Origin of the sequence: Myroides phaeus, from assembly GCF_009799805.1 — a bacterium.
Classification (GTDB): domain Bacteria; phylum Bacteroidota; class Bacteroidia; order Flavobacteriales; family Flavobacteriaceae; genus Flavobacterium; species Flavobacterium phaeum_A.
This window is the reverse complement of record NZ_CP047050.1, coordinates 2045488-2276173: the sequence shown is the minus strand read 5'-3', so window position 1 is coordinate 2276173 and position 230686 is coordinate 2045488. Positions and strand designations below refer to the sequence as shown.

Genomic DNA, 230686 nt, shown 5'->3' with positions numbered 1-230686 from the left:
TTACGCATAAATCCCGTCTGCGCAAGCGTTTCTAACAAGTATTTTTAAATTATTTTTTAATGTTTTAACTATCAATTATATAAGAATATAAAAAAAGTAAATTCAAGCATAGTTTTATTGCTTTTTAGCCACAAATACAATGATAGCACAGGGTTTACGTGCCTAAAAAAAGCGTATTTTCTCTATTGAGTTACACAAAAGCATCTAAACACGCTCTTATTTTTCTCCTCCAATTGCATATTTTACACGCTCGCCAAAGCCTGGAGTAGCATAACCAACTACTATTTCTTCTATGACAGCACCCTCTTTTTCGTAGATAATGCTTACAGAACAATCGTTATTTACATCTACCCAAATCGTCTTACTTTGTCCTTTTGCTAATAAAGGTATAGTAAAGTCTTCACATCCTGTCATTTTTATATTGGTCAATGCAACGCCTGTTTCATTTGTAAACGTAATGCGTAAATTGCTTTTTATTACAAAAGCTACAAACATAAAGGACAGTAAAAATGGTACGTTTATCAACATAACCATACAAGTATTATACAGTTTCTTACGGTCTCCTCTACTCTTAATAATCTTAAAAACTAACCTTCCTAAATAAATAACATTCACTAAAACAAGTGCACCAATAATGCCATAGAGGAAGTCTAAAAGTTCCCCAAGCCATTGCGGACTAATATATATTAATACTAATGTTACTAATGAGGTAACGAATAGTAGAAAGGCTAATCTATGCCCTGTTCTACTGTCTTTTTTACTTTCCATACTATTGTTTTAAGTAAGGTTAAGATACTAATTAATTTTCAATACTTATCTACATTTCATCACATTTAACCTTTCTTACTCCTAAAATACCTAAATATTGTGAATCTATATTGTAGAAATAAATCAATAGTTGCTTCTTTAGTAGTACTCTTAGAGTTATTTTGCTTTTTTTAATGAACATTTGATATCTTAAAACTTTCAAAAATTGCGAACTACTCGTATATTTTATCTGTATCTTTAAAATCGTAAGTTTTTATTACATAAAGCTTTAACCACTAAAAAAAAACATTATGAGAGTAAAACCTATAAGAACTGAAGAAGATTATCACATTGCACTGATTAGAACAAAACTCCTACAAGGCGCTGAAACGAATAGTCCTGAGGCAGACGAACTGGAGGTTCTGAATATACTAATAGAACATTATGAACGTGACAACGCTCCAATGGGGATGCCTGATCCTATTGAGAGCATAAAAATATATAACGAGTTTTTCAACGAAAACACTGACTGCAAAAACAAGGATATGGAGTAATTAACTAACCTTCTGTTAGCCCATCGCTATAAATCTTGTGAGCACTAAACAATAGGCATAAAAAAACACTGACGAAAAATACGTCAGTGTTTTTTTTATTGCATAGATTTTCTTGTTTTTTACTTTACTTACAAGGGCTTGTAAACCCTATTTTAATTGATTGTCCTTCGTTATTAATTAAAACAACGGAACCATCCATCGTACGCCAAGTGCTATTTGATGCTCATTTTTATCTGCTGGTTTTACATCGTACTTCTTGTAATTGTAATTATAGAAGTTATAAGCGGCATATAAGCGTAAGGCTTGAAATGGTGCCTTCTCAAACGGATAGTATTCTACTGCTGTTGATATTCCTGACAACGCATAGGATACGTTATTGTCTAAATCACTTCTGTAGTTATACATCGCTTTGACAATTGGGGTTAGCTTCTTTGTTTTATACTTAAACGTGGCACTTGTTACGTTATCTCGTACATAGGCTAAACCTGTATCTGGATTATGACTGTTTAATTGTGCGTCGTTCAAATTGTAACTTCCATACACCCAATCCATCTCTACCATCAACTTGTCAAACGTCAATCGGTTTCCAATTGTAATCCAACTGTAGTATTTCTTGGCATCGTGTTGCATCAACCCATAGCCATAACGGGTTTTCAAGTGCTTGTTAAACAACTCTCCTTCCCATAAAAACAATCCTCCGTAAGCTTTGTTTTTATACTCCTCTGCAACAAATTGTTCGCCTTGTGACACCACTTGTAATTTATAGGATTGCCCTGCGCGTTTGTAGGTTACACTCGCTCCGGGACTAAACAACTGAGATGAGGCGATGATATTGGTAAACATATACAACTCAGCACTGTTATATGATAACTCGGTTGAACCCCAAGCGATGAATTGTTTACCCGCACTTACAGTCCAATTGTCGTTAATATTATACTCCAAAAAGGCAAACTCCAAAGCCTTTGATGCCGTACTCTCATTTAAACGGTAACGCAATGAATAGGTCAACTTATCGTCGTAAGTTCCCTTTACGTAAACACGCGATTGCACAGTTCGAAACTTGCTGTCTGAGGTGTTTTGACTGGTGAATTTAGTGTAGTTCTCAAACTTACTATCTAAAAACACGTCTATTTTATTTTTTCCTTTACCACCAGAAACTGTTGTAGCGGGGGTTATAGATCCGAATAGCTTTTCTTCTTCTTTCTCAGTTTCTTGTGCGAAAACAGATAGGGAATTAAATATGAAAAAGCAAAATAAATACTTAATTCTCATAATTAGGTTAGTTTTAAAAAGTTTAATATACGAAATACCTTGATAGTATTAACATATTTTTATGTTTCTAAAGTACAGTTTTCACAAATTATAAAGCGCACAAAAGCAAGAGCACTGCAAATACAATGCTTTCGTATGACTACTAAAATTCGTACTACTGTAAAATAAAAGAGGGTAACAATACGAGATTCGTATCTACCTCTTGTGTAGAAGCTTGTTGTATGGGCTTACTACAGGAACCTTGCGTTTGGGTAGAACGCTTACAGACTCCCAGGGGGTTTAGCTAATTGCGCCATTGTAAAGTTGGGTAAAATAACAGACTCTATGCATCGCATAGTGGGTATAGCCTGCGTAATCTATGTGGCGCAAAGCTACAAATTAAATAGTTTTCTCACAATAGAATTGACATTTTGTAACAAAACACCTTTGTGAAGCATATATAAGTCGCATCTAACGAAACAACCTTACCTTTTACACCCCCCACGTCTAAAAAACAGATAACGTTTATTAGAGCGCATTTATCTCGCTTTTTCTAAAAAAAGTATCGTTACTTGATCTAATCCCCCACTTTAAAACTATTGTTCTTACTTGTCGTTCTACAACGTAACGCTCTCAATACACAGACGTAGATGGCCTAAATCAAGCGAAGTGTAGCATTACACCTTCTTACGTTTAAAAGCCTAACTCCTCTAATAAATAACGTAAACAATAGCAATCTGCCTTAGATGACACAACACAATAACAACACACCTACTTTGAAAGAATATACGCTTGATTTTTTCGCTTGTGGAAAATATTCAATAATTTTAAACGAAAATAGACAGTATGCCACGAATAGTATATATCACACTTTTTACCTTGTTTACTTCTCTTTCTTTTGGTCAAACGACAGAGGAAGATGATGTAGTATCCACTGCTTACGAAATCATTTATGTTAATCAAGTAAAATTAGACAAGAAGGTCTTTTTACAGCACGCTAATTTGTATTATTACGAAGAAGAGAATGCCTTTTTATTGGAGGGATTAACGGATAAGCAGACTATTGGAAAGTGTTTATTTGAGTACTCACACACTGAAAATGGAAGAGACTACTATGAGTTTTACGACAATGATTATGAATATATTGATGATGTAGAAAATGGTGTGCTTTTATTTAGAAGTCTCCCTAAAAAGATTAAGGACAGTGAAAACACAATGTATAGAGAGATACGATTAGAAGCAGACAAGGCTAAATAAGATTTTTATATCACTTAATAAGCAATGCTTTTTTTATATTCTATTTCTAAAATAATACCGAAAAGGTATGATTTATAAATATTTATGTGTACCTTTAAAATGTTGTGTATTAGTATGAATTTTAATGAGGAATCACTTTTTATATTTCGATATATTAAGTGATTTTTTTTATGCTTATACTTTTGTATCTATACCGTAACAATTGGCAAAATAGCCGCTAACTACTTCGCTTATTCTTGTAAGCCTTTTTGCTATACTAAGCTTGGCTTTTAAGCGTATTTACTACTTCATATTCCATTTTATTTACTTACTAAACTAATAGTAGCACACGATTAGTGTCCTGAATACTACGATACTTACTATGGTTAATACGAAGCTGATTCATAAAACGAAGCAAACTTTTATTACTGTACAAAAAAGGCATATACAGTTCTTATTTATTGCTTTATTTACAACTACTTAACCAAAACAAAAAAGCCTTAAAAAGGTTTGTACACTTTTTAAGGCTTATATTAAATAGCGCAATAAGTTGCACTTATTTCTTTTATCTATTTACATTCTGTTTGAAGTAAATCTGCGTAGCTCCTAAACCATACTTCTGGTAATTTGCATCTTCAGCAACTACTTCTGGATAGCGACTAAACAAAAACTCTAACTCCGTTTTCAAAACTCCCTCACCTACACCGTGAATAAATACAATACGTGGTATGCGATTGCGAATTGCAAACTCTACTTGTCCCCTTGCGGTTTCTAATTGCAGTGTAAGCATATCGTACTTCTCCATACGTTTATGGTCTTTTGTCAACTTCTCAATATGCAAATCAACTTCCATAATAAACTCATCTTTACGAGAACGCTTTTCCTTTGTAAACGAGCGTTTTATAGGGTCAACCTTATCTTGTAAAGCAGCGTTAATAGAACTACGCGTACTTGCTGAGCGCATATCTACTTCGTCTTCTTTAGCTATTTTCAACAACTCATTCGCTTGATAATTCAAGATAAAGCCGTCTTTAGTTTCAATCGTTATATCATTACCAGACACTTTAGTAACCACTCCTTCTTCATCTTCGTCAAGTACCTGTACAAAATCTCCTTTATTTAGCATCTTCTTTCTTGTCTAATGTTTCTGATTCATCTATTTCTTCTCCATTTAGATCTCTTTCTTCAAACGGATGTTGTCTATTGTGTGTGTTACTTGGTGTTTTTTGCATCAAGCGCATCATCGAATAGAAAAACAATCCCACTCCAATTACCTGTACCCATACTTTTGGATGCTCTTCGTATTGTTCCACCAAAGCCCATCCCATAAAGAACAAGGTAACAATAGATAATAATATTTTCACTTTTTTCATATCTCTTTTATGGAGCTAAACGTTCTATTTTCCAGTCTAATTGGTCTTCTGTTAATGTATATCGAATACGGTCATGTAGTCGATTTGGACGTCCTTGCCAGAACTCCATTGAAACAGGACTTATCACAAAACCTCCCCAGTTATCAGGGCGTTTTACTTCTTTTCCTTCTGCTTCCTTTTCTAACGTTACTATCGCTTGTTCTAACACATCGTGCGATGGAATAACCTCACTCTGATTAGATACAATTGCCCCTAACTGACTTCCCAAAGGGCGTGAGTTGAAGTAATTGTCTGACTGTACATCTGTTGCTTTTGTAGCTATCCCTTTGATAATTACCTGACGTTCCATAGATGCCCAGAAAAACGATAAACATATGTGTGGGTTAGCCAAAATAGCCTTCCCTTTTTCTGAGTCGTAATTAGTATAAAACACAAAACCGTTCTCGTCATACGATTTCAACAGTACCACTCTCGACTTCGGAAAGCCATCAAGTCCTATTGTAGAAACGGTCATTGCATTCACCTCATCTACTCCTCCAAAATCCTCTACTTCGTAAAACCATTTTCTAAACTGCATCATTGGATTCTCATCCACATCGCTCTCCAACAATACGTTCTTCTCATACGATTTTCTGTAATCACCTAAATCGCTCATACTTATATCTTTTATAGGTCAAACTCCTTACCGTCATCAGCTAATAAGATCTGACCAGAGTAAACAGTTTCTGCCTCTTTTTTAAACAATTTAATATCGTTATATCTCGTAGAATAATGTCCCATTACCAATGTTCCTGCATTTGCTAATGTTGCAATTCTACCTGCTTCTTTAGCCGTACAATGCTTTGTTCGCTCTGTATAATGTTCTTCTGAATCTAAAAACGTACTCTCGTGATATAACACTTTTACGTTTTTAATAATTGGAACTACAGCCTCAGAGTACTTAGTATCTGAACAAAAAGCATAACTCTCTGTCGGGTCTGGATCATACGAAATATCCTTATTCTTAATCACCTCACCACTGTCAAGGGTAATATCTCCTCCGTTTTTAATCTTTTGGTAATAACAACGGTCGATTCCCAAGTCTTCAATTGCTCCAATGCGCAACTTGCGTTCTCCTGGTACACTTTCAAACAAATAACCGTTTGTATAAACACGGTGATCTAACGGAATTGTACGTACAATAACCTTATCATCTTGAAAGACTACTTTACTTTCCTTACTTGTTTGTTCGTGAAAGTACAAATTATATCCGGTAAATGAATTAGATAATCGAAGTTGTAATAAAATAACTTCCTTAATCCCTTTAGGACCGTAAACGTGTAAGTCCGCCTTGCGGTTTAGCAACATAAACGTAGAGATTAAACCGATTAACCCATAAAAGTGATCTCCGTGTAAGTGAGAGATAAAAATGTGGTTAATACGTTGGAATTTTAGCTTCTTTTTTCTTAACTGCACTTGCGTTCCTTCACCCGCATCAATTAAAAACATATGTCCATTCATCTCTAAAACTTGAGAAGTTGGGTTTGTAATAGTTCGGGGTGTAGCGGCATAACAGCCTAATATGGTAAGTTTCAATGTACTGCTTATTTCAAATTTCAGGTTGTAATTTACAAAAAACAGCAACAGCACACAAAAAGAAAAGGGCCTAAATTACTTTAAGCCCTTTTTATATATTTAAAATCCTAAATCTCTTTGGATTTCGTCCATTTCAATCAAATCGTGCGCCTCTTGTAAGGTTGGCACTATAATCAAGTCGCCATCAAACTCGTTAAAGTCGATGTCTGACACAACAATAACAAAAGATTTATTAGCTTCTTCCATATGGGTTATGGCTAACTCTTCAAACAACTCAATATCTTCTTCTGCTACTTCAGCTTCCGAATGTGTCAAGTCAATGATAAGGTTATGTGTTGTAAAATTGCTTTCGTATTGCTGACTAAGCTTTTCTACAAAAGCCGCTATATCAGCTTCATTACTACTAACAACAATGGTATGTCCCTTTTCTTTTATTTTCATTGTATTCAACTTGCTTTATTAATCTAACGAAAAGCTAAATTAACGAATTTATTTAATTTTTGAAGCCAAAAGGTAAATAACTGCCATACGTACAGCTACTCCGTTTTCAACTTGGTCTAAGATAACTGATTGTTGCGAATCTGCAACGTCTGAAGTAATCTCAACCCCTCTGTTAATCGGACCTGGGTGCATTACCACAATTTCTTTATCCAATGAATCCAACAACGCTTTGTCTAACCCAAATTGTTGAGAGTATTCTCTTGTTGTTGGGAAATAACTAAAATCTAAACGCTCGTTTTGTACACGTAACATATTTGCAACATCACACCACTCTAACGCTTTTCTCAAGTTTGACTCTACCTTAACTCCTAAACTTTCAATATGTTTCGGAATCAACGTTTTAGGACCACATACTCTAACCTCAGCTCCTTGCATTTGCAAAGCGAAGATATTAGACAAGGCTACTCTCGAGTGAAGAATATCACCTACAATAACCACTTTCTTTCCTGCTACATCTCCTAATTTCTCGCGAATAGAATAACTATCTAACAACGCTTGTGTTGGGTGTTCGTGTGCTCCATCACCTGCATTAATAATACTCGCCTTCACGTTTTTAGATAAGAAGTGTGCTGCTCCTGCATTGTTATGACGCATAACAACCATATCTACTTTCATTGCCAAGATATTATTTACCGTGTCAATAAGTGTTTCTCCTTTTTTCACAGACGACTGTGCTGCAGAAAAACTGATAACATCAGCAGATAAACGTTTTTGGGCTAATTCGAAAGATAATTTAGTACGAGTACTGTTTTCAAAAAAGATATTAGCGATAGTAATATCTCGAAGGGAAGGAACTTTTTTAATCGGACGATTGATTACTTCTTTAAAGTGATCCGCTGTTTCGAATATTAAATCAATGTCGTTTTTGTTGATATATTTAATTCCTAAAAGGTGGTTTACGCTTAGTTCTTTCATTTTACTTTAATCAGTAGTTTAGGTGGTTAGTTTTTTTCGCTTTCTTGTAAGAATACATTATCATTAAGTCCATCTTCAGACCAATGTACGCGTACAGTTTCGTCGTCAAAAGCATCCACCTGTCTTCCTCTATAATCAGGTTGAATAGGTAAATGACGGCTAAATCTACGGTCTATCAATACAAGTAGTTCAATGTCTAAAGGACGACCAAAGGACTGAATAGCTGTGAGTGCGGCACGAATGCTACGCCCTGTATAAAGTACGTCATCAATAAATACCACTTTCTTGTCCTCGACTAAGAAATCTATTTGTGTTTTGTTCGCTTCTAAAGGTTTTTCATTTCTTCTAAAATCGTCACGGAAAAACGTGATATCTAAGAATCCCAACGGGATATCTGCAATACCATATTCATTCTTTAAAATATTTTTAATGCGTTCTGCTAAATATTTTCCACGTGGCTGAATACCAATAAGAAGAGTGTTCGAAAAATCAAGATGTTTTTCTACCAATTGACAAGCCAAACGATGTAGAATAATGTCAATCTCTTTTGAAGTAAGTAATACTTTTGGAGTCATATAAAAAAGAGTTGTGTTTGGGGGGTAAAAATACAATTAAATATGGTTTACCACTAACTTTATTAAAAAAAACTATAACAAATAATGCTTTTTTCACTCTTCTTAATTGTTTTAAAAAACCTACTTTTGAGTAAATACATTAGGTAATCAATTATAAATAAATTGAATAACGTATTATTTGAAATTTATCAACTATGAAAAAAATATTACTATTTTTATTATTTGCGTTTACAAGTCAAATTGGCCTGGCTCAAACGAAGCACAAGAACAAAAGAATGTCTTTTAACGACATCTCTAAAAACCAATGGGTTGTACAAGACAAGGAGAAAGATCTACAATTGAGCTTTAACGGAAGTAAAATCATCTTAACAAGAATAAGTGAACCTGTTGTAGTGGGACAAGAGAAAACAATTGTTGCTCTTATTCCTATTCCTAAAATAAATATAATCAACGACGATATTCGTATTAAAACAGGTAAACCAAGTATTCCTACAAAACACAATAATAAACCGCTTTCTCCAACTGAAAAGGATGTGTTGAAATTATTAACAAAACGCAAGCTACACCTAAATGCAAGTAACGAGAGTTTGTTCTTTATTGAGAATATTGAGCACTTTCAGGAGTTTTATAGTGAACACAAACATCGAATGACGCAGTTCTTATCTAAATTTATGTGGCAACTTATTCAACTTGATGGCAATACAGACGTAAACACTACTATTACTGTTGCTTTTGACTTTGCACAACAACTGCTTACAGGTACAATAGATGGTGTACCTTTTGAAAGTAGGTTACAAATCAATGCTACAGATAGTACGTTTTACTTTGAACCTATACAGTTTACTTCTACTTTCGATGAATTAACTACAGACCAACAAAAAGCGTTTATCAGTAAATTTGACAACACCTTCTTTCACTTTGACATTGCAGAACAAACACTAAACTTTTACAAAGACGACCAACTGGTTATGATGTTTGGTTTAGTAAAAAAAGAAGATTGATAACTGACTATAAACAAAAGCAATAAAAAGAGAACACAGCAGTCAAAACACAATAAGCAGATAGGACAACCGCGTTCTGTCGAATAAATGTTTTAACTTAGTGCGCAAATATTCAAGATAGTTTTATGAAAGCTTTAATTTTTAATGGTTCTTTAGACGAAGAAGCATTCCGCACATCGCGACGTATTGCACAGTATTACGCTGATCAATTCACAAAGGCTAACGTAGAAGTACGACAAGTTCACTTATCAGATTTTCAAATCCCTATATTTCAAGCCAAATTAATGGATAACGTACCACAAACGGTACACGACTTTGCAGATGCTTTTAGAGAAGCAGATGTAATGATTTGGTTAACACCGCTATATCACGGAGGAATGACAGGGGTTATGAAAAATGCTATTGACTGGCTTGAAATTACAGCCAAAGATCAACCTGCTTACCTAACGAATAAAGTCGTTGGATTCACTTGTTGGTCTGCTGGAAACCAGGCTATGCAAGGTATTCAAGCGTTAGACAATATTGCTAAGGCATTGCGCGCTTGGTCATTGCCGTACTCTATCCCAATGAGTAATTCGGATTTATACGAAAACAACGACATTGCGGATGCCTACAAAAAGAAAATGAGTATGATGGCAGACTTACTAATAGAAAGCCAACAGCGATAAAAAACAAAGCCCCTATTTTTGTAAATAGGGGCTTTGTTTTATTAAAAAAAGAGAAGCATCCCCTCTTCTCTTTTTTGAACAATGTAAAACCATATTGGACTTCTGTCCAATTTTAAACAAACACTTTCACTTTAAACACATAACCCTTCCCTGATTTACCCTTTTATCTATTCTCTTTTTCAAACAATTCAAAACAAGAAACAGACAAACCAAAGGAAGGATCACATAACTGTAATTAGCTCTTTAAGATAGATTCCTTTTAACTATTATAAAGAGCTATTACAAGCAGAATATAACTATTCTGGTCTTCTGATGTTGTATAATGTTCATTGCAATAAAAATGAACTACATTATTTTTACACTGGCTTTGTGTTAAAAAATAACTGCAATAATCATCACTACAACTTGATTTTTTTACTATTATATTTTATTTATTGTCTTGCTGTACCTATTATGTACAATACAAATGTATAACTGTTTTATACAGCATACAAACTCAACAAATTAAGCAGTAAATAACGTAATCACCAATTGAGAACGCTTATAGCAAGTTATTTCACTTTTTCTAAGTTTAACCTGTTGTAATAAAACAATCTTCACTGTACTTTTTGTCAAAAAATTACAGTGTCAAATATCTCCCATTATAAAAAAAGAACATAATGTACTTTTTTACTAAACTAAAATGATAAAATAGATAAATATATAATTCAACTTCTATTTACACACATTCGCATATCTCGATTAAACCACAACACATATTTAACAACATTTTAACATAAACACAACACAAAAGAACCTTAACAAAACACCTTTTATTACTTTTACTACTAACTTTTGTGAGTTTTATTTAAAAAACAATCAAATTAAACAACTTACTTACAGCAATTCACATAAATAACTAACAAAACTTTCTTAACATATCACACTATCTTAATACCAATAAGTAATTTACAAAAACAAAAAAAGGCTTACCTCTACTTATAAGAGGTAAGCCTTTTGCTATATTCTTTTAATCAGCTTATTTATTTAAAATAATAAACTCTGATCTTCTATTTTGTGCATTCTCCCACTCCGTACAAGGTTCACAAATCACTTTCAACTCTTGCGATCCATATCCTTGATACTCTAAGCGGTCTGCTTCTATTCCTTGCGAAATCAAATATTCTACTGTTGATTTTGCTCTGGCTTGAGATAACTTTAAGTTGTACTCTGCTTTTCCTTTGCTGTCTGAGTGTGAATTAACCTTAATACGCATATTTGGATAGCGCTTCATCACCTTAACCAACTTATTCAACTCTTCTTTACTTTCTTCTGTAATATCTACTTGGTCAAAAGCAAACTGAATATCTGCTAAGCTAATCTTATCTTCTTCAATCATCAACTCATCTAACGGCCTTAGCATTACTTCAATGCTTTGTACTCCTTCAGTATCATTTCCTACTACTTCAATTACCTCATCTAAGTAATCTGGATGAGACACCTTAATTTTATATTTCCCCTTACAGGTTATAAATTCACGTGCTACACCATTCTTTCGCGTATAAACTTTTCCTTCTACATTACGTCTATCATTGATAAACTCTACTTGCACATCGGCTACGGGTTTGTTAAACTGCTTGTTTTTTGCCAACACAGAAAACTCGATATTACACACGGGTAACGCCTTATAAACGTCTTTACGACCAATGCGATCTGACGAAAATAGCCCTACTTCTTTTGACGGATAGTATGAAAAAGCAAAATCATTCTTAACTGTATTAATTGGCGCACCCACATTGACTGGCTTACTACCTGGCGTATTCATATCAACCACATAGATGTCCATTCCTCCATAACCACCCCAACGGTCAGACGTAAAGTAAAGCTTATTGTCCTCTGCCAAGAAAGGATAGTCATTTCGAGTACCTGAGTTAATAGCCGGACCTAAGTTTTCTGGTTGCCCAAATTCATCATCTTCTAACAACGCTACTCGCCACAAATCTAACTCTCCCAAACTACCTGGCATATTTGACGCGAAGTACAAATATTTACCGTCACTGCTTATAGTAGGATTAGTGTACATATACCCTGCTTTTGTAAAAGGCAACGGCTTAATCTTTTTCCATTGTTTTCCTTTCAACTTCGCATAAAACAAACTCATTAGTCTGTCGCGGTGTTTTACTTCTTTATTGCTTCTAAACTTTCTATTTCTATACGCTTCAGATGCAAAGTAAAAACGTTGTCCGTCTGGCGAACTTACCGCCATTCCATCGTGAAATCGTTTATTTACTCTTCCTTTCACGTGGTTCACTTCAAAAGTAGGCTCTGCTTTCCCTTTAAAACTTGCAAAGTAAATATCCGTATTGGGTTTTCGCTCCCATTTTTCGCGTACTTCAAATAGTTTACGCGGAATCTTCTTTTCGTGTTTCGTGCGATTAGACACCATATAAATCGTATCTCCTGCATTCATCCACGCACCATATGTATCGTAAACACGGTCGTTCATTCCCGACTCCGCAAAAGAATACTGTGGTTCTAAGTTTGCCAACAAATCGTGTGCATTCGGATTAGCCAAGAAATCCTTTGCTCTTGAATCACCTGCTGCCTTTGCTGCAAATTGTTGCATCACTTCTTTGGCAACCACATATCGCCCATTTCTCTCCAAAACCTTAGCGTACTTATAATACACCTCAGCAGGAACTTCAGGATCTTTTACAATCGCCTTGCCGTAATAACGAGACGCTTCAATATCTTTAGACAGTCGGTCATAACAATCTGCCAATTGCAAAAAGATGTAATTATCAGTTCTCACACCTCTCACCAATCGCCTATATTCCTCCGCTGCTTTTGTATATTCCGTATTCTTATAGTACTTGTCTGCCTTTTTCAAACTCGGTTTCCCCTTGGCTTGAACAGACATACTGAAAGCACATAATAGTGTTATCAATAAAATTCTCATATACACATCTTAATTTTCACAACAAAGATTTTACCCTTCGCTACTTTTTATGATTTCTAATCAAAATTACTATTTATAATTCGCTTAACCTTATATATGCTAACGTCTTTTTTTAAAATTAGTTGCATTATTTCTTATCAAATCGTTCTAAATGGTTCTTTTAAGTGGTTTTGAAGGAAACACATCTTCTTATAACAGCCTTTTTTTTCGACAGAGATACTCCTTACACCGCCTACTGAAAACAACACAGTGACTAACCTCTGCATTAGCCACAAAAAAAGGCGTGATATACTCACGCCTTTTTTACTATAATTTTCTTCCGTTAATACTGATAGTCAGACGGAATCTGGTCTTCCATATACTCGCCTAAAACCTTGAAAAAACGGGTTGCTTGACGTACTTTTTCCAATGCTTGGTAATATTTCTCATAGTCGTTATTAACCAATACTACATTGGCGTGAAACGAATATTGAAACACACTTCCCGTAAGTGGAACCGATTGTATCTTACTCAAGTTTAAGTCGTGAGAAGCAAATATCTCTAAAACACGGTTTAAACTCCCCTTTTGGTGGTCGGTATAGAAATACAAACTTGCCTTGTTAAACCCTTCTACTTGCTTTGGCTGCTTGCTCAGCAGATAAAAGCGAGTATAATTATCATATACATCGTGAATGTTTTCTGCTAACACCTCTAAGCCGTACATCTCTGCCGCCAACATTGACCCAATAGATGCCACACCTTTATATTGGTTATTCTTGATGTTACGCGCACAAGTGGCCGTATCGTCCATCGCTAATCGCTTCCACGTTTCATATTGATCAAGAAAGTTTTCACATTGCAACAACGCCATTGGATGCGTCCGTACCTCCGAAATATCAGCTAACGATTGTCCTTCCAAAGCCAGTAAATTGTGCTTTATAGGCAACTTAACCTCTCCCCAGATATACAAGTCGTTCTTCGTCATCAAGGAATAATTTGGCAAAATAGACCCAGCTATTGAGTTCTCTATCGCCATCATACCATAATTTGCTTGTTCGTTAACTACTTGTTTAACAAGTGAGTTAAACGTGGGACTGTCCACAATCTCTACCGCTTCTTCTTTAAAAAATCGGTTCACTGCTTCGTGGTGAAAAGATCCCTTAATCCCTTGAATGACAACTGATTTCATAATTAATTCTTTTTGTGGTTAAATCAAGTTACCAAAGTTAAAAGATTCTCAGAAAAAACAGCTTTTTACGCATCTTATTTTTACTATTAATTAAGAGTAACTTATTTTAACGCTTTATCCTCATTTTCAAGCTATAACGAACACCTTCTTTTATGTGTAGGAATAGTTGTAATTTTCTCTTTTCTCTTATAAATCCGTTAAATTCAACGCCTATTTCAAAATCAATTCGTAATTTGGAACCTTATTAAAACCAACAATATCATGAGAAAACTAATGTTAATAGCAGCAATTGCGTTTGCTGTTCCAACGTTTGCCTATACTGACCTTACCAATTTAAAAACACCTATAGAAATGAAAGAAACGCCTAAAGACAAAAAAACAATCTACCAATTTAAAGTAACAGACCTTTATGGAGAGGAGTTTGACTTTGCTTCTTTAAAAGGAAAAAAGATCTTAATCGTAAACACAGCTTCTGAATGTGGATTGACACCGCAATACAAACAACTTCAAAGCTTGTATAACGAATACGGCGGAGACAACTTCGTAATCGTAGGTTTCCCTGCTAATAACTTTGGGGCACAAGAACCAGGAAGCAATGAGGAAATCGCTACTTTCTGTGAGCAAAACTACGGAGTAAGCTTTCCAATGATGTCTAAAATATCTGTAAAAGGTGCTGATATGGCTCCGATTTACGAGTTTTTGACTAAAAAATCAAAGAATGGTTACGCCGATAGTGAAGTAGAGTGGAATTTCCAAAAATACTTAATTGACGAAACAGGTCATTTAGTAAAAGTGGTAAACCCACGTATCTTGCCAACAGAGCCTGAAATTAAAGATTGGGTAAGAGCAAAATAAGGTTGCTTAACTACGATTTTTGCTTTGTTTGTTCGTATCTTTGGGTTTTAGTTTGTAATTATGACTTATCCAGAAATAGAATTAGCACAAAGCATTATTGAAATCTGTAAAGCAAAAAATATACAACGTATTATAATATCTCCAGGATCACGCAATGCCCCGCTTACAATCGGGTTTGCAAGTGATCCTTTTTTTACGTGTTATAGTATCGCTGATGAACGCTGTGCAGCTTTCTTTGGAATGGGAATAGCACAACAAGAGCAGTTTCCCATCGCTTTAGTATGTACTTCGGGTTCTGCCCTTTTAAACTACTATCCGGCTGTAGCAGAGGCTTTTTATAGCCAAATCCCCTTGATTGTTATTTCTGCTGATAGGCCTACTCAAAAAATAGATATCGGAGACGGACAAACGATTCGCCAACGCAATGTATATGAAAACCATATCCTTTATAGCGCTAACCTTCACGAAGATGCTAACGTAGAAAATGATATGCTGATCAACAATGCGATTAACACGGCAATTGCCAAAAAGGGTCCTGTACACATCAACGCGCCTTTTGAGGAACCGTTGTACAACACTGTGGACGCTTTAACGGTTACGCCTACGATTATAGATATGGAGGAACTACCTCCTGCTTTTAAAGACTACACTCCTTATGTAGAGGATTGGAACAAATCTGCAAAGAAACTGGTACTTGTTGGCGTGAATACGCCCCACGTACTAAGTGAGGCTATTGTCAATTGGTTAGCCAACGACCCTTCTGTGGTAGTGTTAACTGAAACGACGTCTAACCTACACCACCCAATGTTTATTGAGCATATCGACCGTATTATTACGACGTTCTCTCAAGAGGACTTTGAAAACTTACAGCCAGATATCTTGGTTACGTTTGGGGGAATGGTTGTTAGTAAACGCATCAAGGCTTTCTTGCGCAAATACAAACCAGGACAACACTGGCACATAGACACGCTACGTCATTACGACACGTACACTGCTTTAAATAAAACGGTATTCGAAACGCCTGAGGTATTCTTTGAAATGCTTCAAAACAATACGCAACCACTCGCTTCTCCTTATCAAGCGTGGATGTTGGGTATTGCAACACAGCGTTTGGCTAAGCACAATGCTTTTTTAAAAACAGTACCTTTCTCTGATTTAAAGGTATTTGAAGTGCTATTTGACCAATTGCCACAACATACGCAATTACAAATAAGCAATAGTTCTGCTATTCGCTATGCGCAATTACTTAAAATAGACTCGTCTGTTGAAGTATTTTGCAACAGGGGAACAAGTGGCATAGACGGAAGTACTTCTACGGCTATAGGGGCTGCTGTAGCTTCTAACAAGCCAACCGTACTGATTACAGGAGATATTAGCTTCCTTTATGACAGCAACGGATTGTGGAACAACTATATTCCAAGCAATTTTAAGATTGTATTGCTTAACAACCGCGGTGGTGGTATTTTTAGAATATTACCAGGACATAAGGAAAACGAAATATTTAATACCTTTTTTGAGACTTCTCACAACCACACAGCAGAGCATTTAGCGAAGATGTATGGCTTTAATTACCTTACGGCTGAAGATGAAGAACAGTTAAAAGAGGCTTCTAATCATTTCTGGAGCAACAATAACCAGCCTTGTATCTTAGAAGTTTTCACGCCAACACAAGTAAACAATGAGGTTTTAAGCAACTATTTTCGCAGTATGTAATTTTATCAAAAAATAGTACTTACATATTGTAATATTTGTTATCTTGTAGTCGTTAAAAAAAAAGTTATATGAGTAAAAGAGCCGAACTTATTAAAAAGTACGCTGCAGATCTTAAAGAGAAATGTGGTGTAACTCCAAACATGGAATTATTAGAAAAAGTAACTATTGGATGTGGTCCTTCTATTTACAACAAGGATTCTTCTACAGTAGCAAGTTCTTCTGAATCAGAATTAGCAACAGTTAAAAACAACTTCTTAATCAAGAAGTTAGGATTAAAAGATGATGCTAAATTAGATGCTGCTATTGCTAAAGTTATGGACCAATATGGTCAATCTAACAGAAATAAATACAGAGCTGTAGTATATTACTTACTAACAGTTCACTTCAAAAAAGAAAGTGTTTATAACAAATAGTACTATTGTGTACCAAGAAAAGCCACTATAATTAGTGGCTTTTTTTATGCCTTATTGCGAAATCGATTCGCATAAACAAATGTTTTTTATCTCTATATTTAGTTGTCTTTACTAATTCTAACAAATCTCTTAACCTACATAATAAACGCAAAATATTGTTTTACAACACAATACAATCCTTATTCAGACCTTCCTTCGGAACAGTTTCGGAAAAGTGCGAGACTTGTTCGCAAAACAGGGTACTTTTCCGAACAAGCCCTAACTCGTCCTTAAATCGTTCCCAAATAAAACACGGTAAAAAACAAAAAAGCCAACCCGTAAAGGATTGGCTTTCTTTAGAAATATAAATTTTAATAATTAAGATTCAAAACACACTAAATCAAGATGCTATTAAAAAATATTTCTAAGAACAAGAATTCGCCCGAGGGCTAACTCTTAGTTAATTAAAAAAAATATAAAATTGGGCTATGAAAAAAAAAAATTCACTGTTATCAGAATAGTTTGCCCTTTTATCAAGTTACAACTATTCTTTGGTATAAACCATTTCCCCTTGGTTAAAGACCTGTTCACGTTGTGGTAATCGCGCTACTGCTTCTGCAGAACAACTTGCTTTTACCAAAACAAAACTTGCCTCATCTCCTACTTTTGGCCATTGGCGCTCTCCTTTGTTTGAAAGAGGCAACACTTGGTCTTTTGTAGCTATTTGCAACGCTCTACTCAAGTGATAATCGTCTGTCCATCCGTATAATTCCGCACAGTACTTAGCTTTTTCAAGCATATCACAGCTTCCAAATGGTTGCCAGTGATCGATAATACTATCGGTTCCCGTCATCACTTTAACCTTGTGTTTGTACAAAGTCGGTATTGGCATTGTCATACGCCCGATAGGCACACTTGTAATTACCCCAATACCAAAGTGATTTAACTGTTCGGCTATGCTTTCCAGTTTATTTTGTTCTATTTGTGCCAACGCAAAACCGTGACTGATATAGGTACGTCCTTGTAATGCTTTGTTTTCACTTACTCTTTTAATCATATGTTCAATAGCCGGAAGCCCCGTAGATGCACCTTCGTGAAGGTGAATATCTACGCCTTTGTTGTAGTCCATTGCGATTTGAAACATAATGTCAAGCGATTTCTCCATATTCCCATCTACCGTAGTCGGATCTAATCCTCCTATGTAGTCAATCCCCATTTGTGCTGACTCGCGCAACAATGCTTCTGAATCTGAATACAGAATACCGTGTTGCGGAAAGGCAACTATCTCTGATTGGATAACCTCTTTTTTGTTAGATAAAGCAACTTGTAGATTCTCCAAACTCTTCACCCCACTTGTAGGGTCTATATTTGTTTGACATCTCGTAAAATACGTTCCTTGACTATTCATCAGGTCAATTGCCATTTCGGCTTTTTCAACTGATTTCTCTAATAGCCCAGGTAATATTCGCTGTTCAAGTGCTATCATATCCTTGACAGAATTACCCGGTCTGGGTTCTCCGTACCAACGTTCACCAAAAAACGTCTTATCAATATGGATATGCATATCCCTTAATCCTGGCAACATTAACAATCCGCCTGCGTCCATAGTGGCTACAGAAAACGACTTTATCCCTGCTTTGTCAATCGACTTAATAAGTCCATCAACAATATATAAGTCATACAACCCAGTTTGCGTTCCGTTTACTTGACCTTTGTCATTGTAAACAAAGTTGTTTTCTAAACGAACATTAAGCAAGGCGAATTCATTAACGTCTCCTAATTTTTGTTGTTGTTCTTCTTGTTGTTCCATTTGTGAATAGCCAACTGAAGGGACAAACAATCCTCCCGTTGCGGCAGTCGTTAACCCTAAAAATTGTTTTCTATTCATCATACTTTGAATTTATAGATTGTGGTGGTGTTTTAAAGTAACTGGTTCAAAACCTGGTTATTTATTCCTTTTCAACAACCACAAAGATAGAAGCCAACAAACAAGCTATATTGAGGTTTTATTCCTCTTTATTGTAATTTTTATAATTTGTTCTAAACTCCCCTGGAGTCACCCCCATTTGTCGTCTAAAAAAGTTATTGAAATAGCTGGTATCATTGAAAGACAAAGAAAAAGCGATTTCTTTTACAGACACATTAGTCGTTGTTAAAAGTCGCTTTGCTTCTAATAATATACGGTCCATAATAAGTGAACTTGCCGTAATTCCCAAGTATTTCTTACACAAAATATTTAGATAATTTGCTGTAATCTTTAATTCCTCAGCATAAAAAGCAACATTGCTGTGTACTCTAAAGTTTTTCTCGATTAACTCTTCAAAAGCCAAGATACTCTTGTCCATTGTATTCCAATCGATATCTGAATAAGCCGCTAAATAATCTTTTTGTAGGTATTTTAGCAATAGGTGAAAGCTCAATAAAGAAATCTCTTTATCCAACACTTTCTTTCCTTTCAAGCTTTTTTCCAACGCCTCTAACTGTGCTTTATACTTTTCGTAACTCGCCTTCTTTAATTGCAAGCAATTTGGTGCTCCCAATTGAAAAAACGGCAAGGCACTATAAGTAGCATTAAGCGTTTTTAAGATCATAGAAGAAAACATCATTTGATACCCAACAGTTTCCTGTTCTAACATCCAATAGTGTACTTGTTGTGGTCTTAAAAAATAAACTTGATAATCATCTACATTGTGAGTTTTAAAGTCGATATCGTGTATTCCTCCCCCATTTTCCACAAAAAAAACAAGATAAAAATCGTGCTTATGTGGCGCTATAAGGTCATTTCGCCCTTTCTCCGTGTGTTTAAATAATGTAATGTCCCAAGTAGCTTCTCCCAAAATATTTGAAGCAGACAAGGTTTCTATTTTTGTAGTATTAGCCAATTGTAGTAAGGTTTAAAAAATAAAGTAAATATGTTTCGAATAAAAGTATATAAAATCAAATACCTAATGAATAATATTTAGTTAAATATAACAAACATTCTCAATATGAGAATTTATATGAAGTAAAAACACCTCAATAACCCTAAAAAGTGCTTCCGGTTATCAGTGTTAAAAGTAAAAAGCTCATTCCGAAGAATGAGCTTTAAAGTGATATTAATTTAGTAAATGAATTAATTATTCGTTTCTAAGTGGAGTAAATAAATGCTTTTCTCTTTTTGTTTTTCTTCCTCTCATCCTTTACTATTACTGGCTTACCAGCTATTTAGCAACAAAAAAACAAGCGTTTTTGCGAACTTTACTCCTGACAAATAAAACGCTTTTTTTGTTAAATCACAAATTGTAGCAACAAATTTCTTATTTTTCTTTGTTGTCTTGGCATTTACAATGCTAAATTATTTAAGTAGAAACACTCATATTTAACAACTTACACCTATTGTTTATATGAAATAAATTGTCATTCCTATTTCGGACAGATGAATTACCCCTTCTTTTTTAGTTTTCAAAATTTGAATGTTGCCCCCTTATTTTTATCAGCACATAAAGTTTGAGACTTAAAAAACATCCGTTATTTAACACGTATAATTTCCTATTACAACGTTACTGTCTATTGTTAGTCTCCCATCACTTTATAAGTAGGGTCTTTTGCTATATTCACCTCAACCATATCTTTTGCGTTGTCTAACAAGCGATAACAGTCGTAACTCAAATGACGTAGGATTACTTTTTTATGGTGTGAAGCGTATAGTTTTGTCAACTTATTCACTGCTTCAATAGCCGACATATCTGCAATGCGCGACTCCTTAAAGTCGATGATTACTTCTTCTGGGTCTTCTAATGGGTTAAACTTTTCTGAGAAAGTAGCCGTTGATCCAAAAAATAGAGGTCCGTATATAGCATATACCTTCGCTCCGTTTTCATCAATAGATACACGTGCACGAATGCGTTTAGCGTTGTCCCAAGCGAATACTAAGGCAGAAATGATTACTCCCACAAACACCGCTAAAGCCAGATTGTGTAATATAATTGTGATAGCCGCTACGGTTATTCCCACAATGACATCGGCTTTGGGCATTTTAGTGATGAGTTTAAACGAAAACCACTTAAATGTTGTAATAGCCACAATCATCATTACTCCGACTAATGCCGCCATTGGTATTTGTTCAATAACGGGTGCGCCGACTAAAATAACCAGTAAAATGGTAACTGCACTTAGGATAGCAGATATACGTGTACGGCCACCTGAATTAAGGTTAACCAACGTTTGGGCTACCATTGCACACCCTCCCATTCCTCCAAAGAACCCGTTAATTACATTGGCATAACCTTGTGCTCTGGCTTCTTTATTGGTATCTCCTTTGGTATAGGTGATTTCATCTACCATATTTAACGTCAATAGGGATTCTATCAAACCAACGGCTGCCATAACAACTGAATATGGTAAGATGATTTTAAGCGTGTCTAAAGTAAAGGGAACACTTGGCAAGTGAAATTGGGGTAACGAACCGCTTACAGAGGCAATATCTGCTACGCGTTTGGTGTCGATTTGTAAAAAGAAAACGACTGCGGTTAGTACTAATATCGCCACTAATGACGAGGGAACTGCTTTTGTAATTTTAGGTAATCCCAGTACAATTCCAATGGTAAGCAAGGTAAGTCCGCCCATAACAAGTAACGGCATTCCTGACAACCACTGCGTTTGTCCGTCTACAACCACAGAAAATTGCTTCACCTGTGCCATAAAGATAATAACGGCTAATCCGTTTAAGAATCCATACATAACCGGTTGTGGAATAAGGCGCACAAACTTGCCGAGCTTGAATACTCCCACTAAAAACTGTATGATTCCGGCTACTATTACTGCGGCCAATAAATATTGTACACCTTCTGTACTGATTAACGCCATCATTACAACGATAGTTGCCCCTGCTCCACCAGCAATCATTCCGGGTCTTCCACCAAAGAAAGCGGTTACTATTCCCATTAAAAAAGCGGCATATAATCCCATTAAAGGCGACAACCCTGCTAAAATGGCAAATGATAACGACTCCGGAATCATTGTCATTGCAGAAGTTAGTCCGGCAAATATCTCGTTTTTATATCCGTATTTTCGAAGTGACTGAACCTCAGCCCACAATTCTTTCATAGTGTTCTATTGTTTAAAAAAGACTGCAAAAATACAGTAATACTCCCCTTTTCTCCTGTTATTTAACATTGGTATAAGTGTTATTTCACAGTGAAAAAACAGGAATAAAGTTAGTCATTAAGGTGTAGCGTACAACTGCCAATCGTTTGATCTACGTAATTATTTCCCAACCCTTTTGCATAAACAGACTTACTTTTTCTTATTCCAACTTGTCTATTGACTGAAAACGGAATACTTTTGACAAAATAAAAAAGTAAACGCATGAAAAGAATGTTAATGATAGTTGGTGCTTTGGCAATGATAAGCACTACAATGGTGGGGTGTAAAGATTCTGCTAAAAAAGCGGCACAACAACAAGCTGAAACTGTGGTTGTAGATGAAAAGGTGTTAATGGTAGATGGGGCTTATGTTTCTGAAGGATATACACAACGCGAAGAAGGATATGATTGGGTAAAAGTGATGGTTACTTCTACAGCTGCTGACGAGATTACAATTGCTGTTCGCTCTCGTGAGGACATCAAAAAACCAACGTGTACACTTGATGCGGTAGCTAAGAAAATTGGCGACCAAACGTACTTAGCGGAGTTAGAAGGTAAAAAAGTAAAGTTTACGTTTACGGATAAATCTCTTGCTATTGAAGCGAAAGATGAAGCAGATAACAATATCTTGTACTACTTCTGTTCGGGTGGTGCTTCTTTAAGAGGAACATACGAAAAAGTAAACGAGTAATTGTTTTATGATACAAAAGCACTTCTTTAGGAGGTGCTTTTTTTTTACTCTTAAGTGAGCTTGTACCAATAGTTTGTTCTCTGACCAGGCAACAAATAGTCCTTCTTTCTTACTTATTATGTTATTCTCCTTTGATTCTTATAACGTTATCGTGTTAAATTTATCCAAAAACATCAACGTCTTACTGCAACAACAAAAAAGAATACCTATTTTAGAGAAAATACCTGATAATAAAGAATATGAAATTCGTTTTCAACACTATAAGCTTACTGATTACAGTAGCTACATTCTCTCAAAATAACGTAAACGACCTAAAGAAATCTCCTCTTTTTGCCTATGAAGTAATGGATTTAGACAATATGGAGTATGCTAATGGGGACTTGCTTTGGCGCACATTTGAGAAGGATACTATCATTGATAAAAAATCTTTTAAAAAGTATAACCTTACTGGTATAAAGAACTTCGAGAAGGACTTAACGCGCAAGGAACTTTACTATTATGAGTCGTTTGACAAGAATACGTATGAGAAGTTAAATGACAACTTTACTAAGTTGCACTCGTTTAAAACAAATGTGGATACGCAACAAGGATTGTTGTTTGGACAAAAGACTACGATTAAAGTAATACAGTCTTCTACCATTGACGATTTATCGCTGGGAAACAATGCGGTGAGTACTTATACCGACTTGGCTAATCCTACGGCATCCGTAAAATTGTCTGTTCCTCATCAATGGGCTATTGAGGAGGATAACGACAATGCGAGTATCAAGCAGTTGTTTGGTGATTTCTTTACTAAACTCGCTGAGGGTATTCGCACCAACAAACAAACGTCTAATAAGCAGTTGAACAAAGTTGGCGATGAACTACAAGTGGTTTACAACGCAATAGCCTATGATGCTACAACGGGTAAGGCTACGCGAAAGGATACTTATATCAACGATTTTAAGGTGGTTAAAGAAGTGGAGAGCAACGGTAAAAAGGGGATTGTTATTGAGTTGAGAAACTCAAAGTCAGATGTTGTAACAAAGCAAACTGTTTTCTTAGACAACAACTTGTTTGTGTTTGACAATAACACGTCTATTCCAGCTAAAACGTACACTCGTAAAAAAGCGTTTAACGATAATGAGGGGCTTATTCTTGAAGGGGTTACAGATATAAAAGTGGGTGGTAGAACATTTCCTGCTATTCACAGATATACTACAAACGGATTGTTTTATACTAAAACATTGAACTTCTTCCCTGTTTACTTATCTGAAAAACACGGGGTTGAGAGCAGAATTAGCTATGCTAAGATTAACAATGTTGTTTATGGTAAAAAGATTAGTTTGTAAGTAGTAAAAGATGCAATGAGGTAGTGTATCGCGCTTTATATACACCTGATTAATTGTAGGTAAACACAGTGGTTGTCCTCCCTACGGATACATCATTTAAGTTTACTACGTTATCACCCACCACCGCTGTAGGGGTGAATTACTATTCACCCGCAATATTGTTTATTTATAAACAAACCTGCGTAATCCATATCCACAAAGGCGTTTCACACTCCACGCATCACCTTTTACGTTTTACGTTTCACTCTTCACGTTTCACGCATCACGTTCCAGATTTCCCCAAAAAAAGGGACACTCTACTGAGCATCCCTTTTGGTATATCTATTGGCGATTAACTGCCTTTTCGTATAATTCTTCGTATAGTGGCAACACTTTATCAATGCTGAATTTCTTAGCTACCTCACGTGCGTTCTTTTTAAAACTACATAACGTATCCTTGTCTTTCAATATCTTCAACGCGTTTTTCACCATATTATCCACATCTCTAACATCACTCAAGTATCCTGAAACTCCGTCTTCGTTAACCTCTGGTAGTCCTCCTGTATTACTTGAAATAACCGGTACACCCATTGCCATTGCTTCCAAAGCTGCAAGCCCGAAACTCTCCGTTTCCGATGGCAACAAGAACAAATCAGAATAAGATAAGATTGACTCAATCTCATTACTATTTCCAAAGAAGATGATCTTGTCGTAAATACCTAACTCCAACGCCATACGTTCTGCTGTTTCCTTTTCTGGTCCATCACCTACCAACATCAACTTAGCTGGTATTTCCTTTTGGATTCCGTAAAAAATAGATACAACATCATCAATGCGTTTTACCTTTCTAAAGTTACTGATATGCGTGATGATAAACTCGTCTTTACTTGCCATAGCACTACGCTTACACGGTGTATCGCCAGGGTCAAACTCTTTCACTTCAATGAAGTTTGGAATAACGTGAATCTCCTTTTTTGTGCCAAATAACGAGTGCGTTGATTGCTTAAGCGACTCAGAAACAGACGTTACAAAGTCTGAATTATTGATACTGAAGCTAACCGCTGTTTTGTAATTCGGGTGATTCCCCACAAGCGTAATGTCTGTACCGTGTAAAGTTGTAATCATTGGTAAGTCGATTCCCTCAGCTTTCAACATTTGCTTAGCCATAAAACCAGCATAAGCGTGAGGAATAGCGTAATGTACGTGTAATACGTCTATTTTAAACAACTTAACCATATCCACCAATTTACTTGTCAAAGCAAGTTCATACGGTTGATAGTGAAACAAAGGATATTCAGGTACGTTTACTTCGTGGTAATATATATTGGGATTTAGCAATGCCAAACGAACGGGTTGACTATAAGTGATAAAGTGCACTTCGTGATCTCTTTTTGCTAACTCCAATCCTAATTCAGTAGCGACTACTCCACTACCTCCAAACGTTGGATAGCATACGATTGCTATTTTCATAAATATTTAAAACATGGTTTTGAACTCTAAATATAAATCTATTATTCAAAAGGAATGCCGAATTATAGAAGTACTTTAATTTTTATGCTCACATTTAACATTATCACTCTTTATAGTAAGCGATTTTATTTAAACTTACACGCTAATTTAGAACGCACTACGCCTGTGATGGGCAGACTTTATCATTCTGATGGTATTTCACACAATACATACTTTTTTTTAACACTAAATAGTTGTCAATACCCCGGTTTATCCTAAATATCGTTGAACGTTTTATCTGACAAATACCCCTATTCATCGCTATTAAAGCCTTTTTTGAGGCTATCTGAAGAAAAAGATACTTTTTTACAATTAGCAAAACTTAAAAAGTGTATAAACTTTCGACAATAAAAGTCAATAAATTATTGAGTAAATAAAAATTTATTAAAAAATTACAGAATCAAAATAAATAACAAACAAAAATTACAGTAAAAAAAACAATTATTACACTAATATTAAAGTTCTATTTTTGATAAAAATTCATAATATGAACAAGTACATAACAACATCATTAGTCGCATTAGCAGCTATTGGAACACAAGCACAAGACATCAACATTAAAAAAAATGTGATAAATGTAAACAAGACTCCTGTTGCAAAGATTGAACGAGAGAAATTCCGTTACAAGATTAGTAGTTTAGACGGGCAAATGTATTTTTGGGCAGAAATCGTAAATAATGCTGATTCTGACAAGTTCTGGTTACAATTAACTGGTGAGAATGGTAATATTCACGATTTTGAAAACTTGAATAAGTCTGTTTCTTTGAGTAGAGAGAAGACTTTTGTTAATGCTGTTTTTCACAGTACACAAGGCTTAATTCCTGAAACTGGTTTTAATAAAGAGAATGTTGAAGCGCTATTCAAAACTGCTAACACAGAAATATCTGATAAGTGGAAAGAAATAGACAATACACGTCGTCAGCAAAAAACAGAGGAACAAAACCTTATTAAAGAAGATAAAATTACAATCACTGCTGCTGGTAATGTACTACGTGGTGATGAGAAAATTGGTACGATTAAAACGTTATCTGAAACACAAGTTTACACGAAGCATACGGCTACAATCTTTGATATTAAAGGAAATGAGATTGCTACAGTTAAGTATGATGAAGGTAGGATAACTAATGCTCGAAACGGTGTAAAAATTAATACGTTTGATTTTAAAGCAATTGATTTATACGACCTTAACTACTTTATGGATAAGGCAGAACCTGCAAAAGCTAACCAAGCGATTATTGCGAAACTTTATGCTAATGGGTATAAGTTAGGTGATATGACGCAGCAGATTAGCGATTATAAAAATGCTAAATATGCAGAGAGACAAGAAAAACACGAACAAAAAGTAGAGGAAAACAAGCAAAACTCATTAAACATCTATGATATTGAAGGGTATGTAATTGATAAAAAAGGAGTTAAACACGAAGGTTTGGTTACTATAGAGTTCGAATCTGTACAAAACAAAAGCAAGAACTCAGGAATTGCAGACCTTACAAGTTATGGAAACTCTGTATCTATTAAAGTAGGGAATAAAAAGATGTCGTTTAAAGCAAAGGACAATGTTGAATTTGGAGTACAAAAGGATCGTTTCCTTGGTTTAAGTACTTCAAGTGATGGTGGACTTAACAATTCGAATGGAGAGTTAGACCTTTTTGGTGGTTCAAATAAATTCTTACTTGTTGATTTTGAAAAGGATGGTAACTATGTGTTACACCATATTAAGACTCCAAACGATTATTACTTGTTTATCAAAGGACAGAAGAATGCTATCTACTTAGGTGATAAAGCTACTTTCGGTACAAGAAAACCTGAAGATGCTAAAAAACTTTTTGATAAGTATATGAACTGTAGCGCATTGAACTATGAAGACCACGATACTGTTTCTAAAGATGGGTTAATACAACTTATTGAAGCATATATTAAGGCTTGTAAATAATAATACAAATGAAAAAGCATAACCATTTCGGTTATGCTTTTTTGTTTATATACGTTGATTAAAGATGTAATACCTACTCTTTGTCCCCTTCATTTAGCAAGGAAACATTAGACTCTGCTATAGGTGGAATATGAAACAAAGCTATTCCTAACACTTCTCCTAAATGAAGCAATGTTTCAATTCTGAAATTCTCTTTTCCTTTTACCCATTTACTAACTTGTTGTGGACTAACATTCATTCGTTCAGCCAAGTCTTTTTGCTTCCAATTCAAATCTGACAATCGCTTTAGAATCAATAACGCTATCTTTTGAGATGTTCGATGCAATTCACGATTAGCTTGACGCTCAGTAATCCACGCTGCAGTATTTCCTTCATCAGGAGAGACAAGTGCTAAAAACTTTTCTTTATTTGTCATGCTTGTTTAAATATTTAAAAATTCATAAAAAGAGTCTTCATCAAATATACCATTGTCTTCTAAAAACAATTTAACCTGCTGTAATTTATGCAGTTCAATACTTGTATATTCTCTATCTTGCATTAGATGTTGCAAAGGCAACTTAACTGCTCCTCCTGTTATTACGTATGTTGATGAGTCTATCCTAACGGCATAGAGTCTTAGATAACGTGTTTTACCTTTCCTTAAGGACAAGTGCACAATACGAAATTCACGATTATCTAATTGTCTAAAAAACCTATCTAAACAAACAGGCTCTAAATTCACTATAGCAAGTAAACTCCTTTCTATTTGATAACTTTCCTCTGCAATTGAATCTGCAATAGCATAAATATTACTCTTAGGATTGATGTCTTGTCTATTCTCTTTTAAAAATTGTAATATCTTTTCTTGGTCAGTCCAAGTTTCCATTATATTTCTATAGGCATTTATACTTGTTGTTGAATAGTGCACTGTATAAATGTATGGTGCAAAGATAGGTATTATTTTTATACAATCAACTTATAAGTTTATTTTAAAGATATTTAACTTAATACAATATACTACTATCTTATTACACAAAACACCACAAATCAAAGCATTAGGACTTTACAATCTTATACTAAGCCACTTCACACAGGGTACTTATCCTATTTATACTGCTTTCTTTACTACTACTATTAAAGTCTATAGTATTGTGACTAATTGTCAAATAAACACAAATCAACTCTTGCATCATAATTCCCATATTTACCTTTACATCAGAAATATTCTGAAATATGGAAATTTATATTGCTTCCTTTTTTTAATACCTAACCGATTGACCAACTACCCAAATAAACACAAATCAACTCTCACATCATAATTCCCATATTTACCAATGCATCAGAAATATTCTGAAATATGGAAATTTCACAAACACTACCACAATCCCTTAAGACCACAAAAAAAGAGGAGCTATCTCTAACTCCTCTTTTCTCTATAATCTTGTAAACTACTATTTCACGATTGACTCATAAATAACAGTCTGAATATTTTCTCTAACGTTTTCTTTAGACAGCCTATTTATTGTTGCATCCGGATAAGTACGGTTGGCCAAGAAGATATAAACTAAATCTTTCTCTGGATCTGCCCACGCCATTGTTCCTGTAAACCCAGTATGTCCAAAACTTGTCATAGATACACAACCACACGTTGGTCCTGGTTTACCTTCTGCTTGCGGTTTATCAAAACCAATTCCTCTTCTACTTCCAGTTTCACAATAAACACAGTCGTTAAATGTGTCGAATGTCGATTTAGAAAAGAAACGCTCTCCTCCATATTCCCCTTCATTCAAGTACATCTGCATTACCTTTGCCACATCCAACGCCGAACCAAACAATCCTGCGTGTCCTGCTACTCCTCCTTGCATCGCCGCTCCCATATCGTGAACGTATCCTTGTACTGTTGTATAGCGGTAGTAATTGTCAACTTCCGTTGGTGGAATTACTCCAATATCAAACTTTTGCAATGGTAAATAAGTCAAGTGTGTAATTCCCATTTTTAAGAAAAACTCGTCTTGAATTACCTTGTCTAACGTACTATTATACTTCGCTTCAATAAATTCTTTCAACGAAATAAACCCTAAGTCACTGTATTTATAGTCTTTTTTCTTTGATAAAGTAGACTCTCCTATTTGCTTTAAAATCTCGTTAGTATACCCTTTTTTAATGTATAAATTCTCCGATACTTGCGTAGGATAATCAGGCGTGTAAAAATAGCTGTACAAACTAACGTCTGGTTTCTTATTCTCATCTAACGTACGTTTGTAAAACGGAATCCACGCTGGTAACCCAGATTGGTGTGTCAACAAATCTCTGAATGTAATATTCGCTTTGTCTGTACCTTTAAACGCAGGTACCATATTACCCAACTTTGACTCCATCGTAACCTTGTGTTGGTCGTACATCTTAATTAAAATAGGTAAACTACCCAATATCTTCGTTAACGATGCTAAATCATATAAGTCGGTGTCCTTTACAGCTGTTGTTTTATCATACGTATGGTAACCAAACGACTTTTGATAAACAACATTCCCGTGTCTGGCAACCAATATCTGCATCCCTGGTGTTAGCTCTCTCTCGATAGCACGCTTGGCAATGCTATCAATCTGTGCCAACACAGCTGGGTCCATCCCTTCATTTGCCGGACTTGAAAACCCCAAGCGTTGGATTGGTTTAGTCTTAATTCCTGTTTCTACTTCATACTGACTATTAATAGACACAGGTAACTTCCCTTTTGATCCAATTGCTCCAAATACCACTTGTGCAGCAGCTTTGTGTGCAAATGCGTTGTTCTGATAACCAACTACAACTGTATTTATACCGTTAAACGTTGGCAAACCAGACAAAGCATAAGGCTTGGCAAAAGATACCAATACCGTATTTGTTTTCTTAGCTATAGCTACAATCTGCTGTTTCTCCTCATTTGAAAAGTTGTGATTACGCCAAGGGTTGTCCACTTTATGGTAACCAATCACAATAGTCGAAAACTTACTGATCTCATCTAAATCTGTTGGATTAACTTCTCGCACATCTGCATAGTTTTTCAACATCTCTAAAAACGTACTACCATCGTCATCTCCTAACTTCACATACCCAATACGTTGTTTTTCTAAGTGTTTAAACGGGATTAACTTATCGTCATTCTTAACAACAGTTATCGCCTCGTTATACAACTTTTGGTTTAAATCGTCATATTCAGCCCCGTTTAAGTCTGCCACTAACGTAGTCGTGTTAATGGGCTCAAACTTAGTCATATTCGACTTAAACTTGTATTCTAATATCTTCTTAACTGAATAGGCTAAACGCTTTTCAGTGATTTCTCCTTTGCTATATGCCTCTTTAATTTTTGTCAACGCAGTAGGCACGTCTTCAGAAAACAACAGTAAATCGTTTCCTGCATTAAACGCAGCTAAGTCTACTTCCCCTGGTTTCAAATAGTTTGATGCCCCTTTCATATTCAAAGCATCAGTAAAGATCAACCCTTCAAAGCCCATTTCTTCTCTTAATAACTTGGTTACGATATTATAAGATAGTGAACTTGGTACATTGCTATCTGGTTCGTACGCAGGAATATTTAAGTGAGCAACCATAACACTTGACAAGTCGTTGTCAAACATCTTCTTATATGGCCACAACTCTACTTTGTTTAATCTGCCTTTATCGTGGTTGATTACAGGTAGTTTGTGATGTGAGTCAGTCGATGTATCTCCGTGTCCAGGAAAGTGTTTACCTGTTGCAAATACATTCTGGCTTTGGTATCCTTTGGTAAAAGCAATCGCTCTATCTGTAACTATCTCACGTGTTTCTCCGTAAGAACGTACACCGATAATAGGGTTTTGCGGATTAATGTTAATGTCTAATACAGGACCAAAGTTAAACTGTAAACCTAAGCGTTTCGCTTGTTTTGCCATAGCAACACCTAACTCTTCTATCAGATCCATGTTTTGCACTGCCCCCAGCGTCATATTGTACGGAAACTTGTATGTCGAATCTAAACGCATACTTAATCCCCATTCACCATCAATACCAATTAGCATAGGCAGTGTACTCATACTTTGCAAGCGATTAGTCATATTCGCTTGTCGTACTGGACCACCTTGAAAAAAGATAAGTCCCCCTATATGTTGTTCTGTAATTAACTTTTCTAAACTTTGTGTGTGTGCTTCATTCTTGTTTGAATAAGCCGCCACCATAAACAATTGACCAATGCGTTGCTCTAAAGTAAGCGTATTATAAACGCTGTCAACCCATTGCGTTTGTCTAACCTTGTCAACGGTTTTCTGCCCCATAGCAGTTGACGCTGCCATAAGAAGTAATAATGTGAGTTTTTTCATTAGCTGTTTTATTATGTCAAAAAAAAATCACCATCAAAAAACAATTTGATGATGATTTTGATATTGTAAATTTAGAGATTACAATCTACTTAAAAAAGCGTGAATGCCAACTTTCAGCTGCTGGTACTTCCCAGTATTCACTGAATTCTCCTAAATCATTTACTAAATTATTGAAAACAATAGTATTAGCAGAAACAGACTTAGATTTTACCATTGTTTTAAACTCTAATAAAGTTTTAAAAGCAATGAAATCTCCTGTTTTATACGTAACATTCATCTTATCTAATAAGTCAACACCGTATTTTTGTTCTAATGATTGAATCATTCCAACTGATGCGTCGATTGAACATCCAGATGCTGCGTGTACTTCTTGGTCCACCGCAAGGATGATGAATCGGTTATACTTAATAGTGTATGATGCTTGTAATGGTGTTGCGTGAGCAGCCCACTCTTGTGTAAAGTCCGCTAAAACTTTGTCTATTTCTTGAACCTCCTCATCTGAGAATTTGCGATTTGATTGATAAATCCAAACTCGAGAATGGTCAGGCATTTCTTCAAATGGTATGTACATAACTCTTATAAATCTTCTGCATTTGCAATTAACTCTGCCACGTCAAGTACTTTTACTTCGTGTTCTTTGTCTTTAAACTTAACACCATCTGTCAACATTGTATTACAAAACGGACATCCTGCAGCAATGATTTCAGCATTAGTTCCTAACGCTTCTTCTGTACGTTCTACGTGAACTTCTTTGCTACCGTGTTCTGGTTCTTTGAACAATTGTGCTCCACCAGCTCCACAACAAAAACCATTCTGTCTTGAACGCTTCATTTCTACAAGCTCTGCGTCTAATTTTTCAATTAATTGACGTGGTGCTTCATAAACTTGATTCGCACGTCCTAAATAACAAGGATCGTGGAATGTAATTCTCTTTCCTTTGAAGTTTCCTCCTTCAATTGTTAATCTTCCATCGTCTAAAAGCGATTTAAGAAACTCTGTGTGGTGTACTACTTCGTATTTTCCTCCTAATCCAGGATACTCATTCTTTAATGTATTAAAGCAGTGCGGACAAGCAGTAACGATTTTCTTAACTTCATATCCGTCTAAAACTTGGATATTCATCATTGCTTGCATTTGGAATGCAAACTCGTTTCCTGCTCTCTTTGCTGGGTCTCCTGTACATCCTTCTTCTGTACCAAGAACTGCAAAAGGAACCTTTGCTTTATTTAATATTTTTACGAATGCTTTTGTAATCTTCTTTGCTCTATCGTCAAAACTCCCTGAACAACCAACCCAAAACAAAACTTCTGGTTGCTCGCCCTTTGCCATCATTTCAGCCATTGTAGGCACTACTAAATTTTCTGACATAATATTTGAATGTATTGTGATAATCTCCCTAAGGGATTATGATTGTTAGTTAATTAGTTTTCGTCTTTCCAGTTTAATCGATCCATTTGGTTATACTGCCAAGGTGCACCATTGTTCTCAATATTTTGCATCATATTGTTTAACTCTGTTGGCGCAGCACTTTGCTCCATTACCAAATAACGTCTCATATCCATAATAATAGACAACGGACTAATGTCAATCGGACACTCTTCCACACAAGCATTACAAGTATTACAAGCCCAAAGTTCTTCTGCTGTAATATAATCGTTTAACAACGTTTTACCGTCATCTACAAACTGACCATTATTAGCATCCATAATTTTACTTACGTCTTCTAAACGATCACGTGTTGACATCATAATCTTACGTGGAGATAATTTCTTCCCTGTAATATTTTGTGGACAAGATGATGTACAACGACCACACTCTGTACAAGAGTATGCGTTCATCAACTGAACCCAGTTTAAATCCATTACGTCTTGCGCACCAAATTTCTCTGGCTCACCTTGCGGTTCTGCTGGAGCTGCAAATGGGTCTGCATTCGGATCCATCATCAACTGTACTTCTTTTTTAACAGACTCTAAGTTGTCGAATTCTCCTTGTGGCTCTAAGTTCGCATAATAAGTGTTTGGGAACGCCAAGAAAATGTGTAGGTGTTTTGAATAATAAAGGTAGTTCATAAAGAACATCACCCCTATAATGTGTGCCCACCAACAAAAACGCTCTATAAAAGCAACCGTAGTAAGGTTCATTCCGTCAAAAATAGGACTAATAAATCCTGAGATTGGGAATGCTCCTGCTTCGTTATAGTGTGTATAAGATTGCGTTTGTAAGAAGTAATCTGCCGCATTCATTACTAAAAAGAAACACATTAAAATTGTTTCAATGTAAATAATATTGTTAGCATCACGCTTAGCCCATCCTTCCATTTCTGGTTGGTTAAAACGCTTAAGCTTGATTACATTTCTTCTGATCCAAAATACTACAACTCCAAATATTACAAGGAATGCAAGTATTTCAAAGAATCCTATCAAGAAGTTATATCCTGAACCTAAGAACGAGAACGCTCTGTGGGTACCAAATAAACCGTCTATAATGATTTCTAACATCTCAATGTTAATAATCACAAAACCTACATATACAAAGATGTGTAGAATTGCTGGGATAGGTCTTTTAACCATTTTCGATTGCCCTAAAGCAACGCGAATCATATTTTTCCAGCGTTCTTTTGGGTTATCAGAACGATCGATATCACGTCCTAATTTAATGTTGCGGATTAGCTTCTTTATATTTTTAATGAAAAAGCCAAAACCAACAACTAATAGAAGTAAAAATAATACTTGGCCTAAATACTGCATAGTAGTAATAATTGTTTCAAAAAATTGTTAGTTGATCTTTGTTGGTTGTTTGGTTTAGTTATTCTCTTTATTCTCTTCCACTACAATTACTGTCTCTCCTTCTTTTCCTTGGTAAGGTGTCGCCTTTTTACCAAATAATGAGAAATGAACATAACGTTTTGGATTGTTTTTCAAATCACCTAATAGTAATTCTAATTCTTTTGATGCTCCTGTAAGGTTAGCGTATAGTTCTTCGTCTTTCAACAATTTACCAACTGAACCTTTACCGCTTTGGATATCTGCCATAATTTTATCCATATTGGTAGTTGCATTGTCTAATTTAGTAAACGTAGATTGAATATCCAAAGTTTTTAAATCTGAAGATAGTGCAGCAAAGTTAGTACTCATTGTATTCAAGTTGTTCAATGTACCGTCTAACTTAGGTCCTGATGTAGCAATCATCTTGTTTGCTCCAGCTAATGTTCCGTTTAATTCCTGAACCGCACCTTTTAAGTCTGCTTGCATTTTTTCATCCATAATGCTGTTTAAAGCAAGGATCATTTCGTTAGCATTAGCCAATACCGCCTCTACTTTATCTTTTAAAGGCAATATTTCTTCTGTTAACTTGTCAGTCATATCTTTTTGTAGTTCTCCTTTAATGAAGTCCCCTGACTGAGCGTAATTTGAATCACCAAACTGAGGGTTAATCATAATTGCTTTATCTCCAATTAATCCTGGTGAATAGATTGTAGCAACGCTGCTTTTAGCAATATCTACTTTTTGAGTCATTAATAACTCTACATTTAGTTTCCCTGTTTTGTTGTCTAAACTGATTTTAGAGACTTTACCAACTACTAAACCGTTGATTGTAACATTAGAAGACATTGTTAAGCCTTCTACATTGTCATACTCCACATAGTATTTAGTACTGTTATCGAAAATGTTACTTCCTTTTAAGAAAGAATATCCCCAAATAAATAGTGCAATTGCCCCTAATACTAAAATAGCTGTCTTAATTTCTTTTGATATTTTCAAAACTTGTTCTTTTTAATACACGCAAAAATAAACTTTTATTCTTTACGCAATCGATATTATTTTAAAGCTTCTTCTACGCTTACAGACTTTCCGTTTTTATAAGCGACGATGAATGCTGATTTATGTCCTTTTGATTTAGCTTCTTGCATTAGTTTTTTAGCTGTTGCATGATCACTTGTACTACCGTAGAAATACTTGTTTAATTTACCTGATTTCTGCATAGTAACCCCCTTTAGCCCACCAAAATTCTGTGGTTTTAAAGCTAATACCTTCGCACTCGCTGCAATTTGCACTTTAAATTCGACATTCTTGTTATTTTTTGTACTTGCAGTACTATTTTTAGAATTATTCTTAGTAGCAGTTGCTGTCGTAGTTGTCGTAGATTTACTTGGTGCTACATCAGTTTTATCTGCTACAATTACACTTCCTCCACCGTAATATGCTGCTTTATAAGCCATAATTCCCTTTGCAATTGAAGAAGCTAACTCTTTTTGACCCTTTGATGAAGAAAGGTAAGCTCCCTCAGCCGGGTTAGATACGAATCCTAACTCAATAAGGATACTTGGCATAAACGCTCCGTGTAATACCCAGAACGGCCCTTGCTTCACTCCTCTGTTCTTTCTCTTTAAATCGTTTGTAAACCCGTCTTGTACTCTTCCTGCCAAATCAATACTTTGGTGGATGTAGTCTTCTTGGATTAACGTCAACCCGATAATAGACTCTGGAGATGATGGATCAAATCCTGCGTACTTTGTCTTATAGTCGTCCTCCATCATAATAACCGAGTTCTCCGTTTTTGCTACGTCAAGGTTAGATTTGTTTTTACTTAAACCCATTACGAAAGTTTCCGTTCCTGACGCTGCTTCTGAGTTTACCCCATTACAGTGAATAGATACGAATACATTACCGTTATTTTTATTGGCTAATACCGATCTTTCTCTAACTGGTACAAACACGTCTGTTTTACGCGTGTAGTACACATCAATATCCGATTGTTTTTCTAAAATCTTCCCTACTTCCAATGCCACAGCAAGAACGATGTCTTTCTCAACATTCTTCTTGTGATTTGTACCTGTATCTTGTCCCCCGTGACCAGGGTCTAATACAACTTTAAACTTTTGGCCTTTCTGTGCTGATACAGAAAAACAAACTAATAAAAATGTTAGTAATGCGAACAGTTTAGAACGACTGCAATTCATAAAATTGATATTTATAATGTTTTATAATTTGAATAAAAATTACATTTTTCAGAAAAAATATATGTAAGTTTGACACGTTTTAAAAAACGAGCTTAGTTTTACAAAAATAGCATATATATAGGTTTGCGAACAAATATTTTTAATATCGTTTTTATTTTATTCACTTTTAGTGCCATTTTCTCTCAAAAAAGCACTGCACAAGAATTTAATAAAAAATACGTACCGGTTAATTCCTCTACTCCAAAAGACTCTGTAGCAACAACTAAGGACGCTACAGCAACTACGTCTGTGCCTAAAAATGAGGCAAAAAAAGATCCGAAAAAAGATGTCAAAACTGACACTTTAACGCCTAAAGAGAAGCCTCTTTTAGAGGATATGGTCTATAGAAAGGCGAAGGACTATGAAAAACTTGACTTAAAGAAGAAAGAAATCACTTTATATAACGAGGCGGAAGTAAAATACCAAGACTTCGAACTTACAGCGGGTAAGATTGTTTTCAATTACGAAACAAGCGAAATATCTGCTGGGGGTATCAAAGACAGTGTGGGTAATATGCACCAGTTTCCTGTGTTTAAACAAGGAGACCAAATCGTTGAGCCTGATTCTATCCGCTTTAACTCTAAAACCAAAAAAGCCTTGGTATGGAAGTCGCGTACTTCACAAGGGGAATTTAGAATTAAGTCTGAAATTACAAAGAAAGAAAACGACTCTGTTTACTTTATGAAGGACGTTATCTTTACTACTGCTAAAGACCTTGACGATCCTGAATATTACTTCAAAACAAGAAAGATTAAACTTGTACCTGGTAAAAAGGTTATTACAGGGGTAACCAATATGGTTATTGCTGACGTACCTACCCCTCTTGGATTGCCATTCGCATTTTTCCCTATGTCGGAGAAAGCTGAATCTGGATTTATCATTCCAAGTTTCGGGGATACCAACCAACAAGGATACTATATTCAAAACGGGGGGTACTACTTTGCTATTAGTGATAAGGTAGATTTAAACGTTTTAGGAGATTACTACACCAACGGAAGCTGGGGATTGCGTTTAAACAGTTCATACGCTCAACGATATAAGTACAATGGCCGTGTTTTAGTGAGGTATGAAAACAATATCTTCTCTGAAAAAGGACTACCTGATTACTCATCAAGTAAAATGTACAATATTCAGTGGAACCACAACCAGGATAGTAAAGCTAATCCGAGTTCACGTTTCTCTGCTTCGGTAAACTTAGGTAGTAGCCAGTACTTCAGACAGTCAAACAACACGTATAACGTGGGGGCTTCTATGAACAACACTATGAGTTCTTCTATCAGCTACCAACGTACGTTTGAAGGTGTACCACAAGTGAATATGTCGTTAACGGCTACGCACTCACAATCGACAAATACTAAGGAGATTAATATGACCCTTCCAACTTTACAAGTGAACGTGGACCGTGTGTTCCCTTTCGCACCGAAGTTTGGAGCTAAAAAAGGACTTATTAAGAACTTAAACCTTACATACTCTGTTCGTGGAGAAAACCGCGTTAGAACACACGAAGACTTCTTCTTTAAAAGAGAAATGTTTGATAGTTTAAACACCGGATTCCAACACAGTATTCCAATTTCTACAAACTTTAAGTTGTTTAAATATTTCTCTGTTTCTGCAGGGGGTGCTTTCAACGAAGTTTGGTACTTTAATACAATCAAAAAGGAATACAATCCAGAAAAGAACAAGGTTGAAGATATCCGCGTTAATGGTTTTGACAGTTATAGAACGTATAACTTTAACGCAAGCATCGGAACTACTATTTATGGTACGTTTAACTTCAGTAAAGACGCAAAACTACAGGCTATTCGCCACGTAATGCGTCCAAGTGTTGGTTACTCATACACACCGAGCTTTGAAAAGTATTACGACACTTACGCAATTGATGCAACAGGACAGACAATGCAAGAGTACACCCGATTCCAAGGAGGTATTTTTGGCGCACCTGGTAAGACAATGTCAAATATGATGAACTTCGGATTGAGTAACACCTTTGAAGCGAAAGTTAGAGATGACGAAAACGAAAAAGGAGAAGCGAAGAAAGTAATGTTGTTAAACAGCTTAAACTTCTCTACAAGTTATAATATGTCTGCTGACTCGTTAAAATGGTCTCCAATGCGTGTTAGTGCTGGTACTTCTCTTTTCAAAGAGAAAATGCAGATTAACTTCGGAGCAACGTTAGACCCCTATGCACTTGACAACAACAACCGTCGTATTGACACATACAACATCAACAACGGTGGTAGTTTATTCAGATTAACAAGTGCGAATATGACAGTTAACTGGTCAATGTCAAGTCAAGATGCAATGTTTGGTGGTTCTGCAAAAGACAATCAAAACTCAGTTGACAACGGTGGACGTCCGGATGATTTATTTGGTCGTTCAATGGAGTTAGGAGACAACAGAAAGAGTATGCTTGGCGATCAAGATGAAGAAAGAGATTTCGAAGGTTTCTTCAACGCTAAACTACCGTGGGACTTAACGTTCGCTTACTCGTTAACGTACAACAACTCGTCTCGTCAAAATGAAATCGTAAACAATTCAGTGATGGTTTCAGGAAACGTAGAATTAACTCCTAAGTGGAGAGTTGGAGTTTCAACTGGTTACGACTTCGTTCAAAAAGGTGTAACGTTTACACAGTTGCGATTTGAAAGAGACTTAATGAGCTGGCGTATGGACTTCTCTTGGGTTCCAATTGGACCTTACCAAAGTTGGGGATTCTTCATCGGTATTCGTTCTTCAATGTTGAGCGACATCAAGTGGGAAAAGAGAAAAGCACCAGACAAGATTTATAGATAATAAACCAAATAAGAAAATATTTACAAGATGAAAAAGATCATAAACTCAGACAAAGCTCCAGCACCAATCGGACCATACAACCACTCGGTAATGGTAGGTGATTTACTTTTTATCTCTGGTCAGATTCCTTTTAACCAAGCAACAGAAACGCTGGTTACAACAGGAATTGAAGACGAAGCAAAACAAGTAATGGCAAACTTAGAAGCGATTCTTGAAGCAGCTGGATTAACTTTTGAAAACGTTGTAAAGTCAACTATTTTCTTAACTGATATGAACGACTTTGCTAAAGTAAACGAGGTTTACGGAAGCTTCTTCACTATCGAAACTGCTCCAGCAAGAGAGTGTATTCAAGTGGTAAAATTACCACGTAATGTAAACGTAGAGATTTCAATGATTGCAAGTAAATAAGCAATCAGCACATTATACTAAAAGCCCTTAAATTAAGTTTTAAGGGCTTTTCTTTTTAAACACCACTTCTGTTAGCTTATTTAGCTAAAAACACAACAGCTCCCTTCTATACAACCCTAAACGATAACTTATCCTTTTTCAAACTAAACACCACTCCTAATACAGAGGTAATCGCCTTTGTATCTTGAATTACCCGTATCATATACCACACTTCTACCACATTACTACCACACTCCTTCGGTAAAAAGGCTTATTTCCGAACTAATGTGGGACAAATGTGGTAGAAGTCTCGAACATGGTACTATCAAAACACGTGTTAAACTTCTGCTATTTCCAAAATACATCCGTATTCAAAGCAATTTATATATTCAAAAAAAATGTAGTAAACTAAAATAACACCTTAAAAATAAGCACAAAAAAAACGCTATGAAAAGCATTCACAGCGTTTATACATTCAAGCAAATAGTACCTATTTACTTATCGCATTTAAAAGTAACTGAGCCGAAGCTTCATTCGTAGCTAAAGGCACATTATGTACGTCACAAACACGTAACAACATATTAATATCTGGTTCGTGTGGGTGTTTTCCAAGCGGGTCTTTAAAGAAAAGTACCATACCTGTTTTACCTTCAGCAACGCGACCAGCGATCTGCGCATCACCTCCCATTGGACCAGAAAGCATTCGTCTAACTTCAAAACCAGCATCCTGAGCCATACTACCAGTTGTACCAGTACCAATCAAAGAAATTCCCTCTGCCGTTAATATATCGCGATTCTTCTTGATAAAATCTAACAGCTCTTTTTTCTTAGCATCGTGTGCTACAATTGCTATTTCCATAACCTACATTTTTTATTTGTGATACAATATTAAACCATCTAACGGTTTCTGTATAATCTTCCCTACTTTGATATTGTGATCTGCTAACACCTTTCTAAATTCGTCTTGCAAAAAGTAAGCAACCGAACCGACAAAATGCACAGGAACATCAACGTATTCCGGGTTATTTTTGATGTAATTAGTAACAAAGAAATCTACTTGTTCGCGTATCATTTCTTGAAAATACGGATGATCTTTATACTCAATTAAAAACGGCAAAAAAGACGCCATATAAGCATTCGGATTCTCCTTTTTATAGAAGTTGTACTTTACTACGTCTGCATCAATATCATACTTTGCCGAGAACGCAATAGCCAAATCAATCGGCAACATTCTTAGAAAATAACTTTTCAAAAGCAAGCGCCCAAAAGAACTACCACTACAATCATCCATCGCCATAAAACCAAGCGACTGTATGCGTTGGTGTACTTTCACGCCATCAAAATATGAAACATTTGACCCCGTACCATTAATACATACAATTCCACTTTCCCCACGATCTACCGTAGCATAGATAGCTGCATACGTATCTTCGTGAACGTGAATTGCTGTACAATTCGTAAAATACCCTTCAAAAAAGTTCTTAACAATACTATTCGTACGATCAGACCCACACCCTGCACCATAAAAATAAAGTTCTTTAACCGCGTCTTTGTTCTTTGAAATATCAGGAACAGTATTTACGCGAGTAAAGAACTCATCTAAAGAAACAACTTCAGGATTAAGCCCTAAGCTTGTCACTGAAGTTGTTACATTATTATTCTGGTCAAAGAAGATCCAATCGGCTTTAGTAGAACCACTATCAACGATTATCTTCATTCAATCTATTTAATTACTTAACAGTATTCATTAAAATAGCCATCTCAATCATCTTAGCAGAATATCCGTACTCGTTATCATACCAAGCGATGAATTTGTAGAAAGTACTATTTAATGCGATACCCGCTTTAGAGTCAACGATACAAGTATGTGGATCAGAAACGAAGTCTTGAGAAACAACGTCATCCTCTACATAAGCCATAATACCTTTTAATTCGTTCTCACTTGCTTTTTTCAATACAGCCATAATCTCTTCGTAAGAAGTTTCTTTCGCTACTTTTACAGTTAAATCTACTGCAGAAACGTCAGCTGTAGGAACACGCATTGACATACCTGTTAATTTCCCTTTTAATTCAGGAATAACTTTTCCAACCGCTTTAGCAGCACCTGTTGAAGCAGGAATCATATTTACTAATGCTGAACGACCACCTCTAAAGTCCTTTTTAGACGGACCATCAACTGTGTACTGAGTTGCAGTAGCAGCGTGAATAGTAGTCATTAACCCTTCAACAATACCAAAGTTGTCATTAATAACTTTAGCAATCGGAGCTAAACAGTTAGTAGTACAAGAAGCGTTAGAAACGATAGTATCAGTTGCTTTTAATTCTTTATGGTTAACCCCCATTACATACATAGGAGCATCTGGAGACGGAGCAGAAATCAATACTTTTTTCGCACCAGCATCAATGTGTTTTTGAGCACCAGCTAAGTCTTTGAAAATACCTGTACAATCAGCAACAATATCAACGTTTACCTCGTTCCATTTCAATAATGAAGGATCTTTCTCAGCAGTAACGCGGATAGTTTGTCCATTAACAACTAAATTTCCATCTTTAATCTCAACAGTACCATCAAAACGACCGTGAACAGAGTCAAACTTAATTAAGTAAGCTAATTGCTCTACAGTCATTAAATCATTTACCGCTACAATTTCTACATTGTTATATTTTGCTGCTTCTCTCAACATTAAACGTCCAATACGTCCAAAACCATTAATCCCAATTCTAGTTTTCATCTTCAAAAATTTTTTTAATTATTAAATACTAATTATATCAGATACCCTAAGTAACTCAGCATCTATTTGTGAATGTCCTTTTACGGCTTGCTCTAAAGGAGTTAAAGCAACTTGATCGTTAAGTAAACCAACCATATAATTGCGTTTACCCTCTATTAAAGTTTCCACTGCCTTCACGCTCAATCTACTTGCTAACACCCTGTCAAAACAAGATGGAGCTCCACCTCTTTGCATATGGCCTAACACAGACACGCGTACATCATACTCAGGTAAATTTTCTTCTACATATGCACCAAGTTCAAAAACACTCTTACCAAGTTTTTCTCCCTCAGCTACAAGTACAATACTTGACGATTTTCCTGTTAGCTTACTTTTCTGAAGCGACTCTAACAAGCGCTCAAGTCCCATATTCTCTTCAGGAATGATAATCTCTTCTGCACCAGCACCAATACCCGCATTTAAAGCGATATGCCCTGCATCACGTCCCATAACCTCAACGAAGAAAAGACGTTTGTGTGAACTCGCCGTATCTCTAATCTTATCCACTGCGTCAACAACTGTGTTTAACGCCGTATCAAAACCGATTGTGTGGCTTGTTCCGTGAATATCATTGTCAATTGTACCTGGTATTCCCATTACAGGAATATCAAATTCTTTACTTAGCACCATTGCCCCAGTGAAACTACCGTCTCCACCAATCACAATTAAAGCATCAAGCTGTGCATTCTTTATATTTTCATAAGCTGTTTTACGACCTTCTTCTGTTTTAAAAGCAGAACAACGAGCTGTTTTCAAGATTGTACCACCTTTATTAATGATGTAGTTTACATCACGAGGCCCTAATACCTCAAAATCCCCTTCCACAAGTCCTTGAAACCCTCTGAAGATTCCAACACACATAACATCGTGAAAAGCACAAGTACGTACAATAGCTCTAATAGCAGCGTTCATACCTGGAGCATCACCTCCAGATGTCAAAACACCAATCTTTCTAATCCCCTTAGTCATATTTTATCGTTTTGAGTAAATTTAGTGATTAATTGCGATTTTAACAATTAAATTGTTTCTTAAAAAAGCTACTATTTTGTTAAAGGATAAGTGCTTGATTCATTTGATGTAGGCTTGCGTCTTGATTCATAAAACTTAATGAAATCACGGTTAAAATCAGAATCAGGAAGCTCCTCTGAGCGATTATTATCTTGTTTTTTATCTGATTTCTTCTCGCGGTCCTTTTTATCTGCTCTATGTAAGATTTTTGACAACAATTCCTTGAACGTATCAAAGTCCACTTCATACGTCAGACCCACACCTTGTGTATAGCCGATTCCCTCTCCTATGTAGTTAATGTCGTTCTCTCTATTAAAGAAACGCGCACTTAAAGAACCTGCTTCATTCAAACGCAATAACACCTCAACATCACCAACAATCACCGATTGTTCTACTCCTCCAACAGGCACACCTAACTTACCATTTACAGAAATACGGTCGTTTACCTTCGTAGAGAATGTTACACCAACACGTCCTTCTGTTGTTGTATACGGATTACGCTCTCCTTGCGCATAGTTAAGTCCCACTTTAAACTTATCATCTTCATCAGAGAAAATATCGTCAAAAATACTACTTGCACGTTCAAATAAACTACCCGCCAATGTTGACGATGAGTTGTCTGATGAGAAGAACGAACCTGTTGCTAACAACGCCATCGCTTGTCTTTCACGCGTATCTCTATCGCTCAACTTATAATCTAACTCCGATTTTACAACCGAACTAACATTAGGGAAGTTAATCTCAAAGTCAACCTCCGGATTACTCAAACTACCGTTCAACACAATAGCCACATCCGTAGGTACTTTTCTATTGATAATCGAGTTATCTATAATTACACTTGGGTTAGCATCTGTATGGTAAATCGCCTGTAAATCCAAAATAGCGTTCAGCGGATCTCCATCCCATCTGATAGTACCGTACTTTTTAACCACGAACTTCTTGTCGATCAATCCTCCGTATTTGAAGTTGTACTCTCCCTCATACGCTTGGAAATCTCCCCACATATTGAACTTCCCAAGAGTGTTAATCTCCATTGTAATGAACCCCGCTCCTTTTCCTTTCATAGCGTGACCAGACTCTCTATCTAAGATAATCTCAATCTCCGCATCAGGCGTAACGATGAACTCGAAGTCAAGTTCTATACCACTATTGCGGTATTTATACAAGTCTTGGTCTTTACCAAGTAAACGCATACGTTTTTCTTTAGGCGACAAGAAGTGGATGAAATTGTTTTCACCCGTATTTTGAGCTTCTTTAAGTGGAATCTTGATAGACGTTCCTTTGTTTGACGTAGCGTTAATGTTAATCGCCAACATCTCAACAGGACCACTCAACTTAGCCGAACCGTTAATAAACGCCTGTCCGTAGTACAAACTCCCCTCTTCAAACTTTGTATCCAGTGCCAACAAGTTAGTAGATGTCAGCCCTAAATTAAGCGACCAATCGTTAAACATCTTATGCGATATTTCTCCATCTACAAACCCTTCCGTCTTATACTTACTGTCTATAATCTTCACCTTGCGCAAAATAAACTGTCGCTCTGTCAAGTCTAATGCAGCATCTTCTTCAAAGTTGTAATCCACACCGGTAAACTTAGACGTCATTCCGGCATTGTTCAAATGCAAACGCCCATTCACGTCAGGCTTACTCGCCGTACCCTGAATAGTAATCTTACCTGAAGTCGTTCCACGCACATCAGACACAATCGTCTGCAATAGCGGTTCTATCGCCTTCACTCTAAACCCTCTAAACCCTGATTCCAAGTTCAGATACGTCTGCTTATTCAATATATCCACGTTTCCGTTTAAGTAGAAACGTTCTTCATCTTTATCAACGATACTTGACTCCACCGTAAACTTCTCTAAACGATCATCACCATCTACGTTAAACTTCAAGTCTCCCGCGTGTACTTTATTGATGAATAGCGAATCAATACCGATATTAGCTCTTGGTTGAAACACCTCTTTCTTCTGAGAGAAGTGAACATCCCCATTTAAATTACCTGCAAACTCAATATTACTGATATCTGGAGTAATCTTAGCCAAGTCAACATTTGTAAACACTAAATCAAAGTTCTTGTACGTCGAATCGCGTACCACCCCGTTTAAGTTTACCTCCTGCCCGTTGTGCGAAAGCGTCAATCCGTCTATAATAAAGTCCGTCAGCTTCTTGTTGAAAACCAACTTATTCTCTTTGTTTTCTTTTTCGTTAATACTCCACAAGAAGTCCTTAAAGAACACCTCCGATTTCTTAAACCCAACCACAGACAAGTTTTCCTCGTTTATCGTGTGGAATAAGTTCAGGTTAAACTTATCCTTGTTATTTGCCCCTCCTTTAAACTCTGAACGCACAAAAAGCGTATCATTATAGGTAAGGTTAATTAAGTTAAAGTCCGTAACCTTATACACGTTTGACTTCACACTGTCAATCGACACATACGCATTATAAAGTGGGTTAGAATTGTTTACGTCTAACAGAATATTGAAAAACGAAAACTTATCAATGCCTATGCTTGGCGAATTAAAGTTTAACTTAAACTCGTTGTTGTCGTTGTCAATCACCCCTTCCACGTGAGTCAAAGCACTAACCGTTAATTGTGGTAAGAACACCTCAATCAACCTATTGTGAACCGTAATATCAAAATCAAGATACTGTCCCTCCTTAATCTTATAAGGCGAATAGTTCGTATACAAACTACCCAAGGCATTTGTAAACAGCGACTTTAAATCTGCAAACGAAAACTTCCCTTTCACATACCCGTCAATCGCCTCTTTCGAGCTCATAGAAATCAAGCGCTCTCTTTCCTCATTAAACGAAGAAGTCAACGTAAAGTTGTCAAAAATATAAGCATCTTTACTGTTCTCGTAGTGGGCTTGGTGAATCGTAAACTCCCCTGCCAAATCATCTAATGTATTTCCAGCTGCTTTAAACTCAAACGCCCCACTAAACTTAGCCAACGTATCGTTTACTAAGCGAAGTGCGTGTAAATCAGCATAGTCAATATCCGCTTCAAAGTCGTAGTTCTTCACCTCCGCACTCAAGTCAATCACCCCATTAAAGTCCAACTTCAAGTTAGGATCCTGACTGTGTACTAATCCGCGGTAATACGGCATTTTCATAAAACCATCTACCGCCAAGCCAGTGTACTTATACTTGTTAAACACAAAAGAGAACACATCTCCCTTTACAGAAGTGTTTAGGGATTTTTGGTTAAACCCAACACCGTCAATATCTAAGTTTAACGACGTTACCCCAAAATTGTGGTTATTGATAAACTCCCCTAAGTCAAACTGATCCAAGATCACATTCCCCTTATAAGCAGCCTTATCCGGATTATCTAAATTCTCTATCTCAACAATAGCAATACCCTTACCGATAGACGTCAGAATATGCACATTTGTATCCAATGTACGCTTAGTCAACTCAATATCCCCTTGCAAGTTCACATTACCTAAAGCAGACAATTGCTCTGGCAGTAAACTACCCAATATCTCTGGCATCAAGCCCACCAAGTTATTACGCGTAACATACAATCTATCAACATTTGCGTTCATCCAGAACGGCTTGTCTTTGTCAAACACGTTTTTAAAGTGGAATAACCCACGCACATTAGACGTATTCTCATCCACCAAGTTCACGTTCTTCATAAAGAAGTCGTTCATCACTCCATCAATATGCCCACGTACAAACACGTTTTTATTCTCAGAAAACACCCCCGTAAACACATTCAAATCAGACGTATTCAAAGACGCATTTCTAATATCAAAGTTCCAATTCACTTTATCAGCAAAATACTTCATATCCCCAAGCGCGTAAGTAAACTCTAAGTCCCCTTCAATCGCCGACTTATTCGTTACGATATTCAAGTCCTTCACCCCGATACTTGTCTTCGTATGAGAAAAATCACCCGACAGGTTTTTCAAGCCCATTCCCCAATGATCATCAAACTTTGCGTGTAAAATATTCCCGTAAATATCCGGCCCCTTAATAAAGAAGTCCTTCACTTGTCCCTCAATATCCTTAAAGTCCACCGCTACTTCCGTCTCCGCTGTTTCATCCGAAATAATCAGGTGTGTTCCTTTCAACGTAACCAAAGGCGACTTCAATCTGAACTTACCCTCTCCCGGTTTTCCGTCGTCAAAAGCGTTGATAAAGTGATCTAACGTCGTTTCTTCTTCTCCCTTATACTTGTGAATACGCAAATACAAACTGTCGATGTACGCATTGCCAAAAAACAAACGACCCTGCGTTAACTCCTTAAAGTCAAGGATACGCGTTTTAAAACTCTTTATATAAAGAAAGTCGTTGCCCTTAATATCCTTTGCCTCTACCCCTTTTAGGTTAATGCCACCAAAGATGTCCAGAGCCAACTTATCAATATGAATATCAGTACCGAACTTTGAATTGATAGAGTTCATCGCCTCTTTAGCCAAGTACGTTTGTACAGGTGGTAATAGCAATGCCCCTGCTGTAAGTATAAGCAGAGCAAACAGCCCTAAAACCAAGCGAAAAACTATTTTTTTAAATTTTTTGATAACGTATAATGTTTTAAATTTGCCTCAATCTACCGTAGTTTAGTTAAAAAACTAACAACTCACAAATTTAATTATTTTTCGATAGGGTTCGGTAGAAATAACCTTATTAAAATTATCAAAAGATAAAACAGTAAAATGTCTTCAAAACCTACCTATATTTTAGCCATCGAAAGCTCTTGTGACGACACATCAGCAGCGATTATGGCAGACAACAAAGTACTATCAAACATCGTAGCCAGACAGGAAATTCACGAAGAATACGGAGGTGTAGTTCCAGAGTTAGCCTCTCGTGCACACCAACAAAACATCGTGCCAGTAGTTGACGTAGCTATCAAAAAAGCAGGTATTACAAAAGAAGATTTAAGCGGAATTGCCTTTACACAAGGACCAGGACTTATGGGGTCTTTATTAGTAGGTGGATCATTTGCTAAGTCGCTTTCTTTAGCACTTGACATTCCCCTTGTAGCTGTAAACCATATGCACGCGCATATCCTATGTCACTTTATAGACGAAGAAGGATTTGACAAACCAGAATTCCCTTTCTTAGCCTTAACTATCTCAGGAGGACACACACAAATCGTGCGTGTAAACAGCTTCTTTGACTTAGAAATATTAGGAGAAACAACAGATGACGCCGTAGGTGAGGCATTTGACAAGTCTGCTAAAGTATTAGGCTTCCCTTACCCAGGTGGTCCTTTAATTGATAAATATGCTAAACAAGGAAACCCTAAAGCATTTCAATTTACCAAACCTAAGGTAGACGGACTTAACTTCAGCTTCAGTGGATTGAAAACACAAATCTTGTATTTTATCCAGAAAAACGTAGCTGCTAATCCAAACTTCATAGAAGAAAACATCGCTGATATCTGTGCGTCTATCCAACATACAATCATCAATATCTTGATGGACAAACTAAAGTTAGCCGTAGCGGAAACAGGCATTAAGCAAATCGCTATCGGAGGTGGTGTATCTGCAAACTCTGGTATTCGCCAAGCGTTAAAAGACGCAGAGAAGAAATACAAATGGAAAACCTTTGTACCTAAGTTTGAATACACAACAGACAACGCAGCTATGATCGGAATCGTAGGATACTACCGTTTCCTTGAATCTAAATTTGCCGACTCATCAGTCGTATCAAAAGCGCGTATCGAATTTTAAGACTACCACTATGCAATTATTCTATTCTCCTGAAATTGAAAAAGGACAAACAACTTTCACTTTTGACAAAGATGAAAGCAAACATATTATCCGTGTATTAAGACGTAAAATGGGTGATACTCTTTATGTAACAAACGGAAAAGGAACGTTGTTTACAACGCAAATCTCTCTGGATTCAGACAAGAAGTGTATCACAGAAATCGTATCACACGAAGACCAAGCTCACACGCCTTTCCGCCTACACCTTGCTGTAGCGCCAACAAAGATGAACGAGCGTTACGAGTGGTTCTTAGAAAAAGCAACAGAAATCGGTATCCACGAGATAACGCCAATTATCTGTGATCACTCAGAACGAAAAGTTGTTAAAACAGAACGTTTTGAGAAGATTATTCAATCGGCTATGAAGCAGTCTTTACAGTACCATATGCCTATATTAAACGAGCCTATCACCTTAAAAGAGTTTATGGCAAAAGAACACGAAGGCGAGAAATATATTGCACATTGCGAAGACACAGAGAAAGTTTTATTGAAAAACAGTATCCCACTTCACAAAAATTATTTACTTTTAGTTGGTCCAGAAGGCGACTTTTCTACGAGTGAAATAGAAACAGCCTTAGCTAAAGGGTACAAACCAGTCTCTTTAGGACACACAAGATTGCGAACAGAAACTGCCGCATTAGTAGCAGTACACAGTTTCGTATTTGCCAATGAATAACATATAAACACGATGATTGATTCTAAGACAATATCAAAAGGAATAGTACGTGCTGTACTAATATTAACGGCAATCACCCTATTAGGTCTTTTCCTATTAGAAATCAGCCCCTTATTTATCTATATCGGTTTTGCCTTTGTCTTAGCCCTAATCGGCAAGCCTCTTGTTGAGTTTATGCGTAGAAGACTACGCATCAAACGCATCATAGCTGTATCAATTACCATTACCATATTCTTGGCTTTTTTCGTTGGGTTTATCTTCATGTTTGTGCCTTTGTTTACTACTCAAGCACAGAATCTATCTGTCTTGAGCACCATGCACTTACAAGAGGATTTTAACGGATTAATCAGTAAAATAGACTATTATTTAGACGCTAAAGGTTTTAGCCTTGACAAGATTATAGCTGAATCTAACTTAAAATCACAGGTAAAGCTTGACTTTGTCCCTAACCTATTAAACTCTATACTAAGCCTATTGAGCGAATTCGGAATGGGGTTATTTGCTATTCTATTCATTGCTTTTTTCTTTCTAAAAGACCAAGCTGTCTTAGAATACCAATTCAAAAAGATATTCCCTGTTAGACAAGAAAACAGAGTTTTAAACTCGATAGACAAGATTAACAACCTATTATCACGTTATTTCCTTGGTTTAGTAGCCCAAACCTTCATCATCTTTATCCTAAGTTTCATCCTATTGATATCAGTAGGTACAAAAGGAGCCTTGATGATTGCCTTTTTATGTGCTATTTTAAACATCATTCCTTATATCGGACCCTTAATTGGAAACATATTAGCTGTGATGTTTACAATGCTTAGTTTCATAGGCGACAACTTCACAGATGTTACCCTACCTAAAGCATTAACCGTGTTTATCGGATTCCTTACTATACAGTTAATCGACAACGTAGTAAACCAACCGTTAATCTTTTCAAACAGCGTAAAGTCACATCCCTTAGAAATATTCATTGTTATTTTAGCAAGTGGAATGTTCTCTGGAATCTTTGGTATGATTGCCGCAGTGCCAATCTACACTTGTTTAAAAGTAATTGGAAAAGAGTTTTTACCAAACGTCAGATTCATACAAATCCTTACAAAAAAATTATAATTGAAAAACCATCTTTTAGCAGAAGACGTTCAGCAATATATACAAGAACAGCTACACAGCGACATCAAGTCGTTAGCCTTTAAAAAGAGTCCATTTACTCATATAGAGATGAGCGAACTACTAACGCAAATCGAGTCCAAACAAAAGTCTAAAGACAAATTACCTACGTGGTACGCCACAGACAATATCCTATTTCCAAAGAAGCTATCTATAGAACAGACTTCTTCAGAGGAGTGTGCCAAATACAAAGCGTCTTTGGTACAAGGTGATAGCTTGATTGACTTAACAGGTGGTTTCGGAATTGATTGTTACTACTTTTCCAAACAGGTTAAAGCGGTACAGCACTGTGAAATGCAAGAAGACCTAAGCGCAATTGTTGCTCATAACTACACTGCCTTAGGCGTTGATAACATCACTTGCCATTGCGGAGATAGTCTTGTTTACCTAAAAGAGAACAACAAACAGTGGGACTATATATACGTAGATCCAGCGCGTCGTAATTCTGCCAAGGAGAAGGTATTCTTCTTAAGCGATTGTACGCCAAACGTACCAGAGCATTTAAACGACCTGTTTACACATACGAATACCATTCTAATCAAAACCTCACCCCTATTGGATATACACGCCGGTATCAGTGAGTTAAACCACGTAAAGGCTGTCCATATTGTTGCCCTAAACAACGATGTGAAGGAATTGCTGTGGATATTAGAAAAAGGATATGAAGGTGAAATAGCCTTAGTAGCGGTTAATCTTACCAAAGACGAACCACAGTTGTTTCACACCAGTCTAACCGATCAAGCAGTGGCAAGCTTTCACGCGCCACAGCAGTATTTGTACGAACCTAACAGTGCTATCCTGAAAACAGGGAAGTTCGATGTGGTAAGTCAGCAATACAAGATCAACAAACTACATCCCCATAGCCAACTGTACACAAGTGAAGAGTTGGTCAACTTCCCAGGGCGTAGTTTCAAAATACAAGAAGTCGTTCCTTTCAACAAACAAAACGCCAAAACACACCTTACTAATATCAAGGCAAATGTAACCGTGCGTAACTTCCCATTGAAAGTAGAAGAAATCAGAAAGAAGTGGAAAATAAAAGACGGAGGCGATGTTTATATTTTCTTCACAACAAACTTGAAAAATGAAAAAATTATCATAATTTGTTGCAAAACAACATAGTTATGAAAAATTGCCTTTCCCTAATTCTACTTCTGTGTAGCAGTCTATTTGCCCACGCACAAGAAAAGTGCTCAATAGACTATGAAATTGTAAACGACAGTACCAATGTTAGAAAGACCAATGACGTATTGGTTTACGAAGACGTACAAGAAAAAGGAAATAACACTCTTTTCTTTTCGTTAATCAAATCAGACGACAATCACTTTCTACACGTACAGTTGATTCAGAAGAGTCAGGACTTCATTCCGATTACTTGTATCAACTACCGCAGTATAATCTCGTTTAAACTAAACAACGGTCGCGTACTTTCAGCCTATTATATAGGAGAAGAAAAGTGCGATACCTATATTTATGACAAAGAGAACAAAAACAATATTCGTATTTTGTCCACATCGTTTTTATTAAAGACAGAAGACTTACAATATTTAAGAGAATCGCCTTTAGAAAAAGTACAAGTTAGGTATGCTAATCAAGCCATCCCTTACACTATTAAAAATGAACTTGAATCTACTCAATTAGAAGTGAATTCTCAACCATCTGCCTTTTTTATTGACAACATCCCATGTTTACTCCAATAAAAAATAAGCTCAAGATTATATTAATCTCAATTATAAATTATAAAATGAATAGCTTTTACAACTGTAGAAGCTATTTTTTCATTTTAACACGTCACGAAATGTCAATACAAACCTTTTAAAACTAAGAGTTTACAAAGAAAGTAGTACAAAATAAGAACTTATTCCACTAAAATATTTCATTATTCTAAAAAATGTCCTTGCAAATCTTAAGTGATTGTCATATTTTTAAGAAAACAAATCCTTAATAACCACAATGATTTAAAACCTTAAAAACAACCACACTATGAAGCGCTTACTAACACTTTACGTCGCAGTAATTGCAGTCTTCGGGCTTCTTTTTCTGCAAAGCTGTTCAGCTGAGAGCGAAATCACCACTTTCGACGAAGCAAGAACAATGGAATTCAACCGCGTTAATCTTGAGAAGAAATGGCTCACCACATTTTATGCCTTCACTCCAGATTGCCCTGCTGGTATTCGTACCAGCTTACAATTATCATCTGTTGAGATCAACTTAAAAGACTCGCACTTTTCTTTACTTGATCGTTACAGCCTAATTGAAGACAAAGGAACTTACAAATTTGATGGAGATGAGATTACACTACACTCATCAAGCGATGAAGTCTTACGACTTACTATCAAAACATTTAACTCAGAGGAGTTAATACTTGAAGTTAAAGACCATCCTTATTTAAAAGAAATTGAATTAATCAATATCAAATAAGAAAACTTATAATTGAGACCCCATAAAGGGGTCTTTTTTTTTGACAACGTTGTACTACACTTATTGGATTACTACTCACAACTACGCTTTATCAGTTACATCTTCTTTCAATATCACCTACTTTTATTCTAAACAAAAGCCAAAAAAAGACAACAAAAATAATTTATTCACATAAATTAAAAAATAAAACACACTATTTAACAATAATTCATATATTATACCTATATTCGTCTTATATAAATAATAATCCCATTTAATTAAATCACAAGCAGCATGAATAAAAAACTAAAATATAGTAGTTTCTTCGTAATTGCTATCTCGTTATTTTTATTTGCATATCAACTGTACAATATAACAAGCCAAGAAACGACTCAGACAGACATAGCAGTAGTAAGTAATCAACTTGCAGAAAATGACACTACAGAGATAATAGTAAGCTTAGGTTTACTTGCAAGTGGTATATTATTATTCAAACGATCACAGCGACAATTGCTATAAGCAATAACATAATTCTCAAAATAAATACATAGTTATTTTAAACAAAAAGCCCCTTACAATATTATTGTAAGGGGCTTTTTAATTTACTGTGATTAAATCACTATTTTTTTGCAAGAACGTAGTGTGCAGCTAACTCACCTTCCACTTCAGTTCCATCTAAGTTTAATTGTTTAAGACTTCCTTCTCTAACTTGGTAAACTGCAAGCACTTCACTCTTAGCGTCTTTTAAAGTAATCACAGATCCTTTGTCATCCCAAGCAAAAGTACCAGCTTCTTCAAACGTACCGTCTTTCTTCTCTTGGTAAACATAAGTTGCTTTAAACGTACTGTCATCATTTAAAACAATAGTAGTTTCGATACCAGGGCAGTCAGCACATGGCGTAACACCTACATAAGTACCATTCCAATCTAAAGAATTTTGAGAAGTATGCTCAGTATCAACATACTCAGCCTCTTGTTCAGTTTGCTCTGTTGCAGGAGTCTCTTCTACTTTTTTGTTGTCTTTACAACCTACAAATGCAATTCCAGCTACCATAGCAGTCATCGCTAATGTCATTTTAACTTTTTTCATTTCCCTTTTTTTTTATGAAGTATAAAAATACAAATAAATATCACATTAAAAGAAAAGCCTAATACAATTTTAATTCTTTATTAACTGTCTAAGGTTTACGATTTACACACTAAAAAACAAAAGCCCCCTTTGCAAACACAAAGAGGGCTTTAAAATCACACTTTAATTTAACGATATTATCTTTTCATAATTCTTACTTTCTTTTTAAACTTACCTGTTTTCACTTCAACAAAGTAAGAACCTACAGTTAAGCTTGCCATATTTACTGTTAGCTTACCATCAGCACCAACAAAACCTTTAAAGTCACGTACCATTCTACCATCAATATCAAACACTCTAACGTGTGCAACTTCATCAATATATCTTGAGTTCATATTGATATACATTTGATCAGCTACAGGGTTAGGCCAAATACCAAAAGAATCACTTTCAATTACTGGGTTCTCACCTTCTTTGTCTCCAGGTTTCTCACCCTCTTTGTCTTCAGGTTTTCCTTCATTATAATCAGGTTTATCAAGATCTTTAAACTCTCCAACACTTGTGATTAAAGAATAATCTTGTTTTCCCCCTTCTAAAGAACCTTTATGAGAAATTACAATCTCGTATGTACCAACTTCAGAAGCAGTAAACTCAATTTTCTCAATATTATCAACATTATTATTACCTCTTTCTGCTTTTAGATTACTATGACTTTTAGTCAATCTCCAAGGTAAATAAGTCTTATCACCTTTCACAACAACAATATCTAAATCATTCACTAAAGTTGGATTGTCAATCATTGTTTTTTCATTATAACCGTAACTTGAAGCATACTTTTTAAAAGCAGGATCATTCCAAGCAAGCGTTACAACAACCTTTTTATTTTTCTCTTTAACTTCAATAGAAGTTTTAAATTTTTCATCTTGCTTTAAAGTACTCTCTTTAATAGAAGCACTCGTTCCAACCGAAGCACCCTCCATTACATTAACCCCGTTTTTAGCATTAAGCAATCCCCATCCAAACAAATGGTCAGGACCAGGTGCAGAACCAGCCTCATCTGCTGTATGTGCCATTAATGCACGTATAGTAGCGGCAGTGTAAGGCATTTTTGAAACACTATACTTACTTGCCCACTCTTGCCATAAAGCAAAAACAGCAGTAACAGCAGGAGCAGCCATTGAAGTACCATCCATATTTTGATTTCTATGCGTATCTGGTGTATCATTTGGATTTTCAGGCGCATAATAAGTAGTACTATAAACAGACACCCCTTTAGCAGCAATATCAGGTTTAATTCTAAAGTCATCAGAAGGACCTTGACTACTAAAATAAGCTAACTTTACATCTTGAGGTCCAGTATAATAAGGCACCTCATGAATAGCTGCAACTACAACAACGTTCTTTGAAACAGACGTTCCATTAAGCATATCTACATTTTTCTTATTCGGATAATTCAAATAAGTTTTAGCTTGATCCCCTCCATCATTCCCTGCTGCAGTAACAGGTAAATAATAAGGATATTTATTAGCAATTTGATCAAAACGGTAACTACTTAAATCATAAGCACCTAATAAATTTCTGTGTGCATCACTTAATATAGTCCCATAATCATCAAAGAATTTTGCTCCATAAGAGTGATTACTTACTAATACTCCATCTACCGCCATTGTAGTCATCTTAGAAGTATCAGATCCCCAATTATAACTTAACACATTAGACTTAGGAGCAATCCCTTTTGCTTCACCTCCTACATAAAAACCAGCAGCGGCTATAATACCAGAAACGTGTGTCGCGTGAGCTCTTGAGCTCTCATACTCTCTTTTACTTTTATAATCACTTGGAACTCTACTAATAGCATCTTTCTCAGTAACACGACTTTTTTTATCAGAAGGAGATGTAATAAACTCACGATGCGCACTTAAAGCAGACATCCCATCAATTACCCCTACAAGCATATCTTTTCCTTCTAACAACACTCCTTTAGTACCAACAGGTATATTTTCAGCATTTTGAGTAGCTCTCGACCCCATACCTAATGTTGTTCTGTAAAACAACACCCCACCTTCATCAACACGTACTAACTCGTAATAGTTCCCTTTCGGACTAATACCACTTGTTTGAACTCCAAGCTTTTCAGCAATTTCGAATGCCTTCTCTTTTTCTTGCTGAGCATCTATAGCAATCTTCTCTATTTCCATCTTAGCAGAAGCTACATCATAGGTAGCAACTACCTTAGTTCTTGTTTGTAAATCTTGCCCTCTCATCTGCAAAGAAAATAGAGGAACTGCTAAAAAAGCAAAAAGTGTAATTTTTTTCATATCGTTAAATTATTCAAAAACTAAATGTAATAAAAATTAACAAACTACAAACCTTAAAAAACAAATAATTACATTAAAACATAAAAACATTGATTTTTACAAAGAAATATTATGATTAATAAGCATTAATCTCTTTTTAATAATACCTCAACCACTAAGATACTACCAAATATTAGATTAATTTTAAGAAAACCTTTTAATATTTAATAAATCGAACCTTTATCAAATATTTCTAAAAAAAAGAAAGGTAGAATTCCTTCTACCTTCTCCTTAATCAGGAATTATATAATTGTATCAAAGCATTAAAATTTTTATCTACTCCTATATAAGTATATTTTATAACTTGTTTTTTACCCTAAAAGATCTACTCTCTTTTTCAATAGATTCAGTAAAAAAGATCTCCCCTGTATAATTAAATTCAATATTATTCATATCACTTTCAAAATCAAAGCCGATACCGATATCTCCCATTACACCTTTTTCACCAACACCAATCCCTTTAGCAGGAATCTCTAACTTATTAAAATCCAACACAAATTGTGAAACAGTCAGATAATTCTCCATAATAAAGTATTCTCCAACTATGAACAAGTCACGAAAAACAACATCCGATTTTTTTGTTACTTCAGTAGGTAAAATACGTTTACCATAGTCAACAATCACCCCATTTTTTTTCACAATAGAGTTATTTGCTACCCACAAAGTCAAGAAAGTAAAATTATTTTCCTCTATAAGCATCAAACTATACTCATTAGCTAATCTACCATCTTCAAGTTCAACAACCTTATCAACCACAATTGACTTTCCATTTACATCCACCACATTCTCTTGAATCAAATCAAGAACAACAAGATCAATATCTAACTCAAGGCCATTTACAAAATAACCATTTGGTTTAGACTCTACATTTACAGTAAGAACAGCACTATCTGCAAATCCCTCTTTCTTAGCTACGAAACTAACCATTCCTAATTCATTCGCTTCAAAAACATTATCTACAAGAGCCTCACCTGTTTTTTCATTATAAACAATAGCGTCTTTAACAGCAACATTATCTGCAAATACAGTAAACATCACTTGGTCACCTTTAATGACAGAAGAAGCAGTAGCCTCAAGTTTCAACTGAACCAACTTCTTATCGCTCACATCAATCTTTAAGATATTACTATCCTTAAATCCTTCTTTCTTAGCAACAACACTAAAAATACCTGCCTGATCAAACTTCACTGGATTCGCGACTGCTTTATTATCAACACAAACACCAGCATCTACCTTCTTACCAGCCTTGTCCACAATAGTAAACTCAAGCTCTTCTCCAACAGTTACATTAGCCTTAGAAGTACTTAACACTAAATCCTGTTTAACAACAACAGGAGTTTCACTGTTGTTATCATCACTACTACAGCCAATAAAAGCAGCAGTAGCTACAAATAAAAGTAATAACTTTTTCATAATTTTTTTCGTATTTGATTAATAGTTAAACAAATAACAAGAAAAATGTTTTAAAAAAATACAACAAATCAAACATTACTCAAAAAAAACACTATTACACCCTTATTTTTACATTTATTTCACAAAACTCACTTATTTAAATAAATAATATTCAATCACTACTCCTTAAAAAACCAAATATTAACAAAAAAAACACAGTTCAATAGCTATCTCAAACAAAAACTATTACTTTAAAATATAACAAATCAAACATTTAGTCTTCTCTCTTAACATTATCGCAAAAAAAAGGGAGAACTAAAAAGTCCTCCCTCTACTAAATAATAATTAAAAAAATGATATTCAAACTATTCTGACCTTTCTCTTAAAATTGATTTTCCATTAAATTCTAAATTCAATTCAAAATTCACATCACCTGCCTTATACTGTAACCCCACAGCTAATTCTCCATTGTAACTTCCTGGTCTATAAGGTGTAGTATCATAACTTATTTTTTCAAATACAGCGATAGCATCTTTCATAGAAGACCCTAAATTGTTTACTTTATAATTATCATTACTTGACCAAATAGCTTTCCATTTTACTTTAGAATTCTTAGTAGGCAATACGCGTTTACCAAAATCAGTAACCTTTCCAGCTGCATCAACTTTAATCGTAGGGTTTTCAACAATAAAATCAAGGAAAATATACCCTGAATTATTTTTATCGTTCTGATTAAGATTAATTGTAAAAGAGTACTCATTTCCATAAACACCATTCCCCATATCAATAGGTTTAGCTTTGGTTACATCATCTTTGGTCATTTTAAGCTCCATATTTACAGAAGAAAGAATATGTGATATTCCATTAATAGTCACTTTAGTTCCCAATGTCTTTACAGCTTCTTTCACTTTAACAGTTACCTTCTCACTATCAGCAAATCCTTCACCTTTCGCTAAAAACTCAAACTCACCAGCAGCAGTTGCTACGAATTCCATTCCTGCCAATTCTTTATTCGCTTTCACATCAAAAATCTTCACACCTTCTTTAACAGCTGCATCCTTACTCATCACTTCAAAAGTAACTTTCTGTCCTACCTCAACCTCAGTAGTGCTTGCCTTTAATGTCAACGGAGCCAGTTCTTTTTCAGATACAGTAATAGTTACCTCATTACTTGCATTAAATCCTTTTTTAGCACCTACAACCTTAAATACTCCTACTTTATCAAAAACGTACTTTTTAGTAATTTCTTTACCATCAAGCATTACCGCTCCATCAACTTCTTTACCTGCGTCATCTAAAAGGGTGAAAATCACTTCACCTCCAACAACAACAGTAGTAGTCGATGCTTGTAATTTTAGAGATTTTAATACCCCTTCCTCTGTTTTTGGTCCTTCAACGCTATTATCATCACTGCTACAAGCAGCAATCATAGCTGCCAACATTAATGCATAACCGATTTTTTTCATAATTATAGATCTATTTGTTAGTTTATTGTTAAATACCTCTTAAAAGTTAATATTAGCTTAATATTAACTTTAGACAGCCACGAATATAAAATATAAATACACATTCACAAACAAAATAAACAACTATTTAAAAAATACTTACAAAATACCCTCTAAACACTAAAATAAATCAAAATATAAGAACAAATAAAGAAGTAAAATCTTAATAAAAAACCAAAAACAAGACACCTAACAAGTGAAAACGATCTATAAAAATACCGATCCAAACAGCAATAGAATACACAATAATTTATATAATTATTCACATTGAAGTTAAAGTTATGTTTTTTCAATGTATATAAGGGTTTACAGGGCTTTTGAACTATTAAATTTAAATAAAACATTGTTAATTTGTGCCAGAAATTAATTAACCAATATTTATGAAAAAATTAATAATGTGCCTTTTCGTAGCAGGGCTAACAGTATTAGGTACATCATGTAGTAGTGATGACAACACAAAAGAAGTTGTATTAGTAGAACAAGCATTAGAAGTACAAGCAACAAAAACCAATGTGGTAAGAGGAGAATCTGTACGATTTATGATTACTTTCAACGGAGAAAGAGAAAGTCAAGCAGAATTATTCATTGGTGATCAACAAATCTACACACCTCACCAATTCAATAAAGCTGGGGTTTATGAGGTTATCGCTAAAAAAGCTGGAGTTAAAACAAGTAATCCAATAATTATTACTGTTGAAAAAGCGGCGGGTGAACAAGATGAAATCAAAACTTTAGCTATTACTGCAAACTATACATCAGTAGAAGTTGGAGATGTAGTAAAATTCTTTGTTACAGATGGCGAAAAACAAGTAGCTGATGCTATTATAAAAGATGCGGACGGAAAAGTAGTTACAAACGGTACTTGGACTACAACTAAAGAAGGGACTTTTAAATTTACAGCATCTAAAGAAGGATACAACAATAGTACTGAAATAGAAATTAACGTTGTAGCTAAAAAAGCACCAGCTGAATTCTTTATTGAAATTAACGGTGTTGCTCACGAAATTGACCCGAATTCAGTAAGAATGCTTGTAGAATCAGAAACTGTTGATGGTGTTAAAAAACCTAAAATATTTTCTGTAAAAGCTGGTTTCACAACTCTTTACTATGCAAACTTTGTAATATCTGCTACTACTACTGATTTCGGAAGAGTTAACGGTGAAGCACAAGGAGCAATGATGAGAATTACAAAAAGAGTATTACAAGACATCAAGTTACCACTACAATTACCAGGTGAAAACCCAGAACGTGAACTTAATATTGGTGGATGGGTATCTAAAAATGTTCAGTTTTATGACATTAAAGATAATCACTTCAAAACTTTTGACACAAAATTAAAAGGTTTCAACGATGGTGGAGAGACTAAAATTCTAATTGAAGCACCAGGTATAAAAATCAACTACAACGGAAGTTTCCGTTCAATGGATTTTACCGCTCCTTCTAAATAACAAATAAAATATTACATTGCGATTACAGCATTTTAAGCTTACAATCAACTTGTAAATACAAAAAAGGACTATCAATGCGATAGTCCTTTTTTTTTGAATATACTGTACATAGTTCTCGCTTCACGCATTACATTTCACATTCCCCCATTCCCTATTTCAAAAACTAATTCTCTTTAAAAATCACATTCCCATTAAACGCAAACTTCAATTCATTCGCATCATTAGTCAAAGAAAACGCCACATCAACCGCACCATTCACTCCATTTTTTCCAACACCAACACCATTTTTATCCACCACTAACTCTTCAAAAACAAGCTCAAAACTCTTCAAAGAATACTTATCCACATCCAGATTATGCTCCCCGATCAAAAAGAAATCCTCAAACACAATTTCACTATCTTTATTAGGCAACACACGTTTACCATAATCTACAATCACACCATTTTCTTTAACAATAGTTTCATTCACTACATTGAACGTCAAAAACGCAGCAACCTGTTCACCAGCAGGAATAAGCTCATACACATTTGCCAACTTACCATTCTCAAGCTCAACAACCTTATCAACTTTCACAACGCTTCCATCCACCACAATATCCTCACTCACAACCTCAAGCATCACAATTTCAAATTCAATATCCGTTCCATCTAACGTAAAAAAGATTGGCTTATCATTTGGTGTGTCCTCTACAGTTTCCTCGTGCACAAACACCTTCAACACATTACTATCCTTAAATCCCTCCTTCTTAGCCACCACATAAAAAACACCCAACCTATCAAACTTCACAGGGTTATTTACTTGCCTATCCTCAATATAAAAAGCAGCATCTACTACCTTACCCTCACTATCCACTGCAGTAAACACAAGCTCATCCCCAACAATTATCTTATTTTTTTCAGCAGTCAATAACAACTCTTCCCTCACCAACACATTATTAGTGTTATCATCACTACTACAACCAACAAAAGCAATAACAGCCAAAAACAGAAATAATATCTTTTTCATAACTTTTTAAATTTAATTTATCAATAAATACAAATAACTTAAAAAAATCACTCAAAAAACACAAGAAACACAAATATTACAAAAAACAACCTAAAACACCAATATTGCTTACAGATAATTGAACCAAACCCCTGTTTCCATCAAAAAATCAGCAATAAAAACCAACCACTCCCCTAATTATTCGGATATATAAAAGTTTCTGCATTTTCAGTTCACGCATATCGGTTTACGGTTCCCCGTTTTCAGTTCCCCGTTTTCAGTTCCCCATTCACGAATGCATATCACGCCCCGCGCTCCGTACGGGCGAACCCACGTATTCTCCCCCTGTTGTTTATTTATAAACAAACCTGCATAATACATACCCACAAAGACGCATCACATTTCACGCATCACGTATCACGGTTCACGGTTCCCCGTTTTCGGTTTTCGGTTTTCGCTTCACGTTTTACGGTTCACGCATATCGTTTTACGCATCACTTTTCACGTTTTAAGGTTCACGGATTCCCCCCACGCATACCGCAATGCAAATGTTAGACGCAAAGTATTGCGTCTCTACCGATAAACTATATCCATAAAAAAAGGACCATCATTGCTGACAGTCCCTTATATATTTTAGATTAACGTTTCACGCATATCGGTTCCCCGTTTTCGGTTCACGTTTTACGCATATCGTTTCACGCATATCGGTTACCGGTTAACAACCTACACTCCTCTCACCTTCTGTTCCCACGCCCACGCACTACGCAGCGACTCCTCCAACGTTTGCTCCGCCTTCCAGCCCAGCACCTCGTTCGCACGTTTCGTACACGCATACGCCTCAGTGATATCACCCTCACGTCTATCCACGATCTTATACGGCAATTTCACACCAGCCACAGCCTCAAACGTATTCACGATCTCCATCACCGACGTACCCTTACCAGTACCCACATTAAACGTCTCCACCTTAGCCACATTCTCACCCTTCACCAATCTATCCAACGCAGCCACGTGCGCCTTAGCCAAGTCCACCACGTGAATATAATCACGCACACACGTACCATCAGCCGTGTTATAATCATCACCAAACACAGACAACTCCTTGCGAATACCAATAGCCGTTTGCGTAATAAACGGGATTAAGTTTTGAGGAACCCCCAACGGCAACTCCCCAATCAATCCAGACTCGTGCGCCCCAATCGGGTTAAAATAACGCAATAAAATCGCATCAATATTAGTCACCTTAGTCACATCCGTAATAATCTCCTCCCCAATCTGCTTCGTATTTCCATAAGGAGACAACGCCACCTGCACAGGAGCAGTTTCAGTAATCGGCATTTGCGCCGCCTGACCATAAACAGTACAAGACGAACTAAAAATAAAATGACTCTTCTCTTTTTGTTCCAATTGTTTCAAGACATATAACAACGGACAAATATTATTTTCATAGTACAACAGCGGTTTCTCCACACTCTCCCCCACAGCCTTAGACGCCGCAAAGTGAATCACACCCGTAATATCCGTATGAGCAGCAAACAACTTCTCAACCCCAGCTTCATTTCTCAAATCCAACTCCACAAATGTCGGGCGTTTCCCAGTAATCCCTTCAATACCATCCAACACATCCACAGACGAATTAGACAAATCATCCACAATTACCACCTCATATCCTTGGTTTTGCAATTCCACCACAGTATGAGAACCAATGAATCCCAAACCACCTGTAACTAATATTTTCACGTATTTATATTTTTTAATTGACTATTTTCTTCTTCAAACCCAAAGATATTCTTTTATCACAAACCGTTCAAAGGAAATTGGTCAAAATGTCTTTTTTATTAGTGTACAGTTAATGGGTTATCGTTTCTCGTATCACGCATCACGGTTTACGGTTCCCCATTTTCGGTTTCCCATTCACGAATGTATATCACGCCCCGCGCTCCGTACGGGCGAACCCACGTGTTCGCCCCCTATTGTTTATTTATAAACAAACCTGCATAATACATCCCCACAAAGACGCATCACGCATTACCTTTCACGCATCTCAATTCACACCAAAAAAAAGGACCATCATCTCTGACAGTCCTATATATATTTTATTTAACGTATCACGTATATCGGTTTTCGGTTCACGGTTTACGCATCACGGTTTTCGGTTTACGTATATCGGTTCACGCATTACGTATTACGCATCACGCAAATCGGTTTCACATTTCACCTCTTTCGAAGCAACGAAGCCGCCTCTTCATCCAAGATATACTCAATATTCTGAAGCTTCTGTAAAAACGTAGCTGGCACCTCTGCAGAAATCCCACCTTCAATCGCCTTAGCAATAATCTCCGCCTTGCGCTTACTCAACGCCAGCAAGATCACCTCCTTCGCATCCGTAATGGTCTTAATCCCCATCGTAATCGCCTGCGTAGGCACCTTCTCCTTACCACCAAAATCAGCAGACGCATCCTCACGAGTCAGGTCGTTTAGCGTAACCAAACGCGTCTTAGACGAATCCACAGAACCAGGCTCATTAAACCCGATATGTCCCGTACGTCCAATCCCCAACAACTGAATATCCAATCCACCAAAATCAGCAATCTTCTGTTCATATAACTCACAATACTCCTGAATTCCCTCAATAGACAACGTCCCATCCGGAATATGAATATTACTCTTCACAATATCAATATGATCAAACAAATTACTCTTCATAAACGACACATAACTCTGTTCCTCAATCGGCATCATCGGATAGTACTCGTCTAAGTTAAACGTAATCATATTTCTAAAACTCAATCCCTCATACTTATGCAGGCGAATCAACTCTTGGTACACCCCTTTCGGCGTAGAACCCGTTGCCAGCCCCATAATCGCATTCTCCCCCTTCGTTTGCTTTTCTTTTACAATCGCAGCAATACGATTAGCCGTATATTGAGAAGCCTCTTCTTGACTTGCATATACCTTAACCACATCCTCTTTAGTAGATTTTATATTCGATGGTTTATAAAAATCCTTCATTTACTTACTTTAAATTTTAAAAACAGGGCTTACCCCTTCCCATAGCACTCAAATCATCCCTCTTCATTAAACATCACTCCTTCATTACAAGTTACAATTTGTATGCCACGTAATTCTTAAAATAAAGTCAATATTTGACAATCTCCTATTCCCCAGATAGAAAAAACAAATAAAATTGCAATAAGTGCGATATGTATTTTGATTTAAGTTCTCAAAAATACAAATTTATTCCACAATGCGTGTAATTCATTCACATCTAACAATGTTAAAATTGATGAATAGCCGCTTTTTTTGAGTAAAGCAACAGCAGACACCGTTCCCTGTTTACACTTCTCGGTTTACAGTTCCCACTCCCCTCTTCATCACTTCCCTCACTAAACACAGGTGTTTACCCATTTTAACACCCTATCAATACCCAATAAAACTACTTTTGCCCTTCCTTACAAAACACCATATAATGAACTACAAAACACAAACCCTATTTATCCTATTACTATTACCCTTCTTTACAATCTATGCCCAATTTGACTTAAGCAGAGAAATAAAAAGCAATGTTCGCCTAACATCCGTAGAACTACCCAATGCCATTACCAACTATTACGAAGGGCTAATAGACAATAAACACCCTATTAGTATCAGCATAACCCATTTAGACAATCAGATTACCGCTGTATATACTGACTATTACCAAAAAGAAGCCATTAACTTATACGGACAATACGATTACAACTCCACGTATAACTACAACACTAAGGCGTTTAACCCGCCTTACTTTACTTTATTTGCATCAGGACTGCGCAACGCAACAAAGGCACATACATTCTTTTTTATGATGCAAATCGAGCCCTATGACGCAGAAACCTTAGTTATAACAGAACATTACCTTAACAAAGCTGTCAACATCAAATTGTATTTAACAAAACAGCCCACCAACCATACCTATATAAAAAAGTTCAACACAGCCGAGTTTATAGAACAAGCACAGGTTAAAACAGCCTTAGAAGGAGAATACAACCTACAAGACCTACACAAAACCCAATGGCTTTATCCGACTATTGCACATACTAATGCGGCTATAGAAAAAGAGATCAATCGAAAAATAGAAGCACTTGTTGTTAATTCTGTAGCAGACTTCACAACCGTAGAAGACGAATTAGTTTATCATTTACAAAACAATCGCCAAACCATCTTAGACCAACCGATTACCTATTCACCCCCAACCTACAAGCGTGGGATATTCTAATCAATTCCCTACCACCAGATTCGTTACACTATGCTATACACAATGTCAAGGTAGCCTATAACGCCAATAACATCATACAGCTAAACAGCCATTCGGTACACTGGTCAGGAGGTCTTGTTCCAATTGCCTATGAAACCAAGTTAATAAACACCAACACAGGAAACTATATCTCATTTGACGAATGCTTTATCCCTCAAGCAAAAGAAGTAATCTACAATTACCTACTTCAACACCATTGGGAACCAACAACGATAGACAAGGATATAACCGATAAAATGTTTGGCATAAACAACTACGGAATCTCTTACCAATTTTACGAACCACCTCTATTACACGTTAGCTTAAAACAGCAAAACATTACCGTTCCCTTTAAACTCTTAAACAAATACATCAAAGCCAACGGACCTCTTGGGGTATTTAAGCGAAAGAAGTAAAAAGGGGACACTGTAAATAAAGAATGACAACCACACAGCAATTTTGCTATATTTGCCCAAAATCAACAAAACAATGAAAGTAGGAATCACCTTTAGCCCTTTTTATAGCTTAGACGCCCAGTACTTAGCTATGTTGCAAGACGCTAAACAACACTGTGATTATTTAATCGTTGGACTACAAACCAATCCGGCAAAAGATCACAACTACACAGAACCCTCTACCCTGAGTTTAACAGAGCGTTTTGTACAATTAAACAATTGTGAACTAATTGATGAAATCATTCCTTATATTACAGAACAAGACGTAGAAGACATTATGCGTTCTTTCTATATCAATATCCGTTTTGTACACAAACGTTATAAAGACGCATTTGTAGCTAAAGACTATTGTGAAGCAAAAAATATTGCAATACAATATTTTTCTTTATAATTGAAATTGTTTCTTTCACAGAGCAATATTTTAAAATTACTATTTAAACAACACATCCTCACAATGAAAATAGGTATCACATTTGTTGCATTTAGTCACTTAAATGCAGGCTATATCCAGATGTTAGAAGAAGCCCGGAAACAATGCGACTATTTAATCGTTGGCTTAAACACCACACCCAAAAAACCAATAGAAGCAGTACATAACAACAATCTAACAAACCGCTATATACAACTAAATGGTTGTAAATATGTCAATGAAGTTATTCCTTATGAAACTGAAGTTGATGTAGAAAATATATTACGCACTTTTAAAATTGATGTCCGAATTATTGGAGAAGAATACAAATTAAAAAGCTTTACAGCAAAAGAATATTGCACACAAAACAATATTGAAATATACTACAACAAAAGAAACCTAAAGCCTTATTTAAGTTATAAAAGGAAACAATCATAGTATAAACAAGAACACGAAGTGCACCTTCGTGTTTTTTTATTCCTACCACAGCCCTATAAAAAGAACACCCCTGTAAACAGAGGTGCTCGATATAATAAGAAAACATTAATATTGAGGCAACATACATTCCTCTTAATTTAAAACTTACTTCACCATTCACGGTGAAGCACATTTGAAAAAATCAAAAAGCAAATAACGTTCTATAACGTTAGCACTTTTTAATATCTTGAAAAATAATTGACTATAAAACACACCATTTCCGTGTGTAGGCATCTACTTGATTACCATAGTAAAAATAGGCATCATAGCGCATTCACGAAAGAAATAAAGGGTAGAGTAGCGAGTTTTTTGAGTAAGTACTATCTTTTGACTTGTAAACTCAATAGCACAGTGTAGTATAAAAGGATAAAGAGAAAGCAAATTAAAAATTTTGTATAATAATGTGTGTGCATTGAATACAATACTCTCTCTTATCCTTTAAGAGACCAAATGTAAGGTTTAATCTATTCATAAACTACACAAAAAAAGGCGAACCATTAGGCTCGCCTTTTTATTATCTTGAAAAGACACATTATTGTATCTCAATTAATTTATAAATCTATAGAAAACTACTATGCAAAAAATGCTTTAACAGCCTCTGCAATTCTTTCTCTATCCTCATCAGATAAATTAGAACCTGAAGGCAAACACAATCCACAGTCAAATAAGTGTTCTGCTACCTTATTAGCTCCGTAGTATGGTGCATCAGCAAATACCGGTTGTAAGTGCATAGGTTTCCACAACGGACGTGTTTCAATATTTTCTTCTAACAACGCTAAACGCAATTGTTCTCTGTTTTTTCCTGCTACTTTTTCATCAATTGTAATACAAGATAACCAGTGGTTAGAGAAGAAATCTTCTGTTGGCTCTACAAATACAGTAACTCCAGCAATAGTAGCAAATAACTCTTGATAGAACTTATTGTTTGCTCTACGAGCGGCAATACGGTCGTTTAACACTTCCATTTGTCCTCTACCAATTCCTGCACTAATATTACTCATACGGTAGTTATACCCAATGTGTGAGTGTTGGTAGTGAGGTGCGTTATCTCTTGCTTGTGTAGATAAAAATACCGTATGGTCTTTTTCTTCTTTTGTAGAACAAACTAAAGCACCACCACCTGAAGTAGTAATAATTTTATTCCCATTAAAACTCAAAGCAGCCATTTCACCAAATGTACCACATTGTTGTCCTTTGAATGTACTACCTAACCCTTCAGCCGCATCTTCTAATACTGGAATCTCATATTTATTAGCAACAGCCATAATCTCATCCATCTTAGCAGGCATACCATATAAGTGAACTGGAATAATCGCTTTTGGTTTTTTACCTGTTGCTAACATTCTACTTTTAATAGCATCCTCTAATGCAATCGGACACATATTCCAAGTATCTGTTTCACTATCTACAAATACAGGCTTAGCCCCTAAATAAGCGATAGGATTAGCAGAAGCAGAAAACGTCATAGTCTGACAGATTACTTCATCTCCAGGTTTAACCCCAAGATTAATTAATCCTATGTGTAAAGCAGCAGTACCTGCACTTAAAGCAGCCACTTGTACATCTTGTTTTAAGAAAGCCTCTAAGTCTGCTTCAAATCCGTTTACGTTTGGTCCTAAGGGTGCCACCCAGTTTTGATCAAAAGCTTCGTGAATGTAGTTTAATTCCTGCCCTCCCATATGAGGTGAAGACAACCAGATTTTTGATTTCATTATATTGTAATGTTTTTGTTCTATTTTGGAATGTCAAATGTACGAATAATGCTAATTATATTAAGTTAAAATCAGCAAAGTAGTCGTTTTTATTAGGCAATAAAAAAACCTTTCATCGGGTGATGAAAGGTTTTGTGTTATTTTTAATTTACTTTTAATAATCTATCACATTTAGAAAACATAATATCTGCTTTATATTGATTAAAGAGTTCAATACCTTTATTACCTTCTAACCAAGAAATATATGCAGCTGCTGTATTCATACCTGCTTCGTGTGAAAAAGGATACCCTCCTCCAAAACGTGGGTTTAACTCAAGAACATACAATTCACCGTTGTGTTCAAATACATCACAATCTAAATTTCCAATATGCTTTAAATTTGTTCCAATTGCCTCACCAACTACGTTAAAACGAGAATCAAGAATAGAAATTGCTTTATCAGTTTCACCAGAACGCATAGAAAGTTTTTGACGAACAAACGTACCTTGATAATTACCATCAAAATCATTTAATACATCCATACCATATTCAGCCCCAGGTATTTTTTCTTGAATTAAAATTGCGTGATCAAAATCTTCTTTACTTGCTTCAGCTAAAATTGTTCTACCCAATCTTATTTTTTGTAACTGATAAGCTAAATCTAACTCTTCCATATCCTCAGGAAAATCAATACCTATTGATGCACTTCCCCAACGTGGTTTAATTACTAAAGGAAATTTTAACTCTCCTAATTCTATTGCTTTTTTTGCTTCATCTAAATCAATAAAAGTCTTAGGAGATCTTAAGCCAGTCTTCTCCAAGAATTTCACAGTCTCCCATTTATCAAAAGCTACTTTAATAGCTTCCTCACTTGAAACAATTACTATTGCACCTAAAGCTTCAATCTCAGATTTTACTTCAGACAAAATTGGTAATTCTAAATCATTTAAAGAAATTACAGCATCTATTTTATTTTCTTTTACTATACTCTTTAAAGACTCTATATATGCTTTATCATAAATAGCTGGTACTTGTATAGCAACATCTGCATCTACTAATGCAGGAGCAGTTAATTGCATATCTGTTGCAAAAACTTTCCCTTTTCCATTTAAAGCTTGTTTGAAGTAATTTATTAAATAATTACGACGTCCAGCACATGTAAATAATATATTCATTTTTATTCTGCTAAATAGTTAAATATTCCTCCTGTGTGCCAAAATAAAACTTTTTTATTTTCAAGATCATTTCTCTTAATAAAATCTTTCATACCATAAAAAGCTTTAGCAGTGTAACAGGTATCTAATGTAAATCCAAATTCTTTTATTGAGTTTTGAGACAATTCCTTAATTTCATCATTATACATACCATATCCTCCACATAAATAATCATCTAAAACAATCACTTCTCTATTTGAAAATTTAATGTTATAATAATTACAAAGTTCTTTATAAAATTCACCTACAACTTTAGTAGCTTGCTCTGTCTTCCTTCCAACAGAAATACCAATAACCTTCGTATCTTGCATATACTTATCTAAACCAGCAAGAATACCCGATTGAGTTGAACCAGTTCCTGAAGCATGAAAAATGTAATCCGGATACCAATTATTTTTACAACAAAATTTTTCTAATTCTTTGATCGCGCTAATATATGCTTTGCCTCCCTCAAAAGTATGTCCGCCCCCCCAAATATAATACGGATTAAACCCCTTTTTACTATATTCTTTCATTTCAGCATCCATTACATCTCCTATTTCATTTGCATTTTTAGCAAAAATAATATTAACACCAGAATCTCTCATTACTTTTGCATTACCTGACTCAATGTGAAACTTTTGTTGATCGCCATGTAAAACTAAGGTACATTTCATTCGATACTGAGCTGCAAAAACAGCAACAGCCCTACAATGATTTGATTGAATACCTCCTGTTGTCACTAAAGCATTTGCTCCTTTTTTAAAAATATCTTCTGCAATAATATCCATCTTTCTTCCTTTATTCCCCCCTCCTAAAAAGGGATAAAGATCATCACGAAACACAGAAATATTCTCGTTTAATTTGGTAATTAGTCTAAAGTTCTTCATTATAATACTTTTTCCATTCAGATTCCTCCCATTCAGATTTTAGCAAGCCATAGAAACGTCTATTCTGAAACTTCCCGTTTTTCCATTTATGATTACGAAGAATTCCTTCAAGTTGAAATCCATACTTTTCATAAATTCTATATGCTGCTACATTATCATCATTCGTATATAAATATATTTTATTAAGTCCTAAAACTGAAAAAGCATAATTATACATCCACTCTGAAACTTTTTTTCCTATACCTTGTCCTTGTAAAATAGGATTAACCATTACATAAAATTCAGCATGATGATGTTCTTTACTTATTCCAGTAAATCCTCCCATAGCAATACACTCATCCTTTTTATTAAAAAAAGAAAAATCAATACGATTAATGTTATCGACATTTGATTGATACCATTTCAGAGTTTTATCAACTAATGCAGGAACTTCAAAAAACATAGTTGAATTAATCAATGGATTGTTTATCCAATCAACTCTTGTCTCTATGTCTTGTTCACTAAATCGCTTCGGTACTATTTCCATTTTTTCTATATATATCTAATCGTGTAAATAACTGTCCAGGAATTACTACAATATCTTTGCGATTAACTACATTCTTAACTGTTTGAAAAAAAATTCTTACATCATTTTTAAAAGATAAACTCTCTACATATTTAGCATCAAACTCTAACCTCTCATCCCAGTTAATGGTATTTCTACCATTAACTTGTGCTAAACCAGTAATTCCAGGTCTTACTGTATGACGTAATTTTTCACGCTCTGTATAAAAAGGCAAATAAGCCACTAATAAGGGTCTTGGACCTATTAAACTCATATCGCCTTTTAAAATATTTATCAATTGGGGGATTTCATCTAAAGAAGTCTTACGAACAAAAGCTCCTACAGGTGTTAATCGATCCACATCTGGCAATAAATTTCCATTAGCATCCCTTTTATCATTCATTGACTTAAACTTAATAATTTTAAATACTTTCTCACCCTTGCCAGGACGAGATTGAAAGAAAAAGGGTTTCCCTTGATTAGCAAAAAACAATCCTATCGTAACAATAATAAAAATAGGACTTAAAAGTACCAACCCAAAAAATGAAGCTAAAAAATCTAACACTCTTTTTAAAAAAAACTTATACATTCGATTCAAATTGTTTTAAATATTCTAAATACTTTAATGCTAAATAATTTCTGTCAAAATTTTCTTTTGCATACTTATAACCACTTTCCCCTTGAATCTCAAGCAAATTTTGATTGTCCATATAAAATTTTATTTTTTCTGAAAAATCCTTTGGATTTTCAGGTTCAATAAAAACTCCTGCCTTTGCTGTTTCAACTAATTCCCGTGAAGCACCATCAATTGCCATTAATATTGGTTTTTTACAAGACATGTAATCAAAAGTTTTATTAGAATAAACAGTTTTAAACGTATCATTCTTAATTAATACTGATGCCCCAATATCTGATGCAAGTACATACTTTAACACCTCTTTTTTAGGCATTGCATCCATGTAACATACATTACTTAAATTTAAATCCTTTGTTTGCTGTATCAATTGTGTTTTTTTCATCCCGTTACCAATCAACACAAAAAGAACATTTGTATCTCTTAATAATGCCGCAGTTTCATTTATTTGATGTAACCCATTTGCTACACCATGTGCTCCCATATATATAACCACAAATTTTTCATTCCATCCCAATTTTTTTCGAAAAGATTTATAATCAAAATTAGATAATAAATCATCTGACATGTCAAAATCCGCAGCATTTGGTATTTCAATAATTTTATCTTTAGCTACATTCTTTTTTTCAACTAAAGTTTTATAAAACGCAGGCGTAAGTACATTAATTAAAGATGCTTTTTTGTAAATGAATTTTTCAAATAAATATGCGAAATTTATTATCAGTTTATTTTTCAAAACACCCGTATCTATAGCTGACTCAGGCCATAAATCTCTAATTTCAAAAACAAATGGTACTCTTTTAAATAGAGAAATTAAATAAGCAGTAATTCCAACAAACAAAGGAGGAGAAGTAACTACAATTACTTCATACTTACCTTTCACTTTAAACAAGCCTGCATAAGTACTTGAAAAGACAAAAGAAAAATACCCCCAAAGTCTACCTAAGAAATTAGAATTATAAGATTCAGAAACATTACATCTAAAAACCTCTACTCCCTCTTGATTTGTTTTAAGAACAAATTTATTTCTATATTCTTTCTTTTTAGAAAGAAGCTGAACATTTAAATCGCCCGCTAAAACAGTGATATCATGTCCTTGTTCTTTCCAAATACGAACCATCTCATTAAAACGTGCACCTCCCGTTACATCTGACTCTTTAAAGTACTGATGAATTAATAATATTTTCATTGTTATATATCGATCTTAAAATTTCATTAAATTGTTTCTCCCAAGAAAAAACATCTTTAATTTCTAAATTTTCTAAATTTTCCTTTAATTTATCAGTGTTAATATCATTCATCAATTCTACAATATTCTCTATTGAAGAACCATCATCTGACAAAACCAAACCTACATCCAATTTCTCTACAATATTTTTCATAGTAGGATTATTTCCAACTATAACAGGAACTTTTCTATAAATCAATTGATACAGTCGATTGGGTTCACAATAAAAACTATTGGGCTTACGATCATTATAAAGCACCACAGAAAAACAAGCATTGTCAATAAACTTAATTAATTCTTCTTGTTTAACAAACGAATTATAAATTTTCTTACTCTGTATTCCCTCCTCAATAAGATTATTAAACTCTTTTTCAACTTTCCCTAAAACAACTAAATTATATCTATCGCTAACTTTTCTATATGCTTCTATAAAGAATCCAAAGTTTCTTCCTTTCAGTGCTCCCCCTAACCATAAAATATATGGTATGTTTTTTCTTAAACCAAACAACTCGATAGGAAAAGAATTTTTCTTTTCTTCCAAAAAATCTAAATCAGGATAATTATTTAAAACTTTAAAATCTTTTTCACTATAATTCAATTTTGATCTTAAATATTCCTTTCTCTCATCATTTGTATAAATAACTAAATCAACACTCTCCAAGACATACTTTAAAAGTTTTTTAGTAAACATAGTCCTAAAAATAAATGAATGTGGTAATTCATGTAAATCCCAAATAACAAAGCACTTTTTAGTTTTAAAAAACAAACAATATACAAGTAAATTTAAATATTGTTGCACATCATGGAAAACAATTATATCAGACTTATATTTTGAAATAAAACGCTTTACTTTAACCATATATTCTAAGGACTTAAAAAGATAACCTTTCCTTTGTTTAAAAAAATTTCTAAACCAAAGATTATCTTTAACAAGAATTGTATCACCTAACTTTTCAATACTCTTAGTGTTAGAATCCTCAATTATATACACATTAGATTTTATATTTACTTTACTAAACCCACGAATCCATTTTTGCAATCTCCCATCGCTATCATAAGAAGGTGATTTTATAATATGACTAACTTTCATTTAAATTATTGATTATTAAAAATTATAATATTTCAAAATATCTATTCTCTCTAAAATATTTTTTTCTTGAGCGCTTTTACTATGGATAATATGCGAAATACTAGCTGCATCCCACCAAAACAATCCAAATACAGATTCTTTTTCTAAATATTTATAACTATAGATGTAGTTTAAATATAAATCCATATTGTCTTTATCAACTATTACAGTATTATTCTGATTAACATGCATATACCAAAAAAAAGGAATAACTGGTTTTTTCAATTTCGAGGCTAATTTAAAAGTCTGTTCTAAATTATTTTCTAAAAACTTTTTATTGCTATTTACATTTAAAAAAGACAAATATAATGAAGGAGCAATAAAATCACATTCTAATAATAGCGTCGTAAATTTTTCTAAATCATCAATTTCTTGAAAACTATAATTAAATCTAAAAGGAATACCGTAAATACCTATCTTTAAATTAGGTCTCAAATCTTTTATAAGCTTAATTAAATACATAAAAGCTTTTTCTGACTTCTTAAAATCCTTTGTATTTCTACCCTTCTTTAAGTTTTTAAAATAATCTCGCTCCCAATCAATTACTAAATAACTATTATCCCTTTTGTCTGGGAACCAAGCCTCAATCGTTTTGGATAATACTTTTAAGTCTATACTGTTTTTGTATAAAAAATATCCTGGCGTTAAAAGAAAGTAATTTTGATAATCCTTTTGAGAAAAAGACACTCTCTCCTCTGTATTATACAAATTATATCTAATAAAAATTTCTTTTTCACTTTGACTATAACATATACTACTTGTCAAAATAAAGAAAAACACTATATATCTCATCTTACATCTTTCTTTAAAAACGAATATAAAACTAATACTAAGCCCATACTACTCCACATCCAAGAAGCTGTATAAATAGCCCCCGAAAATAGCTGTTGAACAAAACTTTGAATAAATATAGCTACTACCCAAAAATACTCTTTATTATTTTTCCCTATATAAAAGCAAACTTTAAAGACATAATAAATCAAAATAAATAATGGTATAAACCCAAATAATCCGGTAGTCTGTAAAACTTCAATAAATAAATTATGAGCGTATCCTCTCCAACCAACTACGCGTAAACTATCACCAAAAAAAGGATTGTCTAAAAACTGATTAAAAGCATTTTCCCAAATTACTATTCTAATTGCACCACTTGCGCCTGAATCGATCTGTTCAGAAGTACTTAAAAATCTATCCAATAAACCACTCCCTAAATAATTATCTAAAAAAACTATACCAACAACGAAGAAAACTAAAATAACTAATGATTTTAAAAAAAACTTAGCACCTTTTCCTACTAAAATATAAAATATAAAAACTCCTATTAAAGTCATCAAAGATCCTCGCGAAGCTCCTAAGAAAAAAGGAACAAAAGATAACAAGATACATGAAATCATAATAAATTTCTTTTTCCATTCCACACTATTGTGCAAAAGATAAAATGAAAAAACTCCAATTATTAACGAAGAACAATATGATAATGCTAAAGGAGACAAAGTATCCTCATCAGCAGTAGTTGAACTTAACCTACTTACTTGTCCAATAAATTTACCATAATAAACTAAACATAAGATAGAGAAAGCTATTCCTCCAATTAAAAAAGCATTAAAAATATAATCTAAATCATTTTTAGTAATTTTTATGCTACTTAATATAATAAATGGTAAAAATGAAAATGAAATAAAATAACCTAAAACAATAGGATAACTTGTATAGTAATAAACTTCGTTACTATAATCTATAAGAATTCGTATAATATAAAATATTGAAAAAACAAGAAAAGACAATTGCATTTTGGAAAAATGCAATTGCCTAATATTTTTAAGAAAAAGTACAATTAATGTAAAAGCTAAAACTAAACGAATAGGTATTGTTAATAATCTAGAAGTCTCTAAACTTGCAAAACTAGCAAATAATAAAATAGATGCGTAAAACCCTAAAAAAGTAAATAAATAATAGATAAATAAGTACTTTTTACTTATCGAACAATTGATTTTTTTATACATTAAAATAAATACTAATTTATTGATTTATAAAGAAACTCTAATGATTTAACTCTTTCTTCATCTAACTTTTGATTAGCTTTACTAAAATCAACTTCTATAGAATTTAATACATCTCTATTCTCTCCATCGTAAACTATTCTATCACTTAATCCTACTAATTTTAATAAGTTGATAAATCTACTATTTGTTTTTTTAGTTTTTTTAGGTATTGAATAAAAAGGAATATTGAAATTAACTGAAAAAGCTGTACCATGAAACGAATTTGTTAACACAAATGAAGCATTAGCAAACAATTCAATAAATTCTATAGGTCCTGCATCAAAAATATTTTCTACATTACTGTATACTTCCCTAGTCCAAGATCTAGGAACAACCCTTTTAATCTTTAAATTTAAATGTTTAGCAATTTCAAAAGCTTTTTCAAATACATACTTAGATTCCACTAAAGTATAAATTAGCAAATACTTTTCATTTTTATCTAAATTGTCCACTCCTAAATACTTAACCCATTCAGCCTTTTTTATTAATAAAGTAGGATCCAAAACAGTAATAGCTTCTTTATCACTAATACTTTTCACTATATCCACTCCTTGTTGTTCTCTTAAAGAAATACTGTCAAATTGATCTATCCACTTTTTATAGAAAGGTTTTATTTCTTCAGGCAATTCAGAGTGACCAATACTCGCTGCATAAGATACTCTTTTAGCTCCACTTTGAGCAAAAGTTAAAAAATATGGTTCTGGTGAAAATATATATTCAAAATTCCATACTTGATCACTTCCAACTACATAAATATCATAATCTAAATTAGAATTATATAAATCATCAAATGAATAGAAAACTTTAGGAGTCAAATTTATATGTGTTCTCTCGAACTCATCAAATCTTTTAGCACGCACACGAGCATTTTTACCAAAAAGTCCATTGTAAATTTTAGTTACATTAGCAACAATCTTTCCTTTAATCCTTGAACTTTTAGTTTTTTTATCCTGTGGAGAATAAATAGGTTTATAATTTCCTGTATCAATAAACTCCTTATTATTTGGTCTTAACTGGTGTAAAACCTCGACATTATATCCACTTTCCCTCAATACTTTTTGTAAAGCATAAGCTTGTAGTTCTCCTCCAAAATTTCCAGATTTAAAAAATGTCAATATCGCTATTTTTTTTGTCATTTTATTTTACTTTTTACAATTTTAATTAATTCTCTATAAGACTCAATCTTAAAAAATATACTAAACATCAAATATAGAAAAGCTCCTGAAGCAATTTGAAAAATTAATTTAATATATACACTTACTTCGATATTTAAAAAATGTACTGTATACACAATAAGACCACAAACAATTGATAGAATTAATGTAGGCAATACATCTTTAAACTGTTGTATTAAACTAAAACTAATTTCTTTACCACAATAATACATATTTATTATAATCGAGATTAAAGAAGCTATTACATGGCCAACTAATAACCAATATACTCCTAATGGCAAAGTTAATACAATTGCAATAATCATTAATAATCTTCTTACAATCTCTAATGATAATAATTTCTTTCCACGATTCTTCACCTTCAAAATATTCACATTAATCGAATGCAAAGGAAAAAAAACTCCATGTAAACAAAGCAATTGAAAATAAGGAACTGCAAGTATCCATTTTGCTCCTAACAAAACAGTAAACAAATCCTCCGCAACAACTATTAACATAATCATTAAAGGAAAATTTAAATAAACAGCCATGTTGATAACTTTTCTATAACCACTCTTTAACTTTACATCATCGCTTTGTAATTGTGACAATATTGGAAAACTAACTTTTTGAATAATAGTAGTTAATGTCTGTGTAGGAATTTCTTCAAAACGTTTGGCTTGATTATAATAACCTACTGTATCAACATTATACACCTTACCTATTATAAGAGTATAAAGGTTGTTAAATACAACAATTAAAACATTTGTACTTAATAAACTTAAACTAAAACTAATTAAATTAGATATTGGTTTTAAAGAAAAAACAAATAAAGGTTTCCATTTACTATACCACCAATAAAGTGCTACTTGTATTATACTGAATACAAGAGATTGCCATACTAATGACCAAACTCCTTGATCTAAATACGCCATAACTATTCCGAGAAACCCTGAAATAAAAGTTGCTAATAAAGAAATCTTGGCAAGCAACTTAAAATTTATTTCTCTAGATAATTTTGTATATTGGACTACACCACAAGCCGATATTGGAAATATCAAAAATGACAGTCTCGAAATATCTAATAATATCGGCTCATTATAGAAATCTGCAATCAAAGGGGCAAAAAAATACAATACTATATATATAAAAAGCCCCATTATAACATTAAAATAAAATACAGAACTATACTCTATTTCTGAAACATTTTCTTTTCTAATTAAAGCTTGGCTAAATCCTGCATCAATAATTACATTCCCTAATGCAATAAATATAAACAACATACCAACTAGACCATAGTCTTCTGGCATTAATACCCTAGCTATAATTATTGTAATTAATAATTGGATAATTTTAGTTCCAATACTTTGAATAGCGCTCCAAATAACACCATTTATAGTTTTATTCCTTAGAGACATAAAACCTTATTTATTAATACCACAAAAATCTAATACTACTTTATCACTTGCTATTTCTAAAGCTTTAAACTCATTATGAGCCACTAAGAATACAATAATATCCGCTTTTTCAACGGCTACTTTATAATCTGTTAATTTAAACACTTTGTGTTCGTGTACATTAGGCTCTACAATATACATATCTGCATCTCCAGAATCTTGTAATACACGCTCAGCAATATGAATAGCCGGAGACTCACGTAAATCGTCGATATTCGGTTTAAATGCTAATCCCATAATTGCAATCACAGGTTGGCGACCGTTTTTCAATTCAAACTCTAAACGAGTTGTTTTTACTTTTTCAGCACACCAGAATGACTTATAGTTATTTATCTCTCTTGCTTGTGCGATAATACGAGATTCCATAGGGAATTCAGAAACAATAAAATATGGATCTACTGCAATACAATGTCCTCCTACCCCACATCCTGGTTGTAAAATATTTACACGTGGATGTTTATTGGCTAATTCTATTAATTCCCAAACATTAATACCCGCTTTATCACAAATTAATGACAACTCATTTGCAAAGGCAATTTGAACGTCACGAGAAGAGTTTTCTGTTAATTTACACATCTCAGCTGTACGTGCATTTGTTGGGTGTAATGTTCCTTGTACAAATTGACTGTAAAAAGCAATTGCTTTTTGAGTAGATTCTTCATTCACCCCACCAATTACTCGGTCATTGTGAACTAATTCGTGCATTACATTTCCTGGTAATACACGCTCAGGACAATATGCTAAATATATTTTTCCTTCTAATTCTGGTCTTTCTGTAAAAATGTATTCCATCATTTTCTCAGTTGTTCCAACAGGAGAAGTAGATTCTATAATATACAAATCACCTTCTTTTAACAAAGGCATAATAGCTGTAGTAGCTGCTTTTACATAAGAAATATCTGGTTCGTGATTTCCTTTGAAAGGAGTTGGAACTACAACTAAATATGTATTGGCTTCAATTGGTGTAGTTGCCGCTTTTAAATAACCTTCTGCTACAGCCTGAGCCACTGCCTTATCTAAATCTGGTTCTACAATGTGAATTTTACCTGCGTTAATTGTATCCACAACGTGTTGTGAAATATCAACTCCGTGAACTCCTATTTTATTTTGTGCAATTAATGCTGAAGTTGGCAATCCGATGTACCCTAAACCAATTGTTACTACTTGTGTATTTTTCATTTGTATATAAATCTTGTTTTGTTGTATTTTTTCTTAAAAACGCAATGAATTGCGTCTGTTATAATTTAGCTATAAATTCTACAATGCGCTCACACGCTTTTCCATCTCCATAAGGATTGTGTAAAGCTGACATCGCTTGATAGCGCTTTTCATCTGTTAACAAGCTATTCGCTTCGTTTACAATCTTAGCTTTATCCGTTCCTACTAAAATAACTGTTCCAGCTTCTACAGCTTCTGGACGTTCAGTAGTATCACGCATAACCAATACAGGTTTCCCTAAACTTGGCGCTTCTTCTTGTACTCCTCCACTATCGGTAATAATCATAAAACTTTGGTTCATTAACCATACAAATGATGGGTAAGCCAAAGGTGAGATTAATTGAATATTATCAATTCCTGATAAAATCTCATATACAGGTCCTTTTACATTTGGATTCAAATGTACAGGATAGATAATTTGTGCATCTTTATGTGTTAAAGCTATTTCTTTTAAGGCCTCACAAATGCGAATAAAACCATCTCCATGATTCTCTCTTCTGTGTCCTGTTACTAAAATCAACTTCTTATTGGGATCTACAATTGTTTTTAAATTGTCGATTTCTTCATTTTGTAAATCTTCAACGCGCTCTACACTTTCTAATAGTGCATCAATTACAGTATTTCCTGTAATTAAAATATCTTTTTCTGCAATATTTTCACGAAGTAGATTAGCACGAGAAGCTTCAGTTGGTGCAAAGTGATAATCTGTTACTCTACCTGTAATCTGTCTGTTGATTTCCTCTGGAAAAGGAGCACGTTTATTATGCGTACGCAATCCAGCTTCTACGTGACATACTTCTGCTCCACTATAAAAAGCAGCAATACTCGATGCCATTGTAGTAGTGGTATCTCCGTGTACATAAACATAATCTGGTTTAAAATCTTCTAATACATCTTTCAAACCGTTAATTATATCCCCCGTTAGAGAATATAAATTCTGATTAGGTTTCATTAAATTCATATCATATTCGGGTACGATATCAAAAAACGCTAAAACTTGATCAAGCATTTCGCGGTGTTGTGCGGTAACACAAACTCGTGTATCAAATTTATCGCTATGCTTTTTAAACTCTTTTACCAATGGAGCCATTTTTATAGCTTCTGGTCTTGTACCAAATACAATTAAATTCTTTTTCATATTATTTTAAATAAATCTTTATAATCTACAATCTATATCTTCTCTAACTAACACTCCTTTAGTATCGTAAACAACCGAAGGAGAAGTAATTAAATCACTTATATTTACAGCACGAAACTCTGCATGTGCAGTTGTTAATATTACAGCACTATAAACTTTTGTACTTGGCGGAAAACGATGATCACTATTCTGATTTTTTTTCTTAAATAGTTCTGCTACATTCGTCATCACCTCAATCCCATACTCTGCCTTAACTTCTTCTTTACTAACCCAAGGATCGTAAACATCTACTTGAATACCATAGCTTGCTAATTCTTTGTAGATATTAGCTACTTTCGTATTTCTTGTATCTGGACAATTCTCTTTGAAAGCAATTCCCATCAGTAATACTCTTGCTTTACTAACGTCTATTCCTTTCTGAACCATCATCTTTACTACCTTGCTTGCTATAAACACAGGTATTTCATCATTGACTCTACGCCCTGATAAAATAACATCGGGATAATACCCTACCTGAATAGCTTTATGCGCTAAGTAATACGGATCTACTGAGATACAGTGTCCTCCTACTAAACCGGGTTTAAACTTTAAGAAGTTAAACTTGGTTCCTGCTGCTTCTAATACGTCTTGTGTGTCTATTCCTAAACGGTCGCATATTAAAGCTAACTCGTTTACAAAAGAGATATTCACATCGCGTTGTGCATTCTCAATTACCTTAGCCGCCTCTGCTACTTTCATTGAAGGTGCTTTGTGCGTTCCTGCTTTGATAATCTTTTTGTATAACTGATCGATTTCTTCTGCTACGGCTTCTGTACTTCCTGAGGTAACTTTCATAATGGTTTCTAAGGTGTTTACCTTATCTCCCGGATTGATACGCTCTGGCGAATAACCTGCATAGAAATCTTCGTTGTATTTTAAAGTGGAGTGTTGCTCTATTACTGGCAAACATTCTTCTTCTGTACACCCCGGATATACTGTTGATTCGTAAATCACAATGTCTCCTTTTTTAATCACTGATGCAATTAACTTAGACGCTCCTTTTAAGGGAGATAAGTCTGGTGCATTAAACTGATTAATTGGTGTTGGTACTGTTACTATATACACATTGGCATCCGCTATATCGCTCAATTGATTCGTTGGCAGGTATCCGCGAATTGCCCCTGATGTTTGGTATTCAAATAAAGAAACTTTTAATTGGTCTTCCTCAACCTCTCTGGTTTCGTCTTTCCCATTTCTTAATTCTTCAACTCTTTTTTCCTTGATATCATATCCTACAACAGGGTAATGCTTAGCAAATGCTAATGCCAATGGTAAACCTACATACCCTTGTCCTATTACCGCTATTTTATACTCTTTTCCCATTTTCTTATGTTTTTGATTGGTTAATTACTAATTTTCAATACACCCATATTGTTGTTAATAATTGCCATTCCTAAGACATCAAGCTACAAATGTACACTTTTTAAAAACTTTTTCTCAATTAAAAACACCCTTTTTCAGTGAAGTAGTACTTTTCTTGAGGGAGTATATTTAAGACAAGGAATCCCTTGAAAAGACACATAACTCAACACCTTTAAACACCTTTTAACAGGTTTAAAATGTTTATTTTTTGTTTTTAAGTTTATTAAAGTGTTTTACTACATTTTTTAAGACAAATATTAAGTAAACGTAAAGTGATAATCGGGAATGAGAAATGGGGAACCGAAAACCGTAATGCGGGAAACGGGAAACAAAAAAGAAGGTTCACCACATACGGTGAACCTTCTCAATTAAACAATCAAATTACTATGGGCTATCGACTACACAATACCTACGTACATACTTGTACTACACTGATCGCCTTTTGTAACAACAAGCCATACTTCATTTTCATTTACTTTCCACTCCTCTGCTAAAACAACTGTCATAGTACCCTCATCGCGACTTGCAGAGATCTGGTTTGGTAAAAACATCTTTTGAACTTTGTTATAAACAATAGCGGTAACTCTGTCGTCTCCTTTGCTTAGGTTATTACTAACGCCGCTTGTCCACTCAATCGTAAGGTTACAGTTTTCAAATTCGTAGTTGCTTACACGAACATTGTCTAATACTCCTTTTGTAATTACTACTTTAGAATAGTTGATCTCAAATTCTCCGCCTTGTGATTCTTCAATCGTTTCTAACAAGTGATACGACATCGCTAAGTTGGTTCTCGATTTAACGCCTTGGTATTGTCCAAAGTACTTGCTTGTTAGGGCAAATAACGGGCTCAAAAAGTTGGCTACTAATTTGAACTTGGTACGCTGAACTAATTGTTTGGCACTTGGTGCTTTTCTGCTTTTTCGAGGTACTGATCTCAAAATGTTTTTACCTCTCCAGTTTGCTCCTACAACTGTTCCTACTTTTCCTCTTACAGGTCCTAAAATTCCTTTTTCTGATTCTGCCATGATAATGGTTTTTTAAAATTTAATTAATAAAAATTTGCGTCCTTATCCAGTAGCTACTCTTTGATTCTGAACACATTGCAAACCTACGGCGACTTTTTAAAACTTTTTTATAGCCCTTCCGCGTTTGTCCTTTTTCTTCCGTTCTTTTCCCTTTTCTTCCGTTCTTTTCCTTTTTTTTCCGTTCTCGTCTCGACTTTATATTGCATTGCTTTTTGTGGGGCACACAAATTGTGTTTAACGTAACTGATAGGTAACATTCTTCGCTAAAATTCAAGAATTAATCGGGAAGCCTGCCCCTTTTCCGAACGACTTGCGAACAAGTCTAAATTCATATAGGTGTAAAATTCAACATAGGTGATAATGCTTTGGGGGCAATCTTATCTTTTTTATATAGACACATCCCTATCAAAACAAATTTATTCAATGTAAATTAGAGCAGAATATCCCTATAACAACCGACTAAATTTCCCTTCATTATTTCCATATAGACCTTAGCTCTGGTATTTCCATTAGGCAAAGTTTTTTAGCTTTTTAGCTTTTGCAAGTTCAAGTCCTATGGATTACCGCAATAAATCTTCCTCACTCTATGAGCGTATTTATTTTGTGAAACTTGCTCATAGCTAAAAACCAAAACTCTATAGCCATGAAATTAACCAGACCCTAAGGTCATAATACTATTTATCATGGAAAATTTAATGCACTCAAAAGTTTATGTTGGTACTTATGCTAAGTATAACAATGGTTCAATTAAAGGACAATGGATAGAACTTAATAACTTTAGTTCTATTGAGGAGTTTTATGAGTTCTGCTCGGAACTGCATGCTGATGAAACAGATCCTGAATTTATGTTTCAAGATTGGGAAAACATTCCTTCTGAATTAATCTCTGAAAATAGTCTTTCAGAAAATATCTTTTCAATCATTGAAAAAGTATCAGATTTAGATTATAAAACCTTAGAAGCTTTTTCAGCTTGGATAAGCATTAGTAATCCAAATATTGAATCTGATGATATAGACTCATTATTTGAATCATTTGAAGATGATTATCAAGGATATTACAATAGTGAAGAAGATTTCGCTTATCAAATCATTGATGAATGCTATGATTTATCTGATTTTGCAAAATCATATTTTGATTATGAGAGCTTTGCTAAAGATCTTTTCATTGGTGATTATACCAATGAAAATGGTCATATATTTAGAAATAGCTAATAATTCTTTGATTAGTATATACCAAAAGAAGTTATCTGAATTAGATAACTTCTTTTGGTATATTTAGTTTTAATTACTTACTTTTAAACTCAAATCCAGTAGTACAATCTTCTTTAAGGTTAATATAAGCCTCAAATTTCTTTCCTGATTTACTTATCAATCCTTTTAGCAGTTTGGTTTTCCCCTGTTCAAGTAAATCTGTGATATCATCAATGGAGAGCTTAACGCCACAAATCTCTCTAAACAACACCCAATTACAATCAGTATCCAAACATTTAACGACCTTTTCTCTTTGTTACAATGTAGTTCCGCCCAAGCAACTACAAATTTCATAACCTGATGTGAGATAGTTGGTTTGTTTCAAAGAATAGAGATAAGCAAACAAGAAAGTAAGTACTCTCATAGAGAAGCCCTTTCATATGTTCGGACAAATAATCAAAACATGTCATAATACGCTCCATTCATAAAAGGAATTCTGTACGATTTATATTCATAATTTTAGATTTTAACAGATTGATTAAATTTATTAAATCTAACATCACAAAAAAACTTGATAGAATCAATCTGCCAAGTTTTACCAATAGAAGGTAATAATAAAGACAAGAAATCTTATTTCAATGAGTTTTAATTAGAAAGAACTATACAAACTCTAGAATTCTCAAAATTCCACACCTGTAGCAGAGACATATATTCCAATAGTCCAAAATGTATTAACTAAATTATTAATCGTATTTAAACTATATGTTTCAAAAGCATGTTTTTTTATTTAAGAGGCACAAATATTTTCACTACTATTAGAATTAAAATAACTACTGGAACAATGTTGCTACTTTCTCTCAGATATGACATTTTTAGTGCACCATATATCTTAAAATTTAATATCTAATAATTCTTTAGGTGGTTTATTTAACCCCTTTGCTAAATCTATCAAAGTTGTCAAAGAACAATTTCTTTTTCCATTTTCTATATCACTAACTGTTCCTTTAGTAATCTTATAGCCATTAAGAACAACATCATCTTGACTTAGACCTACACTTTCTCTTAATTCCTTTACATGCTCACCAAATTTTTTTAAAATTAGTTCTTTTTCCATATTAATTACTGCTGTTTCTACAAATTGCGTAATTAATTACGTTATAAATGTTACAAGTTCTTGTAACATAACTATTTTTTTGTATATTTGTTTTTATATAAACCTTTTTTATTTGGTTTAAGTTTTAATGACACATTTTTTATTATATAAGCTAAAGCTTATTTATTTCTCTTATCGAAAACTGGCACTTTTCATTTTAGCAACGAGAAAATAAGTATCTTAGCCCATGACCTAGGCATGGGCTCACTTATTCGTTGCACGGTATGCCAGTACCTCGATTTGGATATTGTGAGTACCCATGCCAACTTATTTTATATAGGATTGTCATTTACTTCTCACTTTATCGAAATACTTAAGTTTCGCTTTATATTAAACATACTACAACCTTTATTCATACCGTCTCCCAATTAGGTATATAGAGGTTTTAAAACAAAGGTGGATTTGTTTAGTGTTCATATTTAATGAATGCTTTCAATACCTTATCTATCCTTAATGGACTTATCGAATGTTCTATTCGAGATTTTTTCAATTATTACATTTTATTATTTATCAAAAAACAATTAGTAACTAAACCCACATTTTAGCCTATGAATAAATTTTAGTTTAACTAAATCTTATCGCTGTAGATTGATTTGACATTAACTCTTTAATGTTAGATGGTTACCCTATTATCTATTTAGTTAGAGTTATAACACATTTTACGCTATGTCTAAAAACAGTTTTAGATGCGTACAGGACATTTATTGCCTTATAATTCATACAAGTTAAATTATTCATCCATTCAATTATAAGGCAAGGTTTTTTAGTTAGTTATAAAAATGCTATGAAAAGTTTTTCACTGAACTATTTATTAATCAATTTTTAAAACATTTTAATTATGGAGAAAAAAAGCTTGCTAAAAAGCTATACTTAAGTTATTTAATACAGGTATAGTACTTAGTAGGCACTTTAAAAAACAACAAAAAGTATTGCTTAAAGGGAGTTTTAAGTAATGCTAACAGTCCATGACTATCCCTTTGCTCTAGTTTGCATTTTGGGAGACGTGCTTTAGAGCTTGGGGATAGTTTTTATAAAATAATATGAATACCTATTAACTAACCTTTTGATATAAGCTTATTAAGTACTACGGCAATAAGAATCTTAATGATTTAAAAGCATATATCAAAATCAACTATAAACATTATGAAAACTCTATTTACAACCATTGCTGGTTATGGGATAGTTCTGCTTTTAAGTAGCTTTACTATTTACCCTATTTATGCCGTATCAAATGATAAGAACTTGTTTTTAAATGTGTCTAATACATTACAAGATACAAAACAAAAAACAACTATAAAACTCTCAGGAACAGTAAAGGATTCCTTTGGTGCTCTTGGAGGTGTTATAGTGACAGTTGGGACTACAGTAGTTACATCAGATTTAAATGGAAAATATACCATAGATATTACTTCTGGTGATAAGATTACCTTTTCAATGATTGGTTATAAAGATCAGTCTATGGTGTACTCTGGTGGGAGTGTTCTTAATATTACGCTTAGTGAAGATAGTAGTACTCTTAATGAAATTGTAGTCAATGCTGGATACTACAGCGTTAAGGATCGTGAGCGCACAGGAAGTATTGCTCGTGTGACTGCTAAAGATATTGAATTTCAGCCTGTGACTAATCCTTTACAAGCTATACAAGGTAGAATGGCAGGTGTTAGTATTACGCAAAACTCAGGAGTTCCTGGCGGAGGATTTGATATACAAATACGTGGTAGAAATAGTTTACGTAGTATGGCAAACAGCACAATTGACGGCAATGCTCCTTTATATGTAATCAATGGAGTACCTTTCTCTGATTCAAATATGTCTGATTCTGATTTATCAATCGGTATATTGCCAATGCGTAATGTCAATCCTTTAAATTCAATAAATCCTAATGATATTGAAAGCATTGAAATATTAAAAGATGCTGATGCTACAGCAATTTATGGTTCACGTGGAGCAAATGGTGTAATCTTAGTTACAACAAAGAAAAACCAAAAAGATAAAACGAGTTTCACCTTATCTTCTTCTACAGCTTTTAGCAAGGTAGCCAATTTTGCTAAACTGATGAATACTGAGCAGTTTAATCAGATGCGTGAACAAGCATTTAAAAATGATAATATTACTACTTTTCCAATCTATGCCTATGATATGAATGGCACATGGGATAAAAATCGTTATACAGATTGGCAAAAAGAATTAATTGGAGGAACTGCTATTAGTAAAAACATATCTTTTGGTGTATCAGGTGGAAGTGAAAATACCCATTTCTTAATCAATGCAAATCACAATGAAGACACAACAGTTTTTCCTACAGATAGCGGCTATAAACGAAATACATTCTTTATCAATCTAAACCACAAAAGTAAAGACAATAAACTTCAGATTAATTCATCAACTAATTATGCCATACAGTCTAATAACTTAATTTCTACAGACCTAACTAAACAAGCTTTAATACTAGCCCCTAATGCTCCATCATTATACAAAGAAGATGGAGGTCTTAACTGGGATTTTGGTATCTATGGAAACCCTATTGCTCCAAATCAAGCAACTTATAAATATGATAGTAACAATCTTGTTATAAACTTAGATTTAAGTTATAATGTATTTAAAAATACACTCTTTAAAATAAATACAGGATTGACTAATACTCATTTTGAGGAAAAACTATTAACTCCACATACAATACATGATCCTGCTAAAAAATATACTTCTGAACAATCAAAGGCTGAAAATTCAACAAAAAACAGTATGTCTTATATAGTAGAACCACAATTAAATTGGTCTACCATTATAGGAGATAAACTAAGTATCAATGTCCTTATTGGATCTACATACCAAGAAAACACTTCTAATTCTATGCGTATTAGTGGTAGTAATTTCCCATCAAATGCACTAATTTCAAACATAGCAGCTGCGAAAACCAAAACAATTAAGCAAACAGGAAATCTACAATATAAATACTTAGCTTTCTTTGGGCGTTTAAATTTTACATATAATCAAAAATACATAATTAACCTTACAGGAAGAAGAGATGGATCTTCACGTTTTGGTGACAACAATAGATTTGGAAATTTTGGTGCAATTGGTACTGCTTGGATATTTTCAGAAGAAAAGTTACTTAAATCTTTATCATGGTTAAATCATGCTAAATTAAGAGCGAGTTATGGGACATCTGGTAGTGACAATATTGGTAATTACCAATACTTAGATACTTATAGCTTAAATATGTCTTCATATGCTAATACAACAGGTCTAAGTCCTTCACGCTTATATAATCCAAACTTTAGTTGGGAGAAAACAAATAAATTAGAAACAGCTATAGAATTTAGTTTATTACAAGAACGACTAAATACAACTATATCATGGTATAAAAACAGATCTTCAAATCAATTAGTAGGAATTCCTTTGCCATCAACAACAGGGTTTCCTTCTATCCAAGATAATCTAAATGCTACAATTGAAAATAAAGGGTGGGAATTTACTTTAAACACAACAAATATCTTTTCTCGTAATTTTTCATGGAGAACAAACTTTAATATTTCATTTCCTAAAAACACCTTACTAGATTTTCCTAACCTAGAAGGTTCTACTTATGCCAATCAATTTGAAGTAGGTAAATCAACAAATATTAGAAAATTATACAATTTTAAAGGAGTTGATCCCGTTACTGGTCTCTATGTTTTTACAGATTACAACAAAGATGGAAAAATTAATACTCAAGATAAACAAAGTATAAAAGAACTTGGTATTAAATATCATGGTGGATTACAAAACACGCTAACATACAAACAGTTTAATTTAGATTTCTTATTTCAATTTGTAAAACAAAATAGCTATAACTACAATAATAATTTAAATACTCCTGGTTCAATAAGAAATCAACCATTAGAAATGCTAAATAGTTGGTCTCCTACCAATCCTAATAGCAACTATGCTTTTTATACTACAGGTATGAATAATGACTTAAATGATGCAACAGAATTCTTTAGACAAAGTAACCAAACAATAAGTGACGCATCATATATTAGGTTGAAGAACATATCATTGTCTTATATGATCAAATTACCTAATACCAAATTGAATTCTTTCCGACTTTACTTTCAAGGACAGAACTTGTGGACAGTTACAAACTATTTTGGAATTGATCCAGAATTTACAGTAATCGGATTCTTACCTCCTCTTAAAACTTATTCCTTTGGTGTTGAACTAATCTTTTAAAAAATACAATCATGAAAAATATATTTTATATAGTTAGCATACTACTATTTATGCTAACAAGTCAATCTTGTGAGAGCTTAATTGACATTGATTTACCAAATGATCAAATCAATACTCCAGATGTATTTAATGATATACAAACAGCTAATTCAGCATTAATTAACCTCTATTCCAATTTTAGAGATCAATCTATCTATTCTGGTAATCCATTAGGAATAGGGACATTGTTAAGTCTATATACTGATGAATTAGAAAACTTAACTCCTTCTTCTTCCTCAATAGGTTACTTTGCTATGTACAACAATCAAATAAAATCTTCTTCAAATAATATATCCACTATATGGACAAATTCTTATACCCATATTTATGCAATTAATTCTTTTATTGAAGGATTAACGGCATCTACCACTATTAATTCAAAAGAGAAAGAAATTCCATTAGCAGAAGCTTTATTACTTAGGGTTTTATATTATCAAGCACTTACTCAGTTATTTGGAGATATTCCTTATGTAGTTTCAACAAACTATAAATCCAATACTAAAATCGGTAAAACTAATTCTTTAGAAATTCTAAGACTATTAGAAACCGATTTGTTGGAAATAGAACAAAAATTAAATTATCAATACCGTGGTGGTAATAAATATTATCCAAATAAAAGCGTTGTTGAGCTAGTTATTGCTAAAAACTACTTAATACAGAAACAGTATAGTCTTGCTGAAAAATATGCTAAAAAAGTAATAGAATCACCTTTATATTCAATTGATATGGACATAAATAAGGTATTTAAAAAAGATGCTAAAAGCACTTTATGGCATTTAAGTAATATAAATAACACAGGAGCTCCAACTTTGGAAGCTACAAATAACATAATACTAACAACACCAAGCTTTCAGTTAAGTGAAAATCTATTGAATATCTATAGTAGTAATGATCTTAGAAAGAAGAATTGGATAAATACAATTACTCTGAGTAATAAACAATATTTCTATGCTTATAAATACAAAAACAGAGCTGCAAATCAAGATGAAAACTCTATCATCTTTAGATTAGAAGAAGCTTACTTTATACTTGTAGAAGCCTTAATATATCAACAAAAATTTGGGCAAGCTACCCCTCTATTAAATATAATCAGAAATAGAGCTGGGTTACCAAACTTAACCAATACTTTAAACCAAGAGCAATTAATAGCTGAAATGCTTAATGAAAGTAAAAGAGAATTTTTTACGGAACATGGAAGGCGTTTTTTTGATTTAAAACGAAACGATAAACTATCGCTATTAAATCAAAAAAAAACTAACTGGCAATCGATACACGCTTTATTTCCTTATCCTGAAAAAGAAACCATATTAAATCCTAATCTATTACCTCAAAATAATGGTTATTAAATTAAAACAATTTATTATATACATACTGCTTTCAATCGCTCTTACATCAGTAAGAGCGCAGGAAGTAAACGCTGAGATACTCTATAGTCACCTTCAGAACTATGAGATATCTATGGATGGAAAATGGGTGTTAATTCGCAAAAACTATAATGAAACAAGAAATAAAGACTCAATCTACATAGTTAACACTCAAAACAATAAAATAATTAAAAGGAGTAATGACAATAAAATCACCTTTCTAAACAAGTCTGTATTATGTATAGAATCTAAATCTAATAGAATTGAGTTTTTAAACCTAGACAACAATAAAAAGTTAGTATTAAACAAAGTGAGCAACTTTAAATTAATTAAAGAACAGAATCTTATATTCTACTTAGATACTGAAACAAATACTTATTTCCTAAGTCAGATACAAAATGATAGTGAAAAAGTCATCTGGAGCAAACATCAAAGTAGTATTATCTATCACGAATTAAGTCAAAGAAACAATATTTTACTGGTTCAAGACAATATAGGTTTAACTACTATCGATCTAAAAACTTTAAACAAAAAAAATAGTAAATACACTACTAATCTGAATATTAATAAATCATTTTGGGACCTTAATCAATCGATAGTGTATCTGTTAAATAACGACAAAAACAGTAGTCTATTATATAGTTTCAACTACTTAAATAACAAAATTGATTCATTAGAATATAGTACTTTAAAAAAAAGTTTACATAAAGTTATTAGCATTGAATCTATAGATAATCACAAAGCCTTAGTAAACTATAGCTTAATTACGGGTAAAAAAAAACATGATACCAATCAACTTGAGATTTGGTCTACCAATGATCTTAGCCTTGAGAGAAAATCAAGAGATGAAGAACCTCTAATCATAACTATTAAATATGCGATTGTCAATTTTAATACAAATCACATTACTGTTTTAGATCATTTAGATAACCAAATAGCTTTTGTTTTAGATTCTAACAAAATAATATATCATAACTCAAATCAATATTATGATTATACTTACTATCATCGTTTTGCAGATTTAAATATATACGATATAGCAAACAATACTAATTCACCTATAGCAAATCAACTCCAAAATATTAGTAGTTCTTTAAGCATTTCTCCGAATAGAAATTATATCGTATTTAAAAAAGGTAAAAAACATTATTTATATAATACTATTATTAAATCTAGTATTCCTATAAACACTTCAAATACAAATCAAGAGAACCTATACTGGTCGCAAGATAGTCAACGCTTTTATTTAAGTACAGATAAAGGATTATTTCTATATTCTCCAATATACAATACACTTAAAACATTAATAGATAGTAAAAATCAAGTTCTTGAAATAACACTTTTAAACCCAATAAAACAGGATTTTAATCCCTATAAATTATCATCTAAAACATTACTAAATGATAATCAAATTTTACTTCTCAATCGAAATCATTCTAACAATAATTATTCTATAGAATTAATTAAATCTCAAAAGAATAAAACACTTGTTCCCTTTACAAAAGATAGAATTACATCTGTTTTGTCAACTGACAACTTTAACTCTATCACCTATAGTATTCAAAATTACAATACGCCTCATACCATAAACTTGATAAGAAATAACAAATCAAGATTGCTATCAAAAAGTAATATGTCAAAAGAGTTGTATAGTTGGAGAAAACAAAAAATAGTAGAGTATACTGATATAGATGGTAATAGACTAAAGGGAATACTCTTTTATCCTAAAGAATTTGATCGACTAAAGCAATATCCAATGATTACTAAAATCTATGAAATTCAAAATTATCAATCTAATGAGTTTTTCTTCCCCTCGATGGGTAACTCCGATGGATTTAATATTCAGGCTTTACTTGAAAATGGGTATTTTGTCTATCTACCAGATATTAAAGATAACGATAAAGGACCTGGAATATCTGCTTTGGAGTGTGTTAAGCAAGCAATTAATGAAGTAACCAAAGAAGAAAAATCCATTGATAAAAATAAACTTGGACTTATGGGACACTCTCACGGCGCCTATAGAACTAATTTTATAATCACACAGACCGATATGTTTAAAGCCGCAGTCAGTGGAGCTGGAAATAGCGATATAATTCGTTCATACTTTTCCTATAATAATAACTTTGTTAAACCTTTTTACTTTCAATTTGAAACTGGGCAATATAGGATGCATAGTTCCTTTAAAGACCATAAACAAGTTTATTTAGATAACTCTCCTATTATATTTGTTGACCAAGTTAAAACTCCACTTTTATCTTGGACAGGAAAAAAAGATGAAAATATACAATGGGAACAGACAAAAGAGTTTTTCATAGGCTTACAAAGAAATAAGGTCCCGCATATTGCATTATTCTACAAAAATGAAGGACATACAATTTTAGATAAAAAGAATAGTGAAGATTTAACAACCCGAATTATTAATTGGTTTAATTACTTTTTAAAAGAAGAAAAAACTTCACAATGGATAACTGATGGTATTACCTTTGATAAAGAAAGAATGACGCCCAATTAAGGGCGTCACTTTTAATTATTCAATACGAAATAATGGTCTTGTACAAGAAGTTTCATTACTTTCCGCCTCCATTCCATACAGATTATGATCTAGGTTTGTTACTGGATCATTCCATGTACAAACTTGTGAACCTAATACAGCACATTCTATTTTCTTAACACATGTTAATTCTTCCGAATCTAACTGCTGATATCCAATTACACGATCTGGATTTACATTTTTCATTGCATTTGTTGCAAATGCACTACCGATAGCAAGTGCGAATACTCCGATTGGCAAACCTGCTGATTTTAAAAATTTTCTCATGACTTTAATGTTTTTATTTTGTTAGTTAGCTTTTTTAAGGTTGAGCTAAACCTTACTGAAACTTGCTTGTTAGCGATCTGGCCAGTTTGTAACGAACAAGGTTCTTGTCAAATAGACCATAGAGATAATGGTCTGTAACAATTAAATCAGATAGCTTATCTTCCCCTAGGTGGTTGATGTAAAAGCTTCCAACATAACTGTTATTTATAAAGTCATACACATCTACAATACTGGCTTGTTTCCACATCTCTTGGGACTCATTTTGTCCCATTGAATTTGATACTATAAACAAGAGATTGCGATGAGCGATAACTTTTGAATTAATAGCTTTTACAGGAGAAGTCATTTTGTTTTCTCCTGTTGATAATTTAGCTGAAGCGATACTTTGGGTTTTAGTCGTATCTATAGTGTTTTGTCTGTTTAGTAGATTTAGTTTTTGATCCGTTTGAATAAACTGATTTTTATAATAGTATGTGTATATTAATTGTTGTTTTTCTTTACTATAACTTAGTATTCCATCTGTGTCAAAGACTCCATCTGAATCACTTTGTAGTAAATCAGAATTGAGTTTTACTTTAGTGGTACTTTGTTGATTTATTATACCTAGTACATTTTGATAGTTTTTACTACTTTGCCCTTTAAAGGCAATAGTAGTGGAATCTATTGGAGTAAAGTCTGAAAAGTAAGCCTCTTTGTAACTTAGTATTTCTGTAGGTTGTTGCTTATTTTGATTATCTAGTCTTCCTTTAAATACTATAGAAATAGTCCCGTCAGCTACGTAAAAATAAGGGTACTTTGTTTTGAATTTTAATTGAGTATAGGGAAGTTTTAGAGAGTCAATCTGTATCTGAAAATCTTGTCTTTGAAATTGTTGATCAATTGATATATATCGAAGTGGAGCGGTATAATTACCCAAATATATAGTGTCATTATAGTAACCTGAAAAGTAGAAAGAGTTAACTTGTAAATCAAGAGTTTCATCCTCTATTACTCCATGAGGTAAATACCTTCTTATAAAGGGATTTTCTTTTTTAATAATGTGTTCTGAAGAAAGAAAAAGCAAAATAACAATACCTATGCTTAGTATAGTTAGTAATATAGAAGATATAATAAAACGCTTTTTGTTTTTTTTATTATTCTCTTTATCATTTTCTTGAAAGTAAATAGCTAATAACCCCAAAATACAGACGATGATATTAAACCAAAGATGCTCTGTCCATCCCATCTTTTCAAGTATGCCTCCACAAGAACAAGGAATAAAATCACTGTAGTTTAATATCAGATAGATATAAATAGTAAAAGCTACCATTAATCCATAACTAAAATATAATCCTAAAGTTTTGGTCTGCTTTAATGATAAAAGTAAAGCAATAACAACTTCAACAATAATAACCAAATAAGCTATAATAGTAGCATAAGCACTTAATAATGGAGACTGAGTCAGTTGAACTTGAAATTCTTCAAAGGTGATAAGTTTGCTTATGGCTGCATAAACAAAAAGTAATACAAAGAAGTATTGTACAATAAGAGCGAATTTGGTTTTCATAGTATTAGCATTTTGGGATATCCAAAAATACAAATACCTAATTATCAAAACAATACGTGTTTTTACGTAACTTTAGTAGTTTATCTTCTAAAGAAGATCGTCTTCTGTTATATAGTGTCGAATAATAGCATAAGCAATAGCTCCAATAAAGTTATTGGCTTTTGTTTTTTGCATAATAATCTCTTTGTGCTTCTCCACAGTTCTAACACTTAGATGAAGCTTTTCTGCTATTTGTCTTCCACTATACTGCTTTACAAATAACTTAATAATCTCTATCTCCTTGTGAGTTAAACCAGCATCCTTTTTGTAATCAGCATCTTGCAAGTGTTTTACTATACTCCTTATTTGACTATCATAATACACTCCATCCTCATATACATTGTAAATAGCTTTTTTAATCTGAGACAATCCTGCATTCTTTGTTAGATATCCCGCTATATTATATTTAAGCATTCTCTCTATAGTATAAGGATCATTAAAGCTACTAAGAACAAGTATTTTAATGTTTGGATAACTCTCATTGAGTTTAAGAGCTATCTCAAAACCATCCATAATAGGCACTTGAATATCTAAAAATAAAATATCTACCATTTTATTTTTTAAAATCTCTAATAACTCTATACCATTAGAACACTGAAGTACCACTTTTAATGTGTCCAATTGAGACAAAAGCAAACCAAAACTTGTTCTAAAAAGTTTGTGATCATCTACTATTCCAACTTTAATTTTCATATTTATTCTTTATTTTTAATTTGACAACATTTACTTCTTTTTGTCGCTGATAAATAAAGTCTGCCTTAATCTGCTGTACTCTTGTTTTAATATTACTAAGCCCCAAGCCAACATCCTGTCCTTTTAAATCAGCATTAAAATCATACTTTATACCATCATCAATTATAGATAATATTAACTGATTATCCACCCATTTAAGCTCTAAGACCGTATAAGTTGCCATACTATGTTTAATAATATTTTGGATTAACTCCTGTACTATTCTATAGAGTTCTAACCTAACTAACTCACTTAAAGAAAATGTTTGTTTATCACATTTAAAAAACATACTTATATTGGTTGCTCTGGATATCCTAGTTAGATAATTACTTAGTATAATGCTAATTGGATTATCTTTAATCAAAACAGGAGAAAGATTATAACTCACTCTTAAAGCTTCGTCATAACACAATAAAACACTTTCTTGGATATCTGAAATTGTAGACTTTATCAAATCCTTGTCTTGACTAAGTTCTATAACACTAACATAATTTTTTAAAGCAGCTAAATCTCCACAAAGTCCATCGTATAGCTCCTTAGCTATTCTTGCCCTTTCTTTATGCTCTACTATTAAATTATTTCTAAGTTGTTGTTTTAACTGATTATTGCGATACTTGTTTAAATTCTTCTGATAAACAATCACAAGGATAATCACAGTAATAACAAGAGCAATCATAATAAAAATCTCAAGCCAAAAGAGTAGTTTTATTTTATTTTCCATATTTAATTAATAATATGATTTTAAGAATCTCATTTACTTATACTATTTACTAAGCAATAATCATTAAAATTGGTATCGTTATTGTAGGTATAACCAAATAGCATAAAAGTAAAAACATTGTTCTTATCATGAAAAATAGCCGACTAATACCTAAAACACACCACATAATAAACAAAGACGAAAAAAAACTGAACTAACTATACGCTCATTCATAGAAACCTCTCAATCAAAACCTTAATAAAATAATTAATTGTTCTTTTTTGCGTAAATGATTTCTTTTTACTAATAAACATAATTAATAAAAAAAGACCTACTATACAGAGTTAAATATATGAACATTATAAATCTACCTTCCTTATAGACTTGGTTGGCTTTTTTTATTATATATAGATATATACTAATTCTTCAAACGTCATTCAACACATTAAATCTCTGTTCTTTGATTGACTATATAAGACCTCTTTCTTAATGCTTAAAAATCTAACACTCGAGAAATTTGAAATCCAATATTTTCATTTTATTATAAAACTCGCTAATCTTATCAATACCTACAAAATAACGATTAAGCTTATATGTTGATATATTAATCACAAGACCTATACTAATTTGAGTTTTTTAACATTCACAGCATTTTTTTTATTAATATAAATAAAACTAATTACAAAAAAGTCAATTATGTAAATATTCACTATTTAAAAACAATAAACAATACGTGTTTTCCGCATATTTACCGCATATTTACCGTGTTTTTACGTATTGTATTTTAACTATAGATTGTTTTATTTTAAAAGAGCTACTAAATGATGGTTTTCCCCAAGTAACTGTGTCAATAATTAACCAACCAATATTCAACAATTATGACACAAAATGTTCTTTACACAAGTGTATTAAAACAAATCGAATCAAAAGAAATTGAACTAAACTTAAATGATTCTACTTCCATTTCACAAACCTATGAAATGATTCATTTTTTAAGACTCCTACTTGTAAAACTCAAAAAAGAAATACTGCAAACTGGATTTTTAAATCAAATAGAAGAAATAGAGTTTTTTAAAGTAATTAAACCTCAAGTTTTAGGAAAACTAATCTATTATAACAAGCTCTATAAAATAGAAACAAGTTGTCCAATAGATTTTGTTGTTAAGAATAAATACTATCATAAACATCTGCACGAATTAAACCTTGAGTATAAGAAGTATTTTGCTCACAATGAATTTTATAAATATTATAATGCAAACCGCATAGACAAAGACATCGAGTACTTTACTCTTGGTAAAATGGATTTACTTATTGGTTTAAATAGCTTCATATTTGAAGTAGACGCTATGTTTTCAACTTATTATGACTATAAGATAGCTAGAATCCTATCTCATGATCTCCTTCAAAATTATCTTCATGAGAAAATACAAGAATACAGTATTAGTAACAATCATATTATATCATCTAATTTAGTTTGGTCTGAGTCTCAAAATGCACTGGTAGAACTTATCTATGCGCTTTATCTTTCAGGATCAATTAATAATGGTAAAGGAGAGATACGAAAAATTGCACTCCTATTTCAACAATTATTTGGTATAAAACCTTTAGATATACATCATGCTTTTCACAGAATGAAATATAGAGCTAAATCCAAAACGTGTTATTTAGATAAATTAAAAAAAGTATTAGAAGAATATATGGATAAAGAAGGCTGAACACATATATTTATTTTTAATAAATAATTAGTCTTAAAATTAAGTATCAATCTCTTGACTTTTACAAAATAATTTTAAACAAGGATACTGAATGCTCTTTTTACCCAAAGTGTTGCGGATAAAACAAAAACGGGAGACCGATATGTACTGCGATCTCCCGTGTCTTTAAACACACACTTTCATTTTTAACTAAAATGAAAAACAAAAATTACGTTTTCTTCGTTTCCAACGAAAACGGGAGAGCACCACTTACCTTGCTCTCCCGTTTTTTGTTTTGAAAAAAACACTTTATCACTTGTAATATAAATTGAAAAAAAAAAATCAAAATTAGATAACTAAAACACAACATTAAATTATGAATATAACCTAAACACAAAATCCTCTAAAGCCTTCCAACTCTCGAGATATTTATCTAATTTTGACAATACAAAAGTCACAAAAATTACATCACTCACATAGGACATTTGTCCTTAATGCTATAAAAAAATGTTAAGAATAAATATTGATTTTTTATCGTACATCGAGTCGCTTGCTCAGACGGAAGTTTTCAATGATAAAATTCTCCTACATCCTTATAAACCAAAGGATATTATGCTGCACCAAGGGGATGCGGTTACCAAAGTTATCGTGATTAAAGACGGTATTACCAAGTGCTTTATTACAGAGGAAAATGGGAAGGAATATATTCCGGAGTTTTTGAGTACGGGTGAGATTATGGGTGAGATTGAATACTTGAGTAAAAGGAACTGCTTGTGCTCAGTGGAGGCAATTACCCCCGTGAATGCGTATATTATTCCACTATCGGTTTTTGAGCATTTACTGAAAACAGATATCACGTTTAATAATACGATTTTAGAGGTTGAAGCGGTACGTGTGTATAACACCAGCCAACGTGCTTCTTTTCAACAGTTATATACGGTTGAACACGCTTTGGAGAAATTGTTGGAACTACAACAAAAAGAGAATGTGGTCATTTCGAAAGAGGATATGGCGTCTTATCTTGGAATTACAACCCGTACGTTGAATAGGTCGTTGAAGAAAATTCACGAGGGCGAAGAGTAATCACTGTTAATCTGTAAACGGTTAAAACGCGTTTACTACATCGTTTAACACGCTTTTGGAGAAGTTGTTAGAACTTAAAATATAAAAAGGGCGAAGTAATATTCGCCCTTTCTTAGTATGTATGCTTTCTTAAAACTTCGCTTTGTAATCTTCTATTTCAGCAACGGTTTTAATCAATTCTGGTCCTAAGTGTTGATAGCCATCGGCTTGAATTAAGAAGTTATCCTCAATTCTGATTCCCCCGAAATGTTGGAATGCCTTAACTTTTTCATAGTTGATGAACTCCGCATTTTTCTTGTCTGCTTCCCACATTTCGATTAACTCTGGAATGAAGTAAATCCCTGGTTCTACTGTCAATACGTGGCCGGCTTTCAAGGCTTTTCCTAAACGGAGTGACTTTAAACCAAAAATACTTGTTTCCTTTGGTTCGTCTGCCGTGTACCCCACATATTGCTCTCCTAAGTCCTCCATATCGTGTACGTCAAGCCCCATCATATGTCCTAATCCACATTGGAAGAACATCGTGTGTGCGTGTGCGGCTACTGCGTCTTGTGCGTTTCCTTTCATAAACCCTAAGTCGATCAACCCTTGCGACAATATTTCTGCTGCTTTTAAGTGAACGTTTTTAAACTTGGTTCCTTCTCTCAATTCTGCCTTCGCTGCTTCAAACGAGGCTAATACCACATTGTACAAATCGCGTTGTTCTGCTGTGAACTTCTTGTCCACCGGAAATGTACGTGTTAAGTCTGACGCGTATCCCATAGCTGTTTCACATCCTGAGTCGTTTAACAGTAATTGCCCCGACTGTAAGGTGTTCATCTTATAATGGTTGTGCAGAATTCCCCCGTTTATGGTTACGATAGACGGATATGCCAACTCACAATTATGGCTTCCGGCTACGTTCTGAATAGCACTGACAATCTCGTATTCCTTAACACCTGCCTTGCTCATACGCATAGCCAATAAGTGCATTTCATTGGTTACTGTTAATGCCTTTTCAATCTCCACAATTTCCTGTGCTTCTTTGATTTCTCTTTGTGCTACAATGGCCTTAATCATTGGCACGGATGGCGATAATTGTTTGATTGGCACTTCTAATAAATCGCTTAACAATATTTTGTTTACCGACTGATATGGTGGCAGGTAATGCACTGAGCGTTGTGCGTTTTGGGCTTTTTTAAGGTAGGTATATAAGTCTGCAAAAGGGCGAGTTTCCTCTACTCCTGCTTTTGCACATTTCTCTTTTAGTGTTTCTTGGCGCCCCATCCACACGATTGCGTCAATTGACATCTCGTCTCCAAAGACAATTGTTTTGTTTTCGTCTAAGTCGATGATTGCTGCTAAATGGGGTTGTTGGATGCCAAAATAGTATAAAAACGAACTATCTTGTCTGAAGTGATAGGTGTTGTCTTCGAAGTTCACTGGGTTTTCAATGTTTCCCAAAAATAATAAAAGGCCTTTAGCTTGTACATTATCAGCTAATTTCGCTCTTCTGTTTTTATATGTTGTTGTGTTGAACATAGCGTAAGTTTTAGACTTCTAATGTAGGTAGTTTGAAGGAGAATATCAAATGAATTGTTTTTTGAAAGATGTGCTTTCATACTTTTTGAAAAACTTCGTTTTTCTATTTCTTCTCTTTTCTTTTTGTCTTGATACCAAAAAGAAACAAAAAAAGCACCTAATCAATTGAAAAGGTGCTTTTGGGTTATATATGTTTTTTACTACAAAATAAACTTCTGTTTTCGATAATCGCTTGGCGAGTATGCTGTTACTTTCTTGAATAATCGAGTAAAGTACGAGGCTGAACTATAGCCTAATTCAAAGGCAATACCAGCGATATCTCTGGTCTTATCTTGTAATAAGATTTGACTGTGCAGAATACTAATTTCATTGATCCACTGCTTCGGGGGTTTGTTTGTTGCTTCCTTGACGCATTTGTTGAGATAGTTCTCTGAAATGTGGAGAAGGTTTGCGTAGAACAGCACATTTTTATGGTCGATATGAAATTTCTGTACCAACTCTCTGAATTTAAAGGCAATGTCTAACTGCCTTGTCATTGGGGTCTTATTCTCAATATCTGTTCTAATGATTTTCTTTAAGACAGTTAGCAATAACGCTATACTGATTTCCATATCTTTAGTTTCGCCATTTACTTCCTCTTCCAGCAGTTCTAATACGCGTCTAACCCAATTGGCATTGGTGTCGTCTAAAACTACATAAGGGTTCATTGTAAAGAATTGTAAATCTGTACTACCTAAAGAAATATCGGTGATAACCTCACTCTCGTAAACAACAAAGAAGCCTTCTATGTCTTCCGATATAGACAACGTAGCTGTAATATTCCCTTGTTTTACGTTGATTACGTCTCCTGCAATTAAGGTATACGCTCCACTTTCAAGGTGTTGCGTTAGGGTACCTGTGGTTACAAAAATCATAAAGTTAAACGTAGTACGGTACGGGATAACTGGCATTACGATGCCTCTCAAATAATCCTCAATACGATATATCTGTATTTTACTCTCATTAAAAAGGCTGTGCTCATTAATATCTGGCAAAAACAGCTTTTTGTACTGATAATTATTTAGAATTTGTATTGAAGGTTTTGACATATTGGATATAAAATTAAAGACCTTGTTTTCTTTATTAATCAAAGCTAAATTAAGCAATACAAAGGTCTTAATGTGTTATAATTGTAATAAAAAAAGACTTTTCTATGCTATTTCTTGCTTTTTAGAAAAATATTTATCGACTAACCATCCATCAAATCTTCTGATTGGATACATTAACCACATTGAAAACACAAATGGGAACGTTAAGGCTGTCCATCCATATTCTATCATTAAAGCGTCAATATACGTTGCAATAGTTACACTTACTAAAACGTAAATTCCGTCTCTAACTTTGTCTCCTCCCATGGCAATACCACAAAGTACAGCGTTGAAACTTAAAACTCCTTCTTTTACTAAATCGTCTGAGATATCAACGTAGTGAGAAATGAAAACACTAATCATTACTGCTACAAAAGCGTATAGCGCATTGATCGGCTTACTGATGAATACTCCTAAAAAGAAGATAACACCTGCTATGAAGCTTCCTTGGAAAATTACTTGTCCGAAGGCGTGTCCTTCAATTAAGAAATCGTCTAATTCTTGAATGTCAACGAAGTGTTCTGGCACTGAAGGGATAGCTAATTCTGGGATACTTAACACAAAAAGTGTAATCCAAGTCATTCCTACGAATGGAAATGTATATGCTGGTAGTTTGTATTTCACAGCATAACCCATTGCAATAGTAGCTATTACCGATGCTAAAACAATAGCCAACCACACCCAAATATTAGATTGGAAGTAGAAGATTAGGGCTACCCCGATTAAACTTGCGTTAAAACCGTATAGTCCGTTTTCGATATCTTCATCATTGAACTTCATCAACTTTGCAGTTCCGATACCTACTAAGTTACTCACAATACCAGCTACTCCCATTAGTGCTGAATCGTAAAAAATAGCTGCAATAAATAAGATTCCTGTTATTGCGTTTCCTTGTAACATAATTTGTCCAAATCCTTTGAACAATGCATTGTAATAATGACTAACAATCGTTTTCATAAACGTACTTTAAAATATAAAATTTTTGAACTCTTTTTTATAGGAATAGTTCACTCCACAGTTTTTGTTGAATCTCCTGAAAGATGTTGAATAACTGTTCTGCACCATAACCAAGTATCCTTACTACAAAGCCATCTTGCTCTGTTTTACTAATTCCAAAAACGATGTTTTCAACGTCTTTGTACTGAGCGTGGAAGTAAGTGATGTATTCTTCTACTGACACATTAGCTGTGTTACAGTAAATCAATGTTCCTTGGTGTGTAAAACCTTCTAAAATTCCCAATCCTTGAATAGGCATCAACTCAGGTTGTAACAACACATTGTCTTTTAAGACCATTTCATTGTCTACGAAAACTTCTGTTAAGTTTTGAAAGTGATTGTACTCAAACTGTTCTCCAGACATCTTACGTCCACAAGTAACAATATCACTTAATAAGAATTGGCAATCTTCTGCCAGATTAACGATGTTGTGACTAATGAATGTTGATGAATTCTGAGGTACAACAGGGTGAGGTACATAAGCAAAGGCAGCTCCTTTTTCAAGGTTGATAGCCATTGTTTGTGTTGACTTATCTCTCATATGGAATAAACGTTGGTACGCTTGCGTTTGCAATTGTAACTTCGAGTTCTCTGCCACTTTCACTTCAAGTCTGTGGTCATCTCCGTCTAACAATCCCGGTGATGAACTCATAATCATCAGATAAGCTGCCTTATCACGACGATATTGTCCCACTGGAACAATTCTGAATGGTTGAGTAACGTATGCATCCTTTAAGAAGGATACACCGTCACGTTGCTCAACTTTAATATCTAAAGAACATACCATACTTATCGTTTTAAATTTGGTTCTTCAACATCCTCTAAAAGAGCATATTTTTTAATCCAACCGATAATAGCATCAAGTCCTTCTCCTGTTTTTAAGTTTGAGAATACAAATGGAGCTCCTTTACGCATTAAGCGTGCGTCTGCTTCCATTACTTCTAATCTTGCTCCTACATAAGGGGCTAAGTCAATTTTATTGATCAACAATAAGTCTGATCGTGTAATAGCTGGTCCTCCTTTACGAGGCATTTTTTCTCCTTCTGCTACGTCAAGCACGAAAATTGTGATATCAGCTAAATCTGGACTGTAAGTAGATGATAAGTTATCTCCTCCACTCTCGATTAAGATTAACTCTAAGTTTGGAAAACGGTGTGCTAATTCATCAACAGCTTCTAAGTTCATACTTGCGTCTTCTCTAATTGCTGTGTGAGGACATCCACCTGTTTCAACTCCGATGATACGGTCTGCTGGCAACAAACTGTTTTCTGCCATAAACTTCGCATCTTCTTTTGTATAAATATCGTTTGTGATTACAGCTAAGTCATACTCATTCAATAAACGACGACTTAAACTTTCTAATAAAGCAGTTTTACCTGAACCTACTGGTCCTCCTACTCCAATTTTAACATATTTTCTAGTTTCCATTTTCTATGAGTTTTATTATGATAAATACAATCGAGAATAAAGGTTTTCGTGTTGCATACAACGAATATCAAAACCTACATTACACAATCCAATTAAGTTACGGTCAAGGTTTAGGGACTCTTGGCTCAACGTCCATAAATCATCGTGCAAATAGTATAGAATATCTTGTCCGTCTAACTGACCAAGTGGCACAAGTTTTACGGCATTGGTTACCATACCAATTGCAGCATTGTAATAATAAGCGTGCATAGCCTCTACAATAGGAAGTTCCATTAAGTAAGCAAACATTCCGAATAGAACACAATAGTGGCTATAAGCTTTCTTTTCTCTGATAATTTGTCCCCATTGTTCTACCAATGGATCATCTACATATCTCGAGAATATTTTAAACAACCTCACTCCCAATTTTTGACTTCCTTGGCGTACTTCCATTGGGCTTTTTAGTGCGTTACACTCTTGATCAAGCTTGATTAATTCAGCTAAATCCCCTTTTGAAGCAGCGTCGTAAGCTAATTTCATGATAGCGGCATCATTATATTTAAGGTTATACCACAAGTTATGTCTAACATATTCTTCTGCAGTTACCTTACTATTTACAAGTCCTTCTTGTACATAAGTTTCTAACCCGTTTGAGTGAGTGTAACCACCTATGGGTAAAGTAGGATCTGATAAGTGTAATAATCTTCCTAAAAACTGACTCTGCATAGTAATTATTATTTTATTGACATTATAGTTTTTGACATTTGAAAAGAAAAGCGTTTATTATGGCCAGGATCTACATTAGCATTCAACTTGTGTAATAATACTTCAGATTGAACACTTGGTGCATATCCTTGTTGTTGTAGCCATAAATAAATCGGTCTTTCAAAAGGCATTAGCAGCTTATTCTCCTTTACAAAAAGAGCTAAATGTTTGTTTCCTACTTCATAAGCTACTAAACCTAAATTTAAAAGATCATCAAACTGCACTACGATTGAGTCACAAGGGAGAACGCGAACGACAACCATTCCTGTTTCATCGTCAACTAAAACATCTCCGTGTCTTAGTTCTTGACCTTTATCCATAAACTTAATCGCCACTTCCCTTCCTGACGCTGTTCGCAATCGTTGTATTCTCTTCTGAGTTTGAAACCACTCAATAGACAATACATCGACTTCCGAATTGTCTAAGGCTGTGATATCATTGCGCAATGCTTTTGTTATAATCATGATAAATGAGAGACTTTTTTATATTCCTTTTCTGCTTGCCTTGATGAAGCATTAGCTATTAGCAGTAACAGCTAATGCTTTAAAAAGGTTTAAAAGATCAAGGTGCAAAAGGTTTACACCTTGATTGTATTATTAAAATAAGAAGTAACGTTGTCCTAAAGACACTTCGTCAATTGGTTTACTTGTAATTTTTTTACCGTCAATTGTTACTTCGTAGTTTTCTGGATTTACAATGATCTCTGGTGTTGCGTCATTGTGAATCATATCTTTCTTAGAGATATTACGACAGTTAGCTACTGGTAATAAAGTTTTGTCTAATCCGTATTCTTCTTGGATTCCTTTTTCTAAAGAAGCTTGAGAAACGAAGTTGAAACAAGTGTTTTTAACTGCTTTTCCTAATCCACCAAACATTGTTCTGATGATGATTGGTTGTGGCGTAGGGATAGATGCGTTAGCGTCTCCCATTTTAGAAGCTACAATCATACCACCTTTGATAATCATCTCTGGTTTAGCTCCAAATAAAGCTGGTTTCCAAAGTACCATATCGGCAATTTTACCTGGTTCGATAGATCCGATGTAGTTAGAAATACCGTGAGCAATTGCAGGGTTGATAGTATATTTAGCAACGTATCTTTTTGCTCTGTAGTTATCGTTTTCAGCACTTTCATCTTCTGGTAAGAATCCAGTTTGTTTTTTCATCTTATCAGCAGTTTGCCACGTTCTTGTGATAACCTCACCAACACGACCCATTGCTTGAGAGTCAGAACTCATAATACTGAATACACCGTGATCTTGTAAGATATCCTCAGCTGCAATAGTTTCAGGACGGATACGAGAGTCAGCGAAAGCAACATCCTCAGGGATATTTTTGCTTAAGTGGTGACATACCATAAGCATATCTAAGTGCTCGTCAATTGTATTTTTTGTAAACGGACGAGTTGGGTTTGTAGAAGCAGGTAATACGTTAGGGTACATTGCTGCTTTGATGATATCAGGTGCGTGACCTCCACCAGCTCCTTCAGTGTGGAAAGTGTGAATAACACGTCCATTAATCGCTTGCATTGTGTCTTCTAAGAAACCAGCTTCGTTTAATGTATCTGTGTGGATAGCTACCTGAACATCGTATTTATCAGCAACTGATAACGCTCTGTCAATTGTAGCAGGAGTTGCTCCCCAGTCTTCGTGGATCTTAACTCCTAATGCTCCAGCTTCGATTTGCTCGATGATTGGTTGCTCTGCTCCTACGTTTCCTTTTCCAAAGAAACCAAAGTTCATTGGCAATCCATCAACTGCTTGTAACATACGTTTCATATTCCATTTACCTGGAGTAACAGTAGTTGCGTTAGTTCCATCTGCTGGTCCTGTACCACCACCGATCATTGTAGTTACACCACTGAAAAGCGCAGTTTCAATTTGTGTTGGGCTGATGTAGTGAATGTGTGTATCAATACCTCCTGGAGTCATAATGTATCCAGCTCCACCGTGAACTTCTGTAGATGCTCCGATGATCATATTTTCAGTTACACCGTCCATTGTGTCTGGGTTACCAGCTCTACCAACACCAACGATTTTTCCACCTTTGATACCGATATCTCCTTTTACAATTCCCCAGTGGTCAATGATAAGAACTCCTGTGATAACCATATCAAGTACACCTTCCTCAGCCATGTGATTAGATGACTGTAACATACCATCTCTTACAGTTTTACCTCCACCAAATTTTACTTCATCTCCGTAACTTGAGAAGTCTTTTTCAACTTCAATGATAATATCTGTGTCACCTAAACGCACTTTATCACCCACTGTAGGTCCGAATATAGCGCTGTAGTTTACTCTACTTACGTTTAAACTCATGATTTTTTGTTTTTAAAGTGATTTTTCTCCATTTTTTTAACTGCTGCAATTTTAGCTTCTTCTGAGATTGTCTCTCCGTTTGCTAAATCATTGTGTCCGTAGATTTTTCTTAAACCTGCGTATGGCACAAGTGCAACTTCTTTTTCTTCTCCTGGTTCAAAACGAACAGCAGTACTTGCAATAATGTTTAAGCGTTTTCCGAAAGCAGCTGCTCTGTCAAACTCCATCATCTTATTTACTTCAAAAAAATGGTAGTGTGAACCAACTTGAATTGGTCTATCTCCTGTGTTAACTACAACGATTTTAGTAATCTCTCTACCTTCGTTGCATACAACATCTTCTTCTCTAATAAAATATTCTCCTGGAATCATTTTTACTAATTTTTAAATTAACGAATAGGATTGTGAACAGTTACTAATTTTGTTCCGTCTGGGAAAGTAGCTTCGATTTGAACATCGTGGATCATTTCTGGAATTCCTTCCATTACGTCATCACGTGTTAATAAAGTAGCTCCGAATTGCATTAATTCAGCAACTGATCTTCCATCACGTGCAGCTTCTAATAATTCGCTACTAATGAAGGCAATTGACTCAGGGTAGTTTAATTTCAACCCTCTTGCTTTACGCTTTTTAGCAAGTTCTCCTGCTAAATGCAATAACAATTTCTCTGTTTCTCTTGGTACTAAGTGCATACAGAATTTATTTAAAATTGAACAATAGTTATCTTAACCAACATCATAAACGATGCCGATTAGCTTAAAATTTTCATAGATAAGTATTCTTTAACACAATGAGTGTCAAAGACCTAAGGATCACTAAATAGTGATTATGCGATAGGTAGTTTAAAAGAATGGTACAGGATGTACTTGGCTCTATACTGCAGTAAGTGAGCACACTGTTCATTCTGCCCATTAGGAAGTCCTCTTGGAGAGTAATCTACATTGTTAAAAAAGAAATAAGCCAAAGCGTTCTCTATCAATAATCCGATAAATTCTGCTGTGTTTGTATCTTCACTTAATTCAAGTTCGATACCAACGTGGGGATGTTGGCTTATTTTATATATGTGTTCCGAAGAAACCTTTGTTGTCGAAAATTGTACAGCAGAGTTTACTTCACCTCGTACGCCTCCTCTGTTTTGGTTAGTTGATGTCAAACCAAAACAAAGAAGAGAGAAACTTAAAACGATAAAATAAATTATCTCTTTCATACAAGATTTTGTTGTTGTTTATTCTACTGAAATTATAAGTACAAAGATAAAACCGACAAGTACTATGCTGATAGCACAAATCTTGACTATACTACCATAAAATAGGTTTTTATCACTTTTTTTTTGTTTTTTATTTTCCGTTTTTCTGTTTTAAAAAAGCCTAACAACCCTGATATACTTGGCATTACGAGAAATATTGCCTTTTTTACTTCGCGTAAATGACTTTTTTTGACCAACAAGAAACGTGCTATTTCCTTTTTTTAGGTACATATTGGGAATTAATTATAAAAAATTAAGTAAAAATACACCTCGTAAGAAGTTTCTACAAAACCTTATAGTTCATTTTACTAAAAACTCATCTTTTAATCTAATTCACTACTTTTAGTACAACGCCTTTTATTTGCTTTTTAAATGAATTGGTTATCGCGTTTTAAAAGTACCTTTCTCTTGTAACAAATATTCTTTTGTAGATACCTTTTTAAAATAAAAAGCAGCAGCAGGCAAACGCCCACCACTGCTTAAAATATGCAATTAAAAATTAAAAATCTGTCTGACCTTTCGGCCAAGCTAACTAAAAGTTATATCCTAAAGAAACCATTACGTTTCTCGGTGCTCCTGCAAATACACGTGTGTAGTCAAATCCTCCTAAGAAGTAATATTTGTCAAATACGTTATTTACATTCACAGCTACTTTAAATTTATTGATGTGATAGTACAAGGCTACGTTAGCTGTTGTGTATGATGGTAAATACCCCCAAACTGCTTCTCCTTGTGCGTTCTTTTCTGAACTATCACTTAATCTTCTTTGGTCAACGTAGTACACACCTGCTCCAAATCCTAATCCTTTTAACGCAGTGTCTGAGAAAACGTATTTCATCCAAACGCTTGCCGAATTTCTTGGTGCTCCTGGTAGTGATTGTCCTACTTCTGACGGAATCTCAGAGTCTTTTACTTTGGTGTCGTTAAAGGTATAGTTTGCCATCACCTGAAACTCTTTCGTAATTTGTCCACGTACGTCTAACTCAACTCCTTGAGACACAACCTTTCCTGATTGTCTGTACACTGGTAATCCTGCATCGCTTACACGCCCTGTTCCAATCAACATATTTTGTCTTTCAATTCTAAACAAAGACAAGTCCATTTGCAATTGGTTATTTAAAAACCCTGCTTTTGCTCCTGTTTCTACTTGGAAACTACGCTCTGCTTTAAACGGAGTATCTGAACCGTAATCTTTGTGGTTCACTACAAAGTTTGCCGCTACTGGTACGTATCCTTGTGAGTAACTTGCAAAGTAGTTGATTTGCTCATTAATCTTATACGTCATTCCAACTCTTGGCAACCACACGTTTTGTGTTGCTGTGTAATCGTCGTTTAAGTTTGTACTTTCTGATCTGTAATTTTCGTGACGCAATCCTAATACCATTTTGAAACGCTCACCAATACTCATCTGGTCTTGTACGTAAATTCCTGTACTTTTATACGGACTCATAAATGGGTACTGAGAGTTTGATCTCCACACATACGTACTTGTATCTGCTCCTTGGTACACTGGGTTGTTTGTATCAAATGTCAACGGAACAATCTTTCCATCTACTTCTTTTGTTCTCGCCTCACGTTGCCAGCTGTTTTTATCTCCTTTATACTGAGCGTAATCAACACCAAACACAATGTGGTTATCAAAGTTTTTACCGTAAATATCCCATTTTAAATAAGATACTAAGTTGTCTGTGTACTCTTTCCCGTGACGGTCAAAATAACGCAAGTTCACAATAGTCTGTGCCTCATCTGCAAAAGAGTTCAACGTTCTATGTTCGTTCAAATCCTCTTGATAGATAGACTTTTGATAGTTTACATATAAGTTTAAATTATCAACGATGCGTTGTGATAAACGACCACTTAACGTAGTTGTTTTCGTTTTAAAGAAATCTGACGGTTGGCTCAACGTAAACGATTGAGGTAAAGCGTACAAATCTTTTCCTTTGATGCTCATTCCTCTATCCAAATACCCGTTAAACTGGTCAAAGATTAAATCTACATCAATCTGTGTTCCGTCAACTGGTTTGAAGGTAAACGATGGTGCTACAGCAAAGTTCTTGCGGTTATTGATATCTCTAAATGTTTTAGAATCCTCATAACCAGCGTTCAAACGGTATAATATTCTCTTTTCTTTATCTAATGGACCACCTACGTCTAACGTTGTTCTCAATGTTTGAAAACTTCCGGCAGCTATCGTAACTAATCCTTTGTGTTCTTCTAACGGTTTTTTAGTAACCATATTGATTGTTCCACCAGGTGAAATATCTCCAAATAACGAAGCTCCAGGTCCTTTTAACACCTCAACACTTTCTAAGTTGATTGTCATCGGTGAACGGTAGTAACTCTCTCCAAATCCGTAAGCAGAACGAAGTCCGTTCATCAAACGCATCCCATTGTCGTATCCTGATTTAAACCCACGTACAACAAATTCATCATAAGAAGATGCTTGTGTTACACCTGCTAAATCTTGTACCACATCGGTTACTTGAAACGCTTGTTTATCTTCCATCAACTCACTTGAAACAACGGATACTGACTGTGCTAAGTCTTTCAACTTACCGCTAAACTTCCCTCCTAATACAGTACTATTTGTCAAGTACGAATTATCACGGCGGATTGTTACCAATACCTCATCTAATTGTTGTTTATCGTCTTCTAAAGTGATACTCATCCCTTTATCCGCACTGTAAACTCCTTCTTTTAGTGTTACAACTTTTGTTTTGTATCCAATTGCCGTTAATTCAATATCAACTGGCAACTCAACTTTATCTCCAAAGCGGAACTCCCCTTTGTCATTGCTTTCTGTCATCAGCGCTTTTTGTGGTGCTGCAACCAATACATCTGCAATAGGCTTACCCTTTCCATTTAAAATTACTCCGAAAACAGTTTCGGAAACTTGGGCAATAGAAATCATGGGAAGAAATACCAATAGGATTGATAACTTCCAAAAAAGTGATTTTTGTTTCATCTATTTAGTGGTTTTTGTTGTTTCTTTTTTACAGTGGATGCTCCATGTGAAGCGTAGAGAAACCTCCTTCTTCTGCATCCTTAATCAAGCGGAATCCTTGTTTTTGCCAGAACTCAAAAGCGCCAGTCAAAAACGGATGTGTGTGTAGGTACAACATATTGATGCCCTTGTCAATAGCAACTTTTTTAAGTTCGTCAACCAAGAGTTGTGCTATTTTCTTACGTCTATAAGCAGGCTCCACAAATAAGCGAGCTACTTCTACTGTAGTATATTGACTGTAATCTAAATACGGAAAACGATGATCGTATTCCATCATTCCTATTACGCCAATTAAGTTTCCTTGTTCATCGCGAGCTTGTAAAAAAACACCCTTAGGGTTATTGATATACACCTCGTTAAAATTGGCTAAGTCGCCCGGTACTTTAGCAGGGTCGAGCATAGGAAACAACCCTTTTCTAAATTCTATTACGTATTGTAATATCTCCTGAGCGTCTGCCTGCGTTACTTTGCTAACTTGTATTTTTTCCATCTTATTTCTTTCTTGAAGGAACATATAATGGTCGCCCATTATTCTGTAAATACGTCAACGGCAACTTATACGTCTTTTCAAGTAACTCGTGCAATTCTTCTTGTTCACACGTATTTACGTCTAAAAGGCGCTTGTTCTCCGTTAAGTAAAACTTATCACCATACATAAATGCCATATTGGGGTCGTGCATCACACAAAGTACCGTAGTCCCTTGATCTACCAAGGCACGTACACACTCTAATACAGCTACTTGATAATGTAAGTCTAAGTGATTCGTTGGTTCATCTAACAACAATACATCTGGTTTTTGAACCAATACGCGGCACAGTAAAACCAATTGTCGCTCTCCCCCAGACAATGACGTATATGCCTTGTCTTTCAAGTGGGATAAGTCAAACTGATTCAACACATCTTCTACCGCTTGGTGGTCCTCCACACTGGGTGAAAACTTAGAAAAAGAAGCACGACCAGTCAGAATCACGTCTTTCACTTTAAAAGGAAAGGTCGTTTGGTGAAACTGTGTTAAAAACCCAAGGCGAATTCCTTGTTGTTGTCCTGGTTTAATCTTTCTTCTCTCCGTATCACCAATGATAATTTCACCAGTATATTTTTGTTCCAACCCTGCTAACACATTAAACAGCGTTGATTTACCACTACCATTTCTACCCAGAATAATAGAAAACTCTCCTTTTGCAAACTGAACATTTACCTTGCTCAACACTTGTTCTTTTCCGTACGAAAAACTCAAGTCTTTTATTGAAATTATACTGCTCATCCGTTCCAATTCATTAAACTTTTCTTCATTAAGTAGATAAAAATAGGTGCTCCAATCAACATTGTAAATACGCCTACAGGTATCTCAAACGGCATTATAGCCCTTGAAAAATCATCAATTACCAATAAGAATGCTCCCCCTATACTAATATTTGCCCAAACACAAATACTGTTATCTGGTCCGAAAATCATTCTACTGATATGAGGTACAATTAATCCAAACAAGCTAATTACACCTACTGCAGCTACAGACGAAGCTGTAATCATAGTAGATACGGCAATTAACACCAGCTTTAATACTTTTGGATTAACCCCTACCGCCAGTGCTTCGTTGTCTCCTAACGACAATAAGTTAAGCTTCCATCTTAAAAAGACGATCACCGCCAGTCCGATTACAATAGGATAAACAGCCATATTTACTTTTGACCAAGAGGCCGTGTGTAAATTACCCATTGTCCATTGTATAATCGCTTGCAACTTATACGGATCACTTAAATATTGCAATAGCGTTAGCAAAGCTGTGAAAATTCCGGAAATGATAATTCCTGACAACACCATACTTACAATTGAAGTACGACTACCAGCATAGGAAACACCATACGTCATTAAAACAGCACACACACCAAAGGCAAAAGCAGATAAGTTAATAGACATAAAGGGAAAAAGCATTGCCAACGCCGCTCCAAAAGCAGCCCCAGAGGAGATACCTAACGTAAAAGGATCTACAATTGGGTTTCTAAAAATGGCTTGTAATACACCACCAGCAGACGCTAAAGAAGCCCCTACTAAAAAAGTCAAGATGATACGTGGCATTCTTACCTTCCATAAAATAGTCTCGATTGGACTTGTAGCTATATCCTGCCCTTGCCAACGTGCAAACATTCGCCCAGCATAGTGTAGCAACTCGCTTAGACTCAGGTTTTCTGTTGAACCTAACAACAGTGAACCTATGACTAAAACGATAGGAACTACCCATAATAACGCTACTTTTAGCTTATTCCCCATATTCTATTTATCTAACTAATTATTCGTTTTATATAGCTCTTTCAACACTTCTTGTATTTCAACATTCAGCTCATCTGCCGATTTTTCGTTGTAACACCAGTTGCGCACTTGCTTAGCAAACAGTAAAAACTTAACTGTGTGGGGGTCGTAATAGAATGTTGGGTACATTTCATATACGTGTTTGTTTTTAACTGCTGGCAAGTTTTCTAATTCTTTCAAACTATACACATCATTTTGACTTGAGTCCCAAAGGATAATGATATCTGGATTCCATTTGTACAAAGTCTCAGCTCCTACATTTGGCGCCTCCATTTCTAAAGGACAAGCATTTACTGCTCCAGACAAATTAATTGCTAAATCCATTAAAGTACCCTTTCCTGAAGTTGATAACACACGCCCTTTAGACCAAGCGTAATAAGCTGTTTTAGGATTCTCGAACTTAGCTGTTTGCATTTTTGCTACCTCTGCTCTGATATAAGTAACAATTTCTTCAGCACGTTCTTTTTTACCTAATAACGTCGCCATTCCTATCAATTCCTTATAAATAACTTCCTGACTCTTGCTTGATACCGTATATACTTTGATTCCCAATTGCTCTAACTGCTCTACTGTTTCAATGTCTTTGTCAAACGTAATAACCAAATCAGGTTGTAACCCGATAATTGACTCTATATTACTTGAACCACCACCAAAACTCGGTGTAGCAATCTCTTTATTGGCAATTCTCTTATCCAGTTTAGACAAAAAAGAAAACGTATCTTCTTTTTGATATACTTGTTGCGGAATACCCACTAATTTATCTTGAGCTCCTAACATATAGATATCATCTACAAGCGGGTCATAAAGAACAACAATGCGTTGTGCCACAGCGTCAAGCGTAATCTCTTTATCTCTACAGTCTAACGCAGTAACACTTGTTTCTTGCACTTGCTCTTTCTCTTCTACTTTAGATTTACACGCATTTGTAAAAACGGCGCTAATCATCACAAGTGCGAAGAATAGAAATTGTTTATTTTTCATTGGATAGTTTTATTAGTTTTCTCACATGTTTCACTTCGTTTTGCATCAACAAAGTTTTTTCTTGTAAGCTGATTTTGTCATTTAATTTCGCAAGTAATTGCTCGTATAAATTCCCGTCATAAGGCACGGTAAACGATTTCTTGTCAGCATCGGTAAACAACGGTAAGTGCCTGTTGCCTATATAGTAACAAAAATCTGCTACTTCGCGCTCTACATCAGATGAGAAGACAATACACAAGGCAGGTTTTACAGCTATTTTAGCCAAGCAAACCCCATTTGCACAAAGCAAATCTCCCTGTTGCCAATCTCTATTCACTGTTTTAGTAAGATGAAGTTCTACCCCCTGCTTAGTCTGTCTTTTAATCAATTGCTTTTGCGTTTCAAACCATTCAATCTCAAACACATCAGCAACTTCATTTGAACAACCTACTTCAGCAGACAGAACCTCATCTATTAGAATAACTTCTTGCATAAAGGAATTACTCTTCAGTATTTTTAGCTTTTTTCTCAGCTACTTTATCTTTCAACCATTGACACCATTGGTCCATTCCGTCTCCTTTTAAAGTACTGATTGTAAGCACCTCAATATTAGGGTTTACTTCTCTTGCATCTTTAGTAACGTTCTCTACTGTAAAAGGTACGTAAGGTAATAAGTCGGCTTTAGAAACAACCATTAACTCACTTGTTAAGAACATTCTTGGGTATTTTTTAGGTTTGTCATCCCCTTCAGTAGTTGCTAATAAAGTAACACGGTAATCCTCTCCTAAGTCAAAAGCAGACGGACATAATAAGTTACCTACGTTTTCGATAAACAACAAGTCTGTTTCGCTTAAGTCGATGTGGTCTAACGCTTGAAGAATCATTTGTGCTTCAATGTGACACATACCACCTGTTACAATTTGCAAAGCATTAATCCCTACCTCTTGCATACGTACTGCATCTCTATCCGTTTCAGGGTCACCAACTAATACAGAAATGTTTATTTCATTCGCTAATCTCTTACCAGTTTCTTGCATCAAAGTAGTTTTACCAGATCCAGGAGAAGAACAAACATTAATCACACATACATTTTTCAATTTCTCACGAATAGCATTTGCTACATAGTCATTTGCTTTTAATAAGTGAAGAGTTGTATTATCACATTGAAGTGAACCTACACGGTTTCCTAAACTTTTTGGATTATTAGCCATAGTATTAATTTTTAAGCTTGTTTAAATATTACTTTTGATATAAATAAGTCATTCCCTTGTACAATGTTTGACGAAGGTTGTCCACAAGGACATACGAACTTGTGAAACTCGACTTTAAAATCCTTATTGCAGGAATCACAATGGGCAATGATATCTTGTACTACCACATCCAGTTCCATATCCTTATACGTTTCATTATCTGCTATAAAAGCATCAAAAGCATTCTGAATAAGAACAGGTTGTACATTTGACAATAAACCCGCTGTAATTTCTATTTTGACGATATCTTCACTTTTCGCTTGATAATGCTCTTCAAGTGTTGAAAAAATATCTTTTACGATTGTTAATTCGTGCATAACTTCAATACGTCTTTAATTACAATAAAATATGAGTCAATATATTCATCGCAAAATCCAGGCCCTTTTTAACTGCAAAATCACACTTTGCATAAAAAACCTTATTTTTGTCCAATAAATTAGAATATATATAGTAGCTATAAAATGTCAGATACGGCACTTACACTTTTCTTTACTAAAATGTGCCCAATAGCTAATGAATGTTTTAATCCTTTTCCTCTGTTAAGTCTAACTGAAGGCTTAATAATAATCACACTTTCGTTATTAAAACAGTACAAAATTACGAGGTATCTCAAGGCACAAATAGCACAAATCTTGACTATTCTACCATAAAATAGGGGTTCACAAAATTTTATGATTTTACAACTATTTTACGCAACTTTAAATATCTTCTTATATTTCTGAAAAATTGCATAACATCCACTAAAAAAATTAGAAAACAACCTCAAATTATAAGCTGAAATAAGAAAAAAAGTAACACAGCTTATTTTTAATAGAAAAAACACAAAACACATTTATTGGTGTTTCCACAAGAAAAAGAAGTTTAAAATCAGATTAAAAAAGGGCTTTAACCCTCTTTTTAACGAAAAAAAATAGCACAAAAGAGGGATATTTTAGGGACCTATACTTTATTTCATTTCGATATTTATCACTCGCCATAAAATAGCGTTCTACTAAAAATCAAATCATTTTTCCCGAAAATCAAAATGACACTTTTCTTGAATAAATCAGCACATTTATTATTTACAGCATTAACATTTTCAAATGTCAATCCCAGCAATAAACAATTATCTTTGCCCTCGTTTAGTAGTTTTGGCACATCTGTTGTTTCTACACTAAACCTCAATTTGACTTATACGCATTAAAAAAGGTGATTGCACACCCTATTAATGCACAACACATTATATATGACAGAACCACAAAATAACGCTTTTACTGGCTATCAGAAATTCGCCATTTTTATACTTGCCATTACGCAGTTTACCGTAATCCTTGACTTTATGGTAATGGCTCCTTTAGGTGATTTGCTGTTAAAGAGTTTAGATATGAACACCAAAGACTTTAGTATTGCCGTATCTGCCTACGCGTTTAGTGCGGGTATAGCGGGATTACTAACGGCGGGCTTTGCAGACCGATTCGACCGTAAAAAGCTACTGCTATTTTTTTACGTTGGGTTTATCATCGGAACCCTGTTTTGTGCTCTTGCAAATTCATACACTACGTTAGTACTGGCGCGTATAGTAACCGGATTATTCGGTGGAGTAATAGGCTCTATCTCTATGGCTATTATCACTGATTTGTTTAGCTTACAACAAAGAGGTCGCGTTATGGGCTTCGTACAAATGGGCTTTGGAGCAAGTCAAGTATTGGGTATTCCGATTGGACTATACATAGCCAACAAATGGTATTGGGAAGCGCCTTTTTTTATGATTGTCGGCTTGTCTATCCTTATTGCCTTTGCCATTGCTATTTACTTTAAACCGGTAACAGAGCACTTAAAATTGCAACAAAACAAAAAAGTGGTTGCTCACCTTTGGCATACGTTAAAACACAAAGATTACCGCATCGGCTTTTTGTCAATCTGCTTCTTATCAGTAGGAGGGTTTATGCTAATGCCGTTTGGAACCATATTCGCAGTAAACAACTTAGGCGTACACCCAGACCAGCTGCCTATATTATTTATGATATCAGGGATAAGCTCACTTGCCTTAATGCCATTCATTGGTAAACTAAGTGACCGTATGGACAAATACCGCTTGTTTACCATTGCCAGTATTTGGTTAATGACCGTTTCTGTTGTGTACACCAACCTATTTCAAATCCCGTTTTGGTTAGTGGTAACCACGAATATCTTAATGATGATCGGAATTATGAGTCGTATGGTACCCGCAACAGCTTTGAGTAGTGCTATTCCGTACTCTAAAGACAGAGGGGCTTATATGAGTATTTCCTCGTCTATACAACAAATATCAGGAGGTATCGCAGCCACAATATCCGGGTTAATCGTCTATCAAGAATCTGCTACCAGTCCATTAATCAATTACGATAAAGTAGCCTATATGGTGATTATTGTGTCTTGTATCAGTATTTTCTTAATGGGACGCATCAACCGTTTGGTTCAACAAAATAGATAAATATAGTTTTGTATAAAACAAAAATACCCTCTTTACACATTGCGTAAAGAGGGTATTTTTATATTGCTTTAATCTATTCCTCATTCTTATTGGAAAACGGAATAATCAACTCACTAAATTCAAATTGTTCTATTGCCTTTAATTTTTTTAACCTACCCACAATAATTGATGAGTGCGTTTGAAACTCATTAGCATATTTTAAAAACTTATCTTTCGTATAAGGCTTATCTTTTACAACTTTTTCCACCTGAATATCAGTCAATAAGTGTTTCACAGCAAAACTATCAGCCTCCGCTTCCTTTATCATATCAGCATCAGAATAAGTAATTTCTTCTAAGAAAATATCTTTTTTGCCGTGTAACAATATATGCCCTAACTCGTGAAAAAAGGTAAACCAAAAAATATCATACCTATTATGTCTTCCACTCATTTGGACAACAGGCGTATCATTTACCCATCTTGAAGCACCGCTTATTTGCGTTCCTTTTATACACGGTATCAATACCAAAGCTACTCCACATTCCCCACATAATTGTTGCAACTCTTCAAAGAAAGAAGCTGATTGCTTCACCATAATTTCTTTAAAACGAGTAAGATTACTTTTCAACAGTTTCTCATTATACACAGGTACTTGCAGTTTTTTAGCCTCCAATTCCCCTTGACGCAACCACGCTGATAATGCGTACGGATTCTTTGTTCCGTGTAGTGAAATTCTGAACGCCACTTTTAACTGTCTCTCATAATAATATGCTCCCCAAGCTTCAATATTCGAAAAACCAAAGAAAGACAACAAAGCATTAGCCCGTTCCTCTATTGGCTTTAAGTCCTCAATCCACCCACACTTAATCAGCTCATTCAGCGGAAAGCTTCTTGCCCAATCACTTGCCTTTTTTAAAGTTTGCTGAGCAGACAAACGCGCTAAATACTCATCGTAATTTCGCTGTCTATTCAACCAATAATTAGCAGGTATATGCAACACATTTTCAAATAAAACCGCCATCTCGGGAGTAATACTACTCTCTCCTTTCAATACCGCATTTATCGTTTTTTCAGGCTTATTGGTTCTAACAGCAAACTCTTTAGTTCCCATTTCTATTTCCTCTAACTTCTCCGTTAAATCAATACCAGGGTGTAAAACTGTTTGGGGTGAATATGTGTGTTTTGTTTTCATAACTAATGTGTTTAAATCAATGATAATCCACGATTTCAATCATTTCAACTTCCTTAATTTCAACCCATAAATACCTCCCATTTTCATCTGAAGGTATTGGATCTTCATAAGGCTCAAAAATCAATCTATATGGTCCATCTAACGAACAAGCCCATTGTCCTTTGCGATCTCCGGTCAATTCGTGATACTTACCTGACGCGTACCTTAAATCTTCTAAGGTATCCGCTGCAAGAATTTGTTGAAGACGCAACTGAAACTTCTGTGCTCTAATACCTCCCAATTCTTTTTTCATTGCTTTATCGTCATTCGCAATTTTCTGCAGTTTCTTAGTCTTAAAAGATATATTCATTGCAAAGGTACTGATATAATTATTTTAAACAACACTTAGTGTAAGTTATTTTTAAAAACAAATAACACACACTTATTTAACATTCATAAAGTTACATAAAAAACAATATTATTAAACCACAAAAAAAGCAGAATAATCAAACTGCAATAGCACATAAGAAAACAACAATACTCAAAAAGAAAAACTCCCTTGTTAATCAAATTAAACAAGGGAGTTTTGAATTATATATAAAAAGCAATTTACTCTTTTACAAGCTGACCTTTCTCATCGTATTCTTCTACACCTACTATCTTTTTTTCATCAAACGGATAAACACTAAACGGCAATAAATCAGCAAAGCTTTCAATAGCATTTAAGTCTTTCGCAATCACATCAAACTTACTTGTAATAGCACTTAACAACTGCTCAAGTGAACCTTCATACACAGCTGGAAACTGCAAAAATATAGGCGTTAAAAACTGATTAGCAAACTGATCCATATTTGAATCAAACGGCAAACGTTTAAAACTAAACTCCTGTTCTACCTCTTTCTTATCTTTGTAATACACTGTCATTGACAACGGAGAACCCTTCTTTACCACTTCAATAAACGGTTTTGCCGTAAACAAGTGTTGCCCCTTGATAAAATAATCTGCCGTAAGCTTATTACCCGCCTTTTTAACCACTATCAAACTCTCACCGCTCATATCCTTAATTGACAACTGATCGTCTGTTAATTCAAACGAAATGCGGTTAAAATAATGCATCTCAAACAGATCTATGAACAGGCTCTTTTCTTCAAAGTTTTCATAATTGACAATTCCCAAAGCATTCCCCTCTTCAACTTCCTTATACACTCGCCCACTCTTAACTTTTCCTCCTTCATACACCGTTTCTAAATCGTACATAAACGGAGCAGCAAACTGATCTCTTGCCAAGTAATCGTACGAATACTGTGCTTTTCGCTCTCCCTGTTCATAATAGTTAATCAAGTTAATCTCAGACAGTATTTTTTCCTCTTTGAAATACCCTTCAAATGGTTTGCCCTCTTTATAAACCCCTTTATACATCTTTTGTGGTTTACCATCAATCATAAAACCATTATCTTCCACTTCAATCACCTTTCCTTTTTCATCCTTCAAAATACGCTTGTACAATCGCTTGTCATCTTCGTCATAAAACACCTTTTCTTCTTTCATATCACTCCTTTTTTCTTGAGCAAAAACAGTCCCAAAAGGCAGGCAACACAATGCCCCTAATACTATAATTCCTTTGATTCTTTTCATAATTCACTCAATTTAGTTTGGTTTAATTTGTTTCTACACTTATCGTTAGTAAGCTGAAAGAGAATACAATATAGAAAAATAATTGCTTGGGTGTTAAAATATCTTTACAAATGGCGAAATAACAAGTACCCTAAAATGATTATTTGCTGTTTGTCAATCAACCGTAAACACCACTAAATGTGTCATCTACAGATACAACATCAGTCATCGTACACCCCCACATTTATAAAGTTTCCCTATTGATAGATTACAAAAAAAATCCCCATACTTCAAGTGAAATATGGGGATTCTTTATGCTATAAAGGCAACGCCTATCTGTGTTGATCTATTAAGATCGGATTACCATCTGGATCCACTAATATAACATAAGCAGGTCCTTGAGTTGATTCATCTGCTTTAGTATGCAGTTCCACCCCTTGTGCCAACAGGTGCTTTTGAATATCGCGTACATCAACAAAATCATCAATATTTTGTGCCTCTTGATTCCACCCAGGATTAAACGTCAGCATATTAGCATCAAACATTCCTTGGAACAATCCTACTATGGTATCTCCGTTTTTCATCACCACCCAATTCTGCGTGATATCTCCCCCACGTTGGTAAAACCCCAACTTCTCATAGAATGCTTTTGACACGTGAATATCCTTTACTGTTAAGCTAACAGAAAAGGCTCCCAATTTAATACTTTCCATACTTTTTGTTTTTTGATTAGTAAAGGAAAGATAAGATGTTTTTGGTGATGTTTGGAGGAGGGATAAAAAAAATGCCCAACCTAAAAACTAATACCTCTTAACCTCCCCAACCAACACGTCATACTCATAATTTGCTTCACCAATTAATTTTCCATTCTCATCATATCCCTTCATAATTCCGTGTAGCGATCCCTCTTTATAACCAACTTCAGACTGCAACTGTCCGTTGCTATAATACTTCTTAACCACCCCATCTAAAACCCCATTCTTATAATTTGCTTCTATCTCTACCTTTCCATTCTCAAAATACCCAATAGTAACGCCATTCGCCACCCCATCTATATAACTTGATTCACCAGAAAATTGTCCCCCCTCATAATAAGCTTTAATCTTTCCGTTAAGTTCCCCATTTTTATAATCTGATGCAGTACGCAATTGCCCATTCTCATAAAAGTGTTTCTTAACTCCATCTATCTTTCCCGCTTTGTAGCTGGTTTCAAACGCTATTTGTCCCTGCTCATTATACTCCTTAAGAACACCATCTATATCCCCGTTTTTATAATTCCCCACTGCTTTTAACTGCCCATTTTCATAATATCGCTTAGCGGTTCCCTCTAAAATTCCATTCTTATAACTCTCCACAAATTTTACTTTCCCATTGGAATAAAGACTCTTCGCAGTTCCACTAAATGGCTTAGCTGATTTAATAGTGTAAGCCACACCATTTCTCTCCTCCAAGTCTTTAAGATCAACTTCTTGAGCATAACAATTCACCAATGAAAATGATATAAATAAAAGATATAGAACTCTTTTCATAACTATCTAATTTAAAACAACTCTAACTGTGTATGGCCATAAAAATACAATAATTTGAGTTGTATAATCAAACATACTACATCAAATGGAATATTTTAATTGTCGTGTACTTCCATTTCAATACAAGTCCCCAAATACAATACTTCTCTTTGTTTATTGAGGTAGAAAAGATATTGGAAACGGGATAAATTTATTTCTAGATAGTGTGATTGAAGCAGCGTCGTCAGGAGCTTAGATTGACCATGGAAGAACCTTACAATTCCATCAAGATACAATTAGAAGTTTAAATACGATTTAAACGGTGTTTTAGTAGCATTATTTCAATTCCATCAAGGTACAATTAGAAGTTCTTGGTTTTAACGAACTACCTTATTGTATTTACAAATTTCAATTCCATCAAGGTACAATTAGAAGATCGAAAATTTTACAAATACTACGAGATTTATAGCAAATTTCAATTCCATCAAGGTACAATTAGAAGTCCTCGTGAATTTGACGTTCAAAAAGTATGGTCTAAATTTCAATTCCATCAAGGTACAATTAGAAGCGTCATTCTCTGCTCAATTGTAATAGCCATATTTCTATTTCAATTCCATTAAGGTACAATTAGAAGACATAACAATGAGGAAGGATACGGAGAGGATGAGTAATTTCAATTCCATTAAGGTACAATTAGAAGCAGCAAGCGAGTAAAGAAAGAATTGAAGCGTGTATATTTCAATTCCATTAAGGTACAATTAGAAGTAAAACGAATGTACACGTTTAAGAGATCCAGTATATTTCAATTCCATTATGGTACAATTAGAAGACCAAAGGCTAACCGCGATAAGCTTGCTGAAATTATATTTCAATTCCATTAAGGTACAATTAGAAGTAAAACGAATGTACACGTTTAAGAGATCCAGTATATTTCAATTCCATTATGGTACAATTAGAAGACCAAAGGCTAACCGCGATAAGCTTGCTGAAATTATATTTCAATTCCATTAAGGTACAATTAGAAGAAGGACGCTTATAAAAGTGATAAGCACGAACTAAAATTTCAATTCCATTAAGGTACAATTAGAAGCGATATTGAGATTATGCTAATTCAAAGGACGTCGGAATTTCAATTCCATTAAGGTACAATTAGAAGTAAAACGAAATTTTGGACGAGCTGGAGGAGTGGAATTTCAATTCCATCAAGGTACAATTAGAAGGTGCCTCAGAATCCCCTCGCATCAATACCTTCTCATATTTCAATTCCATCAAGGTACAATTAGAAGCTATACAAGGATTACAAGACGTTTTAAGCATTAGATTTCAATTCCATCAAGGTACAATTAGAAGACTTCTAATTCTTGTTTTTGAAGGTCGTTAATTCTTATTTCAATTCCATCAAGGTACAATTAGAAGTTAACTCGGTACAAGAGTTTAGACGAGCAAACCGATTTCAATTCCATCAAGGTACAATTAGAAGTTAATGTATATCAGCTTGTGCCCTCAAAATATGCGAATTTCAATTCCATCAAGGTACAATTAGAAGAGATTTCTCTGAAGTTGATTTTAGCATCACACAAGAATTTCAATTCCATCAAGGTACAATTAGAAGGCGTTTCAACTGCTCTACTCAGCTGGCTCATCACGAATTTCAATTCCATCAAGGTACAATTAGAAGAGAAATTTTAAGTTCAGGAACTAAGCCTATCCTTTTATTTCAATTCCATCAAGGTACAATTAGAAGCGTTTTAGAATTTTCTAATCTCGATACACGACTATTATTTCAATTCCATCAAGGTACAATTAGAAGTTAGTATTGTACTTCTTTAAAGGTTCGTACTTCTTTGATTTCAATTCCATCAAGGTACAATTAGAAGAATAAAGACTTATGGATAAACCAGATGAGAGATTAGCATTTCAATTCCATCAAGGTACAATTAGAAGCTTTTATCAAGGAGACAGAGAATTTCACTCGATGTGATTTCAATTCCATCAAGGTACAATTAGAAGAATCTGAAAGCGTTAGACCTGATGGAACTGATGGAGATTTCAATTCCATCAAGGTACAATTAGAAGTTCTTTAAAAAATACGGATCATTTAGATATTTTTTATTTCAATTCCATCAAGGTACAATTAGAAGAATACTTTTTTACAGTTTTTTATTGTTATTAAAGGATTTCAATTCCATCAAGGTACAATTAGAAGAATGTTTATCACGATTTAAAAACGGACACTATTTAATTTCAATTCCATCAAGGTACAATTAGAAGCTATATGTTAATTCGTAGTTTTCAGATGTTACTTTTATTTCAATTCCATCAAGGTACAATTAGAAGGAAGCAATACCATTAGGGGCGCCTTTTTCAGATTTGCATTTCAATTCCATCAAGGTACAATTAGAAGCCTAATTTGATTACCGCTAAACAGCAGGTTTTCAGCCATTTCAATTCCATCAAGGTACAATTAGAAGCGGAGGCTTATTCCTTTACAACACATTTGTACATTAATTTCAATTCCATCAAGGTACAATTAGAAGTTTACGTACTCAAAATAGAATACAAAGGAATAACTTAATTTCAATTCCATCAAGGTACAATTAGAAGATTTGTAGAAAAAACAAAAGGAGTTGAAATTAATTTATTTCAATTCCATCAAGGTACAATTAGAAGTAACAGCGTAAAGGATGCTGCATTTGCACTTAGAAAATTTCAATTCCATCAAGGTACAATTAGAAGCTTTTAGTGTTTAATTAGAAACTATTTTTATTACAAATTTCAATTCCATCAAGGTACAATTAGAAGGAGTAGGAAAGATACTCTATTAGAGTCTTTTAATGCATTTCAATTCCATCAAGGTACAATTAGAAGAGTGTTGCTCACAAACAAGATGCGTACATAGCGTTATTTCAATTCCATCAAGGTACAATTAGAAGTGCAATGAATCAAAGCATAGATATAAAACGATTTGTATTTCAATTCCATCAAGGTACAATTAGAAGTTCCTATACAATTGTATAAACATATTTTGGATATATAATTTCAATTCCATCAAGGTACAATTAGAAGCACAAGTAGCAACAATTGCAAGTACTCCAATTCCATTTCAATTCCATCAAGGTACAATTAGAAGATACTTGACAGACTCTGTTTTCTTGCTAACATATAAATTTCAATTCCATCAAGGTACAATTAGAAGTCGTGGATTTTGGAGAAAACAACAAGCAATAACACAATTTCAATTCCATCAAGGTACAATTAGAAGTTAATTTGCTCTAAGGCTTGATTTAAAGACAATCCTATTTCAATTCCATCAAGGTACAATTAGAAGAAAAAGAAAGTAGGATCATTAAGTAATATTTAAAAATTTCAATTCCATCAAGGTACAATTAGAAGTATGTTATAGATAAAGAAAACCTCCCACACTATAGATTTCAATTCCATCAAGGTACAATTAGAAGACGCTGAAAAGATGATACTAAGACATTACCTATATTAATTTCAATTCCATCAAGGTACAATTAGAAGATACATCAAGAGCAAAGAGCTCAAACATAAATATATTTCAATTCCATCAAGGTACAATTAGAAGGTTGATTATCTTCTTCTTTCTTTGATTTTTGCTTATTTCAATTCCATCAAGGTACAATTAGAAGTCCGTTAGCCATCGCTGGTGGTGGCGCGGTAGGTGTATTTCAATTCCATCAAGGTACAATTAGAAGTTTCGTATCTATCGCATTTGCTTTTGATATTAGTTAATTTCAATTCCATCAAGGTACAATTAGAAGTTGCAAAGACTTCAAATGGTGAATTTGCAAGTTAATTTCAATTCCATCAAGGTACAATTAGAAGTTTACGACTCAGCTTGTCAGGCGACACGTGAGTATATATTTCAATTCCATCAAGGTACAATTAGAAGCCGTTGGCGGTCGCTGGTGGCGCAACGGTAGGTATATTTCAATTCCATCAAGGTACAATTAGAAGCTGCCCCCTGAAACCAAGTTTGGTGGAATTCCTCCTATTTCAATTCCATCAAGGTACAATTAGAAGCTTTTGGTTTCGCTTCTGGAAATGGACTCTTTAAATATTTCAATTCCATCAAGGTACAATTAGAAGGGCGCCAGCGGTTATGTCGGACGTTTTACAAGTAAATTTCAATTCCATCAAGGTACAATTAGAAGTTTATTAAAATTCCTTTTGGAGTTGTTAATGTAATATTTCAATTCCATCAAGGTACAATTAGAAGTGTAAACGCCCCATTTCAGCGTCAAATCTTGCTTGATTTCAATTCCATCAAGGTACAATTAGAAGTGTTTGTTTTAGGAGGTTTAGCCTTGTTAATGTTTAATTTCAATTCCATCAAGGTACAATTAGAAGAAATTCGTTAGAACGTTCTTCTAACTCATATTCTTTATTTCAATTCCATCAAGGTACAATTAGAAGCATTTCCGTGTATCCCTCTAAAGGTTTATAGAAATCATTTCAATTCCATCAAGGTACAATTAGAAGCATTATCAGCGTCACTAACACTTGCTTTACCCGTATTTCAATTCCATCAAGGTACAATTAGAAGTTGATATGAAATATATTAACCACGCTATTGATTCGAATTTCAATTCCATCAAGGTACAATTAGAAGATAATTATTAATGTTTAACTTCTTGATTAATACTTATTTCAATTCCATCAAGGTACAATTAGAAGAGAGCTAAAACCAAACTGACCCATATCCGTGAACTTATTTCAATTCCATCAAGGTACAATTAGAAGGTTTACTCCTAAATTATGTGCAGCATACTTAATTACATTTCAATTCCATCAAGGTACAATTAGAAGAACAGGTAATGTTGCTTTACCTAAGTTCTCAGACTAATTTCAATTCCATCAAGGTACAATTAGAAGCTTATTAAAGTTCATAAAGCTGAATCATTTATTGTATTTCAATTCCATCAAGGTACAATTAGAAGGTTTACTCCTAAATTATGTGCAGCATACTTAATTACATTTCAATTCCATCAAGGTACAATTAGAAGAGAAAATAGTCTAAAAATAGATTTGCCAATTAGCCGATTTCAATTCCATCAAGGTACAATTAGAAGCTTTTGCGCTTTTAATGTTCTTCGCAATTCCACTACATTTCAATTCCATCAAGGTACAATTAGAAGAAGTGGGAAGATAGATAGTGTTGTTGCAGCTTACCAATTTCAATTCCATCAAGGTACAATTAGAAGTTTTAGCTTCTTCCATTGCTTTTTTAGCACTATCATTTCAATTCCATCAAGGTACAATTAGAAGATACTATCCAAATGCCATAACCTCGAGGTATGTTATATTTCAATTCCATCAAGGTACAATTAGAAGCGTGGAGATGTAAACAAAGCTCCTATTCATATTGTATTTCAATTCCATCAAGGTACAATTAGAAGTGTATAATTGTTAAGTTTAGTAAACTTGCTATTCCCTATTTCAATTCCATCAAGGTACAATTAGAAGCACAGTACCATTCTATACCGTTGTTAATGCTTATTTTATTTCAATTCCATCAAGGTACAATTAGAAGTTTATAGAGCCAGGTACATTGAAGAAGTCTCTTGGGTATTTCAATTCCATCAAGGTACAATTAGAAGATTCTGCATCACGTCTTTTAGATTCTGCAATTTCATTTCAATTCCATCAAGGTACAATTAGAAGGAGACAAGGGCTGTAGAGAGGTTTCAGCCTGTTGCATTTCAATTCCATCAAGGTACAATTAGAAGAAGATTTATATTTAAAATAATTCAAGTTGTACTCCTATTTCAATTCCATCAAGGTACAATTAGAAGTCGTATTTTAATACATTTAGGATCTTTCTATCCAAATTTCAATTCCATCAAGGTACAATTAGAAGCCCCCTCGATCAATATCCGTTTTATCCAGATCCTTATTTCAATTCCATCAAGGTACAATTAGAAGTCATACTTCTTTGTAAAGTTTTCTGTTACTCTACCGATTTCAATTCCATCAAGGTACAATTAGAAGAAAATTCGCACATAGAATGGAATTCTCTATCTCGCATTTCAATTCCATCAAGGTACAATTAGAAGACCTATATACAATAAGGTGTCATCTTTTTTCTCTTCATTTCAATTCCATCAAGGTACAATTAGAAGCAGCTGGCAGACTTAAATTCTCTTAATTCGACTTCGATTTCAATTCCATCAAGGTACAATTAGAAGTAAAAAAAAAAAAATGAATACATATTCTATACGATTATTTCAATTCCATCAAGGTACAATTAGAAGTTTGCCTCAACTCTTAACTTACCAACATTTGACAATATTTCAATTCCATCAAGGTACAATTAGAAGTATAACCGATTAAATCGCTTTTAATTTGTCCAGTTATTTCAATTCCATCAAGGTACAATTAGAAGCTAAGCTATATAGCTCAGTTTCGAAAACTTCAAACGGATTTCAATTCCATCAAGGTACAATTAGAAGTTATTATGAAATACATTAACCACGCTATTGATAGCAATTTCAATTCCATCAAGGTACAATTAGAAGCCGTGTAAAAAAAGCTTTAAAAAAGCCTATTCCCAAGGCTTACAAAGATAAATATTTGAATTTTATCTGGCAAAATTAGTCGATCATGAATTACCGATTTTTCATAGACCAGCGACAACCATTAAAAACACTAAAAATCAACGACTTATATTTTAAAAACAATATTTCAAAGAACATGAATTACTAAATCCTAAAGATAGACGACTACAGGAAAGTATCTAAATCATTTTTCTCTCTTCCTATCACCACCTTTTCCAACCACTTTTCTTCTCTACTTTTAAAAACAATAACACTATCCTTGTCTTTATCCATAAACAATTTTGCTTCAGATAATAATTCTTTTAATTTCACTTCAGAAATCTCTCCTTCAAAAACTGAATTCTGAATCCAATTAAGGTAACGCCTGCATAACTTTAGCATCTTGCCCACTTTTTTATCAGAAATATCATACACTAATATAACGTACATCTTACCAGCGTGCTTTAAATGGTTTATACTCTTCTATTCCTAAAATATGTTTACTTAGCTTATAACATTCTAATTTTATAAGATGCTTATAACTAACATGCCTATTTAAAACAGGGTGTTTAAAAGTTTCATTAATTCTTTCCTCCCAAACTCGGGTAAATATCTTACGTCCTGATTCTTTTAAAAGACAACTATTCAATTGATGATCGAAGTCTTTTGCTTGAATTTCTTTCTTATTTAATAATCTAAAAATAAGTCGGTCTACTAACAAAGGCTTAAATATTTCAGCTAAATCTAATGCCAAAGAATATCTTCGATATCCAGGCTCGTGCAAGAAACTAATTGTTGGATTAAGTTGAGTATGATAAATCTGACTTAAGCATAATGTATAACACAACATATTACCATAAGAAATTAAAGCATTGATTTCATTTTCAGGAGGTCTTTTGGTTCTATTTCCCATTGTAAAATCAGTCGAAATAATTTCGTCAAAAGCTTTATAATACATTTGTCTAATATTCCCTTCAATCCCCATTAGTTCATCAATTTCACTTGTATTATTAATAGATAAAGTCAAATGCTCTATATTATACAATATTTCTGATAAGTCCTTTTCTCTATTAATATAATACTTTAGATTCTTTGTTATATTAAACGTTGCTCCTGATACGAACTTTCGAGCTAAAACAAGCCTCTTCTTTTTATCGATATATTGTCTTGTCTGCTCTATTTGCATCTTTCCTGCCAACAAATATTCCTTTGGAGAAAAAGAGCCTGTATAATGCTCATAATAATCAAAAAAATGAACCGCAATTCCTGCTTTACCTAAAAAATTATAAAGAGATGAATTAGCATCTAAACTACCAAAACAAAATAAATCTGACACTCCCTCAACTGGAATATACTTTGCAGGAGCCTCTACTCCATTTTGATCTACTGCTACAAACTTTAAGGTATTGTCTTTACGACTAAGCCTTCCTGCATTAAATAAATAATACGTCTTTTTCATAAAATTAGCTTTTTACAATGTTAATCCGCTTCCTGTATATAACAAAAGTCTTGATAACTACATGACTTACATATCTTAGCATTTATAACAGAAGGACATACTTCACTTGTACAAATTGATTCTATCTCTTGTTCCCATTTTCTAATTTCAGAAATATCATTATTAGTTAGTAAAACTTCTTCTCGTTGTCTTAGTGTTGGATATTCTAATATACCCGTGGCATCTCTAACACCAGCTAATAACAAGCGATATAAATAGTATTTAACTTGTGCTAAATGTGCATGTTCTACTTTATCAGACCTTTTGACTTCATGAACTATTTTATTTTTAGCATCATAAAAATCAATCTTAACATTTCCTAATTGCAACTCAGTATATTTACTAGACCTATCACTGTAAGACGTTTCTCCAATTAACTTTCCATCAGCAACTAGCTCTGAATTATACTCCATACGAATTCCATTGTAATGAAGCCACAATTCACGTTTACAAACGTGATACAAATTAATATGTGTTGCATTGATTAACATCCCTATAAAAATTGTGTTTCTTCTACTCCTTTAAATTTCAGATTATCCATACCTCCTTCTACACTATAAAATTCTTTCCAATGCGATATGTACTGATAACCAAATCTAGATTTATCAAGATCACTAAAATGAATTAATTGTCTTTCTATATTCTCAGTTGCAAAAATTGAAATAATATATTTTGACATTATACTCTGCAGTATTTTTTCACGTATTCGCTGCTCTGTAAAATCTATTCTATTTTGAATAATATCCAAATAAAGATCAAATACCTCAGCTCCTTTAATCTCTCCATTAATAGTAGGGTAAATCTGATGCTTTGCTAAAAAAGCTAATTCGCTTTCTTTAAAAAAAGAAATTTTATTGTCTTCATCGCCAATCTCGATAGCAATGTCTACTGGTAAAAAACACGAAATATTATTAGAATCAATCAATTTAAACTCTTCGTGAACTTTTGTAAATTTTAATTTTTTAACGTGACTCTCATACTCTCCAAAATTTACCGCCATTACTTGGTCATTCCAGTTGTTTCGATTATTAATTACTAAATCATACAATTTATCAAAATCTTTCGTCTCCAAGATCTGTTTATACACAGGAGCTTTTATTTGTTCTCTTGTTATTTTCAATCTAATATCATTTCCATAAATTGCAGATTCCTTATTGTAATTGAACAAAAACAGCTTACAGTTTTTCTTATTGACATTCCTATTTATACGTCCCGCTAATTGTTCATCTGAATCTATTAAAGAACGATCTTTAAACCCTAAGTCCATATCTATATCAACACCTGCCTCAACAACTTGAGTGGTAATCAATAATACCTTCTTAAACCTATTGTCTTTATTCTTTAAAAAATTAATTATATACTGTCTCCGATGCTCTAAAATAGTACCTGAAAGAACAAATATTTCATCAAAAAAATCATCAGTCTTCAAAATTTCATAAAACTCACTGGCTGATTGTTTATAAATAAATTCAATAATAGTATACACTGATCCATAAGGTTTGGCAGAACCATAATCTAACTCAGCAAAAGTTTTAGATTCACTCACAAGTCTATCTGCAAGTTCTGGTAACTTTAAGTCTGTTCTTTCAAAATAGTCAAAATCAAAATCTACTCTTCCTGAGAAATTAAGGTTTTGAAAATACTTTGCACGTGCCTCAGGAATTAAATACACAAAGTCTTTTACATCTTCTTTTAATACTAACAATTTATCCAACTTAGGTAATGTTGCAGACATAAGTATAAATTTAATATTTAAAGTAGCTGCGTAAAAGCGAATAAAATAGATCAGCTTATCCCAATGACTTGGACTATAACTTTGTAATTCATCTAACACCACAATAGAATTTGCTAAACGATGAAATAAATAATTCTTTTCCTTCCTGTTCGTTTTTAAAATATCAAAAAAACTAATGTGTGATAACAAACTAACTGGATAATGAGCAAAGAGATTAGAAATATAGTTTAACTTATCTTTTCCATATTGACCATCGTGTTCTTCTTTTTCAGAAAATCCTGATCTGCTATGTAATTCAACTATTTCATCTTCTTTTAATCCTAAAACTTCTTTTAATGTTCCAAAAGTTTGCGTAATCAAAGTTGTAAAAGGAAAAACATAAAACACCTTATTTAATTTTCCATTATGCCCTTTAAGCAATTCAATGGTAGCTAAAATAGAAAGGTTGGTTTTACCTCCTCCAGTAGGAGCCTCAATATAGAAGAGATTTTTATCTAAATTATTACGAATATTTCGCAATACTTCTACCCCCATCTCTTTTCGCAATATATTGAGATTTCCACCTGACATCTCTATTGGATTCTTTAAATCACAAGTGTCTAAATCTTCATAAGTCTTTGCATTATAGTTTAATTTAGTACCAGCACTATCAAGGTATTTATGCTTACTTACATTATCATATAATTCATCGATCCTTTCTTGGCTAAACACTCCAAAATCTGTAGTTGACAACTCAGAACTATATTCATTTGTTGCTAAATAATCTGATGCTGTTAATAATGAAAAATTCATTTTAACCAATGCATAAAGAGAAGCTGATTTACAAAATGTTTTAAAAACATATCTTTCCAAAACTTTCTTATCCCCTATATACTGTAATACAACTGGATTTATATCATATTGAAATTCTTTAAAATAGGAAGACATAAAGTCAATTACTTCTTTCTTGTCTTTATTGGCCATAATATAAGCCATATATAAAGTAATATCTACATTATCATCTATTTTGGGACTATGATGTTTAAAAATACTATAGGAAAAAAAGAACGCAGTAGATAATAGTAAATATGGCTGATTGTCTTTGAATTTATCAAAAATATCATTAAAATGCTTTGCTAAATAAATAAAAGCTCCTAATGCTGAGTGATTTGTAGCTATTGGGCTATTAGCCCTTTCTTTTCCATAAAATTCAGGATTATCCATCTTATCCTTATCTGCCTGAAAAGCTTCATTCACCTTTCCATAGTCGTGAAAAACAATACTATTTACAAACTGCTTCTTTATTTCATTGCCCAATTCTAAATTAGTAACATTTACATCTTGTAAATACTTTTGAATTAAGGAATCAATGCCTTCATCTATTTGATGAATATTTACAAGTTTTTCAAAATAGGTATTAACTAATTCAACATGTTCGTGTAAAGTCTCTGGCCTTTTTGCACTATCTCTTTCTTTAGGTCTATGTGCCCAATAAGTTTCCTCGTTAAGTAAAAAACTTCTTAACGAGGGAACTTCTGATAATAACTCTTTTACCGTTTTATATGAATTGGACATAGGTTTCAGTTTCCTTTAAACAATATAGATTATCTAATGCTTTCGAATTTTTAATCAAATAAGATGAATATGCAAAATCGAAAAGTTCATATTGCATCAACTCTTCATTAAAATTCATTGGTAATCGCTCAAAATATACAAATGAGTCTAAATCAATGTCACTAGATCCGAATGCGGGAAAAGGTACTTCACTATTATCTTTGTGAATAATAGTCTTTAAAAACAAACTCTTTAATTCTATTCCTTCTTCTAAATCACCATTTGCTAATTCAAAAGAATATTCTTTGAAACTACTTTTTGTCCACCAAGCAGTAAACTCATTCTTTCCAAAATATGGTATGAATTCCGTTTGTGCTTCGCTAAGATATTTTAAAAGTTTTCCTTGTAATATATCAGATTCATTTAACAAAAGATAGATCCGATAAGAAGGCTTAACTAAAGTCAGTTCTTCTGTCAAATAATTAGAACCTTTATTAGCATAACCTACCGTATTTGTATATTTAATAGCCGTTTTCACAAAATTACCTTTGTCGTGATTTAAAGGCTCAATCGCTATTTTCAAATCTTTTAACTGAACGTAATATTCAGGTAAAACTCCCTTTTCTTTATAACCTCCTAACCCCAATATTGCTCCAAGAATTCCTAAAACAGCTGGTTTATGAATCATATTGTAAGACAGATTAATCGTATTATTGGTGTCTGGTTTTCTAAAAAAACCAAACTCTGAATGTAGATCTATAGATACTAATTTCATAAGTCAGTTTTAAACAGATTAAAAGCTTCCTGAAGATTTTACACCTTCAGGAAAGCTTGATTACATTTCACTTACAACAGCACCTTCTGGCAAATTAATCACCTTTGTTAATGCTTTGCTATAATACAATTCTATCTTTTGAATATCTGATGCAATATGCGGTTCTTTTAAAAGAGCTTGCACTTTAGATAAATCAATTTCTTTATTATCATTAATATCTATTAAGTTGACAAAAGAAGGCAACACTGTTTTTGCATTTTCTTTTAATTCAACCCATAACAATAATTCATTTTCAGTTCCTGACTTAGCAGCAGAGTCATAGTAAGTAGCCCCTTTGCGAAGTCCTTCTTTTAATTTATCAATATCATCAGATGTTAATCCTTTTGCTTCAACTCGATTTACATCTTCTTCAATATTTTTAGGATTTACTGAAAAATGATGTACATAGTGCCCCTCCTCTAATCGAGATTGAGATCCTAAAGTTGTCATTGTATTCTCTGCGCTTCCCTCATTTGAGTTACGAAATGGAGACATAATTTGTTCTGAATAAATTACGTTCTCAGAAAATTTATTCACTCCATGTGTAATTTGACAAGTACCGTGAATTGAAATATTAGTTTTCCCTGCATAAGTACCTCCAAATAAACGAACATCTAAGTTTTTTAATAAATTACCTAAAACCTCTAAACGCAATTTAGATTTATCCTTATCTTTTTCATGTTTAAACTCTTTATAATGCAACAAATAAGTTTCGTCTAAACTTCTGGGAGCCATTGTTTCATTAAGAGATTTAAAATAAAAGATATTCTCATTTAAAGCAGTTTTCCAATAGTTACGTACAGAATATTTCAATGCTTTATCTGTTGCATATACCACTCCATTTGGCAATTTTCGTGGTTGACCCGAAAAGTCTGCATTGTAATTAGAGTTAATTGATTTGATGACTGCAGCGCCATAAACACGATTTTTAAATGTTGTACTCATAACTATTGATTTTTAATTTTACTGTATAATTGATTTTTTGCAAATACTCCAGAAAGTATTTCAGGTAATAATTGTTTCAAGTTGATTGTAGTTTCATAACTAAGGACAAATGCTGCTGCTCTTTCGAAACTACGAGAATAATTCTCATGTTTATAACGTGCAAAATCATTCGCAATAGCTTTTTTAAATTCGCTACATTTTGATTGTTGTAGATAGGGCTCTAAAAGCTGATAACTTGTATCTGCCGATTTACTCTTACTCATTAAATAGTCGATTACCATCCCTGAGATAAAAGCAAAATCTGTATCATTTGCTTCTCTTAACAATCCCTCATCAGATATCACCTCTTCTACAAAGTTTTGATAATCTTTAAGTTTACTTCCCATATATTCCTTATTTTGTTGATTAAAAAAGTGTTGTGTACTATACCAAATATTTAATTTTTCTTTAATTCCATATTCATTAACTCTTTTGATATCATCCTTTACAGCATTAAATACCATTTCATCAAACATATGTTGATCTATCGTTTGTCTCTGTGATTTATATACGTAGTCATAAACAGTTTTTCTGTATTTAGAATAAGATACAAAAGTCAAATCTAGTCCTTCGTACCCATCTTTACTTAAATCAGAAAAATAGTCAACTCTCAAGAACCTTGTCTGAATAAAAGGCTTTAAAACTGTTTGTTCTAATTCAAAAACATTAGTAATTAAAGGATAAAACTTTAAATCTTTTCCTCCCTTTTCTTTTATTTCAAAGAAGTTTTCAATTTGCATTTCATCTTTTAGCTTATACTCAAACTTTGTTACAAAATCAAAATCTTTAAATACTATTCCATCCTTTGTATTTTGCCAAAATAATAGATAATAATTACTTGCATCTGCACTATAATCTTTTATCAGTTTCTCTATAATTTCCTTATACCCTAACTTAAATCCATTCTCTCGAATTATTTTAATCATTAAATCATCTAATTCTTCTTGATAAATAAATACTGGTAAAGGACTTGGCAAAATCTTATTTGGTAAAATATTTTTAAACTCATATAAAAACTTTGCTTCTAAATTTGAAATACGTCCAGATATATCAAAACTTGCTGTTTGATGCATTAGAAAAGGCATATTACTATTAAAACCATTCAAAAAATTACTAGTTCCATAAATAAGACCTTCTTCATTTGGAATTGTATTATATTTATCTGTATTAAACAACTTATCATCCAAGTACTTTTTATGGACTTTTTTATAGTTCTCTATAGACTCATCTATGTAAAAAATAATATAATCTGCATCTGTAAGTTGTCTTACTTTTAACAACTCTTGATCTATTACACTTAAAGCATCTTTACATTTCTGTTTTTCAGCTTTATCATTACTTTTCTGAAACAATTCTTTTAATTCCTCTTGTTTACCTAGTAACAAGACACGATCAGATTCCAATCTCATTTCTATCTTATCTAAAATCAACGAAAACTGATTCTGTGTAAAAAAGTGTTCAACTATTTTGTTTACCTCTTTTTCAGTTTCATTCTCAAATAATAAACTAGTTTTTTCAAAATAACCTGAAAAACGTTCATATATCTGTTTTTTCTTCCCTCCAGCATTTGCTTTATATTTTTCACCTCCTATTAAATGTTCTCTTTTAAAAGCAACCATATACGGAGAGCAACTATGAATAGCTTTTGTAGGTAAATCAAAACATTTGTTTGTATCAATGCACCAAGCATTCTGCTGTAAAGTCTTACATTTATTCAGAAAGGCACTTACCTCTTCCTTTTCTTTCTTTGAAAAAAGTTCATACTCAAAATCTACTAAATCAATACTACAAACCTGATTTTCGTTTTTCTGATGTAATAAAATATGTAAACCTTCTTTAGGTTGAGACCCCTGATTCTTAAATTCCTCAGGCAAGGCTTGGGTAAAATTTACTAGTTCTTTTATCATCTCTATATTTTTTTTTCGTCAATAACTTCTAAAAAACCCATTCCTTGAGCATTATATAAACCTCCTCCAACATTTAATAATAAATCGACGAATCGGCGCTCAGCTGTAATAGCAATCTTAAAATTTATATATCCCTTAATCTTCGTTTCCGCCTCTGTATTATCTTTAATTGTAATCAGTCTTGGGCGACTTCCTTTTAAGTAAAACTTGGGCTCAATCATTAATAATGCAGTATTCGCGGTTTCTAAATCATAAAATGCTTTAATTTTTTCTCGCCAATTCATTATAAATGAATCTAAAAATCTTAAATCTTCTGGGCTTAGATAATCGTAATGTCTTCTTTCATTCTTTTCTCCAACTACTAATGGGGAAAAAGGTTTTACTTCAATTGATAAAATTTCGTTTAGAGTTTTTGAAGAAAATAGATTAGGGATTGTCTCTATTGACTTTACTTTAAAAGATTGTTTTGATTTTTTATCTGCAATACATATTTTTTCAGAAGCAAATAAACCTTGTACAAAGTGTTGCATCGCCTCTGGCAACTGAAAAGCAATCTGAAATTCTAATGTATTTTGTTTCAAATGCAAGCGATCACCTTGTATTGTAAAAGGACATTTTATATCACTAAAACTAAAAAACTTATACCCTTTACCATATCCACGTTCATGTAAAAAACTAGCATACTCTTTATCTCCTTTCGCAATGATTCTATATATCGCAGAAGATAAAGGATATTGATAATTAACTGGAATTACAAGAGTTCCTTCTATTGCTTCTAATATTAATTTAAACCTCATTTTCTAACCTATATAATAGCTCTTTAATTTACATAATTCAATTTTCAACAATACAATTGTATTCTTAAAGATATATAATTATCTTATTCAAAATCTTTATTTTTAGTAAACCCCTCATTATTTTGAGTTAAAGCACTATCCCTCTCATCTTCCCCCCAACCCCTCTTTCTGTTAAAAAAACAAATCAACACCCCTCAACCACCTATCATTACAGACTTATACGGACCTTGTACCACACAAATACCACATTTGTACCACACACCTACCGAAAAAAAGCTGATTTCCGAAGGTCTGTGGTACTTGTGTGGGAGATGTCTCGAACGTGGGCTAATTAAAACACCCTTAATTCACAAATAATTACACTTCAAAATTAGATTGCTATTAGCGTTTGATTTAGCTAAATATGACTTTTTACCCCTCAAAAAAACCTTTTTTGCCTTTACATACTCTTTTTTACAATGTGTATCATTTTGCTATAAAACACGTACAACCCCAGTAATAGCAAGAGTTTGCACAAGAATGTGACTACAAGACAGGAAAAGAGACAAGAAGGGAAAAAAGTGGTCATTTGAGCCCAAAATAGCCAAAAAAATACATTATAAATATATTTAATTTTGCCATATAAGAATCTGACAACCAACACTCTATTATTTAAAAACAAAATAATCTTTCATTATGGCAAGAATTCCAAATAGTATTTTAGGTGAGTTTACCGGTTCGATTGGTACTGTGATTGGATACAACTACAGAGGTCAAAAATGTATGCGTACTAAACCTAAAAAATCAAATTACAAATCAACTCCTGCTCAGTTGAAACAACAACAAAAGTTTAAGTTGTCGCACGAGTTTTTGTATCCTCTGAGCGACGTTACAGATCTGTATTTCGGACATAAAATAGGTGCTAAATCACGTACGAACTTGGCGCTTTCACATCTTTTATTATATGCAATTAAAGACATTGATGACAACCTCCAAATCGACTACCAACAGGTTGTGATTACAAAGGGATACTTGCCTGCTGCAACGATTACGGAGGTAACGCTTACTGACGAAGAATTGCGTATTAATTGGACGCCTAATGGTGGTCGTGATCTGGCACTTGACTCGGATAAAGCGAAAGTGGTATTGTTTTGTGAAAAGCAAAAATTATTCTTCTTACCTGACAAAGAAGGCATTAGAAGTGAGGGTACATTTACGTCGCCGTTACCAGAAAATTGGAAAGCAAAAAATTGTATTGTGTGGTTCTTTTTTGCTAAACAGGATGATAGTGAATGTAGTACAAGTGTGAACTTTTATGGGTTGATATAGAAGGTAATGCGTGATACGTAAAACGTGATGCGTCTTTGTGACGACACATCATCGTAAACCAAAACATCACTTATCAGACGATGCGTTTGAGCGGCCTTATTTGTTTAGCGAGCGTCAAATGCATGCAGACACCGCAAAATGAAAAATGGCGTAACGCAGTGGAGCTCGTATTTTTTCATTTAGGTGGCAAATGCAAGTTTGACCGCTAAACAAATACAGCCTTGATTTTTTTGTTTCGTTTTTTTATCAAGAAAAAAATGAAAAGAGAAAACAAAAAAAAGTCCACAAAAACATCTTTGTGGACTTCACTTGTAAGCATTGGTTCTTTTTCTTTTGCACTTGGTCTAACTAACTATTTTTTGCGACCATAACGAGATTAATCTCTCATTATTTCTTTATAGCGTTGTTCTGTTACCGCTAAACGGTTTGCAACAGAGTCGTAGTAAATAACTATTTTATCACCTACTTTTTTACGCATAAAAGACTCCCCTGCAATTCTCTCTTTTTTTAGATTGCCAGCATAATCTTTATACTCTAATGTCCACGTAAGCTCGTTCGACTTTCTTCTTTTTACTTCTTCAATATCAACGATAGTCGCTTCTGATTTGGCATAAGTTACATACTCGCTTTTGTATTTACGGGTGTCAAACATTCCTCCGTTGTACAACATATAAGCCCCGATTCCTCCTGCAACTACTAATACAAGGAAGATGATTTTTGCTAAATTACTTTGCATCTTTTATCTGTTTTAAATTATATACCTGCGAAATCAACTGTTCCGTATTTTTGTAATTCGAATGTGAAATCGTAATAGCTTGTTACGGTCTTACGGCCACGCATTTCTTTTGCTTCTCCAATTTTTTGTGCATGTATAACAAAGCGAACTTGTAATTCGTTTTCTCCTACTACTCTTACTGTATAGCTGCGCAAAACAAACTTCTCATATTCTGATTCTAACATAGCTGCTGCTGCTCCTACTTGGTACGGAATCTGATCGTAATTAATGCTTTCTAAGGCTACTGTATAGTCCTTTTTAGCTTCTGTTTTAACGCCTACTTTATTCTGAATATTTGCAATTAACTCGCTTGCTTGCTTTGCCATTGCGTTCTCCATTTCTTCTTTTGGCTCACCTACTTTACCGTCTGCATACGTTTGCTCGTACTTCTTGTCTCCATCTTTGTACTGAATCGTAACGCTTCCTAAAGCGGCATATAACTCATCTTGAGATAATAAGGTGATTGAACTGATTTGTTTATCTCCTCCGAAGTTCTTAATTACTAAGTCTTTAACTTGCTTGCCATTGTCTTCGTTTTGTGGAAAAATTGTACTTCCTCCACAAGAGGTTAACATCGTCGTTGTGGCAACAACTAAAAACAGAATCATCTTTTTCATAACTACTTTGATTTAATATTTAATACTTATTTTCTTTACTGAACTATTTGTAGGTTGTCTATTATTTCTAATTGCCCTATTATCTCTTGGTACATTTTGTCTAATAACGCTTGGTCTATTTTGGTAAACAACGCATCTTGTGCTTGTAAACCGACCTCCGTTATATTGGATGTATTACTTGCAATGATTATGGTGTGCTCTTTCAGTACCACATACACATTTCCTTTACTGCGTTTGTTAATCGCCAGCAAACGCTCCATAAACACGGGGTTTAACACTCTTCTAACTTGTGTTGCGTCTTTACTGTAAACGGTAAATTGCTGTAAAAAGGCTTCGTTGCTAACAGTTACTTTTTCTCCGCTTTTGTGTAAATAGGTAGCTATTTCGTTGTCCATTACAGTGCTAAACACCCCTTTTTTAGGGTGTATGTAAATGGGTACGGTAAACTTCTGAGGGGTTCTCGCTACAAAGTAATTTCCTGTAAATACGGTATCGTCAGCTTCTTTGACACTGCGCATATTGGGGCGATAGGTCAGGGTTAGGTTACACGACTGAAAGGGTACTCCTTTGTAATAGCCTACAAATTGTTCTCCCCCATATACAGCGTACTGCTTGACTTTCAGTAGGTCTGAATACAATATTTCGGGTAGGGATAAATGCCCTTTTTCGATGTAATGAAACTTGGGATTGATAAAGTGTACAATCTTCGTAAATACGGTTTTCTTTATCTCTTGTAAACTTGATGAAGTGTCTTTACTTCTGGTATTTTGTTGCTTTGGGGTATTATTCTGCTGTCCCATATAGTACACCAATGCGCCTATAGTCATCACTAAAAAGAATCCTCCTATAAACATAAGTAGGTTAAGTGAGTCCTGAAAAAAGTCGGGATTAACCGTAGAGAAGTAAATGATTCCGCCTACTAAAGCAAGGGAAATGACCACTTGAAAATACAGTACTTTGTTTGATTTTGTGCGCTCTTTTTCAAGAGTAGACAACTGTTGTCTAAAGGTTTGTCTGCAAAATGCTTGAAATGTGTGCAACGGAGCTAAGTTCGTTTCTCCTTGTTCTTCTATTGCTATTTCTTGTTTGTTTTCTCCGTAAATAGCGCCTATCACCTGCTCGTAATACCCAACATCTACGTGGGCTAACGCTCTGGTTATATGGGGAATCACCAAAGGGGGAACCGGAAGTGTAAACTCCTTTTGGTCCACACGTACCTTCATATAACTGATCGGATCTAACGTAAGTCTGACAATAAATAAAGGTACTATGGTTAAATAGGCATTCTCAATATCGACTACTTCTCCTGTTTTACCTTGCTTTATGCGGGTAAAAACTGCTGTAACTTGCTTACTTCTATTCATCACATTGCGCAATGAATTTAAAGGAAAGGCAATCAGACTAAGGAAGATAATCGGAAAGATAATTTTGTAATACGCACCAACGTTTGTACTGTTTTCTAAATTATCTATGGTTTTTGAAAAGGTGCTTTGAAGGGGTTCTAAAGCATAAACCACAAGTAAAACCACTATAATAAGAGCAACTACCGCGATGACAATAAGGTTGCGCAGAGCAATTTTCTTTTCTCTGTCGCATTCTGTTACTATTATTTTTTGGGCTTCACTCAGGTTCATAACTATGGGGACTAACCAAGTTGACTTCCTTATTTATCAACTTGCCACAAAAATAAAGGGTATTTTATGGCCTGAGGGAACTTATCTTTTTTCGCTACTTTTTAGTAAATTATCGTACTCTTTTTACAAATAATCGTTTTGTCATTTTAGTACAATTATTAAATTTATTGTGTAAAATATAACTGCCAACCCCCTATTTTACTTAGGAAATACTGCTTATAAATTCTAAGACTACTTCCTTTTTACGATCGGATACGGGAATGGTTTGCTTGGTAAACAACTCTAATAAGCCGTTTTTGTAATACTTGCTGATGTAGTTTACATTGACTAAATAGGATTGGTGACAACGGATAAAGGTGTTGCCGGGCAACAGGGCTTCGTATTCTTTCAACACTTTTGACACCACTATCTTTTGTCCGCTATTCAAATAAAAAGTCGTGTATCCTTTGTCACTTTTGCAATACATAATATCGCGCACTTGTACGATTTGTGTGTAGTCAAAGTTTTTTAGTGCAATACGCGTTGGCGCTTGTTCATTTTGGTAATAATCAGAGGCTATTTCCAATTGCTTTTTGTCGATTTTATGATCGTCAAAATTGTTATAACACCTGTCTATTTGCTGTTTAAACTCCGCCTCATCAATGGGTTTCAACAAGTAAGAAAACGCACCTAAGTTTAAGGCGTCGATGGCGTAATTGCTATAAGCAGTGATAAATATTATCTGTGCGTTTACTTCCATTTTGTGAAACAGCGAAAAGCTATTGCCGTCTTTTAAGTGGATATCGGCTAATATTAAATCGGGTTGTTGTTGTTCAATTTCTATTTCTGCTTTGCTGATTTCCCCCGCATACCCAACTACTTGTAAGTAGGGTATATCAACGATTAACGAGAGGATGTATTTTAAGATATTGGCTTCATCTTCGAGTATATATACTTTCATTTTGTTGGGTTTAGTCGATTAAAATTGGCAAATAAATATGAACTACTACACCTGTTTGTTGTGGGGTATCTGCCTTGTTTACAACCTCAAAATGGGCTCTTTTTTGTGTGCTATTATAGTGTAAGTCTAAACGCTCTTGTGTGATTGTTTGGGATAGCGACTTCTTAGTTTGCGACTTTTGATTTGGGGTATTCAGCCCTTTTCCGTTGTCTGTTATACAAATGTGTATGTGCTGATTTTCCTGTGTTATTTCCATCGACAGTTTTCCTGCATAGTCAATATGGGCAAACCCGTGTTCAATGGCATTTTCAACGAATGGCTGTAATAGCATAGGCGGAATTTCAATATTATCTGTGAGGATATCGTGGCAATTTATAGTGTACTCAAACTTGTTAGCATAACGCATTTGTTGTAGTTTGACGTAATTGCTAATGGTGGTTAATTCTTCTTTTAAGGTGATAAACTCACAGCGATTGTGTTCTAAGATATTGCGCATTAGGGTTGAAAAGGCAAGCAGGTATTCATTGGCTTGTCGCTTTTGGTCATTGACAATTAACCCTTGTAAATTGGCAATGGAATTGTAAATGAAGTGTGGATTTAACTGCAATTGGAGTGCGCGTTGTTCTACTTGCATTTTCTTGTTTTCCGTTTCTAATCGCTGGTTTCGCTCTTTTAACAAGCGTTGGCGATAGCGGATTTGCATATATAAAAACGCAAAGACAATAAGGAGTCCGAATGCCGTAAACATACGCCATTGCTGCTTGATCACTTTTTGGTTTAAGTCGTTATTCGTTTTTAATAAGGCTATTTCTGAGTCTTTTTTCTCGGTTTCGTACTTGGTTTGCAACTCGGCTATAAAGTCTGCTTTTATCTTTTCTTGGTTTGCTGTTTCTACTTTATAGCAAGAGTCTAAGGCTATTAATGCGTTTTTATAGTCGCCTTTTATCTTGTATGTGTTGCTTAATCCGCTGTAGATAATTCCTTTTTCTTGTCCTTTGTTACGAGTGTCTGCCCAGTGTAATCCCTCTTTGTAATAGGTTAAAGCCGAATCTACTAAGTTGTTTTTGATGAAACTGGTAGCCAGGTTATTGAACGAGGCAACGGTTAGTGCGTCGAGCTTTTTCAATTGGTTAAAACTCTCCTGACTACTTGCTAATGCTTGTGGGTAGTCCTTTTTTATGTTGTAGTAAAAGGTTTCTAAATCGTAATAACGCGCTGTGGCAAACGGGTCTTGTGTTTGTGCTAACAAGCGTTTGAACTCGTCTCTTAAATGGTCTACTTTATCTTCGTTTCCGGATGTAATTGCCAAGAGTAACGATATTTCGTAATAGCGTTGTTGAACGACTACTGTCTTGTTTAATGGGTGGTTTTCAAAGTGTAAGGTTGCGTATTCTAAGGCTTTTGCAGGGTTTCTGTTTTTGAAATATGCTTGTGCCAAAGCGTCGTAAAAGCGAAAAGTAATACTGCTGTTTGCCTTTTCTGCTTCACTTGTTTTTAGCAATAATTCCTCCATCAACGCCGCGTCAACAATGGCGTTGCTGTTTAATGCCGAGTATAGAATATACAGTTCTTTAAGGTGGGTTACTTCTGCTTGTTGCGCTGCTGTTTGCATCGCTGTGAAGTGTTGCTGTGCCTCATCAAATGCTTTGTTTTGATACGCTTCTAATCCGCTTATATAGTGATAAAAGGGATTCTTTTCTTTGTTGGCAACAGCAGTAAATTGGTCTTTTTCTTGTTGTACTATTTCCTTCTTCTCCTCAACACTAAGGGTATCCATGGATAGAAGCATCGCCAAGTAATCCGCCGTTGTACGGGTGTAATTTTCTTTATTGTTAAGAGCGGTTTCTTCGTTGTTAAGTTGTTCCTTACACGAAGTAAAAAAACACAAAATTAAGAGTAAAAATAGGGTAAACTGCCGATTGACCATAGTTTGCTTTGCTTTTTTAAGAGCGTCAAAGCTACGTATTCATAAAGATTTATTAAAATTTATTTGATTGGGAAACGTGATACGTGATACGTGATGCGTGATACGGCATTGTGGATATGTGTAACGTATAATTTTCGGTACAGACGCGATACTTCGCGTTTCCACAATGCATATTTTTTGAAAGCTTTGCTTTCAACCTTTCTTTTTCGAAACACTACGCTTTTCTGTTTTCTTCTCTTTTCATTTTTTTCTTGATAAAAAAACGAAACAAAAAAATCAAGGCTCTATTTCTTTAGCGGTCAAACTTGCATTTGACACCTAAATGAAAAAATACGAGCTCCACTGCGTTACGCCATTTTTCATTTTGCGGTGTCTGCATGCTGTTTGACACTCGCTAAATAAATAAGGCCGCCCAAACGCTCCGTCTGAACTGTGATGTATTTGTACATTGATGATATTCCATCATTTTACGCATCGGTTGATATTTGATATGATGTACATTAATGATATTCTCGTTGTGTGTTGTTTATCAGTATGTTTCAAACACCAAGTATATCGGTACAGACGCGATACTTCGCGTCTCCACAATGCATACAAACACATCAATAATCACGATGCATTGCGTCATCCGTAGGGGTAAACCCGCGTGTTTACCCACAATTAATTATTTATAATTAATCATATATTAAAATGTTTGGAATGGGTTGTTTATAAATAAACAACAGGGGGCGAACACATAGGTTCGCCCGTACGGAGCGCGAGACGTAATGCGTGAAACGGCATTGTGGATATGTGTAACGTATAATTTTCGGTACAGACGCGATACTTCGCGTTTCCACAATGCATAAAAAAAAGGATGAATAACAATTCACCCTTCTATAATTACCTATTTATTTCTGTAACTTTTCTAATAAATACTTGCCAATCCACTCTGGTACCTCTTCACTTGTAATGGTAACATCATCACCATTTTTCTCAACAAATACCGATATACCATCTTCCATTGAACTATCTATTATATATGCTCTATCTACACTTAAAAAAGCATCACATAATAATTCCATTGATCTATAATAACGACTAACTATCTTATCTGTATCTACATCATGTCCTCCTTTTCCAACTCTATTAGCAACACGACTAATATTAATAGATGGGTCTTGCGTCGAAATAAAATATAAATATGTTTTAAACCCTTTGGCTTTGGCTTCTTTCAAAAATTCAACTTTTGAAGGATGAGACATTACAGTTTCAAAGGAAAATGAAACATCACAATCCAACAAAATATACCTCATAAATTCAGCAATAACAGCTGCAATATAACTATTAATTGGAGCCTCAATAATCAATACGTTCTCTTTAATTCTAACTGACGACAAACTATTCAGCTGTACACGAGTGTCATTCTCAATCAAATTATTTAAAAACGACAACCACTGTTCATTACTTACTTCAGTAGGAAAAAAATTACTACAATCAATAAATCCTTTAGCCCTCAATTCTTTTTCAATTTCATCTGCATTGACATAATAACCTATTGAACACTCTTCAGCAATTCCCGTTAATAACGTTGATTTTCCAGAACCATTTGGACCTCCAAACATCCTAAAACGTTTCATATTATCGTTTTAATTTAAACGATTTCACTTCTGTTTTTACTGTTCCGAATTTCGGCTTACCTAATACTTTCTTAGTACCATCAGATCCTACTTCGATTAATTGTCCTCCTTCAACTTTTTGGTAAGACAAGCCTAATGCTTTATTAACGCGAATAGCATTTTTAGAAGCCTTTAAATGTATCGTATTAAGTTTTTCCTTATTGATTTCTTTTGTTTTCATCTTCTAATCCTTTTTACTTCTTTAAATATACAACAAAAATCATTGTTTGTCAATACATTACAATCAACACAAAATCTCTATCATTCTTCAACAAAACAAATATATTTAGATCGTATTCGCAAATTTAAGTCAACTATAGTTCAGTTATTTATACTTTCAGTGACAATGTAGCTGATCTACAGAGAACATCTTGACGGAAACCGATATGCGGGAAACGTCGTAACGAAAACCAGGAACCGATATGCGGAAAACAAAAAACGAAAACCGAAAACGGGGAACGGAAAACCGGGAACCGAAAACGTGAAACGTCATTACGAAAACCGTTACTCTCTCCTTATTTATGTCTTTCTTTCAAAATGGTTTCTATGTCTTCTAAGGTAAATCCCTTTGCTTTTAGCAAAAGTAGGTAGTGATACATCAAATCGGCGGCTTCGTTTTTAAATAAATCGGCGTTCTTATCTTTGGCTTCAATGACTACCTCAACGGCTTCTTCTCCTACTTTTTGGGCTACTTTGTTGATGCCGCGTTGATATAACTGATAGGTGTATGAACCCTCTGTTTTATTGTCAATGCGACTACTGATCACGTCTTGTAATTCGTACACAAATCCTTTGCTACTGCTTTCTGTGGTGTCAAAACACGTTTCTGTTCCTCTGTGGCAAGTGGGTCCGTCTGCTTTAACCTGAATCAACAGACAATCGCCATCGCAGTCTAACTGCATACGCTGTACCCAAAGGTAGTTCTGTGAAGTTTCTCCTTTGGTCCACAGCCTGTTTTTGGTACGACTAAAAAACGTTACTTTTCCCTCTGCAACGGTTTGGTCAAAAGCAGCCTCGTTCATATAGGCTTGCATCAACACCTTCATTGTTAATGCGTCTTGAATTACAACTGCTACTAACCCGTTTCCCTTATTAAAATCTATATTCTCTTTCATCTTACTGCTATATTTTTTGTTTTTAATGCTTGTTTTAATGCTACAATAGGCACTTGTCCGTAGTGAAAAATACTGGCTGCTAAAGCACCTGTGGCACGCGTTTGAGTAAACACATCTTCAAAGTGTTCAATAGCCCCTGCTCCACCTGATGCGATAACTGGAACATCAACAATATCGGCTACTTGACTGGTTAGTTCAAGTGCAAAACCACCTTTGGTTCCGTCGTGATTCATAGAGGTTAACAGGATTTCCCCAGCCCCACTACGCACGCCTTCTTGTGCCCAATCTAATGTTTGTTTATCCGTTTTCTCACGGCCTCCTTTGCTATACACCCACCACACACCATCTTCTTGCTTGGTGTCAATGGCCAATACCACACATTGGTTGCCAAACTCCTGTGCCAACTCGCTCAGCAACTCCACACGGCGGATAGCGGCAGAGTTTACACTCACCTTATCAGCACCAGCGCGAATGAGTTCCCTCGCTTGCTCCACACTGTTGATTCCGCCACCAACTGTAAACGGAATATTGATTTCCCTTGCAATAGCGCGTACTAAATCAACTAACGTCTTTCTGTTTTCAATAGTTGCCGTAATGTCTAAAAACACCAATTCGTCTGCCCCCTCTGCTACATAGCGCTTTGCCAACGCAATCGGATCACCTGCTTGTTTGATGTTTTCAAAGTTTACACCCTTTACTACTTGTCCGTTTTGAATGTCCAAACACGGTATTATTCTCTTTTTTAGCATAACTCACTCAACTGTTTTAACGTGATCGTTCCTTCATAAATCGCCTTGCCAATAATAGCGCCCTCACACCCCATTTCTCTCAACCTCAACACATCGGCTATGGTTGTGATACCACCACTCGCAATTAAATCAACACCTGTTTTACTCATAATCTCATTGTATAGTTCAAAAGCAGGCCCACTCAGCATTCCGTCTTTGTCAATATCGGTTACGATGGTCGTACTCACGCCTTGTTCCATGTACTCGCTAATGAAATCCACCACATCAACCTTACTGCCTTTAAGCCAACCTTGAGTCATAATTTGTCGATCTTTACAATCGGCTCCTAAGATAATTTTGTCGCTGCCGTATTCTTTCAACCAGCTGTAAAACATCAGCGGATTATTTAAGGCTACACTACCCACAGTTATCTGATTAGCCCCTGATTCAAAGGCAATCTTCACATCATCTTCAGTTTTGATTCCCCCTCCAAAGTCCACAATCAACTTAGTTTGTGTAGCAATCGCCTCTATTAATCCCGCTATCTGTACTTTGTTTGACTTAGCCCCATTTAGGTCCACCAAGTGTAAGTATTGAATACCATTATCTTCAAAGCGTTTCGCCATTTCAACAGGGTCGTCTGCATATATTTTTTTAGTGTCGTAATCTCCTTTGCTCAAGCGAACACATTTTCCGTCTATTACGTCTATTGCTGGTATAATTCTCATAATTCTAAAAAGTTTTTTAATAATTGGTTTCCAATAGTTGCCGATTTCTCAGGGTGAAACTGCACAGCGTAAAAGTTGTCTTTTTGCAAAGCCGCTGAAAAAGGCAGAATATAGTTTGTTGTAGCTACAGTATTTTCATTCACCTCAGCACAATAACTGTGTACAAAGTAAAAATCGGCTCCCTCTTGTATGCCTTGAAACAACTGGCCTTGTAGGGTATTGCAATCGTTCCAACCCATATGTGGCACAATATCTGTACTTGGAAACAAACGCACCTTGTTGTCAAAAACACCAATGCCCTGCGTATTGCCTTCCTCTGTAAATTGGCACAACAACTGCATTCCTAAGCAAATACCTAAAACGGGTTGTTTCAACTGCTTAATCACCTCGTCTAACTGGCGTTCTTTTAAATACGCCATCGCCGATGACGCCTCACCTACACCGGGAAAAATAACTTTATCAGCAGCGTTTAATTCATTGATATCATCCGTAACAATAGTCTGATATCCCAACCGCTGTACGGCATTCTCAACCGACTGTATATTTCCCGCATTATACTTTAAAATCGCTATCATAAGATTCCTTTTGTACTTGGTATTTCGTAATTATTCGTGCGTGATACCGCTTGTTTTATCGCTTTTGCAAAGGCTTTAAACACCGCCTCTATCTTGTGGTGCTCATTCGTTCCCTCACATTTGATGTTTAGGTTACACTGTGCGGCATCACTAAACGATTTGAAAAAGTGGTAAAACATTTCTGTTGGTACATCCCCTATTTTCTCACGGGTAAACGCCACGTCCCACACGATCCAAGGTCGCCCTCCAAAGTCAATAGCCACCTGTGCTAAGCAATCGTCCATCGGTAGTAAAAAGCCATATCTCTCAATTCCCTTTTTATTGCCCAAGGCTTGTTTGAACGCCTCTCCCAACGCCAATGCCGTGTCCTCCATTGTGTGGTGTTCATCAATTTGCAAATCGCCTTTCACCTTCACCTGTAACCCTACTTCCCCGTGTTTGCTGATTTGTTCTAACATATGATCAAAAAACGGTAAGCCTGTGTCAAACTGTGATTCCTTATTACTATCCAGGTTCACCTGCACTTTAATATCGGTTTCTTTGGTAGTACGAACCACCGTTGCTGTGCGTGGTTTAGCTTTTAAAAACTGGTAGATGTCGTTCCAACTCATCGTTGTTAACGCTGCTTCTGTATTGTTGTCCTCCTGAATCAAAATAGCCTGTGCCCCAAGGTTTTTAGCCAGTTGAACATCTGTTAGCCTATCGCCAATAACGAAGGAATTTGCCAAGTCGTAGTTGCCATACACGTACTTGCCCAACATACCAATACCAGGTTTACGCGTTGGTTTGTTCTCTTGTTCAAACGACTCATCAATGTAGATATCCACAAAGTTGATTCCCTCTCCTTGCAATACCGCCAACATCTTGTTTTGAGCAGGCCAAAAGGTTTCTGTTGGAAACGACGCTGTACCCAGTCCGTCTTGATTACTCACCATTACCAATTCGTAGTCTAATTCCTTGGCGATGCGCGCTAAATTGGTGATTACCTGAGGTAGGAACTCCAACTTCTCTAAGCTGTCGATTTGAAAGTCAGCTGGTTCGTTGATGATTGTTCCATCTCTATCAATAAATAATACTTTCTTTTTCATTGTCTATTTGTTTTAAAGTGTTGATTAATTGGGTGTTTTCCGTTGGTGTACCGATTGATATACGCAGTGTATTAGGCACGACACTATGGCGATTGCGCACAATAATTTGCTTGTCTATCAATTGGCTGTACACCGCGTTGGCATTGGTTACCTCCACTAAAATAAAGTTGGCATCTGAGGGATAAATGCGCTTGGTCATTGCCATTGCGTTAAGTTCCTCAATGACCCTTGCCTTTTCTTGGTTCAACAAAGCAATGCGTTTGTCAAAAGCTACGGTATCGCTCAACACCTTAATCGCTTCCAGTTGGTTGATTTGGCTGATGTTATAAGGCGACTTCACCTTGTTGAAATACTGCAATACCTCTTGATTCATCACCGCCATACCAATTCGCAAACCAGCCATTCCCCATCCTTTTGACAAGGTTTGTAGAATGATTAAGTTAGGATAATCACCCAAACGCTGTGTCCACGATACGCTATTGCTGAAGTCGATATACGCCTCATCAACAATAACTATCCCTTTGAAATTAGCCAATATCCACTCGATTGTTTCCGTTGCAATTACATTTCCGGTTGGATTGTTAGGCGAACAGATAAACATTAGCTTGATGCTGTTGTCTTTCAAATACGGGGTTAGACTTGCCTTGTCAATCTGAAACAAATCGTTCAACGGCAAGGTATATAAGTCCACATTGTTGATATTGGCATAGACCTCATACATTCCGTATGTAGGCGTAAATGCCAATGCCTTGTCTTGTTTCGGTTCACAAAAAATGCGGTAAGCCAAGTCAATCGCCTCATCACTTCCATTTCCCAAAAACAAGTTGGCCGCGTCTATGTTTTTAATATCAGCAATTACCTGTTTCAACTCCTTTTGATACGGGTCTGGGTATCGGTTGGTCAAACCGAAAGGATTTTCATTAGCGTCTAAAAAGACACCCTCATTCCCCTTATATTCATCTCGCGCACTTGTATAAGGCACTAAACTCTGTATATTTTGTCGCACTAAAGCGGTGATATTACTGTTCATTGTTCAACTTTTTTAAGCGAATGGTAACGGCATTTTTGTGAGCGACCAACTGCTCTGCTGCTGCCATAATTTCAATAGTTGGTCCGAGTTGTTGGATTCCGGCTGCGGTGATGGTTTGAAAAGTAATTTTCTTGACAAAACTATCTAAAGACACACCACTGTAACTTGTTGCATACCCGTTTGTTGGCAAGGTGTGATTGGTACCACTGGCGTAATCTCCGGCACTCTCACAAGCGTATTTCCCTAAGAATACAGAGCCTGCATTGACAATCGCATCAGTGTATTGTTCGAAGTTGTCCACTGCCAATATCAAGTGCTCAGGCGCATAGACATTGCTCAGTTCGATACACTCATCTATGTTGTTTAACTGAATTACCAGGCTATTGCTCAGGGTTTGCTCTACTAAATCACGTCTTGGCAATTCCTTTGTTTGCGCCACAATTGCTTGTTGTACTTTGTTTAATATTGCTTCGTTATCACTGACTAAAACAACTTGACTATCCGTACCGTGTTCTGCTTGAGATAACAAGTCTGCTGCTACGAAATCGGCATCAGCATTTTTGTCGGCAATGACTAACACCTCACTTGGACCAGCCGGCATATCGATTGCCGTTCCTTGACTTGACACCAACTCTTTTGCTTTGGTTACAAATTGATTACCCGGTCCAAAAATCTTATACACCTTAGGTACGGTTTCTGTTCCGTAAGCTAAAGCGGCGATAGCTTGTGCTCCTCCTATTTTGTATATTTCGGTAATGCCTAAGAACGATGCGGTGTATAGAATAACTGGATTGACTACGCCGTCTGCGTTACACGGTGTACACAACACAATTTGCTTGCAACCTGCTATTTGCGCGGGGATTCCCAACATCAGTAAGGTTGAAAACAAAGGAGCCGTTCCTCCAGGAATGTATAATCCCACTTTTTCTATCGGTTTGCTCTTTCTCCAACAGCTTACCCCGGGACTCGTTTCTACTACTGCTTCTTGTGTTTGTTGTGATTCGTGAAACTTCTTGATATTGGTATAGGCTACTTTTATCGCTGCTTTCAACTGTTCATCTACCTGACCGATAGCGTTACACAACTCTTGATTGCTCACTTTTAGGTTGTCAAGACTTGCCTTGTCGTACTTCTCTATTAATTGGTAAACTGCCTTATCGCCTTGTGTGCGTACTTGTTGTAATATATCGGCTACCTTATCCGTTAGGTTTTCTGCTTGAATGCTTGGTCGTTTACAAAGCGTTGTCCATTGTTCACGTGGGGGAAATTGTACTGTTTTCATTTGTAATTCTGTTGGTTGGCTTAAAAAATCATCTTTTCAATTGGAGCGACAAGGATACTTTCTGCTCCTGCTTTTTTGAGTTCGTCTATGATATCCCAAAACTTGTCTTCTTGGATTACAGAGTGAAGGCTACTCCACCCTTCATCTGCTAAGGGAAGTATGGTTGGACTTTTCATTCCTGGTAAGATTCTGACGATTTCATCTAACTTTTCATTAGGTGCGTTTAGCAGGATATACTTGTTTTCTTTGGCTCTCAAGACGGCTTTTATGCGGAACAACAGTTTTTGTAGTATGGCTTGTTTCTCATCTGCTAACCCCGGACTTGCAATAAGAATAGCCTGACTATCCATTACTTTCTCTACTTCTTTTAGTCCGTTTGACATTAGGGTTGACCCACTACTTACGATATCACAAATACCGTCTGCTAATCCGATGCTTGGGGCAATTTCAACACTACCTGAGATAAACTCGATGTTGGCTTGTACGTTCTTGCTTTCCAAGTATTTTTGAAGGATAATCGGATATGACGTTGCTATCTTTTTATTTTGGAAGAAGGAGATATCGTTGTATGCTGTGTTTTTAGATACAGCTAAGCTCAATCTGCAAGAAGCAAAACCAAGGTATTCTACAATATCTACGTTTTGGTTAGCCTCTAAGTAGGCATTCTCACCTACAATTCCGATATCTGCCACGTTTTGTTCAACGTATTTGGCGATATCATCATCGCGTAAAAACAAGATTTCGATTGGGAAGTTTGTACTTTCGGAGATTAGTTTTCCTCCTCCGTTTGGAATCTTAATTCCGCATTCTTTGATAAGTTCTAAGGACTTTTCGCTTAAACGACCGCTTTTTTGGATTGCAATTTTTAATTTACTCATAGTTTCAATTTTAGATGTCTGAGTAAACCAATGCAGGTGTATAGAATGCTTATAAAAACAAAAATCCCGTTTGACTTACTCAAACGGGATAATTAGATATATTGTTGTTTAAATTTACATCATAACATTATCTGCTCGCGTGAGTGCAAGTTAAATGATGATGATGATGTAATTTATTTGTAAACATTTTTTCTGTTTTGTATGATTCAAAAGTAGTGTTTTTTTTAATTACACAAACTTTTTTTATGTTTTTTTTGAAAAAAAGGTGTTTTTTATTCAATGCAACGTAATGAAAAGCAAGGATATACAGACCATTATACAAGGGTTAGAGGTTAGATGTGATATGTGATTTACATTGTGTCGTATGCCGTGCGGGCGAATAATAATTCGATTACTATGACAAAACCAATTAAAAATTAGAAATAATTATTGTTGTTTTTTGAGAATATTTTAATAAAACAAAGCATACAAATCCCTAAGGGTAACTTGTGGTTATCCTTGTTTTTATATTATATGTAAAATTAAATTATGCTATTAATCTAATTTCATAAGGTCTATTATTTTTTACACAAGCACAAATACGATGTATAAGTTTATTTCTAACATTGTTCAATACAAGCATTTTACTTTTACCTTCAGCTACTTTCTTATCATAATATTGTTTCATCTCAATATCATTTTTAGAACTAGATAGAGCACATAAATGCAATAGTTTTTTAAGCTTTTTATTTGCCATAAAATGAACCTTTGCTCTACCACGAACACTTTTACCTGATGTATATTCAAAAGGAACTACACCACAATAAGAGGCTAATTGTCTTGGGTTTTCATAGGTTGTACAAGCATTTGTAAAACAGATTAAAAACAAAGCCGTTACTCTTCCAACTCCAGGAACAGAAGTGATATGATTATATAATACCTGAAGTTCTTGATTCTCTTTAATTAAATCATCTATCTGATTTTCAATAGCTTTTAAAGCTACCTCTTCTGATCTTATGATTGCTTTAATATTCTTTGATAATACATTATAAACTTCTATATCATACACTTTCAATTCATTTGTTCTAACTTGTAAAGCCGTTTTATGAGATAAAATCATTTCTCGTTGCCCTAATAACCCTTGTATTTTATCTAAAACCTTATCCGATGCTTTAAATATTTTTGCATCTTCTTGATTTTTCTTGGCATAAAGAGCTATTCTCTCAGAATCAATTTTATCATTTTTTCCTCGTTGAATTCCACTACTACGAATAATACGATATGACATCTCAACCCAGACATAAAACGATTTATTTATCAAAATATCTAGTATTATCTTATTATAAATACCAGTATATTCCATACAAATTAGAGTAACATCCATAGAACATTTTTCTTGCCTTACCCATTTCAAAAACTGAGTAATTCCCTTTTTTGTATTACTAAATTGATTGTGTGAAGATTGTTTTGATTCACCTAAAATCGTTGCATCGAAATACTCTTTTGAAATATCTATTCCAATAAAATGCTTAAATTTGTTCATAATAAAAATTATTTATAACAACCACTTACTAAAGTATTATCTAAACCTTGATACTAGACCCGAACGTCTTAATTACTAATTTGATACTTCTTAGTATAACCAACAAAGTCCTAATCGAATTATAAGCCTTGATGCTTTGCCCCTACGATGGTACACTTTGTTGGTTTGGTTGTTTATTTATTCTACTTCTCTCGTATATATAAATTTATCATTTTTTTATTAAGCAAATCTAAAGGCCCCTACCTCGGTTATCGATTGACATTATCTTTTCAATAGATCAATACATCACACGGGCACGGACAAAACCTATGTGGTAGTCCATTGCTATTTATTTGTAAATAAAGTAGCGTATTACATTAATACATATTAAAACTTTTGTTGTTGATCTGTAATCCCTATAAACTATGCGTCAAATACAGGCATACCATTGTATAAAAAGCTCTAATTCAATGAATAGCAATGCATTTATTTTACTGATATATGAAAAAATATATTTATTTTTGTATTATAAAAATTCTAAAGATGGCTAAACCTATTAAAATTACACCCGTACTTAGAGGTAAAGATGCTATTGTTTTTTTAAATAAAGTAAATGATATAAAGCACTCAACTTCATCAAAATCGAAGCTTAAAGCTATTCGTGAAGATTCAAATGCGTTAAAATCAATATTTAAAAAATAAATATTGTGACTCCTATAGAATTCAACCAATTATCCTTTAAACTATTAGACATCAATCATATATTAAAACCTTTTGATTGTGGAGACGATGATTTGAATGAATTTCTTTTTCAAAAAGCAAAAAAATATAAACAGGAATATCTTGCAACTACTTTTATTATAGAAAGCCCTACAAGGACAATTGCTTACTATAGTATTTTTAATGATAGCCTGAACTTCGAAGAGCAAGGCTTTGCTTCAAAAAGTGCATTTAAACGTTTCTTAAAAGATTTAGTAACGCACCCTAAAAGACACTTAAAGTCTTTTCCTGCTTTAAAAATTGGTCGATTAGGAATTGACAATACGTTTAAAGGGAAAGGAATTGGTAAAATGTTAGTTCATAACATAATTAATGAAGCATTAGAACTAAACAACAAACAAGCTTGCAAATTAATTACAGTTGATGCCTATACGCAATCCTTAAACTTTTACACTTCCTTAGGCTTTGAGTTTTTAACAGATAGAGACGTTAATAATGACACAAGACAGATGTTTTTCAACTTATCTACTCTATCTGATTTATAATACACTATCAACGCATCAATTAGAAATCCAAAAACAACACATTACCCTAAAAATCGCCTCTATTATATCACATCCAACTCTTCTCTGCTGTTTCTACTTTATATAGCATTAGATCGCGTAGTTTTTTCAATTCATTGTACTTTGAAGTACTGAACCGCAAGGGTCCTCCAGCTGTGTGTAAGGTTAAACTACCAACATTAGCTGATTGTTGCCACCACAATTGAGATAGGGTTATTTTCTGTATTTTATGGGGTTCTAAGTACGTGTGTTTGATGTCCCAAACGCCTGTTCGCAAAACAATAAAACTGTCATTAACAAATAGTCGCCCTACCTTGTACATTCGAAATAGTATAGCAAAAACAACGATACTGTACCCTAATGCAAGGCTAATAAACTTTTGGAAAGGTAATTGTCCGTAATACATAAACGCGAAAATAGCCAAGGGTAAACCTATAAACATAAACGCTCTAAAGCCTAAGAAACGGTAGTTGTATTTCAATGAGAATGTACTTTTCTCTGCCTGTTTGTTGTAAATAATATCAAAAAACGCTGCTTTCTCTACAGCAGAACAACCTGGTATTTCTAATCCTGTTTTGTTGTTTTCTCCTTCTACTCCGGCAACCTGAATAATCTTTAAACTGGTGATATCCCACAGTTTTTGGAAGTAATTCTGTACTAAAACAACCTTTTGAACGCGATTAGGACGAATAATCGTATTTCTTGTTGACACCAATCCGTGTGATAAAACCAACGTATTATTAGTTGTTGTAATCTTGAAATCCCAAAACTTCATCAAGGTTCTAAACACATTAACAACCAATACCAACAGAATGATAAACGCAACAATATACAGTCCGTAAACAGCGGAAAAACCATTGCTTACATACTCATTCACACTTTCTTCATCTAAGTATTCTTCATATACTTTCTTGCCAACAAAAGAGTCTAAAAACATATTGACAAATACGAAGATAAGTCCCGCCGTATATAGATAGTTAGTTGTTAACCCCACTTTTAAAAGGGTTCCAACGCCTATTTCTTTTGTGTTTTGAGCTGTAGAAACAGTTGCACCTTCATCAATATTCGTTGCCTGTTGTTCCTTTTGATATTCTAACAATATCTTTTTTAAGTTATTTGCATCAGCCCACGCCATTGACGGAATTACAGCTTCTTTGTCTTTACTACCTGCTGAGTCAATCTCAACGGCGTAAACATTTACAATGCGATTGATGAAACTCTGATTGAGGTTTACTTGCTGAATTTTATCTAATTGGATGGTGATTTTAGACTTGTTGAACACTCCTTTTTCAATGACAAATGCGTCTATCTTTTCATCGATGTAAAACGTGAACTTGCGGTAACTGAAATAAGAAAATACAAGCATTAGTACAACGATTAACGCTACTGCCCCACCTATTGAGAAACTAAATGAAATACTGCCTTTAATGAAGTAAATCACAATTAAGGGTGCAAATGCCCTACCTAAACGTTGTAACGTGTTTAGGAAATTGGCAACTATACCAATTGCCGCTTGTCTTGTTGGTTGGTAAAAGTTGTTATGCATTGTGTGAGGTATTCTTGTGAGACAATGGTTCTTCAGTACAACAAGTATGCTCTGCTGCGTTGTGCTCACAAGCATCGTGTGCTCCCTCTTTACAACAAGTATGGGCTGTTGTGTTGTGATCACAAGCATCGTGTGCTCCCTCTTTACAACAAGTATGCTCTACTGCGTTGTGATCACAAGCATCGTGTGCTCCCTCTTTGCAACAAGTACACTCTGTTGTGTTGTGCTCACAAACATCGTGTGCTCCCTCTTTACAACAAGTATGCTCTACTGTGTTGTGTTCACAAGCATCGTGTGCTCCCTCTTTACAACAAGTATGCGCTGTTGTGTTGTGATCACAAGCATCGTGTGCTCCCTCTTTACAACAAGTGTGCTCTGCTGTGTTGTGTTCACAAGCATCGTGTGCTCCCTCTTTGCAACAAGTATGTTCTGAAGTCCCGTGTTCTCTTGATTTCTCAGTCTTATTCTCTTGGTTGATATTCTGGATAACATACGCTTTTAATCGGTCCCCTTCTTCTTTAGACAACCCCGGAATCTTTAGGTCGCCCATAGCACCACCAGCTGTAAAAAACTCCACTGTACACAGGTCAAACACGCGCAATAACGCACCTTCATATATACCTACGTGTTGCACTCTATTAAATGGAATAACCGTTTCAGTACGATTGATTAGTCCACTTTTATAAATAATATCTCTTTCTCTAATTGCGTATCCTTTCTTCTTAAACCCCAATAAGTTAACGACTACAATTAGCAACGACAATATACTCGTAAAAGCAATTGCTGCAACTTGTAGTCCCATTGGCACTTGTAGTTCTGGAATAAAATCGTGAGCAAATATGGGTGTACATCCTATAGCAGTTAAAACAAGTACTATTATCGTCAAACGGATAAGAATTACGTTGCCATATCTTGAATTTAGGGGAGTAAACTTGATTGCGTCAAGATTAGGTAATCCGTTGACATTTATTTGATTATTAGAAAAGGTATCGTTCATAGCCTTGATATTCTTGTGTTTTGTTGTTAAAGATATAGGATTATTCTTTTGTTGTAAAGAAAAAAGGGCATTAGCCTGATGATATCTTGCTTATGGCACTTAAAACCAAAGCTCTTACTGTAAAAAAGTAAACAAGAAAAGCCAATAAAATTAGTTGACGTATGCACACAAAAAATCCCTTTAAGTATCATATCTACATACAAAAAGGGATTCTTAATCAATAAAAAAATAAATAGCTAAAATAATCTTACATAGCGGACTGTCAAATAACTCCGATATAATATGATTTTTCTTTGTTGTCTTTAGCTCCCACAAAAGTTAGGGTGTAATATTTACCTTTTTCAAACTTAACGTTCTCTCTGGTAGCTAATACATTGCCACTTTTGTCAACTATAGAAACCTTATAGGCATTGGGTTCAACCCCATTAAATATCTGACTTTTACTTGCAGTAAGCTTACTATCTTGTATTCTGTTTGCAAATACATCTGCCGCAACCTTGCCGTCAAACTGCACGGAAACTTCTACATTATCTGAACTCAAGTTAAAAAAGCGTACACCTGCATTTGGGTTTTCAACACCTTCTTCTTGAGGCATTCCCTCATCTGAAGTAATAAAGTGACTCACCGTTTCTGATGAAGTACCAGCTATAAAAGAAGTATAAGCTTTTCCGCTTTCAACTTGAATAACTTCATTAACCAGTGGTTTAGGGTTTGCGTTATCAATAATTGTTAAAGCACGATTGCCGCTCCACAAGTTTGCATAGCCAAACGTACGGTATATCAAAGGTTGATATGGTGTTTGAATACTTCGATTGTCAACGATATAACGCACTTGGTTATTCCCTTCATACGCATTAACCATTGTAAATGCAGCAGCATATTCGATTGGATATCCATTATAATCATCATCATTACTACAACTACCACTTACAACAAGTAATAAAATAGCAGATAACAGAGTGAGTACTTTCTTCATAATTTAGTTTGTTAGTTTTAATTTCAATTTACAAAAACTGTGCACTTTTTATCTTTTACCTCAAAAAAAGTGATTTATTTTAAAAAATAAAATAACGAAGCCTCTCTTTCAACACCTAATTTACAAGCATAAAAAAAAGTTGATGATTACTCACCAACTTTCTCAACACAAATATATAAATACAAAAATCCAAAAGAATATAGGTAATATACCTATCCAATTTCTATACTGTAAACAGTATTTACTTACTTAATTTTTTACTTGCATAAAGCAGTAATGACTGTATATAATCCCCATCAAAGTCGATACTATACACATTTAAAATATTAAACTCTTCGATCTCCTCTTGCCACTCTCCATTGTCTGCTAACTCTTCAAAAGCAAAGTATTCAAGATCTTCACTTTCCATAAATTTTCCAATATAACAATCATTTACATCTTTAAACTCGATTCCAAAAGCACCATATTTCCTATCAATATCCTCCAATGTATCAAAAATATTTTCTTTTAAATTAATCGGTTTACTGTAAAAGTCAACGAGTTTCGCTTTTAATACTTCTTCTATAAATAGAATATTCTCATCACGTTCAACTGTTGTAATTTTATCAATTCTTATTAGCTGATAACCATCTATGATATAATCTACAGGATTAGACTTAATCAAAAGCCATTCTTCATTATAGGCCAATACAATACCTATGATGATTTGCTTTCCTCTACCTTTCAGGCCAATACCGACTAATTTATTTAAGTAATCTCTAATCATTGTGACATCGTTTACGAGTTAAATAATAAACTTCACTTAATAATATAGTTATCTACTTCTTGTACCAAACAATTAACACTATATCATATTTTACTAAATTTAAACATAAAAACACACAATTAGTCCTTTTTAGTATGTTTTTTTTAAATACATTATTACAAAACGTAATATTCTATTAATCAGATGACTAAATCATTATTCTAAAAAAGTATAACAGCTATTTTAGAAAATAATTTCATAAACCACGATTAATCATCAATAAAAAATGCGTATAACTGAATAATAATGACAAACAAATAGTGAACTATTAAAACTGTTCAATCGTTCTGAAAGTCAAATTTATACGGGGAGTTTTAACCATTTTAGTCGGAGGTAAACGATGTAACCAATTAGTTTGTGTTGTCCCTTTCATCACTAATAAGCTACCGTGCTCTAAAATAACTTCAATCTTATTTTTAGTTTCTTTATGCTTGAATGCAAACTTGCGAATAGCACCAAAACTCAAAGAAGCAATTGCCCCATTCTTTTTCATATCTTTTTCTCCATCACTATGCCATGCCATCCCCTCTTCTCCATTGTGATATAAATTTAGCAAACACGAATTATATGTTTCTCCCGTCTTTTCCTCCACTATTTTCTTTAATGCCAATAAACCCTCTGTCCAAGGCAAGGCTGTTTTAGTGATTTGTGAATAGGTATATGAAAAAGGTACATCTCCATACCACGCTACTTTGTGCTTGGTAACTACCTTTTTACCCATAATAATTGCCTCGTCATTTTTCCAAACAATCCCATTCATCAAATGCTGAAAGTAGTCATCACTTTCACCTCTATTTATCACTACACCATAATAATTCACCTCCCCATCAAAGGGAAGTATATTAACTGGTTCGTCAGAAAAATTGCTAAACAAATCCATATAACCTCTTTTGTTACAAGTTTAAGTACAAAAGAAGAAATTCAAGCAAGAAATAATGCGAATAATTAGCGCTAATTTATCTTAGTTACGCTTTTTAAGAAACTTAATCGCCCAATCGTAATGACTTGACGTAGCTGAAATGATATAAGATCCTAAAGACGTACTACCTGTCCACTTATAAAATTTCTTCTGAAACAATTGTTCATTACTATGTTTACCTATGATGTCAATCAATGATTGATGCGAACTTTGAAGTAGTTCAATAGCCGATATACCTGAAGTATGTTGGTACATCTGATGAATAGCTATATTTAATTGAGGAGTAGTTTTCCAAGTGTACCCCTCAGCAGGCATTATAGGTTTATCGCCTTGCATTCCAACTGTGTACCACTGTTCAAACAACAAGTGCCAATGGTGTAAGTGCATCAACACGTCTCTTCTATTTCTGTTTAAAGAAGGTATTTCAAACTCTTGTTGTAATGCCTCTTCTGATAAGTTTACAACCAGCAACATTAGCTGAGAAAAGTTCTTTTCAGCTAAATGTAACAATTCGTCTTTCGTAATTGGTCTGCTCATTTTTGAAGTATCTTAACTGCGATATTGGTCTAAACGCTGGTTTAATTTATCAAGTAAGTCTTGTTGTGAAATAGCTAAAAACGTCGTATTAATAAACACAGATGTTCCGTACGTTTTTAGATTAGCTTCCATTGACTTGCGCTTGATAAAACTTGTCTGTTTGTCGATGTATTCTTGGGGATTAAGAACATAAACCATAATAAACTTATTGCTCTTTACTTGACATTCGACAAATGAAAACACATCTTCCCAAGGAATTAACCCATTGACAACTGATGTTGCATTATCTGTAATCCCTTGATTATCGATAATTAACCCCGGTCTTTTATCCACCAATTTTATTGCAAATAGGTATGAACCGTAACCAAAAAAAACAATACACAATAAGGCGATGGCAATTGTAAACACATACGAATCTAATATCCAGTTATCAGGTGATTCAGAGGATACAGCTAAAATTAATACACCTGCTGCCACTAAGAGTAGTGTTCCTATTAAATACAGGAACAACCTACCTTTTTTGATTGCTATTCTAATTGGAGTGATATTCATAGGGTTATTTTAAAGACAAGACATACTGTGCCATTTCACGCATTCTGTTTTTCAAAGGTGTTGGCTCTAATACAAAGTCGTATGTATGTGTGAAACCAAATTTCAAAGGAATTGAAATACTTACTTCATTTTCTCGTTCAACACAATAGATAATCTCTTGTGTGATTACCTCCTCTTTAATCAGGTTAACCATTGCCTCAACAACCTCAGTACCAAATCGCTTATTTTGAGCAGACTCCTTTAACCACAAGCCTATTTCCACAGATTCGTTATTGATATCATTTAGTGCACAACTACCAATAAACTCCTTTGTTTGCTTGTCTAAAATAGCTAATACAAGTGCTGTCCCGTACGTTACTTCGATGCGAGAACGACGGATATATTCCTGCATAAACTCACGGCTACCTGTTGGGTCAAAACTTAGGTATTTAGCCACCGCAGGTGTTAAGCTTGCCATTAAATCGTCTAAGTGATTGTCGTTAATTACAACCAACTCTAAACGGTCTGTTTGCCACGTTTTATTTAAGTCAAACGGTTTGCGCTCTTGGTCTTTTACCATTTTAACGATAGTCAGCAAATCGTACAAAATACCTTGTTCAATCTCATCATTGGCAACTACCTGTTCTAAAACCGGTTGATAAGCACACAACACCTCTTTCGTGTAATACCAAGACAAGTCAAACATATTACCCATATCAGTTGTTGTCCAATACAGTTTATCCGTATCTGCATCTACAAACTCTGGCCATAGAAAAGGCGAATCGGCTTGTAGCGTACCAAAAAAGTCTGGAGCGTTCTCAAACTCATTGCCATCTCTAAACGTTTCCCACTGAAAACCAACAGCCTTGGCGATCTTCATAATTACGCGAAGCATTAAATCTTGGTTGTGATAGCCTGTTTTTAATACTTGAAACAGCTTGATTAACACAGCAGGAGTAACTAATACCACTCCTCCTTGGTGTTCAACATTATTTGCTAAGTTAAACAACGCCATTCTACTCGTAGCAGGATTTAACTCTTGCAACTGCTCAATAAACACTGGTAAATCATCCGTTCTACCGTTCCAATGTACTAATCTATCCCATTGAATAGAATTAAAATCTATCTGTTCTAATGCCTCTATCGTAAACATATTCAATCAACCTATTATAAAAAAGTTCAAAAAGCTACTGCCTTTTGAACTCTAAATTATTTATTACTTCTTCACGTTGTCCTTGCGGTACTGAAGCATATTTAATATTTTCTCCTCGCTAATATTACGCACGAAGTCGTTGTGATAAACATACCCTAACTTCTCAGCGATTTTAATACTACCGTGGTTGTTTTTCTCTACGTTGTAAATTAAGTAATCAACGTCTAAGTTTTCGTTTACATAACTCTCTAAACCATTGATTAACTCACTTCCGTATCCTTTTCCAAAAGCAGACTCTTTTAACCAGATTCCCAATGAAATAGACTCGTCATTTACATCGTGAATACCACAACATCCGATGAATTCTTTAGTGTTTTTATCAGTTGCCACTAAGGTAATATCTGTTCCTTTCTCTAATACGTCTAAACTGTAATCGATAAATCCTTGTGTATCTTCAATTTTTCCAGTTGGTATAAACGGAAGAAACTTAGCTACTGTAGGGGTCAATTCGCGAAAGATATCTTCTTTAAAAGCGTCTTTAACTACTTCAAAAGATAATCTTTCTGTAGTGAACTGAATGTCTTTACTAAATCCCATATATATTATTTTTTATTTTTATTAAACTGGCAATACACAAAGTTCTGTTTTGTGTCAAATGGTGTGATGTGATCATCGTACAAACTATTGTTCAAAGTAAATTCCTCTGCAAACACAGCTGTTAAATCCTCACTATTATATTGTTGAATATCTAATCCACTACAACGCAATGGTCCGTTCTTTGAAAAAGTAGCCACAACTAACGCATCAGTAACTGCATCGTTTACAATTGCCTGATAAGCAGCGATATCTTGTGGGGTTGTCAAAAAGTGAAACACTGCTCTATCGTGCCATAGCGCATACTTCTCAGTTGGTTTAAAATCAACAACATTACTTTCAATCCACTTTACTTGCTTAGCACGTTCACCTAAACGAACTTGTGCACGTAGTAAGGCATTTTTAGAGATGTCCATTACCGTAATATCTGTGTACCCTTGCTCTAAAAGAAAGTCAACTAAATTACTATCACCTCCTCCAATGTCTATAATCTTAGCATCTTTCGGAAGTTTACTGTTTTCAATAAATTGTAGTGAATGCACTGGTTTTGTTTGTGTCCAACTTACCTGTTCTGGTGTTTTCGACTTATAAACTTCTTCCCAATGTGCTTTTTCATTACTTGTCATACCGCATTGTTTTTATCTGAAAAGCAAAAGTAACAAAACCACGACAACAATGGTGCTATTTAAAACAAAAAAAGCCACAAGACAAGTCTTGTAGCTTAATGATTGATTTGAATTAGTTAGTGTATAGTTATTTTCTTTTACTTTTTAAGAGGAAAATAGACGTGCTATTTCCCTTTAGAAGCATAATTTTTAACCTGTACATTAACAAATATAATAATTTATCAAGTTCCTTCGACGTCTTATTCTATGTAAAACACCTATTCAAACTCAGTAAAAACAACTATTTCTTATGTGTTCCTAATTTTTTAAAAAAAAATCATACTATTTCTTTAAAAAATATCTATCTCATTTATAAGTAGATATAAAATTATATAGGAGAAATTGCGATTATTCTATTTTTTAGTCCCCGTAAAACTTGCAGAAACAAAAAACTCGTAGTATGTTTGCAATCGCAAATAAGCAGTAGTATATATGCTTTTGCAACGGAGAGGTGCCGGAGTGGTAACGGAGCAGATTGCTAATCTGTCATCGGGTAACCGATGCCAGGGTTCGAGTCCCTGTCTCTCCGCTAAGTTTTTCGGGGTGTAGCGTAGCCCGGTCATCGCGCCTGGTTTGGGACCAGGAGGTCGCAGGTTCGAATCCTGCCACCCCGACGAAATAACTTAGACAATAAAATATACTAAAGATGACCCAATCGGGGTGTAGCGTAGCCCGGTCATCGCGCCTGGTTTGGGACCAGGAGGTCGCAGGTTCGAATCCTGCCACCCCGACAAAAAGGAATCACTATTTAGTGGTTCCTTTTTTTATACCCATAAACTAAATGAGTAAGCAATTATTACAAAAGCTGTATAGTCAATACTTAAACTATTACTTCTACTCTTCTTATCAAGAAGATGAAGTACAAGCGAGAAAAGCATCTACTGAAATTATCTTCAACCTCTTGTTCATCACTTTAAGTGTTACTACACTAATTCTACTTATTTTTATTTTAAAAGCTATTGGCATAAACTATAACACAAAAAATGTTGTTGGCAAGATAACATTACTAACTCTTACCTACACAGCCTATGTCATTGCAAAAAAGAAATATTTCAGTCGTTTAAACAACTTCTTTTCTTCTGTTGAAGTTACCCAAAAACCAACCAACAATTACATCATATACTATAGCATCATTGGTATATTTGCCTACTTTGGTATCATTACTTCCTTAATTATAGTATACAACAAAATATTTTAAAGCATAAAAAAAGAGTTAGCAACTGCTAACTCTTTTCGTTTACTCTCCTTTGCTATGTTGTAGCAACCAATTATATAAATCTATGTGTCGATATAAATCCTCTACACTTCCGTGTGTTCCTCCTTTGACAACTTGCAACTCTACTGGTGCTGCTTTATCGCAATTTTGAATTGCTGCCATTATTTTCTTTGACTCTCTCAATGGTACAATGAAATCTTTATCTCCATGAATCAATTTAATCGGAATTGATGTTAAAGCACAAGCTTCTCTTTCTTCCCCTCCTCCACAAATAGCAATAGCCGCTGCAATACGATTAGGGTATTTACTCGCATACTTCATTGTTCCATATCCTCCCAAACTCATTCCTGTAACGTAAATGCGACTTTCATCTATATTATAATTTGCAATCATATAGCTTACAATCTCATCAATCTTATCTGCATTCCACGGTCCTGATGGCAATTGTGGCGCAACTAAATAAGCCGGAATATCAAGTCCTTTTTCAATGCCCTTTAACGCACCATATCGTTTTACTCTTTCAATGTTTGTGCCCGACAAACTTCTACCGTGTAAAGAAATGATTAGTGGATTCTTTTCTTGAACCTCTCTTGGTTCGTTTAACCAAAACTGATACGCTGTCTTGTCTACAACAGCTTTGGGTTGAGCAAATGCTGTCATTGATAACAGACATATGAATGCAATAATAAATTTCATACCTTTTTTAAAGGTAAATATAATTGGTATAATTGAATTTCAACAACTCAATTCTTCACAAATAGTGATTTTTAAAACCAGTCTCCTTTTACTTCATTCAACTACACTTACTTACATATTCAAAAAAAAGAACAAACTAAACACTTCATTTATTCGTTCCCTCTATTCATTGAATTACTTTCTTTACGATGCCATAAACAGCGTGATATCCTATTAAATTTAATTATCTCTTTTAGCTACACAATCAACTAATATATGCTTCCCTCCTAATTAATCTCAACACTCCATCTCTAAAAACAGAAGAATTTACTCATCAAATTTATGCTTGTAAGAAGAATTTATCTCTAAAAACATACCCTCTTCCAATAAAAAATAGCAAACTTGAACAGCAAATGACTAAAAAGAGAAAGGCAATATGTCTTTTTTTACAACTTTTTTACACTCATCTCAATTGTCACATCTCCCATTTTCCTAATAATATCGCTATCTCAAGGGTAGTTTACATTTTAATCAGTAAAAATTTACTTACCTAAAGAACTACCTATCAAACACTTGTTTTTTTTATTAAAAAAACATTACTTTTTTCTTGCGAGGAATAAATAAAAAGACCTATATTTGCACTGTCAAAATGAGAGAACAATAGTGCTCAACATTACAAGACAAAACAATTAAATCCTCGAGATTTAAGGACGGTCCAATAGCTCAGCTGGATAGAGCAACTGCCTTCTAAGCAGTAGGTCTCAGGTTCGAATCCTGATTGGATCACAAAAAAAGCCCTTGATTATTTCAAGGGCTTTTTTGTTTCTAATACTTTCCTATTTTATATCGTAATTACAGCAGTTGCTCTAACATAACCATATCTTTCAATTGTACGCCATTTTCAATAATTGGGGCGGCATAATTGTCAAGAAAGAAGTTCTCTTTTACACCATATTTCTTAAAACCATTGCGTTCATAAAAGCGTATTTGATCTATACCACAATCAGCCGTACCAACAATTAAACGAGAATACCCTCTTTTCTTGCTAATAGCCACAATTTCCTGTATTAATAATCCACCAAGACCTTTTCCTTGAAAAGATTCGGCTACAGCAATATTTTTAAGTTCAAGTGTACTTGCATCAATCGCATATAAACAAAACACCGCTAATTGTGCTTCTCCTTCTTCTAAAATGAAAACATCTGAATCATCAACGTATTGATTAATTGCATCCATCGTTTCATCTGCTAACAATAGCAAATTAAACGGATAGGCTTCTCCCTCCTCAATCAAGCGCAAACAATAATCTGAATTTACTGATGTCATATATTCTCCAATCATACTCTATTTTTTACTATGATACATAATGTGGTTAAGCAAGTGTCATTGCGTGTTTTAAAAACTTCTTAGCCTTGTTTTGATACGCTACAGATTTCATTGAGTAGTTTCCTTCAATTATTTCAGACGCCAAGTGAACCTCCTCCTTGTATTTGGTGCTAAGCAACAACAAGATGTCCATAGCAAACGATTCTGTAGCTACTTTTGAATTAGAGACCAACCACAGCAGTGCTATATCTACCAAACGCTTCTCTTGTAAATCTGTCAATCCTACTTTTTTACTCTTTACTAATAGATAACTTAGCCTGCTGAGTAATCGCTTACTGGACTCATTAGTTACCTTGTCTAAGTGATCTAAAAAGTAAGTTAAGTGGGGAAGTATTTTTACGATATCAACGGACACAATTTCTTGTAACAACAAACAAGCATTAATATGTATAGGGTCATCGACTTGAAAACTATAGTCTATCAAAAAAGAAACAACCTCTTTTGAATTGCCTATTATAAGCAAAGTACGCTCGCGACTTGCCACGTGTACAGTTGTCTCTAATACAGCTTTATACAATGCTTCTGTTGTCATATTTATACTATTTAACTGTTGTAAAAATAGATAAAACTAACCTTACTATACTTATCAGAAAACACTTTTAAACAAAAATCCCTCTACAAACAGTTGTCTATAGAGGGGTTTTATATATTACTTTACAAAAACAGCTCTCTTATCTTTGTAAAAATTATCTATTACATTCTTCAGTTTTCGTTGCGTATTAGAACGTCTTACCCAAATAGGAAAATCCTTTATTTTCATTTCTTTTACTGCATCCAATACTTGATCTATCGTCCATTTTTTCATAAATGCTCTCATCATAAAATCACTAATAATAGCACTCCATTCCTCTTTATTTCCCCAATAATGTCCTACTATATGATCTCCTGGCTTTATAGCTCCTTGTTTACTTAAGGCAACGCTAAATGCCAACTGCTCCACAAGTTTCCTAATTACATCTGTTTCACACATTCTGTCATTTACCTCCAAACAAACATCAATATACCCCAAGTTCTTAGAAGAAATCCCAATTAAACCAGAATTCCACATACAAGTCTCCTTATCAATTACAACTCCTTCAAAAGTTTTACCTTGCAAAGAAGACCACATTTTTTTTTCAGTTTTAGTCGGCAGTTCACTTAATCTCCCTTCATTCAAATGCATAAAATTTTCTCCATTGTCCATTCCTGTTTTAATAGAAGAAAAATCATTGTAAACAAAAGTATCTCCATCCATAAACAATATATGATCAGTTGGATATTTTTGAGCCAATAACTGCAAAGCTTTTATCTTAATACGAAAATAACAATCGTATGCCGATGCCCATTCCTTAAATGTTTGTTTTGAAACAAGTATAACCTCAACTTTATCTCCTAAATGTTCAAAAAACGTAGTGTCTTCTGTAATAATAATTACTTTATCATTATTACTCTTTTTATTTAATGTTGTGTAAATAGAAAAACACACCTGTTGATAATTTACAATACTTTCTCCAAAAACTAAATAAACAATATTCATCTTATGTTTGTTAATTTACAAATACACTTCTACATCAAACTCACATCATTTACTGATATAAATTTAATTTTAAGTAAATGTATTGCTTTCTTTACTTATTATAAACATCAAATTACTATTAATAACAAAAAAAGCGTCTTTGAGTATCATACTCAAAGACGCTTTCATATTGTCTAAGCAATTAATTAAGCTAAAACAGGAATAATGTGTTCCCAGTTCATTTCTTTAGCATAATCTAACGCTGTTTTTCCTTCGTTATTTACTGCATTCTTATCAGCTCCGTGTGCTAAAAGAACCTCAACACTTGTCAAGTTTCCAGCAATCACCTCTTTTTGTAAGAAAGTAAAACCAGCTTCGTCAAGACGACTAACTTCTTCAGGATTCTTAGTTAAAAAGTCTCCTAAGTTTTCTTTCATATTCTTACTCATTGGGTGCTCTACTAAGTTCTCAGGACTTTCTTGTTGATCAATTACAATTGTAACTTCATTAAAATCACCAAAGTCAAGTCCCCAAGCAGCATCGTGCTCAGCGCGCTCTTCGTCAGTCATTTCTGAACGCAACGCTTGAACAGTGAAACCTCCATAAGATTTCCCTTGAGAAATAAACATCCAATCGCTAATTTGATCTAAAGTTACCCCTACTTGATCACCTTCTACTAACTCAGTAATCTCATTTGGTTCGTTTAATAATTCCCCGTAAATAACCTTTCCATCAAAGTCAAGATTACCTATCCACATATGTTCTACAACTGGCTCATCTTGTCCTTCCACTTCTTGTGTGAATGCTACTTTAACGCTTGCCATGTCTAAACCTGGAACTACTCTTCTATATTCCCAAGACAACTCTCTCCAAAAATATTTGAATGTTTCTTGTGCTTTTTTATAAGCTTCAACCATTTTTGGATGATCTCCTTCTGCGAAATAAATTTTATTTTCTCCCATTATCTTTATATTAAGATTACAAATCTAAAAATTGTAAGTTACCAATCCTAACAGCAGCGAACTTCTTTGTAATTTATCTCGCTTGTCTAAAATTGTGTTTGTTAAATTGCCAAGCTAAGTATCCTCCTGCTAAACTCCCCATTAAGTGCCCTTGCCAAGAAACATTACTGCCTAATTGTTCGTTTGGAAAAACACCGTATATCAATCCCCAATACAGCACTCCTATCCCTACAGACAACAATAACAATAAAAACTTCTTGCTTAATATGCCACTTATAAATAGAAAACACAGCAACATATAAATAACACCACTGGCTCCTATATGACACGAGCGAACTCCTGTACTTAAACTGTCGATGTCTGGAAATAACCACACACCCAAGCCTGCCATTAGCCAACCTATGATAAACACTTTATAGGCTATTTTATTGTAAAACTGTATGGCTAAGAAACTCAAAAAAAGAAAGGGAACCGTATTGCTAATCAAGTGATCCCAGCTTCCGTGAAATAAAGGTGATAAGACAATCCCCTTTAATCCTTGCAGTTTCCAAGGAATTACCCCATAACATTGTTGAAACACACCTATTTGTTGTAATATAAAGACAAGCCACATCACCCCAACTAACACAAGTGGAACCACAATAGCCTGTTTATTTATATGTCTTTTCGTTTCCATTATTATTAAAGATTAACATCACACAAAACTCTTCCATTGCTCATAACGGTGATTTATGATCTCTTTTATTTCGTAATAATTCTCCCACGTATCTTCTACGTGATAGAATTGATCAGGATGCCCTATGTGATGAGCTTGAATATAATCGTCAAAATAATTGGCTACTTCTTTTGAAAATCGACTATCTTCATCGTAGTAATCTTTCACAAAAGCATTTCCTTCTTCTGTTAATTGCGTTGATAACAACCTTCCTTGATAGTGGTCTAACAAAAACTCAGTTCCCGAATACCTCTTTTTCTTAACGGCATTTATATCTTCCGCAAACTCATTGATAACAGACGGATCTACAAGATCCTTTGACAAACACCACGAAAAGAAAAAACCTATATGCGTAGCCCCTTGCTCGTGTGCCAAATCTACTGGAAAATCTCCCTCATAATGCCAAGCATAATCATCGTATTTATTCATCTTTTGTTTATTATTTTTTATAAAAATAGATAAAAAAACAAATAAGCAGAATAAAAAATAATTCTAATGCTAAAAAACACTAATTAAAAACATTTATGTTAATGCTATACTCCCCTTAAGCAAAGGCGTTAAAGCGACAATTATAGTCATAAAAAAAGCAGAAACTACATCGAGTAATTTCTACTTATATATCACAATCTTAAATTTCACTGAGAAAAACACTCAAAAAAGGCTCAAAAGTTCGTTCCTCATAAGTAGGAACTAACGCTTGTATCAAGGGTAAATATGAATCATCTAAACCACTCTTCTCCATCAGCTTATTTCTATTTTTCAACAAATAGCCTTCATAAAAACAAACACTACCTCCTGTAATATGTAAGTACAACAGCTTTAAATAAGGATGCTTTCGACTAAAACTGTGGACTATTTCTTCTGTTTGAAGCAATTGCTCTTCATTGCAAACACCTAAATCTAACAAATTATCAATATCAAAATAAAGTGTCAAGAGCAACTGATCGTGTATCTTTAAAACCTTCATCTTTCCAAAGGGAAATAACTTGGCTAACTCTTGATCAAATATATTTTCACCACCTTTTACTAAGGGCACAATAAGATAAGACACTTCCATAAATTGACGTTTTTACATATACACCAAAATACGCAAACTAAAGCTTAATACACTCTTTTTTACTTTACTAAACTATTTCCTATAGATTATCTTTGTGTTAAGTACCTAACACATTATAAATTCAAATACCCTATAATTGAGTGGCTTCCCATTTCAATATCTAACAATGCTTTTTTAGGGTTCTCTACTAAGATACAATCTCCTTCCTCTACCTTTAAAACCTCTTTATTTACACGGATATCCATCGCTTTCAAGGCAAAAACAAACACAAAATTACATTGGGTAATAAAAGGAAATGCTCTCAATTCTACTACCTCATCTTTGACATCTTTATGCAACATCAAGTTGAAATCCACTCCCTTTGAAAAAGAGATAATATCATCTGCTGAATCAAAAGAAAACACCGTATTTTGCTTGTATTCTTTATCCTCCATATTTTGAGTTATCTGCAGTGTATTGTCAAGCATTACTAAATAACGGCGAAAACCGTCAAACTTTGTAAAAGTAGAAGGTACATCTTCTATTGTTGCGCTACTTATGCGAAGCTTAAAACGTTTTTCACTATAACTCCCCTCAGAAGGATAAATACAATATTCATACGTTTTCCCCCCTGACCAAACACTTGGTGTTATATTATCCTTTTTTAAAACTCTTATTTTCATATCTATTTTTACAAATAAAGGCCTTTAAAACAATTGCTTTAAAGGCCTAAGAATTAACAACTAACACTTTGTTTAGTCCTCTATAATAAAGTGAGTATCCTTATTATAAATATTATCTACAATAATCATCTCGAAAGGATGAACTGTATAATCTCTTTCGTTTACATCTTGTTTGATGCGATATTTCAACTCTATCGAATTTGGTTTCTCTTGCAATGATTTCACTTCAAAAGTAGTTTCCTTATCTGTTACTTGCCCAATAATTGCTAATACAAATGAACTTTTAAAGTCTATCTTCGTTGGCTCTCCATTCTTCCCCATTACAGGCGATGGTCCAAAGTACTTATCAAAATCCTTTTGACACGTAATCTTTAAATATTCTACTTGTTTATTATCAATTGTATTATTTACAAAATACCTATTTGCTATTTTATATGAAATATCCCTAACACTATCTAACGCCTCAATTGCTATTGTATCTTCTTTTTGCTTATCCGATTTCTTTTTTGTAGTATCACATCCGATTAGTAAACTACTTAAAATCAAAGCAAATAATAACATTCTATTTTTCATATTATATTGTTGTATAGCTATATAACCCGGAATTCCTAAAATTATTGTTAACATCTGTCAATTTTATTTTCGCAGGTATTAAATTTATTCAATGTACACTCTTCTTCACTGAGATTAAAGCTCTCCATTGTTGTAAACAGTGATAAATTCTTCTATCAAGTATGATTCATTTACTTCTTTTGTCCAACTTATTGGCTTGTCATAATACTCTAATTCGTGTAGTATAACGGGTATTTTCCTACCAAAAGAAGTTTTTATCACCCCATCATTGTGTAATGAAAGAACCAACTCTTTAATGCCTTCCATAAACACTGTTTCTAAGTGTTTCCCTTTTACTAACAATTGGTCAAATAACAAATCGTCATCTGCTGCTGCTGCATCGTCTTCATCACTAAAGTAATAAGGAGTTGAACTTAACCACCTGCGCAACGACTCATCTTCACATCCTCCTATTTCTAACAACTCATCTTGCAACCAATAGGCGTAATTCCACTTTGCCTCGGCTTCACTTGATGCAAAATCTACTTGTTCCTTGAAATGGGATGTTGTATTAAAACTTACATTTATTATTGGATAACGGGCATCGTCATCTTCGTTGTAAAACCAAAAAGACAACGCATATACATCTTGACGTTCCTCACTATCAACACGTTGAAAAGCCTCTTTTATTTTATGGTAACTCGCTTTTAAAAAAGCCTCTCTTTCTGTCATTTTCCTAAATTTCAAAGGGCTAATTTATTCTATTTTAACTCTTACACACAATATTTAATGTTATAATATCCGATTGGGTATCGTTTTTCTACAATTCATTCTTCTTTATTTTAATTACAGTCTGACAAACAATATTTTAGCCAAACTAAACCTCAACTATGAAAAGAATATTTTACACAATAATCGCGTTAGTAGCGCTTCATTTCACTGCTCAAGCGCAAACGGCTAATGAAAAAGTACTCTTAGAAAGAGTGGTATCACTAATGGCTGATGAGAAATACGAAGAAACGTTGAACATTTACAAGCAACTACTGGTTGAAGCACCACATTCTATTTACTATTTTCAAAGTGCACAGCTATTGGCAAAACTAAGTAGAGATGAAGAAGCATTGGACTATCTTGAAAAATACGTTACCTCAGATACAGTACACCCAGAATTAGCCATCGTTTTTAATGTTTTACCTGAATTTGAAAACTTGAGAAACACACAAAAATGGCATAATATTATGCTTACTTTCAACAATAAAGTATACACTACACCTACTGAATATAACTCTGTACGCGAACATTTAGAGGCGCTTTATGATGCTGACCAAGGCATTAGAAATGAATGGACTGCAATTGAAAAAAAATATAACCCAGAAAGTACGGAATACAAAGAGTTTCTCAAAAAATGGGTACTTACAGATAAAGAAAACTTGTTTCAGGTACAACAAATATTAGATGAAAAAGGATGGTTAGGTAAAGATGATGTAGGCATTAAAGCTAACGCTGCTTTGTTTTTAGTTATTCAACACGCTGAATTGGACACACAGAAAAAATACCTGCCTATGATGACACAGGCTGTAAAAGATAAAAAGGCTAACGGACAAGATTTAGCATTGTTAGAAGATCGCATTGCTATGCGTGAAAAACGCAAACAAGTCTATGGCTCACAAACGTTGTCTATTGACGGCTCTGAATATGTTTTATGGCCGGTTGAAGATATTGACCAAGTCAATGAACGCCGTAAAGCTGTGGGATTAAAGCAAACCTTAGAGGAGTATATGGAGTTAGTTACTGGCAACAAATGGTCGTTACAAACGTATAAGGAAAAGTTACCTGCTTTAGAAAAACAGCTCAAACTTACTGATCAACAATAATCTACTCCCTAAAGGGCATAAAAAAAGACAGGCTATATACATAACCTGTCTTTTTTATATTGAATCATTACTGATACCTAAACTCTTTTACTTGATAGGGATATTCTTCATATAAAGCATTTGCCTCATTAATAGAATACCCTTGACTCTTATAGATAGCTGCTTTTTCAAGTAGTTCTTTCATTTCCTCTGTATACTCATTTTCTAATTTAAACATACAAAATACTTTATGATAATAAGCATCTGAAAACTGAGGATACTCTGCAATAGCAAAAGAATAAGCTTCAATTGCCTTTTGATATTCCTGTAGTTCCATAGCGACAACTCCTTTATAAAACCACAAAGTATGGTGTAGTTCACCAAAATCATGTAATGCCTTTTGTTCTGCTTTAACAAAGTATTCTTGTGCTTTTTCAAATTGTTCTAATTGTAAATAAGACAACCCAATATAAAAAGAATACGAGTGATCCATCTCATAATTATCTCCAAACTCATTTATACAAGATTCAAAATCGGCAATTGCATCCTTGTATGTCTTGGAAAATATACATTTAAGAAATGCTCTATAAGGCAAATATCGCTTTCTATCATACAATACTGCTTTATCCACATATTCCATTCCCACCTCATATTTCTTTATTTTAAAATAAGGCATTCCTTTTTGTTGCCATAAATATGCTATTGTACTGTCTTTTTGTAAACCAGCATCCAAACAAGCTTGGTAGTCTTTCATACGCACATAATAATTTATTTTATGCGCACACTTTACTGCGTGCTTTTGAATAATAGCTTCTTGATTTTCTTGTACTGTTTTTAGTACTTTCTTTTCTTTACACCCTAATAAAAAAGTGCTTATCATTATATAAAATACAAAGTACAATCTACTCATTACTTTTTCCCTTTTCGTATTACAAATGGTTTTACGTCTTTAATCAATACAAGTCCATCTACCACCTCCCATAAATTCATCTCTACAAAAGAATGTCCTAACATTCTACAATACATTAATCCTCCTGCCTCTTGTTCGTTTTTAGATAAAAAAACAGCCGAATCAGAGATGGCTAAATATTGTTCTTCTATTGCATTAACAGCAACATCAGATAATGGTACTGCTTTTTTAAACATTGAAAACTTCTCTCCAGACAACGCACTATAGGCTATAAAAGCATATTTATCACCTATTGATTGTGCTAACAACATCCCTAATGTAATCCTATTATTTTGAAAAAAGGTAGTTTTAATGCTCTTAGGTGATTTTATAAAATGGGTAGAGGATCCAAACAACACTATTTTTTCATCAGCATAATGGTCAAATAAAAACTTTACATTTGAAGCCATCACCACATCTCTACTATTCGAAATATCGCTACTATCTTCTTTGTACATAGCTATAAAATTAGCCAGGGTTTGAGCAAAAAAAGCATCGTCATCTGTATGTACAACAAACTGTTCAAGCACTTGCTCACTGTATGATACAATAGTTGATTTTATCTTTTTATTATTGCGAAATAAAACGCTTAGATTACTTATACTCGCTTTTTCAATCGCATTTACAAAGCTCTCTTTTTCAATCGCAGACAAAGTGTTTACTTCTACAAGCTTCCTTTCTATGCAATGTGATAGTGTTGTTCCTGATAATGCGCCATCAAATCCTACTAACTTTACTTTATTTCCTTGCTCATTTTGTTGTTGTACAAAATAATACAACTCATCCATCTCTGTAGCATTAAGTTGTGAATACATAGCCCTGTCATAAAGGGAAACATCTTGTGTACTTAAAAATGCTTGATAGGCACTATATAATTCATATAAATTTCCCTCAAGGGCAATAATCTTATAACCTTCTTCTAAAACTAACTGTTTGATTAAAGCGATGCGATGTTTTGTTATTGTTGATTCTTGATGTGTGGGATCTCCTAATGCCAATACCCTCGTTTCTAAAGGAACTCTACTACCAATGTTTGTTATCAACTCTGGTGTGAGTAAGGCTTGTGCATTGGCTATCACACAATATAGAAATACTGTGATGAACCAAGTGAACATATTTTTCATACTTGTTGTGTTTGATTATGATTTATAAACGAGTTTATCTCCCGTTTAGTCTATACTTCTGTAAAGTGTCAAATAACAAGCGGATTTAGATTAGAAACAAAAGTTAAAAACGAAGCTCCAACATCCCCTTTCTATCAAAAACAGAATATGCGAAGATTTAAAATATATGACATAGAATTGGGATTGCAATAATGTACATACCAGAGTGTAGTTTTAAACGTACCTTGTTCGAGACATCTACCACACAAGTACCATAGAGGCTCGGAAAAATAGCCTTTTTCCCGAAGGTGTCTGGTACTTGTGTGGTATTTGTGTGAAACAAGTATCAAAGAAGCCAATAATAACAGTACTTTAAAACCTATTCTTTAATTAATGAAGATGTTATATTCATTCTAATATTATACTCCCTAAAGGACATAAAAAAAAGACAGGCTATATACATAACCTGTCTTTTTAATATTGAATCGCTTTTACAATTATATCTGGTGTTGCAACACAAATAACTTGTTATAAGCCTCTTTTCTTTGTTTACGTGGGTAAAACACAATACCGAACTTATCTTCTGCAATCGGACTGATTCCTGACAATACTAAATCGTTATTGTCAATTGTCAATACCTCTTTAGTCAATAGGTTTTGATACCCTTTTTTGTTTTTGTTGTAGAACAATTCTACCAAGTCATCATTTTTGATTACTAACCATCCGTTACCGAATTCCGTTGTAAACTGAACAGCATTTGTATTCTCATTGATGCGTTGTGGATGCCAAGTTCCAAAGAACTCATCACCGATATTGTACAAATCACCGTACATACCTTCTCCTTCGCTGTCAATCTCTACGATACCAATCTCCCCGTTTTCTTCACATAACAAGTATGAGTTCTTGTCAAACGATAAGTTTAATGCCTCGTGTACAAATGGAAAGTCAAACTCTAACACTCTGCGTCTTAATTCAACTCCGTTTTCATCTATCTGACGGTGTAACCACCCTTCTTCTACTTCTGTAATCAAGTGAATTTCTCCATTAACAACACATATCTTATTGTCTTTTGGAAAGGGAATAGCTACTTTTTTCTCTGATACTAAAACGTCATTCTCGTATGCTAAAACAATCATTGTATCTGCTTGTTTATCGCTCCAAATATCTACGTCATAGAATAGAGAATGATTTGCTGTACACCCTACAAATCTACCATTGAAAGACTTACTTCCTTTTAATCCTTTGCTCTCTTTATTGAAAATAGGGAATGAAATAGTCTGCTCACTTTCATCTTCTAATGATACTACTGATGCGTAGTTTTCATTAGACGGACTTAAAAATAAAGTTGGTAGAACTCCTTTATCTTCCTTACTATCTTTTAAATCTCCTTCCTCACTAATAATCGTGTACACCAAGTCATACGGACTTTCAGCCCCTTCTTCTGTGTAAACATAATTAGCTACTAACAATCCTTCTTTACTCCAACAGCTTCCTTTTGCACTTAAAGCGAAAGGTACTTCTATTGTGGTTATTAAACCAAAAGGCGTTTTCTCGTTCATATAAAATTAATAGTTTTAATTCCCGACAAAGGTAGGAAAAACAAAATGGTTTACAGGCAATAGCGCAAGTGTTTATTATTATTTTAAAGCAGCTTTTTTTAGCATTAACACTATTTTACAAACCTGCGATTTACTAATCTATTGCTTAAGCTAACACATCTCCTATTTCGGCACTCATCTTTTTAAATGCAGCTGAGGCAAACGGACATAATGGCAATACTTTAATCTTGTTTTCACGGGCATAAGCTACCACCCCTTCTACTAACAATTGCTTACCTACACCCATTCCTTTAAACGCTTCATCTACTTCGGTATGGTCTACAATCATCTTGTCTGTTCCTGCCATAGAATACGTCATTTCTCCTGCTTTCTTTCCGTCTTTCATAGCCGTAAATACACCTTTACTGCCATGTGCTGTATGTTTTACCACCATAATTATGTTCTATTAAAATTCTGTATTAACAACTACATCTCCCATTAATGCCTTGTGAACAGGACATTTATCTGCTATAATTTTCAAGCGTTTGTTTTCGTCTTCTGTTAGATTTCCTCCTACAAACGATACTTTTCTATTGAATACAGTGCGCTCTGTTTCTCTAATTACCTCTACATCAACTACAATCTCATCTACAACCCACTGCTTTCTGTCCATATACATTTTTAAAGTAGCCGCAGTACAACTCGCCAATGAGGTAGCTAATATTTCAAAAGGATTAAACCCTTTATCTCCTCCTCCTAAACTTGTTGGCTCATCTGTAATTAATGTATTATTTCCTGCGGTAACTTCTGTGTAGTACAATTCTTTACCTAATCTTGCTTTAACATTCACGTCCATAGTTCTTATATTATTTTAATTTAGTTTTTAATCCTTTCATCGGTTCCGGAAACGGTACATAACTTTTATCATCTCCAGGAATTAAAGGGAATACCTCGTGGTTTTGGTTAATCCAATCTTCTTTCGCTTGTTGTAAACGCTCTCCATCGTGTGATAAAAAATTCCACAACAAGAACCTTTCTTCTGCCATTGGCTCTCCTCCAAAAATATACACTGTTGTATTGGCTTCCATTTCAAACTCACATAGTGTACTGTCTTGTGCTACCAAAATCTGCTTTGGTTCATAGTAATTTGTATCACTATGCACTCCCCCTTCTAAGATATACATCGCTGCCTCACCAAAAAGTCCGGCTCCAATATTTACTTTCGCACGCTCTTTACTCTTGATTTCGATGAAGTAAAGCGGACTATAAACGGGTACTGCGGATTTGCGTCCTAACGCTTCTCCGGCAATTAGCTTGTACGAAACCCCATTTTCTTCCCAACTTGGCAACTTATCTGCTGCTATGTGTACAAAAGAAGGGTCTGTTTGCTCTAATTCCTTAGGCAACGCAATCCATATTTGTAATCCGTGTAATATTGTATCTGGTTTATTTATTCTTATATCCTCTGGCATACGCTCAGAGTGCACCACTCCTTTCCCTGCTGTCATCCAATTCACCGCACCGGGTGTAATGCGTTCTACACTACCAATGCTATCGCGGTGCATAATCTCTCCTTCAAACAAGTAAGTCAGCGTAGATAAGCCTATATGTGGATGTGGATCAACGTCTAAATTATCGTGTTCAGCTACACCAATTGGTCCCATGTGGTCAATAAACGCAAAAGGTCCTACCATTCGCTTTTGTCTAAACGGCAATAACCTACCCACTAAAAAGTTTCCAATACTCGCTGCACGTTCTTCTATCACTAAACTTATATTTGACATATCGCTTTCGTTTTTAAAGTTGATGATTCTCTTATTTCTACAAGTGTAAAGTTACTCATCCTTCTAATAATACAGCTTAACATAGGTTAAGTAATTCTTTACGCCAGACCAAAAAAATCAACTAACTAACCTTTAGTAGTTTGTAAGTTACAAAATTCGCAATACATTAAAAAACCAAACCCTACCAACAAAAAAAGAGTATAATAAGTTTCCTTACTATACTCTCCGTAAAAACAACTGATATCAAACAAAACTCAGCCTTTATATTTGTCTACCTATCCAATTTTTAATCAATTAATAGCTTACTTTCTATTAATAGAAACAGCTTATTTATATCATAAATCGCTTTATAAAAACACGTCTATTTTATACCGCTTTCAAGAAATACACAAATAGGTGAAATACCTCTTACACAACTCACAACTGTATGCTAATCAAATAACTAATAGGCAAACTTGAAAACGATCTGCTTATATTTTTTACGAATGTAACCATTCTAAAAGTTTACTTAAAGCGACTTAAAATTAAAGAACTTCCTATTTATCCTATTCTACACAAATTACCATAAAACACTTATTTACAACTTCTTACAAGCATTGAAACTACTTTATTTACAGGTATAAAAAAAGGCATAACAAGTTGCCTCGTTATGCCTTTAATTATACTTCTAATATAAGTTTACCTTTCTTAAAAAAGGGAAGTTTTAACACTTATGATGCTGCTACGAACTTCAATCCAATGATTGAACCAATCAACGTAGCAATAAAAAACATTCGCCAAAATGTAGCTGGATCTTTAAAAACAAAGATACCTACCAACACTGTTCCAACTGCTCCAATCCCTGTCCAAACAGCATAAGCTGTTCCTAACGGAAGTGATTGTACTGCCTTAATCAATGCTGCCATACTACAAACTAACGCAATTAAAAAACCAGCATACCATCCTAATGCTTCTGTTCCTACCGAATCTTTTGCTTTTCCTAAGCAATAAGTAAACGCTACTTCACATAGCCCTCCAATGATTAAAATAATCCAGTTCATTTTATTGTTTAAAAAATTAGACTGCAAATTTGAATAATATATCTCAATTTTGAATACTTTGAAGTACTTTTTTTTGCTATCTACTTAATATACTGACTAATTTTTTTTATCTCTGCTGCATTAACTTCTGTTAATTCGGGTAAACGAACTATTTGGGTTGTACTGTCTATATTCTCCACTATCGCATCGTAGGTATCTGAATCAAACTCGCCGTTTAACACCAAATACGCTATTGGAATATGTCGCACTTTTAAGGCTTCTATCGACAAAATAGCATGGTTGATACAACCTAAATAATTGCGTACCACAAGCACTGTTGGTAAGGCTAATCGCTGAATCAAGTCAATCATATAGTACCCTTTTGCCATTGGAACATATAATCCTCCTGCTCCTTCTACGATTAGGTTGTTTGCTGTTTGAGGGAGTTGAATCTTACTGTCTTCTATCGTTACTCCTTCTTTTCGAGCCGACTTATGGGGTGAGGCTGCTAGTTCAAATCGGTAACTCTCCGGATGTGCCACTAAATGCGAATCTACTAACTTACTTACTTTTTCTGTGTCAGTTAAGTGTAAATCTCCTGATTGTACGGGTTTCCAATAATCAGCTTGAAATCGCTGTACAAAGGCAGCACTAACTACTGTTTTTCCAATTTCTGTTCCTATTCCGGTTATAAATAATTGTTGTTTCATTTCTCTATTTTTTATTTACTTGTTGCAATGCACACACAAGTTGTTCTATGTCACTTGGGGTATTAAAACTGTGGATACAAAGGCGAATGCGCTCTTTTCCTTGGGCTACAGTCGGACTCATCACGGCAAAGGCATTGATACCTTGTTGTTCTAATTGACTCACAAAGGTTTTGAGCTGTTGATTATCGCTAAAAAGAACCACTTGTATCGGACTACTCGCATCGGATAGAGTAGATTGAACACCACTTCTAAACAAGGTGATATTGTGTTGTAACGTTTGTTGTAAGTCCTTGTTTTCAAGGATAAATTCATACCCAATAGCCAAGCTTTTAGCAAACAAATCAGGTAATCCAGTGCTGTATATAAAAGACGAACTGAAGTTGATTAAATAGTCCTTCACCCATTGTTTAGCTAACACACAAGCACCGTGTTGCCCCATGGCCTTGCCGTAAGTAACCACGGTGGCAAATACCTTATTTTGCAAATTAGCACGATGTACTAATCCCAAGCCAAACACGCCAAAGGTATGGGCTTCATCTACGATTAAATGGGCCTTGTATTGTTGGGTTAACGCCCATATTTCTTGCAACGGTGCAAAGTCGCCATCCATTGAATATAGGCTTTCAACATAGACAAACACATTGCCTCTGCCTATTTGTAACTTCTTTTCTAAGTCGGCTAAGTCGTTGTGTTTAAACCTTCTTTTGTCTGCAAAGCTCAATCGACAACCGTCTATGATAGACCGATGACTCAACTCATCGACGATAATGGTATCTCCTTTTTTGGCAAAAGTGGATAATATGGTTGCGTTGGCGTTGTAACCAGAGGGAAATAACAGGGCACTTTCTACTTGGTGATGTTGTGCTAATTGGTGCTCAACGGCAACAAAACAAGGCGAGTTTCCACTGATTAAGCGGGAACCTGTTGCGCCACTTAGCAAGTTGCCTTCTGCTAAAACTGCTTGTTGTATTTGTTGTAAAAACGCTTCATTTCTGGCCAATCCCAAGTAGTCGTTGGAGTAAAAGTCTATTCCCTCTTTGCGCTGCTTCAGCTGTCGCAGATTACCTTGTTCTCGTCGAGTGGTCAATTCTGCTAAAGAGAGAATAGCGAGCGGACTATCCACGATTTATTTCTGTTGCTACTTGATTGATCCACTGATTGTACAGTCGATCTTCTATCTCTAAAATCTTCTTAGCGTGTACTTCCCAATCCGTAGAAAAAGCTTCTAATTGTTCAATCATCTCTTCTAAATGTCCTTCTTCTTCTACGATGATTGACTTCACCATCACCTTGCTTTTGTGGTTTGTCAATACTTCTTGATAAACCGGATACAGGTAGTCTGCTCTTACTTCAATGGCGTAAGTAACGTACAAATAAGCGATATCAATTAGGTTACGACCCGCTAATTGCAGTTCGTTTCTCAAGTAACGAGAGGTGTGTAAATCCAATAAATTCAGGTATCTTCTTGTTTGTGATGGCGCCAATAACCACTCATCTGCATACGTTGTAAATCCGTCTGCTACCGCTTTGCTAATTTGCTTTTTTAAGTAAAAAGCGTGGCGGTGTTCCTCTGCGGCGTGTTTTAACTGAATAAGATTCACGCTATTGCTGTCTTCACAAGCAGAGATTTTACGAGCCCCTACGTTTTCTAAATAAGATAGTGTGTTTAACCACTTTCCGTGTAACACAGGTTCCTGTAATATTTGGTTTAAGATATTTTGCATTTGTCGTTTATTTTGATGCCAAAAGTACTATGCATCAAAACGAACAATATAGTCCGGTTCTAAGATTAACAACGGACCAGTGAGGGAAAGGTAAACCCTTTCAATAAAAAAAGAGCCTTTTCAAAAAGAAAAGACTCTTAAGTGTACTTTTAAATTCGGCTAATAATTAATTATTTAGCAGGCAAATAAAATGTAGTTGTAGTTGGAGTGTAAATTCCAAAAGTAATGAAACCTAATAATCCATCAACAAAGCTCATCTGATGTTTAACAATATAATTAGGATTCTCTTTTACAAATTGACTAGCTTTATGTCCATCATTTAAAGGAACTAATCCTGCAATTAAAGCATGATTTTTTACAGTGTTCACTTTATAAACTGGGTCATTAATATCTGTACTTCCAACAGCTACTCTTCCAGTATAACAAGATGTCATTGATACAGCTAATAAAGCTAAGGCTAAAAATTTAGTAGTTTTTTTCATTTTATATTTTGTTAAATTTTGTTAATCGCAAACATAATAAAAAAATCACATTAAACTAATAAATATTATTTAAACTCTTTTTTAGTTAAGAAGCAACTCTATCTTTTGAAATTCGGATTTTACAAAGTAAAAAGCCTATTAAAACAAGAACACTAACTACCTAAAAAATATACTTTGCTTAACCTTGTTTAAAGCATAAAAAGTGTAAATTGCCGGAATATTTAATTGCTTATAATTTATACTATGAGTAGTCCAGTTAAAATTCCTTATCAGAGCTTTATTCAAATAGACCGCAATTCAAGCACGCCTATTTATATGCAGATTGCCAACCAGTTTAGCAATGCCATTCAACGCGATTTTTTGCCAAAGGGAACTAAACTTCCTGGTTCGAGATTATTGGCTGAATTACTATCGGTTAACCGCAATACTATTGTAGCGGTTTACGATGAACTAACAGCACAGGGTTGGGTAGAAACGAAGCCGAATAAGGGTACGTTTATCATTGAAAAAGAAGCAGACAAACCGATGCGTTTTACTGATGATGAGGCGAGTTATTTACAAACTTATCCCTCTTCTCCTGGCTATGATTTTAACAAGAGTAATTTACTGGATACTCCGTATGAACATAGCCATAGCGACTTTCTTTTTAACGATGGGTTACCTGATACGCGCATTATTCAAATCGAACAGTTATCGTCGTATTACAGCGCCAATTTAAAGCGAAAAAGCAACCAAAAAAAGCTGAGACACGCTAATTATGAGGGTAATGACGCGTTTAAAAAGAGTATGGCTAACTACTTGAATTTGTCCCGTGGACTACACGTAAGCAAGGATAATATATTGATTACGCGAAGTACTGAAATGAGTATTTACGTGGCTTGTGAGGTACTTTTAAATCAAGGCGACAATGTTATTGTGGCTAATTTGAGCTACTTTTCAAGCAATATGACTTTTCAAAAGGCGGGGGCAAAAATACTGACAGTGCCAATTGATAAAGAGGGAATTGATGCTAATGCGGTGGAAAATATGTGTAAAAAACACAAAATACGCATGTTATACTTAACACCACACCACCATTACCCTACTACGGTTACTTTGAGTGCCCAAAGACGTGTACAGCTATTGCAATTGGCTAATAAATATGGCTTTATCATCTTAGAAGACGACTATGATTACGACTTTCACTATGATAAGAGTCCGGTTTTACCACTGGCAAGTGTAGACACAAATGGAATGGTCGTTTATATTGGTTCGTTTGGTAAATCATTGGCTCCAAGTTTTCAAACGGGGTTTATTGTTGCCCCAGAAAGTGTGTTGGTAGAAATGCAAAAACACTTGCGACTTATAGATCGACAAGGGGATGTTTTAATGGAACAGGTATTGGGAGAACTGATTGAAGAAGGGGAAATATTCCGCTCTCTCAAAAAATCTATAAAAATTTACAAGGAAAGACGTGACACTTTTTGCGACTTATTGCATCAATATTTTGGGGAGGATGTGCAATTTGACATTCCCTCTGGGGGATTAGCAGTGTGGACAGAATGGAAAAAGCCGTTAAATCTATTGCAGTTGAGCAAAAAGTGCTTGCAAAACAACCTGCTTATTCCAAAAACACTCTTGTATCAAAATCGCGAATTGACTGCTATGCGACTTGGCTTCGGACATTTAACGAAGGAAGAAATGGCACAGAGTTTGGATATACTATATCACGTGATGAATGAGTAGCACTTTCGTCAGAGATAACAAAAATAGATTAATAGAACAAAGCCTAAAGAACATTTAGGCTTTGTTTTTATACGTTCATATCCTGCATAGCAGGCATATTGATTTCTTTTACGCAACTTGCTTTAGATGTACTCAAAACAAACTTTATTGCTTGTAAAACATCGCTTAAAGGTATTAAACTCGCTTGGTTTTCTTCTACAATTATATCGGAATCAACGGTATAGTCATATTCCGTTGCTAAATACCCTAAGTTTAAAACGGTAATACCAATATTGTCTTGACGCAAAGTCTCACGCATCGAATGTACAATTCCCCTCAAAGCAAACTTAGATGCTGAAAAGGCTACTTCTTTTCCGTTGTGATTGTCTAAGCCCCAAGTGGAACCAATCAATACAATTTTAGCATTTGACGATAAGCGTAGGTTCTTGACAAAGGCTTTCAATGCCAAGATACACGAGGTTACGTTGGTTTGAATAAGGTTGATTAACTCCGCATCACTGCATTGCTCTACGTCAAATTCGGCTGTAAATGCCATCTGCTCCCATATTCCTACATTGTAAATAAGGTAGTCTAACTGCTTTTCTTGTAACACCTCAGCAACCGCTTTAACGGCTGTTTCGGGTTGACTCAAATCAGCGGGAACCCACACTAAATTGTCTTTTGCATCTGCTGGTTTACTTCTTGAAACACCGTACACAATGTCGTTGTCTTTTGGCAAGCCGTGGGCAATAGCGCGACCTAAGCCTTTGCTAACTCCATATATTAAATAACTCTTGTTTTTCATAGATTGATCGTTTTAAAAAAGTCGCATCAAGTTGCTTTGTCTAAACGAGTTGAATACCGTTTAAATAAGCTAATTGAAACACTTTATCGTTGGCGGAATTACTCTCGATAAACCCTTTGTATTTAGGGGAACTCATCTCTTTGTAAACGCGCTTCACTTGCGAAGATAGTCCTTCTCTCTTAACGTAATTGTTAAAGGCGCGCTGTACGTCACTTTTACTGGCAAAACAACACATAAAGTCGATTGGAAAAACGAAATCGCCAGACGACATATACTCGTTTAAACGCCAACCATTGTCTATAACGTGGTTGACAACATCTTGAGTGTCTTCAAATAGTGTAAAAATCGGATTGACGTATTCTTCTAAAAAAGTGGTGATAGACAGCGCAAACTCCTCTTGTTTCTTGTCCTTTATTTCCCACGTAAACAACTTAGGTTGAACGGGAATAATCTCTTTTAAATTGGCAATAAACACGGTTGAAGTAGCAATATCTTTACTGCGGTATTTCTTAAAACGCCACTCGCGCAATTGTTCTGAAAGAATGACAATTGTACACGATAAAGTGATGTATTCTTTGGGATCACTCTCAATGGGTTGAAACTTAATCTGATACTCGAAAGTACCTGACATAGCGTTGCCCTTAAGCACTTGTCCCTTTTGAGTTGAGACATACCCCTGTGCAAGATAGGGTTCGCCTATTTTGTGAATTGTTTGAATAAAAGCTTGTTTTCCTGCCATGTAGCACTAAGTAAAATAGTTCTTTTTAATCCGTTATTGACGCTCTTTTTGTCAATGAGCAATGCACCTAAGCTTACTCGATTACCTCAGCAATAGACTCGTCTTCATCTTGTAGTTTTTCAAGACTTGCTGTATATAATTTTTGCTCTAATTTCCTGTAATTACTTATAAAATAGCTCATCACCAAGATTCCCGTCAATACACAAACCTCTTTAGCTATTCCTAATTGCATCAATGTATCATACTCCATATCTACACTTCTCTTTTGCATATAACCGCGAATAAAGCTGGCTATAATCACTGCAATCCATCCAAACAACAACAAATTAGAACTAATTAGTTTACCTCCTTGAACTTGCATTCTTCTCAACTGAAAATACGTGCTGTAATTCAATTTATCTATCCAGCGGAAAGGTACTATCATATTGTAAATCGGAATAATCCATCCGAATATTAGCATCAGTTTCGGAGCATCTATATTCTTATCTAATTTCTCCATATTGGCATACGCACGGTACAACCACAACACAAAAACTACCAATAAAAATAGTCCTGACAAAGCAGATAAAGCGACTACAATATTTGTAATACTCTCTAAGCGCAGTAATTCTCTATTGACAAACTGTACGCCTGCATCTAATTGTTTAACCACCCAAAACTGCATAAGATAGCAGTTAAGAGCCGCGAATGTTGTTGTGATTTGTGTTAATATAGCGTAGTGCAATACCTTACCCCTGATTGCATTTGATGATAGCATTCGTATACTTTTTTTACCTCCAAAGTTCGATACTCTGGATTTTGATTTCTTTAATTCTATTTCCTTCTTTTTTTCCAATTGGTTCATCACAAACCACCCAATACATCAGCCTTCTCTTGCTGTTTGGATTGGTGTAAACGCAACTTAGTAAAGGCGACTCCGGATTGTTTCCTTTTCCGTTTTTATACGTCATAGGTGTTGTACAATAAGGCATTAACTCTTCTACTGTAGCATTGTACAAATAAGCAGGATCTGTATAGCTTACTTCTCCTTTTTGATTCTTAGTGTATGAACTGCTAATTAAAAACTGCATAGTGTAAAACAACTTATCTTTTTGCTTTAGCTTTTCAACAGAAAAACGAGGTTCATCTGCCTGACGATAAGGGATGTAGTACAACGTATCTCCTTCAAAATCGTCGTAAATACTATAGTCCATTGCAGCTTCTTGCATCTCTTTTGGAGCAATAGCTAATGTTTTTAATATTCCTCTTATCTGTGTGTTATCTGCTGGTTCTGCCGTAGCAAGTTCCATTAGTTTTCCTATTTTCTGACCAAATGTTGCTTCCTGTGCCTGACTGCTAACAAAGCTTAAAAAGGCACAAAACGCTAAGACTACTTTCTTCATACTCGCGTCTTTTATATGACTAAATTAATACAATTGTATTTTTTAACAATAGTAAATGCTATATTTCTGTTGACTTTATTCTCAATAAGTGAACTTATCAATATACGCTTCACGTTGTTCTTTACTGATTTTCAACCCTTTCTCTATATAATTATCCATTGAGCCGTATTGTTTATCTATCTCATCAAACATTGCTTGAATAAACTCTGGTTTAATCCACGAGAAATTCTCAATCACTTCATAGTTGATATTGTGGAAGAATAACTTGCCAAACTTTGCTAATTTCATGCGTTTAGCTACATCATTTTCTCTGTAATTGTTAGACAACAAATACTCATTGATAATCACCTCTCTGTCCACATTTAAGATGCTCAATAAAATAGCACCTACCATACCTGTTCTGTCTTTTCCGGCTGAACAGTGAAACAAGGTTGATTTGTCATTGTCGAGAATTGTGTTCAAAATAGTACGTACTTTCTCTACATCGTGTGTTGCGTATAAACCGTAAAACTCCTTAACTAACTCATTAGACACTTCTGGTGATACACGTCCTTTAATCACGTCTTTACGTGTTTTGCTAAACATATCTTCAGAATCGTCATACGCTTGATAGTTAAAGTACTTCATACGAGAGGGAATATGGTCTGGTTTCTTGCCTATTTCCTTGTCTGTACGTAAGTCAATCACCGTAGATAATCCAAGATTCTCAAACTGGATGAACTCCGACTTCTTAAGCTTGTTTAAGTGACCACTTCTGTATATTTTCCCCCACTTAATGATTTTACCATCCTTCGTTTTAAGTCCTCCTATATCTCTAAAGTTGATCACGTTTTTGAAGTTCACCAATCGATTAGCCACCTGTAAGGTATCACCTTGGCGAACAACAGTGTACACTTTGCGTTGTGTATCAGGCAAACGAACGGGCATCTTTGAATGGAAATCAACAGCTAAATCTCCTAAAAGCACTTGATCTCCCTTGTCAAAATGCGCTATATAACCTTTTCTATCTTTTACAATCGTAGGATTATCTTTATCAAGCGTCGAATATTGAATCGGTTGGTATGTTGTTTTATAAGAACATCCTTGTAAGGCAAGAAATGCTCCTGCTATAACTAAATATTTATTACTAAACATAATTAAGTGGTTTACTTCAAATTTACTGATATTAATCGGAAAAGCTCGGTATTTGCTTTGTTATTAGAGAATTCTAATCTAAATAAGCCATAAAAAAAGCGAGCTTACAATCTAACTCGCTTGTGTACTATAACAGTAATTATTTTGCTTTTTAAGTATGCCAATGCAGCATTTTAATGTTGAATAACACTTTATAATGCATAGCGCATCCAAACATTAGGCTCTACATAAGTTCCCTTATTCAATGCCATATCTATTTTAATCGGATTTAATGCAAACGGAAGAATATACTCACCTGATGTCTGAAACGTCAAGTTGGTCCACGCCTCCCATTCTAACACCGTACCTTCTACTGCCATTGCTTTGTTACACACCTTTACTATGGTTGCCCCATTTCTAACGTGACTGCGTATCCACGCATCATAAGGAAGTCCTCTATTGTTAATCCACTGCATATAACTATCCATTTGTTGCAACGGATACCTGTGTTTTAACGTAGGTCGTATTGGTAGAATAAAATCAGAGAAGTTACTCTCAACAGCAATTCCCTTCATATAATCAATCAAGTGTTTGCTCACGCCCTTTCCTTGATAAGCAGGATCAACACTAATTTGCAACGCACAAAGGGTATTTGGTTTCAACTCCTGTTCAAAATCAGCAAAGGCTTTAGCTATCGCCCAGTCCCACCCTTCATCAGGTAAGTCCTCTTTTTCTTTTGGGGTTAAGTATAAGGGAACACAATTGCCACTACCTACTACGCGATTACCCTCTAAAAGAAAGAATTGATATACGGGAAACACCTCATAGAGTTTATCCCAATATTTTAGATTATTGCGGTCTTGTAGTATGTATTTTGGCCAAACACTTTGCTCATTCACTTGCTCCACTAAATTAGTATAGGCTGGGGAATTAGTTTCTAATGATCTAAAGAAAGTAAGTTGATTATTTTCCATATTATTATCAGTGCAAATTGCGATGTTATTTTCAACGTACTAAATATAATGCTATTAAATCGAATAAAATCAATTAATTAGAGAATAAAGTAGTTTCAAAAAATTATTTGTAATTTAGTAAGCGAACCCTATATTCTACAAGGGTTATACATTATATATGGTTTTTCTATCATTTTATTTTTACTGATAGATTATACTTATTCGTGTATTGATACAAAATATAACAACAACTGGTAATCAACTCTTTACCACCCTATATTTGTGGTATAGAAAAAAACAAAAAATAACTAATTATGGAAACTAAAAAATTGACAACAGCTTCTGGAAGACCGTACACTGATCACGAAGATTCATTAACTGCTGGAGCAAGAGGTCCAGTATTATTAGAAGATTATATTTTACACGAGAAGTTAGCACACTTCAACAGAGAGCGTATTCCAGAGCGTATTGTACACGCAAAAGGTGCTGGTGCATTTGGTACGTTTACAGTTACAAACGATATTACAAAATATACAAAAGCTAAAGTATTTAGCGAAGTTGGAAAGAAAACAGACTTATTTGTTCGCTTCTCAACAGTAGGTGGAGAAAAAGGTTCTGCTGACTCTGAGCGTGACCCACGTGGGTTTGCTGTGAAGTTCTATACAGAAGATGGTAACTGGGATTTGGTTGGAAACAACACCCCTGTGTTCTTTATCAAGGATGCTAAAAAGTTCCCTGACTTTATCCACACACAAAAAAGACACCCACATACAAACTTAAAATCACCTACAATGGTTTGGGATTTCTGGTCTCTTAACCCAGAAAGTTTACACCAAGTGTTGATTTTAATGTCTGATAGAGGTACTCCGTTTGGTTATAGACATATGAATGGGTATGGTAGTCACACCTATTCTATGATCAACAAAGACAACGAGATTGTCTATGTGAAGTTTCACTTTAAAACAGCACAAGGTATTAAAAACTTGACTGGTCCTGAGGCTGATCAAATGAGAGCTACGGATATGGATTATGCACAACGCGACTTAATCGATAATATCGAAAGTGGTAACTTCCCTAAATGGAACTTGAAAATTCAGGTAATGACAATGGAGGAAGCAAACAATGCTAAGGTAAATCCGTTTGACGTTACTAAAGTATGGCCTCATAAAGACTTCCCTCTTATTGATGTTGGGGTAATGGAATTAAACAGAATGCCTGCTAACTACTTCCAAGATGTAGAACAAGCTGCTTTTGCTCCTACTCACATTGTAGATGGTATTGGATTCTCACCTGATAAAATGTTACAAGGGCGTATCTTGTCTTATCCAGATGCACAACGTTACAGATTAGGTGCTAACTATGAGCAGATACCGGTAAACCGTTGTCCGTTTGCAACTAACAATTACCAAAGAGATGGGTACATGCGCGTAGATGGTAATGGTGGTAGTGAGCCTAACTATTTCCCTAATAGTTTTGACAACATTGTGGCTGACCCAAGTTATAAAGAACCAGCGAGAGAGTTACAAAGTACTATGGCTGATCGTTTTGACAGAAATGCAGAAGGTGAAAATGACCACTTCTCTCAACCAGGTAATTTATTCCGCATCATGACACCGGAAGCAAAACAAAATACAATCAACAATATTGTTGCTGCTATGAGTGGTATTGATGGTCCGAAACGCGATGAAATCATTGGTCGTCAATTATGCCACTGGTTCAGAGCAGATATGGAACTTGGAATGGGTATTGCAAAAGGATTAAACTTTGACGTTAGTAAACATATGAATTCATAATATATATTTCCAAAGTTAATTTTATTAGCGTTAAAACGAGTAAGGGTACTTTACAATTGTAAAGTACCCTTATTTTATTATAACCTTTTACCGATTATTTAATCTTTACTAAAAATAGTAATGTTGTTCCTTTCCCAACTGTACTTGTCAATACTAATTTACTATTTAAGGCATTTAACCTATCTTGAATATTATTCAATCCTTTTCCTCTTCTTGTAGTATATACGTCAAATCCTCTTCCATTATCTTCAACACTTACTTCTACTAAAGTATCTGTTTTATATGTAAATGACACATAACAATTCTTAGCATTAGAATACTTCTGTACGTTGTTCAATGCTTCTTGAACAATGCGATAAATACTTATTCTATAGCGATGAGAAAAACTTTCAAGCTCTATTCTTGGGTCTATAAATATATCAAACTGAATAGCTGTATTTCGATTTTGTAACACCACCATTTCGATAATAAGCTGTTTAAAATTACTGGCAAACAGTTTCTTTTCATTCGACAATGCGTATGAACTATCGCGTATAAACTTTTCAACATCTTGAACCTCTTTAACCAGTAAACCTTTTGTTTCTTCTATATTCTCCTGCTCCAATTGCATCAGAGAAAAACGTGTTACAAATAATTTATTTAATACGCCATCGTGTAATTCTCTTGCTATATTCCTCCTTTCAGCTTCTTGGACTTTAGCAATAGCATTTTGATGATCAATTACAGATTTATAATAACGCTCTGTATCGCGTTGATACATTTTAATTGTTGCTATTTCTCTTACTTTGTTCTTAATAAAAAAAGCAATTACAACGATAAGAATAAATGAAATTACCATAAACGAAAGAATAACAATAGTATCCTTTTGATTGTGTAATTTATCATTTACTTGAAGTAGATCATCTGCTTCATATTTTAAACGAGCAAATCTATTTCTAACTATTGTTTGCTTTTTATTAATGATATTATCTAACTCTAAATATCGCTGAAAATTATCCTTTGAGTTTTCTGTATCATATTGCAATAAAACAGTTAGTGCTTCCTTTTGAAGTTTATAATCATTTATTTTTATAGCATCTTCTAATAATTCTTGAAGAATAGTATTGGCTGTAAAGATCTCTCCGATCTCAAAATAGTACTGAACTAATAAAACGTCTGTTAACTTTTTGTTCTTAATATAGTTATATTTTGTATTTAACGTTAACGCTTCCTTGATGTACTTTAATGCTAATTCATTTTCATCTTTGGCTAATTTAACAACCGCAAAATTGTGTATTATTTTTAAATATAGCTCAATATTATCTTCTTTATCTAACATTTTATAATCATCAAAAGCGACTGATAAAAAATGTTCTGCTTCAGTAAATTGGTGTTTTCTGATATGCGCAATTGATAAATAGTTGTAAATATCAAGACGTTTTAAACGCAATTCTTTTTCTGAATAATACTCTTTTACTTCATTAGAAGTACTTAAATCTAAAGCATTATTAAACCGATTAATTGCTTCGGTATACTGTTCTAACCCTAAAACAATTTTAGCATACAAATATTCTTGATTAAATAAATCATAGTTAGAAACAGTATGTTTATTTAGAGAAATTACTTTATGGATTTGATGTTCTGCCTCAGAAAAAACTCCTTTATCAGCTAAAATATTACTTATTATTAACGTCACTTTTTGCTGATTAACAGAATCGTGTAACTTTCTATAACTATATTTAGCTTGATTAAAATAGTAATAGCTACTATCAATTAAATAATTGCGATCAAAGAACTCTCCTAATAAGTAATAGCTTTTTGCGATTCCTTGCGTATCCCTTGCTACTCTCGCATAGGTTGCATATAAATCAACATACTTTTTATCGGCATCAGTTTGCTTGATATAGGTAGCTAAAAAATCTCTGTTACTTTGTGTGTTTTTTAAATATAAAATAAAGTTATCTAAAGAATCTCTTTGAAGTTGAGACATATTATTTTTACTAAAACTGTCGTAAGCTGTAAGAAAACGCTCTTGTTCTTCACCTGTCCAATCGTGTAGTGATGTAGATCTTGTACAGCTAACCCCTATGAGTACTGCAAAAAATATCAAGAACAAACTATGATAAACACTTCGAATAGACATTGAACACTAACAGTTAATAAAATATTTTTTTAGTAATAAATTCTGCAAAGATATAAGATAATAGCATCCTACAATACCTAATTATCATCTATGCCGTTATTTAAAACGAAGATGAAATAGCTTATCACTTATTTGAGTAATTCCTCCTTTTAAACAACGCTATAAACAACAAAGGTGACTCTTTATTTACATCTTATATCTAACTATTTAAGATACAAAAAAAAACAATATGCATTTTCACATTATTTAAATATCTTTCGCCCCCGTTCTTTTTGTGAACTTCTATTTAATTCATATTACAACTTATGGCACATCGGTTATATATCTACAATGTTTCCTTAGATCAGGAATTTTATGACGAATCTTTAGTGGGGGAATGGAATTATGTGATTCCTCTTTTCTTCTTACCTCTTTTTGCACATCCGCTTACTAAGAGTGAACTAAAGCAATTCGGTTTTAAATCGTCTAAAGACCTTTTCTTTAATGTAAAGGAAGCATTGCCTTTGTTTGAAAAATTTCACCTGTGGATTCAACAGCAAGTAGACCTTATTCCTACTACTGATCAAGCAAAGTACCTTCAGTCGTATGAGCGTCAATTGTACTATTTTCAAAACTTGCCGTATGACTACTTTCGCTTAGATGGAACGGATGTGTACAATATGAATGAGGAGAGTCATAAAAAACAAGCACAGGCATTCTCAGCTGAAATTGCCTTGTACACAGAGGAATTGGCTAATATTATAGACCTTGAATTAGATAGTGAACACATCAATCGCGGAGTTATCGGTCAGTCTTATTTCCCTTTTTCTACATTTGAGGAATACCTCAACAACGACAATGCTAACTTTGGTTGGGATTGGTTAGAAATAGCGTTTGAAAAAGATTACGACTGCTTACAATATGAAGAGAATGAGTTGTATGGACTAACAACTTTTGACAACAAAAAGATAACTGAGGCTGTTTATGGATATATAGGCGAGTTTACAGAGCCTAATTTAGCTATTATTCAGCGTGATGAACTGTTTGGTTTTATAGATAAAACTGGTGTAGAGGTTGTTAAACCTTTGTATTTCGATGTGGGAACTGCTCAAATTGAAGACTTCTTTGACGAGCAAGGCAACGAAGATACAAGCCGTACGCTTACTGTGGCGGCAGTGTGTCAAGATGGGAAATGGGGACTTCTAAACTTGCTTTCTCACACTTACTTGATTCCTCTTGCGTATGAATTGGTTGAGTTCTTATACCCGTATTACTACAATGTGTACAATGGCAGTCACTACGCAGTGTACAACTTTGCAGGAGAACAACTTATTCCGTTTAAAGGCGACTCTCCTTTTGAATATCACTACTCTTATTTCTGTACTTCTATGGGAAATAAGCGCGATTTTTATAGTAGATCTCATCACTACTTAGGCAAGTTTGCTTATGCAGATGTGAGAAATAGCGATATCGAAAACCACTTACTTGTCCCGTCTGACGTTAATCCGAAATTACACAACTTGATTACGTTTGAAGGCGAATTGGTCTTGGAGAGTATCAAACACGTACAATATGTTACGAATGAATGCGTCATCGTGTACACTGACAAGCTAAAGGGGATTTACAACCACAAAAAGGCAAAGTATGTTTTAGAGCCAATGAACTGTAAAATAGATACGTATATAGACTATTGGATGAACCTTGGCGCTGGACAATGTCACGTTTCTCTTGGCAAGAAGAAAGGGATTTTTGATGCTATTGAAGAACGATGGATTGTACCGTTTACAACAATTGACGTGGTTAAAATACTAACCAACGGCTTTGCTGCTACTAAACTCAAAGACAAGTGGGCATTGCGCGTAATTGCACTCCCTGAACAAGAGTCTGTTTATGAGTACGACTTTATTACAATGCACAACTTGGAACAAGACATCGACACTATTGTATTGTACAAAGACAATGCGGTGTTTACTTGTAACAACGATGAAATACAAACAATAAGTACGCATCACCTACTGTTGTTAGCGGGTAAATTGCGATACGACTCTAATGGTGAAGTCGGATTGTTTAATCCGTATTTTAATGAGAAAACACAGGTTTTAACAGCTGATGACTATGCACAATTAGACCCCTACCAACTTAATGCTGTAAAAGATTATTATGCTGACCACAGCTTTGATGAACAATATGAGGCGTTGTTATTAATGGCTGAGGCAGTAAACAATAGCGAACTACTTCAAGAGTTAGGATACCGCTATTTAACGGAAGACGACTATATCGATTACAACAAGGCTAAACACCTTTTTGAATTGGCAGCAACACACAATAACCCGTACTCAGTAACCAACTTAGGGTATATGTATGAACACGGGTTTGGAGTTGAACAAGATATACACAAAGCGATTGAATATTACACTAAAGGTGCTGAACTTGGCAATAATACCAGTTATAACAACTTGGCGCTAATCTACTATTATGGAGCCGCTGGTTTAGACAATGACTTCAATACGGCTATTCACTACTTCAAACAAGTGAACACAAAAGAATACGAGGTTTGCAATTACCTTGCTGATTGTTACTACTTGCTTGGAGAGTATAAAAATGCCCTAAAGTACATCAAGGAGGATATGAAAAACAACGACAATATTGGTTCGTTCCTCTTAGGTAGAATGCATTGCTACGGTTATGGTGTAAAACAAGATGGTCAAAAGGCCATTCCTCTTTTAGAGAAAGCATTACAACAAGAGTACAACCTTGCCATCTTAGATTTAATTGATATCTACGCTAAAGACGAGGAAAACAAAGCCCCAGAGAAGTTAGCCTATTACATTGCTCTTGCTAAAGAAAAAGAGGTTGAACTACCGGAAGAATACAAAGAAAAGAGCTTTCTAAAAAAGACGTTAGGCAAATGGTTTAAATAACACTACCCTTTTTTAAAAGTTACACAACATAAAAATACCCCAAAAAGCACAAACTTCTTGGGGTATTTAATTTATTGAGAGTAGGTTAGCTTTTGTAAGCGAATACTAAACCACCTAATATAATATTGTATAGGCAGATTAAATTCCTAAAAACTTAAATGCTTTAGCCTCTACTAACTTATCGTTTGAAAGACCAGCATATTGTTGGCTTTGAGAAACATCTAACTTTTTAACGCTTGCTTTCTCGCTAAAGTCAATTGCTTTTAAATCTATCCACATTGGTGTTAATGACAATGGATCTTCGTAGTAATACACTAAGTTCTTTTGGTCAGATACTGTTCTCCATTTTGTTGACGACAAGTTTGGCTCCCCATCAATGTGAACTCCATAAGGCACTGAACAGTTTCTAATCACACTAAACGTTGCTCCTAAAGCCACTTTAATGTCATCTGATTGTGTTACTGCCGTTGCGTAATACTTCGCTCTTGCAAAACGATCTTCTGATCTACCTGTTCCTGGTAACACTTTGTTTCCTGGTAAATAGCTGATATAATCATTAATTGCTAATTGCTTGTCAAATGTAGGCGAGTTCGTTACTACAGTGTACGATGCATCGTGATATACTTTCAACTTTCCGTCGATATACTCAAATACTGCACTGTCTCCTTTTGCATCAGAAATAGTTAAGTGCACTGTTGCCAATGACGTTCTTCCTGGTGTATTAGCTGTTACAACAACTACCGGGTTCTTCTGTAAATCAATTACTGCCTCTTCTACAGTTGCGTAATTATCTAAAGCGTACTGTGCCCACATCGCTAAGCTAATTCCCTTGTCTTTACCTTGTGGATTATACTCAGGGTATTGTGACTCTACCAACCATAGGATGTTAGACACTAATCCTTTCTCATTCATTCCATCTGTTGTCGCTAAGTCAAAAGCAGAAGTAACAACACTTCCGTATTTTGCTTTCCACTTTGCAGACGCTTTACCTACTTCTCCTTGGCGCTCAATACCTCTTGGAAACACCCATATATTAGGCATAATCTCCTCTTTCCAGTCCATCGAACGAGCCGTTAGAATCGTATTATTAGGTCCTTTGTACACTACTCTGGTACAAGCCTCTGCTTTTGGTATCATCACAAAAGCACCACAACACATCAAGATTGTAGCAACTGTTTTATGTATTCTTTTCATTATTTATCGTTTTAGAATTTTGATTAGTATTACAATATTCAAGCCAATTTGCGAACTTCTAAGAAAATTATTGTTCTAACCCACGTTTATAGGTTTCAAGGGCACGAATACGTGCTTCTTTGTGGTCAACAATCTCCTCCCAATACTCGCCATTTGCTAATTCAGGCAACCATTTGTTGATATACTTATTTTCCTTGTCAAACTTCTTGGTTTGCTCACTCGGATTAAATATCCTGAAATAAGGAGCGGCATCACACCCACATCCTGCTGCCCATTGCCAATTCCCATTGTTAGCAGACAAGTCGTAATCCAACAAGTGCTGTGCAAAGTACGCTTCTCCCCATCTCCAATCAATCAACAAGTGTTTTGTCAAGAAACTGGCTACAATCATACGCACTCTATTGTGCATAAATCCAGTAGTATTCAATTCGCGCATCCCTGCATCGACAATAGGATATCCCGTGCGGCCTTCACACCATAGCTTAAACTCCTCCTCGTTATTTCTGTACTGAATATTCTCGTATTTGGGTTTAAAACACAAGTTTTCAATCTGAGGAAAGTTAAACAATATCTGACTAAAGAAATCTCGCCATATCAATTCAGACAACCACACATCGTTGTGTTGTAAAGCAAAAATCACACACTTGCGAATTGATATTGTTCCAAAGCGCAAGGCTATTCCTAAATGCGTCGTTCCTTCTATCCCTGGATAATCACGGTGTAAGTGATAACTATCAATCAACGTTTCGTTTAACGTTGGAATGACAAACTTATACCCTGTCGTTTCATAGCCTAAACTATTTAAAGACGGAATAGTTGTATCTGTTGTATATAAGTTTTCACTCGACAACTTTGGGGTGTAATTATACAAATCTTGTTCCCCCAACTTACTTCTCCACAACTTAGCATAAGGCGTATAGATCTGATAAGGAGAGCCATCTTGTTTTAAAATCTCATCCCCTCTAAAAATAACGTGATCTTTAAATCCGTTAAATGCTATTTGTTGCTCAGCTAACAAACTACCAATCTCACGATCACGGGCAATTGTTTTGGGTTCATAGTCTTCATTGTAAAAAACACCCTGAATATCAAATTGTGCCATCAAGGAAGAAAAAGCCTCCTTTACAGTTGAGTGAAAAAAAGTTATTCCTGCGTTGTATTGCTTCAAAAAAGCGTTGAGTTCTGTCAGCACTTGGTGAATATAGTCAACTCTCCTATCTGCTTTGTTAGGAAACTGTTCTAAAATATCCTTGTCAAAGATGAAGATAGGCAATACTTTATACCCACTTTGAACAGCGTAATACAGAGCTTTATTGTCCTTTAATCTCAAATCTCTTCTATACCAACAAACTACTACTTTCTCTTTTTGATTCATTGTTTTATGTTATTACAAGTCAAAAATACAACACAAATAAAAAAGGATTAGACTTTTCTTTCTCTTTATTACCTAAAGATACTCGAAAAATCTAATCCTTTTAAAAACTATATAAATATGTTGTGTTCTAAATCACATCTATTTTTTAGTATGCTCCAATTAAGCCCATCCAACTTGTACCAACTACTAAGTAAACAGCTAATAATAACACACCAATAATAAATCCGTACAACCACCAAGTTTTCAATTCAACATATCCACTACCAAAGAATACTGGAGCCGGACCGTGACCATAGTGAGTTAATGTACCGTAGATAGATCCCATGAAACCTAACATCATTGCTAACAATACTGGAGGAACACCTAACGAAATACCTACACCTAACAAAGCTGCATACATTGCCGCAACGTGAGCAGTAGCACTCGCAAAGATATAGTGACTAAAGAAGTACACGATGACAAGAATTGGGAAAGCATAATGCCAATCCATATCTCCCATCTGACCTTTTACTAAATCACTAAACCATCCGATGAATCCTAATTTGTTTAATGAACTTGCCATCATTACTAATACGGCAAACCATACAATTGTATCCCAAGCACCTTTCTCAGCTTTAACATCTTCCCAAGTTAACACAGAAGTTAACAATAGAATTGCTAAACCAATAAAAGCAGTTGTAGTAGCATCAATTTTAAATAAATCACCTGTAATCCATAAAACTAAAAGAATAACGAATGTGATTAACATTAAGATTTCTGACACTGATAATTTCCCCATTTCTTTTAACTTCTGAGCAGCCATTTTAGGAGCATCAGCAGTTTTCTTTAATTCAGGTGGAAATATTTTATACAAAACAATTGGTGTTATGATGAAAGCAACCAATCCTGGTACAAAACCAGCAGCTGCCCACGACATCCAACTAATGTTTACCCCCATATCAGCAGCGAACTTCTGACACATCGGGTTACTTGCAGTACCTGTTAAGAACATTGAAGATGCGATCAAATTCATGTAATAACAGTTTAATGTCAAGAAAGAACCTAATTTTCTATGAGTTTCTGGTTTAGCTGCATCAGAACCAAAGTTGATAGCCATAGATTTCATAATTGGGTAGATAATACCTCCCCCACGAGCAGTGTTACTTGGAATAGCAGGTGCTAATACTAAATCAGCTAACCCTAATCCGTACGCTAATCCTAATGTACTTTTTCCGAAAATACGGATAAAGATAAAAGCAATACGATTTCCTAATCCTGTTTTAATAAACCCTCTCGCAATAAAGAAAGATATACCAATTAACCAAATTACTTTATCTCCAAAACCACTTAAACTTAAAGCGATTGATTTACCAGGATCACCTGGCGCTAACAATTGGAAAAATGCTGTTAAACCGACTGCCAACATACACATTGTTCCCATTGGGGCAGCCTTTAATATAATTCCTAAAATCGTACTTACGAATATGGCAAATAAGTGCCACGCATCTGGTGTTACTCCTTCTGGAATTGGACAAAACCATAGTAGCACTCCCACTACTAACGTTATCCCTAAACTCTTGATGTTTACTTCTTTCATCGCTAATTATATTTAGCTTTTATAAAAATCTACATTGTAATTGAAGAAATGCAAGGTTTGAATTGTATGTCTTACTATTTTCAATGTTGTGTTTGAAATTGTCAATTTGCATACCTGCTTGAATTCTAACACCGTAGTTTTTCAATACTTCTAAAGTAAGCATTGGAATCCAAGTTTGTCTTGCATTTGAGTTTAATGTACTATTTTCATCTAAGTACTCATAACGACAAGCAAACTCAATTGCGTGAAACGTTTTAGCACCTATTTCATATCTAATATTTGGCACAAAGTAAAAACTCTTTACTTTGTAATCATCAATTGTTGAAGTTAAAGCTGGTGCTCCTTCTACTTTTGATGCATTTAAAGCTTTAAAATATTGCTCGTGGTTAGTAGCTTGTTTAGCTTCTGTTTGGAAATCAATACTCCAACGCTCAGTAATCGGAAGTTTTGCTGTTGCTTCAACTCCTACCGCATACGCTTTTTCTTTATTTACTTCTGCAATACCTCCACTAACACCAACATTTAAGTTGTGTTTTTTGTCAAGGTTAAACAATAATCTACTCGAGTAATTTTTACCGTCGTCATTATCTGTTTTATTCTTACCATTACCATTTGTTACAGAGAAACCGTAGCTCATTGGTACATCTCCTAAATCAACACTACCTGTAATCGCAGCACCAACCTGGAAACTTGTCCATCCTAATCTACCAAAAGTATAGTAAGAGTTTGTATAGTCAATCGATCTAAGTACATCTACAGGCATTGTTTCCTCCATACCAAATAATGGTCTAAACTGTCCAACTGTAATCTGTAAATAACGATTTACTGTATATTTAGCAAACGCGTTCTCTAATACACGAGTACTTACATCTTTTTGTTTGAAGTCGGCAAAGTTAGCTAAAGCAGTAACCTCTAAATTCTTAGTTACTTTAACTCCCATTGACACCCTCATTCTCTTAACGTCAAATGTATTGTGCGTTCCACTTCCATCACTGTGGTGTAAACCATCAATATCAACGTTATTCTTAAAATTCGCTGAAAAACGAGATTGAAAAACACCTCCTACTTTAAACTTAGGAAACTTCTCGTCAACAGGATTCAAAACAATTTTTTCCTCAAATACGGCAACTGTATCAGTTTCAACCTTTTGAGCGAAAGATACCGCGGTACAGCATACTGCTGCACCGACCAATACCTTAAGTTTTAATGTATTATATAGATTTACCATATATAATCTTTTATTTCTTAAACTTTAATAAACTTGCACGGTTGTACTCGTAGTTCATACGTGCAATGTTAAGAACTGAGATCCCTTGTGGACATTCAACCTCACAAGCTTCCGTATTTGAACAGTGTCCAAATCCTTCTTCGTCCATTTGTGCGATCATTCCTAAAGCTCTCTCTTTTCTTTCTTCTTGAGATTGAGGTAGAATAGCCAACTGTGTAATCTTAGCAGACGTAAATAACGCCGCACTACCATTTTTACAAGTTGCCACACAAGCACCACAACCGATACAAGCCGCAGAGTCAAACGCTGCTTCAGCAGTAGCGTGAGATACTGGAATTGTATTTGCTTCAGGAGCTTGTCCTGTGTTTACAGAAACGTATCCTCCAGCAGAAATAATACGGTCAAAAGCACTTCTATCTACTTTTAAATCCTTTTTCACTGGGAATCCATTTGCTCTAAACGGCTCAATCATTACAGTTTCACCATCTTTAAACTCACGCATATGTAATTGACAAGTAGTTGTGTTTTCTAATGGTCCGTGTGCGTTTCCATTAATTACAACACCACATTGCCCACAAATACCCTCACGACAGTCGTGATCAAATTCGATAGGTGCTTCTTTATTTACAATTAACTTTTCGTTTAAAGTATCTAACATTTCTAAGAAAGACATATGTGGGTTCACATTATCTAAAGTATAATCTACAAGTTTACCTTCAGCTTTGCGTCCCGCTTGTCTCCATATTTTAAGATGCAGTTTCATAGACTAATAATTATTTATAACTACGGATAGTTGGTTGTACGAATTCAAATTTCAATTCTTCTTTGTTCAAGATTGGCTCTTTGTCAAGTGAACCTGCCCATTCCCAAGCGGAAATAAACTGGAACTCTTCATCATTACGTTTTGCCTCTCCATCTTCTGTTTGAAACTCTTCTCTAAAGTGAGCTCCACAAGACTCATTTCTTGTTAAAGCATCATAACACATCAATACACCGATTTCAAGATAATCTGCTACTCTTCCTGCTTTCTCTAACTCAGCATTCATTGTATCATTTTCTCCAGGAACGTTTACATTTTTGTAGAATTCCTCTCTTAATTTCTTGATCTCTTCAATCGCAAATGTTAATCCTTCTGCAGTTCTTGCTAAACCACAGTAATCGTACAACAATTTTCCAAGTTTTTTGTGGTAGTAATCTACCGACTTGTCACCTTTAATTTTTAATAAACCTTCCAGTTTATCTTGTGATTCTTTAACCACTTTATCAAACTCAGGGTGATCTGTTGAAATTTTTCCTACTCTAATTTGATCTGCTAAATAGTTAGCAATCGTATAAGGAGCAATAAAATATCCATCTACAGAAGCCTGTAATAAAGAGTTAGCACCTAATCTATTTGCTCCGTGATCCGCAAAGTTTGCTTCTCCTAAAGCGAATAATCCAGGAATAGTAGTCATCAATTCATAATCTACCCATAATCCACCCATTGAGAAGTGGGCAGCTGGAGAAATCATCATTGGTTCTTTGTACGCGTTGATACCTGTAATCTTTTCGTACATTCTGAACAAGTTACCGTATTTCTCAGCAATTTTCTCTTGCCCTTGTTCTCTAATTGCTTTAGAGAAATCTAAGTAAACTGCATTTTTCAAAGCACCTACTCCGTATCCAGCATCAATTCTTTCTTTTGCAGCACGAGATGAAATATCACGAGGTGCTAAGTTTCCGAATGCAGGGTAACGACGCTCTAAGTAGTAATCTCTTTCTTCTTCTGGAATATCATTAGCAACTCTTGTCTCATCAAGTTTTTTAGGAACCCAAATACGACCATCATTACGTAATGACTCAGACATCAACGTTAACTTAGACTGATAATCTCCTGATTGAGGAAGTGATGTAGGGTGAATCTGAGTCCAACTTGGAGAAGCAAAGAAAGCTCCTTTTTTGTGTGCTCTCCAGATTGCAGAACCATTACATCCCATTGCTAAAGTAGATAAGTAGTAAATTTTACCAAATCCTCCAGTAGCTAATACTACAGCGTGCGCTGCGTGTTTTTCAATTTCACCAGTTTCTAAGTTACGTACTACAACTCCTCTTGCTTTTCCGTCAATAACAACTAAGTCAAGCATTTCGTGAGATGTGAATAACTCTACTGATTTTTTATTTACTTGGCGCATTAACGCTTGATAAGTACCTAAAAGTAATTGTTGTCCCGTTTGTCCACGTGCATAGAACGTTCTACTTACCTGTACTCCACCGAACGATCTATTATTTAAATATCCACCATATTCTCTACCAAAAGGAACCCCTTGTGCTACAGATTGGTCTATTAAGTTTAGAGAACACTCTGCTAAACGATATACGTTTGCTTCACGAGCTCTAAAATCTCCTCCTTTTAATGTATCCATAAACATACGGTAAACACTATCACCGTCGTTTTTGTAGTTTTTAGCAGCATTCACCCCACCTTGAGCTGCAACAGAGTGCGCACGACGAGGAGTATCTTGGAAACAGAATGACTTAACATTATATCCCATTTCACCTAAAGATGCCGCAACAGAACTACCTGCTAAACCAGTTCCAATTACAATAACATCTAATTTTTTTCTATTCGCTGGGTTTACCAAACGAGCAGTTTTTTTATAGTTTGCCCATTTATCTTCTAATGGACCTTGAGGTATTTTTGCATCTAATTTCATCACAACAACGTATTAATTAGTTAAATAAATATAAATTGGCATTAAGGCAAAACCTGCACATATTACGATAGAATAAATAATACCGAATACGTTAACCCAACGTACATACTTAGGGTGGAATAATCCAAGAGTTCTAATTCCACTTGTAATTCCGTGAATTAAGTGATAGCACAATGCAATCATTGCGATTACATAAAGTACAACCAACCATAATTGTTGGAATGCAACTCTAACAACTTCGTATAAATCTTTGTTTCCGTTTGCGTCAAGCGTGATAGATCCAAATTTGTATACATACCAAAAGTTTGCAAAGTGCATTACAAGGAAAATAAGAACAATTGATCCAAGTACACCCATACTTCTGCTGTACCATTTACTTGCTCTACCTCTATTATCCTTTTTATACGATCCACCTGCTGCCTTATTTTTCATTGTTATTATCAACGCATATACTGCGTGTCCAATAATAGACAAGTAAAGAATATAGGAAACAGCCTTAACTAATGGATTTCCTGTTAAAAAATGAGAATAAGCATTGAAGCTTAATCTTGCCTCTTCTGGCTCTAAAAATAATTGTGTATTCCCTAAACAATGGATTAGTAGGAAAAAACACAAAAATAATCCTGTCGCAGCCATTACAATCTTACGTGAGAGTGTGTTCATTTTGATAACTGTTTAAAATAAATAAATGCTTTAATTTTATCTTTCTATAATTCGAAGTTATAAAGGTACAGTGTAAAAAGGTCAAAAAAAATGATAATTATCACAACTTTTAAAGACTCAACACTTTTAACTTTTTAATACCAAAAATTAGAAAAAGAGTAATAGAATACTTTCCATAAATAAAACTATCAAATATTTTTAACAAACAATGCGTGTTTTAAGTAATATTTTGGACAATTTTAATTTATAGAACCAATATAAATAACTACACATCGATTCTATCATTTAGCATTTAATAAATAATCGTGCCAAACTCTTTTTTTATATAGTAAAAATGCCTCTCCAAGATGCTTTAAACTCTATTTATTTTTAATCTAAGTTATTTAACATATCGCTTCACCTCTTTTTAGTTTTTTTTCTACTAATACCTACTTATAACACCATTATTGCGGTAAATTATACCTAACAATTGCGCTATAAATACTCATAAATAACCAACAATAAAAGCTATTCATTTACATACCAATAAGTTACAACAAATAATAAAAATAAAACGAAATGTCTTTGCCTAATTTCACATTTCTATCAACACTTTTTTATCTTAAGAACTTCTTTAAAATAATAAAACTGTCTTATCTCTTATCTTAACACAATTATAAAAATCAAATATTTGCCAAATTCTATATTATCTATATTTTTTTTAACAATACCCCCTTATTAAAAGCAATCTCTCTTATAAAAAACACAACAATTGTTTCGATGCTCAAAAAGAGTAAAAAACATTGTGTGTTCTCCTATTTTTTAAGTTATTGTAATACTATTTTAAAATCGTAAATAATATGATTCGCCTTCTTACTTCTGCCGACTTGCCTCAGGCGGTAACTGTACTTCAAGCGGTAAAAAAACATATGATTGAGCAGGGTATTGATCAATGGGATGAAGAATATCCTACACCAGAAATACTTGCCAACGACATACTGAACAAACAGGCGTTTGCGTATTTCGAACAGGATAAGCTTATTGCTTATATGGTTTTGAATGAGTTATGCGATTCGGAATACGATGATGTACAATGGCAATACGCCCCTCCTTTCTTAGTGATGCACAGACTTTTTGTGTGTCCATCGCAACAAGGAAAGGGTATCTCGTCTAAAATGCTCGCTTTTGTAGAGCAATACGCTAAGCAACAACACTACAATAGTATTCGCTTTGATACGTATGCTAAGAATCCAACGGCAAATGCAGTGTACACAAAGAAAAACTACCGCTTTGCTGGTACGGTAACTTTCTCAAAAGGACTATTTAATTGCTTTGAGAAACAACTTTAATCGCAAAATAACACCAAGGTGGACAGGTTGAATACGTATCTTCCTTGCTAAAAATACAAGCATTAAAAAAGGGAATATACAACCAATGCATATTCCCTTTGTCTTATATAACAAGGAGCAAATTACTGCTCATCTCTTTTATACTCACGCTTTCCTGATAAGTTCGCTCCTGATGTACTACTCAGTTGTAAGAAGATTAAACTTGACAATACTGTCAATAATCCCATAACTAAAAACGTGTATCTAAATACGGCAATTCCATCTCCTGCATTCCCCACGCCACTGTTTTGAAATATCATCAAGAACATAGCAGATAACGAAATTCCCAAGCTAATTGCCAATTGTTGGGTTACAGATAGCAAGCTATTTCCTTCACTTGAGGTTTCATTGTCCAAATCTGCCAGTGATATCGTGTTCATTGAGGTAAATTGAACGGCGTTAAAAGCACCATTCAACGCCATTAGTATAATGATTACCCAAAATGGCGTGTTCTTCGTAATAAAGAAAAACACCGATATCAATAGTCCAAGGCAAATCGTATTGGTTACCAAGGTTCTTCTATAGCCAAATCGCTTTACAATTGGCACTACAAAATTACGGGAGATAAGGTTTGACAACGCTTGCGGAATCATCATTAATCCTGCGTAAAAAGCAGAATATCCATAGCCTACTTGTAATAATAGTGGCACCATTAACGGCATTCCTCCTATTCCAAAACGCGTTATCAAGTTACCTACTAAACCTACTCTCAACGTGGTAATTTTAAACAAACTCAACGCAATAATTGGTGCTATTGCACGTCTGGCGTGGTATATATAACCGATGATAAAGCTGATTGCCAAAGCAAATAAGAATAGTAACTTAACCACAGACATCTCTGGTGCATTCCATCTTTCAATTACCAAAGTTAATGCAGTCAATCCCCCACTCAACATCACCCATCCCCACAAATCAAACTTTCCTACTTTGTTGGTGAAGTTTGGAATAATTGATCGCGCTACAATAACAGCGATAATTCCAACGGGTAAATTGATAAGGAAAATCCAATGCCACGACAACTTCTCTACTAAAAATCCCCCTGCTGTAGGTCCTAACATCGGTCCGACTAAAGCGGGAATGGTAATAAAGTTTATCACTTTTAGCAATTGATCTTTCGGATAAGCGTATATCAGTGTTAATCGCGCTACTGGCACCATCATCGAACCGCCTATGGCTTGAAATATTCGCGACATAATCAATTCGTCTAAATTGCGTGAAAGCGAACAAAACAACGAACCTAAAGTAAACAAGGTTACGGCTAAAATGAAAATGCGCTTGGTTCCAAACCTATCTGCCAGCCAACCACTCAGCGGTATCAGCAAGGCAACTGTAAGCGTGTAGGACACAATAACACTCTGCATTTCCAATGGCGACTCGCCTAAACTCTTGGCAATGGAAGGTAGTCCTGTATTTAGAATTGTACCGTCTAATGCTTGCATAAAAATTGCCAAAGCACCTAACCACGGTAAATATTTTTGTATTCTCGGATCTTTTATAACTCCTGCCTCCATATCTTAATTCTCTTTTCCGGTTTATAACAATTTACGAGTAATACCCTACTTGTTTAGGCAACAAATAAACAGACCTATTAAGTCAGGTCAACACAGAAAAACAAAAACGTACAAAGTAAACAACACCTCTGTTTTCCTTTGTTTATCACTCGATTGCAAAGATAAGACAATCGCAGAAAACAGATAAAAAGTCCCATTTCCAACTTGACGTATTTTCGTGTTAAAATTTATGTCATTACTTTTTACAACCTTCCTTTTATCGGAGATATGTATTTTAAATCTATACTTTTTCAGTATTTGGTAAATCTACCTCCTCAATCCAATTATTTATCATTTCTCGCCCTTGTTCTGTCATAAACGACTCAGGGTGAAACTGAATTCCTTTGATATCATACTCTCGATGTGCAATTCCCATTACCACACCCTCTGCACTTAAGGCAGTTACCACAAGCGGATCCGCAATTGTCTCTTTGTCTAACGCCCAAGAATGGTATAGTCCAACTACAATAGGCGATGTTAGCTGTTGAAACAACACCTCCTCTGTTTGCAAAGTCAGTTTGCTTTGTTTTCCGTGATAAACCAAAGGTAGATTAACTAAAGTAGCCCCAAAATACTCCCCAATAGTTTGGTGACCAAGGCAAACCCCAAGTATGGGTTTAACGCCTTTAAAACGCGTAATAATGTCAAATAAGATGGGATAGGAACGAGGAACATCAGGTCCTGGTGATAGCACAATCTTGTCAAAAGTGTCTAACTGTTCTAAGGTAACTTCGTCATTTTTTAAAACAGTTATTTGACAATGAGGATTTTCGTCAAATAGTTGGTATAAATTGTACGTAAACGAATCGTGGTTGTCTATTATTACAATTTGTTTGGGCTGACTCATAAACAATTTTGTACTTTTGAATTTTAAATTTGACTTGATTATTATGCCGCTCAAAGATACGATTATCTCACAAATGAATACACTTGGATCTGATAGAAAACCTTTTCTATTTATCCTGAGTTTTGACGGTAATCACGGCTTGGTAAAACCATTGGAGGACATCAGTGCAAACGAGGTGCTTTTTGACTTTAACGGGGTTAGTAATGCCGATATAAACACCCCAACTTCTACTGTGGCATTAGAAGCTAATCCGCTTTCTTTTGAGGCATATAAAGAGCAATTTGACTATGTACACGACCAACTTCAAATTGGTAATTCATACTTAACTAACCTGACAATTCAGACTCCAATTGCCCTAAAGGGAACATTGCAAGAGGTATTTTATAGTACAAAAGCAAAATACAGATTATGTGTAAACGAACAATTTGTATGCTTTTCTCCTGAAATATTTGTGCAAATTAAAGCTGATAAAATCTTTTCTTTTCCTATGAAGGGAACGATTAAAGCCGACTTGCCAAATGCGGCGGAGCAATTGTTAAACGATGACAAGGAAACAGCGGAACACTACACTATTGTTGATTTAATACGCAACGACCTCAACATTGTTTCTAAGAAAGTAAAGGTAAATCGCTTTCGTTATTTAGACCGATTGGAAACCTCTAAAGGGGCTATTCTACAAATGAGCTCTGAAATTAGTGGCGAACTAACGAGTGATTGGCATCAGCGCATTGGCGATATTTTTAACAGCTTACTTCCAGCGGGTTCTATTACGGGGTCGCCTAAGGAAAGTACGGTTAATATCATACAAACGGCTGAAACATACGAGCGCAACTACTATACAGGTATTTGTGGTATATACGACGGAAAGTCTATTGACAGCGCTGTGATGATTCGCTTTATAGAGAAACAACAAGATAACTACGTGTATAAAAGTGGTGGCGGAATCACCTCATCAAGTGAGGTTAGAAAAGAATATGAAGAGCTGCTACAAAAGATTTATATTCCTAAGTAAATAATTTATCTGGGGCTAAATTCTCCTTTTTTCCAAAAAATAAAAAACACTTAATCCCTTATTACACAAGGCTTACAGGAGTTTTATGCGTACCTCGTACTACACAAGTACCACACAAATACCACACATCTTCGAGAAATACCCCCTATTTCCTAAGTAATCCGGAGCATATCTCGAACCTGTCTCGAACATGGTACGTTTAAAACTACTCTAATTCTCTCTATTGATATGCATTATCTTAGGTTGCCTTATTTTCTGTTCTACAACTTCCCCTATCACTACCCTTTTTTTACTTTTTGAGTTATATCTCTTAAAAACAACATATTACAACGATTACTTCAATTTCACCCCCTTCTATCGCAATGGACTTTGCTATATTCTCAATAAACGCAATAAAAAGCAGGAGATTCTATTAGAAAATTACAGAATATCATCAATAACAAACTCATTCATAGGAATTTAATTTTTATTCTATACTTACTTTTGTGTATATTACGCTTACCAAAAACTAATTAAGAATGAAAGATTTGTATAAAAAAATCGGTGAGCTTCTCATCGAGCAGGATTTTAATGCCCTGCACGATCTAAAAATCGAAAAGCCCGACTACTTCAACTGGGTACAGGAGGTGTATGAGGATATTCACGTACAAGAAACGCCAGACAAAACGGCTTTGCTGTGGACTGATGGCGAGGTTACGCATCATTACACTTTTAAAACACTTTACAACAGATATAACCAATTGATTAATTTCTTGCGTACAAAAGGTATTCAGCAAGGAGATGTGGTGTTGACACAAATGATGTTGCAACGCATTAACTGGGTAACGCATTTAGCGGCTATTAAAGCGGGATATGCGCTATCGCCTGCCGCAAGTATTTTGGGCGTACAAGACTTGGCATATCGCTTTGAAAAGATTATGCCTAAGGTGATTCTTGCCGATAGTGATAACGTTGAAAAAATAGACGAAGCTGAACGAGTTTCTGGGGTAAAAGTACCCGTTAAAATTATTGTTGACGGACAACGCGAGGGGTGGTATCCGCTTACTGTGATTGATGAGCAACCGACAGAAAGCGAAGGGGCTAAAACAAAACCTGATGATACACTGTTTATGTTCTTTACCTCTGGAACTACGGGAATGCCTAAAATTGTTTGTCACACCCAATTAAGTCAGCCTTTAGGACATTTAACAACAACGGCTTGGATTGGGGTTACGAAAAACGATATCCATTATAATATTTCTCAACCGGGATGGGGTAAATTCGCTTGGAGTAGTTTATTTGCACCGTGGAATGTTGGGGCTACTATCTTTGCTTTTCACACCAAAGAGCGCTTTAGTGCGGCAAAAACATTGTCGCTAATAGAGAAATATAAGATTACTACTTTGTGTGCACCTCCCACGGTACTACGCTTTTTTATTCAAGAGGATTTGAAAAAGTACAACTTCAGCTTGAGACAGTGCGTTGCAGCTGGGGAACCTCTAAACCCGGAGATTATTGAGGAGTGGAAAGAGGCAACGGGTATTTTAGTTAGGGATGGTTTTGGACAGACCGAAAGTACATGTATGGTAGCAAACTACCCTAACGCTAAAGTGAAATACGGCTCAATGGGAAAACCTACTTTCTTATATGATATTGTGATTGCGGATGAGGACGGTCGTGAAGTACCGACAAACGAAGAAGGAAATATCTGTGTGCGCACAAACACCACTCAGTTAAACGGAATTTTTAAAGAGTATTTATACGATAAGGAGAAACAAGCACAGGTGTTTAACCACAACTTGTACTATACGGGTGATAAAGCCTATAAGGACGAGGATGGCTACATCTGGTTTATCGGAAGGGATGACGATGTTATCAAAGCGTCAGACTATCGAATCGGACCGTTTGAAGTGGAGAGTGTACTTCTTGAACACACGGCTATTATTGAATCAGCAGTAGTGGCAAGTCCACATCCAGTCAAGGGATACGAGGTTAAAGCCTTTGTGATTATCAACGATACAGCAACGGCTTCAAACGAATTGGCACAAGAGATATTTGCGTTTAGTCGCCAAAACTTAGCGCCTTATAAAATGCCGCGCAAAATAGAGTTTGTTACTGAATTACCGAAAACGGTGAGTGGAAAAATCAAACGCGTAGAACTGCGTGCTTTACAAGCAGAACGCATTGCGAAGAAACAGGCGGTTCCAATGGAATTTGACTATGTAAAATAAAAGTAAAAGGGGCTGTCTTGCTATATGAGACAGCCCCTTTTTCGTATTAATTATTTATCACTTCTTATTCTAATGAAAAACTGATAGATACAGTTGATGTAACTTCAATTTCTCCAACTGCTAATGTTTCTTTCATCTCATCAACACTTGCGCTTTTCATCATATACATCGGACGTACAATTGGCGCATCGTAAGACGTACCATCTGATACAAGAATTGCCTTTCCTACCTTTTGTCCTAATGCATTCGCGTAATCTGTTGCTTTTTGTTTTGCCTCTTTTACGGCTAACGTACGCGCTTCTGTTTCGTAGCTTGCTGCTTTTGAAGATGTAAACTCTACTCCGTCAATTCTGTTGATTCCCAAATCCATCAACCCCGTCATTACTTTCTCATATTTGCTGATATCATCAAGAGAAATAGTCAATGTTTGTGAAGCTTGAAAGTAGTCTTTCTTCTCTTCATAATCTCTTGACTTGTATAAATTAACGCGTTGCGTTTGAATTTGTTTATCGTCTATTTTTAAGCTTTTTGCGTATTTGATAACCTTAGCAATAACAACGTCATTTGCTTTTTTAGCGCTATTAGCGTCGTCTGCTTTGTTATCAACACCAATGCGGATACTAACCTTATCTGGTGTAACACTTACTTTTCCTATTCCGTTTACTTGTACTTGTGGAACAACTACTCCTTGGTGGTTTTGTGCCACAATTGCTGTTGTTGTCATCAATAATGACGCGAACATAATTCCTGCATTTCTCATACTATTTTTCTTTTTCTTGTTTACAAATGTATCCAAATTAGAAAGCCATAGGAGTTTCGGAATCATAAATATTCTCTAAATTTTCTATCGTATCCTTTTGTTTTTATACATCCCCACTAAAATTAAAACAGGAATTAACAATATTGCGATCAACTTATACTCTGCTTGAAGTAGCACAGGATATTTCAGTAAAATCAACACTAAACCAGCTATAGCCCCTCCTATATGTGCTGTATGCCCTATTCCATCGTTGTTTTTCTTCATTCCGTAGATTGAATACAGCAAGTATCCTACCGCAAAAGCGTAAGCAGGAATTGGAATTGGGATAAAGAACAAATACAAACTCATATCTGGATTTAACAAAATAGACGCATATAACACTCCCATAATTGCTCCTGATGCCCCTACTGCTCTATAGTTTGGTTGATTTTTAAAGAATTGATATGTCAATACATTTCCAACCACTAAACTCACCAAGTAGATTAGCACAAAATAAAGTACTCCTGACGTAAATATGATGATATCTGCAAAGAAATACAGCGTAAGCATATTAAACATAAAGTGCATCCAATCGGCGTGTAAAAACCCAGAAGTAAAGAATCTATGTTTTTCCCCAGCGTTAATGCGACTGATGTCAAAACAATACTTGTTGAAAAAACTAAAGTCATTCAACCCTTTATACGTTACCAACCCATTTAAAGCTATAATGATTAGAACAATTGTAGATATATCCATATTTTAAAGATTTTGATAAAAATAAGAATTAAGCCGAACTCAAACGTATATTTGCGTAAGAATATTCGAATCGAGTATCTTTGCACCAAAGTAAGACCTATGAATTTTATCGTTTACATCCTTATATATCCCCTTTTATGGCTTGTTTCTAAACTGCCTTTTCCTGTATTTTACTTTATATCAGACTGTTTTTATGTACTGCTATACCGCATTGTGGGGTACAGAAAAAAGACCGTACGTGAAAACATTCGTATGACTATGCCAGAGCTGTCTGATGAAGAAGTGAAAAAGATTGAAAAAGAATCGTTTAGACATTTATGCGACATCTTCTTAGAGATGATCAAACCACTTACTGTATCTGAAAAAGAACTGGCAAAACGCTATAAATTCACCAATGTAGAAGCGATTCACGAAGTAGAAAAACAAGGAAAAAGTGTTATGTTATTTTGTGCACATTACGCCAATTGGGAATGGATGATTATCTTAGACAAATTCGTTGCATACAAAGGATATGCTGTCTATAAAAAAATCAATAATCCGCATTTTGACAATCTAATTAAGCGTATTCGCGCTCGTTTTGGAACAACATTAGTTGAAATGAAAGAGACAATTCGCCTTATTCGTCAAAATGAAGTAAGCAAAAAACACGGTATATACGCTTTTATCAGTGACCAATCGCCTATGGTGAGTCAGGCTAACTACTGGCAAGAGTTTATGGGTATTGAAGTTCCTGTGTTTACGGGTGGTGAAGCCTTGTGCAAAAAGTTTGATATGGTGCCGATGTACTTAAAAGTAGAATACATCAAACGAGGGCATTACCAAGCTACCTTTGTTCCCCTAAGTGCTGAAGGTGAAAATGTAAAAGAGATACCAAATTACGAATTGTCTAACCGATTCTTACAAGAGGTTGAAAAGTCGATTAGAGAAGCTCCTTCCTACTATTTCTGGACACATAAACGTTGGAAACACAGAGGAAAGAAACCTAAAAATATCAAGTAGTTATAAAGTGTAGTATTAGTTCGAAAGATTTATCTTATTTTCGATTTAATATTACACTTTTTAATTTATAAGTATATGCCTTTTATTCAAAAGACAATCAAGTTTACTGCCTTCGCTGTGGCTACCCTTGTGGGTATCCTACTACTATATATGCTATTAGCCAGGGTGTTATCAAGTATAACAGTCAATAAAACCCCCGTTGATACAACTGATATTACTATCTATTTATCGACTAATGGTATGCACACTGATTTTGTGCTTCCTATTCAATCTGAGTTCATCGATTGGAGTAAGGAGATTGAATTTTCTGCAACTAAAGGGCAAGCTACCAACTATAATTACGTGGCGATTGGTTGGGGAGATAAAGGGTTCTTTTTAGATGTAGAAGACTGGTCAAGCGTAAAACCAGGTATTGCATTGAATGCTGCATTTGGATTGGGTTCTACAGCTATGCACACCACTTTTTTGAGAAATGCCATTGAAGATGATCATTTTAAAAAAGTACGTATTTCTAAAGAACAATATCAAAAGCTTATCGCCTATATCCAACAATCGTTTAAAAGAAACGAGCAAGGAGAGATTATACAAATTGTGACAGATAAGGTGTACGGACAAAACGATGCCTTTTACGTAGCTACGGAAGTTATAGCTTTGTTTACACTTGTAATTCGTGGGCTAATGAAGGATTGAAAAAGGCGGGAATGAAAGCCTGTTTATGGACTCCCTTCCAGGAAGGCATCTTTAGGAAGTATTGATAAAAACAGAAGCTAAACCACTAAAACAACCTCTTAATCCCTAATAATAAGTTAATTATCGCTTTTTAATTCGCATTTTATGGTTTTCCGTAACGAATAACAAACATAACAATCTACCTTTGGCACTTGGTATGAAAGAAAATTGTTTGTTATTTTCATTTTGAATCAACTATTACAAATATTACTTACAAAAAAAGGGAACAAGTACTTGTTCCCTTTTATATTTTAAAAAAGTGTGCTGTAATTAAATACCAGCAATAACTTTTAATTCTTCAATCATACGAATAGCTAAGCTATCAGCGTCTGCTTGTGTTCCTGCTTCTGTATAAATACGGATAATAGGCTCAGTATTTGATTTTCTCAAATGTACCCAAGAAGTTGGGAAGTCAATCTTAACTCCGTCAATTGTAGATACGTCTTGATCACTGTAGTTCTCAGCGATTTGCTCTAAAATCATATCAACATTTAACTTAGGAGTAAGTTCAATCTTGTTTTTACTCATATAATACTGAGGGTAAGATGCTCTTAATTCAGCCACAGTCATATCTAAATTAGATAAATGTGTTAAGAATAAAGCAACTCCAACAATAGAATCACGTCCGTAGTGAATTTCTGGATAGATGATACCACCATTACCTTCACCACCAATGATAGCGTTAGTCGCTTTCATCAACTCAACAACGTTTACTTCTCCAACTGCAGATGCGTTGTACTCTCCGTTGTGTTTATTTGTAATATCGCGCAATGCACGAGAAGATGATAAGTTAGATACTGTATTACCTGGTGTTTTACTTAATACGTAATCAGCCACAGCAACTAAAGTGTACTCCTCACCAAACATTTCTCCGTCGTTAGAAATGAAAGCAAGTCTATCCACATCCGGGTCAACAACAACACCGAAGTCTGCTTTTTCTTTCTTCACTAACTCACAGATATCTTGTAAGTGTTCTTTTAATGGTTCTGGATTGTGAGGGAAGTGTCCGTTTGGCTCACAGTATAATTCCACTACTTCAACTCCTAAACGTCTTAATAACGCAGGAATAATGATTCCTCCTGACGAGTTTACAGCATCAACAACCACTTTAAACTTACGTGCTTTGATTGCCTCAACGTCAACTAATTTTAAGTTAAGTACCTCTTCTATATGTAAGTCCATATAGTTGTCTTTGTACTCTATAGTTCCTAAATTATCAACTTCTGCAAAGTCAAAAGCTTCTTTTTCTGCTAACTCTAAAATAGTTTGTCCTTCAGCTCCGCTTAAGAATTCCCCTTTTGCATTTAACAACTTCAACGCATTCCATTGTTTTGGATTGTGAGACGCCGTTAAAATAATACCACCATCAGCTTTCTCCATTGGTACAGCTACTTCAACAGTAGGTGTTGTAGATAGACCTAAGTCAATCACGTGAATACCTAAACCTACAAGCGTATTGACAACTAAATTATGAATCATTGGCCCTGAAATACGCGCATCTCTACCGATTACAACCTTAAGTTCTTCCTTGTTTGATGAGTTCTTTAAAAAAGTACCATAAGCAGATGCAAACTTAACAGCATCAATAGGAGTTAAGTTATCCCCTACTTTTCCACCAATAGTCCCTCGTATTCCTGAGATAGATTTAATCAATGTCATAACTAAAATTTTATTATACTCGCAAAGATAGATAATATTGTTTCGTATTATAAGTTATAAATGGTAAAATGCCGTATTTTTATAGGCAAATTGTAATTATGAATTTCTTAGCACACATTTATCTATCGGGAGAAGACGAGTTTTTAAAAATTGGAAACTTTGTTGCAGATAGTGTGCGTGGTAAGAATTATTTGGATTACCCTACTCGCATTCAACAGGGAATTATACTGCATCGGGAAATAGACACCTATACAGATGCACATCCTATTTGGCGAACGAGTAAAAAACTATTAGTTCCGCGATATAACCATTACGCCGCTGTTATTGTAGATATGTATTACGACCATTTTTTAGCTAAAAACTGGCACCTATTCTCTGCAATACCACTGCCTGAATATGCTGCTACTTTTTACAAGTCGCTACAAGACAACTTTGAGGTGCTTCCTGAGCGAGTACAGAAGTTTTTACATATTATGGTAGATGAAAATTGGTTGGTAAAATACAGTAGTATCGAAGGATTAAAATACATATTAACGCAAATGGATCGACGAACAAAAAACGTTTCTAAGATGCAGTTTGCAACAGAAGAATTGCTATTACATTACACTATATTAGAAGAACACTTTTTGTCATTTATGACAGCCTTACAAGAGCATTTAGTATCGTTTGAAAAAACAGATCGCTTTTTATTGAAATAGATCAGCAAACACTGCTTTTTTTATAAAAGTTATTTCAATTTGTACTTTACAAAAGTTGTCTTTTACACTATTTTTGCACTATGAAAATTATTAATCTACCAAAAATAAAGTATTACGCTAACCAAGTTTTTAAATATTCAGAGGGAATATTATTCTTCCTAAAGTCTATCTTAAACAACAGGCAATTTTTATACCTTTCCTGTGTGTTAGTAGGAGCATCTTCAGCAATTGCGGTTATTATACTTAAGTATTTTGCCCACTCTGTTTTTCGCTTCACTTCTTATATTGATAGTTTATCTCACCTACCGTACACCAACAGTATCTTGCCTATCATCGGTATCTTGCTAACGGTTTTTATCGTTAATAAATTCTTGAATGGTTCGATTGAAAAAGGGACTTATCAGATTATGATTGCGGTAGCTAAGAAGTCGGGAATTATGCCCCGCAAACAAATGTACTCACAGATTATTACCAGTTCACTTACCGTTGGTATGGGAGGTTCACTGGGATTGGAGTCGCCTATTGCGATTACTGGTGCGGCATTTGGTTCTAATTATGCTCAAAACTACAAGCTAAATTATAAAGATAGAATACTCTTATTAGGGTGTGGGGTGGCCGCAGGGGTTTCTGCTGCCTTCAATGCACCTATTGCTGGGGTATTGTTTGCTATTGAAATCATCTTGGTAGATATTTCTGTTTCGGCTTTTATTCCAATTATGATTTCAGCTGCAACGGGTACGATTGTTTCTAACCTAATCATTAAAGAAGACATCTTATTATCGTTTAAACACCAATTGATGTTTGACACTGGTAATACGGCGTACTATGTATTGTTGGGAATCTTATCTGGTCTTTTTTGTGTGTATCACGCGAGAATGTTTAGAAAAACAGAACACTTCATTTCAAGTTTTGCTGGTAGTATATACAAGAAAGCACTATTAGGAGCCTCGCTTTTAGCTGTTTTAATCTTCTTATTCCCTACGCTATTTGGAGAGGGATATGAGAGCATTAAAATCTTGACAAGTGAGTCGCCTCAAGATATATTAAACAATACATTGTTAGCTAAATTCTCATCTAACCAATGGGTATTAGTACTTTTTGTATTAGGAGCAGCTTTAGTGAAAACCTTTGCCGCTGGTTTAACAATGGGTAGTGGTGGTAATGGAGGTAACTTTGCTCCTTCTCTATTTGTAGGGTCTTACTTAGGGTTCGCTTTGTCTAAGATGTTACAAATCGTAGGGTTAAAAGAAATACCAGTGCAAAACTTTACCGTAGTAGGTATGGCGGGAGTTATTAGTGGACTATTCCACGCTCCGTTAACGGGTATTTTCTTAATTGCTGAAATTACGGGAGGGTACGGATTAATGGTTCCCCTATTAATCGTATCGTCAATAAGCTTTGCAATTTCTAAGCAAATGGAGAAATACTCAATGGATATTAAGTCGATTGCTAATTCTGGAATGGTGTTTACATCAGACAAGGATTCGAATATCTTATCTACTATTGTGGCGCAAGATTACATTAAAAAAGAGATAAAAACGATTACATTAAACAATACCACAGCTGATGTGGTTAACTTGTTTTCAAATACGGATCAAACATTTATTCCGGTATTAGATGATGACGAAAAAATACTGGGAATTATCAATTTAAACCACGTTAGAGGAATTATTTTTAGCAACTTCCACACGAAGTTTACTCCGTTAAAAGATTTGATTGAAAGCCCGATTACAGTGTCTTATAACGATTCAACTAAAATTATAATGCAAATATTTGAAACTAATAACCTTGATTTTGTATTAGTTCAATACCATAAGAAGTATGTTGGGTATATTATTAAGTCTGACTTATTGGAGGCTTATCGTAAAAATCTAAAGTCATTACTGATTGATTAAAATAAAAAAGGCTCCTAAATAGATATGCCCCAAAAAGTTAGACACTTTTTGGGGCATTTTTTATGAGTAGAAAACAGAAATACAATTTTGAATTTAAGTTACGTTTAGTAACTATTATTTTGGAAGGGAAAGACAGTATGAAGGGACTTTCTCGATCAGAAAAAATCAGTGAGTTTAACCTTTATTTTTGGTTTAAACTATATGAAGTTTATGGAGAACAAGGATTACGTGGAATCTCCCAAAACAAATTCACTATAGAAGAAAAAGTTCATATTATTCAGGAGCATCAAAATAGTGATTTATCTTTGACAGATACCTGTGTTAGATATAGAATCTCAAATCCTTCTGTCTTATTCCAATGGATAAGAAAATTTAAAAGTGAGGGATTTAAAGGTTTAGAAGATAATCGGGGTGTACATTTAAAGAAAAATAAAACAATTACCTCAATGACAAAGAAAAGCGCTATTCCTGGAATCAAAAGTTCAATGACTGATTTAGAAAAATTGAAAATTGAAAATGAATATTTACGTGCAGAAATTGCTTATCTAAAAAAGTTGGAAGCCTTGGCTCAAAGCAAACAAGCCAAAAAGAAAAAGCCGTAATAGTTACGGAGCTAAGGCGCGATCATAATTTAAAACATCTACTACACTTAGCTGGGCTAGCTCGTAGTTGTTATTACTACCATACAAAGAGTGTTTCTTTTTTGGACAAACATGTGAATTTAGTCAAACATGTAGTTGATCTCTATAATAAACACAAAGGATTGTATGGATATAGACGTATTGCATTGGCTCTTAGAAAAGAGTTAGGAATACCTGTAAACTTTAAAACTATCGCTAAGATAATGAGGGAATTAAATCTTAAAAGTATAATTCGAGCTAAGAAATACAAATCTTTTAAAGGAGATGTTGGTAAAGCAGCAGAGAATATACTTCAACGAAATTTTAAAGCTACAGAGCCTCATCAAAAGTGGGCTACTGATGTAACAGAATTCAATGTAAAAGGTAATAAATTATACTTATCTCCAATTATTGATCTGTTTAATGGAGAAATAATTAGTTATAATTTATCAACTTCTCCAAACTTTAAACAAACCCTTGATATGCTTAATAAAGCTTTTAGAAGAAGGAAAAAAGATAAAGTAACTAGTATTAAGACCATACTGCATTCTGACCAAGGTTGGCAATATAGAATGAAGAAGTATCAAAATAAATTAAAACAAAATCAGATTATACAAAGTATGTCTAGAAAAGGAAACTGTCTGGATAATGCTATAATCGAAAATTTCTTTGGAGTTTTGAAGTCAGAGTTATTTTATTTAAAGAAATATAATTCTATATTGGAATTAACCAACGAAATAAAAGAGTATATCAAATATTATAATAACGAGCGAATTCGAATTAATTTAAATGGAATGAGCCCGGTAGAATACCGAGCTCATTATATTAAAAAGATCGCATAACTTCGTCCAACTTTTTGGGGTCAGTCCAAAATAGGAGCCTTTTTTTAATGTAAATTATGTCTTTTTTAGTTTCTTACTTAATGAAATAGAACAACAAAACAACAAAACCAATCCCTTATAAGTAGCCAGCTCAAAAGAAATTAAAATAAAAAATCTATTTCAGAAAACAAATAACATAATTGTGTTGAACTACTTTGCCTTCGTAATTCTTGTACAAATATAGGCCTTTAAACTACCTATAAAATATACAACAGTTCCTTTTAACATAATGTATCCTTTTTAGATACTGAGGTATGTGCCTCCTTTTTTTCTTAAAACCTTCCAAAAAAACTATATCTCAAGCAATTATTTGTTAAATATAGAACAACCTTTCACTTACAATTATTACTTTTACAGAAGCAGTCTCTAAAAAATGCGCTCATTCAAGCTTACTGATTTTAAAACTAAGCGTTATGATTTTTACAACTTGTAATTGCAATCCTAATACTATCAACTAAATAGCCTTATTGTTTATTTTTATGGATAACAGTATTACTTTCTCTTTCAGCTTTTTGTAAATATTTTTTAAAGAATAGCTATATGATAATAAAAACAACAAAAGTAAATGCACAATAAATTCGTTAAAGAGTTACTGAAACAAAATGAAAGCTCTCAGTCTTTTTTAGACAAACGTAGAATTGAAAAATATACAGATATTCTATTTCACTTCCTTTTTCAATTGGAAGACAAGAAATATTTATCTGAAGAAGCTTTAAATATTAGGTTGTCAACTTTAAAGATTGAACTTATCTCTATTCTTTTTAACATCAACAACGATGTTGAGAAGTCAGAGAGAATTGCTGATGACTTCTTTGAAGCATTGCCAGAAATATTCTTTACTTTACAGTCTGACGCTAAGGCTATTTTGGAAAATGACCCTGCTGCTACTTGTTTGCAAGAGGTTTATATTGCTTATCCTGGCTTCTATGCAATTGCTATTTATAGATTTGCAAACCAGCTTCAGAAGCAAAAAGTGAAATTACTTCCACGTATTTGGACAGAGCACGCGCATAGTAAAACAGGAATTGATATTCACCCTGCTGCTACGATTGGTGCAAGCTTCTGTATTGACCACGGAACAGGTATTGTAATTGGTGAAACTTGTGTGATTGGTACTAACGTAAAAATCTACCAAGGTGTTACTTTAGGTGCTATTTCTGTGTCAAAAGACAAAGCAAATACAAGAAGACATCCTCATTTAGAGGATAATGTTATTATCTACTCTGGAGCTACAATTCTTGGAGGAGATACTGTAATCGGACACGACACCGTAATTGGTGGTAATGTTTGGTTGACAAAAAGTGTAAAACCACATTCAGTTATATATAGTAAGAGTAAAAGTTACTCTAAAGATCAAGATTACCCCGAACCAATCAACTTTGTAATATAACTATTAATTAAATTAATGAAAAAATGAAAGTAAACAATGTATTAGAAGCTATTGGGAACACGCCTCACATCAAAATTAATAAGCTATTCCCTAAAGACATTAATGTTTGGATTAAATTAGAAAAACAGAATCCTGGAGGAAGCTTAAAAGATCGTATTGCATTAGCTATGATTGAAGATGCTGAAGCAAAAGGAATTATCAATAAAGATACAGTTATTATTGAACCTACTTCTGGTAATACGGGTGTTGGTCTTGCTATGGTTTGTGCGGTTAAAGGATACAAATTAATCTTGGTTATGCCAGAGTCAATGAGTATTGAACGTAGAAAGCTAATGGCTGCTTATGGAGCTAAGTTTGTTCTTACACCTAAAGAATTAGGAACAGCTGGTGCTGTATCTAAAGCTACTGAAATGGCTGAGGAGATGGACAACGCTTGGGTACCTCAACAGTTTAATAATATGTCTAACCCTGAAGTTCACAAAAGAACTACGGCACAAGAGATTATCAACGACTTCCCTGAAGGACTTGACTATTTAATCACTGGTGTAGGTACAGGTGGACATATTACAGGGGTTGCTGAAGTGTTAAAAGAGAAATTCCCTAACTTAAAGGTATTTGCAGTAGAACCTCTAAACTCTCCTGTTTTAAGTGGTGGTAAACCTGGTCCTCACCCGTTACAAGGTATTGGTGCTGGTTTTATTCCGAAAGTGGTAAACACTGCTCTTTTTGACGGAATCATCACAATAGAGAAAAATGAAGCTTACCAATACACAAACAGAATTGCAAGTGAAGAGGGAATCTTAGCGGGTATTTCTACAGGGACTTCATTAGCGGCTATTGCTAAGGAATTACCGAATATGAAACCGGGAGCTACGGTTCTAACGTTTAACTATGACACGGGTGAAAGATACTGGTCAGTTAGCGACTTGTTTGACGAAAAAGCTGCTGAAATAAAATAATATAGATAAAGCTACCTAAGTGATTAGGTAGCTTTTTTGTTTTTACAAATATGTATGCTTCACTCATTACTATCCCCCTCTTCAATTCATCACAATTTACTCATAAAAATTCGCTCATACCCCTTCACTAAAGGCTTAACGCTTTATTTGCATTTACAAATTGAACTATTATCAATTTAAATCGTACTTTTGCTTTTCATAACAGAAAATTTTATAAAGACATGCTTAGAAGATCTTTTCTTATTGCAGGACTTGCTTTTACAGCTTTAACTGCTTGTAAATCGGTACCACAAGGTACAGTTTCTACATCAGCAAACGCATTAAACAATATTGAAGTAAACGGAAAACTTTATTCTGCTGTTTTTCAACAAAATGCAGCTGAATACCAAGCTTTATGCGCACAAGCTTTCAATATCGCTACTTTACAGTTAGACCGTATTTTAGAAGAAAAACACAGCAAACCAATTGCAATTGTAACTGATATCGACGAAACTTTCTTAGATAACTCTCCTTATGCTGTACAAATGGCAAGAGAAGGTAAATCTTATGACCAAGCTTCTTGGACTGAGTGGACTAAAAAAGGAGATGCTATTCCATTGTTAGGTAGCCAAGAGTTCTTTAACTATGCTGCTTCTAAAGGTGTTGAAGTTTTCTACATCACAAACAGAAACCAAAATGACAAACCAGGTACTATGAAAAACTTGGTTAAATATAACTACCCTTATGCTGATGATGCTCACGTAATTGTGAGAACTGCTGAGTCAAGCAAAGAAACAAGACGTCAAAAATTAAGCGAAACTCACGAAATCGTAATGCTTTTAGGAGATAACCTTTCTGATTTCTCAACTGCTTTTGACAAAAAAACACAAGAAGAACGCTCTCAAAACGTAAAGTCTAACCAAGAGTTATTTGGTAAAAAGTTCATCGTTCTTCCAAACACTGGTTATGGTGATTGGGAAGCTGCTTTATTCCAATACCGCAAAGATTTGACTAAAGAGCAAAAAGACGAAATCTATAACAATAGCGTAAAAGGATTTTAATAAAACACAATTATAACTAAT

Annotated in this window: 204 protein-coding genes, 4 tRNA genes, 1 pseudogene and 1 CRISPR repeat array; of the genes and pseudogenes, 54 read left to right on the top strand and 155 right to left on the bottom strand. The window is 34.5% G+C overall.

The window, feature by feature from the left end; genetic code table 11:
* Positions 1–216 precede the first annotated feature (216 nt).
* Positions 217–768, bottom strand: a complete 552-nt coding sequence (locus GQS07_RS10180; protein ID WP_158210702.1) for a hypothetical protein — start codon at positions 766–768, stop codon at positions 217–219.
* Between the two features lie 290 nt (positions 769–1058).
* On the opposite strand from GQS07_RS10180, the gene GQS07_RS10175 reads away from it, so the two are divergent.
* Positions 1059–1301: a hypothetical protein gene (locus GQS07_RS10175; protein WP_158210701.1), complete on the top strand. Its 243-nt coding sequence runs from the start codon at positions 1059–1061 to the stop codon at positions 1299–1301.
* A gap of 177 nt (positions 1302–1478) precedes the next feature.
* Here the strand turns inward: GQS07_RS10175 and GQS07_RS10170 are convergent, their stop codons facing one another.
* Positions 1479–2573: a porin gene (locus GQS07_RS10170; RefSeq protein WP_158210700.1), complete on the bottom strand. Its 1095-nt coding sequence runs from the start codon at positions 2571–2573 to the stop codon at positions 1479–1481.
* 825 nt (positions 2574–3398) lie between these two features.
* Here GQS07_RS10170 and GQS07_RS10165 point away from each other — a divergent pair.
* On the top strand, positions 3399–3809 hold the full coding sequence (locus GQS07_RS10165; RefSeq protein WP_158210699.1) for a hypothetical protein: 411 nt from the start codon (positions 3399–3401) through the stop codon (positions 3807–3809).
* Positions 3810–4353: 544 nt separating this feature from the next.
* Here the strand turns inward: GQS07_RS10165 and GQS07_RS10160 are convergent.
* The 7 genes from GQS07_RS10160 to pyrR all read right to left on the bottom strand — a co-directional run bounded on the left by GQS07_RS10160 (position 4354) and on the right by pyrR (position 8727).
* The gene (locus GQS07_RS10160) at positions 4354–4914 is read right to left on the bottom strand and encodes a Smr/MutS family protein (RefSeq protein WP_090405981.1); all 561 of its coding nucleotides are present in this window, start codon (positions 4912–4914) and stop codon (positions 4354–4356) included.
* Complete coding sequence (locus GQS07_RS10155) at positions 4904–5161, bottom strand: hypothetical protein (protein WP_090405984.1); 258 nt, start codon at positions 5159–5161, stop codon at positions 4904–4906. Before GQS07_RS10155 ends, GQS07_RS10160 begins: the two co-directional genes overlap by 11 nt.
* A 7-nt stretch (positions 5162–5168) precedes the next feature.
* Entirely contained in the window at positions 5169–5816 is a 648-nt protein-coding gene (gene pdxH / locus GQS07_RS10150) for a pyridoxamine 5'-phosphate oxidase (RefSeq protein ID WP_158210698.1), read from the bottom strand.
* 11 nt (positions 5817–5827) lie between these two features.
* Entirely contained in the window at positions 5828–6736 is a 909-nt protein-coding gene (locus GQS07_RS10145; protein WP_158210697.1) for a ribonuclease Z, read from the bottom strand.
* Between the two features lie 99 nt (positions 6737–6835).
* Complete coding sequence (locus tag GQS07_RS10140) at positions 6836–7177, bottom strand: ribonuclease Z (RefSeq protein WP_158210696.1); 342 nt, start codon at positions 7175–7177, stop codon at positions 6836–6838.
* 48 nt (positions 7178–7225) lie between these two features.
* Positions 7226–8152 carry an aspartate carbamoyltransferase catalytic subunit gene (locus tag GQS07_RS10135; RefSeq protein WP_158210695.1) on the bottom strand — a complete coding sequence of 309 codons (927 nt, stop codon included), beginning with the start codon at positions 8150–8152 and terminating at the stop codon, positions 7226–7228.
* A gap of 26 nt (positions 8153–8178) precedes the next feature.
* The gene (pyrR, locus tag GQS07_RS10130; protein WP_090406000.1) at positions 8179–8727 is read right to left on the bottom strand and encodes a bifunctional pyr operon transcriptional regulator/uracil phosphoribosyltransferase PyrR; all 549 of its coding nucleotides are present in this window, start codon (positions 8725–8727) and stop codon (positions 8179–8181) included.
* A 194-nt stretch (positions 8728–8921) separates the two neighbouring features.
* Here pyrR and GQS07_RS10125 point away from each other — a divergent pair, with 194 nt between their 5' ends.
* Positions 8922–9728: a hypothetical protein gene (locus GQS07_RS10125; RefSeq protein ID WP_158210694.1), complete on the top strand. Its 807-nt coding sequence runs from the start codon at positions 8922–8924 to the stop codon at positions 9726–9728.
* A gap of 125 nt (positions 9729–9853) precedes the next feature.
* Entirely contained in the window at positions 9854–10396 is a 543-nt protein-coding gene (locus tag GQS07_RS10120; RefSeq protein ID WP_158210693.1) for an NADPH-dependent FMN reductase, read from the top strand.
* A gap of 1018 nt (positions 10397–11414) precedes the next feature.
* Here GQS07_RS10120 and GQS07_RS10115 read toward each other — a convergent pair.
* Together GQS07_RS10115 and GQS07_RS10110 are read right to left on the bottom strand one after the other, a co-directional pair.
* The gene (locus tag GQS07_RS10115) at positions 11415–13334 is read right to left on the bottom strand and encodes an OmpA family protein (protein WP_158210692.1); all 1920 of its coding nucleotides are present in this window, start codon (positions 13332–13334) and stop codon (positions 11415–11417) included.
* Positions 13335–13656: 322 nt separating this feature from the next.
* Positions 13657–14502 carry a prephenate dehydratase gene (locus tag GQS07_RS10110; protein ID WP_158210691.1) on the bottom strand — a complete coding sequence of 282 codons (846 nt, stop codon included), beginning with the start codon at positions 14500–14502 and terminating at the stop codon, positions 13657–13659.
* 261 nt (positions 14503–14763) lie between these two features.
* Between GQS07_RS10110 and GQS07_RS10105 the strand changes: the two genes are divergently transcribed.
* From GQS07_RS10105 to GQS07_RS10095, 3 genes are all read left to right on the top strand, one after another.
* Complete coding sequence (locus GQS07_RS10105; protein ID WP_158210690.1) at positions 14764–15357, top strand: glutathione peroxidase; 594 nt, start codon at positions 14764–14766, stop codon at positions 15355–15357.
* Positions 15358–15417: 60 nt separating this feature from the next.
* Positions 15418–17070 (top strand): 2-succinyl-5-enolpyruvyl-6-hydroxy-3-cyclohexene-1-carboxylic-acid synthase, encoded by a 1653-nt coding sequence (gene menD, locus GQS07_RS10100; protein ID WP_158210689.1) that lies wholly within the window; start codon positions 15418–15420, stop codon positions 17068–17070.
* Between the two features lie 68 nt (positions 17071–17138).
* A complete protein-coding gene (locus GQS07_RS10095; RefSeq protein ID WP_158210688.1) occupies positions 17139–17483 on the top strand; it encodes a DUF2853 family protein in 345 nt (114 codons plus the stop codon).
* 523 nt (positions 17484–18006) lie between these two features.
* Here GQS07_RS10095 and GQS07_RS10090 read toward each other — a convergent pair.
* The 3 genes from GQS07_RS10090 to GQS07_RS10080 form a co-directional block, all read right to left on the bottom strand.
* On the bottom strand, positions 18007–19353 hold the full coding sequence (locus tag GQS07_RS10090) for an amidohydrolase (RefSeq protein ID WP_158210687.1): 1347 nt from the start codon (positions 19351–19353) through the stop codon (positions 18007–18009).
* Between the two features lie 115 nt (positions 19354–19468).
* On the bottom strand, positions 19469–20344 hold the full coding sequence (locus tag GQS07_RS10085; protein WP_158210686.1) for an AraC family transcriptional regulator: 876 nt from the start codon (positions 20342–20344) through the stop codon (positions 19469–19471).
* Between the two features lie 670 nt (positions 20345–21014).
* Positions 21015–22547 carry a SulP family inorganic anion transporter gene (locus tag GQS07_RS10080; protein WP_158210685.1) on the bottom strand — a complete coding sequence of 511 codons (1533 nt, stop codon included), beginning with the start codon at positions 22545–22547 and terminating at the stop codon, positions 21015–21017.
* Between the two features lie 261 nt (positions 22548–22808).
* On the opposite strand from GQS07_RS10080, the gene GQS07_RS10075 reads away from it, so the two are divergent.
* Positions 22809–23276, top strand: a complete 468-nt coding sequence (locus tag GQS07_RS10075) for a hypothetical protein (RefSeq protein ID WP_158210684.1) — start codon at positions 22809–22811, stop codon at positions 23274–23276.
* 239 nt (positions 23277–23515) lie between these two features.
* Entirely contained in the window at positions 23516–24607 is a 1092-nt protein-coding gene (locus tag GQS07_RS10070) for a hypothetical protein (protein WP_158210683.1), read from the top strand.
* A 321-nt stretch (positions 24608–24928) separates the two neighbouring features.
* Here GQS07_RS10070 and bshA read toward each other — a convergent pair whose 3' ends face one another.
* The gene (gene bshA, locus GQS07_RS10065; protein ID WP_158210682.1) at positions 24929–26056 is read right to left on the bottom strand and encodes an N-acetyl-alpha-D-glucosaminyl L-malate synthase BshA; all 1128 of its coding nucleotides are present in this window, start codon (positions 26054–26056) and stop codon (positions 24929–24931) included.
* 526 nt (positions 26057–26582) lie between these two features.
* On the opposite strand from bshA, the gene GQS07_RS10060 reads away from it, so the two are divergent.
* On the top strand, positions 26583–28028 hold the full coding sequence (locus GQS07_RS10060) for a hypothetical protein (protein ID WP_158210681.1): 1446 nt from the start codon (positions 26583–26585) through the stop codon (positions 28026–28028).
* A 73-nt stretch (positions 28029–28101) separates the two neighbouring features.
* On the opposite strand, the gene GQS07_RS10055 is transcribed toward GQS07_RS10060, so the two are convergent.
* The 8 genes from GQS07_RS10055 to GQS07_RS10020 all read right to left on the bottom strand — a co-directional run bounded on the left by GQS07_RS10055 (position 28102) and on the right by GQS07_RS10020 (position 37298).
* Positions 28102–28443, bottom strand: coding sequence for a helix-turn-helix transcriptional regulator (locus GQS07_RS10055; protein ID WP_158210680.1), 342 nt, complete (start codon positions 28441–28443; stop codon positions 28102–28104).
* 6 nt (positions 28444–28449) lie between these two features.
* Positions 28450–28935: a hypothetical protein gene (locus GQS07_RS10050; protein WP_158210679.1), complete on the bottom strand. Its 486-nt coding sequence runs from the start codon at positions 28933–28935 to the stop codon at positions 28450–28452.
* Between the two features lie 523 nt (positions 28936–29458).
* The gene (locus GQS07_RS10045) at positions 29459–32338 is read right to left on the bottom strand and encodes a glycoside hydrolase family 3 N-terminal domain-containing protein (protein WP_158210678.1); all 2880 of its coding nucleotides are present in this window, start codon (positions 32336–32338) and stop codon (positions 29459–29461) included.
* An 85-nt stretch (positions 32339–32423) separates the two neighbouring features.
* A complete protein-coding gene (locus tag GQS07_RS10040) occupies positions 32424–32909 on the bottom strand; it encodes an ABC transporter ATPase (protein ID WP_158210677.1) in 486 nt (161 codons plus the stop codon).
* Positions 32910–32914: 5 nt separating this feature from the next.
* Positions 32915–33706 (bottom strand): (Fe-S)-binding protein, encoded by a 792-nt coding sequence (locus tag GQS07_RS10035; RefSeq protein WP_158210676.1) that lies wholly within the window; start codon positions 33704–33706, stop codon positions 32915–32917.
* A 53-nt stretch (positions 33707–33759) separates the two neighbouring features.
* Positions 33760–35085, bottom strand: a complete 1326-nt coding sequence (locus GQS07_RS10030; RefSeq protein ID WP_158210675.1) for a (Fe-S)-binding protein — start codon at positions 35083–35085, stop codon at positions 33760–33762.
* Positions 35086–35139: 54 nt separating this feature from the next.
* Positions 35140–36099 carry an MlaD family protein gene (locus tag GQS07_RS10025; RefSeq protein ID WP_158210674.1) on the bottom strand — a complete coding sequence of 320 codons (960 nt, stop codon included), beginning with the start codon at positions 36097–36099 and terminating at the stop codon, positions 35140–35142.
* 56 nt (positions 36100–36155) lie between these two features.
* Complete coding sequence (locus GQS07_RS10020; RefSeq protein ID WP_158210673.1) at positions 36156–37298, bottom strand: N-acetylmuramoyl-L-alanine amidase; 1143 nt, start codon at positions 37296–37298, stop codon at positions 36156–36158.
* Positions 37299–37421: 123 nt separating this feature from the next.
* Between GQS07_RS10020 and GQS07_RS10015 the strand changes: the two genes are divergently transcribed.
* The gene (locus GQS07_RS10015; protein WP_158210672.1) at positions 37422–40130 is read left to right on the top strand and encodes a putative LPS assembly protein LptD; all 2709 of its coding nucleotides are present in this window, start codon (positions 37422–37424) and stop codon (positions 40128–40130) included.
* A 27-nt stretch (positions 40131–40157) separates the two neighbouring features.
* Positions 40158–40538, top strand: a complete 381-nt coding sequence (locus tag GQS07_RS10010; protein WP_158210671.1) for a RidA family protein — start codon at positions 40158–40160, stop codon at positions 40536–40538.
* Positions 40539–41007: 469 nt separating this feature from the next.
* Here the strand turns inward: GQS07_RS10010 and GQS07_RS10005 are convergent, their stop codons facing one another.
* From GQS07_RS10005 to GQS07_RS09985, 5 genes are all read right to left on the bottom strand, one after another.
* Positions 41008–41376: a methylglyoxal synthase gene (locus GQS07_RS10005; protein ID WP_090406078.1), complete on the bottom strand. Its 369-nt coding sequence runs from the start codon at positions 41374–41376 to the stop codon at positions 41008–41010.
* A 12-nt stretch (positions 41377–41388) separates the two neighbouring features.
* Positions 41389–42234 (bottom strand): BadF/BadG/BcrA/BcrD ATPase family protein, encoded by an 846-nt coding sequence (locus tag GQS07_RS10000; RefSeq protein ID WP_158210670.1) that lies wholly within the window; start codon positions 42232–42234, stop codon positions 41389–41391.
* Between the two features lie 13 nt (positions 42235–42247).
* The gene (gene gap, locus GQS07_RS09995) at positions 42248–43249 is read right to left on the bottom strand and encodes a type I glyceraldehyde-3-phosphate dehydrogenase (RefSeq protein ID WP_158210669.1); all 1002 of its coding nucleotides are present in this window, start codon (positions 43247–43249) and stop codon (positions 42248–42250) included.
* A gap of 21 nt (positions 43250–43270) precedes the next feature.
* A complete protein-coding gene (gene pfkA, locus GQS07_RS09990; protein ID WP_158210668.1) occupies positions 43271–44257 on the bottom strand; it encodes a 6-phosphofructokinase in 987 nt (328 codons plus the stop codon).
* A gap of 71 nt (positions 44258–44328) precedes the next feature.
* The gene (locus GQS07_RS09985; protein ID WP_233269265.1) at positions 44329–48801 is read right to left on the bottom strand and encodes a translocation/assembly module TamB domain-containing protein; all 4473 of its coding nucleotides are present in this window, start codon (positions 48799–48801) and stop codon (positions 44329–44331) included.
* Positions 48802–48966: 165 nt separating this feature from the next.
* Here GQS07_RS09985 and tsaD point away from each other — a divergent pair, with 165 nt between their 5' ends.
* From tsaD to GQS07_RS13780, 7 genes are all read left to right on the top strand, one after another.
* On the top strand, positions 48967–49989 hold the full coding sequence (tsaD, locus tag GQS07_RS09980) for a tRNA (adenosine(37)-N6)-threonylcarbamoyltransferase complex transferase subunit TsaD (protein WP_158210667.1): 1023 nt from the start codon (positions 48967–48969) through the stop codon (positions 49987–49989).
* Positions 49990–49999: 10 nt separating this feature from the next.
* Entirely contained in the window at positions 50000–50704 is a 705-nt protein-coding gene (locus tag GQS07_RS09975) for a 16S rRNA (uracil(1498)-N(3))-methyltransferase (protein WP_158210666.1), read from the top strand.
* A gap of 12 nt (positions 50705–50716) precedes the next feature.
* A complete protein-coding gene (locus GQS07_RS09970; protein WP_158210665.1) occupies positions 50717–51808 on the top strand; it encodes an AI-2E family transporter in 1092 nt (363 codons plus the stop codon).
* On the top strand, positions 51809–52987 hold the full coding sequence (locus tag GQS07_RS09965) for a THUMP-like domain-containing protein (RefSeq protein WP_158210664.1): 1179 nt from the start codon (positions 51809–51811) through the stop codon (positions 52985–52987).
* Between the two features lie 2 nt (positions 52988–52989).
* A complete protein-coding gene (locus GQS07_RS09960; RefSeq protein ID WP_158210663.1) occupies positions 52990–53565 on the top strand; it encodes a hypothetical protein in 576 nt (191 codons plus the stop codon).
* Between the two features lie 394 nt (positions 53566–53959).
* Positions 53960–54286 carry a hypothetical protein gene (locus tag GQS07_RS09955; protein WP_158210662.1) on the top strand — a complete coding sequence of 109 codons (327 nt, stop codon included), beginning with the start codon at positions 53960–53962 and terminating at the stop codon, positions 54284–54286.
* A gap of 273 nt (positions 54287–54559) precedes the next feature.
* A complete protein-coding gene (locus GQS07_RS13780; RefSeq protein ID WP_233269264.1) occupies positions 54560–54784 on the top strand; it encodes a hypothetical protein in 225 nt (74 codons plus the stop codon).
* A 100-nt stretch (positions 54785–54884) separates the two neighbouring features.
* On the opposite strand, the gene GQS07_RS09950 is transcribed toward GQS07_RS13780, so the two are convergent.
* The 4 genes from GQS07_RS09950 to GQS07_RS09935 all read right to left on the bottom strand — a co-directional run bounded on the left by GQS07_RS09950 (position 54885) and on the right by GQS07_RS09935 (position 60549).
* Positions 54885–55355 carry a copper resistance protein NlpE gene (locus GQS07_RS09950; RefSeq protein ID WP_158210661.1) on the bottom strand — a complete coding sequence of 157 codons (471 nt, stop codon included), beginning with the start codon at positions 55353–55355 and terminating at the stop codon, positions 54885–54887.
* A gap of 176 nt (positions 55356–55531) precedes the next feature.
* Positions 55532–57652 carry a S8 family serine peptidase gene (locus GQS07_RS09945; RefSeq protein WP_158210660.1) on the bottom strand — a complete coding sequence of 707 codons (2121 nt, stop codon included), beginning with the start codon at positions 57650–57652 and terminating at the stop codon, positions 55532–55534.
* A gap of 336 nt (positions 57653–57988) precedes the next feature.
* Positions 57989–59104: a hypothetical protein gene (locus GQS07_RS09940; RefSeq protein WP_158210659.1), complete on the bottom strand. Its 1116-nt coding sequence runs from the start codon at positions 59102–59104 to the stop codon at positions 57989–57991.
* Between the two features lie 344 nt (positions 59105–59448).
* Positions 59449–60549, bottom strand: a complete 1101-nt coding sequence (locus GQS07_RS09935; RefSeq protein WP_158210658.1) for a hypothetical protein — start codon at positions 60547–60549, stop codon at positions 59449–59451.
* A gap of 419 nt (positions 60550–60968) precedes the next feature.
* Between GQS07_RS09935 and GQS07_RS09930 the strand changes: the two genes are divergently transcribed.
* Entirely contained in the window at positions 60969–62036 is a 1068-nt protein-coding gene (locus GQS07_RS09930) for a hypothetical protein (protein WP_158210657.1), read from the top strand.
* Between the two features lie 163 nt (positions 62037–62199).
* Here GQS07_RS09930 and GQS07_RS09925 read toward each other — a convergent pair whose 3' ends face one another.
* The 3 genes from GQS07_RS09925 to nagB form a co-directional block, all read right to left on the bottom strand.
* Positions 62200–63042 (bottom strand): hypothetical protein, encoded by an 843-nt coding sequence (locus GQS07_RS09925; protein WP_158210656.1) that lies wholly within the window; start codon positions 63040–63042, stop codon positions 62200–62202.
* 702 nt (positions 63043–63744) lie between these two features.
* Complete coding sequence (gene galE / locus GQS07_RS09920) at positions 63745–64761, bottom strand: UDP-glucose 4-epimerase GalE (protein WP_158210655.1); 1017 nt, start codon at positions 64759–64761, stop codon at positions 63745–63747.
* 474 nt (positions 64762–65235) lie between these two features.
* On the bottom strand, positions 65236–66033 hold the full coding sequence (gene nagB / locus GQS07_RS09915) for a glucosamine-6-phosphate deaminase (protein WP_158210654.1): 798 nt from the start codon (positions 66031–66033) through the stop codon (positions 65236–65238).
* Between the two features lie 457 nt (positions 66034–66490).
* On the opposite strand from nagB, the gene GQS07_RS09910 reads away from it, so the two are divergent.
* The 3 genes from GQS07_RS09910 to GQS07_RS09900 all read left to right on the top strand — a co-directional run bounded on the left by GQS07_RS09910 (position 66491) and on the right by GQS07_RS09900 (position 68596).
* Positions 66491–67276 (top strand): hypothetical protein, encoded by a 786-nt coding sequence (locus GQS07_RS09910; RefSeq protein ID WP_158210653.1) that lies wholly within the window; start codon positions 66491–66493, stop codon positions 67274–67276.
* Positions 67277–67783: 507 nt separating this feature from the next.
* The gene (locus tag GQS07_RS09905; RefSeq protein WP_158210652.1) at positions 67784–68140 is read left to right on the top strand and encodes a glycerol-3-phosphate cytidylyltransferase; all 357 of its coding nucleotides are present in this window, start codon (positions 67784–67786) and stop codon (positions 68138–68140) included.
* Between the two features lie 63 nt (positions 68141–68203).
* Positions 68204–68596: a glycerol-3-phosphate cytidylyltransferase gene (locus GQS07_RS09900; RefSeq protein ID WP_158210651.1), complete on the top strand. Its 393-nt coding sequence runs from the start codon at positions 68204–68206 to the stop codon at positions 68594–68596.
* Positions 68597–69207: 611 nt separating this feature from the next.
* On the opposite strand, the gene GQS07_RS09895 is transcribed toward GQS07_RS09900, so the two are convergent.
* The 15 genes from GQS07_RS09895 to GQS07_RS09825 form a co-directional block, all read right to left on the bottom strand.
* A complete protein-coding gene (locus GQS07_RS09895) occupies positions 69208–70347 on the bottom strand; it encodes a DegT/DnrJ/EryC1/StrS family aminotransferase (RefSeq protein WP_158210650.1) in 1140 nt (379 codons plus the stop codon).
* A gap of 143 nt (positions 70348–70490) precedes the next feature.
* On the bottom strand, positions 70491–71501 hold the full coding sequence (locus GQS07_RS09890) for an ATP-grasp domain-containing protein (protein WP_158210649.1): 1011 nt from the start codon (positions 71499–71501) through the stop codon (positions 70491–70493).
* 2 nt (positions 71502–71503) lie between these two features.
* Positions 71504–72409: a 1-aminocyclopropane-1-carboxylate deaminase/D-cysteine desulfhydrase gene (locus GQS07_RS09885; RefSeq protein WP_158210648.1), complete on the bottom strand. Its 906-nt coding sequence runs from the start codon at positions 72407–72409 to the stop codon at positions 71504–71506.
* The gene (locus tag GQS07_RS09880; protein WP_158210647.1) at positions 72396–72935 is read right to left on the bottom strand and encodes a GNAT family N-acetyltransferase; all 540 of its coding nucleotides are present in this window, start codon (positions 72933–72935) and stop codon (positions 72396–72398) included. The genes GQS07_RS09885 and GQS07_RS09880 overlap by 14 nt, the downstream gene beginning before the upstream one ends.
* Positions 72910–73542, bottom strand: coding sequence for a sugar transferase (locus GQS07_RS09875; RefSeq protein ID WP_158210646.1), 633 nt, complete (start codon positions 73540–73542; stop codon positions 72910–72912). The genes GQS07_RS09880 and GQS07_RS09875 overlap by 26 nt, the downstream gene beginning before the upstream one ends.
* On the bottom strand, positions 73535–74776 hold the full coding sequence (locus GQS07_RS09870; protein ID WP_158210645.1) for a glycosyltransferase family 4 protein: 1242 nt from the start codon (positions 74774–74776) through the stop codon (positions 73535–73537). The genes GQS07_RS09875 and GQS07_RS09870 overlap by 8 nt, the downstream gene beginning before the upstream one ends.
* Positions 74745–75905: a hypothetical protein gene (locus tag GQS07_RS09865; RefSeq protein ID WP_158210644.1), complete on the bottom strand. Its 1161-nt coding sequence runs from the start codon at positions 75903–75905 to the stop codon at positions 74745–74747. The genes GQS07_RS09870 and GQS07_RS09865 overlap by 32 nt, the downstream gene beginning before the upstream one ends.
* A 15-nt stretch (positions 75906–75920) precedes the next feature.
* Complete coding sequence (locus tag GQS07_RS09860; RefSeq protein ID WP_158210643.1) at positions 75921–76736, bottom strand: hypothetical protein; 816 nt, start codon at positions 76734–76736, stop codon at positions 75921–75923.
* A complete protein-coding gene (locus tag GQS07_RS09855) occupies positions 76733–77947 on the bottom strand; it encodes an O-antigen ligase family protein (RefSeq protein ID WP_158210642.1) in 1215 nt (404 codons plus the stop codon). The genes GQS07_RS09860 and GQS07_RS09855 overlap by 4 nt, the downstream gene beginning before the upstream one ends.
* Positions 77948–77958: 11 nt before the next feature.
* Positions 77959–79122 carry a polysaccharide pyruvyl transferase family protein gene (locus tag GQS07_RS09850; protein WP_158210641.1) on the bottom strand — a complete coding sequence of 388 codons (1164 nt, stop codon included), beginning with the start codon at positions 79120–79122 and terminating at the stop codon, positions 77959–77961.
* Positions 79119–80558 carry a lipopolysaccharide biosynthesis protein gene (locus GQS07_RS09845; protein WP_158210640.1) on the bottom strand — a complete coding sequence of 480 codons (1440 nt, stop codon included), beginning with the start codon at positions 80556–80558 and terminating at the stop codon, positions 79119–79121. The genes GQS07_RS09850 and GQS07_RS09845 overlap by 4 nt, the downstream gene beginning before the upstream one ends.
* 6 nt (positions 80559–80564) lie before the next feature.
* Positions 80565–81776 (bottom strand): UDP-N-acetyl-D-mannosamine dehydrogenase, encoded by a 1212-nt coding sequence (gene wecC, locus GQS07_RS09840; RefSeq protein WP_158210639.1) that lies wholly within the window; start codon positions 81774–81776, stop codon positions 80565–80567.
* Between the two features lie 58 nt (positions 81777–81834).
* Complete coding sequence (wecB, locus tag GQS07_RS09835; RefSeq protein WP_158210638.1) at positions 81835–82953, bottom strand: non-hydrolyzing UDP-N-acetylglucosamine 2-epimerase; 1119 nt, start codon at positions 82951–82953, stop codon at positions 81835–81837.
* Positions 82954–82971: 18 nt separating this feature from the next.
* The gene (locus tag GQS07_RS09830; protein WP_158210637.1) at positions 82972–84315 is read right to left on the bottom strand and encodes a nucleotide sugar dehydrogenase; all 1344 of its coding nucleotides are present in this window, start codon (positions 84313–84315) and stop codon (positions 82972–82974) included.
* A 437-nt stretch (positions 84316–84752) separates the two neighbouring features.
* Entirely contained in the window at positions 84753–85379 is a 627-nt protein-coding gene (locus tag GQS07_RS09825; protein ID WP_158210636.1) for a DUF6266 family protein, read from the bottom strand.
* A gap of 683 nt (positions 85380–86062) precedes the next feature.
* Here GQS07_RS09825 and GQS07_RS09820 point away from each other — a divergent pair.
* Positions 86063–86590, top strand: coding sequence for an antirestriction protein ArdA (locus tag GQS07_RS09820; RefSeq protein ID WP_158210635.1), 528 nt, complete (start codon positions 86063–86065; stop codon positions 86588–86590).
* A gap of 73 nt (positions 86591–86663) precedes the next feature.
* Here GQS07_RS09820 and GQS07_RS09815 read toward each other — a convergent pair whose 3' ends face one another.
* Together GQS07_RS09815 and GQS07_RS09810 are read right to left on the bottom strand one after the other, a co-directional pair.
* Positions 86664–86861: a topoisomerase C-terminal repeat-containing protein gene (locus GQS07_RS09815; RefSeq protein ID WP_158210634.1), complete on the bottom strand. Its 198-nt coding sequence runs from the start codon at positions 86859–86861 to the stop codon at positions 86664–86666.
* A 597-nt stretch (positions 86862–87458) separates the two neighbouring features.
* Positions 87459–87683, bottom strand: a complete 225-nt coding sequence (locus GQS07_RS09810) for a helix-turn-helix domain-containing protein (RefSeq protein ID WP_233269263.1) — start codon at positions 87681–87683, stop codon at positions 87459–87461.
* Positions 87684–88865: 1182 nt separating this feature from the next.
* Between GQS07_RS09810 and GQS07_RS09805 the strand changes: the two genes are divergently transcribed.
* Genes GQS07_RS09805 through GQS07_RS09795 form a run of 3 tightly spaced genes read left to right on the top strand, consistent with a single transcriptional unit; the run spans position 88866 to position 95849 of the window.
* Entirely contained in the window at positions 88866–91934 is a 3069-nt protein-coding gene (locus tag GQS07_RS09805; protein ID WP_158210633.1) for a SusC/RagA family TonB-linked outer membrane protein, read from the top strand.
* An 11-nt stretch (positions 91935–91945) separates the two neighbouring features.
* On the top strand, positions 91946–93319 hold the full coding sequence (locus tag GQS07_RS09800; RefSeq protein WP_158210632.1) for a RagB/SusD family nutrient uptake outer membrane protein: 1374 nt from the start codon (positions 91946–91948) through the stop codon (positions 93317–93319).
* Positions 93309–95849, top strand: coding sequence for an alpha/beta hydrolase family protein (locus GQS07_RS09795; RefSeq protein ID WP_158210631.1), 2541 nt, complete (start codon positions 93309–93311; stop codon positions 95847–95849). The genes GQS07_RS09800 and GQS07_RS09795 overlap by 11 nt, the downstream gene beginning before the upstream one ends.
* A 15-nt stretch (positions 95850–95864) precedes the next feature.
* On the opposite strand, the gene GQS07_RS09790 is transcribed toward GQS07_RS09795, so the two are convergent.
* From GQS07_RS09790 to GQS07_RS09775, 4 genes are all read right to left on the bottom strand, one after another.
* Positions 95865–96155, bottom strand: a complete 291-nt coding sequence (locus tag GQS07_RS09790) for a DUF6520 family protein (protein WP_158210630.1) — start codon at positions 96153–96155, stop codon at positions 95865–95867.
* A 52-nt stretch (positions 96156–96207) separates the two neighbouring features.
* Complete coding sequence (locus GQS07_RS09785) at positions 96208–97701, bottom strand: DoxX family protein (protein WP_158210629.1); 1494 nt, start codon at positions 97699–97701, stop codon at positions 96208–96210.
* Between the two features lie 87 nt (positions 97702–97788).
* Complete coding sequence (locus GQS07_RS09780; RefSeq protein WP_158210628.1) at positions 97789–98433, bottom strand: response regulator transcription factor; 645 nt, start codon at positions 98431–98433, stop codon at positions 97789–97791.
* Positions 98423–99193: a sensor histidine kinase gene (locus GQS07_RS09775; protein WP_158210627.1), complete on the bottom strand. Its 771-nt coding sequence runs from the start codon at positions 99191–99193 to the stop codon at positions 98423–98425. The genes GQS07_RS09780 and GQS07_RS09775 overlap by 11 nt, the downstream gene beginning before the upstream one ends.
* 857 nt (positions 99194–100050) lie before the next feature.
* Here GQS07_RS09775 and GQS07_RS09770 point away from each other — a divergent pair.
* Together GQS07_RS09770 and GQS07_RS09765 are read left to right on the top strand one after the other, a co-directional pair.
* Positions 100051–100887 carry an RteC domain-containing protein gene (locus tag GQS07_RS09770; RefSeq protein WP_158210626.1) on the top strand — a complete coding sequence of 279 codons (837 nt, stop codon included), beginning with the start codon at positions 100051–100053 and terminating at the stop codon, positions 100885–100887.
* A 486-nt stretch (positions 100888–101373) separates the two neighbouring features.
* Positions 101374–101949 carry a Crp/Fnr family transcriptional regulator gene (locus tag GQS07_RS09765; RefSeq protein ID WP_090406231.1) on the top strand — a complete coding sequence of 192 codons (576 nt, stop codon included), beginning with the start codon at positions 101374–101376 and terminating at the stop codon, positions 101947–101949.
* A 129-nt stretch (positions 101950–102078) separates the two neighbouring features.
* Here the strand turns inward: GQS07_RS09765 and GQS07_RS09760 are convergent, their stop codons facing one another.
* The 19 genes from GQS07_RS09760 to GQS07_RS09670 all read right to left on the bottom strand — a co-directional run bounded on the left by GQS07_RS09760 (position 102079) and on the right by GQS07_RS09670 (position 119167).
* Positions 102079–103470, bottom strand: coding sequence for an aminopeptidase P family protein (locus GQS07_RS09760; protein WP_158210625.1), 1392 nt, complete (start codon positions 103468–103470; stop codon positions 102079–102081).
* A 200-nt stretch (positions 103471–103670) separates the two neighbouring features.
* Positions 103671–104558, bottom strand: a complete 888-nt coding sequence (locus GQS07_RS09755; RefSeq protein ID WP_158210624.1) for a helix-turn-helix domain-containing protein — start codon at positions 104556–104558, stop codon at positions 103671–103673.
* A 102-nt stretch (positions 104559–104660) separates the two neighbouring features.
* Positions 104661–105554 (bottom strand): urea transporter, encoded by an 894-nt coding sequence (locus GQS07_RS09750; protein WP_158210623.1) that lies wholly within the window; start codon positions 105552–105554, stop codon positions 104661–104663.
* Positions 105555–105591: 37 nt separating this feature from the next.
* Positions 105592–106380 (bottom strand): urease accessory protein UreD, encoded by a 789-nt coding sequence (locus GQS07_RS09745; protein WP_158210622.1) that lies wholly within the window; start codon positions 106378–106380, stop codon positions 105592–105594.
* 2 nt (positions 106381–106382) lie between these two features.
* Complete coding sequence (gene ureG, locus GQS07_RS09740; RefSeq protein WP_158210621.1) at positions 106383–107021, bottom strand: urease accessory protein UreG; 639 nt, start codon at positions 107019–107021, stop codon at positions 106383–106385.
* A gap of 15 nt (positions 107022–107036) precedes the next feature.
* A complete protein-coding gene (locus GQS07_RS09735) occupies positions 107037–107726 on the bottom strand; it encodes an urease accessory protein UreF (protein ID WP_158210620.1) in 690 nt (229 codons plus the stop codon).
* Between the two features lie 8 nt (positions 107727–107734).
* A complete protein-coding gene (locus GQS07_RS09730) occupies positions 107735–108229 on the bottom strand; it encodes an urease accessory protein UreE (RefSeq protein WP_158210619.1) in 495 nt (164 codons plus the stop codon).
* A gap of 132 nt (positions 108230–108361) precedes the next feature.
* A complete protein-coding gene (ureC, locus tag GQS07_RS09725) occupies positions 108362–110083 on the bottom strand; it encodes an urease subunit alpha (RefSeq protein WP_158210618.1) in 1722 nt (573 codons plus the stop codon).
* Entirely contained in the window at positions 110080–110454 is a 375-nt protein-coding gene (locus GQS07_RS09720; protein ID WP_090406265.1) for an urease subunit beta, read from the bottom strand. The genes ureC and GQS07_RS09720 overlap by 4 nt, the downstream gene beginning before the upstream one ends.
* Before the next feature lie 17 nt (positions 110455–110471).
* Complete coding sequence (gene ureA, locus GQS07_RS09715; RefSeq protein ID WP_090406267.1) at positions 110472–110774, bottom strand: urease subunit gamma; 303 nt, start codon at positions 110772–110774, stop codon at positions 110472–110474.
* Between the two features lie 134 nt (positions 110775–110908).
* Positions 110909–111289 carry a hypothetical protein gene (locus tag GQS07_RS09710; RefSeq protein WP_158210617.1) on the bottom strand — a complete coding sequence of 127 codons (381 nt, stop codon included), beginning with the start codon at positions 111287–111289 and terminating at the stop codon, positions 110909–110911.
* 571 nt (positions 111290–111860) lie between these two features.
* Positions 111861–114293, bottom strand: a complete 2433-nt coding sequence (locus GQS07_RS09705) for a TonB-dependent receptor (protein ID WP_199269096.1) — start codon at positions 114291–114293, stop codon at positions 111861–111863.
* 28 nt (positions 114294–114321) lie between these two features.
* Positions 114322–114822 (bottom strand): GNAT family N-acetyltransferase, encoded by a 501-nt coding sequence (locus GQS07_RS09700; protein ID WP_158210616.1) that lies wholly within the window; start codon positions 114820–114822, stop codon positions 114322–114324.
* A gap of 1 nt (position 114823) precedes the next feature.
* The gene (locus GQS07_RS09695) at positions 114824–115597 is read right to left on the bottom strand and encodes an ABC transporter ATP-binding protein (protein WP_158210615.1); all 774 of its coding nucleotides are present in this window, start codon (positions 115595–115597) and stop codon (positions 114824–114826) included.
* Complete coding sequence (locus GQS07_RS09690; protein WP_090406278.1) at positions 115594–116601, bottom strand: FecCD family ABC transporter permease; 1008 nt, start codon at positions 116599–116601, stop codon at positions 115594–115596. The genes GQS07_RS09695 and GQS07_RS09690 overlap by 4 nt, the downstream gene beginning before the upstream one ends.
* A gap of 15 nt (positions 116602–116616) precedes the next feature.
* Positions 116617–117621: an ABC transporter substrate-binding protein gene (locus GQS07_RS09685; RefSeq protein ID WP_158210614.1), complete on the bottom strand. Its 1005-nt coding sequence runs from the start codon at positions 117619–117621 to the stop codon at positions 116617–116619.
* Positions 117611–118093: an urease accessory protein UreE gene (locus tag GQS07_RS09680; RefSeq protein ID WP_158210613.1), complete on the bottom strand. Its 483-nt coding sequence runs from the start codon at positions 118091–118093 to the stop codon at positions 117611–117613. The genes GQS07_RS09685 and GQS07_RS09680 overlap by 11 nt, the downstream gene beginning before the upstream one ends.
* A gap of 7 nt (positions 118094–118100) precedes the next feature.
* Entirely contained in the window at positions 118101–118811 is a 711-nt protein-coding gene (gene hypB / locus GQS07_RS09675; RefSeq protein ID WP_158210612.1) for a hydrogenase nickel incorporation protein HypB, read from the bottom strand.
* An 11-nt stretch (positions 118812–118822) separates the two neighbouring features.
* A complete protein-coding gene (locus GQS07_RS09670; protein ID WP_090406290.1) occupies positions 118823–119167 on the bottom strand; it encodes a hydrogenase maturation nickel metallochaperone HypA in 345 nt (114 codons plus the stop codon).
* A 908-nt stretch (positions 119168–120075) separates the two neighbouring features.
* Here GQS07_RS09670 and GQS07_RS09665 point away from each other — a divergent pair.
* Positions 120076–121302, top strand: a complete 1227-nt coding sequence (locus GQS07_RS09665) for an MFS transporter (protein WP_158210611.1) — start codon at positions 120076–120078, stop codon at positions 121300–121302.
* 73 nt (positions 121303–121375) lie between these two features.
* On the opposite strand, the gene GQS07_RS09660 is transcribed toward GQS07_RS09665, so the two are convergent.
* From GQS07_RS09660 to cas6, 13 genes are all read right to left on the bottom strand, one after another.
* Entirely contained in the window at positions 121376–122473 is a 1098-nt protein-coding gene (locus GQS07_RS09660; protein WP_158210610.1) for an ImmA/IrrE family metallo-endopeptidase, read from the bottom strand.
* Positions 122474–122489: 16 nt separating this feature from the next.
* Positions 122490–122822 (bottom strand): type II toxin-antitoxin system RelE/ParE family toxin, encoded by a 333-nt coding sequence (locus GQS07_RS09655; RefSeq protein ID WP_158210609.1) that lies wholly within the window; start codon positions 122820–122822, stop codon positions 122490–122492.
* A 239-nt stretch (positions 122823–123061) separates the two neighbouring features.
* A complete protein-coding gene (locus GQS07_RS09650; protein WP_158210608.1) occupies positions 123062–124087 on the bottom strand; it encodes a hypothetical protein in 1026 nt (341 codons plus the stop codon).
* A gap of 311 nt (positions 124088–124398) precedes the next feature.
* Positions 124399–124770 carry a VOC family protein gene (locus GQS07_RS09645; protein WP_158211364.1) on the bottom strand — a complete coding sequence of 124 codons (372 nt, stop codon included), beginning with the start codon at positions 124768–124770 and terminating at the stop codon, positions 124399–124401.
* 96 nt (positions 124771–124866) lie between these two features.
* Positions 124867–125595 (bottom strand): toxin-antitoxin system YwqK family antitoxin, encoded by a 729-nt coding sequence (locus GQS07_RS09640; RefSeq protein ID WP_233269261.1) that lies wholly within the window; start codon positions 125593–125595, stop codon positions 124867–124869.
* Between the two features lie 252 nt (positions 125596–125847).
* A CRISPR array of direct repeats spans positions 125848–132116; the repeat unit is 30 nt; unit sequence ATTTCAATTCCATCAAGGTACAATTAGAAG.
* 204 nt (positions 132117–132320) lie between these two features.
* Positions 132321–132584, bottom strand: a complete 264-nt coding sequence (gene cas2, locus GQS07_RS09635; protein ID WP_158210607.1) for a CRISPR-associated endonuclease Cas2 — start codon at positions 132582–132584, stop codon at positions 132321–132323.
* 1 nt (position 132585) lies between these two features.
* On the bottom strand, positions 132586–133593 hold the full coding sequence (gene cas1b, locus GQS07_RS09630; RefSeq protein ID WP_158210606.1) for a type I-B CRISPR-associated endonuclease Cas1b: 1008 nt from the start codon (positions 133591–133593) through the stop codon (positions 132586–132588).
* A gap of 20 nt (positions 133594–133613) precedes the next feature.
* Positions 133614–134123 (bottom strand): CRISPR-associated protein Cas4, encoded by a 510-nt coding sequence (gene cas4, locus GQS07_RS09625; RefSeq protein WP_158210605.1) that lies wholly within the window; start codon positions 134121–134123, stop codon positions 133614–133616.
* Positions 134124–134125: 2 nt separating this feature from the next.
* Complete coding sequence (gene cas3 / locus GQS07_RS09620; protein ID WP_158210604.1) at positions 134126–136921, bottom strand: CRISPR-associated helicase Cas3'; 2796 nt, start codon at positions 136919–136921, stop codon at positions 134126–134128.
* A complete protein-coding gene (gene cas5b, locus GQS07_RS09615; RefSeq protein WP_158210603.1) occupies positions 136905–137675 on the bottom strand; it encodes a type I-B CRISPR-associated protein Cas5b in 771 nt (256 codons plus the stop codon). The genes cas3 and cas5b overlap by 17 nt, the downstream gene beginning before the upstream one ends.
* Before the next feature lie 60 nt (positions 137676–137735).
* Positions 137736–138659, bottom strand: coding sequence for a type I CRISPR-associated protein Cas7 (locus GQS07_RS09610; protein ID WP_158210602.1), 924 nt, complete (start codon positions 138657–138659; stop codon positions 137736–137738).
* A 2-nt stretch (positions 138660–138661) separates the two neighbouring features.
* Positions 138662–140605, bottom strand: coding sequence for a hypothetical protein (locus GQS07_RS09605; RefSeq protein WP_158210601.1), 1944 nt, complete (start codon positions 140603–140605; stop codon positions 138662–138664).
* Positions 140606–140607: 2 nt separating this feature from the next.
* Entirely contained in the window at positions 140608–141402 is a 795-nt protein-coding gene (cas6, locus tag GQS07_RS09600; RefSeq protein ID WP_158210600.1) for a CRISPR-associated endoribonuclease Cas6, read from the bottom strand.
* Positions 141403–142077: 675 nt separating this feature from the next.
* Here cas6 and GQS07_RS09595 point away from each other — a divergent pair.
* On the top strand, positions 142078–142710 hold the full coding sequence (locus GQS07_RS09595; RefSeq protein WP_158210599.1) for a DUF6266 family protein: 633 nt from the start codon (positions 142078–142080) through the stop codon (positions 142708–142710).
* 376 nt (positions 142711–143086) lie between these two features.
* Here GQS07_RS09595 and GQS07_RS09590 read toward each other — a convergent pair whose 3' ends face one another.
* The 16 genes from GQS07_RS09590 to GQS07_RS09515 form a co-directional block, all read right to left on the bottom strand.
* On the bottom strand, positions 143087–143446 hold the full coding sequence (locus GQS07_RS09590; RefSeq protein WP_090406322.1) for a DUF3592 domain-containing protein: 360 nt from the start codon (positions 143444–143446) through the stop codon (positions 143087–143089).
* Positions 143447–143463: 17 nt separating this feature from the next.
* Positions 143464–144102, bottom strand: a complete 639-nt coding sequence (locus GQS07_RS09585) for a hypothetical protein (protein ID WP_158210598.1) — start codon at positions 144100–144102, stop codon at positions 143464–143466.
* Between the two features lie 35 nt (positions 144103–144137).
* Positions 144138–145736, bottom strand: a complete 1599-nt coding sequence (locus GQS07_RS09580) for a DUF3137 domain-containing protein (protein WP_158210597.1) — start codon at positions 145734–145736, stop codon at positions 144138–144140.
* Between the two features lie 202 nt (positions 145737–145938).
* On the bottom strand, positions 145939–146676 hold the full coding sequence (locus GQS07_RS09575; RefSeq protein ID WP_158210596.1) for a LytR/AlgR family response regulator transcription factor: 738 nt from the start codon (positions 146674–146676) through the stop codon (positions 145939–145941).
* Between the two features lie 10 nt (positions 146677–146686).
* Complete coding sequence (locus GQS07_RS09570; protein WP_158210595.1) at positions 146687–148453, bottom strand: histidine kinase; 1767 nt, start codon at positions 148451–148453, stop codon at positions 146687–146689.
* Positions 148454–149493: 1040 nt separating this feature from the next.
* The gene (locus tag GQS07_RS09565; protein ID WP_233269259.1) at positions 149494–150222 is read right to left on the bottom strand and encodes a hypothetical protein; all 729 of its coding nucleotides are present in this window, start codon (positions 150220–150222) and stop codon (positions 149494–149496) included.
* Position 150223: 1 nt separating this feature from the next.
* Positions 150224–150442 carry a hypothetical protein gene (locus tag GQS07_RS09560; RefSeq protein WP_090406337.1) on the bottom strand — a complete coding sequence of 73 codons (219 nt, stop codon included), beginning with the start codon at positions 150440–150442 and terminating at the stop codon, positions 150224–150226.
* A 334-nt stretch (positions 150443–150776) separates the two neighbouring features.
* Positions 150777–151376: a bifunctional phosphoribosyl-AMP cyclohydrolase/phosphoribosyl-ATP diphosphatase HisIE gene (hisIE, locus tag GQS07_RS09555; RefSeq protein ID WP_158210594.1), complete on the bottom strand. Its 600-nt coding sequence runs from the start codon at positions 151374–151376 to the stop codon at positions 150777–150779.
* Complete coding sequence (gene hisF, locus GQS07_RS09550) at positions 151373–152125, bottom strand: imidazole glycerol phosphate synthase subunit HisF (RefSeq protein WP_158210593.1); 753 nt, start codon at positions 152123–152125, stop codon at positions 151373–151375. The genes hisIE and hisF overlap by 4 nt, the downstream gene beginning before the upstream one ends.
* Positions 152119–152832 (bottom strand): 1-(5-phosphoribosyl)-5-[(5-phosphoribosylamino)methylideneamino]imidazole-4-carboxamide isomerase, encoded by a 714-nt coding sequence (gene hisA / locus GQS07_RS09545; RefSeq protein ID WP_158210592.1) that lies wholly within the window; start codon positions 152830–152832, stop codon positions 152119–152121. Before hisA ends, hisF begins: the two co-directional genes overlap by 7 nt.
* Positions 152829–153407: an imidazole glycerol phosphate synthase subunit HisH gene (gene hisH / locus GQS07_RS09540; protein ID WP_158210591.1), complete on the bottom strand. Its 579-nt coding sequence runs from the start codon at positions 153405–153407 to the stop codon at positions 152829–152831. The genes hisA and hisH overlap by 4 nt, the downstream gene beginning before the upstream one ends.
* Positions 153404–154495, bottom strand: coding sequence for a bifunctional histidinol-phosphatase/imidazoleglycerol-phosphate dehydratase HisB (gene hisB / locus GQS07_RS09535; protein ID WP_158210590.1), 1092 nt, complete (start codon positions 154493–154495; stop codon positions 153404–153406). The genes hisH and hisB overlap by 4 nt, the downstream gene beginning before the upstream one ends.
* Positions 154470–155525, bottom strand: coding sequence for a histidinol-phosphate transaminase (gene hisC / locus GQS07_RS09530; RefSeq protein WP_158210589.1), 1056 nt, complete (start codon positions 155523–155525; stop codon positions 154470–154472). The genes hisB and hisC overlap by 26 nt, the downstream gene beginning before the upstream one ends.
* Positions 155515–156807, bottom strand: a complete 1293-nt coding sequence (hisD, locus tag GQS07_RS09525) for a histidinol dehydrogenase (protein ID WP_158210588.1) — start codon at positions 156805–156807, stop codon at positions 155515–155517. Before hisD ends, hisC begins: the two co-directional genes overlap by 11 nt.
* A gap of 20 nt (positions 156808–156827) precedes the next feature.
* Positions 156828–157685, bottom strand: coding sequence for an ATP phosphoribosyltransferase (gene hisG / locus GQS07_RS09520; RefSeq protein ID WP_158210587.1), 858 nt, complete (start codon positions 157683–157685; stop codon positions 156828–156830).
* 526 nt (positions 157686–158211) lie between these two features.
* Positions 158212–159207: an IS110 family transposase gene (locus GQS07_RS09515; protein ID WP_158210435.1), complete on the bottom strand. Its 996-nt coding sequence runs from the start codon at positions 159205–159207 to the stop codon at positions 158212–158214.
* A 522-nt stretch (positions 159208–159729) separates the two neighbouring features.
* Between GQS07_RS09515 and GQS07_RS13695 the strand changes: the two genes are divergently transcribed.
* Entirely contained in the window at positions 159730–159888 is a 159-nt protein-coding gene (locus GQS07_RS13695) for a hypothetical protein (RefSeq protein WP_199269095.1), read from the top strand.
* A gap of 5 nt (positions 159889–159893) precedes the next feature.
* A complete protein-coding gene (locus GQS07_RS09510; RefSeq protein WP_158210586.1) occupies positions 159894–160451 on the top strand; it encodes a GNAT family N-acetyltransferase in 558 nt (185 codons plus the stop codon).
* Between the two features lie 67 nt (positions 160452–160518).
* Here the strand turns inward: GQS07_RS09510 and GQS07_RS09505 are convergent, their stop codons facing one another.
* The 10 genes from GQS07_RS09505 to GQS07_RS09460 all read right to left on the bottom strand — a co-directional run bounded on the left by GQS07_RS09505 (position 160519) and on the right by GQS07_RS09460 (position 169153).
* Positions 160519–162015, bottom strand: a complete 1497-nt coding sequence (locus GQS07_RS09505) for a PH domain-containing protein (RefSeq protein ID WP_158210585.1) — start codon at positions 162013–162015, stop codon at positions 160519–160521.
* Positions 162008–163012 (bottom strand): PH domain-containing protein, encoded by a 1005-nt coding sequence (locus GQS07_RS09500; protein ID WP_158210584.1) that lies wholly within the window; start codon positions 163010–163012, stop codon positions 162008–162010. Before GQS07_RS09500 ends, GQS07_RS09505 begins: the two co-directional genes overlap by 8 nt.
* Positions 163013–163274: 262 nt before the next feature.
* Positions 163275–163988, bottom strand: coding sequence for a DUF4397 domain-containing protein (locus tag GQS07_RS09495; RefSeq protein ID WP_158210583.1), 714 nt, complete (start codon positions 163986–163988; stop codon positions 163275–163277).
* 241 nt (positions 163989–164229) lie between these two features.
* On the bottom strand, positions 164230–164754 hold the full coding sequence (locus GQS07_RS09490; protein ID WP_158210582.1) for a hypothetical protein: 525 nt from the start codon (positions 164752–164754) through the stop codon (positions 164230–164232).
* A 307-nt stretch (positions 164755–165061) separates the two neighbouring features.
* Complete coding sequence (locus tag GQS07_RS09485) at positions 165062–165673, bottom strand: alpha-ketoglutarate-dependent dioxygenase AlkB family protein (RefSeq protein WP_158210581.1); 612 nt, start codon at positions 165671–165673, stop codon at positions 165062–165064.
* An 81-nt stretch (positions 165674–165754) separates the two neighbouring features.
* On the bottom strand, positions 165755–166249 hold the full coding sequence (locus GQS07_RS09480; RefSeq protein ID WP_158210580.1) for a ClbS/DfsB family four-helix bundle protein: 495 nt from the start codon (positions 166247–166249) through the stop codon (positions 165755–165757).
* A gap of 12 nt (positions 166250–166261) precedes the next feature.
* Positions 166262–166801 (bottom strand): STM3941 family protein, encoded by a 540-nt coding sequence (locus tag GQS07_RS09475; RefSeq protein WP_158210579.1) that lies wholly within the window; start codon positions 166799–166801, stop codon positions 166262–166264.
* Positions 166802–166805: 4 nt separating this feature from the next.
* Positions 166806–167933: a GNAT family N-acetyltransferase gene (locus tag GQS07_RS09470; RefSeq protein WP_158210578.1), complete on the bottom strand. Its 1128-nt coding sequence runs from the start codon at positions 167931–167933 to the stop codon at positions 166806–166808.
* A gap of 63 nt (positions 167934–167996) precedes the next feature.
* Positions 167997–168530, bottom strand: a complete 534-nt coding sequence (locus tag GQS07_RS09465; RefSeq protein ID WP_158210577.1) for a GNAT family N-acetyltransferase — start codon at positions 168528–168530, stop codon at positions 167997–167999.
* Positions 168531–168535: 5 nt separating this feature from the next.
* Entirely contained in the window at positions 168536–169153 is a 618-nt protein-coding gene (locus tag GQS07_RS09460; RefSeq protein WP_158210576.1) for a class I SAM-dependent methyltransferase, read from the bottom strand.
* A gap of 484 nt (positions 169154–169637) precedes the next feature.
* Here GQS07_RS09460 and GQS07_RS09455 point away from each other — a divergent pair.
* The 4 genes from GQS07_RS09455 to GQS07_RS09440 all read left to right on the top strand — a co-directional run bounded on the left by GQS07_RS09455 (position 169638) and on the right by GQS07_RS09440 (position 170390).
* Positions 169638–169721, top strand: a tRNA-Ser gene (locus GQS07_RS09455).
* 10 nt (positions 169722–169731) lie between these two features.
* Positions 169732–169806: transfer RNA gene (locus GQS07_RS09450), tRNA-Pro, on the top strand.
* Between the two features lie 42 nt (positions 169807–169848).
* Positions 169849–169923 (top strand) — tRNA-Pro (locus tag GQS07_RS09445).
* Positions 169924–169973: 50 nt separating this feature from the next.
* Positions 169974–170390 carry a hypothetical protein gene (locus GQS07_RS09440; protein ID WP_158210575.1) on the top strand — a complete coding sequence of 139 codons (417 nt, stop codon included), beginning with the start codon at positions 169974–169976 and terminating at the stop codon, positions 170388–170390.
* Between the two features lie 39 nt (positions 170391–170429).
* Here the strand turns inward: GQS07_RS09440 and GQS07_RS09435 are convergent, their stop codons facing one another.
* A complete protein-coding gene (locus GQS07_RS09435; protein WP_158210574.1) occupies positions 170430–171104 on the bottom strand; it encodes a prolyl oligopeptidase family serine peptidase in 675 nt (224 codons plus the stop codon).
* 691 nt (positions 171105–171795) lie between these two features.
* Between GQS07_RS09435 and GQS07_RS09430 the strand changes: the two genes are divergently transcribed.
* A tRNA-Arg gene (locus GQS07_RS09430) sits at positions 171796–171869 on the top strand.
* 66 nt (positions 171870–171935) lie between these two features.
* On the opposite strand, the gene GQS07_RS09425 is transcribed toward GQS07_RS09430, so the two are convergent.
* The 10 genes from GQS07_RS09425 to GQS07_RS09380 form a co-directional block, all read right to left on the bottom strand.
* Positions 171936–172424, bottom strand: coding sequence for a GNAT family N-acetyltransferase (locus GQS07_RS09425; RefSeq protein ID WP_233269258.1), 489 nt, complete (start codon positions 172422–172424; stop codon positions 171936–171938).
* Between the two features lie 31 nt (positions 172425–172455).
* Complete coding sequence (locus GQS07_RS09420) at positions 172456–173001, bottom strand: hypothetical protein (RefSeq protein ID WP_158210573.1); 546 nt, start codon at positions 172999–173001, stop codon at positions 172456–172458.
* 117 nt (positions 173002–173118) lie between these two features.
* Positions 173119–173985 carry a hypothetical protein gene (locus GQS07_RS09415; RefSeq protein ID WP_158210572.1) on the bottom strand — a complete coding sequence of 289 codons (867 nt, stop codon included), beginning with the start codon at positions 173983–173985 and terminating at the stop codon, positions 173119–173121.
* A 185-nt stretch (positions 173986–174170) separates the two neighbouring features.
* Entirely contained in the window at positions 174171–174926 is a 756-nt protein-coding gene (locus tag GQS07_RS09410) for a DUF2314 domain-containing protein (RefSeq protein WP_410505276.1), read from the bottom strand.
* 73 nt (positions 174927–174999) lie between these two features.
* Positions 175000–175602: a rhomboid family intramembrane serine protease gene (locus GQS07_RS09405; RefSeq protein ID WP_158210571.1), complete on the bottom strand. Its 603-nt coding sequence runs from the start codon at positions 175600–175602 to the stop codon at positions 175000–175002.
* Between the two features lie 18 nt (positions 175603–175620).
* Positions 175621–176070: a hypothetical protein gene (locus GQS07_RS09400; RefSeq protein ID WP_158210570.1), complete on the bottom strand. Its 450-nt coding sequence runs from the start codon at positions 176068–176070 to the stop codon at positions 175621–175623.
* A 199-nt stretch (positions 176071–176269) separates the two neighbouring features.
* Positions 176270–176698: a hypothetical protein gene (locus tag GQS07_RS09395; protein WP_158210569.1), complete on the bottom strand. Its 429-nt coding sequence runs from the start codon at positions 176696–176698 to the stop codon at positions 176270–176272.
* 113 nt (positions 176699–176811) lie between these two features.
* A complete protein-coding gene (locus GQS07_RS09390; protein ID WP_158210568.1) occupies positions 176812–177360 on the bottom strand; it encodes a HutD family protein in 549 nt (182 codons plus the stop codon).
* A gap of 72 nt (positions 177361–177432) precedes the next feature.
* Positions 177433–177987 (bottom strand): hypothetical protein, encoded by a 555-nt coding sequence (locus GQS07_RS09385; protein WP_158210567.1) that lies wholly within the window; start codon positions 177985–177987, stop codon positions 177433–177435.
* A gap of 60 nt (positions 177988–178047) precedes the next feature.
* On the bottom strand, positions 178048–178644 hold the full coding sequence (locus GQS07_RS09380) for a DUF4303 domain-containing protein (RefSeq protein ID WP_158210566.1): 597 nt from the start codon (positions 178642–178644) through the stop codon (positions 178048–178050).
* A gap of 158 nt (positions 178645–178802) precedes the next feature.
* Here GQS07_RS09380 and GQS07_RS09375 point away from each other — a divergent pair, with 158 nt between their 5' ends.
* Positions 178803–179786 (top strand): DUF6624 domain-containing protein, encoded by a 984-nt coding sequence (locus tag GQS07_RS09375; protein ID WP_158210565.1) that lies wholly within the window; start codon positions 178803–178805, stop codon positions 179784–179786.
* 67 nt (positions 179787–179853) lie between these two features.
* Here the strand turns inward: GQS07_RS09375 and GQS07_RS09370 are convergent, their stop codons facing one another.
* From GQS07_RS09370 to GQS07_RS09320, 11 genes are all read right to left on the bottom strand, one after another.
* Positions 179854–180645, bottom strand: a complete 792-nt coding sequence (locus GQS07_RS09370) for a tetratricopeptide repeat protein (protein WP_233269257.1) — start codon at positions 180643–180645, stop codon at positions 179854–179856.
* Positions 180646–180674: 29 nt separating this feature from the next.
* On the bottom strand, positions 180675–181838 hold the full coding sequence (locus tag GQS07_RS09365; protein ID WP_158210563.1) for an erythromycin esterase family protein: 1164 nt from the start codon (positions 181836–181838) through the stop codon (positions 180675–180677).
* A gap of 476 nt (positions 181839–182314) precedes the next feature.
* Positions 182315–183376, bottom strand: a complete 1062-nt coding sequence (locus GQS07_RS09360) for a hypothetical protein (protein ID WP_158210562.1) — start codon at positions 183374–183376, stop codon at positions 182315–182317.
* 145 nt (positions 183377–183521) lie between these two features.
* Positions 183522–183809 carry a GNAT family N-acetyltransferase gene (locus GQS07_RS09355; protein ID WP_158210561.1) on the bottom strand — a complete coding sequence of 96 codons (288 nt, stop codon included), beginning with the start codon at positions 183807–183809 and terminating at the stop codon, positions 183522–183524.
* A 12-nt stretch (positions 183810–183821) separates the two neighbouring features.
* Positions 183822–184211, bottom strand: coding sequence for an OsmC family protein (locus GQS07_RS09350; RefSeq protein WP_158210560.1), 390 nt, complete (start codon positions 184209–184211; stop codon positions 183822–183824).
* Positions 184212–184221: 10 nt separating this feature from the next.
* Positions 184222–185139 carry a pirin family protein gene (locus GQS07_RS09345; protein ID WP_158210559.1) on the bottom strand — a complete coding sequence of 306 codons (918 nt, stop codon included), beginning with the start codon at positions 185137–185139 and terminating at the stop codon, positions 184222–184224.
* Between the two features lie 710 nt (positions 185140–185849).
* Positions 185850–186179 carry a DMT family transporter gene (locus tag GQS07_RS09340; RefSeq protein WP_158210558.1) on the bottom strand — a complete coding sequence of 110 codons (330 nt, stop codon included), beginning with the start codon at positions 186177–186179 and terminating at the stop codon, positions 185850–185852.
* An 80-nt stretch (positions 186180–186259) separates the two neighbouring features.
* The gene (bioD, locus tag GQS07_RS09335; RefSeq protein WP_158210557.1) at positions 186260–186868 is read right to left on the bottom strand and encodes a dethiobiotin synthase; all 609 of its coding nucleotides are present in this window, start codon (positions 186866–186868) and stop codon (positions 186260–186262) included.
* A 4-nt stretch (positions 186869–186872) separates the two neighbouring features.
* A complete protein-coding gene (locus GQS07_RS09330; RefSeq protein WP_233269256.1) occupies positions 186873–187991 on the bottom strand; it encodes an aminotransferase class I/II-fold pyridoxal phosphate-dependent enzyme in 1119 nt (372 codons plus the stop codon).
* Positions 187984–188592, bottom strand: a complete 609-nt coding sequence (locus tag GQS07_RS09325; RefSeq protein WP_158210556.1) for a hypothetical protein — start codon at positions 188590–188592, stop codon at positions 187984–187986. Before GQS07_RS09325 ends, GQS07_RS09330 begins: the two co-directional genes overlap by 8 nt.
* 170 nt (positions 188593–188762) lie before the next feature.
* Positions 188763–189074: a Bor family protein gene (locus GQS07_RS09320; RefSeq protein WP_090407025.1), complete on the bottom strand. Its 312-nt coding sequence runs from the start codon at positions 189072–189074 to the stop codon at positions 188763–188765.
* 243 nt (positions 189075–189317) lie between these two features.
* Here GQS07_RS09320 and GQS07_RS09315 point away from each other — a divergent pair, with 243 nt between their 5' ends.
* The gene (locus tag GQS07_RS09315) at positions 189318–190799 is read left to right on the top strand and encodes a PLP-dependent aminotransferase family protein (protein ID WP_158210555.1); all 1482 of its coding nucleotides are present in this window, start codon (positions 189318–189320) and stop codon (positions 190797–190799) included.
* Between the two features lie 67 nt (positions 190800–190866).
* Here GQS07_RS09315 and GQS07_RS09310 read toward each other — a convergent pair whose 3' ends face one another.
* The 6 genes from GQS07_RS09310 to GQS07_RS09285 form a co-directional block, all read right to left on the bottom strand.
* On the bottom strand, positions 190867–191583 hold the full coding sequence (locus GQS07_RS09310; protein ID WP_158210554.1) for an SDR family NAD(P)-dependent oxidoreductase: 717 nt from the start codon (positions 191581–191583) through the stop codon (positions 190867–190869).
* Between the two features lie 40 nt (positions 191584–191623).
* A complete protein-coding gene (locus tag GQS07_RS09305) occupies positions 191624–192322 on the bottom strand; it encodes a hypothetical protein (protein ID WP_158210553.1) in 699 nt (232 codons plus the stop codon).
* Positions 192323–192395: 73 nt separating this feature from the next.
* Entirely contained in the window at positions 192396–192986 is a 591-nt protein-coding gene (locus GQS07_RS09300) for a DUF4328 domain-containing protein (RefSeq protein ID WP_158210552.1), read from the bottom strand.
* 106 nt (positions 192987–193092) lie between these two features.
* Complete coding sequence (locus tag GQS07_RS09295) at positions 193093–193704, bottom strand: hypothetical protein (protein WP_158210551.1); 612 nt, start codon at positions 193702–193704, stop codon at positions 193093–193095.
* Between the two features lie 81 nt (positions 193705–193785).
* Positions 193786–194838 carry a tyrosine-protein phosphatase gene (locus tag GQS07_RS09290; protein WP_158210550.1) on the bottom strand — a complete coding sequence of 351 codons (1053 nt, stop codon included), beginning with the start codon at positions 194836–194838 and terminating at the stop codon, positions 193786–193788.
* Positions 194839–195029: 191 nt separating this feature from the next.
* Complete coding sequence (locus tag GQS07_RS09285; protein WP_158210549.1) at positions 195030–195791, bottom strand: GNAT family N-acetyltransferase; 762 nt, start codon at positions 195789–195791, stop codon at positions 195030–195032.
* Positions 195792–196084: 293 nt separating this feature from the next.
* Between GQS07_RS09285 and GQS07_RS09280 the strand changes: the two genes are divergently transcribed.
* On the top strand, positions 196085–197563 hold the full coding sequence (locus tag GQS07_RS09280) for a catalase (RefSeq protein WP_158210548.1): 1479 nt from the start codon (positions 196085–196087) through the stop codon (positions 197561–197563).
* Between the two features lie 94 nt (positions 197564–197657).
* On the opposite strand, the gene GQS07_RS09275 is transcribed toward GQS07_RS09280, so the two are convergent.
* The gene (locus GQS07_RS09275; protein ID WP_158210547.1) at positions 197658–199685 is read right to left on the bottom strand and encodes an ATP-binding protein; all 2028 of its coding nucleotides are present in this window, start codon (positions 199683–199685) and stop codon (positions 197658–197660) included.
* A gap of 305 nt (positions 199686–199990) precedes the next feature.
* Here GQS07_RS09275 and GQS07_RS09270 point away from each other — a divergent pair, with 305 nt between their 5' ends.
* The gene (locus GQS07_RS09270) at positions 199991–202585 is read left to right on the top strand and encodes a tetratricopeptide repeat protein (protein ID WP_158210546.1); all 2595 of its coding nucleotides are present in this window, start codon (positions 199991–199993) and stop codon (positions 202583–202585) included.
* A 138-nt stretch (positions 202586–202723) separates the two neighbouring features.
* Here GQS07_RS09270 and GQS07_RS09265 read toward each other — a convergent pair whose 3' ends face one another.
* The 7 genes from GQS07_RS09265 to GQS07_RS09235 form a co-directional block, all read right to left on the bottom strand.
* Positions 202724–203779, bottom strand: a complete 1056-nt coding sequence (locus tag GQS07_RS09265) for a linear amide C-N hydrolase (RefSeq protein ID WP_158210545.1) — start codon at positions 203777–203779, stop codon at positions 202724–202726.
* Positions 203780–203846: 67 nt separating this feature from the next.
* A complete protein-coding gene (locus GQS07_RS09260; protein ID WP_158210544.1) occupies positions 203847–205154 on the bottom strand; it encodes a cryptochrome/photolyase family protein in 1308 nt (435 codons plus the stop codon).
* A gap of 145 nt (positions 205155–205299) precedes the next feature.
* The gene (locus GQS07_RS09255) at positions 205300–206730 is read right to left on the bottom strand and encodes an anion permease (protein ID WP_158210543.1); all 1431 of its coding nucleotides are present in this window, start codon (positions 206728–206730) and stop codon (positions 205300–205302) included.
* Positions 206731–206749: 19 nt separating this feature from the next.
* The gene (locus tag GQS07_RS09250) at positions 206750–207958 is read right to left on the bottom strand and encodes a porin (RefSeq protein ID WP_158210542.1); all 1209 of its coding nucleotides are present in this window, start codon (positions 207956–207958) and stop codon (positions 206750–206752) included.
* Between the two features lie 10 nt (positions 207959–207968).
* Positions 207969–208721: a succinate dehydrogenase/fumarate reductase iron-sulfur subunit gene (locus GQS07_RS09245; RefSeq protein WP_158210541.1), complete on the bottom strand. Its 753-nt coding sequence runs from the start codon at positions 208719–208721 to the stop codon at positions 207969–207971.
* 10 nt (positions 208722–208731) lie between these two features.
* Positions 208732–210651, bottom strand: a complete 1920-nt coding sequence (locus tag GQS07_RS09240; RefSeq protein WP_158210540.1) for a fumarate reductase/succinate dehydrogenase flavoprotein subunit — start codon at positions 210649–210651, stop codon at positions 208732–208734.
* Positions 210652–210663: 12 nt separating this feature from the next.
* A complete protein-coding gene (locus GQS07_RS09235) occupies positions 210664–211314 on the bottom strand; it encodes a succinate dehydrogenase cytochrome b subunit (protein WP_158210539.1) in 651 nt (216 codons plus the stop codon).
* An 839-nt stretch (positions 211315–212153) separates the two neighbouring features.
* Here GQS07_RS09235 and GQS07_RS09230 point away from each other — a divergent pair.
* Positions 212154–212642 (top strand): GNAT family N-acetyltransferase, encoded by a 489-nt coding sequence (locus tag GQS07_RS09230; RefSeq protein WP_158210538.1) that lies wholly within the window; start codon positions 212154–212156, stop codon positions 212640–212642.
* Between the two features lie 122 nt (positions 212643–212764).
* On the opposite strand, the gene mdtD is transcribed toward GQS07_RS09230, so the two are convergent.
* A complete protein-coding gene (mdtD, locus tag GQS07_RS09225; protein WP_158210537.1) occupies positions 212765–214192 on the bottom strand; it encodes a multidrug transporter subunit MdtD in 1428 nt (475 codons plus the stop codon).
* Between the two features lie 280 nt (positions 214193–214472).
* Complete coding sequence (locus GQS07_RS09220) at positions 214473–215078, bottom strand: anthranilate synthase component II (protein WP_158210536.1); 606 nt, start codon at positions 215076–215078, stop codon at positions 214473–214475.
* A 43-nt stretch (positions 215079–215121) separates the two neighbouring features.
* Here GQS07_RS09220 and GQS07_RS09215 point away from each other — a divergent pair, with 43 nt between their 5' ends.
* Together GQS07_RS09215 and GQS07_RS09210 are read left to right on the top strand one after the other, a co-directional pair.
* Positions 215122–216090: an aminodeoxychorismate synthase component I gene (locus GQS07_RS09215; protein ID WP_158211359.1), complete on the top strand. Its 969-nt coding sequence runs from the start codon at positions 215122–215124 to the stop codon at positions 216088–216090.
* Between the two features lie 518 nt (positions 216091–216608).
* On the top strand, positions 216609–218300 hold the full coding sequence (locus GQS07_RS09210; RefSeq protein ID WP_158210535.1) for an acyl-CoA synthetase: 1692 nt from the start codon (positions 216609–216611) through the stop codon (positions 218298–218300).
* 64 nt (positions 218301–218364) lie between these two features.
* On the opposite strand, the gene GQS07_RS09205 is transcribed toward GQS07_RS09210, so the two are convergent.
* Together GQS07_RS09205 and GQS07_RS09200 are read right to left on the bottom strand one after the other, a co-directional pair.
* On the bottom strand, positions 218365–219126 hold the full coding sequence (locus GQS07_RS09205; protein WP_233269254.1) for an SIMPL domain-containing protein: 762 nt from the start codon (positions 219124–219126) through the stop codon (positions 218365–218367).
* 18 nt (positions 219127–219144) lie between these two features.
* Positions 219145–219795, bottom strand: coding sequence for a rhomboid family intramembrane serine protease (locus GQS07_RS09200; protein WP_158210534.1), 651 nt, complete (start codon positions 219793–219795; stop codon positions 219145–219147).
* Positions 219796–219894: 99 nt separating this feature from the next.
* On the opposite strand from GQS07_RS09200, the gene GQS07_RS09195 reads away from it, so the two are divergent.
* Positions 219895–220794, top strand: a complete 900-nt coding sequence (locus GQS07_RS09195; RefSeq protein WP_158210533.1) for a lysophospholipid acyltransferase family protein — start codon at positions 219895–219897, stop codon at positions 220792–220794.
* A 75-nt stretch (positions 220795–220869) separates the two neighbouring features.
* Positions 220870–221549: pseudogene (locus GQS07_RS09190) on the top strand (TIGR02117 family protein).
* Positions 221550–221793: 244 nt separating this feature from the next.
* On the opposite strand, the gene glmM reads toward GQS07_RS09190, so the two are convergent.
* Positions 221794–223182: a phosphoglucosamine mutase gene (gene glmM / locus GQS07_RS09185; RefSeq protein ID WP_158210532.1), complete on the bottom strand. Its 1389-nt coding sequence runs from the start codon at positions 223180–223182 to the stop codon at positions 221794–221796.
* 98 nt (positions 223183–223280) lie between these two features.
* On the opposite strand from glmM, the gene GQS07_RS09180 reads away from it, so the two are divergent.
* The 7 genes from GQS07_RS09180 to GQS07_RS09150 all read left to right on the top strand — a co-directional run bounded on the left by GQS07_RS09180 (position 223281) and on the right by GQS07_RS09150 (position 230665).
* Positions 223281–223880 carry an ACP phosphodiesterase gene (locus tag GQS07_RS09180; protein ID WP_158210531.1) on the top strand — a complete coding sequence of 200 codons (600 nt, stop codon included), beginning with the start codon at positions 223281–223283 and terminating at the stop codon, positions 223878–223880.
* Positions 223881–223960: 80 nt separating this feature from the next.
* Positions 223961–225775, top strand: a complete 1815-nt coding sequence (locus GQS07_RS09175; RefSeq protein ID WP_158210530.1) for a chloride channel protein — start codon at positions 223961–223963, stop codon at positions 225773–225775.
* Positions 225776–225837: 62 nt separating this feature from the next.
* Complete coding sequence (locus tag GQS07_RS09170; protein ID WP_158210529.1) at positions 225838–226377, top strand: transposase; 540 nt, start codon at positions 225838–225840, stop codon at positions 226375–226377.
* Positions 226296–227237, top strand: a complete 942-nt coding sequence (locus GQS07_RS09165; protein ID WP_158211357.1) for an IS3 family transposase — start codon at positions 226296–226298, stop codon at positions 227235–227237. The genes GQS07_RS09170 and GQS07_RS09165 overlap by 82 nt, the downstream gene beginning before the upstream one ends.
* Positions 227238–227841: 604 nt before the next feature.
* Positions 227842–228666, top strand: a complete 825-nt coding sequence (locus GQS07_RS09160; RefSeq protein ID WP_158210528.1) for a serine O-acetyltransferase — start codon at positions 227842–227844, stop codon at positions 228664–228666.
* A 23-nt stretch (positions 228667–228689) separates the two neighbouring features.
* Positions 228690–229625 carry a cysteine synthase A gene (gene cysK / locus GQS07_RS09155; RefSeq protein WP_158210527.1) on the top strand — a complete coding sequence of 312 codons (936 nt, stop codon included), beginning with the start codon at positions 228690–228692 and terminating at the stop codon, positions 229623–229625.
* Between the two features lie 221 nt (positions 229626–229846).
* Positions 229847–230665 (top strand): 5'-nucleotidase, lipoprotein e(P4) family, encoded by an 819-nt coding sequence (locus GQS07_RS09150; RefSeq protein ID WP_158210526.1) that lies wholly within the window; start codon positions 229847–229849, stop codon positions 230663–230665.
* Positions 230666–230686 lie beyond the last annotated feature (21 nt).

What these genes read in the sequence shown, in the direction of transcription:
- GQS07_RS09325 (WP_158210556.1), bottom strand. Translation starts at nt 188,592, where the DNA reads ATGCAAAATATCTTAAACCAAATATTACAGGAACCTGTGTTACACGGA.
- GQS07_RS13695 (WP_199269095.1), top strand. Translation starts at nt 159,730, where the DNA reads ATGGCTAAACCTATTAAAATTACACCCGTACTTAGAGGTAAAGATGCT.
- GQS07_RS09200 (WP_158210534.1), bottom strand. Translation starts at nt 219,795, where the DNA reads ATGGATATATCTACAATTGTTCTAATCATTATAGCTTTAAATGGGTTG.
- GQS07_RS10030 (WP_158210675.1), bottom strand. Translation starts at nt 35,085, where the DNA reads ATGCAGTATTTAGGCCAAGTATTATTTTTACTTCTATTAGTTGTTGGT.
- GQS07_RS09160 (WP_158210528.1), top strand. Translation starts at nt 227,842, where the DNA reads ATGCACAATAAATTCGTTAAAGAGTTACTGAAACAAAATGAAAGCTCT.
- GQS07_RS09660 (WP_158210610.1), bottom strand. Translation starts at nt 122,473, where the DNA reads ATGAAAACAAAACACACATATTCACCCCAAACAGTTTTACACCCTGGT.
- GQS07_RS09240 (WP_158210540.1), bottom strand. Translation starts at nt 210,651, where the DNA reads ATGAAATTAGATGCAAAAATACCTCAAGGTCCATTAGAAGATAAATGG.
- GQS07_RS09845 (WP_158210640.1), bottom strand. Translation starts at nt 80,558, where the DNA reads ATGTCTCTAAGGAATAAAACTATAAATGGTGTTATTTGGAGCGCTATT.
- GQS07_RS09220 (WP_158210536.1), bottom strand. Translation starts at nt 215,078, where the DNA reads ATGAGTCAGCCCAAACAAATTGTAATAATAGACAACCACGATTCGTTT.
- GQS07_RS09805 (WP_158210633.1), top strand. Translation starts at nt 88,866, where the DNA reads ATGAAAACTCTATTTACAACCATTGCTGGTTATGGGATAGTTCTGCTT.
- GQS07_RS09515 (WP_158210435.1), bottom strand. Translation starts at nt 159,207, where the DNA reads ATGAACAAATTTAAGCATTTTATTGGAATAGATATTTCAAAAGAGTAT.
- GQS07_RS09170 (WP_158210529.1), top strand. Translation starts at nt 225,838, where the DNA reads ATGAGTAGAAAACAGAAATACAATTTTGAATTTAAGTTACGTTTAGTA.
- GQS07_RS09215 (WP_158211359.1), top strand. Translation starts at nt 215,122, where the DNA reads ATGCCGCTCAAAGATACGATTATCTCACAAATGAATACACTTGGATCT.
- GQS07_RS09560 (WP_090406337.1), bottom strand. Translation starts at nt 150,442, where the DNA reads ATGAAAACAAAAGAAATCAATAAGGAAAAACTTAATACGATACATTTA.
- GQS07_RS09195 (WP_158210533.1), top strand. Translation starts at nt 219,895, where the DNA reads ATGAATTTTATCGTTTACATCCTTATATATCCCCTTTTATGGCTTGTT.
- GQS07_RS09785 (WP_158210629.1), bottom strand. Translation starts at nt 97,701, where the DNA reads ATGAAAACCAAATTCGCTCTTATTGTACAATACTTCTTTGTATTACTT.
- GQS07_RS09830 (WP_158210637.1), bottom strand. Translation starts at nt 84,315, where the DNA reads ATGGGAAAAGAGTATAAAATAGCGGTAATAGGACAAGGGTATGTAGGT.
- GQS07_RS09485 (WP_158210581.1), bottom strand. Translation starts at nt 165,673, where the DNA reads ATGGATTTGTTTAGCAATTTTTCTGACGAACCAGTTAATATACTTCCC.
- hisB (WP_158210590.1), bottom strand. Translation starts at nt 154,495, where the DNA reads ATGAAAAAGAAAGTATTATTTATTGATAGAGATGGAACAATCATCAAC.
- GQS07_RS09720 (WP_090406265.1), bottom strand. Translation starts at nt 110,454, where the DNA reads ATGATTCCAGGAGAATATTTTATTAGAGAAGAAGATGTTGTATGCAAC.
- GQS07_RS09905 (WP_158210652.1), top strand. Translation starts at nt 67,784, where the DNA reads ATGAAAGTAGGAATCACCTTTAGCCCTTTTTATAGCTTAGACGCCCAG.
- GQS07_RS09475 (WP_158210579.1), bottom strand. Translation starts at nt 166,801, where the DNA reads ATGAATATCACTCCAATTAGAATAGCAATCAAAAAAGGTAGGTTGTTC.
- GQS07_RS10070 (WP_158210683.1), top strand. Translation starts at nt 23,516, where the DNA reads ATGAAATTCGTTTTCAACACTATAAGCTTACTGATTACAGTAGCTACA.
- GQS07_RS09270 (WP_158210546.1), top strand. Translation starts at nt 199,991, where the DNA reads ATGGCACATCGGTTATATATCTACAATGTTTCCTTAGATCAGGAATTT.
- GQS07_RS09465 (WP_158210577.1), bottom strand. Translation starts at nt 168,530, where the DNA reads ATGGGATTTAGTAAAGACATTCAGTTCACTACAGAAAGATTATCTTTT.
- GQS07_RS09760 (WP_158210625.1), bottom strand. Translation starts at nt 103,470, where the DNA reads ATGTTCAACACAACAACATATAAAAACAGAAGAGCGAAATTAGCTGAT.
- GQS07_RS09910 (WP_158210653.1), top strand. Translation starts at nt 66,491, where the DNA reads ATGAACTACAAAACACAAACCCTATTTATCCTATTACTATTACCCTTC.
- GQS07_RS09795 (WP_158210631.1), top strand. Translation starts at nt 93,309, where the DNA reads ATGGTTATTAAATTAAAACAATTTATTATATACATACTGCTTTCAATC.
- GQS07_RS09315 (WP_158210555.1), top strand. Translation starts at nt 189,318, where the DNA reads ATGAGTAGTCCAGTTAAAATTCCTTATCAGAGCTTTATTCAAATAGAC.
- GQS07_RS09940 (WP_158210659.1), bottom strand. Translation starts at nt 59,104, where the DNA reads ATGAAAAAGTTATTACTTTTATTTGTAGCTACTGCTGCTTTTATTGGC.
- GQS07_RS09255 (WP_158210543.1), bottom strand. Translation starts at nt 206,730, where the DNA reads ATGAAAGAAGTAAACATCAAGAGTTTAGGGATAACGTTAGTAGTGGGA.
- GQS07_RS09865 (WP_158210644.1), bottom strand. Translation starts at nt 75,905, where the DNA reads ATGAAAGTTAGTCATATTATAAAATCACCTTCTTATGATAGCGATGGG.
- GQS07_RS13780 (WP_233269264.1), top strand. Translation starts at nt 54,560, where the DNA reads ATGAATAAAAAACTAAAATATAGTAGTTTCTTCGTAATTGCTATCTCG.
- GQS07_RS09820 (WP_158210635.1), top strand. Translation starts at nt 86,063, where the DNA reads ATGGAAAATTTAATGCACTCAAAAGTTTATGTTGGTACTTATGCTAAG.
- GQS07_RS09705 (WP_199269096.1), bottom strand. Translation starts at nt 114,293, where the DNA reads ATGAAACAAAAATCACTTTTTTGGAAGTTATCAATCCTATTGGTATTT.
- glmM (WP_158210532.1), bottom strand. Translation starts at nt 223,182, where the DNA reads ATGACATTGATTAAATCTATCTCAGGAATACGAGGGACTATTGGTGGA.
- GQS07_RS09420 (WP_158210573.1), bottom strand. Translation starts at nt 173,001, where the DNA reads ATGACAACAGAAGCATTGTATAAAGCTGTATTAGAGACAACTGTACAC.
- GQS07_RS09435 (WP_158210574.1), bottom strand. Translation starts at nt 171,104, where the DNA reads ATGAAATTTATTATTGCATTCATATGTCTGTTATCAATGACAGCATTT.
- GQS07_RS09875 (WP_158210646.1), bottom strand. Translation starts at nt 73,542, where the DNA reads ATGTATAAGTTTTTTTTAAAAAGAGTGTTAGATTTTTTAGCTTCATTT.
- GQS07_RS09370 (WP_233269257.1), bottom strand. Translation starts at nt 180,645, where the DNA reads ATGATAAGCACTTTTTTATTAGGGTGTAAAGAAAAGAAAGTACTAAAA.
- GQS07_RS09895 (WP_158210650.1), bottom strand. Translation starts at nt 70,347, where the DNA reads ATGAAATCAAAAATCTGGTTGTCTTCACCTCATATGGGAGGGCAGGAA.
- GQS07_RS09970 (WP_158210665.1), top strand. Translation starts at nt 50,717, where the DNA reads ATGATTGATTCTAAGACAATATCAAAAGGAATAGTACGTGCTGTACTA.
- GQS07_RS09950 (WP_158210661.1), bottom strand. Translation starts at nt 55,355, where the DNA reads ATGAAAAAAGTTAAAATGACATTAGCGATGACTGCTATGGTAGCTGGA.
- GQS07_RS09885 (WP_158210648.1), bottom strand. Translation starts at nt 72,409, where the DNA reads ATGAAGAACTTTAGACTAATTACCAAATTAAACGAGAATATTTCTGTG.
- GQS07_RS09765 (WP_090406231.1), top strand. Translation starts at nt 101,374, where the DNA reads ATGTTAAGAATAAATATTGATTTTTTATCGTACATCGAGTCGCTTGCT.
- GQS07_RS10035 (WP_158210676.1), bottom strand. Translation starts at nt 33,706, where the DNA reads ATGTCAGAAAATTTAGTAGTGCCTACAATGGCTGAAATGATGGCAAAG.
- GQS07_RS09605 (WP_158210601.1), bottom strand. Translation starts at nt 140,605, where the DNA reads ATGATAAAAGAACTAGTAAATTTTACCCAAGCCTTGCCTGAGGAATTT.
- GQS07_RS10045 (WP_158210678.1), bottom strand. Translation starts at nt 32,338, where the DNA reads ATGAAAAAACTCACATTATTACTTCTTATGGCAGCGTCAACTGCTATG.
- GQS07_RS09375 (WP_158210565.1), top strand. Translation starts at nt 178,803, where the DNA reads ATGAAAAGAATATTTTACACAATAATCGCGTTAGTAGCGCTTCATTTC.
- GQS07_RS09960 (WP_158210663.1), top strand. Translation starts at nt 52,990, where the DNA reads ATGAAAAATTGCCTTTCCCTAATTCTACTTCTGTGTAGCAGTCTATTT.
- GQS07_RS10170 (WP_158210700.1), bottom strand. Translation starts at nt 2,573, where the DNA reads ATGAGAATTAAGTATTTATTTTGCTTTTTCATATTTAATTCCCTATCT.
- GQS07_RS10005 (WP_090406078.1), bottom strand. Translation starts at nt 41,376, where the DNA reads ATGGAAATAGCAATTGTAGCACACGATGCTAAGAAAAAAGAGCTGTTA.
- GQS07_RS09265 (WP_158210545.1), bottom strand. Translation starts at nt 203,779, where the DNA reads ATGAAAAGAATACATAAAACAGTTGCTACAATCTTGATGTGTTGTGGT.
- GQS07_RS09480 (WP_158210580.1), bottom strand. Translation starts at nt 166,249, where the DNA reads ATGAGCAGACCAATTACGAAAGACGAATTGTTACATTTAGCTGAAAAG.
- pdxH (WP_158210698.1), bottom strand. Translation starts at nt 5,816, where the DNA reads ATGAGCGATTTAGGTGATTACAGAAAATCGTATGAGAAGAACGTATTG.
- GQS07_RS09590 (WP_090406322.1), bottom strand. Translation starts at nt 143,446, where the DNA reads ATGCAAAGTAATTTAGCAAAAATCATCTTCCTTGTATTAGTAGTTGCA.
- GQS07_RS09565 (WP_233269259.1), bottom strand. Translation starts at nt 150,222, where the DNA reads ATGAAACGTTTTAGGATGTTTGGAGGTCCAAATGGTTCTGGAAAATCA.
- GQS07_RS10110 (WP_158210691.1), bottom strand. Translation starts at nt 14,502, where the DNA reads ATGAAATCAGTTGTCATTCAAGGGATTAAGGGATCTTTTCACCACGAA.
- GQS07_RS10155 (WP_090405984.1), bottom strand. Translation starts at nt 5,161, where the DNA reads ATGAAAAAAGTGAAAATATTATTATCTATTGTTACCTTGTTCTTTATG.
- gap (WP_158210669.1), bottom strand. Translation starts at nt 43,249, where the DNA reads ATGAAAACTAGAATTGGGATTAATGGTTTTGGACGTATTGGACGTTTA.
- GQS07_RS09320 (WP_090407025.1), bottom strand. Translation starts at nt 189,074, where the DNA reads ATGAAAAAAACTACTAAATTTTTAGCCTTAGCTTTATTAGCTGTATCA.
- GQS07_RS10055 (WP_158210680.1), bottom strand. Translation starts at nt 28,443, where the DNA reads ATGACAAATAAAGAAAAGTTTTTAGCACTTGTCTCTCCTGATGAAGGA.
- GQS07_RS09585 (WP_158210598.1), bottom strand. Translation starts at nt 144,102, where the DNA reads ATGAAAAAGATGATTCTGTTTTTAGTTGTTGCCACAACGACGATGTTA.
- GQS07_RS09310 (WP_158210554.1), bottom strand. Translation starts at nt 191,583, where the DNA reads ATGAAAAACAAGAGTTATTTAATATATGGAGTTAGCAAAGGCTTAGGT.
- GQS07_RS10095 (WP_158210688.1), top strand. Translation starts at nt 17,139, where the DNA reads ATGAGTAAAAGAGCCGAACTTATTAAAAAGTACGCTGCAGATCTTAAA.
- GQS07_RS09245 (WP_158210541.1), bottom strand. Translation starts at nt 208,721, where the DNA reads ATGAAACTGCATCTTAAAATATGGAGACAAGCGGGACGCAAAGCTGAA.
- GQS07_RS09825 (WP_158210636.1), bottom strand. Translation starts at nt 85,379, where the DNA reads ATGGCAGAATCAGAAAAAGGAATTTTAGGACCTGTAAGAGGAAAAGTA.
- cas6 (WP_158210600.1), bottom strand. Translation starts at nt 141,402, where the DNA reads ATGAGGTTTAAATTAATATTAGAAGCAATAGAAGGAACTCTTGTAATT.
- GQS07_RS10115 (WP_158210692.1), bottom strand. Translation starts at nt 13,334, where the DNA reads ATGAGAATTTTATTGATAACACTATTATGTGCTTTCAGTATGTCTGTT.
- GQS07_RS09900 (WP_158210651.1), top strand. Translation starts at nt 68,204, where the DNA reads ATGAAAATAGGTATCACATTTGTTGCATTTAGTCACTTAAATGCAGGC.
- GQS07_RS09290 (WP_158210550.1), bottom strand. Translation starts at nt 194,838, where the DNA reads ATGTTTAGTAATAAATATTTAGTTATAGCAGGAGCATTTCTTGCCTTA.
- GQS07_RS09410 (WP_410505276.1), bottom strand. Translation starts at nt 174,926, where the DNA reads ATGGGAGAAAATAAAATTTATTTCGCAGAAGGAGATCATCCAAAAATG.
- hisIE (WP_158210594.1), bottom strand. Translation starts at nt 151,376, where the DNA reads ATGAAAGAGAATATAGATTTTAATAAGGGAAACGGGTTAGTAGCAGTT.
- GQS07_RS09650 (WP_158210608.1), bottom strand. Translation starts at nt 124,087, where the DNA reads ATGAAAAGAATCAAAGGAATTATAGTATTAGGGGCATTGTGTTGCCTG.
- GQS07_RS09780 (WP_158210628.1), bottom strand. Translation starts at nt 98,433, where the DNA reads ATGAAAATTAAAGTTGGAATAGTAGATGATCACAAACTTTTTAGAACA.
- GQS07_RS10120 (WP_158210693.1), top strand. Translation starts at nt 9,854, where the DNA reads ATGAAAGCTTTAATTTTTAATGGTTCTTTAGACGAAGAAGCATTCCGC.
- GQS07_RS09610 (WP_158210602.1), bottom strand. Translation starts at nt 138,659, where the DNA reads ATGAGTACAACATTTAAAAATCGTGTTTATGGCGCTGCAGTCATCAAA.
- GQS07_RS09680 (WP_158210613.1), bottom strand. Translation starts at nt 118,093, where the DNA reads ATGCAAGAAGTTATTCTAATAGATGAGGTTCTGTCTGCTGAAGTAGGT.
- GQS07_RS09655 (WP_158210609.1), bottom strand. Translation starts at nt 122,822, where the DNA reads ATGAATATATCTTTTAAGACTAAGAAACTGCAGAAAATTGCGAATGAC.
- GQS07_RS09500 (WP_158210584.1), bottom strand. Translation starts at nt 163,012, where the DNA reads ATGAACGATACCTTTTCTAATAATCAAATAAATGTCAACGGATTACCT.
- GQS07_RS09365 (WP_158210563.1), bottom strand. Translation starts at nt 181,838, where the DNA reads ATGAAAAATATGTTCACTTGGTTCATCACAGTATTTCTATATTGTGTG.
- mdtD (WP_158210537.1), bottom strand. Translation starts at nt 214,192, where the DNA reads ATGGAGGCAGGAGTTATAAAAGATCCGAGAATACAAAAATATTTACCG.
- GQS07_RS10105 (WP_158210690.1), top strand. Translation starts at nt 14,764, where the DNA reads ATGAGAAAACTAATGTTAATAGCAGCAATTGCGTTTGCTGTTCCAACG.
- GQS07_RS10125 (WP_158210694.1), top strand. Translation starts at nt 8,922, where the DNA reads ATGAAAAAAATATTACTATTTTTATTATTTGCGTTTACAAGTCAAATT.
- GQS07_RS09250 (WP_158210542.1), bottom strand. Translation starts at nt 207,958, where the DNA reads ATGGTAAATCTATATAATACATTAAAACTTAAGGTATTGGTCGGTGCA.
- GQS07_RS09260 (WP_158210544.1), bottom strand. Translation starts at nt 205,154, where the DNA reads ATGAATCAAAAAGAGAAAGTAGTAGTTTGTTGGTATAGAAGAGATTTG.
- GQS07_RS09890 (WP_158210649.1), bottom strand. Translation starts at nt 71,501, where the DNA reads ATGAATATATTATTTACATGTGCTGGACGTCGTAATTATTTAATAAAT.
- cas2 (WP_158210607.1), bottom strand. Translation starts at nt 132,584, where the DNA reads ATGTACGTTATATTAGTGTATGATATTTCTGATAAAAAAGTGGGCAAG.
- pyrR (WP_090406000.1), bottom strand. Translation starts at nt 8,727, where the DNA reads ATGACTCCAAAAGTATTACTTACTTCAAAAGAGATTGACATTATTCTA.
- GQS07_RS09595 (WP_158210599.1), top strand. Translation starts at nt 142,078, where the DNA reads ATGGCAAGAATTCCAAATAGTATTTTAGGTGAGTTTACCGGTTCGATT.
- GQS07_RS09690 (WP_090406278.1), bottom strand. Translation starts at nt 116,601, where the DNA reads ATGGGGAATAAGCTAAAAGTAGCGTTATTATGGGTAGTTCCTATCGTT.
- GQS07_RS10135 (WP_158210695.1), bottom strand. Translation starts at nt 8,152, where the DNA reads ATGAAAGAACTAAGCGTAAACCACCTTTTAGGAATTAAATATATCAAC.
- GQS07_RS09180 (WP_158210531.1), top strand. Translation starts at nt 223,281, where the DNA reads ATGAATTTCTTAGCACACATTTATCTATCGGGAGAAGACGAGTTTTTA.
- GQS07_RS10175 (WP_158210701.1), top strand. Translation starts at nt 1,059, where the DNA reads ATGAGAGTAAAACCTATAAGAACTGAAGAAGATTATCACATTGCACTG.
- GQS07_RS10160 (WP_090405981.1), bottom strand. Translation starts at nt 4,914, where the DNA reads ATGCTAAATAAAGGAGATTTTGTACAGGTACTTGACGAAGATGAAGAA.
- ureC (WP_158210618.1), bottom strand. Translation starts at nt 110,083, where the DNA reads ATGAGTTTAAACGTAAGTAGAGTAAACTACAGCGCTATATTCGGACCT.
- tsaD (WP_158210667.1), top strand. Translation starts at nt 48,967, where the DNA reads ATGTCTTCAAAACCTACCTATATTTTAGCCATCGAAAGCTCTTGTGAC.
- ureG (WP_158210621.1), bottom strand. Translation starts at nt 107,021, where the DNA reads ATGGAAACTAGAAAATATGTTAAAATTGGAGTAGGAGGACCAGTAGGT.
- GQS07_RS09790 (WP_158210630.1), bottom strand. Translation starts at nt 96,155, where the DNA reads ATGAGAAAATTTTTAAAATCAGCAGGTTTGCCAATCGGAGTATTCGCA.
- GQS07_RS09730 (WP_158210619.1), bottom strand. Translation starts at nt 108,229, where the DNA reads ATGATTATAACAAAAGCATTGCGCAATGATATCACAGCCTTAGACAAT.
- GQS07_RS10140 (WP_158210696.1), bottom strand. Translation starts at nt 7,177, where the DNA reads ATGAAAATAAAAGAAAAGGGACATACCATTGTTGTTAGTAGTAATGAA.
- GQS07_RS09210 (WP_158210535.1), top strand. Translation starts at nt 216,609, where the DNA reads ATGAAAGATTTGTATAAAAAAATCGGTGAGCTTCTCATCGAGCAGGAT.
- GQS07_RS09460 (WP_158210576.1), bottom strand. Translation starts at nt 169,153, where the DNA reads ATGACAAGTAATGAAAAAGCACATTGGGAAGAAGTTTATAAGTCGAAA.
- GQS07_RS09230 (WP_158210538.1), top strand. Translation starts at nt 212,154, where the DNA reads ATGATTCGCCTTCTTACTTCTGCCGACTTGCCTCAGGCGGTAACTGTA.
- GQS07_RS09425 (WP_233269258.1), bottom strand. Translation starts at nt 172,424, where the DNA reads ATGATTGGAGAATATATGACATCAGTAAATTCAGATTATTGTTTGCGC.
- GQS07_RS09505 (WP_158210585.1), bottom strand. Translation starts at nt 162,015, where the DNA reads ATGCATAACAACTTTTACCAACCAACAAGACAAGCGGCAATTGGTATA.
- GQS07_RS09575 (WP_158210596.1), bottom strand. Translation starts at nt 146,676, where the DNA reads ATGAAAGTATATATACTCGAAGATGAAGCCAATATCTTAAAATACATC.
- GQS07_RS09495 (WP_158210583.1), bottom strand. Translation starts at nt 163,988, where the DNA reads ATGAAGAAAGTACTCACTCTGTTATCTGCTATTTTATTACTTGTTGTA.
- bshA (WP_158210682.1), bottom strand. Translation starts at nt 26,056, where the DNA reads ATGAAAATAGCAATCGTATGCTATCCAACGTTTGGAGGTAGTGGAGTA.
- hisF (WP_158210593.1), bottom strand. Translation starts at nt 152,125, where the DNA reads ATGCTAAAAAAGAGAATAATACCGTGTTTGGACATTCAAAACGGACAA.
- GQS07_RS09925 (WP_158210656.1), bottom strand. Translation starts at nt 63,042, where the DNA reads ATGAAAAAGATATTATTTCTGTTTTTGGCTGTTATTGCTTTTGTTGGT.
- GQS07_RS09685 (WP_158210614.1), bottom strand. Translation starts at nt 117,621, where the DNA reads ATGAAAAATAAACAATTTCTATTCTTCGCACTTGTGATGATTAGCGCC.
- GQS07_RS09700 (WP_158210616.1), bottom strand. Translation starts at nt 114,822, where the DNA reads ATGGAAAAAATACAAGTTAGCAAAGTAACGCAGGCAGACGCTCAGGAG.
- hisC (WP_158210589.1), bottom strand. Translation starts at nt 155,525, where the DNA reads ATGAACAGTAATATCACCGCTTTAGTGCGACAAAATATACAGAGTTTA.
- GQS07_RS09340 (WP_158210558.1), bottom strand. Translation starts at nt 186,179, where the DNA reads ATGAACTGGATTATTTTAATCATTGGAGGGCTATGTGAAGTAGCGTTT.
- GQS07_RS10000 (WP_158210670.1), bottom strand. Translation starts at nt 42,234, where the DNA reads ATGAAGATAATCGTTGATAGTGGTTCTACTAAAGCCGATTGGATCTTC.
- cysK (WP_158210527.1), top strand. Translation starts at nt 228,690, where the DNA reads ATGAAAGTAAACAATGTATTAGAAGCTATTGGGAACACGCCTCACATC.
- GQS07_RS09275 (WP_158210547.1), bottom strand. Translation starts at nt 199,685, where the DNA reads ATGTCTATTCGAAGTGTTTATCATAGTTTGTTCTTGATATTTTTTGCA.
- GQS07_RS09850 (WP_158210641.1), bottom strand. Translation starts at nt 79,122, where the DNA reads ATGACAAAAAAAATAGCGATATTGACATTTTTTAAATCTGGAAATTTT.
- GQS07_RS09775 (WP_158210627.1), bottom strand. Translation starts at nt 99,193, where the DNA reads ATGGAAAATAAAATAAAACTACTCTTTTGGCTTGAGATTTTTATTATG.
- GQS07_RS10020 (WP_158210673.1), bottom strand. Translation starts at nt 37,298, where the DNA reads ATGAATTGCAGTCGTTCTAAACTGTTCGCATTACTAACATTTTTATTA.
- GQS07_RS09300 (WP_158210552.1), bottom strand. Translation starts at nt 192,986, where the DNA reads ATGCAGTTTTGGGTGGTTAAACAATTAGATGCAGGCGTACAGTTTGTC.
- GQS07_RS10165 (WP_158210699.1), top strand. Translation starts at nt 3,399, where the DNA reads ATGCCACGAATAGTATATATCACACTTTTTACCTTGTTTACTTCTCTT.
- GQS07_RS09855 (WP_158210642.1), bottom strand. Translation starts at nt 77,947, where the DNA reads ATGTATAAAAAAATCAATTGTTCGATAAGTAAAAAGTACTTATTTATC.
- hisH (WP_158210591.1), bottom strand. Translation starts at nt 153,407, where the DNA reads ATGATAGCGATTTTAAAGTATAATGCGGGAAATATACAGTCGGTTGAG.
- GQS07_RS10010 (WP_158210671.1), top strand. Translation starts at nt 40,158, where the DNA reads ATGAAAAAGATCATAAACTCAGACAAAGCTCCAGCACCAATCGGACCA.
- GQS07_RS09755 (WP_158210624.1), bottom strand. Translation starts at nt 104,558, where the DNA reads ATGTCAAAACCTTCAATACAAATTCTAAATAATTATCAGTACAAAAAG.
- GQS07_RS09280 (WP_158210548.1), top strand. Translation starts at nt 196,085, where the DNA reads ATGGAAACTAAAAAATTGACAACAGCTTCTGGAAGACCGTACACTGAT.
- GQS07_RS09735 (WP_158210620.1), bottom strand. Translation starts at nt 107,726, where the DNA reads ATGCAGAGTCAGTTTTTAGGAAGATTATTACACTTATCAGATCCTACT.
- GQS07_RS09665 (WP_158210611.1), top strand. Translation starts at nt 120,076, where the DNA reads ATGACAGAACCACAAAATAACGCTTTTACTGGCTATCAGAAATTCGCC.
- menD (WP_158210689.1), top strand. Translation starts at nt 15,418, where the DNA reads ATGACTTATCCAGAAATAGAATTAGCACAAAGCATTATTGAAATCTGT.
- hypB (WP_158210612.1), bottom strand. Translation starts at nt 118,811, where the DNA reads ATGGCTAATAATCCAAAAAGTTTAGGAAACCGTGTAGGTTCACTTCAA.
- bioD (WP_158210557.1), bottom strand. Translation starts at nt 186,868, where the DNA reads ATGAAACAACAATTATTTATAACCGGAATAGGAACAGAAATTGGAAAA.
- GQS07_RS09800 (WP_158210632.1), top strand. Translation starts at nt 91,946, where the DNA reads ATGAAAAATATATTTTATATAGTTAGCATACTACTATTTATGCTAACA.
- GQS07_RS09350 (WP_158210560.1), bottom strand. Translation starts at nt 184,211, where the DNA reads ATGGACGTGAATGTTAAAGCAAGATTAGGTAAAGAATTGTACTACACA.
- cas1b (WP_158210606.1), bottom strand. Translation starts at nt 133,593, where the DNA reads ATGAAAAAGACGTATTATTTATTTAATGCAGGAAGGCTTAGTCGTAAA.
- GQS07_RS09770 (WP_158210626.1), top strand. Translation starts at nt 100,051, where the DNA reads ATGACACAAAATGTTCTTTACACAAGTGTATTAAAACAAATCGAATCA.
- GQS07_RS09235 (WP_158210539.1), bottom strand. Translation starts at nt 211,314, where the DNA reads ATGAACACACTCTCACGTAAGATTGTAATGGCTGCGACAGGATTATTT.
- GQS07_RS09750 (WP_158210623.1), bottom strand. Translation starts at nt 105,554, where the DNA reads ATGAAAACGATTGTTAGTCATTATTACAATGCATTGTTCAAAGGATTT.
- GQS07_RS09935 (WP_158210658.1), bottom strand. Translation starts at nt 60,549, where the DNA reads ATGAAAAAAATCGGTTATGCATTAATGTTGGCAGCTATGATTGCTGCT.
- GQS07_RS09955 (WP_158210662.1), top strand. Translation starts at nt 53,960, where the DNA reads ATGGAATTCAACCGCGTTAATCTTGAGAAGAAATGGCTCACCACATTT.
- GQS07_RS09975 (WP_158210666.1), top strand. Translation starts at nt 50,000, where the DNA reads ATGCAATTATTCTATTCTCCTGAAATTGAAAAAGGACAAACAACTTTC.
- GQS07_RS09440 (WP_158210575.1), top strand. Translation starts at nt 169,974, where the DNA reads ATGAGTAAGCAATTATTACAAAAGCTGTATAGTCAATACTTAAACTAT.
- nagB (WP_158210654.1), bottom strand. Translation starts at nt 66,033, where the DNA reads ATGAAGGATTTTTATAAACCATCGAATATAAAATCTACTAAAGAGGAT.
- GQS07_RS09295 (WP_158210551.1), bottom strand. Translation starts at nt 193,704, where the DNA reads ATGAAGAAAGTAGTCTTAGCGTTTTGTGCCTTTTTAAGCTTTGTTAGC.
- GQS07_RS09345 (WP_158210559.1), bottom strand. Translation starts at nt 185,139, where the DNA reads ATGTCAAATATAAGTTTAGTGATAGAAGAACGTGCAGCGAGTATTGGA.
- GQS07_RS09570 (WP_158210595.1), bottom strand. Translation starts at nt 148,453, where the DNA reads ATGGATACCCTTAGTGTTGAGGAGAAGAAGGAAATAGTACAACAAGAA.
- GQS07_RS09710 (WP_158210617.1), bottom strand. Translation starts at nt 111,289, where the DNA reads ATGAAAGAGATAATTTATTTTATCGTTTTAAGTTTCTCTCTTCTTTGT.
- GQS07_RS10080 (WP_158210685.1), bottom strand. Translation starts at nt 22,547, where the DNA reads ATGAAAGAATTGTGGGCTGAGGTTCAGTCACTTCGAAAATACGGATAT.
- GQS07_RS09385 (WP_158210567.1), bottom strand. Translation starts at nt 177,987, where the DNA reads ATGTTAACAATAATTTTAGGAATTCCGGGTTATATAGCTATACAACAA.
- GQS07_RS09305 (WP_158210553.1), bottom strand. Translation starts at nt 192,322, where the DNA reads ATGGCAGGAAAACAAGCTTTTATTCAAACAATTCACAAAATAGGCGAA.
- GQS07_RS09175 (WP_158210530.1), top strand. Translation starts at nt 223,961, where the DNA reads ATGAAAATTATTAATCTACCAAAAATAAAGTATTACGCTAACCAAGTT.
- GQS07_RS09880 (WP_158210647.1), bottom strand. Translation starts at nt 72,935, where the DNA reads ATGGAAATAGTACCGAAGCGATTTAGTGAACAAGACATAGAGACAAGA.
- ureA (WP_090406267.1), bottom strand. Translation starts at nt 110,774, where the DNA reads ATGCACTTAGTACCAAGAGAAACAGAGAAATTGTTATTGCATTTAGCA.
- GQS07_RS09150 (WP_158210526.1), top strand. Translation starts at nt 229,847, where the DNA reads ATGCTTAGAAGATCTTTTCTTATTGCAGGACTTGCTTTTACAGCTTTA.
- cas3 (WP_158210604.1), bottom strand. Translation starts at nt 136,921, where the DNA reads ATGTCCAATTCATATAAAACGGTAAAAGAGTTATTATCAGAAGTTCCC.
- GQS07_RS09205 (WP_233269254.1), bottom strand. Translation starts at nt 219,126, where the DNA reads ATGATTCCGAAACTCCTATGGCTTTCTAATTTGGATACATTTGTAAAC.
- GQS07_RS09930 (WP_158210657.1), top strand. Translation starts at nt 60,969, where the DNA reads ATGAAAAAATTAATAATGTGCCTTTTCGTAGCAGGGCTAACAGTATTA.
- GQS07_RS09745 (WP_158210622.1), bottom strand. Translation starts at nt 106,380, where the DNA reads ATGGTATGTTCTTTAGATATTAAAGTTGAGCAACGTGACGGTGTATCC.
- GQS07_RS09285 (WP_158210549.1), bottom strand. Translation starts at nt 195,791, where the DNA reads ATGGAAAATAATCAACTTACTTTCTTTAGATCATTAGAAACTAATTCC.
- GQS07_RS09870 (WP_158210645.1), bottom strand. Translation starts at nt 74,776, where the DNA reads ATGAAAATATTATTAATTCATCAGTACTTTAAAGAGTCAGATGTAACG.
- GQS07_RS09395 (WP_158210569.1), bottom strand. Translation starts at nt 176,698, where the DNA reads ATGGAAGTGTCTTATCTTATTGTGCCCTTAGTAAAAGGTGGTGAAAAT.
- cas4 (WP_158210605.1), bottom strand. Translation starts at nt 134,123, where the DNA reads ATGTTAATCAATGCAACACATATTAATTTGTATCACGTTTGTAAACGT.
- GQS07_RS10090 (WP_158210687.1), bottom strand. Translation starts at nt 19,353, where the DNA reads ATGATGAATAGAAAACAATTTTTAGGGTTAACGACTGCCGCAACGGGA.
- GQS07_RS09640 (WP_233269261.1), bottom strand. Translation starts at nt 125,595, where the DNA reads ATGAAAAGAGTTCTATATCTTTTATTTATATCATTTTCATTGGTGAAT.
- hisD (WP_158210588.1), bottom strand. Translation starts at nt 156,807, where the DNA reads ATGAAAACAGTACAATTTCCCCCACGTGAACAATGGACAACGCTTTGT.
- hisA (WP_158210592.1), bottom strand. Translation starts at nt 152,832, where the DNA reads ATGAGAATTATACCAGCAATAGACGTAATAGACGGAAAATGTGTTCGC.
- GQS07_RS09415 (WP_158210572.1), bottom strand. Translation starts at nt 173,985, where the DNA reads ATGAATATTGTTTATTTAGTTTTTGGAGAAAGTATTGTAAATTATCAA.
- cas5b (WP_158210603.1), bottom strand. Translation starts at nt 137,675, where the DNA reads ATGAAATTAGTATCTATAGATCTACATTCAGAGTTTGGTTTTTTTAGA.
- GQS07_RS09810 (WP_233269263.1), bottom strand. Translation starts at nt 87,683, where the DNA reads ATGGAAAAAGAACTAATTTTAAAAAAATTTGGTGAGCATGTAAAGGAA.
- pfkA (WP_158210668.1), bottom strand. Translation starts at nt 44,257, where the DNA reads ATGACTAAGGGGATTAGAAAGATTGGTGTTTTGACATCTGGAGGTGAT.
- GQS07_RS10075 (WP_158210684.1), top strand. Translation starts at nt 22,809, where the DNA reads ATGAAAAGAATGTTAATGATAGTTGGTGCTTTGGCAATGATAAGCACT.
- GQS07_RS09945 (WP_158210660.1), bottom strand. Translation starts at nt 57,652, where the DNA reads ATGAAAAAAATTACACTTTTTGCTTTTTTAGCAGTTCCTCTATTTTCT.
- GQS07_RS09400 (WP_158210570.1), bottom strand. Translation starts at nt 176,070, where the DNA reads ATGAATAAATACGATGATTATGCTTGGCATTATGAGGGAGATTTTCCA.
- GQS07_RS09670 (WP_090406290.1), bottom strand. Translation starts at nt 119,167, where the DNA reads ATGCACGAATTAACAATCGTAAAAGATATTTTTTCAACACTTGAAGAG.
- hisG (WP_158210587.1), bottom strand. Translation starts at nt 157,685, where the DNA reads ATGAGTAAATTAAAAATTGCAATCCAAAAAAGCGGTCGTTTAAGCGAA.
- GQS07_RS09405 (WP_158210571.1), bottom strand. Translation starts at nt 175,602, where the DNA reads ATGGAAACGAAAAGACATATAAATAAACAGGCTATTGTGGTTCCACTT.
- GQS07_RS10060 (WP_158210681.1), top strand. Translation starts at nt 26,583, where the DNA reads ATGAACAAGTACATAACAACATCATTAGTCGCATTAGCAGCTATTGGA.
- GQS07_RS09390 (WP_158210568.1), bottom strand. Translation starts at nt 177,360, where the DNA reads ATGAAAATAAGAGTTTTAAAAAAGGATAATATAACACCAAGTGTTTGG.
- GQS07_RS09380 (WP_158210566.1), bottom strand. Translation starts at nt 178,644, where the DNA reads ATGACAGAAAGAGAGGCTTTTTTAAAAGCGAGTTACCATAAAATAAAA.
- wecC (WP_158210639.1), bottom strand. Translation starts at nt 81,776, where the DNA reads ATGAAAAATACACAAGTAGTAACAATTGGTTTAGGGTACATCGGATTG.
- GQS07_RS09695 (WP_158210615.1), bottom strand. Translation starts at nt 115,597, where the DNA reads ATGAGCAGTATAATTTCAATAAAAGACTTGAGTTTTTCGTACGGAAAA.
- GQS07_RS09360 (WP_158210562.1), bottom strand. Translation starts at nt 183,376, where the DNA reads ATGAACGAGAAAACGCCTTTTGGTTTAATAACCACAATAGAAGTACCT.
- GQS07_RS10180 (WP_158210702.1), bottom strand. Translation starts at nt 768, where the DNA reads ATGGAAAGTAAAAAAGACAGTAGAACAGGGCATAGATTAGCCTTTCTA.
- GQS07_RS09860 (WP_158210643.1), bottom strand. Translation starts at nt 76,736, where the DNA reads ATGAGATATATAGTGTTTTTCTTTATTTTGACAAGTAGTATATGTTAT.
- GQS07_RS09490 (WP_158210582.1), bottom strand. Translation starts at nt 164,754, where the DNA reads ATGATTAGAGATTACTTAAATAAATTAGTCGGTATTGGCCTGAAAGGT.
- GQS07_RS09470 (WP_158210578.1), bottom strand. Translation starts at nt 167,933, where the DNA reads ATGTTTACGATAGAGGCATTAGAACAGATAGATTTTAATTCTATTCAA.
- GQS07_RS09355 (WP_158210561.1), bottom strand. Translation starts at nt 183,809, where the DNA reads ATGGTGGTAAAACATACAGCACATGGCAGTAAAGGTGTATTTACGGCT.
- GQS07_RS09580 (WP_158210597.1), bottom strand. Translation starts at nt 145,736, where the DNA reads ATGAACCTGAGTGAAGCCCAAAAAATAATAGTAACAGAATGCGACAGA.
- wecB (WP_158210638.1), bottom strand. Translation starts at nt 82,953, where the DNA reads ATGAAAAAGAATTTAATTGTATTTGGTACAAGACCAGAAGCTATAAAA.
- GQS07_RS10040 (WP_158210677.1), bottom strand. Translation starts at nt 32,909, where the DNA reads ATGTACATACCATTTGAAGAAATGCCTGACCATTCTCGAGTTTGGATT.